Origin of the sequence: Haemophilus sp. SZY H35 (genome assembly GCF_018829705.1) — a bacterium.
Lineage (GTDB): Bacteria > Pseudomonadota > Gammaproteobacteria > Enterobacterales > Pasteurellaceae > Haemophilus > Haemophilus haemolyticus_K.
Map to the genome: position 1 here is coordinate 576716 of NZ_JAHKJZ010000001.1, position 193578 is coordinate 770293.

A 193578-nucleotide genomic window follows, 5' to 3' on the forward strand; every position below is an offset into this window, starting at 1 on the left:
ACACGGCTATTTAGAAACCTATGTGCCTTATTTAGTGAATCACGCCACACTTTATGGTACAGGGCAATTACCAAAATTTGGCGAAGATTTATTCCATACTTTAGCCTTAGAAGGCGAACAACCTTACGCATTAATTCCAACTGCAGAAGTGCCCGTCACTAATTTAGTGCGAGACGTGATTATTGATGAAGCAGAATTACCAATAAAAATGACCGCACATACCCCATGTTTCCGTTCAGAAGCAGGTTCTTACGGTCGTGATACTCGTGGTTTAATTCGTATGCACCAATTTGATAAAGTGGAAATGGTACAAATCGTTGATCCAGATAAATCAATGGAAGCACTTGAAGAATTAACCAGTCACGCAGAAAAAGTATTGCAATTATTAAATTTACCATACCGTAAAGTTTTACTTTGCACAGGCGATATGGGCTTTGGTTCTTGCAAAACTTACGACTTAGAAGTTTGGGTGCCTGCACAAAATACTTATCGTGAAATTTCTTCTTGCTCAAATATGTGGGATTTCCAAGCCCGCCGTATGCAAGCACGCTGTAAAGCAAAAGGCGATAAGAAAACGCGCTTAGTACACACATTAAATGGTTCTGGCTTAGCTGTTGGTCGTACTTTAGTAGCCGTGCTTGAAAACTATCAAAATGCCGATGGTTCAATCGCTGTGCCAGAAGTGTTACGTCCATATATGGGCGGATTAGACGTTATCGGAAAATAATCCTTCTATAAAATAAAAAAGCGTGGATTTTAAAATTTCCACGCTTTTTTATTAAGCTATTTCAACAACGACATCGGATTCTGATTTAGGGTTTAATTCCCCCACTTCATATAAATCAATCCCCGCTTCTTTGGCTATTTCAATGACCGTTTGAACGCTATTAGGCTCAACTGCCACTAATAAACCGCCTGATGTTTGAGGATCACACAAAATCGCTTTTTGTTCTTCTGTCAATACCCCAACTTTATGCCCATAACTGTCAAAATTACGCCCTGTTCCACCAGGTACGCAACCTTGAGCAATATAATCTTTTACACCGTCCAAGGTTTTAATTTTGTCCGAAAAAACTACCGCACTTAAATTTGAACCTTCACAGATTTCAATTAAATGACCAAGTAAACCAAATCCTGTGACATCTGTCATTGCTGTTACGCCCTCCACTTGGGAGAATTGGCTGCCAATAGAATTCATTTGGCACATAGCGACCGTGGCTAAACCTTGATGTTCTAGCTTAAGTTTTCCTTTTTTCTCCGCCGTCGTCAAAATACCAATACCAAGCGGTTTCGTCATATAAAGCTTACAACCTGATTTTGCAGAAGCATTACGTTTCACTTTTTCAGTGTCAATCACACCTGTCACGGCTAACCCAAAAATAGGTTCAGGCGAGTCAATGGAATGTCCTCCCGCCAAAGCAATACCCGCTTGATGGCAAGCAAAGCGACCACCATCAACAATTTTCTGTGCAACTTCTGCAGGTAATACATTGGTTGGAAAACCTAAAATGGCGATTCCCATAATTGGCTTACCGCCCATAGCAAAAATGTCACTAATGGCATTGGTTGCGGCAATTCGTCCAAAATCAAAAGGATCATCTACAATCGGCATGAAAAAGTCGGTGGTACTGATAATTGCAGTTCCATTACCAAGATCATACACCGACGCATCATCTGCAGTTTCATTGCCGACGAGCAAATTTGGATCATAAAATTTTTCGAGTTCTGAATGTAAAATTGTCCCTAACACCTTAGGCGAAATTTTACAGCCTCAACCTGCACCATGACTGTATTGCGTCAGCCGAATTTTTTCTTCCATTTCTTATTTACCTTATTGAATATCCGTTTTCGAGAATATGACTTTCAAACCCTATTCTTAATCATAAAGATCTTTGCCATCCTTCCTTGTACGCAATAATTGCAAAATCCAAACATATTGCTCTGGCGTTGGCGTAACAAAAGATTCTATTTCTTCGTTCATTGCTCGAGCTGATTGTTCAGGATCATCACTTAAATTCATTGCAGGATGAATTTCCATTTCATATTTGCCAGCCTCAGCGTTATAACGAGGAAACATTGGAATAACAACGGCTTTAGAAAGTTTTGCCATTTTATTTAATCCCGGCAATGTCGCTTTATAAGTTCCAAAGAAATCAACAAATACGCTTTGCTCCGCACCAAAATCTTCATCGGGTAAGTAATAACCCATTTCGCCTTTACGAACATGATTTAAAAAAGGTTTAATACCATTTTGGCGAGCATGCATTTTTCCGCCAAAACGTTGGCGTGTAATCGTCCAAAGCCAATCCACCAATGGATTTCGGTGTGGATTATACATAGAAGTCATTGGCATGCCTTGAGTATGCAAAATAATGCCCGAGGCATCAATCGCCCAGCCATGTGGCACCATAAGAATAATATTCTTGCCCTCAGGTTTTGCCTGTTCAATATGTTCAAGACCGATAAATTTGCTACGTTTTTGCAAATGTTTCTTTGAACGGATGGCAATCTCACCAATACCAAACATAACTTGTGCAACAACCGCAAACATTTTATCAATGACTTGCTCACGTTGTTGTTCAGTCCAATGAGGGAAACAATATTGCAGATTAGTTTGTGCACGCGTACGCTGTTTCTTTGCTTTATGTCCAATCCAAATACCTAATTTCCCCGCCAATTTATCGCGCAGACGAAAAGGCACAAATGCTAACAACAATAAAAAGAAAATACCGAGCCAAATTCCCCAATATTGAGGCTTTAAATACGACCATGAAAAGTGCGCTTCATAGCCCACTCTCGCCGTCAAACGTAAATTTTGTTGATTATCTGACATAATAAAATGAAATTAATTTTAACCGCACTTTTGCGCGCTTTCCGAATTAAAAATGAAACCAACCCTGATCGTAAACCATTTTAGCCGTCATCATAAAAGACATGATAACAACCATCGGTCGAATCAAGGTTTTACCTTTCGTCATCACCATTTTGGCGCCTAAATTTGCACCTAAAATGCTCCCAGCCATCATCACGAAACCCACTTTCCAAAGAATTTGTCCACCCAATAAGAAAAGCGAAAAAGAAGCAAGGTTCGAAGTAAAATTCATCACTTTTGCATGTGCTGTCGCTTTCGGGAGATTAAATCCTAGCAAAGTAACACAGGCTAAACTCATGATTGAGCCAGTCCCGGGCCCAAAAAAGCCATCATAAAAACCTAAAAATGGGCTAATTAAAAGACCAAATAACAGATAACTTAATCGTTGTTTCCGATCTTCATCACCTAATTTAGGGGTAAATAAAAAATATAGACCAATGGCTAAAATCAAAAAAGGCAGAATTTTTTTGAAAATCGCCACATCAATTGATTGAATTAATAATGTACCTAGGGCAGAACCTAAGAAAACCCAAATCAAAATAAACCAAATATCGCGTAAATTGACCGCTCTTTTTCGCAAGAAATAAAGGCTTGCGGATAATGCGCCTCCCATAGCTTGCAATTTGTTGGTGCCTAATGCCATTGCAGGTGGCATGCCAGTCATAAGCAAAGCTGGAATAGTGATTAATCCACCACCGCCAGCAATCGCATCGATAAATGATGCAACAAAACTAACACAAAACAATATTGCTAAAAGATCAATTCCGATATCCATATTGATTTACCTTAATGCTATTCTAACCATTCACTCCGATTCGGTGAGTTCAAAATTTGTTGGCACAAAAACGGTTCCGGTGGTGTAACTTTAGGTTTACTCACTGAAGTGCCTGGTTTTGGCGGTTCAAACCAAGAATATAATTCGTCTCCACAACCATCACCGGCAGGCACTGGGGCTTGATTTTCACAATAAGGCGCATCTGCTGGGCAAGTTAAACGAACATGAAAATGAGAGTCATGTCCATACCAAGGACGAACTTTGTGTAACCAATCACGATCATTGCCAGCGGTTTGGCATAATTTTACCTTAATCGCAGGATTAACAAAAATACGTGTTACGCTTGGATCTTGCGCGGCTAACTTGATTAACATCGCATGATTGCTATTCCACACTCGCTCATCTACTCGTTGTGTATTTCTATCCACAACTAATAAACCTTTGCCATCAGAGTTCAGCGCATCGGCGTCTGACATTTCACCCATTCTTAACCAAATATCTGCATCTAATCCCATCTGATGGCTAGCATGGCCAGTTAAAAATCGTCCGCCACCAGGCATGGCAATATCGCCTACTAACATCGTTGGCAACCCAGCAGCTTTAGCGCGTTGTCCCAAACGTTTAAGATACTGAATCATATTTGGGTGGCCATAATAGCGATTGCGATTCATACGAATCACTTGGTAACCTTCACCTTTTGGCGGTAATGCTTTCGCCCCAATAATACACCCATTGGTATAACTACCAATAGGTTTTGCTTTCCCATCGTCACTTGGAATTGGACGTTTCACTTTTTGCCAATCTAGAGGAGACGCAACAACGTTCAGAGAGAAAAGTGCGGTAAAAATTATGGTTGTTTTTAATAAAATTTTATTCATTCTAATATTATCATCAATAGTTTCATCATCGATAAATATACCCACGATAAAAAAATAACTCCCCTTTGAGGAATATGCATTGCTCAAAAGGGGAACATCAAAACTTATCTAGGAGATAGCGACCTAACCTTAAATATTACACTAAGATCACTTACACTGTGCCTTAAAACGTAATAGATGATCTAATAAGACAATCGCCATCATGGCTTCTGCGATTGGCACAGCACGAATACCCACACAAGGATCGTGTCGACCTTTTGTTACAACTTCTACGGCTTCACCATTAAGATTGATTGAACGACCAGGAATCGTAATACTTGAAGTCGGTTTTAGCGCAATTGTGGCGATAATCGGTTGACCAGAACTAATTCCGCCTAAAATGCCACCTGCATGATTGCTTTCAAATCCATCGGAGGTCATTTCATCACGATGTTCACTTCCACGTTGCTCAATCACAGCAAAACCATCACCAATTTCGACGCCTTTTACTGCATTAATTCCCATTAATGCATGGGCAAGATCCGCATCTAAACGGTCAAATACTGGCTCGCCTAATCCGACTGGAACATTTTCAGCGATAACGGTAAGTTTAGCGCCAATAGAATCCCCTTCTTTTTTAAGTTCACGGATCAATTCATCAAATTTTTCTACCGCACTTTCATCAGGACAAAAGAATGGATTGCTATTTACCTTTTCCCAATCAATTTCTCCGATAGTCTGCGGTGCAATTTTCACATGACCGATTTGGCTTAAAAAACCGCGGACTTCAATACCAAAATATTCGCGTAAATATTTTTTTGCAATTGCTCCCGCTGCAACTCGCATCGCGGTTTCACGCGCTGACGAACGCCCACCACCACGGTAATCGCGAATTCCATACTTTTGCTGATAGGTAAAATCCGCATGTCCTGGGCGGAAACGATCTTTAATATCGCCATAATCTTGCGAACGCTGATCACCATTTTTAATGATCATTCCAATACTTGTGCCTGTCGTTTTTCCTTCAAACACACCAGATAAAATTTGAACTTCATCATCCTCACGGCGCGGCGTGGTATATCGAGATGTCCCAGGTTTACGACGATCTAAATCTGGCTGAATATCTTTCTCTGATAATTCGAGATTTGGCGGTACCCCATCAACGATACAGCCTAATGCAATACCATGTGACTCCCCAAAAGTTGTCACACGAAAAAGTTGTCCGATTGTGTTACCAGCCATAATTTCTCACTTATTTTTTTACTTCAATAAAAGGCATTTCTTCGCCAGTATCATTATTTTTGATAAAAACATCAAGTTGGTTAAATGCAATATCAATATTGTTTTCTGCAAAGAGCTCATTAATACGGCGATTAAGTGCATCAATCGTATTTGTACGTTCAGCAAGTTGAGCAACATAAACGCGCAATTCGTGATCCAAGGTGCTGGCACCAAAACTCAAGAAATAGGCTCTTGGTTCAGGATCCTTTAATACTGTTGTCTGCTCATTTGCGGCTTGTAGCAATAATTTCTTCACTAATTCAAGATTAGAACCATAAGCGACACCAACATTGATCACTAAACGTGTCATAGTGTTAGAAAGTGCCCAGTTAATTACCTGCCCTGTTACAAAAGATTTATTTGGCACAATCACTTCTTTACGATCAAAATCAATCAACGTAATTGCACGAATACGAATTTTCGCAACGGTCCCGCTAACGCCATTAATTGTAACGGTATCGCCTACTCGAATTGGGCGTTCAAATAACAAAATAATCCCGGATACAAAGTTTGCAAAGATTTCTTGCATACCAAAGCCCAAACCAACTGAAAGGGCAGCAAATAACCATTGCAATTTAGACCACGACATGCCTAATGTAGCAAATGCCCAGGCACCACCAACCGCAACTAAAACATAGGTTAATAATGTAGTAATAGTATAAGGCGTGCCTTGTGAAAGTTTAACCCGTGAGAAAATTAGTACTTCTAAAATACCTGAAATATTGCGTACTAACACATAAGTAATCCCTACAATAACCAAGGCAACGAGAAGATTAAATAAAGTGATACTTTCCATCACGGTACCAGCTTCAGTTGTCGTCGTTTGCTGCCATAAGGTCACTTCACGCAAATAACTTGCCACCGTGACAAGATCTGACCAAACGTAATAGAAAATTCCAATCAACGCAGTCCAAATAAAGAGATCAGCAAAACGTAATAATTGACTACGCACTTCATTTAACGCTAAACCTTCTTCTTTTTCATTTAGAACAACAACATCATCGGATGTCGAACCATCATTAAAGCCTGCTTGTTTTTGACGGAGTTTTTCTTCTAAACGACGATGAGCCAAGCGACGAGATGATACAGTAATACCACGATAAATTACTTGGCGAATTAACCACCACACACACCAGGCTATATAAGAATTAATCAGATGCTGTATTAAATTCAACGCAGTGTAATAGTATCCCAACGCGACTAATATCACTAAGCCAACAGGAATAATCTGTAAACCAAATTGAACGATTTTGACAATAATATGGTTATGGCTTTTTTTCTCATCTTCGTAAGAACGTAGCACATTTTTGAAACGTGGGGCGATGATAATAATGCAGAACAACAATGAAACTATTGTATTCACCTGTCCAATCACATCATTTGCCAACCCATAATCAGTTACGTTACTGAATACTGATGTATTCAGTAATAAAACAACTGCTACAACAATACGTTTAATTACACTTTGAAAACGCACCGCACTTTGTTGAGAAAATTCAAAGTGGCGGACAAAAATCCCATTTGGGCGGAATAAAGAAAGCCAAAACGTGAAGAACCACCAATAGCCAGCCATACTAAACGACCAATCCCAAAACTCAGTTGGATTTTTCATAAAGAAGAAGCCAAGCATTTGACAAACTGCTAAGAACCATAAAGTTCCTGAAAGCGTTAAAAATGCAGTAAGCAATAAAGCTTGTGGAGTATTCCACTGATTATCATATTTTAATCGGTTAATTTCGCCGTTAATTTTTGACAGACGTTGTTTGATGCGCTCTTTGAATTTAAAAATAGCCCCACCCACGACAAATAAGCCCAAGCAATACATCAATAAGTAAGGCAAGTTACTGTAATCTGAGGGTAAACCAATTTTTTTCACAATACCATCGACTTGCGCCATAAAGGCTCGTGGTAATTGAGCAAACCAATCTAAATTAATAGGATTATTGCTTTTAACCCAGAAACTTTGTTGCTCCAATTTTGATTGAATTTGATCACTGATTTGAGTAATTTGTTGCTGAGTAAGCTCTAAAGAAATGGCTAAATTAAGTTGATTATTCAATGACTTAATTAAGTCAGAAGCCATTTTACGACGTTCAGTTAATAAATTAACTAATTGTGTTTTTTCAGTGTGAGTAAATTTCTCACCTTCATCTGATTCGACTTTGGCAATATAGGCATCTAAATCATAAAGTTCATTACGTTTTTGAGTAATATCGAAAATTTGTACCCGCAAATCCGCAATTTGTTTTGATAAACCTTGAATATTTAAGTTCGTCGGTAATTTTTGTTTTTGTTGTTGAATAATACGAGAAAGCACCAACGTACCTTGTAATGCACTAATTTGCTCTTCGATAGTGTGTTGAGTTTGGGTTAGGCTATCAAACACATTACGCATTCTTAGATCATCTTGCGTCAAGATGTTCGTCTTTTCAGTTTGTTGCAACAAATATTGACTCAACTCTGCATTACGCGCCAATTCTTTCTGAATATAAGCATTTTTCGCACTATTTTGTTGCTGTTGCTGAGCTTGTTCGACTTGGTTTTGAGTTTGCGCCAAGTTTTTCTGATTAATCACTTCTTGGATCGCCACAATTTGTTGTTGTAGCAGTTGCAAACGAGCATTCAACAAATCATAACGGCTTTGATAAAGCAATGTCAGCTGATCGCTATTTTTCAATAAATCTTGGTTGTAAACGTTTTTTAAATCAATCAACTGCAATTCTATTTGATTTTTTTGACGTAAAGTTTTTGTAAGATTGCTATCGGCTAATTGTTGATTAATTTCTTGTGTGCGTTTCAAATTCTCAGTAAGACTGGTTTGTGCACGCTCAGATACAGAACTTTGCCCCGCTAATTGAGTATTAGCCTTGCTTAACGCAGTTTGGGTTTCCTGCTGTTGAGCATTAAGTTTGCTTAATGTAGCCTGTAAATCTGCTAAATTTTGAGCTTGATAATCGACTGATTTAGATTGTTCTAACTGCTTCTTAAACGCCAATAAATCTGCATTATTTTTCTTAATTTCACTATCAGCATGGGCTAAAACATCATGTAAATCTTCATTATTTTTTTGTTGAGTTTGAATGAGTTGCAATAAATCTAAAGAGGTTTGCAATTCATTAATAAGTGCTGTTTTTACATCACCATCAGCCATTTTTTGCGCATCAGCTAAATCTGCAGAGAGCTCTTGCTCCGTAGGTAATAATATTTTGCTTTTGTTTGCAGCCAGTGTTGGATGCACCGTCGCCCAACCAATTAAAGCTGTAGCTAAAAGTGCGGTGAAAAAACGTGATGTTTTCATAAGTTACCTGTATTTTTCATTGTTCGTTTATTTGTTTTGCTAACCAATCGGCAAGCACTTTGCGTGATATTTTTATTGCGCCAGCAGATAAATCTACTGGCAATTCATAATAAGCTATTGGCTGTTTAAAACGAGCCAATTTATCTTGTAAAAATTCAGTGAGTTTTTCGACCACACTTTGATTAAAGGGTTCATTCAAAGCAACAATCGCAACTGGGCGATAGCCAAATTCATGATCGGCTTTGGGTAAAACAAAAACTTGTTTCACCATAGCATTTTTCAGCATCACTTGCTCTATTTCTTCTGGCTGAATATTTTCACCGCCTGAAATAAACATATTATCAAGTCGTCCAATAATAACCAGTTCCCCACCTTGCAAAATGCCTTTATCTTTTGTCTGAAACCAGCCGTCGCTATTCGTTAATGGAAAAATTTGTCGATCTTTCCAATAGCCCATCGCCAAACCAGCGCCTTTTAACCAAACTTCATCATTCACCAAACGATATTCTCGAGCTAATAACGGTTGCCCTACGCCTTGTTTTTCATCAGATTTTTTGGCAAAAACCGTAGAAGCCATTTCCGTCATTCCATAACCAGAATAAGTTTTAATGCCATATTTCACCATTTTTTGTGTAAGTTCTGTCGGAATATGCGCGCCACCAAGCAAAATATGACGCGTAGCAAATGAAATGCTCGGATTTTCCTGTAAATAATCTAATAAACGCTGTAATTGCGTTGGCACAAGAGAAACGTGAGTCGCCTCCAATAATGAAGCGTAAAAATCCGTTTTCGGAAAATGCAATTCAGCACCACAACTCAACCAACGCCAAACAATACCTTGACCTGAAACATGATATAACGGCAACGAAAGTAGCCAAGAATGTGCGCTATCGAACTTCATCAATTCGCATACGCCCTTCGCATTATCTAAATGAGCTTGAACATTATGCACTACCGCTTTTGGCAAACCTGTCGAGCCAGACGTGAGCGTCATTGTAGCTGGGCGAAAGAAATCAGCTTTTTGTATAGAGAATTCAGCTATTGGAAAATCCCTCAAATCTTCATCACAAAAACAAAAATCGATGTGATGAACATTACACAATTCTGTAATTTTTTCTTGAGGAAATGCTGAGTTAATACCTAAAATTTTTGCACCAAGTTGGATTGTAGCAAGATATAAAAATAAAATGTTTTCTGTATTTTTTCCAACAAAAGCAACCGCACTTTCAGGGTTTACACCTTTATTTTGTAAAAAGGAAACAGTTTGGTTCACTTTCTCGGCTACTTGCGCCCAATTAAAAACATCGCCCTGTGCAGTGCGCAAGGCGATTTTATGAGAAAACGTAGGTTGGAGAGCAAATGCTTGCCAAGGATATATCATCAATTTACCGTGAAATATGCTCGTACTTCGTCAATTAAACTTTCAGGCAAATCCATTGATTGCATTGCACCTTCCAACATCAGCATTTTACGACCACTGTTTGTGTTTGTGATAACCCAATAAGGCGTATCTGGAATTTGTTTTGGTTTTGTATGATTGCCAGTCATTAATAATGTTGCTTCATCGCGCGCAAAATAAACTCGGGTGCGGCCTTGTAAAGATTCTGTGGCTTGCGCAAAACTCTCAGGATTAGTGCGATAAAGCACGCGCAAAATAGCTAAGAAACGAGTAACGGCTTTGCCTTCTTCTTGAAATTCTGTTGAATTCAACAACGTTTGAACTTTTTCTACAATCTGATTAATTGCAGTTATCGGCTGTTTTTTCGTCGGTTTTACACTTTCTGACTTAGCCGGTTCAGTCTGTACTTCTACTTTTGATTCTATTTTTTCGTTATTTTCAGCCGGAGCAAATGTTAAGTCATCCGCAAAAACACTCGCATGCGCCGGTAAATTAAGCAAACGGCGTAAAATATCCGAAGCACTTTCCCCAATAGAGCGGGTTTGGCTCGCAATGTATTGGTATAATTCTTCATCAACTTCAATGATCTTCATTTTTTTCTCTCTGTTTGCTAGAATTTTTTTAATTATAGCGACTTCTTTACAAATTCTCACGCAAAAATTATGGCAAATTCATTGCTCAATTATCAATTTAATCAAGTAAAACAAACGATTAATTCTCCAACTTTAGTTTTTATTCACGGTTTATTCGGGGATATGAATAACCTTGGCATCATCGCTAGAGCTTTTAGCGAAAATTACAATATTTTACGCGTAGATCTGCGCAATCACGGCCATAGTTTTCATTCGGAAAAAATGAATTATCCACTTATGGCTGAAGATGTTATCGCGGTAATCCGCCACTTGAATTTACCCAAAGTGATATTAATTGGTCATTCTATGGGGGGAAAAACCGCCATGAAAATCACCGCACTTTGCCCAGAATTAGTCGAAAAATTAATTGTAATTGATATGTCTCCCCTGCCTTACGAAGGATTTGGGCATAAAGATGTGTTTAATGGCTTGTTCGCTGTCAAAAATGCAGCCCCTCAAACTCGTCAAGAAGCCAAACCGCTCTTAGAAAAGGAAATTGATGATCAGGATGTCGTGCAATTTATGCTGAAATCTTTTGACCCCAATTCACCTGATTATTTTCGGTTTAATCTCACCGCACTTTTCAACAATTACGCTAACATTATGGATTGGGAAAAGGTGCATGTACTCACGCCGACGCTGTTTATCAAAGGCGGAAATTCTTCTTATATAAAAATAGAGAATAGCGACAAAATTTTAGAACAATTTCCTCATGCGACGTCTTTCACTATTAGTGGTTGTGGACATTGGGTGCATGCTGAAAAACCTGAATTTGTTATACGTGCGATAGAGCGATTTGTAAATAAGAATTAATTCATTTAAATGAGAATACTTTTGTAGTATACTCCCACATAATTTAGGGTATATCCCCTATTTATAATCAATACGTTAAATTTTAAAAGGAAAGAAAAATGGCAGTTGTTGGTCTATTTTATGGCAGTGACACAGGCAATACCGAAAACATCGCGAAAATGATCCAAAAACAATTAGGTAACGACTTAATCGATATTCGTGATATTGCAAAAAGTAGCAAAGAAGATATTGAAGCATACGATTTCTTACTTTTCGGTATTCCGACTTGGTATTACGGTGAAGCACAAGCTGACTGGGATGATTTTTTCCCAACGTTAGAAGAAATCGATTTTACAGATAAACTCGTAGGTATTTTCGGCTGTGGCGATCAAGAAGACTATGCTGATTATTTCTGTGATGCTATCGGCACCGTGCGTGACATCGTAGAACCGCACGGCGCAATCATTGTGGGTAACTGGCCAACTGAAGGTTATACTTTTGAAGCATCAAAAGCATTATTAGAAGATGGGACTTTCATTGGGTTGTGTATTGATGAAGATCGCCAACCTGAACTCACAGCAGAACGTGTAGAAAAATGGTGTAAACAAATTTACGATGAAATGTGTTTAGCCGAGCTCGCTTAAAATTTTTCACATAAAAGGAAGGGAACTTTATGTCTGAAGAAAACATTAAATTACTTAAAAAAGCTGGATTAAAAATTACTGAACCTCGTTTAACCATTCTTGCTTTAATGCAAAATCACAAAAATGAGCATTTTTCTGCAGAAGATGTATATAAGATTTTACTTGAACAAGGTAGTGAAATTGGGCTTGCAACGGTTTATCGTGTACTTAATCAATTTGACGAAGCACACATTTTAATCCGTCATAATTTTGAAGGAAATAAATCAGTATTTGAATTAGCTCCGGTCGAGCACCACGATCACATTATCTGCGAGGATTGTGGAAAAGTATTTGAATTCACAGATAATATTATTGAACAACGCCAACGCGAAATTAGCGAACAATATGGTATTAAATTAAAAGCTCACAGTTTATACCTTTACGGTAAGTGTAGTGACATCAATAAGTGTGATGAAAACTCAAATAAATAATCTCAACAAGGCGACTAAAAGTCGCCTTTATTTTTTCCATTTATCAATTTCAATAAAAATACCCAATCGCTTCTCTAACCTACTTAATTGGTCAGTTTTTGAATCTAAATGTGAGTCGATAGGCAATAAACTTATTATTGCTTACGCCAAGTTGTTCCATTCGGACCATCTTCTAATACGATACCCATAGCGGTAAGGTCATTACGCGCAGCATCTGCAGCTGCCCAATCTTTAGCAGCGCGGGCTTCATTGCGTTGTTTAATCAGTGCTTCAATTTTTGCCACTTCATCATCGTTAGAACCCGCTTGTAAGAATTTCTCTGGTTCTTGTTGAAGTAATCCTAAAATCGCCCCCAATTCACGCAAACGCGCGGCAAGTCCATTGGCTTTCTCAACATCTTCTGTTTTTAACTTGTTAATTTCTCGCGCCATTTCGAATAAAACAGAAAGTGCATTTGGCGTATTAAAATCATCATCCATTGCTTCACCGAAAGTTTCTACAAAATTTTCTCCGCCAAAAGCAACCGCACTTTGATCCGTTCCGCGTAAAGCCGTATATAAACGTTCCAACGCACCCTGCGCTAAATTCAAGTTTTCTTCGCTATAATTGAGCTGGCTACGATAATGTGCCGTTAATAAGAAATAACGCACTGCTTCTGCATTGTAGTGGTTTAATACATCACGAATAGTGAAGAAATTGCCGAGGGATTTAGACATTTTTTCTTTATCCACCATAATCATGCCAGAATGGATCCAATAATTCACATATTGGCCGCCATGCGCACAGCAAGATTGTGCAATTTCATTTTCGTGGTGTGGGAACATTAAATCAGAGCCACCACCGTGAATATCAAAATGTTCGCCAAGCTGTTTGCAGTTCATAGCCGAACATTCAATATGCCAACCCGGACGACCTGCCCCCCAAGGGGAAGACCAACTGGGTTCGTTTTCTTTCGACATTTTCCAAAGCACGAAATCCATTGGATTTTTCTTGATTTCATTGATTTCAATACGAGCACCAGCTTGTAATTGCTCAAGATCTTGACGAGATAATTTGCCATATTCTTTGAAACTTTCTACATCAAACATCACATCACCATTATCCGCGACATAAGCATGTCCACGTTTAATCAATTTTTCCACAATTTCAATGATTTCAGGAATATGATGGGTTGCGCGAGGCTCAAAATCAGGGCGTAAGACATTAAGTGCATCAAAATCTTTATACATTTCCTGCACCATGCGATCTACTAACTGATCGCAGGTTTCTTTGTTTTCTAACGCACGTTTAATAATTTTGTCATCTACATCCGTAATATTGCGCACATAAGTTAAATCGTAACCCAAAGAACGCAAATAACGGGCAATCACATCAAAACACACAAAAGTGCGTCCATGACCGATATGACACAAATCATAAACAGTAACGCCACAAACATACATTCCCACTTTATTTTCGTGGATAGGTTTAAAGACTTCTTTTTCTCTCGTTAAGGTATTGAAAATTTTTAGCATTTTTAAGCTCGTAAAATGAAATAAAAACAAACCGCACTTTTATAGCACTTTTACCTCGATTGTGGAATAATACGACCCTTAATTTTTCAGAAGGAAAACAAAATGGTTACGTTACACACAAACTTTGGCGACATTAAAATTAAATTGGATTTTGATAAAGCTCCAGTTACAGCAGAAAACTTCTTAAATTACTGCAAAGACGGTTTTTATAATAACACAATTTTTCATCGTGTTATTGATGGCTTTATGATTCAAAGTGGCGGTATGGAAAGCGGTATGCGCGAAAAAGCAACCAAAGCACCAATCCAAAATGAAGCGAACAATCGTTTAAGTAACAAACGTGGAACCATTGCAATGGCTCGCACTTCAGATCCGCATTCAGCGACAGCACAATTTTTCATTAACGTAGCAGACAATGATTTCTTAAACTATCGTTCAAAAGAAATGTTTGGTCGCGAAGTCGTTCAAGAATGGGGCTATGCGGTATTTGGTGAAGTGGTTGAAGGGATGGATGTTGTGGATAAAATCAAAAAAGTGAAAACAGGCAACAAAGGCTTTCATCAAGATGTTCCAACTGAAGATATAGTGATTACATCGGTTTCAGTAGAATAATTGTGAATGGCGGATGAATTCCGCCATTTTTTATCGACCTAAAGGAAAATGCTCATGCCTTTCTTCGACACTCACACGCATCTCGATTATCTCCAACAATTTACTGGGGAACCTTTATCACAGCTTATTGATAATGCTAAGCAAGCCGATGTGCAAAAAATACTGGTTGTGGCGGTGAAAGAAGCTGATTTTAAAACAATCAAAAATATGACCGCACTTTTTCCTGATAATTTGTGCTATGGGCTTGGGCTCCATCCTCTTTATATTCAAGAACACGCCGAAAATGATTTGATTCTGTTAGAACAAGCCTTAAAAAATCGTGATGCAAATTGCACGGCAGTGGCAGAAATTGGTTTAGAACGCGCGATTCCTGATTTGCTCACCGATGAATTTTGGGCAAAACAATGCCATTTTTTTGAAAGCCAACTTTATTTGGCAAAGCAATTTAATTTACCCATCAACATTCACAGTCGAAAAACCCATGAGCAAATTTTTACTTTTTTAAAACGTATTCCATTATCTAGACTTGGCGTGGTACACGGTTTTTCAGGAAGCTACGATCAAGCGAAACGTTTTGTTGATTTAGGCTATAAAATCGGAGTTGGTGGCACTATCACCTATGAACGCGCCAATAAAAGTCGTCAAGCGATTGCAAAACTACCACTTGATGCCTTAGTGTTGGAAACAGACAGTCCAGATATGCCAGTATTTGGTTTTCAAGGCCAACCTAATCGACCGGAGCGTATTGTAGAAAGTTTCAAAGCCCTTTGCGCCTTAAGAAATGAACCTGCGGAATTGATTAAAAAAGTCACATGGGAAAATGCTTGCCAGATTTTTTCTTGATCCACGTCACATTACTGAAATTATTTTGAATTAAATACTAGAAAAAAGAAACTGAGCATAATAATATCCGCCTTGTAGAAAGTTTTTCTCAACACACAATCACACAATAAGGATATATTATGTCGCAAATCTATACTCAGGTGAGAAAGTTAGCGGAACAGTTTATTGAGCCTTACGCTGACGAACTCGATCAAAAAAAAGAATTTCCTGTTAAGGCATTTAAGGAATTAGGTAAAGCTGGTTGGTTTTCACTTTTAATTCCGAAAGAATACGGCGGAATGGGATTAACCCTAAAAGAACACGCTGAAGTCTGTATGGCGTTAGCAGAAAGTTCAGCCTCTGCTGGTCTCTGTTACATGATGAGTAATGTTGCAGTGAATTGTTTAAATCTATTCGGCAGCGATCAACTCAAACAAAAAATCTTTTCTGACATTGTTCAAAATCAAACCTTTGCCGCACTCGCCTATAGTGAATTAGGCACAGGTACTCACTTCTATATTACCGATGCAACCGCACAATTTAATGCTGAACATGCAGTATTCAATGGCTTAAAATCCATGGTGACATCGGGCAATTATGCTTCTTATTATTTAGCGCTTTTGCCTTCCGAAAATGGTGAAACTATTGATAACTGGGTGCTTCCACTTGGCACTCAAGGCTTAACTTTTGAAGCCGATAGCTGGAATGGCTTAGGTATGCGTAGCAATGTCTCTTGCTTTATGCGCATGACCGATATGCCATTAGATCGTAACTGGCGTATTGGCGAAGTTGGCACAGGCGCAGAACAAGTATTTGGTGGCATTGCACCAGCCTTTATTTGTGGCTTAGCTGCTGTCTATAGCGGTGTATGTAAAGCCGTGCTTACCGAGGCAATTAAACATTCAACATACCGTAAATACACATCTGGCACTGCATTAGCTGAAATCGAAACAGTGCAAATTCACTTAGCTAAAATCTATGCAAATACAAACGCTGCTGTATGTGCTACGCGAGATGCGGCTCGTGCAGCCACAGAAGGGGATACTGATGCCTTGGCTAAATTATTAGCTGCCCGTATTCTTGCAAGTGAAAATGCGATTACTCTTGCACAAATTGGCATGCGTATTGGCGGTGGCAAGGCCTATAACAAAATGGGACCAATGGAACGCTATTTACGCGATGCATTAGCAAGTCAAGTGATGGCGCCAAGTGTCGATGTGCTAAATATTTGGTTAGGTAAAGCCATTACAGGTCAACAAATTCCATAAAGTGCGGTGAAAAATGAGTGAGAAATTAAAAATTGGGGCGGTAATCTACGCCCCACAAGTGACAGTGATTTGGGGAATTATTGCAGACTTTTTCGAAAAAGAAGGCTTCCCTATTGAACCCGTGTATTTCAAAGACTACAAAGGACAAGTTGATGCGTTACTCAATAATGAAATTGATGTAGCGTGGAACTCTCCCCTAGCTTGGTTAGATGGTTACTTACGTAGTGGCGGTAAAACCTTAAATGGTGCCATGCGTGATACCGACCAAGATCGTCAAAGCTATTTAGTTGTTAATGATCCAACAATCCAATCGATTGAAGATTTAAAAAATAAAACTATTGCTTTTGGTGCGATTGATTCCCCACAAGCGCGGTTAATTCCTATCGAGTTTTTACATCAACATGGCTTGGAATTTGGTCAAGATTATGTAGAAAAACACTTTGATGTAGGTGTTGGTTTGCACGGTGATCATGTAGGCGGTGAATTAGATGCAGCCAATGCATTAAAAGATCGCCAAGTCTCTGCAACATGGATGTTAGATTTCAACTTTGAACGTTGGACAAAAGATGGCACGCTCGATCCAGCAACAGTCCGTGTACTTGCAAAAACACCATCATTTGATCATTGTATTTTTAGTGGGCGCGTGGGATTAGATGAAACCAAATTCAATGCATTCACCGAAACCTTGTTCAAAATGGATTACAACAATCCAGAACATAAAGAAATGATGGATTTGGAAGGATTAAAACGTTGGGTTGCGGGCAGAACAAAAGGTTTTGCTCAATTACAAGCTGCCAATGAATATTTAAAATTCTTTTAAGATCAATATGTCATGATGGGCGTGTAATAAACGCCCATCATTGTGGATTTTCTATGAAACCTTTCACTACTTCCCTTTTAGGCTCTATGCCTCGCAGCCAAGCACTTTTAATGGCGCGTAAAAAACATGCACTTGGAAAAATAACCACAGCAGAACTTAATCAACTAGTTATTCAAGAAACAAAACAAATTGTCGAACTTCAACAACGAACTGGCATTGATATTATCACGAGTGGCGAATTACTTCGCGACAATTACCTTTCTTTTATTGCACAAAAAATTCAAGGTGCAACCTTAATGAGCATGAGTGAAATGCTCGATCACATTAAAGAAAAGCAAATTTTTGAGTCAATGCTAGAAACCTTGGATGTTCCCGCACTTTCCATAAAAAATGCTATTTGCGTAGGAAAAATCAGCTACAAACAATCTTTAGTCGCAGATGAAATGTTGCTATTGAAAAATCTAACTAAGCAGCTAATTAAAGCAACCTTGCCAGGGCCTTACTTAATGGCTCGCTCCATGTGGCTTTCGCCTGTGTCTGGGCAACATTATTCATCAAAAGAAGAAATGGCAAAAGATGTTGTTGCTATCTTAAAGCAAGAAATTGATCATTTGTGTGAGCTAGGCGTAAGCGTAGTTCAATTTGATGAGCCTGTTTTGACAGAAGTTATTTTTAGCCATCATCAAACACGTTCATTTATGTGTGCGGCGTTAAGCGAAAAACAAGATTTTGCAGCAGAACTACAGTTTGCAAAAAGTTTAATTACTCAAATCTTTGAGTATGCAAGAAATAAAAATATCAAAACGGCATTACATGTATGCCGTGGCAACTGGAGCAAAGATGAAAGCGTATTACTGCGCGGACCTTATACATCATTAGTGGATTTATTTGAATCGGCATTACCTGACATTTTAATGCTCGAATTTTCTACGCCAAGAGCGGGAGAATTAAGTTCATTGTTAGAAAGTGAAATCTTAAGACAAAAATGTATTTTAGGCTTAGGCGTCATCAATCCTCGTTCTGATGAGGTGGAAACCGTAGATCAGATTGTTCAACGAGCGGAAAAAGCTTTAAATTACCTTCCACCAGAGCAAATTTGGCTAAATCCAGATTGTGGATTTGCCACTTTTTCTAACCGCCCTTTAAATGGTTTTGATATTATTGAAGCCAAACTTAACGTATTAAATGAGGCAAAATCAATATTGAGGGAACGTTATGTATAACGTACCTGAAAGTGAATGTTTTACAGCGAAATATCGAGCCGTATTACGCGGAGAAGAAATTAAATTATTCACACCGAATGACAGTATTTCGCTCTATTCACAAGTCAATTTCGATAACCAATCATTACAAAAAAGTGCGGTGGATTATTTTGCCGTTTCTATTCTAGGTGGCATCTTGAGTAGTGTAAAAGCGCATTTTGCTCAACAACGTGCTGACATTGTAGAAATGGAAGGAAAAATTTGGCTCAACCTCGCCAATCCTTTAACCTTACTGGGTGTTCGCGGTTATAATGAACAACCCCAAATAACAGATTGTAAAATCAAGATTTTTATTTCATCTGATTTAGATGATCAAACATTTGCTCACCTCACTCAAACTGCATTAAGAAATTGTTTTATCTATAACACATTAAATAAAACGTTTTCTTTTACCGTCTTGTTTGAGCAAGTGTTGTAATTCATTATATTAGTCAAAAATACAACTTAAACACCATCGATATTTTTCTAATTTGAAATAATTATTACTTTTTGATATAATAAATGAAATTTTGGAAACAATCCTTCATATTCTACTGAGCGTTTCCTTCAAAATCGCACTTCTCCGTGCTGTCATTTGCGATGGTTCCATCGCACCATTTAGGGCTTAAGGCCTTGTTTTATTTAATCTGATTTTATTTTTATTCACTTAATTTTTAAGGGGAAAGCGTTGTCTTTATCTAAATTTATGGAAAAGCAAACGTCGTTCAATCCTTTGGTGATTGGTACAACGTTATTTTTTGTGGTGTTACTTGTCGCAATGATTTTAATCGCACCGGAACAAACACAAACTTTATTAAATGCCGCCAAATCGGGCATTTTTGCCAACTTTAGCTGGTTTTACGTATTAGCATTCTCAGTATTTTTGGGCTTTTTAGTCATTTTATCGGTCAGTAGCCTAGGTAATATCAAATTAGGCAATGATGAAGAAGAGCCTGAATTCGGTTTTCTCTCTTGGTTGGCAATGTTATTTGCTGCCGGCATGGGTGTAGGGTTGATGTTCTTTGGTGTAGCCGAACCCTTAACGCATTATTTATCTGATATTACCGCGGGTACAGCAGAACAAAAACAACAAGAGGCCTTGTTACACACCTTATTCCACTGGGGAATTCATGCGTGGGCGGTGTATGGCACGATTGCGTTGGCATTGGCTTACTTTGGATTCCGTTACAAATTACCTTTGGCATTACGTTCTTGTTTCTATCCGTTATTGAAAGAGCGTATTAATGGCAAGTTAGGCGATCTTATCGACATTATGGCGTTACTTGCCACCTTATTTGGTGTTATCACGACATTAGGTTTTGGAGCATCACAATTGGGTGCAGGCTTACATCAATTAGGCTGGATTAGTGAAAATAACTTCAGCTTGCAAATTATTGTGATTGCTGTGGTGATGACTTTGGCGACATTTTCCGCGATTTCTGGCGTAGGAAAAGGGGTAAAAATCTTAAGTGAGCTGAATTTAACACTAGCTTTCTGTTTGTTGATTTTCGTGTTAGTGGCGGGACCGACACTTTATTTATTATCTGCTTTTAGCGACAACATCGGAACTTATCTCAGCAATTTAGTACAATTAAGCTTCAAAACCTATGTGTATGAACAAGAACATACTGACTGGTTTAGCGGTTGGACAATTCTATATTGGGCATGGTGGTGTTCTTGGGCGCCATTTGTAGGTTTATTTATTGCGCGTATCTCGAAAGGGCGTACCATTCGCGAATTTATTTTTGGCGTGCTGGTAATTCCTAGCATGTTCGGTATCTTGTGGTTTACCGTATTTGGTAATACGGCCATTTGGTTGAATGATGGTGAAGCTGCAGGTACGTTAGGACAAATGATTTCCTCACCTGAAACGTTGCTTTTTAAATTCTTAGATTATTTACCGCTTTCTGGTGTGACCGGTTTAGTGAGTTTGGTGGTGATTTCTTTATTCTTTATCACCTCGGCAGACTCCGGTATTTATGTATTAAATAACATTGCATCACGCGATAAAAGCCTTGCAGCACCTCGTTGGCAGGCCGTGATGTGGGGTGTATTAATGTCAGTCGTCGCAATTGTTTTAATGCAATCAGGTGGCTTAGCTAATCTACAGGCAATGACCTTGTTAGTGGCGTTACCTTTCGCAACGTTGATGTTATTGATGTGTTTTAGTTTATGGAAAGGCTTGAATGCGGACAAAAAATATTTTGATACCAAAGTTAATCCAACCAGTATTTTCTGGACAGGGGATAAGTGGAAAGAACGCTTGGAACAAATGATGAACCAAACGCAAGAAAAAGATATTTTGCGATTCCTTAAGCATACGGTATTACCGGCTATGCGAGAATTACGCCAAGAATTGATTAGCAAATATGACTTGAGCGTGCAAATTAACACGTTATTTGATCAAGATGAGCCTGCAGTCGAGTTAGTCATTCAGAAAGAGTTGATGCGAGACTTTATGTACGGGGTAAAATCTATTGGTCGCGAGGTATCAGAGCAATTAATCAATGATGATAACTTGCCACATATCCAACATAGTTGGACCTATGAGCCATACACCTATTTCTTTGATGGTCGAGTGGGTTATGATGTGCAATATATGGATCAAGACGAATTGATTGCTGATATGTTGAAACATTATGAACGCTACTTAAGTTTGTTAGATGATGTGGGGCAAGAATTGATGGCGCATGAGCAAACAGAACTGGCTGAATAATAAGACTAAAGTGCGGTTGAAAATAACCTTCTTTTTGACCGCACTTTTAAAATTACCTCTTGAGACCAATGCATAAAAAGAGTATATTCAAGCCCAAATTTTCAATTTAATTCTAACGGAGTTTTTCTATGTTTGGTTTATCCCCAGCACAAATGATTATTTTATTAGTCGTGATTTTATTAGTATTTGGTACTAAAAAGTTACGCAATGCGGGCTCTGATCTTGGTGCAGCAGTAAAAGGTTTTAAAAAAGCAATGTCTGATGACGAGCCTAAAAAAGATGCTGAGTTTACCCAAATTAAAGACGCTACGACAACCTCTGAAAAAACTGAAACTGTAAAAAATAAAGAACAGGCATAACCGTGTTTGATATTGGTTTTTCCGAACTTGTTTTATTGATGCTGGTGGGCTTAGTGGTGCTAGGCCCTAAGCGTTTGCCCGTGGCTATTCGTACAGTTATGGGTTGGGTAAAAACCATTCGCGGCTTAGCTGCCAATGTGCAAAACGAATTAAAACAAGAACTAAAATTACAAGAATTACAAGATAGCATTAAAAAAGCTGAATCTTTAAATTTACAAACACTTTCTCCAGAATTAAGTAAAACGGTAGAAGAATTAAAAGCACAAGCAGATAAAATGAAATCCGAGCTGGAAGCCAAAGCTGCTGAAGCAGGCACGACAGTAGAAGAACAAATCAAAGAAATTAAAAATGTGGCAGAAAATGGGGACAAATCCAAAGATGCTGTAGTAGCAGTGGATTCATCAGAAATTTTGCCGAAAGAAGAAAATCAACTCACTGATTTAACCACGCTTGATGCTCACGAGCAGGCAGAACTCACGGAACGCCTATCTGATTACTATCCCCCTGATGATATCGAAGTCATACCTGTATCGAAATCTCAATCGAAAAAATCTGAATTATAGGGAATTTGTATGAGTAATGTGGATGAATCTCAACCCCTAATTACACACCTTGTTGAATTAAGAAACCGTCTTTTACGCAGTGTGATTTGCGTTGCATTGGTATTTGTTGCGCTCGTTTATTTTTCAAATGATATTTATCATTTTGTTGCAGCTCCCTTAACTAACGTTATGCCAAAAGGCGCAACAATGATCGCAACAAATATTCAAACCCCCTTCTTTACACCTATTAAATTAACGGCAATCGTCGCAGTATTTATTTCCGTTCCTTATTTGCTCTACCAGGTTTGGGCATTTGTTGCACCAGCTCTATACCAACATGAAAAAAGAATGATTTACCCATTGTTATTTTCAAGCACTATTCTTTTTTATTGTGGGGTGGCTTTTGCTTATTATGTAGTGTTTCCTTTTGTATTTAGCTTTTTTACCCAAACTGCACCTGAAGGTGTCGCAATTGCCACAGATATTAGTAGTTATTTAGATTTCGCATTGGCATTATTTTTAGCTTTTGGCGTCTGTTTTGAAGTCCCAATTGCTATTATTTTACTTTGTTGGACAGGTGTAACAACGGTAAAAGCCCTTTCTGAAAAACGCCCTTATATCATTGTCGGTGCATTTTTTATTGGAATGATTCTAACCCCACCCGATGTATTTTCACAAACGCTACTTGCTGTACCAATGATTCTTCTATTTGAATTAGGTTTATTAGTTGCTCGTTTTTATCAGCCAAAAGAAGATGAAAGTGCAGTTGAAAATACTGAAGAACCAAATAAAATGGAATAATAAATTGGGGGGCATCGCCCCCTTTCTCATTATATAAGAAAAAGGACTATAATATGACTCAACAAATTTTTACAGGATTTCCTACCCGCCGCCTACGTCGTTTACGTAAACATGATTTTAGTCGTCGTTTAATGGCTGAAAATAAACTCACCGTAGACGATCTTATTTATCCGGTATTTATTCTTGAAGGTGAAAACTATCGTGAGGCTGTTCCCTCTATGCCAGGTGTTGAACGTCTAACTATCGATCAACTTCTTATTGAAGCAGGTTTACTAGTTAAATATGGTGTTCCTGTCATTTCATTATTTCCTGTAATTGAACAAGATAAAAAATCTCTAATGGCAGAAGAAGCCTATAATTCAAACGGTCTAGTACAACGCGCAGTTCGAGCATTAAAAAATGCTTATCCAGAATTAGGGGTATTAACAGATGTTGCACTTGACCCTTATACAAGCCATGGACAAGATGGAATTATTGATGAAGACGGCTATGTTCTTAACGACATCACCTCTGATATTCTTATCAAACAAGCTATTTCTCATGCTGAAGCAGGCGCTGATATTGTTGCGCCAAGTGATATGATGGATGGTCGTATTGGCCGTATTCGACAAGCATTAGAAGAAAAAGGATTTATTAACACACAAATTATGGCATATTCTGCCAAATATGCTTCTAATTATTATGGACCATTTCGTGATGCTGTCGGCTCATCAGGTAATTTAAAAGGCGGTGATAAAAAAACTTATCAACTTGATCCTGCAAATGGAGATGAGGGTTTACAAGAAGTCGCATTAGATCTACAAGAAGGCGCTGACATGGTCATGGTAAAACCTGGTATGCCATACTTAGATATGGTGTATCGCGTAAAAACACATTTTGGCGTACCCACTTTCGCTTATCAAGTTTCAGGTGAATACGCAATGCATATGGCAGCCATTCAAAATGGCTGGCTAAAAGAAAAAGAATGTATTATGGAATCACTACTTTGCTTCAAACGAGCTGGTGCCGACGGAATTTTGACTTATTTTGCAAAACAAGTCGCAGAATGGCTTTATTTAGAAGGGAAAAATAAGTAAAACCATAATATTATGATTAATAATTTAGATTTCATCTAAAAAAAAGCAAGAAAATTTAATTTTCTTGCTTTTTTTATTCTCTTTTTATCTTTTTATCACAATAAATATTGCAATATTAAGTCTCTCGTTACATATTGTCACTAAGCCCCATCTAGAGGGTGATTCAAATACATACAGAAAAATACAACATCAATAGAGGAAACACATTATGACAATAATTACATCATTAGACGAATTTCTTGGGAAAATCGCTCAAAGAGATGCTCACCAACCTGAATTTTTACAGGCTGTTCGTGAAGTCTTCACTTCAATCTGGCCTTTCTTGGAAGCAAACCCTAAATACCGTTCAGAAGCTTTATTAGAGCGTTTAGTTGAGCCAGAGCGAGCATTCCAATTCCGTGTGGCATGGACTGATGATAAAGGCCAAGTTCAAGTAAACCGAGCTTTCCGCGTGCAATTCAACAGTGCAATTGGTCCTTTTAAAGGGGGAATGCGTTTTCATCCATCCGTTAACTTATCGATTTTAAAATTCTTAGGTTTTGAACAGATCTTTAAAAATGCCTTAACCACATTGCCAATGGGTGGTGCGAAAGGGGGATCAGATTTTGATCCTAAAGGAAAATCAGATGCTGAAGTGATGCGTTTCTGCCAAGCGTTAATGGCCGAATTGTATCGTCATGTTGGCCCAGATACCGATGTGCCTGCTGGTGATATTGGGGTTGGTGGCCGTGAAGTAGGATATCTTGCAGGCTATATGAAAAAATTATCAAACCAAGCGGCTTGTGTGTTTACTGGTCGTGGTCTTTCATTCGGTGGGAGCTTAATTCGCCCAGAGGCAACAGGTTATGGATTGGTTTATTTTGCCCAAGCAATGCTTGCTGAGAAAGGGGATAGCTTCCAAGGTAAAACGGTTTTAGTTTCCGGTTCAGGTAACGTGGCACAATATGCGATTGAAAAAGCGATGGAGCTTGGTGCGAAAGTCGTAACCTGTTCAGACTCAGCAGGTTATGTGTATTTGCCTGAAGGATTTGATCGTGAAAAATTAGAGGCTTTATTAGAGCTCAAAAATGTAAAACGTGGTCGAGTAGAAGAATTTGCAAAACAATTTGGTCTTCAATATTTTGCAGGCAAACGCCCTTGGGAAGTGAAAGCCGATATTGCTCTTCCTTGCGCAACCCAAAACGAATTAGAGATTTTAGATGCGAAAGCCTTGATTAAAAATGGTGTGAAATTAGTCGCTGAAGGTGCAAACATGCCAACTACTATCGAAGCAACAGACGCATTCTTAGAGGCTGGTGTATTATTTGGTCCAGGTAAAGCAGCCAATGCTGGTGGCGTAGCGACCTCTGGCTTAGAAATGGCACAAAGTTCCCAACGCTTATATTGGACAGCAGAAGAAGTTGATGCCAAATTGCATCGTATTATGTTAGATATTCATTCTAACTGCAAAAAATATGGTTCTATCGCAGGTCAACAAAATATTAACTATGTGGTAGGAGCGAATATTGCAGGTTTTGTTAAAGTTGCGGATGCCATGTTGGCACAGGGTGTATATTAATTCAACACATATAACGTAAATGTCTCTTATTAACCGCACTTTAATTAGTTAAAGTGCGGTTATTTCTTGTCGCTTAATTTGATACTACATTTCTATATCTGGAAATAACATTTTAATAACGTTCTTAGTCAATCTTCTTGATTTACCTTGATAAGGGAAAATATGCATCATCATCATTGGATTAAAATTAGCTTCAATTACTCCCCAGGAGTTTAAGGATGGTTCAGCTTGTTTTGTTAAATCAGGAATAATTAAATCGACCCCGCAAACTTTAGCCCCCATTGCATGAGCAACTCCTACAGCAATCTGTTTATAACTCTCGTGCATTTTATCAGTCATATCAATAGAATCCCCTCCCGTACTGATATTAGAATTAGCACGTAACTGCACAATTTGGCCGGCCTGAGGTACACTATCTGGTGTTAATCCTTGTTCTTTTAACTGTAATAATTCTATGTCACCTAAAGCGATCTTTTTGAGAGGTGAGCGAGAACCATCTCCCCGTAAAGGATCCGCATTTTTTATCTCGACCAATTCACGCACCGTGTTCTTTCCATCACCTATAACATTTGCAGGCACACGCAACAACACTGCAAGCGTTTCATCCCCCAAAACAAAGAAGCGATATTCTGTACCAACTAAATAATCTTCAACCATCACTTCTTTATCTTCTCGAAAAGCAATTTCAATCGCTTTGACAAAATCATCTCGATGTGTCACACCCTGTTTGAAAATTGTGATACCTAAACCATAATTTGTGGATTTTGGTTTAATAACAACAGAGCGTCCTTCAAATAAAGCATAATGTGCAACGGCCTGTTCAATCGATGTAAATTCCAAGCTTTTTGGTACATTAAAACCAGCCTTTGATAATACTTTCTTTGTCACTACCTTATTTTCCATAATCAATGGAGAGATATATTGATCATGGCTAGTCATATTACCATTTTTAACATATTCAAGGTGTTCACCAAATTTAAGCGCAAGAAATTGATCATTCTCATCTAAAATTTCAGTCGTAACACCTTTTTGAATTAAATCAAATAATAAAGCCTGAGTGGAGAGTTCCATATTATCAAATGAAGATAAAGCATAAAAACGTTTAAAAGCTAGAGCTTTATATTGCTTCGCAAGTTTTACCCCCAAGGCTTTATAACTTCCCTCCTGCTCAATCGCTTTGAGCAATTTTCCATTTACTGTTAGACTTGGTTCTGCCAATTGCACCAATTTTTCTTCCGAAATTTTAACCGCTCTTTCATCTGCATTGATAATTTTCAACATATCAATAATTTGGCTTAATATTGCTTCACCTTCTTCTCTAAATGCTGTTTGCTCGCGAGGATCTTCAAGAGATACTTGATATAATCTTTGTTTACCAAGCTCTACTTCTTTTTGACCACTTGTCTCATCAAGCCATAACATTCCTAATAAGAAAATATGAATAAATTTTGCATCATCTAGACTGATACCATATGGCTCAAGTGGATTCAAATCAAACAAACGAAATTCTGCATATTGAACGCCTTTTTCTAGCAATTCACGAGCTTTTTTCGAACCTCGTAAACGAACATTAGAATAAAATTCTTTTTCTGCAATCAAATGACCAGATTTAACTTGAAACTCTAATGTTTCTACATAATTTTCAAGGTTATCATGATTCACCACAACATTAGATGAATTAACGTAACCATAGGGACTAGAACGTAAACTACGTACTAACTGCCCCTCTTTCAAAGGAAAATTCAGTACACCATTTCGAGAAAAATAATTTGCTTCCACTGTCGGACTTGCTGCAAGTAAATAGACTAAAATCCACTGATAGCGTAGAAAATTATTAGCCAATTTCATATATAAGGCATTTTGAAAATCTTTAAGATGAGTATATTCATCTTGCAACAAGAATATAGCTTTCACAAATTCAGATGACAGTTGGAAATTGTAGTGAATTCCACTTACCATTTGCTTGTATTTACCATATTGTTTAGACAGATGCTCGCGATATTCAACATCTTCCTGTTTATCAAGCTGCGCCTCTTGAATCTCATTTTCTGGTGGTAATCCCGCTGGCATACTAAATGGGAAAATGTATTCATTTTCAGGTAAAGAACGCAACACCACCTCATGAATTGCAGAAAGCCAACGTAGGCTATCTTCCAGTTTAGTATTTGGTGGCGTAATCAACTCAAGCTGGCTTTCGGCAAAATCTGTTTGAATATAGGGATGATAAGAACGATTACCAAATACACGTGGATGAGGCGTCGTTACAATATTTCCCTTATCGTCAATACGTTGACTTTCCTTTTCTAAACCAAATTGACCTTGCTGAAAAAGTAAACCTAGTTGATATTGTTTAACCCATTGTTGTAATTTCATTATGTCCTCTTTCAAATAAAACTTTTGTTGAAATAATATCACACTAAAAGAGTCTGCTTTATGTTGAAATGGAACTGAATAGATGGTTTAGTTATATAAAAATTAACTAAATAAACTAAAAGGGCCAAGTTCCTCAAATAACAGAACTCAGCCCTTAAATTATTTTTAATCTTCTATTTCATCCGTTTTCTCATTCGAATATTTATCATTTCGACCACAACAGAGAATCCCATTGCAAAATAAATGTAACCTTTCGGGATGTGAATATCTAAACTTTCCGCAATTAAACTAATTCCGACTAAAATTAAGAAGGCTAAAGCCAGAATTTTCAACGTTGGGTGTGTATCCACAAAATCGCCGATTGGTTTTGCCGCAAACATCATCACCCCCACGGCAATAATAATCGCAAAAATCATAACAGGAAGATGGCTTGCCATACCTACCGCGGTAATGACAGAATCTAAAGAAAATACAATATCTAGCACAGCAATTTGAATTAATACACCAAGATAACTCACTTTGTTTTTGCTTTCCGATTCATGGTGTTCTTGATGATTTATCGCCTCTTTAATTTCGCCAGAACTTTTTATAATCAGGAATAAACCACCGATTAATAAAATCAAATCACGCCCAGAAATTTCTTGATTAAACACAGTAAATAACGGTGCAGTAAGCTTCATCATCCAAGCAAGTGACATTAAAAGTAAAATTCTTGTTATCATTGCCAAACCAAGTCCAACAATACGACCAGACTGGCGTTGTCGTTCAGGTAAACGTCCAACTAGGATGCTAATAAAAATGATATTGTCGATCCCTAAAACGATCTCCAACGCGGCAAGTGTCGCAAGTGATACCCACGCCTCAGGATCGGTAATCCATTCAAACATAATTTTTCCTATAATAGAGTTAAATAAATCCGAAAGTGCGGATCATAATGGCTTTATGATGAAAAGCAATCGTTATTTACATTTAAGAGATAATTGATTAATCGTTTTTGAGCGTTTCAAAAATCGTTTCGGCAAGTTTAAGGGAAATTCCAGGCACAGAGGCTATTTCATCTAAGGTTGCCTTTTTCACACCTTGTAAACCACCAAGATATTTCAGTAAAGCCTGACGACGTTTAGCGCCCACACCTTCAATGGTTTCTAAACCACTTTGTGTAAAGGCTTTTTGACGTTTTTTACGGTGTCCGCTTATTGCGTGATTATGGCTTTCATCACGGATGTGTTGAATCAAATGCAATGCCAAACTATCATCAGGCAAATGAATTTCGCGGTCTTGTTTGCTGATGATCAGCACTTCCTGCCCTGCTCGACGATCCATACCTTTTGCTACGCCAATTAAGTGCGGTCTATTTTTATCCCATTTTACTTGAAGATGTTGGAATACTTTCATCGCACGATTTAACTGTCCTTTTCCACCATCAATAAAAATAATATCGGGAATTTTATCTTCTTCTAAATCACGCTCATAACGTTTCTGTAACGCTTGTTCCATCGCAGCATAATCATCCCCGCCAGTAATGCCTTCAATATTAAAACGACGATAATCAGATTTTAGTGGACCTTCTTGATTAAAGACAACACAAGATGCTACCGTTTGATTTCCCATCGTGTGGCTTATATCGAAACATTCCATACGCTTAATTTCAGGAAGATTTAACAGATCACACAACGCTTGATAACGCTCCGACATTCGTGAAGATTGTTTAAGTTGTACATTTAAAGCCGCTTTAGCATTAACTTGTGCGAGCTGTAAGTATTTACTCTTATCGCCTTTTACGCTTTCTTGAATTGTCACTTTTCTGCCTGCTTGATCCGTAAGAAGTTGCTCAAGCTCTGGTTTTTCAGATAATTGACGATCGACAATAATGCTATTCGGGATACTTCGTCCTTGATGACCTTGTAAATAAAATTGCCCTACAAAAGTTTCGGTAAGTTCTGATAAATCTGTATTGGCGGGAACCTTCGGGAAATAACTGCGATTGCCTAGCACTTTTCCTTGACGAATAAACATCACTTGTACGCAGGCTAAACCATGTTGGTAAGCGATAGACATAATATCCATGTCATCTAAACGCTCATTGGATACAAATTGTTTTTCTATAACTGAACGCACCGCTTGAATTTGATCGCGATAACGAGCAGCCTGTTCAAAATCTAAATTTCTGCTTGCCTGCTCCATTTTACCGATTAAATAATCTAACACCTGTTGATCTTTGCCTTGTAAAAACAAGCGCGCTAATTCAACTTGCTGATTATATTCTTCATCAGAAACATATCCCTGTACACAAGGCGCAGAACAACGCCCAATTTGATACTGCAAACAAGGACGAGAGCGGTTGGAATAAACGGAATTTTCACATTGGCGAACAGGGAAAAGTTTTTGCAAAAGCGATAAAGTTTCACGCACAGCCCCCGCGTGAGGATAAGGCCCGAAATATTCGCCTTCAAATTTTTTAGAACCACGATAAGAAGTAATTCTTGGGTGGCGTTCTTTGGTTAATAAAATAAATGGGTAGGATTTATCATCACGCAATAATACATTATAGCGAGGCTGATAAAGCTTGATGAAATTATGCTCTAGCAGTAAAGCTTCCGTTTCAGATGAAGTTAGCGTGGTGTCAATATGATGAATTGACGCCACCAACGCTTCTGTTTTTTTACTGCTCAGATTTTTACGAAAATAGCTTGAAAGACGTTTCTTTAAATCCTTTGCTTTCCCAACATAAATAACCTGATCTTTATCGTCATACATACGATAAACACCAGGTTCGTGAGAGACATCCGCTAAGAACTTTTTAGCATCAAACATTTTAATTCGCCGCTAAAATTGCCCGCACTTTTTCCAAATCTTCAGCGGTATCGACCCCCACAGCAGGCACTTCTTTCGCAAGTTCAACATGAATGCGTTCGCCATTATATAACACACGAAGCTGCTCTAGTTTTTCTAGATTTTCAAGTTGAGTCGGTGCCCATTGCACATATTGCTTTATGAAACCCGCACGATATGCGTAAATGCCAATATGACGTAAGTAAGCGTCCGCAAGCTGTACTTTCTGAACATCCTGTAAATTCATAAACTGATCACGATCGTAAGGAATAACCGAACGGGAAAAATACAGTACATAGCCATCTTTATCTGTTAACACTTTCACTGCATTTGGATTGAATAATTCCTCAGCATCATGAATTTTTACTGCAAGGCTTGCCATATTGACGTTAAATTTAGCTAAATTATCTGCTACTTGTCGCACAATAACGGGTGGAATCAAAGGCTCATCGCCTTGAATATTGACAATGATTTCATTGTCAGGAATCGCTAATTTTTCTACAACTTCCGCTAAACGTTCTGTACCAGAATTATGATTAACCGAAGTCATACACACTTCAGCACCAAAACGTTTGGCAACATCAGCAACATTTTCATTATCAGTGGCAATAATCACTCGGCTCGCTCCAGACTGCAATGCTTTCTCAAATACATGTTGAATCATTGGCTTACCTGCAATATCAGCAAGAGGTTTTCCTGGCAAACGACTTGATGCAAAACGAGCGGGGATAATCACGGTAAATGACATAATTTATTCCTTATTCTTTAATATTTCAGCTTTATCGGCAAGCAACACTGGCACACCATTTTTAATAGGATAAGCAATCTGTTCATAACAACAAATTAATCGTTGATTTTCTTGATCATATTGCAATCGAGCTAAACAACGCGGGCAAGCAATCACTTCAAGCAACAGAGGATTAATCTTTTCTGACATTTCTGTATTGCTCCACAAGTTTGTCTATTTTGGTCCAAAAGAGCAGTAAACTTTCACGTTGTTTTTCAGCCTCAAGAATCTCCGCATCCACAGGAACATACCACCAATTATCTTTCGCAAAAGATTGGCATTTTACGGCATCTTTTTCCGTCATAAAGAGCGGTTGATTTTCTGCAAGTTTTTCTAATTGAGATGCCTCAAAATGTTGATGATCTTGAAATGCTTGAGTTCGCTCTAATTGAATCCCTAAGTTTTCTAACATAGTAAAAAAACGCTGTGGATTGCCAATCCCTGCGATGACAACACCCGATTGAAATTCATTTAATTGGCGTTTTTCATTGGTTTTTAAATTAATCGCGAAATGAGGCACAAGACACATAACTGCATCTGAATACTGATTTTTTCCACCATTAGTGATTACAAAATCTACGGATTTTAATCGACTTGGTAATTCACGCAATGGGCCTGCTGGCAATACAAAACCATTTCCCAATGCGCGCTCAGCATCCATTACGACAATTTCTAAATCACGCTGTAATTTATAATGCTGTAAACCATCGTCAGAAATAATAATATCGCACTCTGCTTGGCTTAAGAGTAATACAATCGCTTCCTGGCGATTCGGGGAAATCACAACTGGCGCATTGGTGCGTTTAGCGATCAATACAGGCTCATCGCCACCTTCAATCGGATTCGTATTTTCAGTAACGAATAACGGATACGTTTTAGATTTACTGCCGTAACCACGAGAAATCACACCTACGCGCAGACCTTGTTTTTTTAATTCTTCCACAAGCCAAACAACCACGGGCGTTTTGCCATTTCCACCAACAGACAAATTTCCCACAACTATCACTGGTTTTGGTGCGCGATAAGAAGACTTGAGCCCCAAAGAGAATAAGGCGCGACGAATTTGGCTAATCAACCAAAACAATAAAGAAAAAGGCGATAAGAGCCAAATAAGTTTGGAGTTGGAATACCAGAAGGGCATAGAAAATCCTTTCTAATAAGTGCGGATAAAATAACGCGAGTTTTTCAACTCGCGTTTTCGATAATTAATAAATTAACCACTAAACTGCATACTGTGTAATTGTTTATAGGCGCCATTTTGTTCAAGCAATGCCTTATGGTTACCGCGCTCACGAATTTCTCCGTGATCAATCACAAGAATTTCATCCGCATTTTCAATTGTTGATAAACGATGAGCGATTACGATAACAGTACGGTCCTTCTTCAATTCATCTAATGCAGATTGAATTGCTCGTTCTGACTCTGTATCTAGTGCAGATGTGGCTTCATCTAAAATTAATACTGGAGAATTACGCAATAAAGCACGAGCAATCGCTAAACGTTGACGTTGGCCACCGGACAGGCTCGCACCGTTTTCACCAATGACCGTATCAAAACCTTGTGGTAATTTTTCGATAAACTCTAAAGCATAAGCCGCTTTTGCTGCAGCGATAATTTCTTCGCGAGAATACTTATCTTGTGCTGCATAAGCAATATTATTCGCAATGGTATCATTAAATAAATGTACTTGTTGAGAAACCACAGCGCAGTTTTCACGTAAATTAGATAAACGATAATCTTGGATATTTACGCCATCCAGTAAAATTTCACCTTGATCAATATCGTAAAAACGCGTCACTAAATTAGCGATGGTTGATTTACCCGATCCAGAACGCCCCACTAGGGCTACGGTTTTTCCTGCTGGCACGCTGAAAGAAATATTATTTAATGCAAGTTCCTCTTTTCCTTGATATGCAAAACTCACATTTTTAAATTCTAGCGCACCTTTCGCTGGTTCAGCTTGGTAAGTCCCATTATCTTTTTCTGGTTCTAAATCTAAAATGGCAAACAGCGTTTGACACGCTGCCATTCCACGTTGGAATTGAGAGTTTACATTCGTTAAAGATTTTAATGGGCGCATCATCGCCAACATAGATGAGAAAACCACCGTAAAAGAACCCGCACTTAGGTTATCCTCCGCAATCAACGGGGTCGTCGCTAAAAACAACACTACCGCCAAAGCAAGAGAAGCAATAATCTGCACCACGGGGTCGGAAATGGAGTCTGCAGTGACCATTTTCATACCTTTACGACGCATATTGTTACTAACTTTATTAAAACGCTCTTCCTCTACAAGCTGACCACCAAACGAAAGGACGACTTTATGTCCTTTCAACATTTGTTCGGTCGTCGCTGTTAATTCTCCCATTGAATCTTGTAAATTCTTACTCAATTTACGGAAAATTTTTGACACGATGGTGATCAACAACGCAATAATTGGCCCGATCACAAATAAAACAAGCGTTAATTCCCAGCTTGTATAAAACATTACGGCCAATAGCGAAATAATATATGCTCCTTCTCGCACAATAGTAATCAAGGATCCTGAAGAAGAACTTGCAATCATCTCAGAATCATACGTGATACGAGAAAGTAATTTACCTGTTGAATTTCTGTCAAAGAAACTCACTGGCATAAACATCAAATGTTTAAACAAGCGGCGACGCATTGTCATGACAACTTTGCCTGATACCCACGCCAAACAATAATTAGAAATAAAGTTGGTAATGCCGCGTAAAATAATCATCCCAACGACGACAAAAGCCATAATTTTCAAAAATGAATGGTTTGCCTTGCCAAAACCATCGTCCAACAAAGGTTTTAACAAGTAAATCAAACCTGAATCAGCCAACGCATTCAAAACTAATGCTATGCCCGAAACAACAAGCCCCGCTTTAAAAGGTTTAATTGTTGGCCACAAACGCTTAAAAGTTTGTAAGGTTGAAAAATCATTTTCTTGTAATTTTTGCTCTTGCATAATCGCTATCTAATGTAATGGTAAAAATTGCGCGCATTGTACCTTTTATTCGCTCGAGAATCCAATTACACGCGCATACCAAGGGGAAAATTCTGTGCGTGCTTGTTGGATTTCTAATCGGTCTTTAAAAAAATTTACCCTTACTTGCCCTGAAATAGCGGTATTTTTCACCACACTTTTATAACGATGTAGCCTTTCCATAACCGAATAATGAGGGAATTTCCACGGATTCCAACGTCCACTAGAAATAATCGCTATATCTGGTCTAACCTGGGAAAGTAAATATTCACTTGTCGATGTTTTACTCCCATGATGCCCCACTTGTAACACATCAATTTTTCCTAAAGTGCGGGCAAAAATTTGCTCATTTTTTACTTCAGCATCGCCAGTCAACAAAACGCTATGCTTTCCATCATCAACTAAAATCACACAAGAATGGGGATTATCTGCTCGCTCCACAATAGAGTGTGGTGAAAGTATTTGAAAATGTAGCCCTTGCCAATCCCAATCACGTCCAGCAGTACAAAAAGTGCGGTGATTTTCCCCATAGTTTTTTCGTGAAGGAGTAATAAATTCCACATTCCGATACGCCTTTAAAATTATCGAAGCACCACCTGCATGATCGTTATCGTCGTGGCTCAAAATCAATTTTTCCAAAGTAATCCCTTCTCGTTGCAAATAAGGCAAAATTTCTAATTCAGCCATATTTCCCCCTTGCCATGCAGGGCCTGTATCATAGAGAATCCCTTTACCATTTTTTACAATCAAAGTAGCTAAGCCCTGCCCCACATCTAAAGTATCTACCTGCCAAATTGGCTTGCTTAGTTGCTTGAACAACAAAATCATAAAACACAGCGACATAATGCCGAAAGAACATCGCAAAACGTTGATTCGATCATTTTTTAGCAAAGGTTTACTGAGATTTAATGTAAAAAATCTTGCTCGTTTTATTTGTTTGGTTGATGATGAAATCTCGGGTTCTCGGTAAACACTCCAAATAATTAGCATAAAAATTCCTGCACAAAGTGCGGTTAAAACCAGCGCTAAATTTAATGAAACATTAAACCAATTTCCTTGAAAAACAGAAATTAACCAAGTGATTCCTTCCGCTAGTTTGTTTGCAAGTTGCCAAGAAAAACAAGCTCCATTAGTAAAAACAGCAAATAAAATCAAGGGTACGAGGAAAAAACTATAAAGTGGTACGGCAATAAGATTGGCTAAAAATCCACTCAACGATAAGCCATTAAATAAAAAAAGCTGCAAAGGCGTAAAAAAGAGCAATAACCCAAATTGCAAATGAAATAAACTTAAAATCCACCGCACTTTTGGTGAAAAGGATTGATTTTTCCATTGAAAAAGAGAAAAAGGCACATAACGATACCATAGGATCAAACAAGCAACGGCTCCACAAGAAAGCCAAAAACTGACCGAAAGTGGCATTAATGGATCGCAGAAAAGCAAGAATCCGACAACCAGCGTAAAAAGCTGAAGAGGCGAATAATGTCGCCTCATTATTTGAATGAAGAAAACAAAAACAAGTGCTGAAATGGCACGAAAAGTGGGTACGCTAAAACCAGCCAAATACGCATAAATTAAAGCAAATAAAACACCAAAAACTAAAGGAAAATAAGGATGAATAAAACGGGTGGGGAAAAATACTTGCACAACACGCACCAAGTAAAATCCAATCCCCATAGCCAACCCAATATGTAAGCCAGAAATAGCAATAAGATGCGCGGTATTGGTTTGTTGGTAAATTGACCAAGTGGTTTTATCTAACCACGCTCGTTCGCCAAAAGCTAACGCGATCAATAAACCTTGTAGAGATAATCCTTTCGTTTGCTTCTTTACTTGTTGCAATTTTTCTGCTCGCAATGATGAAATATCAGCAATTTTCACCGCACTTTTTACGGTTCCAACAGCCATAATCCCCTTTGAAAAATACCATTGTTGCCGATCAAATCCACCAAAATTTAATCGCGCAGAAAGTGGCCGTAAGGAAATTTCCGCTTGCCAAATTTCCGATAATTGAGGCACTTCTTTTGCCTTCCAATTTAAAAAAATTCGTTGCTCTCGTAAGTTATCCGCCAATGTTGCTGTGGCGATAATAGTTTGATAATCCTGTTGGTGCAAAATTTCTTGAATCTCAAAAGTCACCACTTGTTTTTGAGCGGTAACGCTTTGAGTCTGTTGTAACAAGCTGAATGCGGAATGATGTGTATACCCTAGAGAAACAACAAAAAAAGCAAGAAAAACTAAGAAGTTTCTGCGTACAAAGATAAAAAGAAAAATCAAGGTAAGCGCAATAACCAGCGCAACTTGCCAAGGCAATAGCAATGACTGTGGTAGAAATAACAACGTTAAATCCGCAACAATCAACAAGATAACCAAAGTTATTAAGTTTAATTTCATTTTTATAGCTATTTTAGGCTTATCGTTCTAAGCCTAAAATAGATTCATCTCAATGTGCAAAAGGTTGCTGACGTTTCTGCGATCTATATCGCAAAAATAAATGTTTCAGGAAAATTTACTTGCTAAAAAAAACAACTTCTGATATTTATAGCGCCCTCAAAAATTGGGTTCCTAAAAGTGCTGTCAGGAACAAACTAAAATAACAAGACAGGAAGTCGTGAAGTTCACGCTTAAATTCTGTATGTATTAGGAGTGAGAGATGTCAAAAGCATCGTTGAGCTTGCTAGATTTAGCAGGCGTAAAGCCTTATCAAATGAAAAAAGATGAAGAATATATGAGTGAAGATCAAATTCTTCATTTCAGAAAAATTCTTAATGCTTGGCACGAGCAAATCGTGGAAGAAGCTTCTCGCACCGTTGCACATATGCAGGATGAAGTGACCAATTTCCCCGATCCCGCAGACCGAGCAACTCAGGAAGAGGAATTCAGTCTAGAATTACGTAATCGCGATCGCGAACGTAAACTAATGAAAAAAATTGAAGCAACCCTGAAAAAACTTGATACCGATGATTTTGGTTACTGCGATTGTTGTGGTGAAGAAATTGGCATTCGCCGTTTAGAAGCACGCCCAACAGCAGATCTTTGCATTGATTGCAAAACTTTAGCTGAAATCCGCGAAAAACAAGTCGCTGGTTAATTGATTCTATTGAAAAATACAAAAGTGCGGTTAAAATTAGCCGCACTTTTTTGCATTTAAAAATGCGGAAAAATCCCCTTGCCTTTTCTTTACAGAAAAAGAGCTAAACCATTTATTTCCAACTAAAAAAACGGAGTAAATTATTCTTACTTATATCAAAAATTTGTTTGGCAAGAAGACAAAAAAATCAAAAGAGGTTGCCAAAACAAGTGCTCATTCTAAACGAGTTGAGCGTTCCAATACTCAAATGCCAAAAGCGCGGGCAAAAAAATCAGAACAAACACACCGCTACGATAAAAATGTAATTAAAGCGGCTCAATTTGATATTTCACCGCGTGATTTTAGCCGTAATGCACTCACCGTAGTGGAAAAACTGCAACGTCAAGGTTTCGAAGCTTATATCGTCGGTGGATGTATCCGCGATTTATTGCTCGGTAAAAAACCAAAAGATTTTGATGTTGCAACAAACGCCCGTCCTGAGCAAATCCAAAATATTTTCCAACGCCAATGCCGTTTAGTGGGTCGCCGTTTCCGATTAGCACATATTATGTTTGGTCGAGATATTATTGAAGTTGCCACTTTCCGTGCCAATCACAGTGATGCTCGCAATGAAAATCAAGCGAAACAGAGCAATGAAGGCATGTTACTGCGCGATAATGTTTACGGTACGATCGAACAAGATGCAGAACGCCGAGACTTTACGGTCAATGCGCTGTATTACAATCCGCAAGACAATACCTTACGTGATTATTTTGATGGTATTCATGATCTCAAAGCGGGAAAACTACGCTTAATTGGTGATCCAGTTACGCGTTATCAAGAAGATCCTGTACGCATGCTACGCTCCATTCGTTTCATGGCAAAACTTGATATGTTCCTTGAAAAACCGAGCGAACAACCAATTCGTGAACTTGCGCCTTTATTAAAAAATATTCCGCCAGCTCGCTTATTTGATGAAAGTTTAAAATTATTACAAGCAGGAGAAGGGGTAAAAACCTATCGCTTATTACGCCAATATGGTTTATTTGAACAACTTTTCCCTGCATTAAGCCCATATTTTACAGAGAAAGAAGATAGCTTTGCAGAACGCATGATCGTCACCGCACTTACTTCTACGGATGAACGTGTTGCGGATAAACTTCGTATTAATCCTGCATTCTTATTTGCAGCATTTTTCTGGTATCCATTACGCGAAAAAGTGGAAATATTGAAAAATGAAGGCGGTTTAAATAATCATGATGCTTATGCTTTGGCGGGGAATGAAGTTTTAGATTTATTCTGCCGTACTTTGGCTGCACCTCGTCGTCATACTGCTGTCATTCGGGATATTTGGTTCTTACAGCTACAATTATTAAAACGTACTGGTTCAGCACCAATGCGCACCATGGAACACCCAAAATTCCGTGCTGGCTTTGATTTACTGGCTATGCGTGCGGAAATTGAAGGTGGAGAAACGATTGAATTAGCCAAATGGTGGCACGAATATCAATTCAGCAATGGTGAACAGCGCGAACAGTTGGTACACGAGCAACAACGCCTACATCCCAAACCAAAGAAAAAATACTACCGCCCACGCCGTCGTAAAACAACGCGCTCATCAGAATAAGGGAAGAGATGATTACTGCATATATTGCCCTTGGTAGCAATTTGAATACACCAGTAGAACAATTACATTCTGCGCTTAAAGAGATAAGTCAGTTACCAAACACACATTTGGTAACGACGAGCGCTTTTTATAAAAGCAAACCACTCGGCCCACAAGATCAACCCGATTATGTGAATGCCGTTGCAAAAATTAAAACCGACCTTAGCCCGCTTGCACTATTAGATGAATTGCAACGCATTGAAAATGAGCAAGGTCGAGTACGTTTACGTCGCTGGGGTGAGCGTACGTTAGATTTGGATATTTTGCTTTACGGCAACGAAATCATTCAAAACGAACGCCTAACAATTCCTCATTATGATATGCATAATCGTGAGTTTGTCATTGTGCCGTTGTTTAAAATCGCATCGGATTTGGTCTTACCTAACACTCAACCACTAGCAGATTTGGTCAAGCAATTTGATGACCATGAAATGATAAAATTAAATCCCTAGAAATTTCACCGCACTTTTATGAACCTCAAAAGTGCGGTAGAATCTGCCCACATTTTTCTTCATTCATGACCCGTTATGGAAAGCTTAACTCAATATATCCCTGATGAATTTTCTATGCTCCGCTTCGGCAAAAAATTTGCGGAAATTCTTCTAAAATTGCATACCGAAAAAGCAATTATGGTTTATCTTAACGGTGATCTTGGGGCAGGAAAAACAACGCTGACACGCGGAATGCTGCAAGGTATCGGCCATCAGGGTAATGTAAAAAGCCCAACTTATACGCTGGTTGAAGAATACAATATTGCAGGCAAAATGATTTATCATTTTGATTTATATCGTTTAGCAGATCCTGAAGAGCTCGAATTTATGGGCATTAGAGATTATTTTAATACGGATAGCATCTGCTTAATTGAATGGTCTGAAAAAGGCCAAGGCATATTGCCGGAAGCGGATATTTTAGTAAATATTGATTATTACGATGATGCACGAAATATTGAATTAATCGCACAAACAAACTTAGGTAAAAATATTATAAAAGCATTCTCTAATTAATTTATTTATGAAAACTAAAATTTTATTTTTTCTTTTTTTCTCAACGTTTAGCTTCTCTCTTTTTGCAGCCCCAATTACGATTGCAATTGACCCAGGTCATGGAGGAAAAGATCCAGGTGCAATCAGCCGAAACTTGGGCATTTATGAAAAAAACGTCACCCTTTCGATTGCAAAAGAGTTAAAAGCCTTACTCGATAAAGATCCAAATTTTCGTGGCGTATTAACACGAAGCGGTGATTACTATATTTCCGTGCCTGAACGTTCAGAAATCGCACGTAAATTTAAAGCGAATTATCTCATTTCCATTCATGCGGATTCATCTGAATCACCTGAACGTCGCGGTGCATCAGTCTGGGTGTTGTCAAACCGTCGAGCCAATGATGAAATGGGTCAATGGTTAGAAGACGATGAAAAACGCTCCGAATTACTTGGTGGCGCAGGAAAAGTGCTTTCGCACAATAATGATAAATACCTAGATCAAACTGTACTTGATTTACAATTTGGTCATAGCCAACGTACAGGTTATGAACTTGGAAAACATATTTTAAGTCATTTTTCTAAAGTGACGACTTTAAGCCGCAGCGTTCCTCAACACGCAAGCCTTGGCGTTTTACGTTCTCCAGATATTCCTTCCGTATTAGTGGAGACAGGTTTTCTATCAAATTCTGATGAAGAACAAAAACTTAACTCACCAGCTTATCGTCGTCGTATCGCCTATATGATTTATGAGGGATTAGTGGTTTTCCGCGGCGGAAAAGCTAAATCTTTTATAAGTGATGATATTGTTCAGAATAGCAAACAAAGTGATACAAAAAATACTGAAAAAAATGACCGCACTTCCGATAAAAATACTAATGAGAACAGCGTAAAAGATAGCGGACTTCGCCATACAGTCAAAAATGGGGAAAGTTTAGGAAGCCTTGCGAATAAATATGATGTCAAAGTAGCAGACATTGTGACGTTAAATAAATTAAAACGCGAAGCACTTTGGATTGGTGAAACCATCAAAATTCCAGATAATGGAAAAACTCAGAAAGCACAAAATGAAAAAATAAATTCATCAAAAAATAAAGAAAGTGCGGTGAAAAAGACAGAGAAAACGACTGAGAAAACCAATACTGTAAAAGTAGAAAAATCAGAAAATAAAACGGATAAAAATACATCCTCAAATAAAACGAAACAAGAGGAAATCTCATCCACTAAAAAATCTGATGAGAAAAAAGAAATTCCGCTTTACCATGTCATTCAAAAAGATCAGACAATCTATGCTGTATCGCGAGAGTACAATATTTCAGTCAACCAAATTTTAAAACTGAATCCAAAATTAAAAGATGGTAAAGCCCTGAGCGGACAAAAAATTAAATTAAGAGAAAAATAAATGCCAATTAAAATTCTTTCCCCACAACTTGCTAACCAAATTGCTGCTGGTGAAGTGGTAGAACGCCCTGCGTCTGTGGTGAAAGAATTAGTGGAAAATAGCCTTGATGCAGGTGCAAATAAAATCCAAATCGATATCGAAAATGGTGGGGCAAATTTAATCCGCATTCGTGACAACGGCTGTGGCATTCCAAAAGAAGAATTAAGCCTGGCGTTAGCCCGACATGCTACGAGTAAAATAGCCGACCTTGACGATCTAGAAGCCATTTTAAGTTTGGGGTTTCGTGGCGAAGCATTGGCGAGTATCAGCTCGGTATCGCGCTTAACGCTTACCTCTCGCACAGCAGAGCAAACTGAAGCGTGGCAAGTTTATGCGCAAGGCCGTGATATGGAAACCACGATCAAACCCGCATCACATCCTATCGGCACAACAGTTGAAGTTGCCAATCTTTTTTTCAACACGCCAGCCCGCAGAAAATTTTTGCGTACAGATAAAACAGAATTTGCTCATATTGATGAAGTCATTCGTCGCATTGCTTTAACAAAATTCAATACGGCATTTACATTAACGCATAATGGGAAAATCATCCGTCAATATCGTCCTGCCGAAGAGCTCAATCAGCAACTAAAACGTGTTGCAGCTATTTGTGGAGATGATTTTGTCAAAAATGCCTTACGAATTGATTGGAAACACGATGATTTACACTTATCGGGCTGGGTAGCCACACCAAATTTTAGCCGAACTCAAAATGATTTAAGTTATTGCTATATTAATGGTCGAATGGTGAGAGATAAAGTGATCAGCCATGCTATTCGACAAGCCTATGCACAATATTTACCAACCGATGCTTATCCTGCATTTGTGTTGTTTATTGACTTAAACCCGCATGATGTGGATGTCAATGTTCATCCAACCAAACATGAAGTGCGCTTTCACCAACAACGCCTCATTCATGATTTTATTTACGAAGGCATCAGCCATGCGCTAAACAATCAAGAACAGCTTAATTGGCACACAGAGCAAAGTGCGGTAGAAAATCACGAAGAAAATATGGTGCGTGAACCCCAACCAAATTACAGCATTCGTCCTAATCGTGCAGCTGCGGGGCAAAATATCTTTGCGCCACAATATCATGAAAAACCACAGCAAAATCAAGCGCACTTTTCTAACACAGCAGTGTTGCCAAATCATGTAAGTACTGGTTATCGAGATTACCGTTCTGATGCACCGAGTAAAACTGAGCAACGTTTATATGGTGAATTGTTACGTACATTACCATCTACAGAGCAAAAGGATATATCGAATACTGCACAACAAAATATTTCAGATACAGCTAAAATCATCTCAACTGAAATAATTGGGTGCTCATCACATCTGCGCGCCCTTTCACTTGTTGAGAATCGCGCGCTGTTATTACAACAGAACCAAGATTTCTTTTTGCTTTCATTGGAAAAATTACAACGCTTGCAATGGCAATTGGCTTTACAACAAATACACATTGAACAACAGCCTTTATTGATTCCAATTGTGTTTCGCTTAACTGAATCACAATTTCAAGCATGGCAACAATATTCAGATGACTTCAAAAAAATTGGCTTTGAATTTATCGAAAATCAAGCACAATTACGCTTAACCTTAAATAAAGTGCCAAGTTTATTGCGTACACAAAATCTACAAAAATGCGTGATGGCAATGCTGACTAGAGAGGAAAATTCATCACCATTTTTAACCGCACTTTGCGCACAATTAGAATGCAAAGCCTTTAATGCTTTAGCGGATGCACTTAATTTATTGAGCGATACAGAACGTTTACTCACGCAAACAAATCGCACGGTATTTACCCAGTTGCTAAAACCTGTTAACTGGCAGCCTTTATTAAACGAAATTTAGATTCTTCATGAAACCAACCGCAATTTTTTTAATGGGCCCAACAGCCTCCGGTAAAACAGATTTAGCCATTCAACTACGAAGCTCGCTTCCAGTCGAAGTGATTAGTGTGGATTCAGCGCTCATTTATAAAGGAATGGATATTGGCACAGCGAAACCATCAAAAGAAGAACTTGCCCTTGCGCCTCACCGTTTGATTGATATTTTAGATCCATCAGAAAGCTATTCCGCAATGAATTTCCGCGATGATGCACTACGCGAAATGGCGGATATTACCGCACAAGGTAAAATTCCGTTACTAGTGGGCGGCACGATGTTGTATTACAAAGCCTTAATCGAAGGGCTTTCCCCCTTACCTTCTGCTGATGAAAATATTCGTGCCGAGATCGAACAAAAAGCAGCTCAACAAGGTTGGGCAGCATTGCATACAGAACTCGCCAAAATCGATCCTATTTCTGCCGCTCGAATTAACCCTAGTGATTCTCAACGAATCAATCGTGCTTTAGAGGTTTTTTACATCACAGGAAAATCACTCACAGAACTGACGGAAGAAAAAGGCGAAGGCTTGCCTTATGATTTCATGCAATTTGCAATTTCGCCGCAAGATCGTCATATTTTGCATGACCGCATTGAACAACGCTTTCATAAAATGATTGAACTGGGCTTTCAAGCAGAAGTGGAAAAACTTTATTCTCGCGGAGATTTAAATATTAATCTACCATCAATTCGCTGTGTGGGCTACCGTCAAATGTGGGAATATTTACAAGGCGATTACGATCACGAGGAAATGATTTTCCGTGGTATTTGCGCAACGCGCCAGCTAGCTAAACGCCAGCTCACTTGGCTACGAGGTTGGAAAACGCCAATACAATGGCTAGATAGTTTGCAACCTCAACAAGCGAAAGAAACCGTATTACGTCACTTAGATTCCTATCAAAAAGGTTAGAAAAAATGACCGCACTTTCTGCCCTCATTGAACAAAAATTACAATCTCTTGGCACAATTCTGTGCCAATCTTTTCCAGAACTATCGCCAGAAAAAATTCACGACGCCATTCAAAAAAATTTAAACCATCCTGAACTGCCTATTTACCAATTAGGCTATGCTATGACAATGTCTGACTTTGTGGAAAAAGTCTTGCAAAAATACCCGCACTTAGGGAAACAATGGTGGGAAAAATCGCCCTGTTTTGCAGATTGCTCTACGTATATTGAACGTTTGAATAGAGAGTTAGCCAATGTACATGACGAAACCGCACTCTATCAAACATTACGCCAATTCCGTAACATTGAAATGGCAAAATTAAGTTTTTGTCAAAGTTTGAATCTTGCCACTGTAGAAGAAATTTTTGTTCAGCTTTCACAACTTGCAGAAAGTTTAATTATCGCTACCCGCGATTGGCTTTATCATCAAGCCTGTACGGAGATGGGCACGCCAATGGATGAACAAGGCAATCCGCAACAGCTTTATATTCTAGGAATGGGGAAACTAGGTGGCTTTGAACTCAATTTTTCCTCAGATATTGATTTAATTTTCACTTATCCATCACAAGGGGAAACATCCATTGAGAATACGGATGCTCGACGTTCTGTGGATAATACAAAATTTTTCACACGTTTAGGACAACGCCTTATTTCTGCCTTAGATGAATTTACCTCTGATAGTTTTGTGTATCGAACCGATATGCGTTTACGCCCATTTGGCGACAGCGGTGCGCTTGTTCTCAGCTTTGCGGCAATGGAACAATATTATCAAGATCAAGGTCGAGATTGGGAACGCTACGCAATGATTAAAGGGCGAGTATTGGGCGCACAAACAAAGGATCCCAACGTATCTAAATTGCAAAAAATGTTACGCCCTTTCGTGTATCGCCGTTATATTGACTTTAGTGTGATTCAATCTTTACGCGAAATGAAAGGCAAAATTGAGCGAGAAGTACGCCGTCGTGGTTTAAAAGATAATATTAAACTGGGTGCGGGTGGTATTCGTGAAGTCGAATTTATCGTGCAAGTTTTTCAACTCATTCGAGGCGGGCGAGAAATCAATCTGCAACAACATTCACTCTTAAAGATCTTGCCTGAAATTACCAAACTAGGATTAATTACCGAGCAACAATTCCACGATTTACGTGAAAGTTATATTTTTTTACGTCGCGTAGAAAACATTCTACAAGCAATTAACGATCAACAAACTCAAACATTACCAACCGATGAAATAGATCAAATTCGTTTAGTCGAGGCGTGCAAAACATTCACTTGTTTAAATGAAAATAATCAAACCATCGAAAAACATTATCCAATAGAAAATTGGGACGATTTTTACCGCACTTTACAACAAAAACAAGAAAAAGTGCGGGCGGTATTTACTCAATTAATCGGTGATGAACAAGATGAACCTTCACAAACTGATAGCCAATGGCAAGATTTTTTAGAAGCAGATTTTGAGGATATTGAACAGACATTATTAGAGAGTGGTGTATCAGAAAATAATATTGACGAAGTTTTAGAAAAGCTTGCTCAATTCAAAGACAGCCTAAATCACAGAGTGATTGGTTCACGTGGGCGTGATGTTTTGAGTCATTTAATGCCAACAGTACTTGCACTCATTTTTGAACAAGAAAATTACCGCACTTTGCTTCCCCGCATTCTAAATATTATTGAGAAAATTTCGAGTCGCACAACTTATTTAGAATTATTATTGGAAAACCCTCGTGCCCTTCAGCAAGTTATTGAACTTTGTGCACAGTCTCAACTTATTTCAGAACAACTTGCTCGCCACCCTATTTTATTAGATGAATTGCTTAATACAGAAGCGCTACGCCATCCGTTGCCATTTACCCAATATCCTACAGAGTTACACCAATATTTGCTTCGTTTACCACCTGATGATGAAGAACAACTTATTGATGCTTTACGTCAATTTAAACAAGCAACCCTATTAAAAGTGGCCGCGGCAGATATCTTGGGAGCATTACCGGTGATGAAGGTAAGCGATCATTTAACCTATCTTGCCGAAGCGATTATTGAAGTTGTTGTGAATCTAGCTTGGAAACAAGTTTCGTCTAGATTTGGTGTACCTGAACATTTACAAAATGACGAAAAAGGATTTTTAGTGATTGGTTATGGAAAACTGGGGGGGATTGAACTCGGTTATAAATCTGATTTAGACCTCGTATTTTTGTACGATGCCGTAGAAAGTCAAACAACAGGTGGCAAAAAAGTGATTGATAGCAATCAATTTTATCTGCGTTTGGCGCAAAAGATTGTAAGTATTTTCAGCATAAATACTTCCTCTGGCGTACTTTATGAGGCAGATATGCGCCTGCGCCCTTCTGGCGATGCTGGCTTAATTGGCTGCTCTCTTTCTGCATTTGCCCATTATCAATTAAATGAAGCTTGGACATGGGAAAAACAAGCGCTTGTGCGTGCTCGCCCTGTATTTGGTGAATCATCTCTTAAAGCTAAATTTGAGCATATCCGCCAACAAGTACTTTCTGCATCACGAGATATTGAGCAATTAAAACGAGATGTTGTGGAGATGCGAGAAAAAATGTTCACACATTTGTCCCATTCAAAAGATGGTGAATTTAATCTTAAAACAGATCGCGGTGGTATCACTGATATAGAATTTATCGCTCAATATTTAATGCTTGCCAATGCCCCACAAAATCCACAATTGACAAAATGGTCAGACAACGTACGTATTTTCGATGATATGGCTGAGGCTCAAATTATTAGCCAAACAGAGTGCGACACATTAAAACAATGTTATGTTGATTTACGCAACGCTATTCACCATTTAAATTTGATAGGTAAATCCTCCGTTGTGGATGAAACTGAATTTGTCAAAGAGCGGTCATTTATTCAAACATTTTGGGATAAGCTATTTAGTTCATAAAATAGTAATTAAATCCCATTTTAATGAACTAAATCTAGCATTTCCTGCGCATTGGCTAAGGCTAATTCGGTAATTTCACTTCCGCCCAAGAGTCTTGCCAAGGCTGGTACACGTTCAGCTTGTGAAAGTGCGGTCATTTGTGTTTCAGTTTTATTATCCACAGTAAATTTTTCCACATTGAACTGATGATGGCCATGACAAGCAACCTGTGGCAAGTGAGTTACGCATAATACTTGGCAGCGTTCACTTAATTGACGTAAAAGTTTTCCGACAACACTTGCTGTTTTTCCGCTAATGCCCACGTCCACTTCATCGAAAATTAACGTTGGAATAGCCGATTGATCAGAAGTTAAAACTTGAATGGCTAAAGAAATACGAGAAAGCTCACCACCAGAGGCAATTTTAGCTAACGGTTGAGGTTGTTGACCTAAATTACTACGCAAAGTAAAAATCACATTATCCGCACCGTTTGATCCCACTTTATCTAAATCCGTATTCAACTCTACATAAAATTCTGCATTTTCCATTGCAAGTTGTTTTATCGACTGCGTGACATCCTGCGCTAAGCGAGCTGCAGATTGCTGACGACTTGCAGTTAATGCTTTAGCCGTTGCTTGCATTTGTTCAAATGCGAGTTTTTCTTGCTCAATCAACATCTCTTCACTTTCAGAAAAATCTAAAAGTGCGGTTAATTCTGCTTTTAATTTTTTGTGATGTTCTACAAGATCTTCAGGTTTAACTTGATGTTTACGAGCAAGTTGTAAAGCCTGACTAATTCTTTGTTCGATTTCCTGTAAAAGTTGAGGATCTTGCTCGATATTACCCGATAAATTTCGCACTTCACTGGTTGCTTCTTGCACTTGAATCAACGCATCGTTCAACATACTTTGCACTTCAGCATATTGCGGATCAAGTTCAGCTAATTCATCAATATATTGTGTCGCACGATAAAGCAAGCTATCGATATTTACCGTATCATTTTCACTTAAAATTTGCAGGGCTGATTGAGAAAGTTGAGTTAACTGTTCACTGCTAGATAAACGACGTTGTTCATCTTCTAATTCCAAATATTCATTTGGTCGAAGGTTAAACTCATCTAACTCATCCACTTGATACTGTAAAAGTTGTTTACGAGCTTCATTTTCTGCCACTTTTTGTTGAAAGGTTTTAACTTGATTTTGAAGATTTTTCCATGCCTGATAATCTTTACGCATTTTCACAAGTAATTCAGAATGAGCGGTAAAATTATCAACTAACTGAAGCTGATAGTCATTTTTTAGCAATAATTGAGAAGCGTGCTGCCCATTAATATGAACAAGATATTGACCAATTTCTTTTAATTGAGACGCGGATACAGGAGTACTATTAATAAAAGCTTTAGAACGTCCGTCCGCATTAATCACACGACGCAAAATACATTCAGTTGGATTATCTGGATCTTGTAATTCTTGCTCATTCAACCATTGATAAGCAGGATTATGCGATTCTAGTTGGAAAGTTGCACAAATTTCTGCACGTTCTTGCCCTTCGCGTACCATTGAGGTTTCTACTCTTTGTCCGAAACATAAACCTAAAGCATCAATGGCAATAGATTTACCAGCCCCAGTTTCTCCAGTAATAACAGACATTCCTTTCGCCAATTCGATATCAAGCTGGCGAACAATCGCAAAATTATTGATAGTAAGTTGAGTAAGCATAGCAAAATCCTTTAACTGTATATCAATCATATTACAGCTGATTTAATTTACAGTAAAGGATTTTTTTACAGTATTTTACTGATACATTTCCACTAGGCTTTTTATAAAAATCAAAATGATTTCAGCCAACCTAATTTGGTACTTAATACATTGTAATAATTATAATTTTTTAGGTGAAGCAATCGGAGTTTATGCTCGCTTTTTTGAATATGCACCACGTCATCAGGCGTAAAAGGTAAGGCTATTTGACTATCACAGCCCACCTCCAATTGAGATGTATTATGCTCAGCAAAACGAATCGATATTTTGCTATCACCATCAATAACAAGAGGACGAGAAGTTAATGTATGTGGAAACATTGGCACTAATGCAATTGCATTAAGGTTTGGAGTCAAAATCGGGCCACCAGCGGAAAGAGAATAAGCCGTAGAGCCTGTTGGAGTAGAAACAATTAATCCATCAGAACGTTGTGAAAATGCAAACTTATCATTGATATATACATGAAAATCAATCATGTGCGCAATTTTCGCAGGGTGAATAACCGCCTCATTCACTGCATTACCTGTCGATACAATTTCACCTGCACGCTCAATTTTTGCTTCCAATAAAAAACGTTCTTCGACGAAGAATTCACCGCGTTCTAAACAAGCTTCAAGTTGAGCATAGGCATTTTTCGGGTCAATATCTGTTAAAAATCCCAAATTACCACGGTTGATGCCAATCAATGGAATATCATATTTTGCTAATACGCGAGCACGCCCCAACATATTGCCATCCCCACCAATCACGATAACCAACTGTGCTTGGCAACCAATTTCATCAAGTGTTGCAAGATTTTCTGCAGGAAGCCCTAGTTTTTCAGCAACATCTTTTTCCATCATTACTTGATAGCCACGTTCCGTTAACCAGTGAAACAAATTTTTGTGCATTTGTAGGTTAATGTCATTTCTAGGTTTTCCTACAAGCCCAATGGTTTTAAAGGAACGATATAAATTATTCATAAAATAAACCGCACTTGAATTTAACATTTTCGTCATTATATAGTTTTTTGTTAGACTATAGCTAACGACTATGGCGAATTTTGTATTTACGGAGAAAAAAATGTCAGAACAAGAACAAAAAATTGAAACCTCAGAAGTAGAAAAAGAAGAAGCAGTTGTGGAAGAAATGCAACAAACAGAGCCTTCTCAAAAACTTGATCCTTTAGAAGAAGCAATTGCCCGAGTGCAAGAACTTGAAGAGCAACTAAAAACTCAAATAGAAGAAGCGGCAAACAAAGAACAGGATATTTTACTTCGCTCTCGTGCTGAAATTGAAAATCTTCGTCGTCGAACTGAACAAGACGTTGAAAAAGCACATAAATTCGCATTGGAAAAATTCTCAAAAGACATTTTGAATACTATCGATAACCTAGAGCGCGCACTTGCCACTCCAGCAAATAAAGAAGATGAAAGCGTAAAAGCCTTATTTGACGGCGTAGAACTAACCTTAAAAGAATTAGTTTCAACCGTTGGTCGTTTTGGCGTGGAAGCTGTGGGGGTTGTCGGTGAAGCATTTAATCCTGATTTACATCAAGCCATTTCAATGCAACCTGCTGAAGGCTTTGAAAGCAATCAAATTAGCGTCGTATTGCAAAAAGGCTACACCTTAAATGGTCGAGTCATTCGCCCTGCTATGGTAATGGTTGCGGCATAAGCTATAAGATAAAAAGAGCGGTCGATTTTTCGGCCGTTTTTTATATCCATCAATAAAAATTATATGATTAATTTTATTATTCACCCTCTCCCTCTAGTTAAAAAATCAAAACTTTGATCTCGCTCACAAAATCAAAAAATATTTGAGAAAAGTTCTCAACAACTTAATTTGATATTTTTCTAATAAAATCAATCTTTAACAAAATTCTCTTACAATAAAATGCCTAAAAACACTACATATTGTGTGTTGATTATCTTTTTAGATCTATATATAGTGCACTCCGCATTTCAAAAACACTATATATTGGAGCTATATTATGAGTAACTTTGGGGTCATCAAGCGCGATGGTTCTCGTGCAGAGTTTGAGATTCAACGTATCATCAATGCCATTAAAAAAGCCGCAAGTGCGGTCAATATTTCCGATGAATTTTATTGCCACCAAATTGGGCAAGAAGTAGGGAATGAAATTTTCACCCATCATCACGGCGAGATTGATATTAATCAGATTCAAAAAATCGTTGAAGATAAATTGATGGCAAGTCGTTATCCCGAGGTTGCTCGTGCGTATATTGAATATCGTCATGATCGTGATTTAGCCCGCGAAAAACGTAGCCAGCTAACAAAAGAAATTGAAGGTTTGATTGAACAAAGCAACGTCGAATTACTTAACGAAAACGCCAATAAAGACGCGAAAGTGATTCCAACGCAACGGGATTTGCTAGCAGGAATTGTGGCAAAACATTATGCCAAACACCATATTCTTCCACGCGATGTGGTGGAGGCTCACGAAAAAGGTGAAATTCATTATCACGATTTAGATTACGCGCCGTTCTTCCCAATGTTTAACTGTATGTTAGTGGATTTAGAAGGGATGCTTTCTCGTGGTTTCAAAATGGGCAATGCGGAAATCGAACCCCCTAAATCTATCGGCACCGCAACGGCAGTGACAGCACAAATTATCGCCCAAGTCGCCAGCCATATTTACGGTGGCACAACTATTAACCGTATTGATGAAGTACTTTCCCCTTATGTGCAAATCAGTTACGAAAAACACCTCAAACATGCCCAAGAATGGAATGTGCCTGATGTTGAAGGTTACGCAAAAGCATTGATTGAAAAAGAATGTTTCGATGCCTTCCAATCTTTAGAATATGAAGTTAATACACTACATACTTCGAATGGACAAACACCATTTGTGACCTTTGGTTTTGGTTTAGGTACAAGCTGGCAATCCCGTTTAATTCAGCAAGCTATTTTGAAAAATCGGATTCGTGGACTCGGAAAAAATCATAAAACGCCAGTATTTCCAAAACTTGTTTTCACCATCAAAAAAGGCTTGAACCAAACTAAAGGCGATCCAAATTACGATATCAAACAACTCGCATTGGAATGTGCATCAAAACGTATGTATCCAGATATTCTCAATTACGATCAGGTTGTTAAAGTCACAGGCTCTTTTAAAGCCCCAATGGGATGCCGTAGCTTTTTAGGTGCATACGAAGAAGACGGACATGAAATTCACGATGGGCGTAATAATCTGGGTGTGGTGAGTTTGAATTTACCGCGTATTGCGTTGGAGTCTAAAAACGAAGAAGATTTCTACCGCACTTTAGATGAGCGTTTAGCTATTGCGAAAAAAGCATTAATGACGCGTATTGCCCGCCTTGAAAATACCAAAGCTCGCGTTGCTCCCATTCTCTACATGGAAGGCGCATGCGGAGTGCGGTTAAAAGCGGATGAAAATGTGGCACAAATTTTCAAAAATGGACGCGCCTCTATTTCGCTCGGCTATATCGGTATTCACGAAACCATTAATGCGCTATATAACAAAGGACATATTTTTGATGATGAACAATTACGCGAAAAAGGCATTTCGATTGTTCGTCACCTTAGCGAGGCAGTAAAACGCTGGCAAAAAGAAACAGGCTATGCCTTCAGTCTTTACTCCACGCCAAGCGAAAACTTATGCGACCGATTCTGCCGTCTAGACACCAAAAAATTTGGCGTGATTGAAGGCGTCACGGATAAAGGCTACTACACGAATAGTTACCACTTAGATGTAGAAAAGAAAGTGAATCCTTACGATAAACTGGATTTTGAAATGGCATATCCCCCACTCGCCAGCGGCGGTTTTATTTGCTACGGCGAATATCCAAATATTCAACACAACTTAAAAGCATTGGAAGATGTGTGGGATTATAGCTACGATCGCGTACCTTACTACGGCACAAACACACCGATTGACGAATGTTATGAATGTGGTTTCACTGGCGAATTTGAATGTACCAGTAAAGGTTTTGTTTGCCCGAAATGTGGCAATCATGATAGCACAAAAGTGTCTGTCACTCGCCGCGTATGTGGCTATCTAGGCAGCCCTGATGCTCGCCCCTTTAATGCGGGAAAACAGGAAGAAGTGAAAAGAAGAGTTAAACACCTTTGATTAACACTCTAGCAAAAGCACGCGTTTTTTAATGCGTGCTTTTTGTTTCTAGCTTTGGCATTCCCCAAAATCTCCGCTAAAATAACCGCACTTGTTCTTATCCTCAAGGAAAGCAATATGTCAGATATTCTCAATAACCTCATTCATCTTCTTAAACTTGAAAAAATTGATGATTTAATCTTTCGTGGAGAAAGCCAAGATTTAGGTTTTCGCCAAGTATTTGGCGGGCAAGTTGTGGCTCAAGCATTATCAGCAGCAATGCAGGTCGCGCCTGAAGATCGCATTTTACATTCTTGTCATGCCTATTTTCTTGCTCCGGGAGACAGCCAATATCCGATTATTTACGATGTGGAAACCTTGCGTGAAGGGCGTAACTTTTCTGCATTACGCGTGAAAGCCATTCAACATAAAAATACCATTTGTCATGTAACCGCTTCTTTCCAAGTGCCTGAAAAAGGTTTTGAACATCAAAATACGATGCCAAATGTTGGTACACCTGAAGACTTTACAGATGAAAATGTGATGCTACAAAATGTGGCTCAAACCTTGCCAGAACCACTCAATGAAAAATTTGCCGCAGAGCGTCCATTTGAGGTACACACCAAATATTTGAATAACCCATTTAATGGGACAAAATTGCCAGCCGAGCAATATTCTTGGTTTAAAACCAATGGTGAAACGCCGCTTGATATAAAAATTCAGCAATGTTTATTGGCTTATTTTTCCGATTTTCACTGTATTTTGACCGCACTTCATCCGCACGAAAAAGGCTTTTTACAAAAAGGAATGAAAGTGGCAACCATTGATCACAGTATTTGGTTCCATCGTCCATTTGATTTAAATCACTGGCATTTACACGCAATTGAAAGCAACAATGCCTTTGGAGGGCGAGGCTTAGCACGTGGGCAGATTTTCTCGCAAGATGGTCAATTAATCGCGACAACACAACAAGAAGGCTTGATCCGTTTTAACGAATAAGAGAGAAAAAATGACCGCACTTATTACACAATTTTGGCAACAAGTTGAAACCGCACTAAAAACAGCAAATCCACAAGAAAAATGCAGTTTAGTTAATGATCTCTACGATAATCTTCTGCCACAAATTCAGTTGATTAAATTAGAAGATTTTCCCGAAGTCGTACCGCAAGATAATATTGCCGCTTTTCCTGAAAAACCGCTCTTAGTTGCACCGAAAGATGTGCCAAAACGTTCTTTTGCCACAGAAGAAGGCTATGCAGCTACATTGCACGCTATCGCACATATTGAGTTTAATGCAATCAATTTAGGCCTAGATGCCGCTTGGCGATTCGGACGTAATGCACAAGAAGAACTTAGTGAAGGTTTGGCTTTTATAAAAGATTGGCTGCGTGTCGCTCGTGAAGAAAGTACACACTTTTCCTTAGTCAATGAACATTTGAAAACATTGGGTTATCAATATGGTGATTTTGAAGCCCATGCTGGATTATGGGAAATGGCGCAAGCCACCGCGCACGATATTTGGGAACGAATGGCGTTAGTTCCTCGTGTATTAGAAGCAAGAGGCCTCGATGCAACACCGGTTCTGCAAGAGAAAATCGCACAACGTAAAGATTTTGCCGCAGTGAACATTTTGGATATTATTTTGCGCGATGAAATTGGCCATGTGTATATTGGCAATCATTGGTATCACGCACTTTCTAAAAAACGTGGTTTGGATGCGATGAAGTGCTTTACTGAGCTGTTACACAAATACCGTATTGTAATTTTTAAAGGTGTCATTAATACCGATGCTCGTATTCAAGCGGGTTTCACGCAGCATGAGTTGGATTGGATTTATGAAGTGGAACAAACATTAAAATCTTACATCAAAAAATAAATATCTTGATGTCTTAGACTTTTTTCGTTTGTGATATTTCTTATTTTCTCATAATGATCTTCAAACTGGAAAACGGAACGCTCAACACAGTCATCATAAAATAACTAAAACAAAGAACCACTCAAATTAAAATGATAGGTGATATAAAAAAGCCATACAATTTGTAACTGTATGGCTTTATAGAACATAAAATTAAATGTGTTGATTAATAAAATTTGCCAATTGTATTTTTGGTAATGCCCCAACTTGAGTAGCAACAACTTGACCATTTTTGATCAATAATAATGTTGGGATACTACGAACACCAAATTGTGCTGGCGTTGTTTGGTTATCATCCACATTCATTTTTACAATTTTTACTTTACCTGCAAATTCAGGAGCAAGCTCATCTAAAACAGGTGCAATCATTTTACAAGGACCACACCACGGTGCCCAAAAATCTAATAATACAGGGATATCTGAATTCACAACGATACTTTCAAAATCAGCATCATTAATATGTAATACTTCGCTCATTTTTATTTCCTTATTTTATGAATAATGTTCAAAACAAGAACATTTTTGATTTACTAGTGAAATGAAGAATAACACTGTTTTAACAAATGTAAACTTATTGTTTTAATTGTCAAAAACTAAATAGCAAGTAAAATCTCACTTCATCCTCATTATTTCAAATTAGAAAATGCCTGTAATAAATCAGCCTTAATATCTTCTACATCTTCAATACCGACTGAAAAACGCAGCAAGGTATTCGTAATTCCACGGGCTACACGCTCAGATTCTGGAATATCCATATGAGTTTGAGTGGCAGGATAAGTAATAAAACTTTCTGTGCCTCCTAGACTTTCTGCAAAAGTAATCAATTTGATGGATTTTAAGAATGTATTAACCCAAGCTTCATCTTGCAAACGGAAAGACAACATCCCACCCTTATTTGGATAAAGCACAGATTCCACTTGTGGTTGAGCTTTTAAAAACTCCGCAATAGCTTGGGCATTTTCTTGATGACGTTTCATGCGCAAAGAAAGGGTTTTCATACCACGAATAGTCAGCCAAGAATCAAAAGGTGAAAGCACCGCACCTGCACCATTTTGAATATAAGAAATGCGATCACAAAGTTCTTGCCCTTTCGCAACAATCAAACCAACAAGTGCATCATTATGACCAGCAATATATTTAGTCCCGCTGTGAATCACCACATCTGCGCCTAAATCCAATGGACGAGAAAGCACTGGTGTTAAAAACGTATTGTCCACGATCAACATCAAGTTATGTTTTTTCGCAAGTTTTGCAATTTCAACCACATCACATTCTTCCATTAAAGGATTTGATGGAGTTTCAATAAAAATCGCTTTCGTATTTGGATTAATTGCCGCCTCAATTTCAGAAGTAGATGCTGTATTGACATAAACAGGCTTTACACTATTGTTATTTTTATAAGAGAAATCTAATAGTCGATAAGTACCACCATACACATCGCTAGAAACGATCCATTCATCTGGAGCAGTGAAAAGCGTCATCAAAACTTGAATTGCAGCCATACCAGAAGAAAAAGCAAAACCACGATCTCCATTTTCTAATTTAGCTATCGTTTCTTCTAATACTGTACGAGTTGGGTTTTTAGTCCGCGTATAGTCAAACCCTGTACTCTCACCAATTCCATGATGCCCATAAGCCGTAGAAAGAAAAATTGGCGCAGAAACTGAACCAGTTCTCTTATCACTTCGATTACCAGCTTGCGCTAATAAGGTATCAATTGCATATTGTTGTATCATAACATCCTCTAAAAACAATAAAAATTCACCGCACTTTCATGCTATAAAATATGCTGAACATTTTGGCATAAAGGGGAAAGTGATAAAAGCAGAAATTATGTAATTGAATAAATTTCTATTTATTCATCATTTTGTGAGAATTATTTAAACAAAATGAATCTTTTTTAAACGGTTAAAAAAAATTTTTTACTCTATGATTGACAGCTTTTTAAATTTCCGTAAAATGCGCACCACTAACAGCGAATGCGGGAATAGCTCAGTTGGTAGAGCACGACCTTGCCAAGGTCGGGGTCGCGAGTTCGAGCCTCGTTTCCCGCTCCAATTCGTGGCGTGTTAGCAAAGCGGTTATGCACTGGATTGCAAATCCATGTAGCTCGGTTCGACTCCGGGACACGCCTCCATAATACGCAAATGTTAGTTGTCTATATGCCCGAGTGGTGGAATCGGTAGACACAAGGGATTTAAAATCCCTCGCCTTTCGAGGCGTGCCAGTTCAAGTCTGGCTTCGGGCACCATTTAAACACCAATCCAAAGATTTTAAAATTTACTTTAAAATCATCTAATTGGGTCGTTAGCTCAGTCGGTAGAGCAGCGGACTTTTAATCCGTTGGTCGAAGGTTCGAATCCTTCACGACCCACCAATATTAAAAACTTACAACGCTTAAAATTTTATCTTGCGATTAAACAAAAAATACTAAATATATTATTCATATTCTATTTAAAATGAAAAAAATAACTGCACTTAGTTTCCTAATATGCAGTTATCTTCGTATTAGCCAGAGAAATTAACGTACCTGACCTAATGGAATCTCAGCATCTGGTTCATTTGTAATGCGATTACGTAAATCACGACGAATCACTTCAATAGTCCAGAACCAGAAAATATGTCCCACTAATTCTGAAATATGTTCATATAATGGCCACTCTGCAACTGGCGGTGTTAAACCTAATGCAGGAAAAGTAATATAGTGAACACAAATATTGGCAATAATACCAGCTCCGATACCCTGCCAAAATTTAATTTTAGGGAAGCGTTCTGCAACTATACAATAACCAATAGCAAATACTAAAGAGAAAATAATATGCGTGACACCAATCCAGTTAAATGCATGATCCGCAAATGTAAATGCAGCTTGAGTAGGGTCAATACCAATGTAATCACGTAAAAAAACATGTGGTGGATTTAGAAATGCACGTGAGCATACAGAAAGAATCTGGTCTTGACTTAAACCTGTCACATCCACTTTACAAGCTGCGGCAAAGAAATCAATTGGGCTGCGTGGTGGAAATGGATGCTCAGCTCCCCATTTTACAAATGCAGAAATAATTCCTGCGATGATGCCTACAAAAATAGCTACGCCATAACGACGACGATTTGCAGGGCTTTGAGTAAAAATACCTGACATATTTTGCTCCGAAATTAAGAAAAAATAACCGCACTTGCTATACAAAACTCAGTCATAACCAAAATGCGACACAAATTTTGTTTTAATAACAAAATCTAGGTAGAAATGTTAAAGAATTTAAAAGATTAGTCAGGTGCCAACTATAAACAATAAATAATTTCACTTATAATGACTAAAAATGTTCATTGAGAAGTACTATGTTAGAAATGTTGAGAAATTGGTATATACGCCGATTAAGCGATCCTCAAACAATGGGGTTACTTGCTATTTTATTGTTTGGCTTCCTCGCTATTTATTTTTTTGGAAATCTAATCGCACCGCTGCTTATTGCTATCGTATTAGCCTATTTACTCGAAATGCCAATTCGTTTCTTAAACTTACGTTTACGCTTTCCAAGGATCATGGCCACTATTCTTGTCTTTGGTAGCTTTATCAGTATCGCTACCATATTCTTTTTAATTCTTGTACCAATGCTTTGGAATCAAAGTATTTCCTTATTAAGCGATTTACCTGCGATGTTTAATAAACTCAATGAATGGTTACTTAATCTACCAGAGCATTATCCAGAACTCATTGATTATTCTATGGTAGATTCCATTTTTAATTCCGTACGAGAAAAAATTCTTGGTTTTGGTGAATCAGTGGTGAAACTGTCTTTAACATCAATTATGAACTTAGTTTCTCTCGGTATTTATGCTTTCTTAGTACCACTAATGATGTTCTTCATGTTAAAAGATAAAAAAGAACTTTTACAAGGGGTGAGCCGCTTTCTGCCAAGAAATCGTCATTTAGCTTTCAAGGTTTGGATAGAAATGCAACAACAAATTTCTAATTATATTCATGGTAAATTATTAGAAATTTTGATTGTAACTCTAATTACTTATATTATTTTTCTTATTTTTGGCTTGAATTATCCACTTCTCTTAGCATTTGCTGTAGGGCTTTCAGTGTTAGTGCCTTATATCGGAGCTGTGATTGTCACCATTCCTGTTGCCTTGGTCGCATTATTCCAATTTGGTGTAAGCCCAACATTTTGGTATATCATCGTTGCTTTTGCCATAAGTCAACTTTTAGATGGCAATTTACTTGTTCCTTATTTATTCTCTGAGGCAGTAAACTTACATCCATTAGCGATCATTATTTCAGTATTAATTTTCGGTGGATTGTGGGGGTTCTGGGGCGTATTTTTTGCCATTCCACTAGCAACTTTAGTGAAAGCAGTTCTAAATGCTTTACCTGAAGATTAATATGAAATATTCAGATAAAGGAATAATTTAAAACAGCTTATTTCATTACTACGCGTTTTTAATTACCCTCTAGGATGAAATCTTTCATGCAATCGTTTCAATCGCTCTTTTGCCACATGAGTATAAATCTGTGTTGTGGATAAATCTGTATGCCCTAGCAACATTTGCACCACGCGTAAATCCGCACCATGATTCACTAAATGGGTGGCAAAAGCATGCCGAAGAACGTGAGGGGAAAGTGCACCAGCATCAATATCCGCGAGAATGGCATAATGTTTTACACGATGCCAGAAAGTTTGACGAGTCATTTGCTGTGCGCGCTGACTTGGAAACACAACATCAGAACTCTGCCCATTTAATAGCACAGGGCGACCATAAAGCATAAATTGACGAACCCAATAGGCAGCTTCTTCCCCCATTGGCACAATACGTTCCTTATTCCCTTTACCAATCACTCGCACCACGCCTTGTTGCACGCTCATGTTTTCAATTGTAAGCGAAACTAACTCCGTGACACGAAGCCCAGTTGCATAAAGCAATTCTAACATTGCTTTATCACGCAACTCCAAAGGCACTTCAACATCTGGCGTATTGAGTAAATCTGACACTTGTTGCTCAGTTAAATATTTTGGTAGGCGACTGGGTAATTTAGGCGAACTTAGCACCGCACTTGGATCATCCACTCGGTATTTTTCCCGATATAAATATTGGAAAAGTTTACGCATTGCACTTAACATTCGCGCGGTGCTCGTGGCTTTGTAACCTTTCTCCAAGCGTTCACCTAGAAAACCTTGCAAATCAACAGCATCTAAGGTTTCCAAAGACAAGTCGTTTTTATCCAACCAATCACAAAGTGCGGTTAAATCCAAACGATAAGATTGAACGGTATTTTCTGAAAGCCCTTTTTCAATCCAATATTCATTAAGAAACAAATCAATGAGCGCTAGATTTTTCATATTACTTTTCTACAAGGAAAGCGATTCATCCTATTTATGCTGAACAATCAAAAAGGCATTTAACTTACGTGGAATCACAAAAAATGCGGCTGCCGCAATGATACTCATAAATAAAAATGTCATCGCCGGCGACGTTGGATAAATCGTGCCTGCAATCGCAGTGAAAATGGCAATTAGCACCCCATTCGATAAGCCATTATACAAACCTTGCAACTTCGCAATATGACTTTGCGGTTGCGTGGTGATATAGCGAACAATCGCATAATGGCAAACGGCATAAGTCAAACTATGCATAAGTTGCAATAAGAATATCAACCAAAAATCTTCAACATATCCCATTACAGCCCAGCGTCCGATGCACGCAAGCGCAGAAATATAAAGCAGCACACTGATAGAAATATTTTGAAATAAGCGACGAGAAAAGAAAAATAATACAATTTCTGCTAATACCCCAATGCCCCAAAGTAAGCTAGTTTGTGAAACAGAAATTCCAATGCTTGTCCAATAAATCGTGCTATACACATAATAAGCCGCATGAGAGCCTTGAATAAGCCCCACTGCAATCATGACCCGCAATGTAATAGGATTTTTCAGTAACGCAATAAAACTAATATTATTTTGAGCGCCACCTTCAGGTATCTCATCTTTTGGGGGAATGGTTGGTTTTAAAAGCTGAATGATAGTATAGAAGGATAAAAGTGCGGTTAAAATCCACACGATATTTTGCTCGCCAACACAGCCAATCATGCCACCGAACACAACTACACCAAGAATAAAAGCAGCAGAACCAATCAAACGTACTTTACCGTAATCCAAGCCTATTTGTCGTTGCCAAGTGGATGCCAACGAATCTCCAATCGGCATTCCCGCTGAATTCACAGAGGCATATAAACCGATAGCAATAAATAACAGCCAAAAATTATGCGCAACTAAGCTCATTGCCGCCATAATAATGGCCGATGCTAACGCCAATAGACGTAAGGAACTAATAATATGATTGGCTTTTTTAATCAGCGATGAAAAAAATAATCCGCCCGCAAATCGAAAAATATAAGCACTCCCGATAACTAAACCAATCATTTCTTCACCATATTGTTGTGATTTCAACCATGCGGGGAAAAACGGCAAAAACACACCATAAGCGCAGTAGTAACCTAGAAAGCTCAGTGCGAGCCAATAAAAAGGACGAACTTGCATCAGAATAAAGTTTCCATTTCTTGTGAACGAGACAAACAAGCCTGCATAGCTTGCTCTATTGTTTGATTAAAATGTTGTGCGTCAAATACTGCTAACGCTGCCGCAGTGGTGCCACCTTTCGAGGTGACATTTTCACGCAAAGTTGAAAGTGCAATTTGCGGATTTTCTATCACCATTTTTGCTGCACCAAGCATGGATTGCTGCACTAATTCACGCGCAGTTTTTTCATCTATATTCATTTTGATTAAGGCTTGCTGCATCACTTCCAGCATTAAAAAGAAATAAGCGGGGCTACTTCCTGAAGCAGCGGTTACTGCGTGCATTTGAGTTTCATCATCCACCCAAACCGTTCTTCCCACAGTTCCCAATAAATCTTGTGCAAAAGTGCGGTAATTTTCACTCGTATTTTTTGGTGCAAATAACCCCGCCATGCCTTCCCCCACTAATGCGGGCGTATTTGGCATGACGCGCACTATTGATTTTATACTTGGAATTAATGCGTTCAAGCGTTCAGTTGAAATACCCGCAGCAATGGAAATTAATAATTTATCAGAAAAATCCACCGCACTTAGCGACGAACAAACTTCAGCCATCATTTGAGGTTTTACCGCAAGCAACACAACTTCCGCTTTGGTTGCACTTTCCACATTATTTTCTGACGTTGCCACGCCAAGATTAGCAAAAAATGCTCTTTTTTCCTCATTCGGATCATTCACAATAATTTGCTCGGCAGGATAACCTTGTTTCAACAAGCCAAGAATAATAGCCTGCGCCATATTGCCGCCGCCAATAAAGGCAATCAATTTGTGTTGCATCGTTTTTCCTACTTTTATGGGCTATAATGCCGCACATTCTACCCTATATTGAAGGAAGTGTTACGATGTGGTTCAAAAATTTAATGACTTATAGACTGACTAAACCGCTAGATTGGGATCTTGCACAGCTACAAACTCAACTGGAAGATTGTCAATTCCATCCTTGCGGTGCTCAAGATCAAAGTAAATTTGGATGGTCAGCTCCATTACGAGGCGCTGATTTACTCTATTTTTCTGTTGGAAAACAAATTCTATTAATCGCCAAAAAAGAGGAAAAAATCTTGCCAGCAAATGTGGTCAAACGTGAACTTGATGAACGCATTGAAAGCCTTGAACAAAAAGAAAATCGCAAACTTAAAAAGGTAGAAAAACAAACATTAAAAAATGATGTCGTGATGAATTTATTACCTCGTGCGTTTAGTAAAAATCAGCATACCGCGCTATGGATTGATACAGAAAATAATCTTGTTCATGTTGATGCAGCATCGAGTAAACGCGCGGAAGATGCGCTCGCATTACTGCGTAAATCCTTAGGTTCGCTCCCTGTTGTGCCTTTAGCCTTTGCTAATGAACCCAGCACGATTTTAACGAATTGGATCCTTCAAGATAGCTTACCGCATTGGTTACTTGCATTAGAAGAAGCCGAGCTTCGTGGCAGTCAGGAAGACAGCGTTATCCGTTGTAAAAAACAACCATTAGAAAATGAAGAAATTCTCGCACTTCTGCAAGATGGCAAAAAAGTAGTGAGCAAATTAGCCTTAGAATGGGAAGATACCTTAACTTTCGTTTTTAACGAAGATTGCACCCTCAAACGTTTAAAATTTGCAGATAGTGTACGAGAAAAAAATGATGATATTCTGAAAGAAGATTTTGCACAGCGTTTCGATGCAGATTTTGTACTGATGACAGGTATTTTAGCCAAACTCACCGAAAATTTATTAGATGAATTTGGCGGAGAAAAAACTAGATTATAAAGATATGCGGCTAAAAAATGCCGCAATTTTATTTTTTAATGTTAGTAAATAACTTTCCTATAAAAATGCTCACTACAAGCATCACGAATGCTGGCACTAACCATGCCATTCCCTCTGATGAAAGAGGAAAATCTTTCAATAATATGTTAATGCTTTCAGGTAACATTTGTACATTATTCAAACTGTCACATAAGCTAAAGCATAGCGTGACAATTAAAGAACTATAGTAAGTCAATTTGATTGATGGTAATTTATCACGTAAAAATTGCAAAAACACTAATACAATCGCTATAGGATAGATCAATAATAGGGCCGGAATCGTAATACGAAGCAAATCAGTTAAGCCATATTGAGAAACAGTAATTGTCATTGCAGTAAAAATTGCTACCCAAAACGGATAAGAAAAACGTACTGAAAATTTCGCAAAATAATCAGCAGCAGCACTCGTTACACCAACAAGAGTAGTTAAACTTGCTAGTACGATAATTCCCGCCATAATCCAAGTACCTGCTGAACCAAACAATGCCCCCACATAACGTGAGAAAACTTGTCCCCCATTTGTTACACCTTCAGCAACCGAGGCACTTGTTGCACCAAGGTAAAAGAGTGAAAAGTATAATCCAGCAAGCAAAATGACTGAAACAAAACCTGCTGAAATGGTATATTTCACAATATCTTTTGTATGAACCACATTTTTTGCGGCAAGTGCACGTGAGACAATTCCTCCAAATGCAATGGCAGCAAGCACATCCATAGTTTGATAACCACTTGTTAAACCGATGAATAAAGCCTGACCTGACTCATAAGCTTTTGTGGGAGCCTGAATCTCGGATAATGGAGAAATAAAAACTGTCACCGCTACCACAACTAATAACACCAATAATGCAGGCGTCATAAATTTACCTACACTTGAAATAATCGTATTTGGACGAATCATAAATCCCATAGCGATTAAGTTAAAAACAAGAGAAAAAACAAATCTAACTGTTGAATTATCCTCCATCAATCCTAAAGGTAACCATGCCATTTCATAAGCAACATTTGTAATTCGCGGCATGGCAAAGGTAGAACCAATTGTTAAATATAAAATAACAAGAAAAGCAGTCCCTGCCCATTTAGGTAAATCTTTCGTTAATTCTTCTCCTCGCCCTAAAATAGAAACAATAACCAATGTAATAAAAGGCATAAAAACACCAGTTAATACAAATCCAAAAGAGGCGCTAGCCCAATTGTACCCGGCAGTAAAACCTTCCATTGGTGGAAAAATAATATTCCCTGCTCCTAAAAATAAAGCGAAGATCATCATCCCCAAAACAATAATATCTTTACGTGAAAACATAATTTCTAACCCTAAAATCGAAAGGAGTGCATTCTACAATAATTTGTTACAATGCACATAAAATCACTATTTAATAATACGAAAAATGAGATATTCATCACAATATAATTCATGTTATCAGCAATTCATACAAAATGCTGGCAAAATCTTTCTCTCGCTCCCCATTTCATATAAAAATATGCTAGTATGCGCTCTTTGTTAATTTTTTGTTATTGATTTTTGAAGGGGGATTACGTGTTACAACTTATCCAGCGATTTTTAAAATTAGAATCTGCCGGTGGAATTTTATTACTTTTATCTGCTGTAGCTGCAATGTTATTGGCCAATTCACCATTAAGTGAACAATATAATAACTTCTTAAATTTACCCGTAAGCATACAAATTGGCCATTTTGCAATCGATAAAACATTAATTCATTGGATCAATGATGGCTTTATGGCTGTATTTTTTATATTGGTCGGTATGGAAGTCAAAAAAGAATTATTTGAAGGCTCACTTTCTAGCTATCAACAAGCTATTTTCCCTGCTATAGCCGCAATAGGAGGAATGATTATTCCTGCTATCGTATATTGGTTTATTGCTAAACAAGATCCTAGTTTAGTGAATGGCTGGGCGATTCCTATGGCAACAGACATAGCCTTTGCTCTTGGCATTATGGCGTTGCTCAGTAAACAAGTTCCACTTCCACTCAAAATTTTCTTGCTAGCGCTCGCTATTATAGACGACTTAGGTGCTATCGTTGTCATAGCCCTATTCTTTTCACATGGATTAAGCGTGCAAGCACTCTTCTTTTCAGCTATCGCTATTATCGCATTAGTTTTATTAAACCGATTCAAAGTTTCTGCACTATGTGCCTACATGGTTGTTGGGGCAATTTTATGGGCTTCCGTTTTAAAATCAGGCGTTCATGCAACATTAGCTGGCGTAATTATTGGCTTTTGTATCCCATTGAATGGGAAAAATGGTGAAAAACCACTACATGATTTTGAACATATCCTCGCACCTTGGTCGTCATTTATTATTCTGCCTCTATTTGCTTTTGCTAATGCTGGGGTAAGCTTTGAAGGACTCGATTTCACAATGCTCTCTTCCCCGTTATTATTAGCTATTGCACTTGGCTTAATTATAGGCAAGCCAGTAGGTGTTTTTAGCTTTAGCTATATCTCCGTAAAATTAGGTTTAGCCAAATTACCTAACGGTGTTAATTTTAAACAAATTTTTGCCGTTGCGCTTTTGTGTGGAATTGGCTTTACAATGTCAATGTTTCTCGCAAGCCTTGCATTTGAGGCTGACGCAGGTGAAACTATAAATACTCTATCAAGATTAGGTATTTTATTAGGATCAACTATTTCTGCCATCATCGGCTATTTTTGTTTAAAACAAACGACAAAGCCTTAGCATTATAATTGCAAAGTGCGGTGATTTTTTACCGCACTTTATAACACAATACCACTATCCGCCTTTGTAAAATTCATTACAAATAAACTTTTGAAAGTACGCACATGATACTCCCCTGTTAAAACACGACGAGTAAACGCATGATAACTTTCCATATCTTTAACATGTAATAGCAACATAAAATCATAATCTCCAGAAATTTCATAACAACTGACAACATCTGATTCTTGTCTCATTTTACGCTCAAACTGCTCTTGATAATAAGAATGTTGATTGTTCATTTCCACCATCACAAATACACTAATTGTCCGCCCTACAGCTTTAGGAGAAACAATAGCCACTTGTTTAGTTATCACGCCTTTTTCTATTAAAAATTGAATTCGTCGTTGGCAAGTTGCAATAGAACTATTAACATTTACAGCCAATTCTTTTAAAGGTATTGTTGCATCTTGTTGTAATGCATTTAGAATATCTCGATCTAATTTATCAAGGGAATTCATAAAAATTTTTCTCACAAATCTGGCTAAATAGATAAAATTTATCACAAAACCTCATAAATTGAGAATTTTTATTTCTATAACAACCTATAATAATTTCATCTTCAATGATGGAGTTTTCAATGAAATTAATGACTCAAGGCATATTGCTTTGCATCTTTTCTCAACTTTTATTTGGTGTCCTTTATTTATTCAGCTTATGGTTACAACCATTAAGTGGAACTGACGTTTTCGCGTGGCGAATGGTAACAATGATATTTGGTCTATTATTGATTTTATTTCCAACAATTGGTTGTAAATCAATTTTACATTTAATAACCAACATACTTGGCTATAACTGGAAACGTTGGATACTTTTCTTACTCGGTACATTTGATGCAGGAAGCCAATTTTGGCTCTTTATGTGGGCTCCGCTTAATAACGAAGGTGTAAATATTGCTATGGGATACTTCCTTTTTCCGCTTGTGATGGCTCTATTTGGAAGAATTTGGCTTAAGGAACAATTATCATCCACTCAAAAAATTGCTTTATTACTTGCCGCTTGTGGTGTATTCCATGAACTCTGGCATACACAAAGTTTTTCATGGACAAGCCTTTGGGTTTGTGCAGTATATCCCTTCTATTATTTAAGTAGAAAAGCCATGAAAATTCCTGCCTTGCAAGGCATTACCCTTGATGTAATCTTAATATCCATTCCTTCTGTCATTTATTTATCTTACCAAAGCGATAGTTTGTCTTTGATTCTTAATAATTTTCACTACTGGTACTTATTACCAGCACTAGGAATTGTCAGTGCAGTTTCACTTTCTGCAAATTTAAAATCTAGCCAGCAAATTCCTGTTAGCATTTTTGCCGTATTAAGCTATATCGAACCAGTCTTATTATTTCTAGTTGCAGTATTTATTTTAAATATTCCAATGACGATAAGTGACTACTTCACCTACGTTCCTATTTGGCTAAGCTTAGGCTTGTTAGGATTAAATGGATTAATAAAAAAGCGAGGTAATTATTAATTACATTATATGATTGCTTACTATCAGCTTTGTTCCTTTATAACAATAAAATTCCCCTTATAGGATCATTTCACACTAGCCTGTTTTAATCCTTTCGGCTAAAATCTCGCCATTTCTATTTTAATGAGGAGAAAATCTATGAACTTCCCGAAAATAGCTGAACAAGTGATTGAAAAACTTGGTGGTAAAAATAACATTGCTACAGCAGCTCACTGTGCAACACGTTTACGTATCGTATTAAACGATGAAAGCAAAGTGAATAAAGAAGGTATCGAAGCAATTGAAGGGGTAAAAGGCCAATTCTCTGTGGCGGGTCAGTACCAAATTATTTTTGGCTCAGGTACGGTCAATAAAGTTCATGAACAACTTACTAAACAACTTGGTATTGGTGATGTAAGTAAAGCTGAAGTTGCAGAAGCAGCCTTAGGCCAACAGAATTTACTACAACGTATAGTAAAAGGTTTAGCCGATATTTTTGTCCCAATTATTCCAGCTATCGTTGCTGGAGGTCTATTAATGGGACTTTATTCAATGCTAACCTCTATCGGTTTCTTTTGGGATAATCATTCTGTTGTCACAAAGTATCCTGAAATATCTGATTTAGTTGATTTCATCAATACAATTGCAAATGCACCGTTTGTATTCTTACCTGTATTACTTGGTTTTTCAGCAACACGTAAATTTGGTGGAAATCCCTTCTTAGGCGCAGCATTAGGTATGCTTTTAGTCCATCCTTCATTATCTGATGGCTGGAATTATGCAAAAATATTGATGGAAGGAAATATTAAATACTGGAATGTATTTGGTCTTGAAATTGAAAAAGTTGGCTATCAAGGAACAGTTATTCCAACAATTATTTCGGCTTGGGTATTAGCAACATTAGAAAAGAATTTCCGTAAATTTATACCATCTTATTTAGATAACTTAATTACCCCAATGTTTTCACTTTTTATTGCGGGTTTCCTTGCATTTACGGTAATTGGTCCATTTGGTCGAGAGGCAGGCTCTCTTATTTCAGCTGGATTAACTTGGTTATATGATACATTAGGTTTCTTTGGTGGAGCGATTTTCGGTACTTTATATGCACCAATTGTCATTACAGGTATGCATCAAACCTTTATCGCAGTAGAAACTCAATTGCTTGCCGAAATCACACAAACTGGAGGAACATTCATCTTCCCAATTGCAGCAATGTCAAATATTGCACAGGGCGCAGCTTGTTTAGGTGTAGCCTTAGCATTAAAAGATGCCAAAATTCGTGGATTAGCTGTACCTTCAGGTATTTCTGCATTATTAGGTATCACAGAACCCGCTATGTTTGGCGTAAATTTACGTTACCGCCAAGCATTTATTGCTGCGATGATTGGCTCTGGGTTAGCTAGTGCATTTATTGCATTCTTTAACGTAAAAGCGATTGCATTGGGTGCCGCTGGTTTCTTAGGTATCCCATCTATCAAACCGGACAGTTTGGCAATGTATAGTATAGGAATGGTTATTTCGTTTGTTGTGGCATTCAGCTTATCTTTCTTATTTGTAAGACGTGCACATACTAAATAACCTCATTACATCAAACAAATCACAATAAGAATCAAAAAGATAAATTTCTGCTAGAAATATATCAAAAAATAACCGCACGTCAGATCAAAGTGCGGTTATTTTCTTAACGTTTTTCCAAAATTGGTTTAAGGAATCTGGCAGTATGAGATCCTTCGACTTTAGCAACTTCTTCAGGCGTGCCTGTAGCAATAATTTGTCCGCCACCGCTTCCCCCTTCAGGGCCAAGATCGACAATCCAGTCTGCCGTTTTAATCACATCAAGATTGTGTTCAATGACGACAATAGTATTTCCTTGAGCGCGTAATCGATGCAGTACTTCAAGTAATTGCTTAATGTCAGCAAAATGCAAACCCGTCGTCGGCTCATCTAGAATATACAAGGTTTTACCTGTATCACGTTTAGAAAGCTCTGTCGCTAGCTTAACGCGCTGCGCTTCACCGCCTGAAAGTGTTGTGGAAGACTGACCTAATCGAATATAGGATAATCCCACATCCATCAATGTTTGTAATTTTCTTGCAATCATTGGAATCGCATCAAAAAACTCGCGAGCCTCTTCCACCGTCATATCTAAAACTTGATGAATCGTTTTACCTTTATAACGAATTTCTAAGGTTTCGCGGTTATAGCGTTTACCTTTACATTGGTCGCAAGGGACATAAACATCGGGTAAAAAGTGCATTTCAACTTTGAGTACACCATCGCCCTGACAAGCTTCACAGCGTCCACCACGTACATTAAAGCTAAAACGCCCTGGATTATAACCACGCGCACGCGCTTCTGGCACTCCTGCAAAAAGTTCACGAATCGGAGTAAATAAACCTGTATAAGTGGCTGGATTTGAACGTGGCGTACGTCCAATCGGGCTTTGGTTAATATCAATAACTTTATCGAAATGTTCTAATCCATCGATAGATTGATAAGGTGCATAATCGGTTTTTTCAGCTCTATTTAATGCATTTTGCGCAAGTGGAAATAAAGTGTCATTAATGAGTGTTGATTTTCCTGAGCCTGATACACCAGTTACGCAAGTAAACAAGCCAACGGGAATATCTAAATTTACATTTTTTAAATTATTGCCTGATGCCCCTTTAAGTTTTAGCCATTTTTTCTTATCAAGTGCAGTGCGTTTTTTAGGAATTTCGATTTTATCTGCGCCCGATAAGAATTTTCCTGTGATGGAATTTGGATTCAGCATAATTTCATCAGCATTTCCTTGCGCAATAACTTGCCCGCCATGCACGCCTGCTCCAGGACCGATATCAATAATATGGTCAGCTGCACGAATCGCGTCTTCATCGTGTTCCACGACAATTACCGTATTACCAAGATTACGCAGATGAATTAATGTGTTAAGTAAGCGTTCATTATCACGTTGGTGCAAGCCAATAGAAGGTTCATCTAATACATACATCACACCAACAAGCCCCGCACCAATTTGGCTAGCAAGGCGAATACGTTGTGCTTCACCGCCTGAAAGAGTTTCAGCAGAACGAGAAAGAGAAAGATAATTCAAGCCAACATTGACTAAAAACTGCAAACGCTCGCGAATTTCTTTAAGAATTTTTTCCGCAATTTGCGCTTTTTGACCAGTGAGAGAAAGTGCAGTGAAAAATTCGAGCGTTTCACCAATACTTTTTTCCGCGATCATCGGTAAATTCGTTTTTTCGATATACACATTACGCGCTTCTGGTCGTAAACGAGATCCGCCACAGTCTGCACAAGGGCGATTGCTAATATTTTTCGCTAATTCTTCTCGCACCGACATTGATTCTGTTTCTTTATATCGGCGAGCCATATTATTCAAAATACCTTCAAAAGGATGCTTGCGAATAACCACATCGCCACGATCATTCATATATTGGAATTCAATTTCCTCTTTACCTGAACCATGCATAATGATGTGTTGAATTTTCTTTGGCAAAGATTCATAGGGCGCTTCAACATCAAAATTATAATGTTTCGCCAATGAGGTGAGCATTTGATAATAATAAAAATTACGACGATCCCAACCTTTCACCGCACCACCAGCAAGGGAAATAGTTGGATTTTGTACCACTCGCTCTTCATCAAAATATTGTTGCATACCCAAACCATCACAAGTAGGGCACGCTCCGGCTGGATTATTAAAGGAAAATAAACGAGGTTCTAATTCTGGCACAGAATAACCGCAATGCGGACAAGCAAAATTTGCCGAAAAAACTAATTCTTCCGCTTTCGGATTATCCATATCTGCCACAATCGCGGTGCCACCTGAAAGCTCTAATGCGGTTTCAAAAGACTCAGCTAAACGTGTTGCTAAATCTGACCGCACTTTAAAGCGATCCACCACTACTTCAATAGTATGTTTTTTCTGTAACTCTAATTTTGGTGGATCAGATAAATCGCAAATTTCGCCATCAATACGCGCACGAATGTAACCTTGTGCAGCAATATTTTCTAAAATCTTAACGTGTTCGCCTTTTCGATTTTTGACAACTGGCGCAAGTAACATCATCTTGCTGTCTTCTGGCAAACTTAATACCTTGTCCACCATTTGACTAATCGTTTGTGCCGTTAATGGAACATCATGATCTGGACAACGCGGTTCACCTACTCGAGCAAACAATAAACGTAAATAATCATAAATTTCCGTAATTGTTCCCACCGTAGAACGTGGATTGTGTGAGGTAGATTTTTGTTCAATCGAAATTGCAGGCGAAAGTCCCTCAATAGAATCCACATCAGGCTTTTCCATTAAAGATAAAAACTGACGTGCATACGCCGAAAGAGATTCAACATAGCGGCGCTGCCCTTCTGCATAAAGTGTATCAAACGCTAAAGAAGATTTTCCCGAACCTGAAAGCCCTGTGATAACCACAAGTTTATTGCGTGGAATAGTTAAATTAATATTTTTCAGGTTATGGGTTCTAGCCCCGCGAATATCGATATTTTCCATAAAATAACTCAAAAGGATGAAATAAGTTTAAATTCTGCGATCATTATCGCATATTTTAACATCTGTGCAAATATCCAGTTAAAATATATAGATCTTTTGAAAAATTTCAGGCAAAATAACCGCACTTTTTAAGATAAAAAATGAGGTTTTTTATGGCTGGAGTTAATAAAGTCATTATTGTGGGTCATCTAGGCAATGATCCTGAAATTCGTACCATGCCAAATGGCGATGCTGTAGCAAATATTAGCGTAGCGACTAGTGAAAGCTGGAATGACCGCAATACTGGCGAGCGCCGTGAAGTAACGGAATGGCACCGCATTGTATTCTATCGTCGTCAAGCGGAGATTTGTGGTGAATATTTGCGTAAAGGCTCCCAAGTTTATGTGGAAGGTCGTCTAAAAACGCGTAAATGGCAAGATCAAAATGGCCAAGATCGTTACACCACAGAAATTCAAGGTGATGTAATGCAAATGCTTGGTGCGCGTAATCAAAACGCAGGTGGCTACCCTAGTGATATGGGATCTGCACCACAACCATCTTACCAAGCTCGTCAAACTAACAATGGTGGTAGTTACCAATCATCTCGTCCAGCACCACAACAAGCTGTACCACAGGCTGAGCCACCAATGGATGGATTTGATGACGATATCCCATTTTAATTAAAATAATTTGAAAACCATCTTTTGATGGTTTTCTTTTTTCTCTGGGTTTTCATTGAGATAATTTTCTAAATCAGGTAAACTACCGTCCCGTCTTTGATAGCTAGTTATCTTCGATTTTTGACCGCACTTTTGGTTGATTTTGTCTGTAAGATGATTAGCTATAATCATTTATATCCCAATACAGATTAGGTTCCCTATGGCTACAAATTATATTTTCGTCACTGGCGGTGTGGTTTCATCGTTAGGTAAAGGCATTGCGGCAGCATCATTGGCGGCAATTTTAGAAGCTCGTGGTTTAAATGTAACCATTATGAAATTAGATCCATATATTAATGTGGATCCAGGTACGATGAGCCCAACCCAACATGGGGAAGTTTTCGTCACTCAAGATGGTGCAGAAACAGATTTAGATTTAGGTCACTATGAGCGTTTTATTCGCACGAAAATGACTAAACGTAATAACTTCACCACAGGCAAAATTTATTCTGAAGTATTACGTAAAGAGCGTCGTGGCGATTATCTTGGTGCAACAATTCAGGTGATTCCACATATTACCAATGAAATTAAAGATCGCGTTATTGCTGGCGCTCAAGGTCACGATGTTGTGATTGTTGAAGTGGGCGGCACTGTTGGGGATATTGAATCACTTCCATTCTTAGAAGCATTACGTCAATTAGCCGTTCAAGTTGGTCGTGAACACACGTTATTTATGCACTTAACTTTAGTGCCTTATATTCCAACTGCGGGTGAAGTAAAAACTAAACCAACTCAACATTCTGTAAAAGAATTGCTTTCTATTGGTATTCAACCTGATGTGTTGATTTGTCGTTCAGATCGTATGATTCCGCCAAATGAGCGTGCGAAAATTGCTTTATTCTGTAACGTTCCAGAACGCGCAGTCATTTCATTAAAAGATGTAAATTCGATTTATCAAATTCCCGCATTATTAAAATCTCAAGGTTTAGATGATTTTGTCTGTGAACGTTTCCGTTTAACTTGCCCTGAAGCGGATCTGTCTGAATGGGAGCAAGTGCTTTACAAACAAGCCAATCCAGTGGGTGAAGTGACCATTGGGATGGTGGGTAAATATACTGAGTTACCCGATGCCTATAAATCTGTAAATGAAGCATTGAAACATGCAGGTTTAACGAACCGTTTAAGCGTTAACATTAAATATATTGATTCCCAAGATGTTGAAACCAAAGGTGTTGAAGTATTAAAAGGCATTGATGGCATTCTTGTTCCTGGTGGATTCGGTTATCGTGGTGTGGAAGGTAAAATTCGTACCGCACAATATGCACGTGAAAACAAAATTCCTTACTTGGGCATTTGCTTAGGTATGCAGATCGCGTTGATTGAATATGCACGTAATGTAGCAGGTTTAACTAAAGCCAACTCGTCTGAGTTTGATAAAGATTGTGAACAACCTGTGGTTGCATTAATCACGGAATGGCAAGATGCGGATGGTAATACAGAAGTGCGTACCGATGAATCAGATCTTGGTGGAACAATGCGTTTAGGCGCACAACAATGTCATTTAGTGTCAGGCAGCCGTGCTCGTGAGCTTTATGGCAAAGAAACCATTGAAGAACGTCATCGTCATCGCTATGAAGTGAACAATACCTTACTTCCACAAATTGAAAAAGCAGGATTGAAAGTAACGGGTTTATCTGCAGATAAAAAATTGGTAGAAATTATCGAAGTGCCAAATCATCCTTGGTTTGTCGCTTGCCAATTCCATCCAGAATTTACTTCTACGCCTCGTGATGGTCATCCGTTGTTTGCAGGCTTTGTAAAAGCAGCCTATGAAAATCACAAACAATCAGTGAAGTAATGGATTAAATTAGAGTAAAAAGAGCGGTGAGAAATGACAAATTTTTTCACCGATCTTTTATTTTGTAAAAATAGATAAAGATCAAAGCATACGCATTTTTTACAAGACAAAATCTCAAAATAGCTTTATTATATCGCCTGTTTTAGGCTCGCCTAACCCGTTTTAATTAACTTAATTGAGGAAAATAAAAATGGCAAAAATTGTTAAAGTGATTGGTCGCGAAATCATCGACTCACGCGGTAATCCAACTGTTGAAGCTGAAGTCCATCTTGAAGGTGGTTTTGTTGGTTTAGCTGCGGCTCCATCCGGTGCATCAACTGGTTCTCGCGAAGCATTAGAATTACGCGATGGTGACAAATCTCGTTTCTTAGGTAAAGGCGTATTAAAAGCTGTAGCAGCAGTAAATGGTCCAATTGCTGAAGCAATTCTTGGTAAAGATGCGTCTAACCAAGCTGAAATCGACCAAATCATGATCGATTTAGACGGAACCGAAAACAAATCTAACTTTGGTGCAAATGCAATCTTAGCGGTATCTTTAGCAAACGCAAAAGCAGCTGCAGCATCTAAAGGTTTACCACTTTACGCTTACATCGCAGAACTTAACGGCACTCCAGGTGTTTACTCTATGCCATTACCAATGATGAACATCATCAACGGTGGTGAGCACGCAGATAACAACGTTGATATCCAAGAATTCATGATTCAACCAGTTGGTGCAAAAACGTTACGTGAAGCACTTCGCATCGGTGCAGAAGTGTTCCACAACCTTGCGAAAGTATTAAAATCTAAAGGCATGAGCACTGCTGTTGGTGATGAAGGTGGTTTTGCACCTAACTTAGCCTCTAACGCTGACGCTTTAGCATGTATCAAAGAAGCAGTAGAAAAAGCAGGTTACGTATTAGGTAAAGACGTGACTTTAGCGATGGACTGCGCATCTTCCGAGTTCTACAATAAAGAAACTGGCAAATACGAAATGAAAGGCGAAGGTCGTTCATTCACTTCTCAAGAGTTCACACACTATCTTGAAGAATTAACTAAACAATACCCAATCGTGTCTATCGAAGATGGTCAAGATGAATCTGACTGGGAAGGTTTTGCATACCAAACTAAAGTGTTAGGCGACCGCGTTCAATTAGTGGGCGATGACTTATTCGTCACTAACACCAAAATCTTAAAAGAAGGTATCGAAAAAGGTATCGCAAACTCTATCTTAATCAAATTCAACCAAATCGGTTCTTTAACTGAAACTTTAGCTGCAATCAAAATGGCTAAAGATGCAGGTTACACAGCGGTTATCTCTCACCGTTCTGGCGAAACTGAAGATGCGACTATCGCTGATTTAGCGGTGGGTACAGCAGCAGGTCAAATCAAAACTGGTTCTATGAGCCGTTCTGACCGTATTGCGAAATACAACCAATTAATCCGTATCGAAGAAGCATTAGAACGCGCAGGTACTCCAGCAGCGTTTCCTGGCTTAAAAGCGGTTAAAGGTCAAGCGTAATTCACGCTGAATTTACTGTAAAATCTCACCGCACTTTGTATAAAAGTGCGGTGTTTTTTTAGGGAGTTTTTATGAATACTCAATCTGATTCACTGCTTACTGAACCTTGGTTATCTTGGGCGATTGAAATTCAAAGTATTGCACAAAGTGGCTTGGCTTATTGTAAAAATATTTATGATATAGAACGCTATGAGCGACTTCGAGATTTAGCAGCTGAAATGATTAGCCATAAAATGGCAATACCAAAAGAAACGGTTAAAAATCTTTTTTGTAATGAGGATGGATACCAAACTCCCAAAATAGATACTCGGGCAGCGATTTTTCAAGACGATAAAATTTTGTTAGTGCTAGAAAATGATGGACTTTGGTCATTGCCTGGGGGATGGGTTGATGTATTGGAGACGCTTCATAGTAATACAGTAAAAGAGGTGTATGAGGAAGCAGGGCTTGATGTGAAGCCAACTTTTATTATTGCGATTCACGACCAACATAAGCATAACTATCCACCTTTGGCTCATCGTGTACAGAAGGCTTTTATTATGTGTGAAAGATTGTCAGGTGAATTTAAGAAGAACAGTGAAACGTTGGAGTCTGCTTATTTTTCCTTGGATAAACTTCCACCAATGAATGATGCAAAAAATACGAAAGCTCAAGTAGAGCTTTGTTTTCAAGCATATAATAGTCGCCATTGGATTACACAATTTGATTAGGAAAGATTATGTTACATTTAACTTTAGAGGATGAACTCTTTTTAGGAACGCCAAAGCAAGTGGGAACGCATTCTACGGTATTTGAGCATTTTGCTGTAATGTTTGAAGATGACGGTGAAACGGGCTATTTTTATGCACTTGATATGCGTCAAAATGCTCAACCGATAGTGGATATGTTGCATGTGTATAATGTTGATTCAACCTCTAATCCTCATGAAGCACGCAAACTTGAAATTTGTTGGGATGAGAGTGGTTATTTAGCATTGTTGCTTATTAATGGTTATCCTCATGCCGTATTTGATTTTGCTCGTTTAGTCGGCTATAACAGCAATAAATATCCACAACCAGATTTAATGAGTATGTGGACTCGTGAAGAAATTACCAATAAACAGGCCGAGCAATGGCTAGGCGTGAAAACCATTCGATAAAAATTGAGAACAATGAAAAAGAAAAATCAGATTTTAGTTAGTTTATCTATTGTGGCCTTATTAGGAGGCTGTTCAGAAGAACAAGTACAACGTGATGTGTATCAGTCTTTAGATGATTGTTTAGCGGATTGGAAAAAAATTGAGCTTTGTGAGGTAGATAAAAATACCGAGAGTACTCAGAAAACTGAAACCACACCACAACAGGGGCTTGGTTTAAATATTCGTGATAATGGTAATGAAGAAAGTGCGGTAAAAAATCCAGCTGAAAATAATGCACAAGCGAATCAAAGCGAGAACAATGTCGAATCGACTGCAAAAGCTGAAAGTACCGATCCTTCTTTAGGGGCCGCGATTGCTGGTGGAGTTATGGGGTATATGGCGGCTCGTGCAATTAGTAGTTTCCTTGGCCCAAGTTATCATCCCGGAAATCGCGCTGTCACCACGCCAACAGGGCAAGTTGTGCAACCGCAAACAAATCGTTCTGTTGGAAAACCAATGCTTGTGAAAGGAAATGCAGGAAGCATGAATAGTAAACCTGTATCTCGTGGTGGTTTTAGTAGCCCAAATAATACTAATCGTAGCAGTGGGGGCTAAATGAAACGTGTAACAGGGTTTCCTACTCGTCCAGATATGGTGCAACAGCTACTTAATGTTGGATTTGATTACTATAACTTGCCTTCCAGTGATGGATCTCATTATTGGTCTGATAATGTCGCCTATGAATTTACCTTAGCGGAAATTGATCGCATTGAGGATACAACTAATGAATTACATTCAATGTGTTTAGATTTTGCGGCGGATGAAATTAAAAAAGGCGATTATGAAAATTACCGTTTTACGGAGTTGCAAAAACAGCTTATTGAAGCCTCTTGGCGTAATCAAGATCCTTATTTATATGGACGCTTTGATTTTGGCTATGATGGTGAAAACCTAAAAATGTTTGAATATAACGCCGATACGCCAACATCCTTGTTGGAGGCTGCGGTTGTTCAATGGCAGTGGTTGGAGCAAATTGAGGGCTTGAAACATCGGGATCAATTTAACTGGATTCATGAAGAATTAATAAAACATTTCCAATTTTTGAAACAACAAAGTGGCAAAACCGATTTCCATTTGAGTGCTATGCAAGATGCTGGCCGTGAAGATTGGGGCAATGTGGATTATTTAGCTGATGTGGCTTATAACGCTGGTTGGAATATTCATCAATTAGCGGTAGAGGATATTGGCTATAACAGCGAAACAAAAAAATTTGTAGATTTAAATGATCAGCCTATTGAAATGTTATTTAAATTGTATCCGCTAGAATGGTTAAGCCACGCTGAGTTTGCTCGTCATATTACAACGGCTGAAACACGATTTATTGAGCCTGCGTGGAAAATGCTGTTAAGTAATAAAGCACTATTGGCAAAACTTTGGGCGCGTTATCCTAATCATCCGAATTTATTGCCTGCTTATTTTACGCCCTTCGAATTACCAAAAGATTTATCAATGTGGGTGAAAAAACCGTTGTTAGGTCGAGAAGGTGCCAATGTATTCTATTATGAGAAAAACCATGGCGTAGAATTTGCAGCGAAAGGAAGCGAACACTCTGCGTTTTATACTAATTCAGGTTATGTTTATCAACAAAAATTTGAATTGCCGAGTTTTGATGGAATGTATCCAATTATCGGCTCTTGGGTTGTGGGTGATGTGGCTTGCGGTATGGGATTACGCGAAGATTTTACTGCAGTGACGGGGAATGATAGCCATTTTATACCTCATTATTTTGTACCTTAATGTGTCCTGAGTATTGCTAAAATAACTAGAAAACAAACCGCACTTTTGTCTTTTTTGATAAAAGTGCGGTTATTTTTTTACCTAAAAACTATTACTAAAGAGTTATGGTTATTTTATCTGAAAAAATCTTGCAAAATATCAAATTTTGTTAGAATAAATCGTAGCATTTCTTTGAAATGAAAAATTAAAAGAGTAAAATGTCCCTGGTAGTAGAAGTATTTGAAGTTGTAAACATATTAGAAGTATTAAATTTTCATCAATTTTTTTTAATATTTGGAGTTTGATTATGGCATCAGAAATTCAAAAACTGTCTTCTGTTGCGCTCACACCTGTTGAAGCAACGGATTGTGCAGAAAGTACAGCTACTTATAAAGCAAATAAACGTCCATTTTTATCGTTTATGTCTGGCATTAGTGCTGGAGCTTGTATTGCTTTAGCTTTTGTATTTTACACGACAACACAAGCTGCTAGTGCCGGAGCACCTTGGGGACTGACCAAATTAGTGGGTGGGTTAGTATTCTCATTAGGTGTGATTATGGTGGTGATATTAGGATCTGAATTATTCACCTCTTCTACTTTAACCTTAGTTGCCCGTGTTGGTGGTAAGATAACCACAGCGCAAATGATCCGAAATTGGATTGTCGTATATTTAGGTAACTTTGTGGGCGGCTTATTTATTGCTGCAGTGATTTGGTTTGGGGGACAAACCATGGCAGCAAATGGCCAATGGGGTTTAACAATTCTTGCAACCGCCCAACATAAAATTCATCACACGTGGTTTGAAGCATTTAATCTAGGTATTTTATGCAACATTATGGTGTGTGTGGCGATTTGGATGTCTTATTCTGGTAAGACTGTTACAGACAAAGCTTTTATTATGATTATGCCGATTGGTTTGTTTGTTGCGTCAGGATTTGAACACTGTGTGGCTAATATGTTTATGATTCCGATGGGAATTATTACTGCACATTTTAGTACTCCTGAATTTTGGCAACAAATCGGCGTTGATCCGATGAAATACGCAGATTTAGATTTGTATCATTTCATTGTGAAGAATTTAATTCCCGTAACGTTGGGAAATATTGTCGGCGGGGCAATTTGCATGGGTGTATTCCAACGTTATTTAACCAAAACGCATTAAAGATTTATTTACTTATTTATTAATTAACAAAGGAAATGACTATGTCAGAACTTAATGAAGCGCAAAAATTAGCGTGGGCTGGTTTTACTGGTGGTGATTGGCAAGAAAATGTCAATGTACGTGACTTTATCCAAAAAAACTACACCCCATATGAAGGTGATGATTCTTTCTTAGCAGGTCCAACTGAAGCGACAACAAAACTTTGGGAGGCTGTAATGGAAGGAATCAAAGTTGAAAACCGCACACATGCGCCATTAGACTTTGACGAGCATACGCCTTCAACAATTACTTCTCACGCACCAGGTTATATTAACAAAGACTTAGAAAAAATCGTTGGTCTTCAAACTGATGAGCCTTTAAAACGTGCCATTATGCCATTTGGTGGTATCAAAATGGTGGAAGGGTCATGCAAAATTTACGGTCGAGAATTAGATCCTGAAGTGAAAAAAATCTTTACTGAATACCGTAAAACCCACAACCAAGGTGTATTCGATGTTTATACGCCAGATATTTTACGTTGCCGTAAATCTGGTGTATTAACTGGTCTTCCAGATGCTTATGGTCGTGGCCGTATCATCGGTGACTACCGTCGTGTAGCACTTTATGGTGTTGACTTCTTAATGAAAGATAAATACGCACAATTCTCTTCTTTACAAAAAGATTTAGAGGATGGCATAAATCTTGAAGCAACAATTCGTTTACGTGAAGAAATCGCAGAACAACACCGTGCATTAGGCCAATTAAAACAAATGGCTGCAAGCTATGGTTATGATATTTCTAACCCAGCGACTAATGCTCAAGAAGCCATTCAATGGATGTACTTTGCTTATCTTGCTGCAATCAAATCACAAAATGGTGCGGCAATGTCATTCGGTCGCACTGCAACCTTTATCGATATCTATATCGAACGTGATTTACAAGCAGGTAAAATTACTGAAACTGAAGCGCAAGAATTAGTTGACCACTTAGTCATGAAACTCCGTATGGTTCGTTTCTTACGTACACCTGAATACGATCAATTATTCTCAGGTGACCCAATGTGGGCAACTGAAACCATCGCAGGTATGGGGTTAGACGGTCGTACATTAGTAACCAAAAATACATTCCGTATTTTACACACTCTTTACAACATGGGTACTTCTCCAGAACCAAACTTAACTATTCTTTGGTCTGAACAATTACCTGAAAACTTCAAACGTTTCTGTGCGAAAGTATCGATTGATACCTCATCAGTTCAATACGAAAACGATGATTTAATGCGTCCAGACTTCAACAATGATGACTACGCAATCGCATGTTGTGTATCACCAATGGTTGTGGGCAAACAAATGCAATTCTTCGGTGCACGTGCAAACTTAGCGAAAACATTGTTATACGCAATCAACGGCGGTATCGATGAAAAATTAGGTATGCAAGTAGGTCCGAAAACTGCACCAATTACTGATGAAGTATTAGATTTCGATACAGTCATGACCCGTATGGATAGCTTTATGGATTGGTTGGCAAAACAATATGTGACTGCCTTAAACGTAATCCACTATATGCACGATAAATATTCATACGAAGCAGCATTAATGGCATTACATGACCGTGATGTATACCGTACCATGGCTTGTGGTATCGCAGGTCTTTCTGTTGCGGCTGACTCACTTTCAGCAATCAAATATGCGAAAGTTAAACCAGTTCGTGGCGACATCAAAGATAAAGATGGCAATGTTGTTGCAACTAACGTAGCAATCGACTTTGAAATCGAAGGTGAATATCCACAATATGGTAACAACGATAACCGTGTTGATGACATCGCTTGTGACTTAGTTGAACGTTTCATGAAGAAAATTCAAAAACTTAAAACTTACCGCAATGCAGTGCCTACACAATCTGTATTAACCATTACTTCTAACGTGGTTTATGGTAAGAAAACTGGTAACACCCCAGATGGTCGTCGTGCTGGTGCGCCATTCGGACCAGGTGCAAACCCAATGCACGGTCGTGACCAAAAAGGTGCGGTAGCATCATTAACTTCTGTAGCTAAACTTCCATTTGCTTACGCGAAAGATGGTATTTCTTATACCTTCTCAATCGTACCAAATGCGTTAGGTAAAGATGCCGAAGCACAACGCCGTAATCTTGCTGGCTTAATGGATGGTTACTTCCACCACGAAGCAACAGTTGAAGGTGGTCAACACTTAAATGTGAATGTGTTAAACCGTGAAATGTTGTTAGACGCAATGGAAAATCCGGATAAATATCCACAATTGACTATCCGTGTATCTGGTTACGCAGTACGTTTCAACTCTTTAACTAAAGAGCAACAACAAGACGTCGTAACTCGTACATTTACTGAGTCTTTCTAAGTAAATAAAATTATGTTTTAATATAAACCACTCACAGAATAGTTTTGTGAGTGGTTTATTTTTATATAGGAGAGCAAATTATGCTAACAGTTATTGCCCAATTTTCAGTAAAAGCGGACAAAATTAATGATTTTCTAACTCAATGCCAAGAATTAATTAAGCATACTCGTCAAGAAACAGGATGCGTATCTTATGAATTACAACAAAATAGCGAGCAGGCTAATCATTATGTTTTTATTGAGCAATGGAAAAGCAAAGCCGATTTAGAACAACATTTTGCAACGCCACACTTTACCTCAATTGTACCTGTATTGGTCGAGTATTGTGAACAAGCGCCAGTGGTGCAAACCTTTCAAAAAGTCAGCGAATAATGACCGCACTTTGATAAATATATTTTAATTATGAGCCTGATTTAAATCAGGCTCATTTTTTATAGACCAAATCTTTGGTAAAATTTAGCTATATCTAATTTTAGGAAATCTATGTATGTCAGTTCTTGGAAGAATTCACTCTTTTGAATCTTGTGGTATGGTAAGTGATTTGAGGATTTTCATTATTTTGTTTTTATTAAGGGCAATATAAAGTGATATTGGGTATTATAGTATTCTTTGCTTTGCTTAGTTTGTGGATGCATGATTATGGTTCTCAAAATTTAGAAAAATTACTATGTATATTGAGAAAAAGGCCATCCTCATTTATTCCTTTCTTAATACTAATACTTACACTATTCTGGTATGAGTATAGGTTTCATCTTCCTTATATTAGTTCATTATTATTTATTCCACATGAGCTAAATATTAGCAATGAAATTCTAGATATATTGACTCCTGCAATATTATTGTTTTTATCATCCTTTTATATTTTTCAGGTTTTACTGGTTAAGGTAAGGAGATTTGGTGAGAAAATTAATTTAAATAAAAATATTTCATTATTAAATAAACTAATAACAATTCTTGTTGCTGTTGTTTTTTTTCCTATGGTAAAGTCTTTTGTTGGGGCTAGTATAAATACAACAATTATTGGTATTGTAGGGTATTCCTCTGAGTATTTCCCTTATTTTCAAAATGTAGTGCTCTCTATTTGTTTGATTCTTCAGTTTGTGTTTATTATTTTTTTAATGAATATTTTATTTATATATTCTTACTTTATTATTTTAAAAAAATATTTTTTTAGTTTGTTTCGTTTATTAAGTTTTTTTATATTTTTGGCAATTTTAGGTAACAATATATATTTAACTTGGATTGTCTTTGACCGAATACAATTCATTTTGTCTGAAAATGGAGATAGCAAAGAAATTAGGGAGCTTCTATTGGTTACCTCATATAATGAAATACCAAATAGGTGTAATTTATTATTAGATAGTTATGGAAAAAAAGAAAATGCATTATTGGCTTTTATAGATAAAGATTCTGTTTCTCTTTATATAATAAAAGAAAACAAATTTATTAATGAGTCATGTAGATAATATTGGAGATGTCATGTCTGTTTTAGGAAGAATTCACTCTTTTGAATCTTGTGGCACTGTAGATGGGCCAGGTATTCGTTTTATTTTATTTATGCAAGGCTGCTTGATGCGCTGTAAATATTGCCACAATCGTGATACTTGGGATCTTGAAGGTGGTAAAGAAATCAGTGTCGAAGATTTAATGAAAGAAGTTGTGACTTATCGCCATTTTATGAATGCTACTGGCGGTGGTGTTACGGCATCTGGCGGTGAGGCTGTGCTACAAGCAGAGTTTGTGCGTGATTGGTTCCGGGCTTGTAAAGCGGAAGGGATTAATACTTGCTTAGATACAAATGGTTTTGTACGTCATTATGATCATATTATTGATGAATTATTAGATGTAACGGATCTTGTTTTACTCGATTTAAAAGAGCTTAATGATCAAGTTCATCAAAATCTTATTGGAGTACCAAATAAACGTACCCTTGAATTTGCAAAATATTTGCAAAAACGTCATCAACGTACATGGATTCGTTATGTTGTTGTTCCTGGTTATACTGATAGCGATCACGACGTGCATTTATTAGGTCAATTTATTGAAGGTATGACCAATATTGAAAAAGTTGAACTTCTTCCTTACCATCGATTAGGTGCGCATAAATGGAAAACCCTTGGGTTAGATTATGAGCTTGAAGATGTATTACCGCCAACCAAAGAATCATTAGAGCATATTAAAACAATCCTAGAAGCTTATGGGCACACTGTAAAATTTTAGAATGAATGTCAGCTAACATAAGGAGTAAATAATGAAAAAACTGATTTTAATATTATCATTTGGGTTACTTAGCGCTTGTTCTATTCATCCTAAACAAAATCCAATACAACAAGATGTAAAACTCGCAACACCAATAGAAATTAGAAATGGCTATATTCGTCTAGTGAAAGATATAAATTACTATATCGATACTAGTTCAATTTGGGTTGATAATGAAGAACCTCAAATTGTCCATTTTGATGCAGTGATTAACTTAGATAAAGGTTTATTTGTTTATCCAGAAACTAAACGTTATGCCCGTTCTGTTCGACAATATAAAATATTAAATTGCCAAAACTATCACTTAACCCAAGTCCGTACTGACTTCTACGATGAATTTTGGGGCGAAGGCGTACGTGCAGCCCCTAAAAAGCAAAAAAAACATACTTTACGCCTAATGCCTGATACTACACTTTATAATGCTGCACAAATTATTTGTGTAAATTATGGTAGAGAAATATCTGAAATAAAATCAACTAAAAAATAGAAATAAAAAATAGAAATAAAAAATAGAAATAAAAAATAGCTATAAATAAATTTATAGCTATTTTTCTTCTCTATTAAAAGAAACTTTGCCAAAGATAAGAAATCGGCATTGCTAAAAAAAGTGCCGGTAGCATATTTGCTACGTGGAACATTTGAATATTGCAAATTCGAAAACCTGTAGCAATCATCAACACTCCACCTACAGCGCCAAAATCAGCACGCATTTCAGGTGTGACAAAAGGGATAATAAATACTGCTGAATATGCCAAAATAGATTGTAATAAGGTTTGTGGGATAAAAGTTGTTGTCACCGCATAACCTAATGTTGTTGCAAAAATCATTGCAGTGAAAAAGTCCAAGAAAGATTTTACGATTAAGATGCTTGGGTCCCCTGTCATGCCTTCATTCATTGCACCAAAGATTCCAGTTCCACTAAAAGAAGCAAGAATCACAAGAGCCACAAATTTTCCTAAAAATTCATCATGACTAATCCCTTTAGGGGCTGAAGGAAATACCCGTTCTACTAGACTTTTAGCATAGCTAGCCAATTTATTAATACCATTTTCAAGCAAGATGATTTCACCAATAATTGTTCCAATCAGTATAGATAAAACCATTGCTGGCATACTTTCTACTTTAGAAAGCATTACTATTCCCATACACATTGAACACAAACCAAAAATTAATGTTAAATTAACTCGTAATCGTTCTGGTAATTTTCCACCAATCATTGCACCGATTAATGTGCCAGTAATAATTGCTGCCGCATTAATATAAGGCCCCACTATCATTATACTTCCCCTATTTTTCAAAAATAAAATAGCGCTTAAATATCAAGCGCTATCTTTAACATCTCAATTAAAATTTACCGCACTTTATTACTTCAATAAGTAAGCCCGTAGTTGTGCAAAATCATTATCCATTTCATCAGAAAGCAATGGTAACTGATTATGTTTATCCAGTGCTTCAGGTAATGAAAGCTGAATACCAAGAATACGTTCTACGGATTCTTTAAATTTCGCAGGATGCGCTGTACACAGAAAGATTCCTGTTTCACCTGCTTTAAGTTGATCTTTCAACACTTGGTAAGCTATCGCACCGTGCGGTTCACATAAATAACCTTTTGCCTGCATCGCTTTTAAGGTATCTTCTGTTTCACTATCACTTAGCATTCCGGAACCTAAATCACTTAGATTCCAGCCATTTCGTTTAAACAATTCTTCCACTCTCGGCCAATTATTTGGGCGACTTACATCCATTGCATTAGAAAGGGTTGCAACTGTCGTTTTAGGATCCCAATTTCCCGATTTCAAATAACGTGGCACTGTATCATTTGCGTTTGTTGAGGCAACAAAGCGTTTTATTGGCAAGCCTAATGTTTTTGCAATTAATCCTGCAGTTAAGTTACCAAAATTACCACTTGGCACAGAAACCACAACATTATCACGTTTTTCTTTTGGCAACTGTGCTACAGCCTCAAAGTAGTAACAAACTTGAGCTAATAAGCGGCTGATATTAATAGAATTTGCAGAGTTAAGTCCGATAGCTTGGCGCAATTCACCATCATCAAAGGCTTGCTTAACCAAAGCCTGACACGCATCAAAATCACCGTTAATCGCAACAGTACGAATATTCCCACCTAAAGTACAGAATAGCTTTTCTTGTAATGGGCTGATTTTGCCTTTTGGATAAAGGATAACTACATTAATATTTTCTAATCCATAAAATGCATGTGCTACAGCGGCTCCGGTATCGCCAGACGTAGCCGTTAGAATGGTGATTTTTCCATCACCACGAACTGCTGCAAGTGCCTGAGCCATAAAACGGCCACCAAAGTCTTTAAATGCTAATGTAGGCCCATGAAATAATTCAAGTGCATAAATATTATCTTCCACTTTTTCTAACGGTGCGGTGAAAGTGAATGCATTTTTTACCATCTTATCTAACGTTGCTTTCGGTAATTCTTCACCAATTAATGCACCTAGAATTTTTTGGCTACGCTCCACAAGAGGCAATTCAAGTAATTCATCAATGTTATTAAGTTGAGGAATAACTTCAGGAAAGAATAAACCTTGATCCCGACCAAGTCCTTGACGAACAGCCTGAGAAAAAGTGACTTGTTCTTCGGGATGTTTGATATTGTATAAATTCATATTTAATCCGTTTTTAATTTAATTTTATCTATTTAAATTATGCTTATTTAATTTCTCTTGCGCCTTCGTTATCAACCTTACATACATGCACAAAACCTTCATTATTTTGTAAATAATGATTCTCTAAATAAGTTGAAAGTTTAATTGCAGTTTGTAAATCTGGGGCAATAGAGAAAATTGTTGGGCCTGAGCCTGAAATACCTGTGGCAAGTGCACCTAAATCGCGTGTAGCTTGTTTTACTTCAGCAAAATTAGGTAGCAGAGATTCACGATAAGGCTCGGCAATGACATCTTTCATCATAATCGCCGCAAGGTTTTCCTGATGGGTATGGCAAGCATGCACAAAGCCACCTAAATGACGACCATGGGCAATCACGTCTTGTCGAGTATAGCTTTTCGGTAAAATTGCTCGAGCTTCAGCAGTAGAAACTTCAATTCCCGGATATGCTAACACCCAATACCAATTATCAAAAAATGGCAATTTTTGACAAATATTGCCGAGCGATTGCACCATAAATTGCACACCGCCAAGATAGCAAGGTGCAACATTATCATAATGGATTGAACCAGAAATACGGCCTTCCAATTCTCCCATCATTTCAAGCAACTCCATTTTCGAAAAAGGGCCATCATGAAACTGATTTAATGCCACTAATGCAGCAACAATAGAACAAGCACTAGAGCCTAAACCAGAGCCTATAGGCATATTTTTTTCTAACGTTAAACGTAAAGGTTTAACATTTCCTCCGCGTAATTTTAATTGCTCGCTAAATAGCACATAAGCTTGGTAAACAATATTTTTTTGTGGTTCTTTCGGTAATTTACGAACAAAATAGCCCGCACTTTCTAACTCAAAACCACTTGATATAGATTCTATTTGAACCACATCACCTAACAATGAACCATCAATAGGAGAGATCGCGGCACCTAAAGTATCAAAACCTACGCTAATATTCGCGCTAGATGCAGGGGCGTAAATTCTTAACATTGGGAATCCTTATTAATGTTGTAATGTTCTTAAAATATCTGCAAAGATACCTGCCGCAGTAACTGCATTGCCTGCGCCATAACCACGTAATAAAAGTGGGATAGGTTGGTAATAACGAGTATAAAATGCCAAAGCATTTTCACCATCTTTCACTTTATAAAGAGGGTTATTCTGATCAACTGCAACAATAGATACTTTACATTTACCTTCGCAAATTTTTCCAACATAACGCAATACTTTTCCTTCAGCTTTAGCGGTAGAAACACGAGTTTTAAACTCTTCATCAAGCTGTGGCAATATTGCCATAAATTCATCTGCAGATTTTCCTTCAGAGAAGCCTTTCGGCAATACGCCTTCAACTTCAACATCTGAAAGTTCAAGCTCAATTCCAGCTTCACGAGCAAGAATTAATAATTTGCGCGCTACATCTTGTCCCGAAAGGTCATCACGAGGATCAGGCTCAGTAAACCCTTTTTCTCGGGCAAGTGCGGTGACTTCTGAAAGAGAAAGTCCTTCTTCCAATTTACCAAAAATAAAGGAAAGGGAGCCAGATAAAATACCTTCAAAATATTCAAGCTCATCGCCCGCAGCAAGTAAGTTTTGAAGATTTTCAATAACTGGCAAACCTGCGCCCACATTGGTTTCATACAAAAATTTATGTTGGCTTGCTTGAGCATTTTGACGTAACTCATTGTAATAAGCTAATTCTCGTGTATTCGCTTTTTTATTTGGCGTAACCACATGGAAACCTTCTTTTAACGCACGAGCATAAAGCCCTGCTACAGATTCGGCTGAGGTACAATCGACAAATACTGGATTCACCACATGATGTAATTTTATGAAAGAAAGCAATACATCAAAATCTGATGGCTGAGTCGCATTTTCTAAATCGTTTTTCCAATCGTCTAAACATAATCCATTTTCATCGAGCAACATGCGGTTGGAATTCGCAATAGCGCAAACTCGAATTTCAACATTCTTCTTTGCTAGATACTCCTTTTGGCGCTTTACCTGCTCAATTAATTCTCCGCCTACTCCACCAACGCCCACTAAAAACATATCCACGACTTTTTTATTATTGAAAAGCGCCTGATGGGTAGCTTTCACCGCTTCAATCGCTTTATTTTGCGGCACAACCGAAGAAATTGAACGTTCACTAGAACCTTGTGCAATCGCCACAATGCTAATATTTGCCTGTGCTAACGCAGAGAAGAAACGAGCAGCAATACCCTTCGCTTGTTTCATTCCATCGCCTACTACAGAAATAATGGATAAATCTTTAATCACTTCAATTGGTTCTAATTGATGTTCGTTTAATTCATTAGCAAACTCAGTTTCTAGTACAGTTTTCGCTACTTCTGCAGATTTCACAGGCACACAGAAACTAATACTATATTCAGACGAAGACTGAGTAATTAAAATGACTGAAATGCCTGCTCCTGACATAGCTGAAAATACGCGAGATGCCATTCCTACCATGCCTTGCATACCAGGGCCTGATACATTAAACATCGCCAAGTTATCTAAGTTAGTGATACCTTTGACTTGTAAACCTTCTGATTTCACATTGCCATCAATAATAGAACCTGGCGCAGAAGGATTTCCTGTATTTTTAATGACACAAGGAATATTTTGTGGCAACAATGGGCCAATCGTACGAGGATGAATCACTTTCGCACCGAAATAAGAAAGCTCCATCGCTTCACGATAAGAAAGAGTTGGTAATAAACGTGCATCTGGCACTAAACGCGGATCACAAGTATAAACGCCATCCACATCGGTCCAAATTTCGCATACGCTTGCGCCTAAACAAGCGGCTAAACAGGCTGCAGAATAGTCTGACCCATTACGACCGAGCAGCACTAACTCACCTTTTTCATTACCCGCAGTAAAGCCTGCCATAAGCACTACTTTATCTTTTGCGATACTTGCTGCATCAACACGTTTTGTGGATTCTTCAATTTCAACAGAAGACTCAAGATAACCGCCTTTTGCTAATAATTGTTTGACAGGATCCACAATATGTACGCTATAGCCACGCGCTTCAAACCAAGCTTTCATCATTGCGATAGAAAGTTTTTCACCACGGCAATCAATCGTCGCTTTAACTGCATCTTCTACTTTTCCTGCCTGACGAATTTCTTCTAATAATCCTTTAATTTGAGCAAATTCAGCATCAATAAGCGCTTTGGTGCCATTTAAGTCGAATTGATTATTTTCGGCATGTAAGCCATTGATGATGTTATAGAAAATTTCGATTGCTTCGTTGAAATGCGTATCGGTTGGTTGATTTAATGCAGCTTTTTCAGAAAGGGCGACGAGATGATTAGTTATTTTGGCTGGTGCTGATAAAACACCTGCAGCCTGCTCTTCTAAATGAGCTTGCTCGATCAATTTCGCTGCTTGGGAAAAACGTTCCGGATTTGCAAGCGAAGTGCCGCCAAATTTAAGTACGCGCATGATTGGTTCTCCTAGAGATATTGTGTTTTTGAATTTATAAAAAAACCCGCTATTCAGTTGAATCGCGGGTTTTCTGTATCCTGTTTTTTGGTGCACTAACCCGCGCCATTAATCATAGTAATGGTCATCATAATAGTGGTAATCGTGCTAATGATTACGGATAAAGTGCGGTTATTTTTCATTGTGTTTTATCTTGAAAAATGAATACGTAAAGAAATACCGAAATTTCCCGAGCTTGTCAAACAGAAAGTAACAAATTTTTCAGAAATTTTCTCAGTAAATAAATTTCGTGTAAACTAACCGCACTTTTATAAAGGAGAACCTATGGATATCCAGCATAATCTCAACCTAATTCATCAAAAAATTAAAACAGCTTGCGAAGAAGCAAGACGCGATCAAAATACTGTTAAATTACTTGCCGTATCTAAGACCAAACCTATTTCCGCCATTATTTCGGCTTATCAAGCTGGACAAACGGCTTTTGGGGAAAATTATGTGCAAGAAGGTGTAGAAAAGATCCAATATTTTGAATCTCAAGGTATTAACCTTGAATGGCATTTTATCGGTCCATTACAATCGAATAAAACACGTCTCGTTGCAGAACATTTTGATTGGATGCAAACACTTGATAGAGCAAAAATTGCAGATCGTTTAAATGAACAACGACCGACGAATAAGGCACCGTTGAATGTCTTAATTCAGGTTAATATCAGCGATGAAGAAAGTAAATCTGGTATTCAACCAGAAGAAATGCTAACACTGGCAAAACACATCGAAAATTTACTGCACTTACGCTTACGTGGCTTAATGGCTATACCCGCGCCAACTGATAAAATCGCTGAACAAGAAGCCGTGTTCAGAAAAATGTCCGATCTATTTGAACAACTAAAACAGGCCTTACCCAATCAACAAATTGATACCCTTTCTATGGGAATGACCGATGATATGCCGAGCGCAATTAAACGTGGCTCAACAATGGTAAGAATTGGTACCGCTATTTTTGGCTCAAGAAATTATACCCAAAAGTAAAATGAATAATTAAAAACGGCTTATGTTTCCATAAGCCCTCCCCAAAATATACTGTACCTTAAAAAATATTCCGTATATTAGAAAAATAGGATTCCCCCCCAAACAACAGCAACAATACAAAGAGCAATAAATACCGATGCAGAACCTTGATCTTTCGCACGCCCTGAAAGCTCGTGGCGTTCTGTACCAATGCGATCGACAACAGCCTCCACCGAACTGTTTAAAAGTTCCAACGCCATCACAAGCAAAACAGAAGAGAGCATCAAGATAATTTCAATTTTTGTTTCGCCTAAAAAGAAAGCAAGAGGAATTAAAATGCAGGCTAAAAAACATTCGTGGCGAAAAGCCGTTTCATTTTTAAACGCACTTTTTAAGCCTTGTAATGAATATTTAGTGGAATTGATTAAATGGGCTAGCCCCGTCGTTTTATACATAAATTTTCCTATTTTTATAAACGTTTCGCTTCGATAACATCATCTAATTTTGCTAATCGAGCCAATATTTTACTCAAACTTTCAACATTATGGAGTTCAATTTCCATATCAATAGTTGCAAGTTGTTTTTTTGTATCAGCACGGCTTGACACCCCTAATACACTAATTTTTTCATTTGCTAGAACGGTCGTAATATCACGTAATAAGCCATTGCGATCGCCTGCCACAATACGGATATTAATATGGAACCCACTTGCGTAATTTTCACCCCAAATAGATTCTACTACTCGTTCTGGGTGAGCCGCTTGCAAATCTAAGAACTGTTCACAATCTGCTCGGTGAATAGAAATACCACGCCCCATAGTGATATAACCAACAATCGCATCGCCAGGAATAGGTTGGCAGCAACGTGCAATATGATGCATAAGATTGCCCACACCTTCCACAATCACATAACCATTGTTTTTCTCAGATTTCTGCTGAGAATTCACCGCACTTTTGTTAGCGACATGACGTAAAATTTCTTGATCAGCTTCTTCAGCGGTCACTTTAATCAATTTACTTTGCAAGAAATTGATTAAGTTATTTAAACGAATATCACCACTGCCAATGCCGGCATAAAGATCGTCCAAATTTTTCAAGTTATAGCGTGGTAACGCATAAGGTTCCACTTGCTTTATACTTAAATTTAAACGCACGAGTTCATTATCGAGTAATTCTTTACCCGCTGGAATATTTTTATCGCGATCTTGTTTTTTAAACCACGCTTGAATTTTGGCTCGAGATTTTGCGGTGTGAGTAAATCCTAAATTGGGGTTTAGCCAGTCACGGCTTGGATTCGGATTTTTCTGGGTAATAATATCAATTTGATCACCCATTTGTAGCTGATAAGTAAATGGCACAATACGTCCTGCTACTTTTGCTCCGATGCAACGATGACCAATTTCACTATGAATGGCATAAGCAAAATCTAACGGTGTAGATCCAGTTGGCAAATCCACCACTTCACCTTTTGGCGTAAACACATAGACGCGATCGTCAAATACTTGGCTACGCAACTCTGCCATCACTTCGCCAGAATCCGTAATATCATCTTGCCAAGCTAATAATTTACGCAACCATGCAATTTTTTCTTCATAGGCAGACATACTGCCTGTATTGCCTTCTTTATATTTCCAGTGAGCCGCCACACCTAACTCTGCATCATCATGCATTTGTTGGGTTCGAATTTGCACTTCAATTGGCTTGCCGCCTTTACCTAAAACAACAGTATGAATGGATTGATAACCGTTTGGTTTCGGGTTCGCGACATAATCATCAAATTCTTTGGGTAAGTGTTTAAATTGAGTATGCACAATCCCAAGTGCGGTGTAACAATCTTGCAATTTTTGCACGATAATTCTGACCGCTCTTACATCATATAAACCGCTAAACTCAAGATGCTTTTTCTGCATTTTGCGCCAAATGCTATAAATATGTTTCGGACGACCATAGACTTCTACTTGCTCGATATTTTCGCGTAAATAACCGCTCAACTCACTGACGAAATCAGCAATGTAATGTTCACGATCAAGACGACGTTCCTGCAATAATTTAGCAATAGCGCGATATTGTTCAGGATGGAGATAACGGAAGCAGTAATCTTCTAACTCCCATTTCAACTGACCTATCCCAAGACGATTGGCAAGAGGGGCATAAATATTAGAACATTCTTTGGCAGCAAGGACTTTGTCTTCCTCTGCGCAACGATGCTCTGCATCACGCAAGAAAGTAATACGTTCGGCAAGTTTAATGATTACACAGCGGAAATCGTCCACCATCGCCAACAACATACGGCGAACATTATCTACTTGTAAGGCATTAGCTGAGTGACTAGCATTAAGTTGACGGATGTTATCCATCTCCAACACACCTTTAAGTAATTTAGTGATTTTCGCACCAAACTTTTCTTTTAGGCTTTCCCAATCGGTTAATTTATTTGCAACCACAGGAAACAACATTGCAGTAAGCAATGTTTCCGCATCCATATTAAGTTCGTGCAAAATTTCTACCATTTCCACACCAGACTGGAGCATCAAGGTAGCATTCTTCATTTCATCGGGATGGGTGCTCATTAAGTCACGTGCGTAATACCACGCATCGATCAAACTTTTTTCTGTTTGTTCTGCCAGTTTTAAGCCAGCGCACCATTGTTCAATCACAAAATCCTGCGGATTTAACAAATGAGAACCACGAACAGCAACCATAACACCCCCTTGTTGATGAAGAGCAAGCAACTTCCTGTCGCTTTTATTTTGGGTGGATATTGTACCGAATAACCGAGTTATTTTGTAGTGAATAACGTTATCGATTCCAAATGCCCCGTATGAGGGAACATATCTATCACCGCACTTTTTTCAATCTTGTAGCCAAAATCACGTAAAATTTCCGCATCACGCACTAATGTTGCGGGATTACAAGACACATATAAAATTTTCTCTGCTTTCAACTCGCACAAAGCATTTAACGCGAAAGCTGCGCCACTACGTGGAGGATCAAGCAAAATTTTATTGAACGACTGACGTGCCCAAGGTTGTTCAATAAAAGATTGGTCAAGATCGGCTTGGAAAAATTCAATATTCTTGATTTGGTTTCTTGCAGCATTTTGCTCCGCTTTTTGTACCATTTCAAAAACGCCTTCAATTCCTACCGCACTTTTCACGCGTTTGGCGAGAGGAAGCGTAAAATTTCCCATGCCGCAAAATAAATCTAACACACAATCTTGTTGGTTCAATTCAAGCCAATCCAAGGCTGTATTGACCATACGTTCATTTAATGCACGATTTACTTGGATAAAATCACGAATATCAAAATGTAATTTTATGCCATCAGAAAATTGATAATAAGGTGCATCGCCATAGCTTTGTTCAATGCCTTCATCGCTTTGTAAAAACAGCATTAGCTTTTCTTGTTCAGTAAATTTGAGCAATAAAGTGCGGTCAATTTCCGAAAGTTTTTTGGTGTAACGTAACAACATTGCGACACCATTATCGGCCACCACAAGTTCAATATGCCCAAGCTGTTTCGGTGCTGAAAATTTTTCTAAAAGTGCGGTTAATTTAGGCAGTAAATAATTAATTGCAGATTCTGCCACTTCGCAAGATTGAACAGTAATTAAATCGTTGGTATTTTTCTGACGAAAGCCCATCTCAATTTGTTTTGTGCTTGGATTAAACCATAAACTCAAACGCACACGACGACGATACGCCCAAGCATCGCCACAAATCATAGGTTGAAATGAAATCGGCTCTGACTGTAATTTACTTAATCGTTTAAACAATGCGGATTCTTTCGCTTTTCTCTGCATTTCAATAGGAATATGTTGCCCTTGGCAACCACCACAACGCATAAAATGAGCACATTTAGGTTCTAAACGTTCAGAACTTTTTACTCGCCATTTTTTTGCCGTAGCATGCCCATATTGGAGTTTATCCTCCAGAATACGACATTCCACTTTTTCGTGCGGAAGCGCATTTTCAATAAACCAAGTTTTACCATTAATTTTCGCGACGCCTAAACCTTGATAATCTAAATCAAGAATATCAGCCGTAATGGTTTGAACATTGTTTGTTTTTTGCTTTGGGGTATAAAGAAGAACCATTATTTTAAAAGTAAAATATTTTGAGTGAATAATTCCCGGCTTTTTAACGGTTTATCGCCAAGATAAGGTTTCAGTGCAATACGAGTAAAACGTTTTGCCGCTTGACGAACCGCCTCATCGGAAAAATCTAGGGCTTCAAAGGCTAACAAATCTCTGCCATAAAAGGTGAGATTATCTTTCACTAAGGAAGCAATAAAACCTTTTTCCTCACGATAACGATATGTCATTGTGCAATCCACAGGCTCGCCAGAGCCTGCACAATGCAGAAAATCCACGCCGTAACCGAGAATTTGTAAAAGTTGAAATTCAAAAAGACGCAACGTTGGTTCAACGTTGGTTTCAGTTGCCAAGCCCGTTAAGCATTTTAAATAATGTTGAAATAGCGAAGGATTCGGCGTTTCAGGCTCAATGACACGAGTCAATAACTCATTCACATAAAAACCGCTATAAAGTGCGGTTTGTTGTAAAGGCAGTGTAATTGCGGCAGGTTCAGCTTTAGTGAGGGTTTTCAATGAGCTTTTTCCCGACCAACGCAACAATAAAGGTGTGAAAGGTTGCAAGACCGACTTCCAAGATGAACGCTTTGCTCGTGCACCCTTGGCGATCACGGTTAGGCGACCACTTTCTTCAGTAAACAAATCGACTAAAAGACTCGTTTCACTATAAGGGCGACGATGAAGAATAAAGCCACGTTGGAGTTCGGTTTGCACAATTAATTACCGGATAAACGCTCTACGGGTTGTAATACACATTGTTCCGCTAAAACTTCACCTAAATTAGTTTTTAGCACACTAAAATCCTCGCGCTCTTGCCACGTCCAACGAATATTGCCGTAATTCTTACCGCGCTCAGAAATCATTAATGTCAATTTTTCTGACATAGAATTGAACGTCACCGTAATGTGATGCAATAATTTTTTACGTTTTTTTTGAGTGGAATGAACAACACGAATTTGCTTGTCATCTTTACACAAATAAACTTTCGCCTCACCTTTTTGCAAAGCTTTATCTACTTTTTCCACCTGCATCTTTTGCGGCTCTGGCTTCTTTGGTAAATCACTTTGAGCACAACCGACCAAGCAAAGTGCGGTTAAAATTAGAAACGTTTTTTTAAACATAACATCCTACTTAAAAAAGAAAAATGGGCGATTGCTCGCCCTAAAAATTATTTTTTATATTCATAAGAACCATCAGACTGACGAACAAATCGCGCACCGTTAGATAAACGCATTTCATTTACTCGCCCTTGACTGTTTACGGATACCGCAACTTTATCACCCGGTTTAAAGCTACTTAAAACATTGCCCGCACCCGCTGCTTTACTCATTGCATTAACATCCGAAATATTAAGTTGATTATCACGGAATACTTGCATAAGAGAAACGCCTTTAGGCACAGTTAATGTTTTCGCCGATACAGTTGGTGCAGCTGCTTTCGTTGCAGGTTTTGCATCAACAATTTGAACTTTAGCTTCTTTTTTAACTTGAACCGGTTTTGCCTCAACAATTGGTGCTTTTCCAGCTGTTTTAGCGACGGTTTGTTCAGTTGCTTTTGCTGGTACATGTGCTTTTTCCGCAACTTTCACTTCTTTTTTCGCGGTATCTTTATGTGCAACTTGTTGTTCTACTACTTTTTTCACCGGTTGAACTGGCGCTACAACAGTTGGTGCTTTTGGCTGTTCCACTTGAGTTTGTTGAGCTTGAGTTTGTGATTGCTCAGGTTGAGCTGCTTGCATAGGTTTAGCTGAAGCTGAATCCATTGTATTTGAGGTTTGAACTGGAGCTTGAGCCATATTTTGTGGCGCAGCCATGTTTTGTGGCGTAGCCATGTTTTCTGCAGGTTGATTTTGAGCGGTCAAACTATTAGCTGATTCATCTGCTTTTGGCGCATTTTCAGGTTGGTTAGCTTGCTCTGCTGCCATCTGATTTTGTGCAGGAGGATTATCTAAAATCGTGGTTTCAACTGGTTGATTTTGATCTAAAGATTGGAACTGCACTGGGATTTCATTGCTGTTAGATTGAGTGAAAGACTCAACGGTGTCAGAACTTGGTTTTAATGCAAAGAAAATAATTAATAAAATGACCAACGCCAAAATAGCCATAAATAAACGGCGATGTTTTGCTGGTAATACTTGCAACACTTTCCATTTTTCCGGTTGGCCTAAAGTACGTTTTTCTGCTTGCTCAACAGTTTCTGTGGCAATCGTTTCAGTCTTAATTTCTTCTTCAACAGCAGATATTGTCTCTTCTGCAGATACAGTCTGAATAACTGGCTCTTGTTCTGTTCTCAATGTTTCGCTAGAAATAAAAGGCGCGCTTTCTTGAGCAGGAGTATGCCCAAAAGTGGGCTCTTTACGCTCATGAAAATTTGTTTCTACATGATCTTTTTTCGCAAATAAACCCTTTGCTTTATCAAAAATTGACTCACTAGGTTGCACCACTTTCTTTGGTGTAATTGGTTCAACTTGATTAAGACCTAAATCTAATTCATCTTGAGATGATTGTTCATTTTGATTTTTATTCATAGAATCCACTGGATTACTCCTGATACTTGTTGTTATTCATGTTAATTAGCCACGGAAGTGCGGCAAAAAAATTACGTGATATTTTATCGGATCTTATGCCGCGTATAAAGTCTTATTTGGTTCGCCGGCAATTTCTCGTGCGAGTTTGGGAACAAGATAGCCAGATGTAAGAGATTGCAAGGTTTTATAAATTTGCATAGCTTCAATATCGCTAATCAAAAAATGGCTCGCCCCTTGCACTTTATCTAGCAAATGCAAGTAATAAGGCAAAATTCCTGTTTGAAAAAGTTTATCACTCAATATTTTTAGAATTTGCGCGTCATCATTCACGCCTTTTAGCAAAACGGATTGATTCAAAAGCGTGACATTCACGGCTTTTAATTTTTGCATCGCATGAGCAAAAATTTGATCAATTTCATTGGGGTGATTAATGTGTGTCACCATAACAGTTTGCAAGCGACTTTCTGCTAATAAGGTACAAAATTCATCAGTAATCCGTTGCGGAATCACAACAGGCAAACGGGTGTGAATACGCAAACGTTGTAAGTGCGGTATATTTTCTAAATGTTTTATTAACCACGCTAACTCATGATCTTTCGCCATTAAAGGATCGCCACCTGAAAAAATCACTTCTTCAATTTCAGGATGCCCCGCAATGTAATCTAATGCCAGTTGCCAGCTTTTTTTATTTCCTGGGTTTTCGTCGTAAGGAAAATGTCGGCGGAAGCAATAACGACAATTCACCGCACAACCGCCCTTCGCCATAAAGAGCAAGCGATTTTGATATTTATGAAGAATATTCGGCACCGCATTGGCATTTTTTTCTTCTAATGGATCCGTACTAAATCCTTCGGCTTGTACAAACTCTAGATCAGAACACATCACTTGCAAGAAAAGGGGATCTTGCGGATTACCTTTTTCTATTTTATCAATGAAAGGTTGTGGTACGCGGAGCGAAAAAAGTTTCCGCGCAGCAATGGATTGCTCAAAATCATCTTCTGGTAAATTTAAGGCTTTTAGCAATAATTTAGGATCTGAAATCGCATTTTTTAGAATTGTGAGCCAATTTTGTTCTTCTCTAATGACGGGTTCTTGGGTTAAAATACGCACTTTTCAAACCATCTCTAATTTTTAGGATATTAAAAATATGGCTACATATACTACCAGTGATTTCAAACCAGGTCTAAAATTTATGCAAGACGGTGAACCTTGCGTAATCGTTGAAAATGAATTCGTAAAACCAGGTAAAGGTCAAGCTTTCACCCGTACTCGTATTCGTAAATTAATTTCAGGCAAAGTATTAGACGTAAACTTCAAATCTGGTACTTCGGTTGAAGCTGCTGATGTTATGGATCTTAACTTAACTTATTCATACAAAGATGATGCATTCTGGTATTTCATGCACCCAGAAACATTTGAACAATACTCTGCTGATGCAAAAGCTGTAGGTGATGCAGAAAAATGGTTATTAGACCAAGCAGATTGTATCGTGACTTTATGGAATGGTGCACCAATTACTGTTACTCCACCAAACTTTGTTGAATTAGAAATCGTCGATACAGACCCAGGTCTTAAAGGCGATACCGCAGGTACTGGCGGTAAACCAGCAACATTAAGCACTGGCGCAGTAGTAAAAGTACCTCTTTTCGTTCAAATCGGTGAAGTAATCAAAGTAGATACTCGTTCTGGCGAATACGTATCTCGCGTAAAATAATATTTTACTGTTAAACGAAGGTAAGTTATTTTCGCTGCTATTCAAAGCAAAAAATCTAAATAAAAAATAGCCCCAGACAATTATAGTCTGGGGCTTACTTTTAGTTGATTATCAAGAAATCACGGTAATTCATCAATTTCCTTATCTACTTTAGGCGGGATCATATGTTCACGGCGTAATCCAACATCGTATGCAATTGCGATTGCAATAAAGATTGAAGAATATGTACCAAATCCAATCCCCACAAGTAACGCTAAAGAGAAGTTATGAATTGATGGACCACCAAAAAAGAACAATGCAATAACAACAATTAATGTTGTAGCAGAGGTCATGATGGTTCTTGATAAAGTTTGCGTTAAAGAAACATCAATAATATCAATCGTATCTAGACGTCTTATTTTTCTGAAGTTTTCACGCACACGGTCAAAGACCACGATACTATCGTTAATAGAATAACCCACAACAGATAAAATCGCTGCAACGAAGGTTAAATCAATTTCGATTTGTAACGCTGAAAACACACCAAGAGTAATAATTACGTCATGTGCAAGGGATGCGATACCGCCGAAACCTAAACGCCATTCAAAGCGAGAACCTACATAGACTAGCATCATCGCTAATGTTGCTAATGTCGCATACACCGCACCTTGAGCCAATTCTTCCCCTACGTTTGGTCCAACGAATTCAACACTACGAATCTTAATGCCAGAATCTACTTCTTGGAGCATTCCTTTTACGCGATCGCCAATACCAGAATCGTTATCCGTAGCTGGCAAACGAATCATAACATCTTGAACAGACCCCGTCGTCTGCACAATTGGGCTTTCAATACCATTTTCATGGAGCTTACCACGGATTTTTTCTAAATCTGCAGATTGTGAAAAATGGGTATCAAAAACAACCCCACCGGTAAAATCCAAGCCCCAGTTAAAGCCTTTTGATACGATAAAAAATAGCGAAATGGCCATTAAAAGTGCGGAAAAAACATAGCCCCATTTACGCATTTTCATAAATTCGGTCAATGGGAACGGGAGTTTAATCCCATTGATTTCACGGATAAAATGTCCGTCTTTATCTTTTGCAAAAATTTTCATCGTTCCCTACCTAAATTGATAATTTCTTAAGTTGTTTACCGCCATAAAGCGCATTAACTAATGCACGTGTTCCTGTAATTGCGGTAAACATTGAAATTGCCACACCAAGTGAAAGTGTAATCGCAAATCCTTGAATTGGGCCTGTCCCCACAGCATACAAGATAATAGCGGTTAAAATTGTCGTTAAGTTTGCATCAAAAATAGAAGTAAACGCCCCGTTGTAACCTTCATTGATTGCTTGTTGAATTGGGCGACCATTTCGAATTTCTTCTTTAATACGTTCAAAAATCAACACGTTTGCATCCACCGACATACCTAAGGTTAATACAATACCGGCAATCCCTGGCATGGAAAGTGTCGCTCCAGGTAAAATAGACATTAAACCCACTAACAACACAATATTAATGACCAAAGCAAAACTTGCGATAATACCAAACATTTTGTAGTAGAACAGCATAAACACAATCACAGCAATGAGTCCCCAGAAACTCGCATTAATCCCTTGCTCCACATTTTGTGCCCCCAAAGATGGGCCAATTGTCCGTTCTTCAACAATTTGAATTGGTGCAATTAATGCCCCAGATTTCAATAAGGTAGAAAGGTTATGCGCTTCTGCAATACTATCGACACCGGTAATTTGGAAGTTTGAGCTAAAGCGACCTTGGATCGTCGCCACATTAATCACTTCCTCATGTTTTTCTAAAATGGTTTTACCATTTTCGTCTTTTTTACCGTTATCTTTATATTCAACATAAAGTGTCGCCATTGGTTTCTTGTAATATTTTTTGGTGGTTTGAGACATAATCTCACCACCTTCACCATCCAAGGTTACACTCACTTGAGGGGTGCTTGAATGCTGATCTAAACCAGAACTTGAATTAATAATATGCTCACCACCTAATACCGCGCGTTTAAATAATGCGACAGGATGACCTTGTCGATCATATTTAACTTCCGAATCAGCTGGCAACATATTACGAGAAATTGCATCGGCCGTAACATTTTGATTTACGATACGAAACTCAAGCGTTGCAGTTGCCCCTAAAATTTCTTTTGCGCGAGCAGTATCTTGAACACCTGGTAATTCAATCACAATACGTTCAGCACCTTGACGTTGAATAACCGCCTCAGATACCCCTAATTCAGCAACACGTTTACGTAAAATCGTTAAGTTTTGCTCAATTGCTAAGTCGCGTGCTTCATTTAATGCTGAAGTAGAAAGACCTAAATTAATACTATCGTTATCCAACTCTGTTATATCTAAGGTTGGATGCAACTGATGAATAATACGTTCCGCTTTAGATCGTTGACTTGCATCGGCCAATGTGACAGAAGTACCAAAATGCTCAGTATTTTTAATTGCCGTATATTGAATTTTTTCTTTGCGAAGTTCGTTACGTAAACTGTCTTGTAATTGCTCTTGGCGTTTTACAAGTGCAGCATTCATATCAACTTCCATCAAAAAACGAACCCCACCGCGTAAGTCTAATCCCCATTTCATTGGGTTAGCACCAAACATGCTTAACCAAGCTGGAGTGGCTGGAGCAAGATTTAATGCAGTGGTGTAATTATTGCCAAGACGTTCAGCAATTTTATCTTTAGCGAGGAGTTGATCATCGGTATTAGTGAAACGAGCTAGAATTGAGCCGTTCTCAAGCACGACAGATTTAGTTGGAAGATTATTGGTTTTAAGCACATCTTGAACTTGTCCAAGCACGCTAGTATTCGCTTCTTGACCGCGCGTACCGGAAATTTGCACCGCAGGATCTTCACCATAAATATTTGGAAGAGAATATAAAATCCCGATGGCCACAATAAAAATAACCATCAAATTCTTCCATAATGGATAACGGTTTAACATAGTTTTCCTTTTCTTTTCTAACGCACAGAGCCACAATTCGTGGCTCTGGAAAATAATTTAACGTTACTCTTAAAGTGATTTTAATGAACCTTTAGGAAGAACGCTCACAATGTAATTACGATTAATCGTAATTTCTGTCGTGTCGTTTAACGCAATCACGATGCTATCGCTACCTTCAGTTACTTTAGTAATTTTGCCGATTAAACCACCAGCAGTTAAAACTTCAGTACCTTTTGCAAGCTCAGACATCAATTTTTTATGTTCTTTATTGCGTTTAGCTTGCGGGCGATAAATCATAAAGTAAAAAATTAAACCAAAAATCACGAAAATAAATAACGTGGACATCGGGTTTTGTGCTTCCATTGTATGTTTTCCTTGTTAATTTAAGTTAAAAATTGCGCTTAAAATACCATAAATTGGCTCATTGGGAAAGGTGAACCACACCCAATCTCCTACGTTATGGCGATTAATTTTATTTTTTCAAGATAACGATAAATTCTTTTTCAGAAACGTAATATTGCTCGACCAAAGCAACAGAATTTTCCTCTGCAAAAATAGAAAAATTTTCCACCGCACTTTCAAGGTTTAAGATCAACATTAGCTCATCATTTTTATCCAAATTTTTTAAGGCTTTTTTAGCACTTAAAAGAGGAATTGGACACCGAAGTGCGGTTAAATTGAGCTGATATTTCATTCTTTAACTTGACGACGAGCACTCATGCTCTTGCCCATTTCAGCCAAAATATCCGCACTTAAGCATTCACGCCCCATTTCAAATAACGGTTCTTCTAACGCAATATGACGCTCATAACCTTGAACAAAGCTTTCAATTAAATGTTCATCAATATTTTGACGTTGTTCAGAAATAAGCTCTTCTAACTGCGCAGATAGTGCATTCCAATTTTCATGCAAATATTCGTGCTGTTGTTCTAATTCATCAATGGAGCTTTGTGCTTGCGGAGCCACTTTGACTAATTGAGGGAAAAAATCTAATTCCTCATCCTCATGATGTAGGGGAGCGGCACGATTGAAATAAGTTAAAATTTGCTCAACATCATTTAATACAGCCTGAGTATATCCGTGTTTTTCTAGATAATCAGGTAAAATGCTTAACTGGCGACAAAAACGTTTTACCTTACTATGACAGGCATAAAGCATTTCAATAGGTTCATTCCATGTGGCGAATTGTTGAGGTTCAAGAATTTGCATAAGGTTTCCTTTGTTAAAAAGTGCGGTCAAAAAACATTTCATTTTTTACCGCACTTTTATCAATTATGATTTATCCGCTAATTGTAATGGGGGAACAGGTTTGCCCATGCGAGCATAGAATTCCACCACAAAATCATCAAAACGATCTTCTTCGATAGCTTGACGAATTTCCGCCATTAAACGTTGATAATAGCGTAAATTGTGAATGGTATTTAAGCGTGCACCTAAAATTTCACCGCACTTATCTAAATGATATAAATAGGCCTTGGTATAGTTTTTACAGGTGTAGCAATCACATTCAGGATCTAATGGGCTCGTATCATCGCGATATTTTGCATTACGAATTTTAACAATACCGTCAGTCACGAATAAATGACCATTACGTGCATTACGGGTTGGCATTACGCAGTCAAACATATCAATACCACGACGTACGCCTTCTACTAGGTCCTCCGGTTTACCTACGCCCATTAAATAACGAGGTTTGTCAGCCGGGATTTGTGGGCAGATATATTCTAAAATGCGGTGCATGTCTTCTTTTGGTTCGCCTACCGCTAAGCCGCCCACCGCATAACCGTCAAAGCCAATATTCACTAAGCCTTCTAATGATACTTTGCGTAATTCTTCAAACACGCCACCTTGGATAATACCGAATAGGGCATTTTTATTGCCTAATTCATCAAAGCGATCACGGCTACGTTTTGCCCAACGAAGAGACATTTCCATGGATTTTTTCGCATAATCGAAAGTCGCTGGATAAGGCGTACATTCATCGAAAATCATCACAATGTCAGAACCCAAATCATATTGAATTTCCATGGATTTTTCAGGCGAAAGGAAAATACGCTCACCATTAATTGGGTTTTGGAATTTCACGCCTTCTTCGGTGATTTTACGTAATTTACCTAAACTAAATACTTGGAAACCGCCACTGTCTGTCAAAATCGGGCGATGCCATTGCATAAAGTCGTGCAAATCACCGTGTTTACGCATGACTTCTTGTCCTGGTCGAAGCCATAAATGGAATGTGTTACCCAGTAAAATTTCTGCACCTGTCGCACGCACTTCTTCTGGCGTCATGCCTTTCACGGTGCCATAAGTACCCACTGGCATAAACGCAGGGGTTTCTACACTGAACGTGCCTTGTGGACGTTCAAATACCAAGCGACCACGACGAGCATTGCCGCTTGTTTTATCTAATTCATACTTCATTTTTGCTCCAACGAATAAACAGTTCGAAGATTTTTATAAATAAAAAAGCCTGTTATAACAGACAGGCAAAATTTGATAAAACTCATTAAACAGGCGCAGATTTAAAAATAATCTGCCTCAAAAGAGTTTAGATATTTCGTACTTAACACTACAAAACAATAAGTAAGTACGACCTTTTTATTGTAGGTTCTGTGTACTTACAAGTCAAACGACTCATTCTAATCCTAGAACATTAGGTTTTTTATTGATAAACATCGCATCGCCATAACTAAAGAAACGATATTTTTCTTGCACTGCATGCTTATACGCATTCATTGTATTTTTATAACCAGCAAAAGCTGAAACTAACATTATCAATGTACTTTCAGGTAAGTGGAAATTAGTAATTAAACAATCCACCACTCGAAATTTTTTTCCTGGATAAATAAAAATAGAGGTATCAGAAAAATAAGGCTCAATTAAATCTGGATTGCCAAATTCTTCCGCAGAAAGCGCCGCACTTTCAATAGAACGAACAGAAGTGGTTCCTACTGCAATAACACGTTTACCCGCTTTTTTTGTTGCAATAATAGCATTACAAACTTCTTGAGAAACTTCTACGTATTCTGCATGCATCACATGATCTTCAATATTTTCGACACGAACAGGCTGGAATGTTCCTGCGCCCACATGCAATGTGACAAATTCAAAATTCACGCCTTTCTCTTTAAGTTTTTCAAGCAAGGGATCATCAAAATGTAAGCCTGCTGTTGGTGCTGCCACAGCCCCCGGTACTTTACTATAAACGGTTTGATAACATTCTTGATCAGCTTCTTCATCTGGACGGTCGATATAAGGCGGCAATGGCATGTGTCCAATGGCTTGCAACACATCTAAAAGAGCGGTTGATTTATCACTTAATTCCACTTCAAACAATGTGCCATGACGCGCTGTCATTACCGCTTTAATTCCATTATCTTCGCCTAATTTATCTTCACCTAAAAATAATTCAGTTCCTTCTTTTGGTGATTTTGATGAACGAATATGCGCTAAGAAACGATGCTCATCTAACATGCGTTCAACTAAAACTTCAATTTTTCCACCGCTGGCTTTACGCCCAAACATTCTTGCAGGAATGACGCGAGTATTATTGAAAATCAATAAATCGCCTTCATCAATTAAATCCAATACATCTGAAAAAGTGCGGTCAATTACCGCGCCATTTTCCCCATTCAAATGTAATAAACGGCAAGATGCTCTGTCCTCTTTTGGATAACGAGCAATAAGTTCATCAGGTAAATCGAAATTAAAATCTGAAACACGCATAATCAATATGGATAAAATAAAATAATGGTTAAGTCTAGTTTGAATTCAATATGAACTCAAGAAAAATCAAATTAATGCTTAAGATAGATTTTTAAAGAAATTCAAGTTAATTTCTGGGCTGACGTAGATTAGCAAGTGTACTAGTCATATAAAATAAAGATAACCCATTGTAAATTAGATAAATCTATAAAAATAAGCTCCTTGAATTTTTTGCATTAGAAGTTATAGCCCGAGCAGCAGCTAATTTACTCGATATCCAAGCCAATTCAGCGATTTTGTTTTACCAAAAAATTAGTGAAGTCATTAGCTATCATTTAGCCCTTGAAGACGATGAGATTTTTGATAGTCAAATTGAGCTTGATGAAGCCATTTGGGAGGTCATCGTAAAGAAAAACGAGGTCAAACGTAGCAGGAAAAATTGCCATATTCGGTTTGTTAAAGCGACAAGGATAAAATATTTAAGGTGGTGGTAGAAAATACCAAACCAGAGACATTAATGCCTATTATTGAAAGAGCAATCAAGCCTGACCAGCTGGTTTTATACCGATACCGAGCTATGATGCCCTTGATGTGAGCACATTTCATTACGAACGAATCAATCATTCTAAACTATTCACGGTGAAACAAAACCACATAAATGGAATAGAAAATTTCTAGCGTGAGGCGAAGAGAATACTCCGAAAATATAATGGAATCGACCGAAAAAACTTTTCTTTATTCTGGAAGGAATGTAAATTTCGGTTTAACGTTGGCTCACCAAAAGAATAACTTAAAACATTGCGAAAATAGTGTGGTATTTAGGGCTAATCTACGATAGCCCCTAAATTAATATAGCCGCAAAAAATGGAAAGGTTCGAAAAAAACTTTTTGCTCACAATTATTATTGAATATAGCTATTATTTAGAACCAGCCGAAAAATTAAATCCCCAGCCATAGTATTTGCTACAATCTGCATGTCCATTAAAGAAGTTAATGTCTTTACGAACTGACATCTGAGAATCATCAAAGTCAATGCTTGCAATCGCACAGAATGTGCGAGGATCAGTTTGTTTCCCCATTTCAACAACAATTTCAGGCTGGTTAGGCACTTTAACGGTTACCACTGCATCAGACTCAGCCCATTTAGCAGCCCCCTCATAAATGAAACAATAGATAACCAAACGACGTAGATCTCTAATACCTTTTGGGTTGACTAAAATATTTTCACCTTCGGCTGAGCTGCCATTCCGATCATCTCCACAATGCCATACCCAAGGCGCTTGGCTATAACATCCTTGGCGTGTTAGACGTTCTCTTGACCCGCCACGACCTTGGGAAAATTGCAAACCGTCAATAAGTGAAGCTGTTCCGTCTTGTAACTCCCAGTAACACCCAAGATCTAAGTCAATCTCTTTATTTGAACCAAATAAGCTACTGAAGAAACCAGTGGTTTTTTGTTGAGTCCAATTTAAGTTAATAGTAATTTGCTGATCAGTTGATTTCGATAAATCAATTTTATGAGAATCACCTTTTTTTTCTAAAGTAATTTTATTTAATGAAACCATTTTTCACTCCAATTAACCTACATTTACACCATATTGTTGGCAAAGTGAATATAATCCCCCTGTATATCCTTGACCAATTGCACGAAATTTCCATTCACCGTTATGACGATAAATTTCACCAAACACCATTGCTGTTTCAGTGCTGTAATCTTCAGAAAGATCAAAACGAACAATTTCATCACTAGTATCATTATTAACAATACGTACGAATGCATTGCTGACTTGACCAAAATTTTGACGACGAGCTTCTGCATCGTGAATAGTTACAGTAATAAAAAGTGATTTGATATTACTTTCTACTTTGTCTAAGCGAACTATAACGCTTTCATCATCACCATCTCCATCACCGGTTAGGTTATCGCCAGTATGCTCTACACCACCACAAGGTGAAACTAATTGATTATAGAAAATAAAATGTCTATCAGAAGGCACTTTACCATTTTCTGTTGCCATAAATACACTTGCGTCTAAGTCAAAGTCTTGCCCATCAGTTGAACGAGCATCCCACCCTAAACCAACCAATATATTTTTTAAGCTCGAATCGGTTTTACTTAATGAAATGTTTTGACCTTTGATTAATGAAATTGCCATATTATAATTCTCCAGTTGTTATTAGGTTAATAAATCTTATGCACCAGTCATTTGAACAACGATAAGCCGTCCGCCTTCGCCTTTTTTCAAAAGAATTTTGGCGCCTTCCTCGAGTTTCACTTTTCCGCCAATAGGAATAGATTGTTTAGTATTGACATCTACCATATCAGTCAGATTTTCGTTCACAAGCCACCAATTTCCTTGATATAACACGAAATATCCAATGCGTTTTGCATCTTCCACTTTTAATTTCTCATTCGGGAAAATACGATTATCTGAATGCCATTTGAAAAGTGATTGCCCGCTGTAGACCATAATTCTGTGATTATCAGGACGATAACTACCATTTGGTGCAGCAGAATATAAATTTAACACGGGCAATTTACCTTGATGTGCTGTGCCACAAAACGGACATTTAGGCGATTTAGAATTATCAAAAGCATACCATTTCTGTTCACAATTAGCGTTTTGACAAGGCTGAAGCAAATCTACTGTTTTTACTAATGCCTGTTCCCATTCATCTGCTGTCGGGCGAGCAATAGGATTATGCAAGCCGTCAATAAAGGCGCGTTTAAATAATTCGCTTAAATAAGGGCCAGTAACGATATAAGGCATTTTTTGTGTGTCTTTCCAAGGCTGTTCGCTAGGTTTAACATTCCCTATTTTTATACGATTAGAATGATCGGTTGGGTGTTCAATGAATAACGCCTTTTCTCCCATTCCTAATTCTTCATCACGCTGGCTATCATTCATATCAAAAACCTTATCGCCTCGAAGTGGATGGCGATAAAGTAAATACATATAAATTAACACTGCTAACGCGTGTAAATCCGTAGTTCGGCTAGGTAACTTACGCTTAGGATCATTTTTATCTAAATGTTGTGTTGCCACTACTTCAGGTGCAATAAAATCAGGTGTTCCCACAACAGTTGGCGGATGTTTCCCTGGCACCACTAAACCGTCAATATCAATCAAGCTCGCTTGACCAGTTGTTGGGTCGATTAAACAGTTTTTGTAACCTAAATCACTATGACTTAATCCAGCCATATGCATACGGCGAACGGCACGAGCCAACATCAAGCAGACTTTCAAATGCAACATCCAATCGCCTAACTCTCAAGAGTCAAGAAACTTATTGCGATTAGAAGCACTGGCGAACCATTTACCGTCTTTATCTTTGCCTTTAATGCCTAACATATCGTTATTACGGCTACCATATTGGAAGAAAAAGCAATCACGATAAAAAGGGCTAACCACACCGAGCTTGCCTTGATATTCCACTACAGCGGTAGGCCAACAGAATAATTTTTTAAGATATTCTCCACCTTCTTGATTAAAGATCTTTTCGCGGTAAGTTCCTGTTATCATTTCTAACCGCTCTTTCGTGGCAAGATCAGCAGGTTCACGGAAGAATGCAACAACATAATCTTTATTAGGTGAGAACATCACATCTTTCATTCCGCCTTGGGCTTTGATTTCATCAACAAATTGAATAGTTTCACCATTTGTTGCAGTGAGCGTGATAACTTTACCCATTATTCAGTTCCTTTTTGAAGTGGTATGTCACTTGCTTTCTGGAGCGTGATTGTTTTTGTTTCATTGTTCTGAGTAATGTTGAGAGTTCTGACTTTTTCATTAGCAAATTCTTGATTATTTTCAGCCGTTTGTAGAACTATCTCATTCACTATTGTTGATTCTTCCTTCAAGATTTCATTGGTCATTGATGTATAAGTCATTCCCTGCCATTCTGACTGCGGAATAAATATCGCTAAAGTGCGATCATCGTGCTCTCCTTTTGAGAAGAAATCTAGCCATTCCTCTAAGGCTTTTTCTGGTTGCTCTTTTTGTAATGGTTCACGTAATTCTTGCCAAAAGATTTGCCAAGCCTCAAAGGTGTTAAGCTGTACATCACTATGAAATTTAGGATCGGAAACGCCATCTGTCATTAATATCAGGATTGGAGGATAATCACGAATATCTGTATAAATACGTGCGGTGATTTTTTCCGCATTGGCTTCAGCTAAGGTTAAAAATTGGGTTTCACCTGAATATTGTCCTGAGTCAACTTCACCCAATAATTTGATTTTTTGTATAGCGGGATCAAAGATTGCAGCTGCACCATCTCCCACCCAATAACAAGCAGTGAACCATTTTCCATCGATTAAAGGTAATGTAAACGCAAGCAGTAATGTGCAAGAAAGTGATTTCTGTTCAATAACATAATCTTTTGCCGCTGTTTCTTGGGCAAGATAAGCGGCTTGAACCGCTTCTTTAAACATCACTTTGGTAATATAAGCGAGTTCTTGTTCGTTTTTTTGGGAAAGTTTTTGGTAGTCTTTACCTTCAATATTCAGTAACTCAAAAAATTTATCTTTTGCGGCCTCTACAGCTAGTTTTGAGCCTTGACGAGAAAATTCTGCACTTCCAGCACCGTCGGCAACAGCAATGAAATGAAATTTTGATTTCTCGTGATAGCCGATAGTAAAATCATCATCACAGCACGTTCCTTTCATTGCGTGAGTACGTCCGCGCATACGTGCTGCGATTAATTGTCCTAAGTCTGTGGAAATCTGGCTACTTGCACTATCTGGTTTCCAAAAACGGCTATTTTTATCGGAAGGAATGTTCTTCCATAAATATTTCGGATTAGGATTGATAAAAAGGGTTGAGTGTGCTGTATTACCGTCAATAAGTTGAAAAGTCAGTAAAAATTCACCGCTCTTTATCGGTATACCATCTAATGCTTGTGCTTCTACATTCCAAGCTAATCCAAGGTCCTCTTCGACTTTTAGAGATTGAATTGTAGGGAAATCATTGGTTTTTTGGTAAAAATAAGGTTCATCTTGTTTTGCATTTGGCAATGTAATGATGAGATCTTTTTTATATACTGGAGTTGTTTCTGTTGGTTGAATGGTCAACATATTATTTTCCAATGATGTTATGTTTTTAGCTTCCTGAAAACGTTGCCATATTTCATAAATATGGGATATTAATGTCTGATTTTGACTGGCAAAGGCATCAAGATATTTTTCATCAGCCTGATTTAACCAAGATTTTATTTTTTCTAATTGTTCGGTTGCATTCATCCCTAGCCCCTTGCACGCGTAATATCAAAATCAGCACCGTCGGCTTCATCATTAAAATACAAGGTTTCATTACAACCAGGGCAGACGACTTCTTTTTCGCCATTAGCACAGAAAATTTGCCCACAGTTACACATACATAAACCAAAAGCAGCTCCACAATGGGGACAACCGCCACCACCCCATAATTGTGAAGTAGAAATTTGGCTGTGATTTGGCCGATGATCAGACCAATCTGCGTAATCTTTTTCAGCAGGATAAACACCAACATATTGAAAAATCGCATTATCAAGCGGACTGTTTTCAAGCCGTTCATATTTCATTAAATAAGGTAATTTCACCTTGCTACATTTACCCACGATGATTGCATAATTTTCATCTAAAGCGACCGCTTGCTCTTTTTCTTTAATCAAAGAAATACCACCGCTTTCTAAAATTTCTTTATTCAGTGACATAGGCAATTCCACACCCAGCGAGCGACTTTGACTTAGAATGGAATCGGCAACAGATTCACATAAAGCACGGTAAACTTTTTCTATATCTTCATCATCTAGTCGATAGGTTAAATCACTAATTTCACTTAATGTATCAAGGTTGGCAAATTTACCAATGCCAATATTGATTATCTTCACTTTATTTTGAAAATGGTGTTTCCAGCGAGAAATAGCTTGTGCAGGATCATCTGTTGGAGAACCGTCTGACATAATGTAAATCAATGGTTTCCAATCGCCTTTTTTCTCTGGCGTACTACGTACAATATCTTTTTCTAAAGAATCCATTAAATGATTTAGTGCTGCACCAATAGATGTTCCAGAACCAATAGGCAAACGAGGTGGGTAAAAACTCATTAATTCCGTTAATGGTGCAAGCGTACCAGCTGCCCCAGCAAATGCGATCACAGAAAGATAAACAGATTCTAACGCGTAAGGATCACGGCGAAGTTGATTAACCAAGCGGCTAATGCCTTCTTGCATTTGACGAAGATTTTCGCCAGCCATACTTTCGGAGATATCAACAACAAGATAAACAGGTAAACGACGCATAATTTCCCCTAAAATACAACGGTGATTTCATCTGGTGGAGGAGGGAGATCATTGCTTGGTGAGCCCACACTGACGCTGGTTTGAGCAACCGAAGCAGAAACCCATTGGAAGAACTGTGCAAAGCTATTTGCATCCATTGTATCGAGTGATACCACAGTATCCGTTAATTTTTTTAAGATGTTTGGATCCGCTTTTGGACCTGCGGCACAAGCGACAATGTTGCCAAAATTTAAGGCTTTAATTTGTGGAATGGCGAGTTCATAAGCTAATGTATCGGAAGGTTTTCCGTCTGTGAGTAAAATTAAAATCGGTCGCCAATCGCCTTTTTGTTCAGATGTAGCAAGAATACGATCTTTTTTAACCGCTTGTGAGATTTCTTCTAACATTTTGCCAAGAAAGGTTGCCCCACTATCAGGGCAACTAATAGTCGGCAATACCACATCTTCAAGTGCGGTTAATGGCAGCACATTTTTTATTTGCGTATCAAATGTTGAAATGGAGAGATACACACTTTCTAACGCATAAGGATTTTGTCGTAAGGCGGAAAGCAGTGATTGCAAACCAACATTCACTGCTTCAATTGGCTCTCCTTTCATCGAGCCTGATGTATCAATACAAATATAAGTGAGTAGTCTTCTAGACATATCTACTAACCACCTAAATTATAAAACAATATTTAATTCTGCTGGTGGTGGAGGAAGTTCACCTAATCCGCCTACATCTTTTTTGTTGAGATCTACTTTTTGACTTGATACAGAAATAGAGGCAGATACCCATTTAAAGAAGGCTTTAATAGAGTTGGCATCTGCGGTATCTAATGACACTACACTTTCTGTAATTTGTTTTAATACATTGGTATCAGCTCCAGCACCTGCCGCACAAGCCACAAAGGTGCCAGTTTTCACGGTTCTCAATGCATTAATTCCCTTTTGTAGATCGTCTGTTGGCACACCATCAGAAAGTAAAAATACAACTGGTTTCCAGTCTCCTTTTACTTCGGCTGAGCCTTTTTGTACTTCACGGTTAATACAATCTGTTAATAGTGAGAGTGCTTCGCCCATTGATGTTAAACCAGATGCTTCGATGGTTGGAAGTTGGAAGCTCATTAGCTCAGTGAGTGGCGTAACTTGTTTGGCTTTGCTATCAAAAGTAATCACAGATAGATAAGCCGTTTCTAATGCGTAAGGATCTTGACGCAAGGCAGAAACTAGCATTTGTAAACCGTTACGCACAGATTCAATAGCCTCGCCCATCATTGAGCCAGAAGTATCAACTAATAAATAAACAGGTAAACGACGCATAATTTTTCTCCCTAATAACAATTTTGAGTTGGAATACCATTTTTACGGTTTAATTCCATTGCTGCTTCACACGCTGAACGTGATTGCTTGCCTGCACAATTTTGATTAAACCAATTTATCATTTGTGAATGTTGAGCTACTTTTTGATTGTATAAATCTACCGAATCATTGGAATATTGATTAACGCGAGTATTTCTAAGTGAATCACCTAACCATTTTGCTTGGTTGTAGATTTCAACACATTGTTCCATTTGAGCATCACTGATTACTGGAACATATCCACGTATCGATGATGTTGGTGGAGCAACATACTGCTGGTTTGCTAAAACATTTGTAGTAACAAGACAAGTGGTCAGAAAGATTAATTTTTTTGTATTCATATAATTAACCTTCTTCTTTTTCAGGAAAAATAAATGAAGCAATCACACCAATAAATAAAACGCCTAATACAATATAAAGACTGACATTGGCTGAAATATAAATTCCTGTATCAAATACCGAGTGGTTCCAAGATTGAATACCCATTTTGATACCAATAAAGAACAATAAGGCAATGACTGCCTTTTCTAGATGAACTAGGTATTCTGTGAGTACTGCAAGAATAAAATAGAGACTACGCAAGCCAAGAATGGCGAAAATCATTGCTGCATAAACTAATAAAGGTTCTTGAGTTACGGCAATCACGGCAGGTACTGAGTCAAAAGCGAAGGCAACGTCTGAAGTTTCAATCGCCATTAAACACAAGAATGCAGGTGTGGTATAACGTAAACCTTGACGCGTAACAGATATAATTTGCTCTGCATTTAATTCGTTATGTTTTACAAAGAATTTTTCTTGCACTAGTTTTGGGAAAACAGGCATCATTTTCCCTACTAAACGAACACTCCAGTGATGAGTATAGTCTTCGATTTCTTCTTCACTATCATCTCCGCCTCGTAACATTTTCCAACCACTCCAAAGTACAAAAGCCGCAAAGATAAATCCAACCCAAGGACTTGCGACAAATAATCCTGTTCCAATCACAACGAAAATAGCTCGGAAAATTAATGCGCCTAAGATTCCCCAATAAAGAATACGGTGTTGAAGGTGATCTTTGATGCCAAAAGATGCAAAGATCGCAACAAATACCATTAAGTTATCAATGGATAAACTCTTTTCAAGTACATAACCAGCAAGATAGAGATCTGCCCATTCTGGCTCAAAACGGAAATAAAGATAAGCGTAAAACGCCAATGCCAATGAAATCCAAAAGATTGACCAAAGTGCGGCATTTTTTACCGTAATTTCTTTACTGTGACGGTGAGAGATTAAATCCACATAAACAGAAAATAAGATGGCTGAAAAGAAGACAATAAGAACTTCTAAAGGAAAACCAAAATGATGCATAGATTAGACCTAAAATAAAAATAATAAAAAACCAATTTAGTTTACATAAAAACCATAATGGTTTACAAGTTTTTTAGGGATTTAGTCATAATTATTTTCATTATGAAAATATTAACTGAAAAAGAAAAATTTAGTGCACGTTTAAAACTAGCTCTTTCAGCAATGGCTATGCAGAATTTGAAGACAAGTGAAATAGCAACTAAATTTAATTTGCAACACCCAAATGAGTCTGTTACTCAACAAGCCGTACATAAATGGCTTAATGGTTTGGCTATTCCATCAATGGATAAAATTGAAACATTATCTAAGTGGTTATCAGTTAAACCAGAATGGTTACGTTATGGTGTGGATGATAATGAAAAAATGACAATGTTAGATGAAGTTTTGTTGAAGATGATTATTGGACTATCGGAACAGCAAAAATCAGCGTTAATTGCTTTTATTAGTTCTTTTCAGAATAAATCCTAAGCAAAGCTATATGTAAATGATAGAAAATTCACACTATTACGTATCAAATAAATAATACAAAATGGAAGTTCTCATTTGATAGAAAACGGGATTGAAGCTATCAAAATAGCAAACATAAAAATAAGATGTCTACTAAATAGTAGAACCGTTTTTTATTTGTAAAAAACTATCTTTTGTTAGATCATATTTTTTCAAAAATAGATATTTACAAAATTTGTAACCTAAATTATAGCAGGTGGAGTATCTTAGATTATCTACATTCCTAAAAATTCCTGTAATCTTGATTTATCCCCATCTTAAAATCTATTAAATTATCTCTCTTTCAAGCCAAGAAATGAATCATAAGCAGCATATTGATAGCAATACGCATTTGTGTTAATTAAGAGAATTTAATCCCCCTCATTGTATAGCTGTTAATTTAAGATTTGTTTCTTTAGAGAGAGAATAGCTAAATATCTTATAATAGCCTTACATTAGCCATCAATGAGCATTCAAAATGTTAATAAACTATACCGACACGATCTTTTTGCTATCAAAAAAGATATCCTATAGAATGCCGAAATCAAGATAAGGTGAAAGACAATGACAAAGAAAAAAATAAAACCCGGATCAAATAATATTGCACTGAATAAACGAGCACGACACGATTATTTTATTGAAGATGAGATTGAAGCAGGTCTTGAACTACAAGGCTGGGAAGTAAAATCAATGCGTGCAGGCAAGGCAAATATTAGTGATAGCTATGTAATTTTCAAAAATGGAGAAGCTTTTTTATTTGGTGCCAGCATCCAGCCTCTAAATGTTGCCTCAACTCACATTGTTTGCGATCCTACACGAACACGTAAATTATTACTCAATAAGCGAGAACTTGCCTCACTATTTGGTAAAGCTAATCGTGACGGATTCACTATTGTGGCGCTATCTCTTTATTGGAAAAGTGCTTGGGCAAAAGTTAAAATTGGCTTAGCAAAAGGGAAAAAACAACACGACAAACGCGATGACATTAAAGAGCGTGAATGGAAAGTTACAAAAGATCGCATTATGAAAAATGCACATCGTGGATGATATGAAAAAAGTATAAAGCCCGAAATGATTCGGGCTTTATTGCATTGTTTATTTTACTTTAGGCAAGGTTAATTCAGGTTCTTTCGGTTTTTCTACCGCTTCAAAAGATTTACCTTTATTCGCATCAATAATTTGTTGAGTTTGATTTTCTAATGTAGTTAGTCCCATCTTATTGTAGGCTTCTTTCATTAAGAATAAACCTTCATAGGTTGCTTGCGCATCAGGATATTGTTTTAACATACCAACAACACGATTTGACACAGCTACCCAAGCATCTCGTTTAGCATAAAACTTTGCAATATCTAGCTCATGGCGAGCAAGGGCCGCTTTAATATAAGCCATACGAGCAAGCGCATCTTGTGTATAAGGACTATTTGGGAAATGCGTAACTAAACCTTGGAAATAATTAAATGCATTACGCATAGAAACCGTTTCACGTGTTGCGCGATCGATTCCAAAAAAATCTTGAATAAAATTATCGCTCATAGCCGAATATGCAAGACCAGTCATATAAATCACGTAAGGTTGGTTTTGGCTTTGAGGGAACATACGAATAAAATCATTTCCCAACGTCTCAATATCCGTATAGTTTTGTGACTTATAATTTGCGTAAATCAAATCAATCATTGCTTGTTCTTGATAGATGCTGCCGGGGAAGCGCTCATTTGCAGCTTTTAAGTAGCGAATAGCTTCTGAATATCCACCTTCTTGCAACGCATTTGAACCTTTCGTATAAAGTTCACTCACCGATGCTTGTTCAACATCTTTTGAGCCTGAACACCCAACTACCAATGCTGCCATTGCCAATAAAGCTAAAGATTTCATTTTACGCATTGTTTTTTCCTTAATTTTTACGAAAACCGATAAATAAGATACAATTACTAGCTATTGTATAGAACATTAATCAATAAGCCAACTTTTAAAAAAACTTTGAGAGCCTTTTATGCCATTAATAACCCTTTCAGCTGAAATACAGTCAGAACAAATAGGACAACGCTTAGACCAAACGCTTGCAGAATTGTTCCCTGAGTACTCTCGATCCAGATTAAAAACTTGGATTGAAGCAGATCTCGTTAAACTTAACAATCAAATTGTCAATATTCCTCGAGAAAAAGTGCTGGGGGGAGAACACGTAGCAATTACCGTTGATATAGAAGATGAAACACGTTTTGAACCTGAAAATATCCCCTTGAATATTGTTTATGAAGATGATGATATTATAGTTATAAATAAACCCAAAGATCTTGTTGTTCATCCAGGCGCGGGGAATCCGAATGGAACTGTGCTCAATGCGCTACTCTATCATTATCCACCAATCGCAGAAGTGCCTCGTGCAGGGATTGTCCACCGCCTAGATAAAGACACAACAGGATTAATGGTCGTAGCTAAAACGCTCCCCGCACAAACCAAACTTGTACGAGATCTACAAAAACGAAAAATCACACGCGAATATGAGGCGGTCGCATCAGGCATAATGACTAAAGGCGGTACTGTAGATCAACCAATGGCTCGCCATGCAACCAAACGTACATTAATGGCTGTTCACCCAATGGGAAAACCTGCCGTTACCCATTATCGTATTATGGAAAATTTCCGTAATTACACTCGCTTACGCTTGCGGCTAGAAACAGGTCGAACCCACCAAATTCGTGTACATATGGCACATATAGCCCACCCATTATTAGGTGATCAAACTTATGGTGGACGCCCTCGCCCACCTAAAAATTCTAGTGAAGCATTTATGTCTGTTTTACGTGATTTCAAACGTCAGGCTCTACATGCCGTCATGTTACGCCTCACACATCCAATTACAGGGGAAATGATGGAATGGTATGCGCCTTTACCAGATGATTTTGTGAAACTGCTCAACGCACTAAAAACAGATTATCTAGAACACCAAAATGAATTGGACTATTAATTAATGCGGATCATACAACCTAACTGGCCTGTTGCCGATACTATTCACGCCTTTACTACGACACGTGAAGGCGGTGTTAGTACTGCACCTTTTAATGATTTTAACCTTGGTGATCATGTCGGCGATGATAAAAGTGCGGTCAAAACTAACCGCGCTTTACTCGTAGAAAAATTTAGCTTACCTCAAGAGCCTTTATTTCTCACTCAAACTCACAGTACACGCGTTATTCAACTCCCTTATTTGGACGATAATTTAGAAGCTGATGCCGTTTATACCAATGAACCCAATCAAGTCTGCACTATCATGACAGCAGATTGCTTGCCCGTATTATTTACAACAAAATCCGGAAATGAAGTAGCTGCAACTCATGCAGGATGGCGAGGCTTATGCGATGGCATATTAGAAGAAACAATAAAATATTTTCAAGCCAAACCTGAAGAGATCATGGCATGGTTTGGACCGGCTATCGGTCCAACAGCATTCCAAGTAGGAAACGATGTTGTAGAGCAATTTATCGCCATAGATCAAAAAGCGAAACTGGCATTTCAACCAGATAGGAGAGAAAAAGAAAAATTCCTTGGTAATCTTTACCAAATCGCTACACAACGATTAAACAACCTAGGTATTACTCAAATTTACGGTGGAGAACATTGTACCTTTAACGAAAAAGAATATTTCTTTTCTTATCGCCGAGATCATCAAACAGGACGAATGGCAAGTGTTATTTGGTTTGAATAAAAAAAAGAAAAGCATCTATTCATGCTTTTCTTTTTTTAAAATTCTAAGCTTAGCTATTAATTCAACCAGAATAAATATCCCATTGTTGAAATTACAAGAATACATACTAGATTTAGAACAAAGCCAGCTTTTACCATTTCACTTTGTTTCACTTGACCAGAACCAAATACAATAGCATTTGGTGGCGTTGCAACTGGTAGCATGAAGGCACAAGATGCACCAAGACCAATAATTAATGCTAAACCAATTTCTGGCATACCCAATGATTGGGCGATAGAAATAAAGATTGGGACGAGCAGTGCCGCACTTGCTGTGTTAGAGGTAAATTCAGTTAAGAAAATAATGAATGTAGCAACTAACAAGCCAATAAGATAGAAATGTTGTCCTTCTATCATAAAGACGATGCTATCTGCTAAAATTTTACTTGCTCCTGAATCCTTCAATACCGCACTTAATGTTAATCCACCACCGAAAAGCATTAATACGCCCCAATCAGTACTTTCTTGCATTTGTTTCCAGCTTGCAATGCCCGTAGAACAAATCACAATTGCCGCTAATAAAGCGACAACACTATCGAAACTCGCAATATTTTTCTGCAAACCAAGTAAGCCTGAAATCAACGGATTAATTTGCCCACTAAATACCCAAGTTAAAGCAATCACAACAAAGATAACTAATGTTAATACACGCACCGAATTCATTTCAATGCTTTCAAAAGATTGCTCAAAATTAATATGAAGTTTTGGCTTAAAAATAATGTAAAGCGTACCAATCATCAGTGGTAACAAAATAATCATTATCGGTAAACCGTACCATAACCAATCTGCAAAGGTTAAATGCAAGTTACTTGCTACAATCGCATTCGGTGGACTACCCACAAGGGTTCCCATGCCACCGATTGATGCACTATAAGCTATCCCTAACAACACAAAAACATAAGTATTATGTTCTTTTTCACGATCAAGTTGGCTTAAAATCCCCATTGCGAGTGGTAACATCATAGCTGCAGTTGCCGTGTTACTCATCCACATAGAAAGGAAAGCTGTAATCAAAAAGAGATAAATAATGGCAATAAATAAATTACCGCGCGCTAACGCCATAATCTTATTAGCAATCATTTTATCGAGTTTTTGAATGTGCAAGGCTGTAGCTAAAGAAAAGCCACCAAAGAATAAAAAGATTGTAGGATCAGCAAAAGCCACTAAAGCTTGTTTAGTGCTCACTAAATCTAGTGCAATCGCCAATAATGGCACCAACAATGCGGTAACCGTAACATGTAATGCCTCAGTTAACCAAAGCACTGCGACAAAAGCCAATAAAGCTAAACCAGCACTAGCCTTTGGCTCATAAGGTAGCACTTTTAATAACACAAAAAACAGCACTATATCTAAAATAAAAATAATGCCATTTTTATGATTTTTGAAAGATTTCATCTCAATCATAAAGTTCCTCCGTTAGTGTTCTAACTCGAACGGACTACAATGTTAAATGAATGTTAATAAGTTGCAATGCTCAATTTTCAGAAATGTGATCTAGTGCAATAAATTTCGATAAAAAAAGTGCGGTTATTTTTTACCGCACTTTTGCTCTTTCGTATTATTCGTCCGAATCATCTAAATCTAAGGGCTCTTGCGAAAGTATAATTCCTGTCAGATCTGCGTAAATATAATCTTCTGGGAAAAAGGTGACGCCACCAAAATTCACAGGGATATCGCTCTCACCGGCACTGCTTTCATCTGCACTGACTGGAATTGGCGCAAGGGCATGAATACCAATATCAAGGTTTTCTAATTGCTGAATTTGGCGTACTGCACCATATACAATAATGCCTTCCCAACCATTATCAACAGCAAGTTGAGCCAATTCCGCATCAATCAAACCACGACGTACCGCACCACCGCCATCAATGACAAGCACTCGGCCTTCGCCGTTTTCTTCTAATACTTCAGCAATTAATCCATTACTTTCAAAGCATTTTACCGTAGTGACTTTACCGTAAAAATTACTTACTCCACCAAAGCTTGAAAAAATTGGCTCCACTACATCCACTTGTTCTGCATAAAGATCGCAAAGTTCTGAAGTATCAATAAACATAACTTTCCCCTATCGATTGTTGAAATTTTGTTTGCTTTAGTATATGCCGATTTAGCCGATAAGCAAGCCTAAACTAAACAAGATATTGATTAATAACGAAATCATAGACATTTGAGCCAACATTGGACGCAATTCACTTGGCTGCTGACTGCGATAAACAAAGATCGCATGTTTAGCTAACAACGGCATCGCCAATATAAATAAATAATTTGTCCAAGAAATGGCCGTTGCCACCGCAAATGCTAAATAACATAAGGCCGCCACACTTAGTAAAATACAGTGGTAAACTCGCCCTTTATATGCACCTAAACGAACGGCTAGGGTATTTTTGCCAGCTTTCGAATCCTGTTCAATATCGCGTAAATTATTGATATTTAATACCGCACTTGCCAATAAGCCAGAACCAATAGCAGGTAAAATAATGTGGCTATCAATACTGTGAGTTTGCAAATAATAAGTGCCGCCAATGCCAAGCAAACCAAAAAATACTAATACAGAAATATCGCCCAATCCCATATAGCCATAAGGTTTTGCCCCAACAGTGTAAGTAATGGCCGCAACAATAGCTAAAATCCCAAGCCCAGCGAAAGCTAATAAATCCGAGAGGTTTTCATAAGCGATTCCAATCAAAAAACTTCCTGAAAGAAAACTTGCCACCACCATTAGAATTAATCCCCATTTCAGTTCTTTTGCTGAAATTGCGCCTTTTTGAATGCCACGTAATGGTCCAATACGTTCTTCAGTATCTGAACCTTTTTGATGATCCCCATAATCATTGGCAAAATTAGAAAGCACCTGTAATAAAATTGTCGTGAGTAAACAAAGCGCCATTACAAGCCCATTAAAACCTTGTGGATTCGCCCAATAACCTAATGCCGAACCTGTAAAAATCGATGCCAACGCTAAGGGCAAAGTTTTTGGTCGAGCCGTTTCCCACCACATTTTCAATTTTTCATTTGTCATTTTTTTTGACCGCACTTTTGATTACAATAGGCCGCGTATTCTACACTAAGACACCCAATTTATGAATGATTTAACCTTATCGCCTGTCGCCATTATCCACACGCCTTATAAAGAAAAATTCTCCGTACCACGCCAACCTAATTTAGTTGAAGACGGAGTAGGCATTGTAGAACTCTTACCGCCGTATAATTCGCCTGAAGCTGTGAGAGGATTGGAACAATTCAGTCACCTTTGGTTAATTTTTCAGTTCGACCAAATCCAACAAGGAAAATGGCAACCCACCGTACGCCCTCCGCGCTTAGGCGGTAATCAACGAGTTGGCGTGTTTGCTTCACGCGCAACGCACCGCCCGAATCCTCTCGGTTTATCCAAAGTCGAATTACGTCAAGTAGAATGTATCAACGGTAACGTTTTTCTCCATTTAGGTGCGGTGGATTTAGTGGATGGCACGCCGATTTTCGATATCAAACCCTATATTGCCTATGCAGATAGTGAACCAAATGCGCAATCGAGCTTTGCCCAAGAAAAACCACCAGCAAAACTGACAGTTGAATTTACCGAGCAAGCCAAAAGTGTGGTAAAAAAACGAGAAGAAAAACGACCGCACTTAAGTCGTTTCATTCGCCAAGTGCTAGAGCAAGATCCGCGCCCAGCCTATCAACAAGGTAAACCGAGTGATCGTATTTATGGAATGAGTTTGTACGAATTTAATATCAAATGGAAACTCAAAGCTGGAACAATAGATTGCGTAGAAGTGATTAACATTGAATTTTGTGGATAGATTTCAATCATCAAATATGATGATATTTTATCCATATTCTCTTAAAAAATAGATACACTGACTTCATTGTAAGCTATTTGTTATGTGAACTAGTCATATTGCTCAAGTAAAAAACACCGCCAAGTGCGGTGTTTTTATCATGAGCTTTAGTTATTTCATAAAAGGGGGTACGCTATATGACCCTACTTACATACTATGATGTCTAAATTAGCATACTTACTGTTCTGTTAATAAATTAACTAAGATACAATCCGCCATTTACATGCAACGTTGTGCCTGTAATGTAAGCCGCATCATCAGAAGCTAAGAAAGCAACGGCTTTAGCGATATCTTTGGCTTCACCTAAACGACCAGCAGGAATATTAGATAAAATACCCGCTTTTTGTTCATCAGTAAGCACTTCTGTCATATCCGTTGCAATAAAACCTGGTGCAACCACATTTACCGTAATACCTCGTGAAGCGACTTCTTTCGCTAAAGATTTAGAAAAACCAATCACACCCGCTTTTGCTGCACAATAGTTGGCTTGTCCTGGATTACCCATTGAACCCACCACAGAACCAATATTGATAATACGACCAAAACGTTTTTTCATCATTGAACGTAACATGGCTTTAGAAAGATGATACACCGAAGTTAAGTTAGTTTGCATAATATCAAACCACTCATCATCTTTCATACGCATCAATAAATTATCGCGAGTAATACCTGCGTTATTCACGAGAATATCAATATCGCCAAAATCATTTTTAATTTGCTCAAGTAAAGTTTCGATAGATTCTTTATCCATTACGTTTAAAACTAAACCTTTACCTTTATCTCCTAAATATGCAGAAATTGCTTCTGCACCTTTTTCAGATGTTGCAGTACCAATTACAAACGCACCTTTTGAACTAAGTTCTTCTGCAATCGCACGACCGATACCACGAGTAGCCCCTGTCACTAAAGCAATTTTACCTTGCATTTTTTCTTCCTTTTACGCTAAAAATTCTTCTACAGCATTGAATGATGCAACATCATTTACAGATATTGCTTGTAAATCACCCACAATGCGTTTGGTTAAACCATTTAATACTTTACCTGGTCCCACTTCAACAAGTGCTTGAACGCCATCTTGCGCCATTTTTTCAACTGTTTCAGTCCAACGAACTGGGCTATATAACTGACGAACAAGTGCGGTACGAATTTCTGCACCTTCAGTTTCAGCTTTCACATCAACGTTATTTAATACCGATGTTGTTGGTGTATTAATTTGAATATTCTCAAGTGTAACCGCTAATTGCTCTGCAGCTGGTTTCATCAAGGCACAGTGAGAAGGCACACTCACAGCTAACGGCAATGCACGTTTCGCCCCCGCTTCTTTACATAATGCAGCCGCACGCTCAACTGCAGCTTTCGCACCTGCGATAACGACTTGGCCTGGTGAGTTAAAGTTTACCGCAGATACGACTTCGCCTTTCTCTGCTTGTTTACAAGCTTTAATAATCGCTTCATTATCCAAACCAATGATTGCATACATCGCGCCAGTACCTTCAGGAACAGCTTGTTGCATTAATTTTCCGCGCAATTCCACTAATTTGATCGCATCTTGGAAATCCAACACTCCAGCACAAACCAAGGCTGAATACTCACCTAAGCTATGCCCTGCCATCACTTCTGGTTTTAATTGAGGAAATTTTTCTTGCCATACGCGATAGATAGATACGGATGCAGCCAAAAGTGCGGGCTGAGTTTGCCATGTTTTATTAAGTTCTTCAGCTGGGCCTTGTTGAACAAGATGCCATAAATCATAACCAAGCGCATCAGATGCTTGTTTAAATGTTTCAGTAACGATTGGATATTCAGTTGCAAGATCAGCAAGCATACCGACAATTTGGGAGCCTTGACCTGGGAAGACCATTGCGAATTTTTTCATTATGTTTTGTCCTATTGTTTTTTAATTAAGAATTCTTCTTCGGTAATTAAAATCGGGTTTCGCCGATGGCGACTTACTTTTTCTTTGCTCGCCAAAGAAAAAGTAAGCAAAAAGAAAAGCGCCCCTGCTTTTCCTTATTTCCTTTGTTCCATTGAATTTGCTTAACGGAAATTTTCTGAACTCGCTACGCTCAAACAGACGAAAATTTCCTACAAATTCAATTCCACAAAGGTAGAAAAGAAGGGAACCCAATTTGTTCTTTCTCCTATTTAAAGTGCGATCAAAACTCAAAATATTTTTTGTTCTTAAAATGAATTCAAAATTAACCGCACTTTTTAAATAATGCTCCGATAAATTCGGGGCCCCATATAAATCGCCTTTGCGACTTTCAATTTTTAGGCAATTTGCATCTGTTTGAGCGTAGCGAGTTCAGCAAATTGCCGTTTAGAAAATTGAAACAAAGCAAAGAACAGCGATTTAACTGGGGCGTGTTTTCTTTGCCTACTTTCTTTTACACGTGTAAAAGAAAGTAGGTCGCCATCAGGCGAAACCTGACAACAAAATACTAAAAGTGCGGTCAAAATTAACCGCACTTTTTAAATTACTTACCTATTCTAACAAATTAATTAGAAGCGTACTAATGCTGAACCCCAAGTCCAACCACCGCCAAAGGCTTCTAATAATAATAACTGCCCACGTTGAATACGGCCATCTCGAACAGCCTCATCTAAAGCGACAGGCACAGTAGCTGCACTGTTGTTAGCGTATTTATCTAACGTTACCACCACTTGCGACATATCCATTTCTAATTTTTTAGCTGTCGCTGTAATAATACGTAAATTTGCTTGGTGTGGCACAAGCCAGTCTAAATCTTTTTTATCTAAATTATTTGCTAAAAGTGTTTCTTCCACCACATTTGAAAGTTCACGAACGGCCAATTTGAACGTTTCGTTACCTTGCATCTCGATATATCCAGATTTTTCTATACCACGTTCTGGCTGAGCTAAAACAAGAGCATTACTTTTATCTGCTGAAGCATGTAAGTGAGTAGAAATAATCCCTTTTTGTTCACTCGCTTCAAGAATGACCGCTCCCGCACCATCACCAAATAGCACAACAGTGCTGCGATCTGTTTCATCTAATTTACGAGAATTGAGATCTGAACCAATCACCAAGGCTTTTTTCACTTTGCCTGCACGAATAAATTGATCGGCTACGCTCAAGGCATAGACAAAGCCTGTACAAGCTGCGGCTAAATCAAAAGAAATCGCATCATCAATATTTAATAAACCTTGTACTTGGCACGCTGCACTTGGATAAGCGTGTGAGTGACTTGTAGTGGCAACAATAATCAGTTCAATATCTTGAGGATTAATTTGAGCAGCTTCGATCGCATTTTTTGCCGCTTCAAATCCCATTGTGGCAACAGTTTCATCTGCCGCTGCGATACGACGTTCACGAATACCGGAACGAGTGACAATCCATTCATCTGATGTATCAACCATTTTTTCCAATTCCGCATTTGTGCGGATGTAGCTTGGTAAATAACTACCAGTAGATAAAATTCTGCTATTCATACTCAATAAGATAAGCGATTAAAAAAAGGAAAAAATCGAGACACCGGATTATTTTCCGATGTTAAAAGAAATGTAGAGATAGTAATACGGGGACCAATGTCCCCGCCCATCACATCTAACGCCAAGGTTAGACGAGTCAAGTGAATACCTATAAGTAAAAATTACTTATTGATCACTTTACGACCACGGTAGTAACCGTCTGCAGTTACGTGGTGGCGTAAGTGAGTTTCACCGCTTGCTTTATCCACTGATACTGCAGCAGTAGTTAACGCATCGTGTGAACGACGCATATCACGACGTGAACGAGATTTTTTATTTTGTTGAACAGCCATTGGCCATACTCCTAAATTTAATTTACTTTTGCTTTAAATTAGCTAATACAGCGAACGGGTTCGGTTTTTTTGCCAATTCGTCAGGCAATTCGCCAAAAACCTGTTCCTGCGCGGACACTTCACAGTGTTCAGATGAATGCATTGGTACAAGCGGCAAAGCTAAAATTAGCTCATCTTCCACCGTGCCAATTAAATCTATTTCGCCAAACTCATTGAACTCGATTGGCTCATAAATTTCCGGCAATACATCAGCTTGATCCCAATTAGCCACTGGGCTATAAGTAAACTCACATTCCAATGTTTGTTTGTAAGGTTCGTTACAACGCTGACATTCTAATTCAACATCAACTTGCACTTTACCTTTCATCACCACTAATTTTTGTGGATCAATATAAAACGATAATGTTACCTGTGCATCGCTGAGCACGTTTACCACTGATTCCGCCAAACGCTCAAGCTGATTAGGAGCATAATAGCCAACATAATCAAGCCGTCTTTGAGCATCTTTTACCGGATCAACGGTTAGGGGTAGTTTTACCTTTTGCATAGGGCGTGAATATTACCCGTTGTTGCGAAGATAGTCAAAGGGAAATCACGTTTTTTATGTAATAAAACTCGTAATTTTCCCCCACTCAATTAACTTTTACAGGAATTTCCTTTTTTCATCACTTTGCCAAAATCATTTTTCGAATCCGGTTTTGTCATATTATTTGGCGCACCTTTTTGTACAGGATAAACAGAATCCATTTGCCATTGATTCCAGCCACCATCATAAATCAAAGTATCTTTCCAGCCAGCTAGTTGAGTCATAAACCAAGGTACGCCGGCTCGCCAGCCTGTGCCACAATAAAAGGCTAATTTATTGCCTTTTTCGATACCTTGAGTTTTCCACAAAGCAAAAATTTCATTTGGGTTACGCAATGTGCCATCCGGATCATAAAAATCAGCCATATTGGAAGAATCAGTACCGGCAAAACCCCAAATTGCTCCTCGCGGTTCACCTTTGCCTGGAATGTAATCATATCCACTCACTTTGCCAGTATATTCATCCCAAGCGCGGTTACTAATGAGTTTCAAGCCATTTTCTTGTGCCAACATAATTTCTTTCGGCGTTTCAATATCAATCGCAGGATTTGCCGGAATTGTTACACCAAAATGAGTTTCAGGTATTGGTGTATTCACTGTGGTTTCTGTTGGTAAATTGGCATCCATCCAAGTAGAAAGATTGCCATTTAATACACGCACATCTTTCACGCCAGCCCATTTTAAAGCCCAAAATACGCGATAGGCTGCCAACTGATTATCTGAATACAAAATAATAGTTTTGTCCGCCGTAATACCATTTTTCAACAAGTTTTGCTCAATCACTTCCGGCGATGATAAATTCCAAATCGGGCCATTTTCGATCCAATCTGTATCAAAATGATAAGCGCCAACAATATGTTGTACATAGCCTTGGGATTTTTCTAACGGTCCCCAAGACACTTCAAAAATCGCAAATTTATCATTGTCGTAAGTTTCTGTTTTTTCGCCTTTCAGCACAGAATTAATCCATTCTGGAGAAACGCTATATTGGAAATTTTGAAAACGTTCTAATGGATAATCTGCATTAGCGTAACTGATAAAATCATTAAATACGCGAGTTTTATAGCCTTTTGCGGCGAAATCAGCACTAATGCAAGCTAAATTATCTAGATTAGAATCATAAAATACCAAGGTTTTATCCTTAGTAATCCCCTTGCCAGCTGCAAAAGATTCAAATTTATCTGGTGCAATGGAATCTAACCATGAGCAAGAAAACTGCACAGCGTTAGGAATATGTCCACCACGCGTCGTATTTTTATCTTTGAAACCGTTGTAAAGACTATCTTGGCGAGAATCAATAATCACATAATTCGGATTATTCAAATTATCCAAAAGTTCTTTTGTTTCAATAGTTTTTACTTGATTGTCATCACAAGCTGCAAGTGCAAATACAATGCCAATACCTAATAAAGAGCGGTTAAATTTCATTGAGTTTCTCCTTTTATCTTTTCACGAATAATCTGTTACCAATCCAACACCCTAATAAAATAAAGCCTGTGGCAAGCCAGCCTTGCCAAGAAAAATAGGCGGTTGCCACTAAGGAATTTGTCACTGTGCAGCCACCAGCTAATGCTGCGCCTAAGCCCATTAAAACACCTCCTAAAATACGTCGTAAGGCTTCTTTTGGCTGAGGCATTCTGAGATTAAAATCGCCACTAAGTTTTGCCATTAAAAATGACCCCAATGGAATCCCGAGCACAAATAAACTCCCCCAGTTTAAATAACGTTGCTGACCGATGACTAAATATTGCACCACATTAGCCGAAGGCACAGAAATACCATAGCCAAAATTGCGTCCGGCCTTAGCACTAGAATACCAAGCGACAACACCCAACAAACCGATTAATAACGCCCCCAAATAAGGATTCCAACTACGCTTAAAAGTGCGGTCAAAAAATGAAAGATTTGAAAGATTTTCTTGGGAAGCAATTTTTTCACGGCGAGAAAACAGAATCAGCGTGGCGATAATTAAAATCGTAACCAACCACCAAGGAGAAATGGAGAATGTTAAATAAATATTATTCCATTGTGTGGTTTGTTGGGTTAATCCGCCAATGAATTGACGAAGGCTGCCAGTTTGTGTTGAAGCCATTGTGAGCGCAAAAGCAAACAGAGCAAGTAAACTGCCTAACGCCCCTTCAGCACTGCGAAACCAAGCTCCGCTCCCACAACAATTACTTAACACCATACCAATGCCAAATAATAATCCACCTAAAATACTGGCAAGCACAGGCAACTGAGATGTAGGAATTTTGATGAGTTCAAATTCAGCCAGCGTAAAAAGCCCGATAGATTGCACACTGACAGCAATTAAAAGTGCGGTAAAAAAACGGAAATTTTTTTCAAATAAAAAACGACGAAAACCAGAAACAAAACAGAATTGTGTACGTTGAAGTAGAATGCCGAAAGCTATTCCAATAAATAAGCCGCTAAACATAGATTAAACCTTAATACTGATGGCGGAAATGAATTACTGATATTAAAACATAATTGTTCTGTAGCTGTCATTATTTAAATAGTTGGAAGAATAAAAAAAATTGCTATAATCACGCCTCTTTTTTTAACAAGGAAAGATAATGATGACTTCAAATTCTTATTGGCAACGCTTAAAAGTGGCATTTCAATATGTCATGCCGCAAATTTATTTAACTCAAATTGCAGGCTGGTTTGCTAAACAAAAATGGGGTGTGCTAACCCATGTTGTAATTAAAGCTTTTGCGAAAAAATACAACATTGATATGAGTATTGCGCAAAAAGAACAATTTTCTGATTACGCAAGTTTTAATGAGTTTTTTATTCGTCCGTTAAAAGAAAACGCGCGTCCAATTAATCAAAATCCTACCGCACTTTGTTTACCAGCAGACGGTCGCATTAGCGAGTGCGGTCATATTGACGATAATCTTTTATTGCAAGCTAAAGGGCATTTTTTCAGCCTAGAAGACTTACTGGCAGAAGATAAGGAATTAGTGGAAACCTTTAAAAATGGTGAATTTGCCACTACTTATCTTTCTCCTCGTGATTATCACCGAGTACATATGCCGTGCGATGGTACACTACGCAAAATGATTTATGTACCAGGCGATTTATTCTCTGTGAACCCATTTTTAGCCCAACATGTACCAAATTTATTTGCGCGTAATGAACGTGTGATTTGTGTATTTGATACTGAATTTGGCACAATGGTACAAATTTTAGTCGGTGCAACTATCACTGCAAGCATTGGGACCACTTGGGCGGGCGTAATTAATCCACCGCGCCACAACGAAGTGAAAACTTGGACTTATGAAGGCGAAAGTGCGGTCAAATTATTGAAAGGTCAAGAAATGGGTTGGTTCCAACTTGGTTCGACAGTGATTAATTTATTCCAAGCCAATCAGGTGCGTTTGGCTGAGCATTTAAGCATCAACGAACCTGTTCGCATGGGCGAAATCTTGGCATATAAAAAATAATTTTTAACGAAAGGAAAACATCAAATGAATTTTGAACAAGTAAAATTAGAAAGCATTTCTGAAAAAGGTAGCTACGGTATTGGTTTGCAAATTGGCCAACAATTAGCCGATAGCCAAATGGAGATCACCGTTGAAGCTGTAGCGAAAGGGATTTTTGATGCATTAAATCATAACCAGCCAGCATTAGACATCAATGACTTAATGCATTCGGTTCAAGCACTTCAACAACAAGCAGCTGAAGCACAACAAGCGCAATTTAAAGCAATCGAAGAAGAAGGCAAAAAATTCTTAGAAGAAAATGCGAAAAAAGCGGGCGTAAACGTAACCGACAGCGGTTTACAATACGAAATCATAACTGAAGGCAATGGCTCAAAACCAGCTGCAACAGATAAAGTGCGAGTACACTACACTGGTACATTACCAGATGGCACTGTATTCGACAGCTCTGTTGCTCGTGGCACACCAGCTGAATTCCCTGTAAATGGTGTAATCCATGGTTGGGTTGAAGCATTACAAATGATGCCTGTTGGTTCTAAATGGAAACTCACTATTCCACACGAACTTGCTTATGGTGAACGTGGCGCTGGCGCATCAATTCCGCCATTCTCCACACTTGTATTTGAAGTAGAATTATTAGATATTCTTTAATCGAAAAATACGATACCTATAAAGGCAAAGTCATAAAGATTTTGCCTTTATTGTTAAAATAATGTTATTATTTTGCCTGACAAATTTCATTTGTCTTATATCGCAAGTTTTGTGTATAGGAAAATGGGCACTTCTTTTTTCACTGCATTCATTATTTATACCTTTCTTGCAAATCTTTCTTTTCAATAAATTTAGGTTATCTTATGAAAGAGATTTGGCTACAATTTAAACAAAATTACTTAATTAAATACTGGAATCCGATTGTCGCAGTGACTGCAGCAGGTTTGCTTTCCGCTTATTACTTTGGAGTAACAGGCACTTATTGGGCTGTGACCGGGGAATTTACTCGATGGGGAGGACATGCATTACAAGCATTAGGCGTTGATGTATCTGAATGGAGTTACTACAAAATCATAGGAATGCAAGGTAACATCTTCTCACGTGTTGATGGCATCATGATCTTAGGCATGTTTGCAGGTTGTATTTCTGCAGCACTTTGGGCAAATAATGTAAAATGGCGCAACCAACCACATAAACGTCGGATTGTTCAAGCTTTAATTGGCGGTGCATTAGCAGGATTTGGCGCACGTTTAGCAATGGGATGTAATTTAGCTTCACTTTTTACAGGCATTCCACAATTTTCGGTACACGCTTGGTTCTTCACTATCGCAACTGCAATAGGTACTTATGCAGGTGTAAAAGTCACATTACTACCAATATTTCGCGTTAAATTAGAACTGAAAAAAGGCGCAGCGAAAATAAAAGAAACAGATCCTAAACAAGCACAACGCCGTTTCTGGATTGGTATGGTTGTATTTTTTGCTTATCTTATTGCTTCACTTTATGTAATGGCTCAATCTATTAAGCTTGGTTTTGCTATGGTTTGTGGTTTGGCTTTCGGGTTATTAATTGAGCGTGCTCAAATTTGTTTTACCTCAGCTTTCCGTGACTTATGGGTAACTGGGCGTGCTTATATGGCAAAAGCGATTATTTTTGGAATATTAGTGGGCACCATTGGTGTATTTAGCTACATTCAACTTGGCGTCTCGCCTAAGATTATGTGGGCTGGTCCCAATGCGATTATTGGCGGTTTATTATTCGGCTTTGGTATTGTACTCGCTGGTGGTTGTGAAACAGGTTGGATGTATCGGTCAATGGAAGGTCAAGTACACTTTATGTGGGTTGGCTTAGGTAACGTAGTCGGTTCAACTTATCTTGCCTATGTTTGGGATGATATTGCCCCAGTTTTAGCACTTGATTACGAAAAACTTAATTTACTAAAATCTTTCGGTCCCGTAGGTGGCTTACTTGTGAATTATGGTTTATTAATTTTATGTTTAATTGCCGTTGTCTGGTGGGAACGTCGTTTCTTAGCCAAAGCAAAATCCCAAATAACCACACAAACTGGCTGTGGATGTAATTAACCCAAAGGAGCATAATCATGGCATTTACTATTGTTCAAAAATTAGATAAAGATCCAAAAGACATTTCACCCGATTATACATTAGATACGTTAGGCGAACCCTGCCCTTACCCCGCTATTGTAATGTTAGAAACCATGCCACAATTACAGAAAGGTGAAATTTTAGAATTATTAAGCGATTGCGCACAATCTATCAACAACATTCCTATTGATACTAAAAATCATGGCTATACACTGCTAAGTGTGGAGCAAGATGGAACAAAATTGCGTTACTTAATTCAGCGTTAAAAAATGGCTCCATAAGGAGCCATTTATTATCTACCATAAAATCAAATTAATCTTCGCCCCAAACCTCTTTAGCGATTTCTTCAACGTGACGCACTTTCGCCCATTGTTGGGATTCACTCATAATATTGCCTTCCTCTGTAGAGGCAAAACCACATTGAGGGCTTAAACAAAGCTGTTCGAGAGGCACATATTTTGCAGCTTCCGCAATGCGTGATTTAATCACATCTTTATCTTCTAAATCAGGAAATTTAGAACTCACCAAACCAAGCACAACACGACCTTTATGTGGATTTTCTGCAAAATATTTTAATGGTTCAAAACCACCTGAACGATCATCATCGTATTCCAAGAAATATCCATCATAATTAGTCTTAGCAAATAATGCATCTGCTACTGGATCATAAGCACCACTTAATAAATATGTTGAACGGAAATTACCACGGCAAACATGCGTTGTAATCACCATGTCAGCAGGCTTATCTGCCAATACCACTTGAATATTCTCAAGTGCTTGAGCTTTATCTGCCTCAAATTCAGGTTTTAAGTGGTTATTACAGAGTGAACCCCAGTAAACATCATCAAATTGTAAATAACGACAGCCAGCATGATAAAAAGCTTTAATCGCTTCTTTATAAGCCTGTTGAACATCTTTAGCAAATTCTTCGCGTGTAGCATAAATACCCGTATCCCACTGGATAGGATACATTAATTGATTGGGACTAGGGATGGTATATTTAACTATACCGCGACCACCAACAATAGCATTCAATTTCTTAAAATGCTCAATAAATGGATGATTTGGATTCCAAGAAACCTTTCCACAACAACGTGTATTATAAGGTTTCGTTTCAACACCATTAAATTTATAGCCATGTTCAGGGTGATAACCTTCAATACCATTTAATTCTTCTAGAAAATCAATGTGCCAAAATGCACGACGATACTCACCGTCAGTGATAATTTGAATACCCGCATCTAACTGAGCTTGGACTAACTTTGTAATTTCTTGATCTTCAATCTCAGTTAATTGTTCACGAGAAATTTCACCTGATGCAAATTTTAAACGAGCCTCTTTTAATACTTGTGAACGTAAATAAGAGCCGACTGTGTCTGCATGTAATGGGAGGATTTTTGACATTTTACTTCCTTATTTTATGATTTAATGAAAAGAATTCTAACGTATTTTCAACATCCCTTCTACTTTTCACTAATTCCTTGTGAACAAGCATAAGCCGAGCTCCACGCCCATTGGAAATTATAGCCACCTAGCCAGCCCGTTACATCCAATACTTCACCAATAAAATATAAACCACTTACTTGGTTGCTTTCCATTGTTTTAGAAGAAATTACTTTAGTATCTACCCCCCCCATTGTGACTTCTGCCGTACGATAGCCTTCCGTGCCATTAGGGGTGAATTGCCAGTGATGAATAAAATCCACCAGATTTTTTACCCGCACTTTACTGATGTTAGCGATAACTTCATCTTGCATAATACCTTGTTCAATCCAAAGCTCGACCAATTTTTTCGGAAGTAATCGAACCAAAATGGTTTTCAACATTTGTTTTGGTGAATGTTGTTTTGCTTGATTAATTTCCTCTTCCAAATTGTGGTTCGGTAATAAATCAATTTCCACTGACTCAGTGGGCTGCCAATAATTGGAAATTTGCAACACAGCAGGGCCTGAAATACCACGATGAGTAAACAAAAGCTGGTTGTGAAACGATTTTCCGCACAGGGCTGTGATCGTGACTGGCAAGCTAATGCCTGAAAGTGCGGTTAAAAATTTATCTGTTTCTCGATACGTAAAAGGTACCAAACTTGCACGCGGAGGAATAACAGGAATACCAAATTGTTCTGCTATTTGATAACCAAATGGTGTAGCACCAAGCCCTGGCATAGAAAGCCCACCTGTGGCAACAATCAAATTTTTACATTGCCATTGGGTTGAATTTACCTGTAAAACAAACCGCACTTTTTCATCATTTTGAATCCGTTCAACTTGAGAAACTTCACTACGCAATAAAATCTTAGCACCATATTTATCGCATTCAGATTTCAGCATTTCAACAATTTGTTCTGCGCCATCATCGCAAAATAATTGCCCCAATTCCTTTTCGTGATAAGCAATCCCCTGCTCCGCCACTAAGGAAATAAAATCCCAATTGGTATAACGAGCAAGGGCAGATTTGACGAAATGAGGATTTTGTGAAAGGTAATGAGCAGGCGTAACCTCTAAATTGGTGAAATTACAAAACCCGCCGCCCGACATCAAAATCTTACGTCCGATTTTTTTGCCGTTGTCGAAAACTGTCACCGACTTGCCTAGCTTAGCCAACTGTGCAGCACAAAATAATCCTGCCGCCCCTGCACCAATAATAATATTTTCAGAATATTGGCTCACGGATTCAGCCCTTTTTCACCACGTTGTAAAAAACCCAACATCTTCATTCGTTGAATAACTGAACGACGATCCACTGCCGCATTACCTGAATCTAATAATTTCTGTAAATACTCACTAGCTTGTTGATATTGACGATTTTCTAAGGCAATCGTCGCCAACAAAGAAAGGCTAGATACTTCATTTTTATCTTTTGTCAACGCTTCATTCAAAAGTTGTTCTACTTTTGGAGTCACTTGCTGACCTGCTTGATAATAAAGTGCGGTGGCAGCCAAGCCTAAAATATTAGGTTTACTTCCTGATATTTTTTCTGCATTAGAATAAGCCACAAGCGCACTATCAAATTCATTATTCTGCACATAGGCTTCCCCAAGTTGAAGCCAAGTTTCCGCATTATTCGGATCAGTTCTCAGTTTATTTTGGATCTTCTCAATCACATTTTCATTTTTATGTTCATCATTCATTTCAACATTTTGATTATGCTGCTCAATCATCGATTGCTCGCCTTGTTGAACACGACTAAAACGATCAAGAGAAAAATAATAAGCGGTTGGAATAGCAATTAATAAAAAGAAAACCACAAAAGAAAGTTTGCGATTACTTTTCTCAAAGGAATCTGTCTTTTGTTCCTTTTGCTTAGAATCCGAATGAGACTCAGCATTAACAGAAAAATGGCTCTTATCTTTTTCCAATACATTTCCCGGCTCGAATGAAGATAGGGAGGATTTTTTTCTATTTGAGAAATAAAGCAATGCGGCCGCTAAAATGAAAAGAGCGACTGGCAACAGCCACAATAACGCCGTATTCCATTTGAATGGCGGTTTGTAATTCACAAAATCGCCAAATCTAGCCGTCATTTGATCGATAATTTGCTGATTGGTTTTGCCCTCATCTACCATTTTGTACACTTCAAGACGCAAGTCATAAGCAATAGGCGAATTAGATTCCACCAAATTTTGGTTCTGACATTGTGGACAGCGTAAAGATTTTGCCAACTCTACCGCGCGAGTACGATCATCTTGATTTTGGAATTGATAGGTATCCACCATTTCCGCTTGAGTAAACAAGGAAAATGCGAATAAAAGTGCGGTTGCAAAAACAAATGTTTTTTGAACTCGAGTAAAAATATCTAATAGGCTTTTCATTTATTCTTCAATGCTTCAATTTTTGGCAAAAATACCGTTTGCCAAGTTTCTTTATCCAATAAACCAGAATGGCGATAACGAATCACACCATTTTCATCCACAAGATAAGTTTCCGGTGCGCCATCCACGCCCAATTTTAATCCCAATTCACCATGACTATCATCAATAGTTAAGACGAACGGATTGCCCATTCTCTTAAGCATTTCAATGCCATTTTGAGGATTGTCGCGATAATCCACGCCCACAATAGGCAAGTTTTTTGCAATCTCAATTAACAACGGATGTTCTTCCTTGCAATAACCACACCAACTACCCCACACATTTAATAAAAATGGCTGTTTAGGAAAATCTTTCGGGCTTACGATTTGTGATGACTCATGTAAATTAGCCTGATAAAACTCTGGAACAGGTTTATCAATTAAAGCCGACGCAATTTTTTTCGGATCTTGATTTAACCCTGCAATTAATAATACACACACACCTAAAAGCACAAAGAGCGGTGCAAAAAAGATAAATTTTTTGTTCATTATTTTTCCTGTTTTCTGCGTAATCCGAAGACGCTACAAAGTGCGCCAAAGGCCATTAAAATACCGCCAGCCCAAAGCCAACGAATCAGTGGTTTATAGTGTAAGCGGAAAGTAAATTCTCCTTTGCCTAGAGAATCACCCATCACAATATATAAATCGCCCCAAAAACTGCCATCAAGCCCCACTTCACTCATTGTCATTGTACGCACATCGTAATAACGGCGTTCGGGGATAATTTCTGCATAAGGCTTGCCATTTTCGGTTACATCAAAAAAGGCGACTTCTGCCGTAAAGTTCGGACCGATTTCATTAGAAAATTGACGATAGTGAAATTCATATTGCCCCAGCGTTTGACTTTGTTGCGGTGCTAAACGCACACCAATTTCACTGCCAAAATAACCACTCATCACCGCACCAATGGTCACAATCGCCACGCCACAATGCGCTAAAATCATGCCAAATTGAGACAAACGAATTTGTCGCCAATTTTGCCATAAAGTGACAAATAAAAGCCAAATCGCAAGAGTTAATAACACAAAAGCGAAAGCGTGAAAATTCAACGCAGAATTATTGCGTAGCTGTTGCCAAATCATCAAGCCAGCAAGAATTAAAGACGGAATCAACAACCATACACAACGTATCAATAATGTGCGCTCAAATTGCACCCAACGTATGGTGAGTGAAATCACCATCAAGATTAAAACTACCGTAATAATTGGGAAGAAAATACTATTAAAATAAGGACTTCCCACCGAAATTGAGCCCCAATTCATCGCTTGGAATAACATGGGGTAAAAGGTGCCTAAAAAGGTGGAAACCGTCGCAATGGTCAGCAAAATATTCAGCAATAAAATGCCACCCGATTTAGAAACGAACTGAAATTTCACCGCACTTTCTGATGAACTGCCCGCTCGTAAGGCGAATAATCCAAAGGCTAACACTGTCAAAACAAAGAAAATTAATAACAACACATAACCGCGTGTGTTATCCAATGCAAAAGCGTGCACAGAAGTGAGTGCGCCAGAACGAACAATAAACGTGCCTAATACGCTAAAGGCAAAAGCAAGCAAAGAAAAAAGCGTAGTCCAATAACTAAATACACCTTGTTTTTCCGTCGCCATTAAACTGTGTAATAACGCCAAACCAAGCAACCAAGGCATTAAAGAGGCATTTTCTACGGGATCCCAGAACCACCAACCGCCCCAGCCGAGTTCGTAATATGCCCACCACGCACCGAGCACAATGCCAATGGTTAAAAATAACCAAGAAAACAACACCCAGCCACGCATTGAGCGTGCAATTTGTCGTGCTGATTGGTTATAAATCAACGCACTCAAACTCATCGCAAAATTTACCGCAAAGCCCACATAGCCAACATATAACAACGGTGGATGGAAAATTAATCCCACATCTTGCAACATTGGATTGAGATCGCGCCCTTCTGCGGGTGCTGGGAAAATACGTCCAAATGGATTGGAATAAAATAAAATAAATACCGCAAAGCCAAAGCAAATCAATCCCAATAAAGATAAAGATTGAGCGGAAAAAGTGCGGTCATTTTTTCGATTAAAAAAAGCAAAAGCAGCAAGCCATAAACTCAATGAAAATAACCAAAACAACATTGAACCTTCATGCCCGCCCCAAGTGGCAGCCACTTTAAAAAATGTAGGCAATTGGGAATTAGAATGTGCCGCTACATATTCAAGGGTAAAGTCATCTACCGCAAAAGAATATGATAATAAACCGATGGAAAGTGTCGTGCTTATAGTAAAAATATATGATAGTGGCCACGCAGAATTAATAAGAGTTGTATTCTTTTTTAACAAACCAAGTTGTGGAACAATAACGAGCAAAAGCGCAGCCGTCGTTGCGAGGAGTAATAAGTAAAATCCAAGTTCTGGGAGCATAAAATATTATTCTTTGTTAATTAACGTCAGGATATCTTCTGACAAATAAAAAGAAAGGCGCATATTATTACGCCTTTCCTCTAAATACAATTTTAATTTACGCGACTGTTAATTGCCCTGCATACAATATAAAGAATCGTAAACAAAATACCCCAATTAAGTCAAAAATTGATACTAAGATAATAAAGTTACGATTATATTTTAAGCGGTCATTCACAAACATATTGGCAATTAATGGGATCAAGATACCAATAAAGAATACCCCAATCCAGAACACGGCCCCCCAAAAACCAGATAATGCATTATGTAATGCAACTGTTTTTTGTCCACCACCAAAATGTAATCCAACGAAGAAACACACAAGTAAACCAAGCTCTGTCACCATAATTGGTACTTCAAATTTATGGATGAAGTGCGATTCATGAGAATCTCCTTTTAATTTTCCCGCAATTAAGATAATTAAGAAGGTTGCAGCAATACCAGATGATGTACCAGAAGCTAAGAATAATGCTGGTAATACTGGGTTATTCAGCATTGGATAGCTGATCAATGCAGAAAGTAAGAACCCTGTGTATGCACCAAGCACTGCAGCCAATATGAAAAGAATAACTTCGACTGGACTGACAATACGTTCTACAATACCGATAAGTTTTATCATAAATTGTAGTTTTGGTATAAAGCGATTAATTAATACTTCGATTTCTTTTTTGAAAATCACCACCCCCCAAATTACTAAAAACAACATATAAATTTGGAATAGCATGACCCCCATCGACATTACGGAGTTAAATTGATAGTTAAACATCAATTTCCAGAATGTCCAAGGTCTTGCTAAGTGGAAAACTAATAGCGTTAAACCAATTAATGTTGGTACAGATCCCAAAATCACACCAGATCGAATAATCCAATTTTGACTTGGGTTCATTAATTTATTACTACGTTTATAAGCAATTGCCAACTGCACCGCACCAGATGAGATCCCCAATAAAAACAAGTAGATCGCAATGGTAGAATCCCACACTAGATTAGGCGTATGAAATGGAACTGGATAATCTAATGTCATCTTCTAGGCTCCCCATGTTGGAATGGAATGTGGTATAAGTTTGGTTGTGTACCTAACTCCACTTTAGTGCGATAAACCGGTTTTTCTTTCACTTTACGTGAAACTGCACTCATCGGGTCATTCATATCCCCAAAAGTTAATGCTTTGGTTGGACAAGCTTCCACACAAGCCGGTTGTTTACCATTAGCTAAATTTGTATCACGGCAGAAGTTACATTTATCTGCGGTACGATGTACTGGATGAATAAAACGTACACGATATGGGCAAACTGCTATACAGTATTGGCAGCCTACGCATAAATCTTTATGTACATCTACAATACCAGTCTCTTTATCAATAAAAGATGCGCCAGTTGGACAAACTGCTACGCAAGGTGCGTTTGTACAATGTTGGCAAGATTGACGGAAGAACTCATATTCCTGATTTGGAAATTCACCGTAAGGTTCACTGCGTAGAATCTCTAAGCGAGAAACGCCTTCTGGCACTTGGTTTACATCACGGCATGCATCCATACAGGCTGTACAGCCGATACACGAATTTTCATCGTGTACCATTGCGTAACGTTTAGGTTTATCCGCCTTGTCTTCTTTCGCAAAAGAAGGTAAAGATGTTCCCGTCATAAGGATCACTGCCCCCATGCCGGAAACAAAGTTTCGGCGTGAGCAGGCTGTCATTGTTTATCCTTTTGTTCGGTTAGTTTATCTTGTTCTGCTTTACGTTTTTGTTGTTCGCCATGGCAATCTACGCAAAGTTTAACGCGTTGTTTTGGTTTAATACCTTTCATTGCGTCTTCTTTAGGGTGAAGCGTATGACAACTTGCACAAGGTAATTTCATTGCGTGTACATCATGCGCCCATAGTTTTTCACGAAGTTTGTCAGGTTGGTGACAAGCAAAACAAACTTGGTTTTGTTCTTGAACTGAATACATCGGTTTTTTATTACCGAAAATATCCCCTTCAAAACGCATAACATCTTTAGCACCACGACGGTGGTTTTCAGAAACGTTACCGTGACAGCTTACACAAGTAATTGCTTTACCGTTATTTGGATTTTTCTTATCTAAGTGTGCACCATGGAATTTACCAAAGTGGAGTTCGCCACCAGACTGATCTACAGTTTGGTTTTTATCTACTTTGTCGAATTTATGGCATTTAGCGCAATATTGATTTGGATCGCGTTGGTTATCTAATTGCGGCTCATAAGTAAAGTGATCCGCAGGTTTTTGTGCATCATCAGCATGAGCCAAAAATGGCGTTGCTACAAATGCCGCACTTAACGCTAACGCTTTTGCAGATTTGTTGATTAAAGAAGTTAAATTCATTTGGGTTACCTCAAATTTGACCTTGAAAATCACCGCACTTTCTAGTTTGCACTTAAAAGTGCGGTGGATTTTTCATTTATTTTTGTGCTGGTGGATCAACTAATAAGCCTTTTTCTTTAGCTTGTTGTTCCCATTGTGGTACCACAGTTTTTAAGAATTCTTCTTTAGCTTTGCGTTCTTTTTCAATATCAATACCCATTACTTTCCACGCTTTATCAGCTGTTGAAATATCTGGGATTTGAACTGGAGTTTTCACACCGTGTTTAGTTAAGATTGCTGCAAGTTTAGTACGAGCATCCGCTGCTTTATCTAAGCCAGAACCTAATACACGAAGCACTACTTCAGGTGCGTGCATATGACCACCGTGGCTTGCTGCAGCATAATCCCAACGCCATTGAGCATGACGAATATCCATTAATGCCGCTTCCATTTCTTCTTTAGTTGCACCTGCATCCCAAGCCGCTTTCGCTTCAAAGTGAGCTTTAACAACTTGCTCTTCTAAACGACCCATTACATCTTTCACTTCTTTTTTACGTGAAGTGACGATATCGCGTAATTTTTCTCTGCTTTGATCGTGACAGTTTGCACAAGTGCGGTCAAATGCATCGAATGGATTTTGGATTTGGTGATCAGTATAAACTTTACCGTCTTTACCTTGTACTTTTGGCATGTGACAGTCTACACAAGTTACCCCGTTTTTACCGTGCATACCTAAAGACCAAATTTCAAAGTCAGGGTGTTGAGCTTTTAACATTGGTGCTTTAGAAAGGCTATGAGTCCAGTCACTGAAACCAATTTCATCATAATATTTTTCAATATCATCAACAGTTTGACCTTTATTCCAAGGGAAGGTTACTTGTTTGATATCGCCTGCGAAGTAGTATTCAACGTGGCAGTTTGCACAGATTTCAGCGCGCTTTTCAGTACGAGCTGCAGTGTTGAAACTTAAATTATTGTGTGGGCGACCTTCCGCTTTATCTTTTTCAGCAGTTGCTTTTTCTAAAGCGTCAAGGGCGCGTAATACGTGTGGACGTGCAATACGTAATGCTGGTTTGCCTTCAGCAAAATCTTTAGAGGTCGTATCGTGACAGTCAGCACAACCGATTGAGTTCACGATTTCTGGACCACCTTTTGCCCATTTCGCGTTGAAATAATCTTTTTCGCCCCATTCCGCGATTAAACGTGGAACATCAGGGCCTTTACATGTCCAACATGCCATTGGTTGTGGACCATCATTTGCTGTTTTTGGTGCACCAGTACGTAGAATGCTACGAACATCAGTGACCGCATAAAAGTGACCACGCGGTGCATTGTATTCTTTTGCAAATGAATAACCGCCCCAAAGAACAATTAAGCGTGGATTTTCTTCATCGGCATAAATAATTTTTTCGCCGTTGCCATTTGCAGTTGAACGCCAGCTGTTATATTGATTTGGATATTTTTCTGCAAACTTTTCATTTACAGATTCAATTTTCAAATCTGGTTTTACTGGTTCAACAGGTTGTTCTACTGGCTTATAAACCATATCAGCTACCGCTGAGTTAAATAAGCTTAAACTCGCGAAAGACGCTGCCACAATGAGGCTTTTTTTGAATGCGTTCACGATAATCACTCCATTTGTTGTAATAAAAAAGTTAGGTTAAATAGAAAGTTGAGAATTATTCTTAATACCACATAAAACATGTGGATATAGATTCATTCGAGCGTAAAATAACAAAATAAAAAAGTTTTTCTACTGTCTCTGTAGAAAAACTTGAGATCGATCAAACTTATTTTTCAAAATACCAAGATATAGGTATAAACCCAATAAGAGTTAACTCTTTTTTGTTAAATTTTGAGAGGTTATACCTATTATTTTTTCTGACATCTAGAACAAAAAAAGCTATTTCTTTGTCCAATTACCAAACTCTCAATGTTTGTACCGCACTTCGGACAAGGTTTATCTTTATTGCCATATACCAATAATTCTTGTGCAAAATAACCTGGGCGCCCATCTGGCTGTAAGAAATCTTTAAGTGTAGTTCCACCTTGAATAATAGCTTTTCTCAAAACATCTTTAATCGTATTTACTAGGGAAATACATTGATTGCGGGTCAGATTTTTAGCGAGTTTAAGTGGATGAATACCACAAATAAACAAACTTTCATTCGCATAAATATTTCCAACGCCCACCACCACAGCGTTATCCATCAAGAAGCTTTTAAGTGCGGTCGATTTTTGACGAGATTTTTTGAATAAATATTCTGCATTAAATTCATCAGAAAGCGGTTCAGGCCCTAGCTTTAAGAAAAGATGAAAGTCATCTAAATTCTCCGTCCACAACCATGCACCGAAACGACGAGGATCGTTATAACGTAATAATTTGCCATTGTTCATTACAATATCAATATGATCATGTTTATCTATTGCGCTATCCTGTGGCACAATTCGCACCGAACCTGACATGCCCAAATGCCCGACGATATAGCCTTTTTCCGTGTGAATAATCAAATATTTTGCTCGACGAGTGAGATCTACAATTTTTACATGTTTAAGGGTTATCAATTCCTCTGATACGGCCCAGCGCAATTTAGGCTGGCGCACGACAACTTTCTCAATCGTAAAATTCTTAAGATAAGGGCGAATACCGCGTAGTGCAGTTTCGACTTCGGGAAGTTCCGGCATGATTTGTTCCTTAATAAATTTGTGATACAAAAAAACCCGAACAATGTCGGGCTTTTTCTAAATAAGCAAAATTATTTGATTTTTGCTTCTTTATAGATAACGTGTTTACGCACTACTGGATCAAATTTTTTGATTTCCATTTTTTCAGGCATATTACGTTTGTTTTTATCAGTTGTGTAGAAGTGACCGGTCTCTGCAGTAGAAACTAAACGGATTTTCTCACGAGCGCCTTTAGCTGCCATTTTTTAGCTCCTTAGATTTTTTCGCCACGAGCACGGATTTCAGCTAATACTGCATCAATGCCTTTTTTATCAATAATACGCATACCTTTCGCAGTTAAACGTAAGGTTACGAAACGGTTTTCACTTTCAACCCAGAAACGGTGAGTGTGAAGGTTTGGAAGAAAACGACGACGTGTCGCATTCAACGCGTGTGAGCGGTTATTACCCACAGCTGGACGCTTGCCTGTTACTTGACAAACTCTAGACATAATAATCTCCAATAATTAAATATAAGCTCGAGCTTACGGTTCGGATTGTTTAAAGCCAGTTAAAACCAGCTTGCTACCTCGTCAGGTCGCGCTAATCCGACCCGCTTACTATATTAAAGGTCGCAAATTATACTGGCTTTGTTTTCATTTCTCAAGTGTAAATGCGATTTTCCTAGATGTAATCGGTAAAAAAATGGTCAACATTATAAAAATTTATAATAAAAAGTTCTCTGCAAAAGAATAGCAATCTGTTTTTCCGACAATTAAGTGATCAAGCACTCTGATTTCCATTAGTTCTGCAGACTCCTGAATTTTTTTAGTAATAAGCTGATCCGAATAACTCGGTTCCGTTATACCCGAAGGATGATTATGCGCCAAAATTAAAGCAGCCGCATTACAATAAAGTGCCTCTTTAATTATTTCCCGAGGATAAACCGCTGATACATTAATTGTACCTAAAAATAACCGCTCTTTTTTAATCAAACGATGTTGATTATCCAAAAATAAAACCATGAACACTTCTCTTTCCTCATGTTGCAATTCAGTGAGTAAAAAAAGTTTTACCGTTTCAGGATCATTAATAATCGGTGTACTTAACATCTCTTGCTTTAAATAACGCTTGGTCATTTCCGTAATCGCTTGCAGCTGAATAAATTGCGTAATGCCTAAGCCTTTCACTGAGCAGAAGGCTTTTTCATCTGCAGAAAGTAACGTATGCAAGGAACCAAAATGTGATAAGACATTTTTAGAAAGCTGAATGACTGGGCAGCCTTTTATGCCAGTTCGTAAAAAGATCGCCAGCAATTCATAATCAGCGAGCGTTTCTACACCAAATTTAAGCAATTTTTCCCGTGGCATTAAATCATCATTGTTTTCCATAAAATATTAAACGCAAAATAGAAAAAATTTTGACCGCTCTTTTCTTGTTTTACGAGTAACTTATGTAAAGTCTGCGATATGTATCGCAAAAATAGCATTGGGCATTCAATAAAATTAAAGTAAAATAACGGAATTGTGGCTAAGTACTAACAAAGGTTGAAACATGAAATTAAACGGAAAACATATTGTAGTTGGCATTACTGGCGGAATTGCTGCCTATAAAACAATAGAGTTGATTCGTTTATTACGCAAAGCAGAAGCTGAAGTACGTGTAGTATTAACCCCAGCTGCGGCAGAATTTGTTACGCCTTTAACGCTTCAAGCCATTTCTGGCAATGCTGTCTCACAATCTTTACTTGATCCACAAGCAGAACTGGCAATGGGTCATATTGAGCTTGCCAAATGGGCTGATGCCATTATTATTGCGCCAACTAGTGCAGACTTTATTGCCCGTCTTACTGTAGGCATGGCGAATGATTTACTTTCAACAATTTGTCTTGCGACTGATGCGCCAATTTTTCTTGCCCCAGCAATGAATCAGCAGATGTATCGCCAATCCATTACTCAACAAAATTTAACGGCTCTTCAAACGCGTGGAATTGAGCTTATTGGCCCGAATAGTGGTTTTCAGGCTTGCGGCGATATGGGGAAAGGGCGCATGTCAGAACCTGAGGAAATTTTTACTGCACTTTCTGACTTTTTCTCTCAAAAACAAGATCTACAAGGATTAAATATCGCCATTACAGCAGGCCCAACGCGTGAGGCAATCGATCCTGTTCGTTATATTTCTAACCATAGTTCAGGGAAAATGGGATTTGCGATTGCTGAAGCATTTGCCGAACGTGGGGCGAACGTCACGCTAATTTCAGGGCCAGTGAATTTAACAACACCAAAAAATGTAAATCGAATTAGTGTCACCTCAGCACAAGAAATGTGGCAAGCCTCTCTTGAAAGTGCGATGAAAAATCAAATTTTTATTGGTTGTGCGGCTGTTGCTGATTACAGAGTAGTTGAAGTTGCTGACCAAAAAATCAAAAAATCTGGGGATGAAATATCTATCAAGTTAATTAAAAATCCCGATATTATCTCAGATGTAGGGCATTTAAAAACACATCGTCCTTTTACTGTTGGATTTGCGGCCGAAACCCAAAATGTTGATGATTATGCAAAAGATAAACTTGAACGCAAAAATCTTGATATGATTTGTGCCAACGATGTATCTGGCGGACAAGTTTTTAACGCAGATGAAAATGCCTTGCAGCTTTTCTGGAAAAATGGTCATAAAAAATTATCGCTAAAATCAAAAGTGGAACTTGCAGCTGATTTAGTCAATGAAATTATTGAACGCTATCAAAAAACCTTATAATTCCAACCGCACTTTTACCTAAAAATGAATTTCAAACGGAGTATGACATGAAAAAAATTGACGTAAAAATTTTAGATTCTCGCATTGGAAATGAATTTCCTCTGCCAACTTATGCAACTGAAGGTTCGGCAGGTCTTGATTTACGTGCTTTGATCGATGAAAGCTTTGAAATTCAACCAGGTGAAACCAAATTAATTCCGACGGGCCTTTCAATTTATATTGCAGATCCAAATTTAGCGGCGGTGATTTTGCCTCGCTCGGGTCTTGGCCATAAACATGGCATTGTGCTAGGAAACCTTGTGGGGTTAATTGACTCCGATTATCAAGGAGCATTAATGGTATCAATGTGGAACCGTGGAAATGAGCCATTCAAAATTGAAGTCGGCGATCGCATTGCTCAACTTGTTTTCGTGCCAGTAGTACAAGCCGAATTTAATATTGTAGAAGATTTTCAACAAACCGAACGTGGTGAAGGCGGTTTCGGTCATTCAGGTAAACAATAATTTATGGTAGAAGAACAATTATCTTTATCCGGCGTGGAAGAAATTACGCCTAAAATTGAAACCCCAAAAATTGAAAAAAGAACGGTAAAAGAACGTCGTCAACAAGTGCTGACTGTGTTGATACATATGCTTCATTCCGAACGTGGCATGGAGCGTATGACAACGGCTCGTCTAGCAAAAGAAGTTGGGGTATCTGAAGCTGCGTTATATCGTTACTTTCCAAGCAAAACAAAAATGTTTGAAGCCTTGATCGAGCACATTGAAAATACCTTATTAAGCCGTATTACCGCTTCTATGCGTAACGAAACCCAAACAATGAATCGCATTCATGATATTTTACAAACGATCTTAGATTTTGCCCGTAAAAATCCTGGGTTAACTCGAATTCTAACGGGTCATGCATTAATGTTTGAAGATGCGCAATTGCAAGTTCGAGTCGCACAATTTTTTAATCGTCTTGAAATGCAGTTTGTCAATATTTTACAAATGCGAAAATTGCGTGAAGGACGTGGCTTTAATGTGGATGAACGCGTAATTGCTTCACATTTAGTAACACTATGTGAAGGACAATTTATGCGCTATGTTCGTACTAATTTCCGTCTGAATGCAAGCCAGTCTTTCGAACAACAATGGCGTTTTATCGAGCCACTTTTTGCCTAATTGACTTTACCGAGTAAATATATGATTATTCCTTGGCAAGAACTGGAAGCAGAAACATTAGATAATATCGTAGAAAGCGTAATTTTACGCGAAGGAACCGATTACGGTATAGAAGAACTTTCACTCAACCAAAAAAAACAACTTTTACTGACTCAAATTCGCAATGGAATTGCGGTGATTGTATGGTCTGAATTGCATGAATCCATTGACATCAAAAATAAAACGGAATTTTTGAAACAGGAATGTAAGGAGCACGAATGTCAAATGAATTAACCGAAATTGATGAAGCATCAGTTCCACCACAGGAAGAAGAATCAACGACTCGAGATCCTATTTTAGACTGGTTTCTTACGCATTGCCACTTACACAAATATCCAGCAAAATCTACGCTAATTCATGCGGGAGAGGATGCAACTACACTTTATTATGTGATTAAAGGTACTGTAATGGTCTCTGCAAAAGATGATGAAGGAAAAGAAATGATCCTAACTTATCTAGGAGCTGGACAATTCTTTGGAGAAGCAGGGCTATTTGATGAAGGCTCAAAACGTTCAGCATGGGTTAAAACAAAAACAACATGTGAAATTGCTGAAATTTCCTATAAAAAATATCGTCAATTAATTCAAGCCAACCCTGAAATCTTAATGTTTTTAACCGCACAATTGGCAAGACGTTTACAAAATACTTCACGCCAAGTCAGTAATTTAGCATTCTTAGATGTAGCAGGCCGTATTGCTCAAACGCTAATGAACTTAGCTAAGCAGCCTGAAGCAATGACACATCCTGATGGGATGCAAATCAAAATTACACGTCAAGAAATAGGGCAAATGGTTGGTTGTTCACGAGAAACTGTAGGACGTATTATTAAGATGTTAGAGGATCAGAACCTTATCCATGCTCATGGAAAAACCATCGTGGTATATGGCGCGAGATAATTTTTCATCATAAATCATTCAAAATAAAACCATTCAAAACCAATTTGGATGGTTTTTGTTTAATTAGAAATAATATTCAAAACATTAATTGACAATTAATATAAAGGATTCTATCGTTATCCAACTTCTTACAAATATAGTGGGAAGACAGGATTGGTCTCCTGATATAGTGGCTTTTAAAGGTTTATAACCTTATTGCATAGTTTTATGCCGCAAAAGCTAGAACACCAAGATGCATTTTCTAATCTATGGTGGGCTAGGTAGAAATCCCGCAGGGATGCGTGCAGTAAGCCACTTGCTGTTAAGACCAATTCTGCTTAGTTCCACCACCCTTATTTCAAATTCCCAACCTTTTTATATTTCTTTAAGTATTCTTTTTTCTTTGTAGTAGAACTAATACTTCATAATGAGATGTTTGTGGAAACATATCAAAAAGTTGAATTTTCAACGGTTTATAAAAAGTGAGATGCTGTAAATCTTTGCCCATTGTTACAGAATTACAACTAGAATATAAAATAAAGTCCGATTGCATTTCGTTAAGAAATTCACTTAATTCCTTTCCAATTCCACGACGTGGTGGATTTACAATCACAAGATCTGGCTTATTCTCATTCTGATTTTTCATCACACTTGCCGCGTCTAATGATTGGAAATTTACATGTTCTAAACCTAATATTTTAGCGGAATGACTCGCCGCAAAAATAGCTGATGAGGAAATTTCAATTCCAGTCAACTCAATACTTTTTCCCCATTTTTCCTTTAAAGCTTTAGCGCAATGTAAGCCAAATCCACCCACACCACAAAATAAATCCCAGACTTTATAGATTGGTAATTCACTCACCCATTGCTGAGCTGTAGCATATAATCCCGCCGCCACTTTAGGATTGGTTTGAAAGAAACCTTGTGGGCGAATAAAGAGCGGAATACTATTGAAAATCTCAGGCAAAAATTGTTGTTCTGTCAGAAAAATTTCTTGTTCACCTTCTAAGATGGCCGCATGCTGTGGCTGTAAATTAATGCTAACCACTTCTAAGTGCGGTAATTTTTCCAATAATTTTGGTAATTCTCGACGAATTAATGGTAATTTATTTTCTGTGCGTAATACAAAACGCAACATTAATTTTCCCGTCGCGATACTTTCTGTCAGCAGAATATATTTAAGCTCGCCTTTTTGTTTAGCAATGTTATAAGGTACTAAACCAGCACGTCCAATAAAATCCTTCAAAACCGGAAAAATCAATGAAAAATGAGTTGGATAAAGGGGGCAATCACACAAATCAATCGCACTTTGTGGATCATTAGGATTTTTTAAAATGCCAAGTATCGGGCGTTCAACACTACCACTAACAACCATTTTAGCTTTATTACGAAAGCCTTGTTCATCATATTCAAAAGGAGCCAACCATTGAGCTCCATTGCAATTAATAGAAATCAGTTGCTGCTTTAAATGATGTTGTTTTTCAGTTAGCTGCTGACTATAAGGTATTTCAAGCCATTGACAAGAACGACATTCATTTTGTTTATAGTATCGACAATCAATCATTTTCTTGCGGCCTGAATATCTAGCCAACGGCTTTGAATGTCTGCGAGATTTCGGTGATTCAGTTTCCAACGTTGATCTAAAACCAAGTCATTCCACTTGAACACTCTACGTTTAAATAAATTTTTTAAGCGAGCTTGACGAGTCATAAAGTACGGTTCATTTTCAGTAAGTTCTAGATTATCTAATACTTGAATGACACCTTCACGTTCATTGCACAGTAATAAAAGATCACAACCTGCATTGAGTGCTTTTTTACTACGCTCTACAAAATCGCCCATTACACCAGCGCCTTTCATACCGAGATCATCGGAAAAAATTGCACCTTGGAAATTTAGTTGTTTTCGTAAGATTTCTTTTAACCAATATTCTGAACCACTTGCTGGTTGACTATCACATTGTCTATAAATGACATGCGCAGGCATAATGGCATCGAGTTTATTTTGTGAAATCAACTGTTGGAAAGGTTGGAGATCGCAACTAAAAATTTCATCTTTTGTACGATCATCATAAGGTGTCTCTAAATGAGAATCAGCTAATACATGACCATGACCAGGGAAGTGTTTACCTGTAGAAGCCATACCTGCTTGATGCATACCATCAATAAAAGCGGTTGCTAAATTTACCGCACTTTTTACATCAGATGAAAAACTGCGATCACCAATCGCTCGACATTCGTGTCCCAAATCCAACACTGGCGCAAAACTCAAGTCAATATCTAAGGCAATCATTTCTGCCGCCATTTGCCAACCTGCTTCGTTAGCAAAACTCACTTGTTCAGTTGCTGACAATGTTTCTTGAAAAGCCTGCATTGAAGGTAACATTGTGAATCCATCGCGGAAACGTTGAACTCGTCCGCCTTCTTGATCCACCGTAATCAATAAAGGCTTTTTCACTCGTTGACGAACAGAACGAATCAATTCTTGAATTTGTTCTCTATCTTCAAAATTTCGAGTAAATAAAATCAATCCCGCAACAAGAGGGTGAGAAAGTAACTCAACTTCCTCTTGTTCCAACTCTTTTCCTTTTAAATCAATTAACAACGTGCTCATAAATTATTTTAAATAAAGGCGGTAATTTTTACTTTCTACAGTAGGTTTAATTAAATCGATCGATTTCTCTTCTTGTGGTTTTAGCAAAAATTGAGCGGAATAGCTTTCTTGCTGATTTTCCCAAGTTTGGGTTACCCCTAAATGATCGTACCAATACAAGTAGTAACTTATATTCAAAAGTTGCTGACTTTTATTTTTTATAACCGCTGATTTTTGACTCGTTTCAACTTGAATTAAAGGTGAAAGATTAGATGTGATATTCAAAATCGGCTTCGTTGAATAAGTTAAGTTTTCTACTGAACTTGAACAAGCAGCGAGCACAAGGCTCGCCAAAATTAGAAAATATTTTTTCATTATTTCGCTAACATTCTACCTAAAGGTTCACCACCGACTAAATGCATATGTAAATGGAATACTTCTTGTCCACCATGTTTATTACAATTCACAATTAGGCGGTAACCGTCTTCCGCAATACCTTCTTCTTTAGCGAGTTTAGCCGCTACACTAAATAATCGACCTAGCGTTAGTTCATCTTGCTCCGTCACATCATTCACTGTTGGGATTACTTTATTTGGAATGATCAAAATATGTGTTTTAGCTTGCGGTGAAATATCACGAAATGCAGTGACTAATTCATCTTGATAGACGATATTTGCAGGAATTTCTTTACGGATAATTTTGCTGAAAATTGTTTCCTCTGCCATTGTTTGCTCCCTATAAAAAAGTGCGGTGAATTTACCGCACTTTTTATCAAAATTTATCTGAGATTGCAATTTAATCAATTATTGCTGTGCTTCATCATCTTGATTAATGAAAGAGTCATTGACTTCAATTTTTGCTCTCTCACGCAATCCTTGCATTAATTGCGCTTGAACTTCAGCCTGACTTGTACGTAATAATTGGGCACTAAATTGGCTTAATTCTTTATCGTTAAGCACGCCGTCTTCTACTTTATTTAAAGCAATAATAACTACATCGCCTTTCTCATTATGAGCAACTTGGTAAACCGTTTTACCTGATGTTGGTTTAGCAATTGAAAATACATCATTTGTTAAAATTGGATCTTTATTTTCACTTAAAGTAAAACTCTGCTCACTTGAGAAATTAATTCCATCCACTTTCGATTCAGCATTTTCGCTTAATGCTTTCACCACTTGTTGTGCTTTTTCGTTAAGAACATTTTCAGCCTTCTGGCGTTTTAAGAACATTTCAATATCTGCTTTCGCATCTTCCAATGTTCTCACACCTTCAGGTTTGTGCTCTAACACACGCACTACAATAGCGTGATAATCGCCAACATTCAAAGGCTCTGAATTAGCGCCTCCATTGGCAATATCAGATTCAAAAACCGCAGAAACTACATTAGGGAAATTTAATTCTGCAGGTACATTTTGACGAGAAAAATAACCGCTTTCTTGAACTTTAACACCTGCAACTTGTGCCGCACTATTCAACGATTTACTATCCTCAAAAGCCTTATCACGCACTTGCTTTTCAATTGCGTAATAACGATTTTCTAACAAGGATTTACGAACTAAATCTGCAACCTGTGCTTTCACTTCATCTAAAGTTTGAGCTTTACGCTCTTGCACTAAAACAATATGGTAATTGCCATCCACATTGATTGGTTGGCTATATTGACCTACCTGCAATGCAGCTGCAGCAGCTTCAAAGGCTTTTGGTAATTCATTCGCATTTACCCAACCTAAATCACCACCATTCTCACCAGAAACTTTATCTAAAGATTTAGCTTTAGCTACATCAGCGAAATTTGCACCTTTTTGTAATTCATCGTAAGCCACCTTAGCATCTTGCTCATTTGCAAATTGAATATGTGCTAAACGCTGAGTCATAAATTGAGCTTTATTATCTTGATAATATTGCGCAATTTCTACATCTTTAACTTCGATACCTTTTTCGATTTGGCTACCAGAGAGATCAATATATTGAACCTTCACTTGTTCTGGCTGAACAAAAGATTTTTGATTAGCCTCGTAATAAGCTTTAATTTCATCATCAGATACCGCTTGCTTTGCCATTTCATCAGCAAGAGATAATGTTGCTAAACGAACTGAACGCTTTTGAAAGAAAACTTCTGCGGTATTTTTTGCTTGAGCAGGCACGATAAACTCACTGTTAGCAACACCACTTTGCATTTGTTCAAGGGTTAATGCGCCACGCAAAATAGCTGCATAACCATCTGACGTTAAACGATTTTGTTGTAATACTTGTTGATAAACACCGTTATCAAATTTTCCATTAACTTGAAAATTAGGATCCGTCACGATTGCTCGTTTAATCATTTCATCACTGACGCCTAATTTTAATTCTTTCGCATATTGACGGAGCAATTCTTGATCAATCATTCGATTAATGGTGCTTTGACGAAGTGCGGTAACAAATTCAGGAGAATCTGACTGAGCCATAAATGCTTCGCCTTCGCGTTGTGCACGAGCCTCAAATTCTTGGTTATAGCGATTTAAAAAATCTTGTTGCGAAATCACTTCACCATTAACTTTTGCAGCGTAAGTATCATTTGAACTAAAAAGATAGCCAGACATACCGCCGACTAAAAACGATAATGTGATCAAACCCAGAATAAACTTAGCGGCCTTTGAATTTGATAAATTGTGCATTTTTTCAATTAACATTCTATAACCCTTGTTATAAATATAAAATTTTCCCCGATTATAATCTAAACGTAGAAAATTAGCATCTTAAAAAGTGAAAACACCGTGCTCATAAAGCAAGCTAATGCCAATTCCAATCAGCACTATGCCACCAAAAATCTCCGCTTTTGATCTAAATTTTTGCCCAAGAAAATGACCGCTCTTTACGCCGAATAATGAAACGATAAAAGTAGTCAGTGCAATAATTACCATAGCCGAAAAAATATCGACAGAAAGAAAAGCAAAAGATATGCCAATTGCTAAGGCATCCACACTCGTAGCTAAACCCAAAGTCAATAAACGTTTCAAATTTATAGATGGCTCTACACTTGCTTCAGAGTCTGAATTTAATCCCTCACGCACCATATTAATGCCAATTAATGCAAGTAAAACAAAACCAATCCAATGATCCCAATTTTGAATCATTGAACTGAATTGTAAGCCTACAAAAAAACCTATTGCAGGCATGATACCTTGGAAAAACCCAAAACAGAGAGAAATATAAAGAGCTTGTTTCCAACGAAAAGATCTTAATACAATACCTTTAGAAATGGATACAGCAAAGGCATCCATTGATAAGCCCAGTGCAATAATACAAAGTGTATAAAAGCTCATAATTTAGAAATTATTTTCCAATACAGAAAGAGCTAAAAATATTACCTAGCAAGTCATCTGATGTGAATTCGCCTGTAATTTCACTCAAGTAAGTTTGAACTAAACGTAATTCCTCCGCTAAAAGTTCTCCTGCGTGAAATTCTGTAAGTTGAACCAAACCAATTTGTAAATGTTCTGCGGCTTTCTCAAGGGCATCTAAATGACGACGACGAGCTAAAAAGCCGCCTTCCATGCCTGTTTGGAAACCCATTGCTTGTTTCAAATGATCACGTAAAAGTTGTACACCATCATGTGTTTGAGCGGAAAGACTAATTATTTGATACCCGTCTTCTTCGCTTTCATTTGCTTGTTCGCCATTTAAATCAATTTTGTTTCGAACAATAGTGACAGGCAACGTTGTGGGTAATTTTGCTAAAAATTCTGACCGAACTTTACTTAAATCTGCACTTTCAGGATCGCTACTATCTAACATCAAAATAATACGATCGGCTTGTTCAATCTCCGTCCATGCGCGAGAAATGCCAATGCGCTCGACTTCATCGGTTGCATCTCGAAGACCCGCGGTATCAATAATATGCAATGGCATGCCGTCAATATGAATATGCTCACGCAATACATCGCGCGTTGTACCCGCAATATCCGTGACGATAGCCGCTTCGCGACCAGCAAGCGCATTAAGCAAGCTCGATTTGCCTGCATTCGGACGACCGGCAATCACCACTTTCATGCCTTCACGTAAAATAGAACCTTGTTTGGCTTCAGAGCGAACATCTTCTAACTGATTAATAATACCGCGTAAGTTTGCTTCAATTTTTCCATCCGCCAAGAAATCAATTTCTTCATCAGGAAAATCAATGCTCGCTTCCACATAGGTACGTAAGTAAATAACCGATTCAACTAATTCATTTACTTTCTTTGAAAATTCACCTTGCAAAGATTTTAATGCTGAGCGCGCTGCTTGTTCTGATGTCGCATCAATTAAATCTGCAATGGCTTCCGCTTGAGCAAGATCCAATTTATCATTCAAAAAAGCTTGTTCAGAAAACTCACCCGGTCTCGCCAAACGGATTCCATCAATTTGTAAAATACGTTTGAGTAATAAATCTAATACAACCTGCCCACCGTGACCTTGCAATTCTAATACATCCTCACCAGTAAATGAATTTGGTGATTTGAAGTAAAGGGCAATCCCTTGATCTAAAATAGTGCCATCAGCATCTTTAAAAGGGAGATAATCAGCCATTCTTGGCTTAGGACATTTCCCTAACACCGCTTGTGCAACTTCTGTTGCTAAAGGCCCAGAGACTCTTAAAATCCCAATGCCACCACGACCTGGCGCAGTAGCTTGAGCAACGATTGTTTCTTTCATAAAAAACCTATTATCACGTAGAGTAAGCATACTCTAGACTAATCGTAATATTACCCTATTGAGAAAATGTATATATTTACCAACAGCGCTATTACTATCATTAACCGTAGCAATATTTACCACGACTGATAAAACAAAGAAAGGCACTTTTGGTGCCTTTCTTTCCATTCATTTAAGATTATTTCTTACGAGAATGTAATCCCTTTTTCTCTAATCCACGGTAAATCAATTGCTGTTGTGCAATTGTAATTAAGTTAGAAACTAACCAATACAACACTAAACCAGCAGGGAACCATAAGAAGAAGAACATAAACACTAATGGCATAAAGTTCATCACTTTTTGCTGCATTGGATCAGCCACTGGTGTTGGCGACATTTTTTGCAACAAGAACATTGAGATACCCATTAAAATAGGGAAAATATAATAAGGATCTTGTGCTGATAAATCTTGAATCCAACCAAAGAACGGAGCATGGCGTAGTTCAACAGCTTCCATAAATGTCCAATACAATGCAATGAAGATTGGCATTTGAAGAAGAATTGGCAAACAACCACCAAGTGGATTTACTTTTTCTTCTTTATAAAGTTTCATCATTTCTTGGCTCATACGTTGGCGATCATCACCAAAACGCTCACGCATTTCTTGCATTTTAGGTTGCAACATACGCATTTTAGCCATTGAAGTATATTGTGCTTTCGTAAGTGGATACAAAATTGCTTTCACCACGATTGTTACACAGATAATCGCTAAGCCCCAGTTAGATACAATCCCTTGAATAAAGGTTAATAACCAGAATAACGGTTTAGCAATAAACCAAGCCCAACCGTAATCAACTGTTAAATCTAAATGGTTTGCTACGGTAGCCATTTGATTTTGAAGTTTAGGCCCAGTCCATAATGAACTTGTAATCGTCTCTTGACCACCAGCAGGAATTGTCACAACTGGACCACGATAACCGATTGAAGCGACATTATTTTTAGTATCTGTAATTGTGTAAAGTTGATTATTTACATCTTGATTAGGAATCCAGGCAGATACGAAATAATGCTGTAATACTGCAACCCAACCAGCTTTAGTATCAATAGAAAGATTATTATCTTTCATATCGCCAAAACTATATTTTTTATAGTTTGTTTCTGAAGAAGAATATGCGCCACCAGTATAAGTTGGCATTGCGACATTACCAGAGCTTTCAACAATAGAATGTTTTAATTGACCATAAGGCTCCACTTCAATAGCTTGACCACTTTGGTTATCAATCTTGTAATCTACGCCTAAATCATAGCTACCACGTTTTAATACGAAGATTTTTTGATAAGTTACACCATCTTTTTCAAAAAGAAGAGGCACAGAAAGAGATTCTTGACCATCTGCTAATTTAAAATTATCACCTTCAATTTGATATTGCGCACGACCGGAACGAGTATCGATACCGTTTTTACCAATTAAACCACTTTGCGCAATATACACATGTTCTTTGGTGTCTTTTAATAACTCAAACGGTGTTTTTGAATCCAATTCTGCATCATATTTTAATAATTCAGAACTAATTACATCACCGCCTAAAGTATCAACTTTCAAACGAAGTACATCGTTTTCAAGAGTAATAATACGGCCATGAGTTTGAGAATCTGCTACGACTTGTGAATTAGAAGAAGGAGAACTTGCCGGAACATCAGAATTGGCTGTCATTGAAGTTGTTTGCTCAGTTGGCACTTGTGGATTTTTATCCAACTGCCATTGCTGATAAACAAGGAAAGAAATAAAAATTAGCGCTAACACTAATAGGCTACGTCTTGAGTCCATTATTTTTTCTCATCGTTATTATTGATTTTAGGTGGAACAGGATCGAATCCACCAGCGTTCAAGGGGTGACATTTTAATACACGTTTTAGAGTAAGCCAACTACCTTTTAACAATCCATGTGTTTTTAACGCTTCAATGCCATAGCAAGAACAAGTGGGCACAAACCGACAACGAGGCCCGATAAGAGGACTAATAACAAGTTGATAGAAACGAATAAATCCAATTAAGATTTTTGCACCAAACGAATGTGTCGTTGCCATAATTTTTCTAAGATTTGCACAAAAGAGCTATTATCAAGCTTACCAATACCACCTTTTGCAACAAAAACAAAATCACATGCTGGTAAACGATGTTGCGATAAACGAAAACTTTCTCGTACTAAGCGTTTAATACGATTACGATCATGGGCTCGTTTTAAGTGTTTTTTAGCCACAGTCAAACCTAAGCGAGGATGCTCAAGATTATTTTTTCTGGCAAGGATGGTTATTTCTGGAGTGCTAGCTCTGAACGGTTGTTCGAAGACATTTTTGAATTGAACGGGAGTTAACAAACGTAACTCCCTTGAAAAGTTCAGCTTAACCACTAAGAACGGTGATTATGCAGATAAACTTTTACGACCTTTAGCACGACGACGCGCTAAAACTTGACGGCCATTTTTAGTTGCCATACGAGCACGGAAACCGTGAGTACGACTACGTTTTAATACAGAAGGTTGAAATGTACGTTTCATTGTAATCTACCTAAATCCAGATTATAAGTTAATAAAAATAGAGCGCAATTTTAATCATAAAATACGCGTTCGTCAAATAAGAAACGGAAATTTTTCGGGAAAAACTCTCGAACTTCCAAAATCGGGGGGATTATACGGATTTTTGTATAAATCTCAAGCCGATTTTTTAGAAGATCTTTCCACGCATTTATTGTAAAATCTCCGCCAATTTTTACCGCACTTTTCTCTATTACAAAAACAACAAGGATCCTTTTGTGAATCTCTCAAATCTTTGGCAAAGTTGCCTGTTACAACTTCAAGATCAAGTTTCGGCCAGCGATCTTAGCACTTGGCTTCGTCCTTTACAGGCTGATGTGGTGGCGGATAACCACATTGTTCTATATGCTTCTAATATGTTTGTGAAAGGTTGGGTAGAAACTCATTATCTCGCACAAATCCAGCAAATTTGTCAAACACTTGCACAAAATCCTGAACTTCGAATTTCTTTAAAAGAAGGGGTCAAACCTGCACCTAAAGTAGTAGAAAGTGCACCAAGTGGCAATCCTAAAACAGAAAGTGCGGTAGATTTTCAAGCTGAATCTAGTGCTTCAGTAAAATTTGAATCCCATCTAAATACTAAACACTTATTTGATAACTTTGTTGAAGGTAAATCGAACCAACTCGCACGTGCAGTTGGTCAAAAACTTGCTCAAGCGCCAGGTGAACCTTCAGCCAATCCATTCTTCTTATATGGTGGTACAGGTTTAGGGAAAACCCACTTATTACACGCGATTGGCAACGGTATTTTAGCCAATAAACCGAATGCGCGTGTGCTTTATATTCACGCAAATAACTTTATGCAACATATGGTAAAAGCAGTGCGTGATAATAAAATGGATCAATTCAAAAAATTCTATCGTTCTCTCGATGCGCTTTTAGTGGACGATATTCAATTCTTCGCTGAAAAAGAAAAAACTCAAGAAGAATTCTTCCATATATTCAATAACTTATTTGAAACTGGTCGCCAAATTATCTTAACATCGGATCGTTATCCTAAAGAAATTGAAAGAATTGAAGAACGTTTAAAATCACGTTTTGGCTGGGGCTTAACAACAGCCATTGAGCCACCCGATCTTGAAACGCGTGTAGCGATTTTATTGAAAAAGGCAGAAGAACATAATATGAACTTGCCAGAAGAAGTCGCTTTCTTCATTGCTCAACGCTTACGTACCAATGTTCGTGAACTTGAAGGAGCGTTAAATCGCGTGAAAGCAATGCAAGACTTCAAAGGCGGTGACATTGATATTGATTTCGTGCGTGACACTTTAAAAGATATTTTGGCTCTGCAAGAACGCTTGGTTACCATTGAAAATATTCAAAAAGTGGTGGCTGAATATTATCGAATTAAGGTTTCAGATTTAAAATCAAAAAGTCGTGCACGCTCGGTGACTCGTCCTCGTCAAATTGCCATGGCATTAGCAAAAGAATTAACAAACCGCAGTTTGCCTGAAATCGGTCGCGCATTTGACCGTGATCACACGACCGTATTAAACGCTTGTCGCGAAGTCCCAAAATTCCGCGAACAAGACAATAGTATTCAAGAAGATTGGGCGAATTTAATCCGCACTTTGTCCGCATAAAAGGAGAACGCAATGCAATTTAGTATTTCAAGAGAAAATTTATTAAAACCGTTGCAACAAGTATGTGGCGTATTGAGTAGTCGTCCAAACATTCCTGTATTAAACAATGTGTTGTTGCAAATTGAAGACAATCGATTGACTATCACAGGCACAGATTTGGAAGTCGAATTATCGAGTCAAACTCAGATTTCATCGTCTTCTGAAAATGGCACCTTTACGATTCCAGCAAAAAAATTCTTAGATATTTGCCGCACTTTATCTGATGATTCAGAAATCACGGTTACGTTTGAAGAAGACCGTGCATTAGTGCAGTCTGGGCGCAGCCGTTTTACACTAACAACTCAACCTGCAGAAGAATATCCTAACCTCACTGATTGGCAGTCTGAAGTAGATTTTGAACTACCGCAAAATACCTTGCGCCGTTTAATTGAAACCACTCAATTTTCCATGGCAAACCAAGATGCCCGCTATTTCTTAAATGGTATGAAGTTTGAAACAGAAGGCAATTTATTGCGTACTGTGGCAACAGATGGCCATAGACTTGCGGTGTGTACTATCTCACTTGAACAAGAATTACAAAATCATTCGGTGATTTTACCGCGTAAAGGCGTGTTAGAACTTGTTCGTTTATTAGAAACAAGCGATGAACCCGCGCGTTTACAAATCGGTACCAACAATTTACGTATTCATCTAAAAAACATTGTATTTACATCAAAATTAATTGATGGTCGTTTCCCTGACTATCGCCGAGTGTTGCCTCGTAATGCAACGAAAATTGTCGAAGGCAGCTGGGAAATTCTTAAACAAGCCTTTGTTCGCGCATCAATCTTATCGAATGAGCGCGTGCGTAGCGTGCGTTTAAACTTAAGCGAAAACCAACTAAAAATTACAGCCTCCAACACCGAACATGAAGAAGCGGAAGAAATTGTAGATGTCAATTACAATGGAGAAGAATTAGAGGTCGGCTTTAATGTCACCTATATTCTTGATGTGCTAAATGCGCTTAAGTGCAATCAAGTTCGCATGCGCCTAACTGATGCATCTTCTAGTTGCTTAATCGAAAACTGTGAAGACAGCAGTAGCGAATATGTAATTATGCCAATGCGTTTATAATATGGCGATTTCGCGCTTACTGGTCGAAAAATTTCGTAACTTAACAGCCGTGGATCTTGATTTTGATCCCGGCTTTAACTTTTTGGTCGGCAACAATGGCAGCGGGAAAACAAGCCTATTAGAAGCGATTTTTTATCTCGGTCACGGACGCTCATTCAAAAGTGCGGTAACAAATCGCATCATTTCTTACGACGAACCTCACTTTACCTTATTTGGACAAATACAAGAAAGCCAACATCAATGGTCAGTGGGATTACAAAAACTTCGTCAAGGCAACACGTTAGTAAAAATTAACGGTGAAGATGGCAATAAAATTTCCGATCTTGCTCATCTTTTACCAATGCAATTAATCACCCCAGAAGGCTTAACCTTATTGAATGGTGGGCCAAGTTATCGTCGAGCATTTTTGGATTGGGGACTTTTTCATCATCAAACAAGTTTTTATGCAGCTTGGAGCAATCTCAATCGATTACTCAAACAGCGAAATGCCGCCCTTGCACAAAATCAGCCCTACTCCGCTATTAAAGTTTGGGATGTCGAGCTTGCCAAACTTGCTCATCAAGTGAGTCAATGGCGTGCCGAATATGCAGAAGCACTACGCCCTGAAATCGAACAAACTTGCCAACTTTTCCTCCCTGAATTAGAAATTAATGTCAGCTTTCATCAAGGATGGGAAAAAAATACAGATTACGCAGAGGTTCTTGAGCAAAATTTTGAACGAGATCGTGCCTTAAATTACACATTTTCTGGACCTCAAAAAGCTGATTTTCGTTTCAAAGGACAAGGATTGCCAGTGGAAGATGTACTTTCTCGTGGACAACTTAAACTTTTAATGTGCGCATTGAGACTGGCTCAAGGCGAGCATTTAATGAAAGAAAAGCAACGCCATTGTATTTTTTTAATCGATGATTTTGCATCAGAATTGGATCAATATAAGCGAGCATTGTTGGCAGAACGATTACAACAAAGCGGTTCACAAGTATTTGTTACCGCCATTACTCAAGAACAATTAAAAGAGATGCAAGTCAAAAACAGAAAAATGTTTTCAGTCGATAATGGAATCATTAAAACGTTAGATTAGATCAAAAAGTACGGTGAAAAATCACCGCACTTTTATCTTTTTAGCGCAAGAACGCTGGGATGTTTTTCTCGTATTCTGAGATTTTGTCTTCGTGTTGAAGGGTTAAACCAATATTATCCAATCCGTTTAACAAACAATGACGGCGGAATTCATCCAGTTCAAAGTGATATACTTTATCCCCTACAGTAACCGTCATCGCTTCTAAATCCACATGGATTTGTTTGCCTTCATTTGCCCACACCCACTGGAAGATTTCTTCCACTTCCTCTTCGCTTAAACGAATTGGTAACATGTGGTTGTTTAAACTATTGTTATAGAAAATATCCGCAAAACTTGGTGCGATCATCACTTTGAAACCATAATCGGCTAATGCCCAAGGTGCATGTTCACGCGAAGAACCACAGCCAAGGTTTTTACGCGCTAATAAAATGGTCGCGCCTTGATATTGTGGATAATTCAATACAAAATCTGGGTTTGGCTTGGTGCCTTCTACATCCAAATAACGCCATTCATGGAATAAGTGTTTACCGAAACCTACACGGGTAATAGCTTGTAAAAATTGTTTTGGAATAATCGCATCCGTATCCACGTTTGCCACATCCAATGGCACTACTAAGCCTGAAAGTTGTTTAAATCCTGCCATTTTCTGCTCCTTAGTTTAATGTTACGTCACGAATATCAACAAATTTACCGAACATTCCCGCTGCTGCTGCCATCGCAGGACTCACTAAGTGGGTGCGGCCATTACGCCCTTGGCGACCTTCAAAGTTACGGTTTGACGTGGAAGCACAACGTTCCCATTCGCCTAAACGGTCATCGTTCATCCCTAAACACATTGAGCAGCCAGGGTTACGCCATTCAGCGCCTGCCTCAATAAAGATTTTATCCAAGCCTTCTTTTTCCGCTTGTTCTTTCACTAAACCGGAACCTGGTACCACTAAAATCCGTTTTACATTGTCGGCTTTTTTACGACCTTTCATCACTGCCGCTGCTGCGCGTAAATCTTCAATGCGCGAGTTGGTGCAAGATCCGATAAATACTTGATCAACTTTAACTTCTTTTAAATTAGTGCCAGCTTCTAAGCCAATATAATGTAAGGCTTTTTCTGCCGAAGCACGCTGTACAGGATCTGCCATTTCTTGCGGATTTGGTACGGTTTCATTCACAGAGATCACCTGCCCCGGGTTGGTACCCCAAGTTACTTGTGGTGCGATATTTTTTGCTTCTAATGTTACCACCGTATCAAATTTTGCATCGTCATCAGATTTTAAGGTTTTCCAATAATCAACAGCATCATACCAATCTTTACCTTTTGGTGCATGTGGACGACCTTTTAAGTATTCGAAAGTCGTTTCATCCGGTGCGATTAAACCTGCTTTCGCGCCCATTTCAATTGCCATATTACATACGGTCATACGGCCTTCCATAGAAAGATCACGAATCGCTTCACCACAGAATTCCACCACATGGCCTGTGCCACCTGCCATGGTGGTTTTACCGATAATGGCAAGAATAATGTCTTTGGCAGTAATGCCCGGTGCCACTTTGCCGCGAACTTCAATTTTCATGCTTTTGGCACGTGCTTGTTTTAGTGTTTGAGTGGCTAATACGTGTTCCACTTCAGAAGTGCCAATACCAAATGCTAAAGCACCGAAAGCACCGTGAGTAGCTGTATGGGAGTCACCGCAGACTATAGTCATACCTGGCAAAGTTAAGCCTTGCTCAGGCCCCATCACATGTACGATTCCCTGCTCTTTCGTTGTCATATCAAATAATTTGATACCCGTCGCTTTGGTATTTTTATCAAGTTCTAACACTTGAATTTTAGCTTGACCTTCAAGTTTGTTCACATCGCGTACTTGAGTAGAAATGCTGTGATCCATGGTACCGAAAGTTTTATTCACTTGGCGCACTTGGCGCCCCGCAACACGTAGCCCATCAAAGGCTTGCGGACTAGTCACTTCATGGATTAAATGACGGTTGATATACAAAATCGGCGTTTCGCCCTCTGCTTCATACACAATGTGCGAATCAAATAATTTTTCGTAAAGTGTTTTTGCCATAATATTTCTCAATTCGTTAGAGGCTTTTGTTAGGGTAAGTGCGGTTAAAATCCGAGGTATTTTTGAACCGCACTTTCATTGTTTTTTATTAGATTGCGTCAGCAATCAATGTGCCCATTTCCGCAGTTGAAACAGGTGTAGAGTCATCGGCTAAATCACCCGTACGGTAACCTTTTGCTAAGACTTTTTGTACCGCATTTTCAATGGCATCTGCGGCTTCGTTTAAGTTGAAGCTGTAACGCAACATCATCGCGGCAGAAAGAATTTGTGCGATTGGGTTGGCAATGCCTTTACCTGCAATATCAGGGGCTGAACCGCCTGCAGGTTCATATAAACCGAAACCGTCTTCATTTAAACTGGCGGATGGCAACATCCCCATAGAACCCGTGATCATCGCCGCTTCATCAGAAATAATATCGCCGAAAATGTTAGAGCAGAGGAGCACATCGAAAGACTCAGGTGCTTTGATTATTTGCATGGTCGCATTGTCGATATAAATATGCTCTAAGGTGACTTCTGGATATTCTTTTGCAATTTCTGTCACGGTTTCACGCCATAAAATAGAAGACTGTAATACGTTCGCTTTATCCACAGAAGTGACTTTTTTATTGCGCTTCATTGCTGCCTCAAAAGCGGCTCTAGCAATACGCTCGATTTCATATTTGTAATACACTTCCGTATCAAATGCTTTGGTTTGTGCGCCTTCGCCCTCACGGCCTTTAGGCTGACCGAAATAAATTCCGCCTGTTAATTCACGAACCACCACCATATCAAAACCTTTCGCAGCAATATCAGCACGTAATGGACAGAATTTTTCGAGTCCTTTATAAAGGGTAGCAGGGCGGAGATTGCAGAATAATTTGAAATGTTTACGCAATGGTAATAATGCACCGCGTTCTGGTTGTTGATCAGGTGGTAAATTTGTCCATTTAGGGCCACCAACAGAACCAAACAAAATCGCGTCAGCTTCATCACAGCCTTTTAAAGTTTCTGTTGGTAATGGGCAACCACAATGATCAATGGCTGCACCACCTACATAAAACTCGTTGAAGTTAAGTTTAAAACCAAATTTTTCTTGAACTTTGTTTAATACCTTAATCGCTTCCGCCATTACTTCAGGGCCAATACCATCGCCTGGTAATACAGCTACATTGTATGATTGCATATTATTTTTCCTATTTCTTTCACACTAAAGTGCGGTTAATTTTCTTCATATTTTCTCCTCTCTTTTGTAAAGAGGGGAATTTGGTTAATGATGTTTATGGCTTTTAATATCGGCGACTTTATGCGCTCGATAAATCGCATTGATCGCGTGGACTAAAGCAAGTGCGGAAGATTCAACAATGTCTGTCGCTAAACCAACACCATGGAATTTACGGCCTTCGTGTTCAACTACTATATCCACTTGCCCTAATGCTTCTGCGCCCTCGCCTTTAGCGGTTAAGTTATAGTGAGACATTTTGATTTCTAAGCCAGTCAAATTTAAGATTGCGTTATAAACCGCATCCACAGGACCATTACCGCCAATTGAAGACGTACTTAATTTCTCGCCATCCAACTTCAATTGAACAAAGGCTGTTGCTGGATATTCTTTCGTTGAATGAGCAGAAAGTTTATCTAATACTAAACGATCTTCATCACCTTGTTGCATATCAATAAACGCCAATGCTTCCAAATCATAATCAAACACTTGACCTTTTTTATCGGCTAATTTTAAGAAGGCATCGTACAATTTATCCAAATCGTAATCTTGTTCGTTATAGCCCATATCTGTCATATGACCTTTCACAGCCGCGCGACCAGAACGTGCAGTTAAATTCAATTTTTCTTTTTTCAAACCGATCGTTTCTGGAGACATGATTTCGTAGGTATTTTTGTTTTTCAACATACCATCTTGATGGATGCCAGAAGAGTGCGCAAAAGCATTTGAACCCACAATGGCTTTATTCGGCTGAATCGGCATATTGCAAAGCTGGCTAACCATTTGACTCACACGATGAATTTCTTGAGTATTGATACGAGTATCTACACCCATAAATTCTTGGCGAACTTTCATTGCCATCACCACTTCTTCCAAGGCGGTATTGCCTGCGCGCTCGCCGATACCGTTGATAGTACATTCAATTTGACGCGCACCATTTTGTACTGCAGTTAAAGAATTAGCGGTTGCCATACCTAAGTCATTATGGCAATGCACAGAAATCACAGCTTTATCGATATTTGGCACGCGATTGCGCACTTGAGCAATAATGTTGCCGTATTCATTTGGTAAACAAAAACCTACTGTATCGGGAATATTTACTGTAGTTGCACCTGCATTGATTGCGGCTTCTACAATTCGGCAGATATTATCAATACCTGTACGGCCGGCATCTTCGCAAGAAAACTCAACATCATCCGTATAATTACGTGCGCGTTTCACTGCTGCAACTGCCATTCCTACCACATCATCAAAAGAACGTTTTAATTTCGCTTCAACGTGCAATGCGGAACTTGCAATAAAAGTATGAATACGGAATGCCTCAGCAACTTTCAATGCCTCGTATGCGGCATCAATGTCTTTATCTACAGCTCGAGATAATGCGGCAACACGAGAGTTTTTGATATGACGCGCAATGGTTTGAACAGACTCAAAATCTCCTTGAGAAGAAACGGGGAACCCCACTTCCATTACATCCACGCCTAAACGTTCAAGTGCTAAAGCGATCTGTAATTTCTCTTTTACCGTCAAACTTGCTTTTAATGCCTGTTCCCCATCACGCAATGTGGTATCAAAAATAATAACGCGATCTGTCATAATTTATATCCTTCTTAAATCACTCCGAAAGTGCGGCGCATTTTCCTGTATTTTTTAGACAAAAAACCCGCAGCTTATAAAGTGCGGGTTTAAAATTGGGTATTTACATCTGACGTTTTTCATCCACAACTTAGCCGCACACAAAATGTGAGAGCAGCAGGTTGAGAGATAAAGAAACAATACGAGACATAAATAAAAATCCTTCTGTGTAAAACGCTTTTCATATTACGAATAAAAAACTGGCTGTCAAACTATTTTTTAGCGTTTTATATCAAAAACAATCATTCAAACACAAAATAAAATATACATTTAACTAATAAATTTAAAATAAAAAGAATATTCAACCAAGTTGATTACATTTAGCAAATTTTTATTATTGAATTTTTTACATTTTCAAAATAAGAAAATTTTGCAATTTTTTACTCATCGAAAAGAATTTTTGCGATCTGCATCGCAAAATGCTTTCGAGTTAATCGTTTCTTTCACTCGTTTTTTCCATACTAAATTTTCAAATCAAAAAGGAAAAAGCATGCACGATATTACTTATACGCTACTCCGCCTAATGCAAGTCCCTAAACTTGGCGGAGTGGGCATTGATAAAATTTTATCCAATATTACGCTAGATGAGTTGCTCAATTATGATGATGTTGCTTTTCGACAAATGGGATGGGGAGCCATTCAAATTCGTCGTTGGTTCAAGCCTGAAGCAAAATTTATTGAGCCAGCGCTAGAGTGGTCACAAAAAGATGGAAATCATTTGGTGAATTATTTTTCCCCTTTTTACCCCTTTCTATTGAAACAGATAGCGAGCTTTCCTCCTCTGCTATTTGTAAAAGGAAATTTAACCGCACTTTCACAACGTCAAATTGCTATGGTGGGAAGTCGCTACTGCACAGCTTATGGTGAATATTGGGCTAAATATTTTGCTACGGAACTTTCATTGGCTGGCTTTACGATTACCAGTGGACTTGCGTTGGGAATAGATGGGCATTGCCATCAAGCAGTTGTTGATATTCAAGGACAAACCATTGCAGTTTTAGGAAGCGGATTAGAACAAATTTATCCCGTAAAGCACCGAAAACTTTCAGAACTCATTTTGCAAAACAACGGTACATTAGTTTCTGAGTTTTTACCAAACCAAGCACCAATTGCGATAAACTTCCCTCGTCGTAATAGGATTATTAGCGGGGTTTCGGTTGGGACATTAGTGGTTGAAGCCACGGAAAAAAGCGGCTCTCTGATTACCGCTCGGTATGCATTGGAACAAAACCGAGAGGTTTTTGCTGTGCCAGGCAATATTCAAAGTGAATTTAGCCAAGGTTGTAATCGTCTCATTAAACAAGGCGCAATGTTGGTGGAAAATGCAAAAGATATTTTAGAAACTCTCTACCAACATTCTATTCATAGCCAAACTGAAATTGATTTTAACCAGATCGCAGTGCCTAATTACACGCCACCACCCGATCCTCGCCGATTAGTGGAAGCACCAAGTCACCCGAAACTTTACTCGCGTATCGGTTACACTCCTGTGAGCATTGATGATTTAGCTGAAGAATTTGGACTCAGCGTGGATGTTTTACTCGTACAATTACTAGATCTTGAATTACAAGATTTAATTTTGAATGAAAATGGACTATACAAGCGTGTCTAACGCTATAAAAAACGGCTGAAAATCATTAAATTTTCAGCCACACTTAAATCACAATTAATCACTGATTTTATTCTTTTAATACTCGAACACTTCCTAAAGAATGATCCAATTGCTGGATTTTCGTTCTCAACACATCTTCTATTTGTAGTGTTTTATTCTTTTCTTGTGTTAATTCAAAACTCAAATTGAGCGCCACAATCGAAAGCACACGATCAAGCTGAATAAGGCCTGTCTTTTCCTTCATTTCGGAAACCAATATATCTAAATTACGCGCAGCTTGGCGCAATAATTCTTCTTGTTCAACGGGCACGTTTAAACGCAAGACCTGACCCAAAACTAAAATTTCGACCAATTTTAACGACATTTGATTTCCTTAAATTAAATATTTGAGTGACTGATATTATGCCATAGCAAAAAACGTTCGTCACAAATTTTACATTGAATCCCCCGTTCGCTCATCATCATAAATTACGCTATAATGCCAGCATTTTTCAGTTTAAAACGAGATTTTTATGGCCCAAATTGCAACAAATCCGCTTGTGCTAGTGGATGGTTCTTCTTATTTATATCGTGCATTTCATGCCTTTCCTCCTTTAACTAATGCCGCAGGTGAGCCAACAGGTGCAATGTACGGCGTGTTAAATATGTTAAAAAGCCTCATCTCACAAGTTCAACCTACTCATATAGCCGTTGTTTTTGATGCAAAAGGGAAAACATTTCGTGATGAAATGTTTGAACAGTATAAATCTCACCGCCCACCAATGCCTGATGATTTGCGCAAACAAATTCAGCCTTTGCACGATATGATTCGTGCACTGGGGATTCCGCTTTTAGTGGTGGAAGGGGTTGAAGCTGATGATGTGATCGGCACTCTCGCACTACAAGCATCGCGTTTGGGTAAAAAAGTGCTCATTAGTACTGGCGATAAAGATATGGCACAGTTAGTTGATGACAATATTATGCTCATCAACACCATGAATAATAGCTTATTGGATCGCGAGGGCGTGATTGAAAAATACGGTATTCCACCTGAACTCATTATTGATTATCTAGCACTCATGGGCGATAGTGCAGATAATATTCCGGGCGTTGCTGGCGTTGGCGAAAAAACCGCTCTTGGTTTACTGCAAGGTATCGGAAGTATGGCTGAAATTTATGCCAATCTTGAGAAAGTAGCAGAATTGCCAATTCGTGGGGCGAAAAAACTAGGTGAAAAATTATTGGCAGAAAAAACTAATGCCGATCTTTCTTATACATTAGCAACCATCAAAACAGATGTTGAACTTAACGTGACAACAGATGAATTGTTGCTTGGAGAAAGCAAAAATGATCAACTTATTGAATATTTTGCTCGCTACGAATTTAAACGCTGGCTTAATGAAGTGATAAATGGCGCAGACTCCATAACCCAAACCGGTGAACAACCAGTGAAAATGAACCAGTATCAGGCGACATCACCAGCTCAAAATTCGGTGGGAAATAGTGCGGTGGAGAACGCGCCTAAAATTCAAATCGATCGTACAAAATATGAAACCTTGCTCACTCAAACAGATTTAACGCGCTGGATTGAAAAACTCAATGCAGCAAAACTCATTGCAGTCGATACTGAAACAGACAGTCTTGATTATATGTCTGCAAATTTAGTAGGTATCTCTTTTGGTCTTGAAAATGGCGAAGCAGCTTATTTACCATTGCAATTAGATTATTTGGATGCACCAAAAACACTCGAAAAATCGACCGCACTTGCGGCTATCAAACCAATTTTAGAAAATCCTGACATTCACAAAATTGGACAAAATATTAAATTTGATGAAAGTATTTTTGCCCGTCATGGCATTGAATTACAAGGTGTTGAATTTGATACGATGTTGCTTTCTTATACGCTAAATAGTACGGGTCGTCATAATATGGACGATTTAGCTAAACGTTATTTAGGGCATGAGACTATCGCATTTGAAAGCATTGCAGGAAAAGGGAAAGGTCAGCTTACGTTTAATCAAATTCCATTAGAACAAGCCACAGAATACGCGGCAGAAGATGCTGATGTGACAATGAAATTACAGCAAGCGCTGTGGTTGAAACTGCAAGAAGAACCAACACTTGTTGAATTATATAAAACAATGGAATTACCATTACTTCATGTGCTTTCTCGTATGGAACGCTCAGGCGTTTTGATTGATAGTGATGCCCTCTTTATACAATCTAACGAAATTGCTGCAAGATTAACCGCACTTGAGGAACAAGCTTACGCATTAGCAGGTCAGCCATTTAATTTGGCCTCCACCAAACAATTACAAGAAATTTTGTTCGATAAACTTGGACTACCTGTTTTACAAAAAACGCCAAAAGGTGCGCCATCAACGAATGAAGAAGTATTGGAAGAATTAGCCTATAGCCACGAATTACCAAAAATTTTGGTCGAACATCGTGGGTTGAGCAAACTCAAATCCACTTACACGGATAAACTGCCTCAAATGGTCAATTCACAAACAGGCCGAGTACATACTTCTTACCATCAAGCAGTCACGGCAACAGGGCGTTTATCATCAAGTGATCCAAACCTACAAAATATTCCAATTCGGAATGAAGAAGGTCGTCGTATTCGACAAGCATTTATCGCACGTGAAGGTTATTCTATTGTCGCCGCTGACTATTCTCAAATCGAGTTACGTATTATGGCGCATCTTTCGGGCGATCAAGGTTTAATTAACGCCTTCTCTCAGGGCAAGGATATTCACCGATCCACGGCTGCTGAAATTTTCGGTGTATCATTAGATGAAGTCTCCAGTGAGCAACGTCGCAATGCTAAAGCGATTAATTTCGGCTTAATTTATGGAATGTCTGCCTTTGGACTTTCACGTCAACTGGGAATTTCCCGTCCAGATGCACAAAAATACATGGATTTATATTTCCAACGCTACCCTGGCGTACAGCAATTTATGACCGATATCCGTGAAAAAGCGAAAGCACAAGGCTATGTGGAAACGCTATTTGGTCGCCGTTTATATTTACCTGATATTAATTCTAGCAACGCAATGCGTCGTAAAGGGGCTGAACGTGTAGCAATTAATGCACCGATGCAAGGCACGGCTGCAGATATTATTAAACGAGCGATGATTAAAATTGATGAAGTAATCCGTCACGATCCAGATATTGAAATGATTATGCAAGTACATGATGAATTAGTGTTTGAAGTGCGGTCAGAAAAAGTAGAATTTTTCCGTGAGCAAATTAAACAACACATGGAAGCCGCTGCTGAATTAGTCGTTCCATTGATTGTGGAAGTGGGTGTTGGACAAAATTGGGATAAAGCGCACTAAGGAATTTAATCATGAATAAAGTTATTAAAAGTCGCCACTTTACGGCAGAACGTGCTTGGGGAGCCCTCGATATTACCAATATGAATGGTATTTCCGTGCGTCTTCACTGGACAGATAAACCTTACAAATGGCATATCAATGACGGTGAAGAAGTCTTTGCAGTGATGGATGGTACGGTCGAAATGCGCTACAAAGAAAATGGCCAAGAGAAAGCCGTATTGCTCCATACGGGTGATATTTTTTATGCGAGTATCGGTACCGAACATGTAGCTCATCCACAAGGCGAAGCGCGTATATTAGTCATAGAGAAAGAAGACAGTATTTAAAAAGAATTTTATGAATCAAGAAAGACTCAACGAAATCGAAAAACCATTAATTCAAATTGTAGAACGCGATGTGGTTCCCGCACTTGGCTGTACTGAGCCTATTTCTCTGGCACTTGCAGCAGCAACAGCGGCTAAATATTTAGGAAAAATACCTGAACGCATTGAAGCCAAAGTGTCTCCTAACTTAATGAAAAATGGGTTAGGCGTTGCAGTACCAGGAACCGGCATGGTGGGCTTACCAATTGCCGCAGCGATTGGTGCTTTGGGCGGTGACCCTGAAGGTAAGTTAGAAGTGTTAAAGCACATCACGCCAGAGCAAGTTATTGCCGCCAAGACTATGCTTGAACAAAAATTAGTGAGTGTAGATATTCATCAAACCGAACATATTTTATATTCAGAATCAACATTGTTTGCCGATAATGATTACGTGAAAGTCGCAATTCAAGATCAACACACTAACATCATTTTGATTGAAAAAAATGGCGAGGTCATTTTTGAGAAAGAACACGATGAATGTAATGATTGCGATCCTTATGATATTTTCAAACAGGTGAGTGCACGTGAAATCTTTGAATTTTCTTGTGAAGTTGAGCTCGATAAAATCCGCTTTATCGGACAAGCTGCTGCGCTCAATCGTGCACTATCTAACGAAGGATTACGGGAAAATTACGGCCTACACATTGGTAGAACGTTACGTAAACAAGTTGGTAGCGGTTTAATGTCAGATGATTTACTCAGCAAAATCATGATTGAAACTACCGCAGCCTCCGATGCCCGTATGGGTGGAGCCACATTGCCAGCAATGAGCAATTCTGGTTCAGGTAACCAAGGGATTGCCGCTACTATGCCAGTAGTTGTAGTCGCCGATTATTTAAACGTGAGTGAAGAAAAATGCCTTCGAGCGCTCTTCTTATCACATTTAATGGCCATCTATATCCACAGTAAATTACCCAAACTGTCTGCCCTTTGCGCAGTAACAACTGCATCAATGGGAAGCTGTGCGGGTATCGCCTATTTGCTTACAGGTAAATTTGAAACGGTAAGTATGGGCATTTGTAGCATGATTGGTGACATCAGCGGAATCATCTGCGATGGTGCATCCAATAGCTGTGCAATGAAAGTCTCCACCAGCGTGGCTTCAGGCTATAAATCAGTACTTATGGCAATGGACGAAACCCATGTTACGGGCAATGAAGGTATCGTTGAGCATGATCTCGATCGCACTATCGATAATCTATGCTCAATTGCTTCTAAGAGTATGCACCACATCGATCGCCAAGTAATTGAAATTATGGTGAGTAAACCCTGCCCTTAACACTAAGATAACTTACGACAAAGTGCGGTCAGAAAACACTAAATTTTTTGACCGAACTTTTTTTATATCAAAAAAACATATTTTCTAGCTAAAAGTTATTGGCGCGACCTTCTTATTTTTTTAGAAAATACCGACCTACTTAGTTCTAAAAGAGAGGGAATATTTATGCTTTTAACCGGATTACTTTGTGGAATTTTACTCGGATTTGTGATGCAGCGTGGGCGCTTTTGTATTACTGGCGCATTTCGCGATATGTATGTCACCAAAAATAACAAAATGTTTGTAGCCCTTTTATTGGCGATTACCGTGCAATCTATAGGTTTCTTTCTCTTAAAAGAAATCGGTATATTAAATGTCGATCCAGCTGAAAATTTTGCCTTTTTAGCGGTGATTATCGGTGCCTTTGTGTTTGGTATCGGCATTGTTCTCGCTGGCGGTTGTGCAACAGGCACATGGTACCGAGCAGCAGAAGGCTTAGTCGGCAGTTGGGTTGCTTTATTCACTTATATGTTATTAAGTGCCATCATGCGTACTGGCCCATTAGGGGAATTCAATAAAACTTTACGTAGTATCAATATTGAACAACGAAATATTTACGATACATTCGGCATTTCACCTTGGTGGTTAGTCGCTCTATTAACTTTAGTGACAGCCTTTTATGTATATAAACATCTCAGCAAACCAAGCGTAAAAGTCGCGACATTAAAACCGAAGAAAACGGGACTTTCTCACTTATTATTTGAAAAACGCTGGCATCCATTTTTCTCTGCCGTATTAATCGGATTAATCGCGCTTGTCGCTTGGCCACTCAGTGTCGCTACAGGTCGTGAGTTTGGACTTGGGATCACGGGGCCATCCGCTAATATTATGCAATTCCTTGTTACTGGCGACGGTAAATTTATTAACTGGGGCGTATTCTTAGTCTTAGGAATTTTTATCGGCTCATTCATCGGAGCGAAAGCAAGCAATGAATTCCGTGTTCGCGTACCAGATGCCACCACGATTCTACGCAGCGGACTCGGCGGTATTCTCATGGGCATTGGTGCAACCCTTGCAGGTGGCTGCTCTATCGGCAATGGCTTAGTCGAAACCGCCTTTTTCTCTTGGCAAGGTTGGGTATCATTGCCATTGATGATTCTCGGCACTTGGGTGGCCGCCTACTTCACCATTATCCGTCCACAACGTTTAAAATTAACAAAAGCATCATAAGGAGTTTATATGATCGTTAAATTACCAACACTTGGCCTTGTTTGCCCATTTCCTCTCGTTGAAGCTAAAGAAGCCATGGCTAAGTTAAATAAAGGCGATGGCCTAGAAATTGAATTCGACTGCACACAAGCCACCGAGGCCATTCCTGCTTGGGCTGCAGAAGAAGGTTATGAAGTAACAAACTTCGAACAAATTGATGATGCAAAATGGTCAATTACGGTGATTAAATAATAAAAAAGGGCGGTTAAAAATAAAAACATTTTTAACCGCCCTTTTTTTAGAAAGTTAAATTAATTTAACAGGTACTTTTACGACTAATTTTTTGATTTTTTCTGTTTTTCCATTTACTACACAGCAAGGCTTATGCGGTTCGTAAGGATAAAATACAGCGAACATTTTTGGCTTCATTGTGATGGTGAATTTATCATCAATATCTGCACAAAGTTGATAATCATCCACTTCATTGTAAGATTCATACTTAGACAAATCAGGATAATTAGCGCCAACTTCTATATTTTCCGTGCCGCGGATTAACACCTGAACATCTAAGTATTCATGATGTAATTCTGCTTTTTTGCTGCTTGATTCTGCAGTTTCTGGTTCCATTACGTTCATATAAATTTGATCGTTAATATCATGGCGACCATTTTCTAACGCATTCAAATCTAACGTATTCAAATAATCACATACTTCAGCAATCACTTTTGGTAAACCAACTTTAAAATTTGGGCTGGTTAAGCTGCTAATAATCATAGAATTTTCCTTATAGTGGATAAAAGTTATCCTATGATACCAAGTCGGTTAAATGAAATAAAGTTACCAATCACACAAAAACCTCTGTATAATGCTTAGGCTTTATTTTCTACATTAGCGTGCGGCTATCAAAAGCAATTTTAAGCGCTCGAAAGTGCGGTTATATTTACAAAAGATTTCTTTTGCTAGTCGCAATCTGGAAAATAAGGCATTGTTTTTAATATAAATTTTAAGGGAAACATTGTGAATCCAATTGTTAAACAATTTAAATACGGTCAACATACCGTTACTCTAGAAACCGGCGCGATTGCACGTCAAGCAACGGCTGCGGTTATGGCAAGCATGGACGATACCACGGTATTCGTGACTGTCGTAGCTAAAAAAGATGTGAAAGAAGGTCAAGACTTCTTCCCATTAACTGTAAACTACCAAGAGCGTACTTATGCGGCGGGTAAAATCCCTGGCGGTTTCTTCAAACGTGAAGGTCGTCCATCTGAAGGCGAAACTTTGATTGCACGTTTAATCGACCGACCAATTCGTCCATTATTCCCAGAAGGTTTCTTCAACGAAATCCAAGTTGTGGCAACTGTAGTTTCTGTAAATCCACAAATCAGCCCAGACTTAGTGGCAATGATCGGTGCTTCTGCAGCATTAACCTTATCTGGTGTGCCTTTCAATGGCCCTATCGGTGCGGCTCGTGTTGGTTTTATCGATAACCAATTCGTATTGAACCCAACTATGGCTGAACAAAAACAAAGCCGTTTAGACTTAGTGGTTGCAGGTACTGACAAAGCCGTATTAATGGTTGAATCTGAAGCTGATATCTTAACTGAAGAACAAATGTTAGCAGCGGTCGTATTCGGTCATCAACAACAACAAGTTGTAATCGAAGCGATCAAAGAATTTGCAAAAGAAGCGGGTAAACCTCGTTGGGATTGGGTTGCGCCACAACCAAATACAGATTTAATCAACAAAGTAAAAGCGATTGCTGAAGCACGTTTAGGTGATGCATACCGCATTACTGAAAAACAAGCACGTTACGAACAAATCGATGCAATTAAAGCGGATGTAATTGCACAAATCACAGCTGAAGACGAAGAAATCAGCGAAGGTAAAATCGTAGATATTTTCACCGCACTTGAAAGCCAAATCGTTCGTGGCCGTATCATTGCAGGTGAACCGCGTATTGACGGTCGTACCGTTGATACCGTTCGTGCATTAGATATTTGTACTGGTGTATTACCACGTACTCACGGTTCTGCAATTTTCACCCGTGGTGAAACACAAGCATTAGCCGTTGCAACGTTAGGTACTGAACGTGATGCACAAATCATTGATGAATTAACAGGTGAACGTCAAGATCACTTCTTATTCCACTACAACTTCCCTCCGTACTCTGTAGGTGAAACCGGTATGATCGGCTCACCAAAACGTCGTGAAATCGGTCACGGTCGTTTAGCAAAACGTGGTGTAGCGGCGGTTATGCCGAGCCTTGCAGAATTCCCGTATGTAGTGCGTGTTGTATCTGAAATCACCGAATCTAACGGTTCTTCTTCTATGGCGTCTGTATGTGGTGCGTCTTTAGCATTAATGGATGCAGGTGTACCAATCAAAGCAGCAGTTGCGGGTATCGCAATGGGCTTAGTAAAAGAAGAAGAGAAATTCGTGGTTCTTTCAGATATCTTAGGTGATGAAGACCACTTAGGTGATATGGACTTTAAAGTAGCGGGTACACGCGAAGGTGTGACCGCACTTCAAATGGACATCAAAATTGAAGGTATCACCCCTGAAATTATGCAAATTGCATTAAACCAAGCGAAAAGTGCGCGTATGCACATTCTTGGCGTAATGGAACAAGCAATCCCTGCTCCACGCGCGGATATTTCTGACTACGCACCGCGCATCTACACAATGAAAATTGATCCTAAGAAAATCAAAGACGTCATTGGTAAAGGTGGTGCAACAATTCGTTCACTAACTGAAGAAACTGGCACTTCTATCGATATCGATGATGATGGTACAGTGAAAATTGCCGCAGTAGACAGCAATGCAGCGAAAAACGTAATGGGACGTATTGAAGAAATCGTTGCAGAAGTTGAAGCTGGCGCAATTTACAAAGGTAAAGTGACTCGCCTTGCTGATTTTGGTGCATTCGTAGCAATCGTTGGAAATAAAGAAGGTTTAGTTCATATTTCTCAAATTGCTGAAGAGCGCGTAGAAAAAGTTAGCGATTACCTCCAAGTGGGCCAAGAAGTAAATGTAAAAGTTGTTGAAATCGATCGTCAAGGTCGTATTCGTTTAACAATGAAAGACTTGGCTCCAAAACAAGAAACTGAAATTAACCAAGAAGATTCTGTAGAAGAACAGGAATAATCTTGGAATATCGAATCAAAACTTGGTAGCAACTGCTGCCAAGTTTTGTTGTTTTCCAACTTTTAGGCATAAAGAAAGCAAATGCGGTGTTTTCGCTTATCTCGCAATTTTATAGTCTATTTATTTAGCTTATGTGCGATCTTACTCCTTGCAGGCTGTGTTCAGTCTAGGAGTGGTTTTGTGTCTAAAAATCATGTCGTGTTGGCTGAACAAAACCCGAATACTCACTTTGAACAAGAAGTGATGATCGTGCGATTAAGCCAAGTACTACTCGTTGGAAAAATGAGTAATGAAGAACGTGCATCACTACATTTTGAACGTGGCGTACTCTATGATTCCCTTGGATTATGGGGACTTGCTCGTTACGATTTTACTCAAGCCCTTGCATTACAGCCTAAAATGGCATCTGTGTACAATTACTTAGGGCTTTATTTATTGCTTGAAGAAGATTACGACGGCGCATTGGAAGCTTTCAATACTGTGTTTGAATTAGACTCAAGTTATGACTATACCCACCTTAATCGTGGTTTAAATTTTTATTATGTAGGGCGCTACCATCTTGCTCAGCAAGATTTCTTACAGTTCTACCAAGCCGATACAAAAGATCCCTATCGTGTCTTATGGCTATATTTGAACGAACAAAAATTAAAACCACAAGAAGCCCAAAAAAACCTTGTTGAACGAGCAAAAGGGCTATCAGAGGACTTCTGGGGTACACACATCGTTCAATATTACTTAGGACGCATCTCTGTAGAAGAATTACAACAACGTGCAAGTGAATTTGCTGAAAATTCACAACAATATGCTGAAATTCTCACAGAAACCTATTTTTATCTAGCAAAACAAAAACTCAATGTAGGGCTAGTAGATGAAGCAGCAGCTTTATTTAAACTAGCTATGGCAAATCAGGTTTATAACTTTGTTGAGTATCGTTTTGCCGCGTTTGAACTCATGAAATTAAAACCGGTTCAAACAGAAGACGAAAAAGAAGAGAATAGTGCGGTAACAAAAGCGATTGTTTTCTAAAAATCAATCCAAAACTCACCGCTCTTTGCAGTAGAACGAATAGAAAAATTCATTCGCTCTGCTCAACTTAATAAACCGAAGGCCTCTTTGAGCTTTCCTTATTTATATTCGAGTATTTTAATGACTGACAAAATTACTTTTAATGACTTAGGCTTACCTGGGTTCATCTTAAAAGCTGTTTCTGACTTAGGTTTTGAAACCCCTTCTCCAATTCAACAAGCTTGTATTCCGCATTTGCTCAGTGGCAATGATGTGCTAGGTATGGCACAAACAGGTAGTGGTAAAACCGCCGCTTTTGCTCTGCCTTTATTAGCGCAAATCAATCCAAGTGAAAAACATCCACAAATGTTAGTGATGGCGCCTACTCGCGAACTTGCTATTCAAGTTGCCGATGCGTGCGAACAATTTGTTAAATATGCTCATGGCTCCCGCATTGTTACTTTATATGGTGGCCAACGTTATGACATCCAACTTCGTGCATTAAAACAAGGCGCACAAGTGGTTGTGGGTACACCAGGTCGTATTCTTGACCATATTCGTCGCGGCACATTAAATCTTTCTGAACTTCGTTTTATCGTATTAGATGAAGCTGATGAAATGCTACGTATGGGTTTCATTGATGATGTAGAAACTGTCATGGCAGAATTACCAGAAAATCACCAAACAGCGTTATTCTCTGCAACAATGCCTGAACCGATCCGTCGTATTACGAAACGTTTTATGAATGATCCGAAAGAAGTGAAGATCAAAGTTAATAACGAAAATGCTCCAGATATTGAGCAAAGTTGTTGGTATGTGCACGGCGTGCGTAAAAACGAAGCCCTTCTTCGTTTCTTAGAAGTGGAAAATTTTGATGCAGCGATTATCTTTGCTCGCACTAAAACCGGTACGTTAGACATTACAGAACTACTTGAAAAAAATGGTTTCCGTTCTGCCGCACTTAATGGTGATATGACACAACAACTCCGCGAACAAACCCTCGATCGCTTACGTAACGGCAGTTTAGATATTGTTGTGGCAACCGATGTGGCCGCACGCGGTATTGATATTGAACGCATCAGCCTTGTGGTGAACTACGACATTCCACTTGATGCAGAATCTTATGTGCACCGAATTGGCCGTACTGGTCGTGCAGGTCGTTCTGGTCGTGCTTTATTGTTTGTTGAACCTCGCGAGCGTCGTTTACTGCGTAATATTGAACACCTAATGAAAAAAGGTATCAATGAAGTAGAATTGCCAAATCATCTTGTGTTACAAGAATGCCGCCGCAAAAAATTCGTCGCAAAAATTACGAAACAACTCGAGCATCACGATTTAGAGCAATATCGTAGTTTATTAGAAGACTTATTTACAGCCGATCAGGATCAAGAAGATATTGCTGCAGCAATGTTGATGCTGCTTCAAGGTAAACAAAAATTAATTCTTCCTCCAGATCCGCCAATGGAAAAACGTCGTCGTGAACGTAATGAACGAGGTGATCGCCGTGAAAATCCACGTTCAGCTGAACGTCGTGGCGAACGTAAAGGCTACGGAAATCCACAACCAATGGATTTATATCGTATTGAAGTGGGTCGTGCTGATGGCGTAGAAGTTCGCCATATCGTGGGTGCGATTGCTAACGAAGGTGATATCAATAGCCGCTATATTGGTCATATCAAACTTTATGATGACTACACGACCGTTGAATTGCCACAAGGTATGCCGAAAGAATTACTTCAACAATTCGGTAAAACACGCGTATTGAATAAACAAATGCAAATGTCTTTCTTAGGTGCTGTGAAGTCTGATAGTTCTCGTGGTGGTGATGATTTTAATGGTAAACGTAAAGGCCGTGGTGGCGATTTCCGTGGAGAACGCGGACGTAATGAACGCAGTAATGACAATCGTGGAAATCGTAAATTTAATGAAAAAAGTAACCGCTCTTTTAGCGATAAACCACGCCGTGATCGTCGAGGATAGTATCCTTGCGATATAAAGAATAGTGCTATTTCCTAATGTTTTTTGCATCATTTAAAATTTAGCACTATTCGGTAAACAAAACTTAGCCCCTTGAACCTCAAGGGGCTTTTTATTGTCTATTGCTTAAATTCTAGCTACAATCCCGCAAGCTTTTTATATAGGAAAAATCATTGAAAGGTCTCTTTTTACGTATTATTACTGCCTTGGCTTTATTGCTTTGGGCTATAGATATGGTATTCCCATGGCAATTTTTACGCCATGCTGAAGAAAACCACTATACAGCAATTCAAGAACGAGGCTCACTCATTGTGGGCACAATGAACAATCCTATTTCTTATTTTATAAATAAAGACAGAGAACGAGGCTTTGAATATGAATTGGCTAAAGCATTTGCTGATTCACTAGGTGTAGAACTCGAAATTAAAACTTTCGATAATCAAGAACAATTATTTAATGAGCTAGATAAACATAATATTGATTTAGCTGCGGCTCACCTTTTATATCATCCTAATCATGCAGAACGTTTCCAAATTGGCCCAGCATATCATTCCGCTTCATGGCAATTAGCTTATCGAAAAAATGAACAACGCCCTAAAAATCTAGGCGATATCAAGAAAGAAATTTATATCGCTAACAATTCATCATTAGAAGAAAAACTAAAAGAATTACAAAAACAATATCCACAATTAACTTGGAAAAGAAATCAATCGTTTACTCAAGAAGAACTATTGCTACAGCTGTCTGAAGGAAAAATTCCTTACGTTATTGCAAATTCGATTGATATTGCGGCGATCCAACAAATCAAACCAGAATTAGCCATTGCCTTTGATATTACTGATGAAGCAAACATTCACTGGTATTTACCAAATAATGCCTACAATGATCTGCAAGCTGCCTTACTCAATTTTATGAATAATGCACAAGAAACAGGGCTAGTGGATAATTTAAAAGAAAAATATTTAGGGCATATTTCACAATTTGATTACGTGGATACGCGCTCTTATATGAACGCAATTGAAAATACACTGCCACAATTCTCACCGCTCTTTGAAAAATATAAAGGCGAATTAGATTGGCGATTACTCGCGGCCATCGCTTATCAAGAGTCTCATTGGAATCCTGATGCAACATCGCCTACGGGTGTGCGTGGCATAATGATGTTAACTAAAGATACCGCGCAACATATGAAAATCAGCGATAGAACAGATCCTGAACAAAGCATTAAAGCGGGATCAGAATATTTACACTGGCTGATTAGTCAAATTCCAGAAACCATTGAAAAAGAAGAAAGAATTTGGTTTGCCTTAGCCGCCTATAACATGGGGCTTGGCCACTTAATTGATGCGCGTCGTTTAACCAAAAATCTTGGCGGAAATCCAGATAATTGGCTCGATGTGAAAAAAAACCTGCCTTTATTAGCAGAAAAACGTTATTATTCCCAACTCAAATACGGCTATGCTCGAGGCTATGAAGCGCATCAATATGTAGAAAATATTCGCCGCTATATGAATAGCATTGTGAATTATCATCGAGTCCAAGAAAATCAAACAATGAATGATAATGCCAACAACGAAAGTGCGATTGAAAATGCAGAAGAAATAAAAGGAAAAAAGGATAAATAAAATGTTAAAACGCAAAACTTTTCTTAAAAAGAAAACCAATTTACAACAAACCTCTTTATCTCGAAATTCACGTTTAAGACGTTTAAAACATCGAAAAAAGCAACAATTTACGCGCCATTCACTTCAATTTGTGGTACAAGATATTTGTTGTTAACAAAATGAAAAGGATTGAGCATTGCTCAATCCTTTTTTACCTATACTAAGAACACACAATCTTAACTGCTAGTCCGCCCTGAGATGTTTCGCGATATTTGGCGTTCATGTCTTTGCCTGTTTCGTACATTGTTTCAATCACTTTATCCAAGGTTACTCTTGGATTAGTGGTACGGCGTAAAGCCATTCGTGATGCATTGATTGCTTTTACTGAAGCAATTGCATTACGTTCGATACAAGGTACTTGAACTTGGCCTCCCACCGGATCGCAAGTTAATCCTAAGTTATGCTCCATTGCAATTTCAGCTGCGATGCATACTTGCAGTGGATTACCACCCAAAATTTCAGCCAGTCCCGCAGCAGCCATTGAACATGCTACACCCACTTCACCTTGGCAACCCACTTCTGCGCCAGAAATCGAAGCATTCATTTTATAAAGTGAACCAATCATTCCTGCTGCTAATAAATAGCGTTCAATAATCTCAGGCGTTAATGGTGAGATGAACTTCTCATAGTAAGCTAATACTGCTGGAATAATCCCGCATGCACCGTTGGTTGGCGCTGTGACTACGCGTCCACCCGCTGCATTTTCTTCATTGACAGCAAGCGCAAACATATTAACCCAGTCGATCACACGCATTGGATCGTTGGACAAATTAGTATTTGCTTGCAACATACGATAAAGGGATGCTGCACGACGTGGCACTCGTAATGGCCCAGGTAAAATCCCTTCAGTATGAATACCATGTTCGATACAAGCTTGCATCGTCTTCCAGACATTCTCTAAATGAGCACTGACAGCTTCTTTGCCATGCAAGGCGACTTCATTTTCCAACATCACAGTGGAAAGCATTAAGCCGTTATCACTGCAATGTTTCAAAATATCTTCTGCATTTTTGTAAGGATAAGGCACTTGGACTGTGTTTTTTTCTTCTTGACCAAAATGGGCTTCATCGACAATAAAACCACCACCGATCGAATAATAGGTTTGGCGATAAAGCTCTGTGCGATTTTCATCAAGAGCGGTAATTGTCATGCCATTTTCATGCAATTTTAAAAAAGTGCGGTGGAAAATGAGATTATTTTCAAAATCAAATTTTACCGTTTTTTGACCAACATTAATTGGTAAAAGCGCAGTTTGTTTCACTTTCTCGATGAAACCTGAAATCATATCGATATCCACATTATGTGGTAAATAACCCGCTAACCCCATGATGATGGCGATATCCGTACTATGGCCTCTCCCTGTCATTGAAAGAGAACCATAAACATCCACATGAATTTCAGCGGTTTGTTCAAACTGATTTCGTTCAATTAAGTCGTCTATAAATTGTTTGCCGGCTTTCATCGGACCGACAGTGTGGGAACTGGATGGCCCAATTCCCACTTTAAACATATCAAATACGCTAATCATAAATTTCTCAAAATTCGCTAAACTTTAAAGGGCGTTTATAATAATCCATAAACAACCGCAGAGATAGCGATTAATCCCATAATCGTTACAAAAACATTGCTGAAACGTCCGCTGTAGCGTTTCATCGCTGGGATTTTGCGAATCGCGTACATTGGCATGATAAACAAAATCATCGCAATGATTGGACCACCAAGAGATTCGATTAAGCCTAAGATACTTGGATTAATAATCGCAACGCCCCATAAAGTTAATAAGAAGAAAAGTGCGGTCGCATAATTGAGTTTTTTACGATTTACAGATTCGCCTTTCATTTTCAAATATAAGCCTTCTAAGCCTTCACGTGCGCCCATATAGTGACCGAAGAATGAGCTCGTAATCGCTAAGAATGCAACAAGCGGGCCAAAATAAGAGATATATGGATTATCAAATTTATTCGCTAAGAAAGACAAAATACTGATATTTTGTGCTTTTGCTGCCACTAATTCTTCAGGTGTTAATGTCAATACGCAGCTAAATACGAAGAACATTACAAAGAATAACAAAATCGTTGAGGTGCCTTTTTCTGTATGGCCGATATGGCGTTCTGCACCATCGAAAGTTTTGTATTCACGGAATTGTGAGCAAGTGAAAGATGAAATTGCTGGTGAATGGTTAAATGAGAATACCAATACAGGAATAGTAAGCCATAATGTTGTGACGAAACCGCCTGCTGTTGGGAATTCATGTAACATCGCACCATTCCATTCTGGAATTAAGTAAATAGAAAGTGCGAATAAAATTAATACTAACGGGTAAACAAGCCATTCTGTGATTTTTAACATCACTTTTTCATTAAATAGCATAACAGAAATCAATATTGCAATTAATACAAAAGAGAGAATCGCTCGGTTTGGTGACGCCATGCCAAGTTGATTCACAATGAAAGAATCGACCGTGTTAGTAATACCGTTACCGTAAATTAAAAGAATAGGGAAAATAGCAAAGAAATAAAGTAGGGTGATAAGTTTACCCGCTGTTTTACCAAAGTGTTCTTCAACTACTTCAGTAATATCGCTGCCAGGATTTTTTGATGAAAGTACAAAATAGGCTAAACCACGGTGAGCAAAATAGGTCATTGGTCCGACGATAATTGCCATTAAAACTAATGGCCAAAATCCCCCCATCCCTGCGTTAATCGGTAGGAATAAGACGCCAGCGCCAACCGCCGTACCGAAAAGGTTTAACATCCATGTTGCATCAAATTTGTTCCATTTGAGTTTTTCTGTTGGTTTCATAGTTTGCTCCAAAGCATAAATTATTTAAATTTGTCAATTTGCAGAGCAAAATATGCCCTAACAAAATTTGAGTATTATGTTATGCCGATAAATAGAGAATCTCAAAGAGCAAATTCTAAAATTGTGATCAAGTTAAAATTTTTTTATAAAAAGTGCGGTAAATTCGAACAATAAAAAATCGGTACTCCTATAAGAGTACCGACTATATAAAAGAGTTTTAGAATATTTCTTTCTATGAACGTTTCATTACTTCAAAAAACTCTTCATTGGTTTTTGCAACCATAAGTTTATCAATAAGGAATTCCATTGCTTCTACCTCTCCCATAGGATTAAGAATTTTACGTAGAATCCACATTTTTTGAAGCTCTTCAGGTGAAGTAAGTAAATCTTCCTTACGAGTACCTGAACGATTGAAATCAATTGCAGGGAATACACGTTTTTCTGCAATTTTACGAGAAAGGTGTAATTCCATATTACCTGTACCTTTAAATTCTTCGAAAATAACTTCATCCATTTTCGAACCGGTATCAACTAGCGCAGTCGCAATAATAGTTAAGCTGCCGCCTTCTTCCACGTTACGTGCAGCACCAAAGAAACGTTTTGGACGATGCAACGCATTAGCATCCACACCACCAGACAAAATTTTACCTGAAGCAGGGGTTACCGTATTGTAAGCGCGCGCTAAACGTGTAATAGAATCAAGCAGAATCACTACATCTTTTTTATGCTCTACTGAACGTTTCGCTTTTTCGATTACCATTTCTGCCACTTGAACATGACGAGTTGCAGGCTCATCAAAAGTAGACGCAATGACTTCGCCTTTTACTGAACGTTGCATTTCTGTCACTTCTTCTGGGCGTTCATCAATCAATAATACGATAAGCTCTACATCAGGATAATTATGCGTGATACTTTGCGCAATATTTTGCAGCAACATGGTTTTACCTGCTTTTGGCGGAGCAACAATCAAACCACGTTGACCTTTACCAATTGGTGATGCTAAATCCAAAATACGTGCAGTTAAATCTTCTGTTGAGCCATTGCCTCGCTCCATTCTTAAACGAGAGTTAGCATGTAATGGAGTTAAGTTTTCAAATAAGATTTTGCTACGAGAAACTTCAGGTTTGTCATCATTAACTTGATCAACTTTTAAAAGTGCAAAATAGCGTTCACCCTCTTTGGGTGGACGAATTTTACCTTCGATTTTATCACCAGTTTGAAGATTAAAACGACGAATTTGACTTGGGGAAACATAGATATCATCAGGGCCTGCAAGGTAGGAACTGTCGGCAGAACGAAGGAAACCGAAACCATCCGGTAAAATTTCTAACACGCCACCGCCGAAAATATCTTCACCGCTTTTGGCGTGCTGTTTTAAAATTGCAAAGACAATATCTTGTTTACGCAAACGAGCTAAATTCTCTAAGCCCATTTGTTCTTCGCCAAGTTTCACAAGATCAGAAACAGGGGTATTTTTAAGTTCAGTTAAATGCATAATGAATAAATATTGGAATTAATAAGAATTGATGATTCGAATGGTGGGCATATGCCCTTTGAATGAAGCGTAAATTATCACTAAAACCCTGTACTGTCTAGCGTTTATTTATATTTAATCTAAAAAACTACCGCACTTTTCTTTCTCTTTTTAACATAGAAGTTTAGCCGTCTAGATTGTTATTTATTTGATTTTTCATTAGAATACGGACAATTTGTAAGGTTATCAATAAGCACTAAGGTAAATTATGGCAGATTGGGACGGAAAATATATCAGCCCTTATGCAGAACATGGCAAAAAAAGCGAGCAAGTAAAAAAAATCACTGTGTCTATTCCAATCAAAGTATTGGAAATTTTGACGAATGAACGCACTCGCCGCCAATTAAAAAGTTTACGTCATGCAACCAACAGTGAATTACTTTGCGAAGCATTTTTGCATGCATTCACCGGTCAACCTTTGCCCACCGATGCAGATTTAATGAAAGAGCGTAATGATGAAATTCCCGAAGATGCCAAAGTGCTTATGCGTGAATTAGGTGTTGATCCAGAAAGCTGGGAATATTAACCGCACTTTTCATTTATCCTTTTAATCCATTCAAAATTGAACATTCAGGGCAGTCATTGCCCTGACAATTATCATGCCAACGCTGCAATTCTTGTACCATTTTTTGTAACTGTTCTATTTGTTGATTTAATGTCGCAATATGTTGAGCTGTTAGCGCTTTCACTTCGCGGCTGCTACGCTTAGGATTATCTTGTAGTTCTAATAATTGTGCGATTTGATGTAGCGAAAATCCCACATCGCGTGAGTGGCGAATAAAATGCAATCTTTCTAAATCACTTTCTCCATAATTTCGATAGCCTGACAAACTGCGAACAGCGGGTTTAATTAAACCCATTTTTTCATAATCACGGATTTGTTTCGTAGATAAACCTACTAATTTGGCAGCTTCACTAATATTCATAAAAAATTTCTTGACCTTAACCTAACGTAAAGGTTTATAGTGTAGCCATCAATAAAACGACTAACAAGGAGTAAAAATGAAAACAATCACATTAAACATAGAAGGCATGCATTGCGGCGGTTGCGTAAAAAGCGTTACTCGAGTTTTAACTGAATTAGATGGCGTACAGTCTGCTGTTGTGCAATTAGAAGGTAAAGCAAATATTACTTTTGATGAAAATCGAGTCAATGTTGCACAGTTGATTGAGGTAATTGAAGATGCCGGATTTGATGCCACAGAGTAAAAAAATTTCGATTCAGATTGGTGGGATGACCTGCCAATCTTGTGCCAATCGTATTGAAAAAGTTTTAAATAAAAAACCATTTGTGCAACAAGCTGGAGTGAATTTTGCCGCCGAAGAAGCACAAGTTGTATTTGACTCTACGCAAGCAAGCGAAACTCAAATTATAGAGATTATTCATAAAACAGGTTTTTCTGCTCATATCAAACAAGCCAATGAATTACCAATAGAAGAAAAAAATACATCAATTCCTTGGCGATTAATCATACTTTGGATAATCAATATTCCATTTCTGATTGGTATGCTTGGCATGATGAGTGGCTCACATAATTTGATGTTGCCCCCGATTTGGCAATTTGCGTTAGCGAGCATTGTGCAACTTTGGTTAGCCATTCCATTTTATCGCGGAGCCATCGGTAGTATTCGTGGTGGACTTGCCAATATGGATGTACTGGTCAGTACAGGAACGCTCACCATTTATATTTATTCTGCTTTCATGTTGCTTTACCACGCCAATCATGCAATGAGACATGTGTACTTTGAAGCTTCTGTTATGGTAATTGGTTTTGTCAGTCTTGGAAAATTTCTTGAAGAGCGCACTAAAAAGCACAGCTTAAATAGTTTAAGCATGCTCTTGCAACTGACACCAAAAAAAGTCACCGCTCTACGTAATGACAAATGGACTGAAATTGCACTTGACCAAGTCAATATCGGCGAAATCATTCGTGCGAATCAAGGCGAGCGTATTGCGGCAGACGGCATAATTGAAAGTGGAAATGGGTGGTGTGATGAAAGCCATTTAACAGGCGAATCTCGTCCAGAAGAAAAACAGAAAGGTGGAAAAGTATTAGCGGGGGCGATGGTAACAGAAGGTTCTATTATCTACCGAGCGAATCAACTTGGTAGCCAAACCTTACTTGGCGATATGATGAATGCATTATCTGATGCGCAAGGCTCAAAAGCGCCAATTGCACGATTTGCTGACAAAGTTGCGTCGGTGTTTGTACCTGCTGTATTACTGATTTCACTTGTTACTTTCACTCTCACTTACATTCTGACGAATGATAGTGTATCTTCACTTATTCACGCGGTATCCGTGCTTGTGATTGCTTGCCCTTGTGCCTTGGGATTAGCCACACCAGCAGCCATAATGGTTGGTTTAGGTAAAGCGGTCAATGCTGGCGTATGGTTTAAAGATGCGGCAGCAATGGAGGAAACTGCCCACGTGGATACCGTTGTGCTTGATAAAACTGGCACACTAACAAAAGGCGAGCTTGAAATTTCAGCACTATGGCAACCACAAAGTGCGGTGCATTCTGAAGACGATTTGTATCGTTTTGCCGCAGCCGTTGAGCAACAAGCTAACCACCCAATTGCAAAAGCTATTGTGCACGCAGCAGAACAAAAAATGTTAGAAATTCCTACCGCACTTTTCGCAAAGATGGAGGTTGGTCAAGGAATTCAAGCCAAATTAGAACAAGTGGGAACAATAAAAGTCGGTAAACCAGATTATTGCGGTTTAATCTTGCCTAAAAATTTAGAGGATATCTGGCAAATTGCGAGCATTGTCGCGGTGTCTATAAATGATGAACCCATTGGCGCATTTGCGCTGATGGATACCTTAAAAAACGATAGCTTGCACGCCATTCAACGCTTACAACAACAAAATATTGATGTAGTCATTATGAGTGGCGATCAACAATCTGTCGTGGATTACATAGCAAAACAGCTCGGCATTAAGAAAGCCTTTGGTGGACTCAGCCCTAGAGATAAGGCGGAACAAATTCAAAAGTTAAAAGCTCAAGGTCATGTTGTAGCAATGGTAGGTGATGGAATAAATGATGCGCCTGCTTTAGCCGCTGCAAATGTCAGTTTTGCGATGAAATCAGGTTCAGATATTGCAGAACAAACGGCCTCATCAACGCTTATGCAACATTCGGTGAATCAACTTGTGGATGCGCTTTTTATTGCAAGGACGACCTTGAAAAATATCAAACAAAATCTATTTTTTGCTTTGATTTACAATATTCTCGGCATCCCCCTTGCTGCTTTCGGTTTTCTAAATCCAGTGATTGCAGGCGCCGCGATGGCGATGAGTTCAATTTCTGTATTGATAAATGCCTTAAGATTGAAAAAAGTAAAAATATGACAACTACCCTTTTGATTCATTGATGATACGCTTCACTAATTTTTGCAAATCGGGAATGACCTTTTCGCCAAACCAAGGATTTCTTTCTATCCAAAATTGATTTCTAGGTGAAGGATGAACTAAAGGAATAAAGTGCGGTAAAAATTTTTGATAATTTTTAACTGTTTCAGTTACGTTATTTTTATTATCCGAAAGGTAAAATTTCTGTGCATATTGACCAATCAAAAGGGTTAACTGAATATTCGGTAAATTTTCTAGAATCTGGGGATGCCATTTTTCTGCAAACCCAGACCTTGGAGGTAAGTCTCCAGATTTTCCTTTTCCAGGATAATAGAAATCCATAGGAAGAACCGCAAATATCCCTGAATTATAAAAATAATCGTAATCCACACCTAGCCAATCACGCAGACGATCACCGCTTTTATCATTCCAATATAAACGAGTTTGCTCAGCCTTTAATCCAGGTGCTTGACCAACAATATTAATCCTAGCTGTTTTAGGGGCCGAAAATAAAGGAAAAATTCCACGTTGTGTAAAATCTTTATTTTGAGGATCAGAGATAATACTTGAAGTTATTTCGTTTAAATTTTTAAGCATAATGGATGAGATTAGAAATGAATATATAAAGTCTATTTGAAAAATATGAAAAATCAAAACTCTAAATGATATAAATAGGTATATTTATTAAAACTACATTGTAGGCAATACAAAAATAAAAACTCGTTGTTGAAATAAGATTTCTATTTTCTACTTTAATTCTTTTCTTTAAATAATGAGTAAATTCCAAAAAACAAAAACCCCAGTAGCTCAACTGGGGTTCTTCTTTTCTTATTTTATTTAGCTTTGTATTTAGTAACCTGGCGGTGCCCTACTCTCACATGGGGAAGCCCCACACTACCATCGGCATTACAGCGTTTCACTTCTGAGTTCGGTATGGTGTCAGGTGGTTCCACCGCACTATCGCCGCCAGGATAATTCTTT

182 protein-coding genes, 4 tRNA genes, 1 rRNA gene, 1 pseudogene and 1 other annotated feature (1 of these 189 running past the window's edge) are annotated in these 193578 nt (G+C 38.3%); of the genes and pseudogenes, 84 read left to right on the forward strand and 104 right to left on the reverse strand.

What is annotated here, in order from left to right; genetic code table 11:
• Positions 1-727, forward strand: partial view of a serine--tRNA ligase gene (serS, locus tag KP710_RS02640; RefSeq protein WP_048954139.1) — the 3' portion only. 563 nt of this gene lie to the left of the window's left edge; 727 of the gene's 1290 nt are visible here — the last part of the coding sequence; its start codon lies beyond the left edge, outside the window; the stop codon is at positions 725-727.
• 51 nt (positions 728-778) lie between these two features.
• Here serS and selD read toward each other — a convergent pair whose 3' ends face one another.
• The 8 genes from selD to seqA all read right to left on the reverse strand — a co-directional run bounded on the left by selD (position 779) and on the right by seqA (position 11075).
• Positions 779-1819 carry a selenide, water dikinase SelD gene (gene selD / locus KP710_RS02645; protein ID WP_140523087.1) on the reverse strand — a complete coding sequence of 347 codons (1041 nt, stop codon included), beginning with the start codon at positions 1817-1819 and terminating at the stop codon, positions 779-781.
• A 57-nt stretch (positions 1820-1876) separates the two neighbouring features.
• The gene (lpxM, locus tag KP710_RS02650; protein WP_140523082.1) at positions 1877-2833 is read right to left on the reverse strand and encodes a lauroyl-Kdo(2)-lipid IV(A) myristoyltransferase; all 957 of its coding nucleotides are present in this window, start codon (positions 2831-2833) and stop codon (positions 1877-1879) included.
• A 46-nt stretch (positions 2834-2879) separates the two neighbouring features.
• Positions 2880-3647, reverse strand: a complete 768-nt coding sequence (locus KP710_RS02655; RefSeq protein ID WP_140523079.1) for a TSUP family transporter — start codon at positions 3645-3647, stop codon at positions 2880-2882.
• Between the two features lie 17 nt (positions 3648-3664).
• Entirely contained in the window at positions 3665-4525 is an 861-nt protein-coding gene (mepA, locus tag KP710_RS02660) for a penicillin-insensitive murein endopeptidase (protein WP_140523074.1), read from the reverse strand.
• Positions 4526-4672: 147 nt separating this feature from the next.
• The gene (gene aroC / locus KP710_RS02665) at positions 4673-5746 is read right to left on the reverse strand and encodes a chorismate synthase (protein WP_140523069.1); all 1074 of its coding nucleotides are present in this window, start codon (positions 5744-5746) and stop codon (positions 4673-4675) included.
• A gap of 10 nt (positions 5747-5756) precedes the next feature.
• Entirely contained in the window at positions 5757-9083 is a 3327-nt protein-coding gene (gene mscK / locus KP710_RS02670; protein WP_140523063.1) for a mechanosensitive channel MscK, read from the reverse strand.
• A gap of 16 nt (positions 9084-9099) precedes the next feature.
• Positions 9100-10461, reverse strand: coding sequence for an o-succinylbenzoate--CoA ligase (menE, locus tag KP710_RS02675; protein WP_140523149.1), 1362 nt, complete (start codon positions 10459-10461; stop codon positions 9100-9102).
• A 2-nt stretch (positions 10462-10463) separates the two neighbouring features.
• Positions 10464-11075, reverse strand: a complete 612-nt coding sequence (gene seqA, locus KP710_RS02680) for a replication initiation negative regulator SeqA (protein WP_140523058.1) — start codon at positions 11073-11075, stop codon at positions 10464-10466.
• Positions 11076-11144: 69 nt separating this feature from the next.
• Here seqA and KP710_RS02685 point away from each other — a divergent pair, with 69 nt between their 5' ends.
• The 3 genes from KP710_RS02685 (at position 11145) to fur (ending at position 13020) form a co-directional block, all read left to right on the forward strand.
• Positions 11145-11927 (forward strand): alpha/beta fold hydrolase, encoded by a 783-nt coding sequence (locus tag KP710_RS02685; protein ID WP_118855196.1) that lies wholly within the window; start codon positions 11145-11147, stop codon positions 11925-11927.
• Between the two features lie 98 nt (positions 11928-12025).
• Positions 12026-12550, forward strand: coding sequence for a flavodoxin FldA (gene fldA, locus KP710_RS02690; RefSeq protein ID WP_005646497.1), 525 nt, complete (start codon positions 12026-12028; stop codon positions 12548-12550).
• A gap of 29 nt (positions 12551-12579) precedes the next feature.
• Positions 12580-13020: a ferric iron uptake transcriptional regulator gene (fur, locus tag KP710_RS02695; RefSeq protein ID WP_048954146.1), complete on the forward strand. Its 441-nt coding sequence runs from the start codon at positions 12580-12582 to the stop codon at positions 13018-13020.
• Between the two features lie 134 nt (positions 13021-13154).
• On the opposite strand, the gene cysS is transcribed toward fur, so the two are convergent.
• Positions 13155-14534 (reverse strand): cysteine--tRNA ligase, encoded by a 1380-nt coding sequence (cysS, locus tag KP710_RS02700; protein ID WP_048954147.1) that lies wholly within the window; start codon positions 14532-14534, stop codon positions 13155-13157.
• A 102-nt stretch (positions 14535-14636) separates the two neighbouring features.
• Here cysS and KP710_RS02705 point away from each other — a divergent pair, with 102 nt between their 5' ends.
• The 12 genes from KP710_RS02705 (at position 14637) to gdhA (ending at position 26349) form a co-directional block, all read left to right on the forward strand.
• On the forward strand, positions 14637-15146 hold the full coding sequence (locus KP710_RS02705) for a peptidylprolyl isomerase (RefSeq protein ID WP_215770901.1): 510 nt from the start codon (positions 14637-14639) through the stop codon (positions 15144-15146).
• Positions 15147-15200: 54 nt separating this feature from the next.
• The gene (locus KP710_RS02710) at positions 15201-15989 is read left to right on the forward strand and encodes a TatD family hydrolase (protein WP_048954149.1); all 789 of its coding nucleotides are present in this window, start codon (positions 15201-15203) and stop codon (positions 15987-15989) included.
• 119 nt (positions 15990-16108) lie between these two features.
• Positions 16109-17236, forward strand: a complete 1128-nt coding sequence (locus tag KP710_RS02715) for an acyl-CoA dehydrogenase family protein (protein ID WP_048954150.1) — start codon at positions 16109-16111, stop codon at positions 17234-17236.
• A 13-nt stretch (positions 17237-17249) separates the two neighbouring features.
• The gene (locus KP710_RS02720) at positions 17250-18056 is read left to right on the forward strand and encodes a phosphate/phosphite/phosphonate ABC transporter substrate-binding protein (RefSeq protein WP_048954151.1); all 807 of its coding nucleotides are present in this window, start codon (positions 17250-17252) and stop codon (positions 18054-18056) included.
• 53 nt (positions 18057-18109) lie between these two features.
• On the forward strand, positions 18110-19279 hold the full coding sequence (locus KP710_RS02725; protein WP_048954152.1) for a cobalamin-independent methionine synthase II family protein: 1170 nt from the start codon (positions 18110-18112) through the stop codon (positions 19277-19279).
• A complete protein-coding gene (locus KP710_RS02730; protein WP_048954153.1) occupies positions 19272-19736 on the forward strand; it encodes an OsmC family protein in 465 nt (154 codons plus the stop codon). The genes KP710_RS02725 and KP710_RS02730 overlap by 8 nt, the downstream gene beginning before the upstream one ends.
• Before the next feature lie 249 nt (positions 19737-19985).
• A complete protein-coding gene (locus KP710_RS02735; RefSeq protein ID WP_181153954.1) occupies positions 19986-22013 on the forward strand; it encodes a BCCT family transporter in 2028 nt (675 codons plus the stop codon).
• Between the two features lie 128 nt (positions 22014-22141).
• Positions 22142-22372: a twin-arginine translocase TatA/TatE family subunit gene (gene tatA, locus KP710_RS02740; RefSeq protein WP_048954155.1), complete on the forward strand. Its 231-nt coding sequence runs from the start codon at positions 22142-22144 to the stop codon at positions 22370-22372.
• A gap of 2 nt (positions 22373-22374) precedes the next feature.
• Positions 22375-22935: a Sec-independent protein translocase protein TatB gene (gene tatB, locus KP710_RS02745; RefSeq protein ID WP_048954156.1), complete on the forward strand. Its 561-nt coding sequence runs from the start codon at positions 22375-22377 to the stop codon at positions 22933-22935.
• 9 nt (positions 22936-22944) lie between these two features.
• On the forward strand, positions 22945-23715 hold the full coding sequence (tatC, locus tag KP710_RS02750; RefSeq protein WP_048954157.1) for a twin-arginine translocase subunit TatC: 771 nt from the start codon (positions 22945-22947) through the stop codon (positions 23713-23715).
• Positions 23716-23768: 53 nt separating this feature from the next.
• The gene (gene hemB, locus KP710_RS02755) at positions 23769-24791 is read left to right on the forward strand and encodes a porphobilinogen synthase (RefSeq protein WP_048954158.1); all 1023 of its coding nucleotides are present in this window, start codon (positions 23769-23771) and stop codon (positions 24789-24791) included.
• Between the two features lie 208 nt (positions 24792-24999).
• The gene (gdhA, locus tag KP710_RS02760; RefSeq protein WP_215770902.1) at positions 25000-26349 is read left to right on the forward strand and encodes an NADP-specific glutamate dehydrogenase; all 1350 of its coding nucleotides are present in this window, start codon (positions 25000-25002) and stop codon (positions 26347-26349) included.
• An 84-nt stretch (positions 26350-26433) separates the two neighbouring features.
• Here the strand turns inward: gdhA and gshAB are convergent, their stop codons facing one another.
• From gshAB to KP710_RS02800, 8 genes are all read right to left on the reverse strand, one after another.
• On the reverse strand, positions 26434-28722 hold the full coding sequence (gene gshAB / locus KP710_RS02765; RefSeq protein WP_048954160.1) for a bifunctional glutamate--cysteine ligase GshA/glutathione synthetase GshB: 2289 nt from the start codon (positions 28720-28722) through the stop codon (positions 26434-26436).
• 173 nt (positions 28723-28895) lie between these two features.
• Positions 28896-29609 (reverse strand): TerC family protein, encoded by a 714-nt coding sequence (locus KP710_RS02770; RefSeq protein WP_048954161.1) that lies wholly within the window; start codon positions 29607-29609, stop codon positions 28896-28898.
• A gap of 97 nt (positions 29610-29706) precedes the next feature.
• Positions 29707-31536, reverse strand: a complete 1830-nt coding sequence (uvrC, locus tag KP710_RS02775; RefSeq protein WP_140523054.1) for an excinuclease ABC subunit UvrC — start codon at positions 31534-31536, stop codon at positions 29707-29709.
• 1 nt (position 31537) lies between these two features.
• Entirely contained in the window at positions 31538-32302 is a 765-nt protein-coding gene (gene kdsB, locus KP710_RS02780; protein WP_048954163.1) for a 3-deoxy-manno-octulosonate cytidylyltransferase, read from the reverse strand.
• A 3-nt stretch (positions 32303-32305) separates the two neighbouring features.
• The gene (locus tag KP710_RS02785) at positions 32306-32479 is read right to left on the reverse strand and encodes a Trm112 family protein (RefSeq protein ID WP_181153955.1); all 174 of its coding nucleotides are present in this window, start codon (positions 32477-32479) and stop codon (positions 32306-32308) included.
• Positions 32475-33482, reverse strand: coding sequence for a tetraacyldisaccharide 4'-kinase (lpxK, locus tag KP710_RS02790; protein WP_048954164.1), 1008 nt, complete (start codon positions 33480-33482; stop codon positions 32475-32477). Before lpxK ends, KP710_RS02785 begins: the two co-directional genes overlap by 5 nt.
• A gap of 72 nt (positions 33483-33554) precedes the next feature.
• Positions 33555-35318, reverse strand: coding sequence for a lipid A ABC transporter ATP-binding protein/permease MsbA (gene msbA, locus KP710_RS02795; protein ID WP_215770903.1), 1764 nt, complete (start codon positions 35316-35318; stop codon positions 33555-33557).
• Positions 35319-35363: 45 nt separating this feature from the next.
• Positions 35364-37730, reverse strand: coding sequence for a DNA internalization-related competence protein ComEC/Rec2 (locus tag KP710_RS02800; protein ID WP_215770904.1), 2367 nt, complete (start codon positions 37728-37730; stop codon positions 35364-35366).
• Positions 37731-37989: 259 nt separating this feature from the next.
• On the opposite strand from KP710_RS02800, the gene dksA reads away from it, so the two are divergent.
• The 8 genes from dksA to glnE all read left to right on the forward strand — a co-directional run bounded on the left by dksA (position 37990) and on the right by glnE (position 48238).
• Entirely contained in the window at positions 37990-38427 is a 438-nt protein-coding gene (gene dksA, locus KP710_RS02805; RefSeq protein WP_005627987.1) for an RNA polymerase-binding protein DksA, read from the forward strand.
• Positions 38428-38674: 247 nt separating this feature from the next.
• Positions 38675-40033 (forward strand): polynucleotide adenylyltransferase PcnB, encoded by a 1359-nt coding sequence (gene pcnB / locus KP710_RS02810; protein ID WP_215770905.1) that lies wholly within the window; start codon positions 38675-38677, stop codon positions 40031-40033.
• Positions 40034-40041: 8 nt separating this feature from the next.
• Complete coding sequence (gene folK / locus KP710_RS02815) at positions 40042-40524, forward strand: 2-amino-4-hydroxy-6-hydroxymethyldihydropteridine diphosphokinase (RefSeq protein ID WP_215770906.1); 483 nt, start codon at positions 40042-40044, stop codon at positions 40522-40524.
• A gap of 75 nt (positions 40525-40599) precedes the next feature.
• Positions 40600-41076, forward strand: a complete 477-nt coding sequence (gene tsaE, locus KP710_RS02820) for a tRNA (adenosine(37)-N6)-threonylcarbamoyltransferase complex ATPase subunit type 1 TsaE (RefSeq protein WP_005635434.1) — start codon at positions 40600-40602, stop codon at positions 41074-41076.
• A gap of 7 nt (positions 41077-41083) precedes the next feature.
• Positions 41084-42454 (forward strand): N-acetylmuramoyl-L-alanine amidase, encoded by a 1371-nt coding sequence (locus KP710_RS02825; RefSeq protein WP_215770462.1) that lies wholly within the window; start codon positions 41084-41086, stop codon positions 42452-42454.
• Positions 42455-44344 carry a DNA mismatch repair endonuclease MutL gene (mutL, locus tag KP710_RS02830; protein ID WP_215770461.1) on the forward strand — a complete coding sequence of 630 codons (1890 nt, stop codon included), beginning with the start codon at positions 42455-42457 and terminating at the stop codon, positions 44342-44344.
• 7 nt (positions 44345-44351) lie between these two features.
• Positions 44352-45287, forward strand: a complete 936-nt coding sequence (gene miaA / locus KP710_RS02835) for a tRNA (adenosine(37)-N6)-dimethylallyltransferase MiaA (protein ID WP_215770460.1) — start codon at positions 44352-44354, stop codon at positions 45285-45287.
• Positions 45288-45292: 5 nt separating this feature from the next.
• Positions 45293-48238 (forward strand): bifunctional [glutamate--ammonia ligase]-adenylyl-L-tyrosine phosphorylase/[glutamate--ammonia-ligase] adenylyltransferase, encoded by a 2946-nt coding sequence (glnE, locus tag KP710_RS02840; protein ID WP_204714224.1) that lies wholly within the window; start codon positions 45293-45295, stop codon positions 48236-48238.
• A 20-nt stretch (positions 48239-48258) separates the two neighbouring features.
• On the opposite strand, the gene recN is transcribed toward glnE, so the two are convergent.
• Positions 48259-49935, reverse strand: coding sequence for a DNA repair protein RecN (gene recN / locus KP710_RS02845; protein WP_215770907.1), 1677 nt, complete (start codon positions 49933-49935; stop codon positions 48259-48261).
• A gap of 110 nt (positions 49936-50045) precedes the next feature.
• Complete coding sequence (locus tag KP710_RS02850) at positions 50046-50936, reverse strand: NAD(+) kinase (RefSeq protein WP_032825633.1); 891 nt, start codon at positions 50934-50936, stop codon at positions 50046-50048.
• A gap of 100 nt (positions 50937-51036) precedes the next feature.
• Here KP710_RS02850 and grpE point away from each other — a divergent pair, with 100 nt between their 5' ends.
• From grpE to KP710_RS02870, 4 genes are all read left to right on the forward strand, one after another.
• Positions 51037-51630, forward strand: coding sequence for a nucleotide exchange factor GrpE (grpE, locus tag KP710_RS02855; protein WP_204714227.1), 594 nt, complete (start codon positions 51037-51039; stop codon positions 51628-51630).
• A gap of 316 nt (positions 51631-51946) precedes the next feature.
• A complete protein-coding gene (gene nrdD, locus KP710_RS02860; RefSeq protein ID WP_215770908.1) occupies positions 51947-54070 on the forward strand; it encodes an anaerobic ribonucleoside-triphosphate reductase in 2124 nt (707 codons plus the stop codon).
• Between the two features lie 117 nt (positions 54071-54187).
• Positions 54188-55048, forward strand: coding sequence for an acyl-CoA thioesterase II (tesB, locus tag KP710_RS02865; RefSeq protein ID WP_106013436.1), 861 nt, complete (start codon positions 54188-54190; stop codon positions 55046-55048).
• Between the two features lie 10 nt (positions 55049-55058).
• Positions 55059-55925: a ferritin-like domain-containing protein gene (locus KP710_RS02870; RefSeq protein ID WP_106013437.1), complete on the forward strand. Its 867-nt coding sequence runs from the start codon at positions 55059-55061 to the stop codon at positions 55923-55925.
• Positions 55926-56117: 192 nt separating this feature from the next.
• Here the strand turns inward: KP710_RS02870 and trxA are convergent, their stop codons facing one another.
• Positions 56118-56441, reverse strand: a complete 324-nt coding sequence (trxA, locus tag KP710_RS02875) for a thioredoxin (protein WP_106013438.1) — start codon at positions 56439-56441, stop codon at positions 56118-56120.
• A 149-nt stretch (positions 56442-56590) separates the two neighbouring features.
• On the reverse strand, positions 56591-57700 hold the full coding sequence (locus KP710_RS02880; RefSeq protein WP_215770909.1) for a methionine biosynthesis PLP-dependent protein: 1110 nt from the start codon (positions 57698-57700) through the stop codon (positions 56591-56593).
• A gap of 245 nt (positions 57701-57945) precedes the next feature.
• Between KP710_RS02880 and KP710_RS02885 the strand changes: the two genes are divergently transcribed.
• From KP710_RS02885 to KP710_RS02900, 4 genes are all read left to right on the forward strand, one after another.
• Positions 57946-58021, forward strand: a tRNA-Gly gene (locus KP710_RS02885).
• Positions 58022-58027: 6 nt separating this feature from the next.
• Positions 58028-58101: transfer RNA gene (locus KP710_RS02890), tRNA-Cys, on the forward strand.
• Between the two features lie 27 nt (positions 58102-58128).
• Positions 58129-58215: transfer RNA gene (locus tag KP710_RS02895), tRNA-Leu, on the forward strand.
• Between the two features lie 50 nt (positions 58216-58265).
• A tRNA-Lys gene (locus tag KP710_RS02900) sits at positions 58266-58341 on the forward strand.
• A 144-nt stretch (positions 58342-58485) separates the two neighbouring features.
• On the opposite strand, the gene KP710_RS02905 is transcribed toward KP710_RS02900, so the two are convergent.
• On the reverse strand, positions 58486-59106 hold the full coding sequence (locus KP710_RS02905; RefSeq protein ID WP_106013440.1) for a YagU family protein: 621 nt from the start codon (positions 59104-59106) through the stop codon (positions 58486-58488).
• A gap of 197 nt (positions 59107-59303) precedes the next feature.
• On the opposite strand from KP710_RS02905, the gene KP710_RS02910 reads away from it, so the two are divergent.
• On the forward strand, positions 59304-60353 hold the full coding sequence (locus KP710_RS02910; protein ID WP_106013441.1) for an AI-2E family transporter: 1050 nt from the start codon (positions 59304-59306) through the stop codon (positions 60351-60353).
• A gap of 62 nt (positions 60354-60415) precedes the next feature.
• On the opposite strand, the gene xerD is transcribed toward KP710_RS02910, so the two are convergent.
• The 3 genes from xerD to proC are packed head-to-tail and all read right to left on the reverse strand — an operon-like array spanning position 60416 to position 63321.
• Entirely contained in the window at positions 60416-61309 is an 894-nt protein-coding gene (gene xerD / locus KP710_RS02915; RefSeq protein WP_215770910.1) for a site-specific tyrosine recombinase XerD, read from the reverse strand.
• Between the two features lie 30 nt (positions 61310-61339).
• Complete coding sequence (locus tag KP710_RS02920) at positions 61340-62506, reverse strand: 3-phenylpropionate MFS transporter (RefSeq protein ID WP_215770911.1); 1167 nt, start codon at positions 62504-62506, stop codon at positions 61340-61342.
• Positions 62506-63321: a pyrroline-5-carboxylate reductase gene (gene proC, locus KP710_RS02925; protein WP_048954183.1), complete on the reverse strand. Its 816-nt coding sequence runs from the start codon at positions 63319-63321 to the stop codon at positions 62506-62508. The genes KP710_RS02920 and proC overlap by 1 nt, the downstream gene beginning before the upstream one ends.
• A gap of 65 nt (positions 63322-63386) precedes the next feature.
• On the opposite strand from proC, the gene rdgC reads away from it, so the two are divergent.
• Positions 63387-64295 carry a recombination-associated protein RdgC gene (gene rdgC, locus KP710_RS02930; RefSeq protein WP_048954184.1) on the forward strand — a complete coding sequence of 303 codons (909 nt, stop codon included), beginning with the start codon at positions 63387-63389 and terminating at the stop codon, positions 64293-64295.
• Between the two features lie 28 nt (positions 64296-64323).
• Here rdgC and brnQ read toward each other — a convergent pair whose 3' ends face one another.
• Positions 64324-65634: a branched-chain amino acid transport system II carrier protein gene (gene brnQ, locus KP710_RS02935; protein WP_048954185.1), complete on the reverse strand. Its 1311-nt coding sequence runs from the start codon at positions 65632-65634 to the stop codon at positions 64324-64326.
• 234 nt (positions 65635-65868) lie between these two features.
• Between brnQ and nhaA the strand changes: the two genes are divergently transcribed.
• Complete coding sequence (gene nhaA / locus KP710_RS02940) at positions 65869-67032, forward strand: Na+/H+ antiporter NhaA (RefSeq protein ID WP_065264513.1); 1164 nt, start codon at positions 65869-65871, stop codon at positions 67030-67032.
• Positions 67033-67070: 38 nt separating this feature from the next.
• On the opposite strand, the gene KP710_RS02945 is transcribed toward nhaA, so the two are convergent.
• Complete coding sequence (locus KP710_RS02945; RefSeq protein ID WP_048954187.1) at positions 67071-67532, reverse strand: Lrp/AsnC family transcriptional regulator; 462 nt, start codon at positions 67530-67532, stop codon at positions 67071-67073.
• 119 nt (positions 67533-67651) lie between these two features.
• On the opposite strand from KP710_RS02945, the gene rarD reads away from it, so the two are divergent.
• Entirely contained in the window at positions 67652-68542 is an 891-nt protein-coding gene (rarD, locus tag KP710_RS02950; protein WP_048954188.1) for an EamA family transporter RarD, read from the forward strand.
• Between the two features lie 138 nt (positions 68543-68680).
• Positions 68681-70099 (forward strand): sucrose-specific PTS transporter subunit IIBC, encoded by a 1419-nt coding sequence (locus tag KP710_RS02955; protein WP_048954189.1) that lies wholly within the window; start codon positions 68681-68683, stop codon positions 70097-70099.
• A 103-nt stretch (positions 70100-70202) separates the two neighbouring features.
• On the opposite strand, the gene uvrA is transcribed toward KP710_RS02955, so the two are convergent.
• Complete coding sequence (uvrA, locus tag KP710_RS02960) at positions 70203-73034, reverse strand: excinuclease ABC subunit UvrA (RefSeq protein ID WP_048954190.1); 2832 nt, start codon at positions 73032-73034, stop codon at positions 70203-70205.
• Positions 73035-73186: 152 nt separating this feature from the next.
• Between uvrA and KP710_RS02965 the strand changes: the two genes are divergently transcribed.
• On the forward strand, positions 73187-73693 hold the full coding sequence (locus KP710_RS02965; RefSeq protein ID WP_048954191.1) for a single-stranded DNA-binding protein: 507 nt from the start codon (positions 73187-73189) through the stop codon (positions 73691-73693).
• On the opposite strand, the gene KP710_RS02970 is transcribed toward KP710_RS02965, so the two are convergent.
• Positions 73694-73864: a hypothetical protein gene (locus KP710_RS02970; protein ID WP_193388689.1), complete on the reverse strand. Its 171-nt coding sequence runs from the start codon at positions 73862-73864 to the stop codon at positions 73694-73696.
• 28 nt (positions 73865-73892) lie between these two features.
• Between KP710_RS02970 and pyrG the strand changes: the two genes are divergently transcribed.
• The 12 genes from pyrG (at position 73893) to KP710_RS03030 (ending at position 86185) form a co-directional block, all read left to right on the forward strand.
• Positions 73893-75530: a glutamine hydrolyzing CTP synthase gene (pyrG, locus tag KP710_RS02975; RefSeq protein WP_005636432.1), complete on the forward strand. Its 1638-nt coding sequence runs from the start codon at positions 73893-73895 to the stop codon at positions 75528-75530.
• A 190-nt stretch (positions 75531-75720) separates the two neighbouring features.
• On the forward strand, positions 75721-77031 hold the full coding sequence (gene eno, locus KP710_RS02980; protein ID WP_005635098.1) for a phosphopyruvate hydratase: 1311 nt from the start codon (positions 75721-75723) through the stop codon (positions 77029-77031).
• 71 nt (positions 77032-77102) lie between these two features.
• On the forward strand, positions 77103-77741 hold the full coding sequence (locus tag KP710_RS02985; protein WP_048954192.1) for an NUDIX hydrolase N-terminal domain-containing protein: 639 nt from the start codon (positions 77103-77105) through the stop codon (positions 77739-77741).
• 8 nt (positions 77742-77749) lie between these two features.
• A complete protein-coding gene (locus tag KP710_RS02990) occupies positions 77750-78169 on the forward strand; it encodes a DUF2251 domain-containing protein (RefSeq protein ID WP_048954193.1) in 420 nt (139 codons plus the stop codon).
• 12 nt (positions 78170-78181) lie between these two features.
• Positions 78182-78763, forward strand: a complete 582-nt coding sequence (locus KP710_RS02995; RefSeq protein WP_048954194.1) for a DUF1190 domain-containing protein — start codon at positions 78182-78184, stop codon at positions 78761-78763.
• Positions 78764-79945, forward strand: coding sequence for a glutathionylspermidine synthase family protein (locus tag KP710_RS03000; RefSeq protein WP_048954195.1), 1182 nt, complete (start codon positions 78764-78766; stop codon positions 79943-79945).
• A gap of 286 nt (positions 79946-80231) precedes the next feature.
• Positions 80232-81086: a formate transporter FocA gene (gene focA, locus KP710_RS03005; protein ID WP_048954196.1), complete on the forward strand. Its 855-nt coding sequence runs from the start codon at positions 80232-80234 to the stop codon at positions 81084-81086.
• A 41-nt stretch (positions 81087-81127) separates the two neighbouring features.
• The gene (gene pflB / locus KP710_RS03010) at positions 81128-83440 is read left to right on the forward strand and encodes a formate C-acetyltransferase (RefSeq protein WP_048954197.1); all 2313 of its coding nucleotides are present in this window, start codon (positions 81128-81130) and stop codon (positions 83438-83440) included.
• A gap of 80 nt (positions 83441-83520) precedes the next feature.
• Complete coding sequence (locus KP710_RS03015; protein WP_005636456.1) at positions 83521-83811, forward strand: putative quinol monooxygenase; 291 nt, start codon at positions 83521-83523, stop codon at positions 83809-83811.
• A gap of 212 nt (positions 83812-84023) precedes the next feature.
• Complete coding sequence (locus KP710_RS03020; protein ID WP_048954198.1) at positions 84024-84905, forward strand: hypothetical protein; 882 nt, start codon at positions 84024-84026, stop codon at positions 84903-84905.
• 13 nt (positions 84906-84918) lie between these two features.
• Positions 84919-85659, forward strand: a complete 741-nt coding sequence (gene pflA, locus KP710_RS03025; protein WP_048954199.1) for a pyruvate formate lyase 1-activating protein — start codon at positions 84919-84921, stop codon at positions 85657-85659.
• A 31-nt stretch (positions 85660-85690) separates the two neighbouring features.
• Positions 85691-86185, forward strand: coding sequence for a surface-adhesin E family protein (locus KP710_RS03030; protein WP_048954200.1), 495 nt, complete (start codon positions 85691-85693; stop codon positions 86183-86185).
• Between the two features lie 73 nt (positions 86186-86258).
• On the opposite strand, the gene KP710_RS03035 is transcribed toward KP710_RS03030, so the two are convergent.
• The 4 genes from KP710_RS03035 to thrA form a co-directional block, all read right to left on the reverse strand.
• Positions 86259-86975 (reverse strand): DUF554 domain-containing protein, encoded by a 717-nt coding sequence (locus tag KP710_RS03035; RefSeq protein ID WP_048954201.1) that lies wholly within the window; start codon positions 86973-86975, stop codon positions 86259-86261.
• An 87-nt stretch (positions 86976-87062) separates the two neighbouring features.
• Positions 87063-88337 carry a threonine synthase gene (gene thrC / locus KP710_RS03040; RefSeq protein WP_215770912.1) on the reverse strand — a complete coding sequence of 425 codons (1275 nt, stop codon included), beginning with the start codon at positions 88335-88337 and terminating at the stop codon, positions 87063-87065.
• 43 nt (positions 88338-88380) lie between these two features.
• Entirely contained in the window at positions 88381-89325 is a 945-nt protein-coding gene (thrB, locus tag KP710_RS03045) for a homoserine kinase (protein WP_048954203.1), read from the reverse strand.
• 12 nt (positions 89326-89337) lie between these two features.
• Complete coding sequence (gene thrA, locus KP710_RS03050; RefSeq protein WP_048954204.1) at positions 89338-91785, reverse strand: bifunctional aspartate kinase/homoserine dehydrogenase I; 2448 nt, start codon at positions 91783-91785, stop codon at positions 89338-89340.
• Between the two features lie 35 nt (positions 91786-91820).
• Positions 91821-91939: a sequence feature (Thr leader region), on the reverse strand.
• 170 nt (positions 91940-92109) lie between these two features.
• Between thrA and KP710_RS03055 the strand changes: the two genes are divergently transcribed.
• Positions 92110-92814 carry a YggS family pyridoxal phosphate-dependent enzyme gene (locus KP710_RS03055; protein WP_048954205.1) on the forward strand — a complete coding sequence of 235 codons (705 nt, stop codon included), beginning with the start codon at positions 92110-92112 and terminating at the stop codon, positions 92812-92814.
• Positions 92815-92891: 77 nt separating this feature from the next.
• On the opposite strand, the gene KP710_RS03060 is transcribed toward KP710_RS03055, so the two are convergent.
• From KP710_RS03060 to epmB, 7 genes are all read right to left on the reverse strand, one after another.
• The gene (locus KP710_RS03060) at positions 92892-93248 is read right to left on the reverse strand and encodes a diacylglycerol kinase (RefSeq protein ID WP_048954206.1); all 357 of its coding nucleotides are present in this window, start codon (positions 93246-93248) and stop codon (positions 92892-92894) included.
• A gap of 14 nt (positions 93249-93262) precedes the next feature.
• Positions 93263-95494, reverse strand: coding sequence for a GTP diphosphokinase (gene relA, locus KP710_RS03065; RefSeq protein WP_111407145.1), 2232 nt, complete (start codon positions 95492-95494; stop codon positions 93263-93265).
• Positions 95495-95571: 77 nt separating this feature from the next.
• Positions 95572-96888 carry a 23S rRNA (uracil(1939)-C(5))-methyltransferase RlmD gene (gene rlmD / locus KP710_RS03070; protein WP_111407144.1) on the reverse strand — a complete coding sequence of 439 codons (1317 nt, stop codon included), beginning with the start codon at positions 96886-96888 and terminating at the stop codon, positions 95572-95574.
• Positions 96888-97598, reverse strand: a complete 711-nt coding sequence (recO, locus tag KP710_RS03075) for a DNA repair protein RecO (protein ID WP_048954209.1) — start codon at positions 97596-97598, stop codon at positions 96888-96890. Before recO ends, rlmD begins: the two co-directional genes overlap by 1 nt.
• A 2-nt stretch (positions 97599-97600) precedes the next feature.
• A complete protein-coding gene (locus KP710_RS03080) occupies positions 97601-98005 on the reverse strand; it encodes an Opacity-associated protein OapB (RefSeq protein ID WP_111407143.1) in 405 nt (134 codons plus the stop codon).
• Between the two features lie 47 nt (positions 98006-98052).
• Entirely contained in the window at positions 98053-99420 is a 1368-nt protein-coding gene (gene oapA, locus KP710_RS03085; protein ID WP_048954211.1) for an opacity-associated protein OapA, read from the reverse strand.
• 84 nt (positions 99421-99504) lie between these two features.
• Positions 99505-100521, reverse strand: coding sequence for an EF-P beta-lysylation protein EpmB (epmB, locus tag KP710_RS03090; protein WP_048954212.1), 1017 nt, complete (start codon positions 100519-100521; stop codon positions 99505-99507).
• A 37-nt stretch (positions 100522-100558) separates the two neighbouring features.
• Between epmB and efp the strand changes: the two genes are divergently transcribed.
• Positions 100559-101125 carry an elongation factor P gene (efp, locus tag KP710_RS03095; protein WP_005635150.1) on the forward strand — a complete coding sequence of 189 codons (567 nt, stop codon included), beginning with the start codon at positions 100559-100561 and terminating at the stop codon, positions 101123-101125.
• Positions 101126-101244: 119 nt separating this feature from the next.
• Here efp and secF read toward each other — a convergent pair whose 3' ends face one another.
• The 7 genes from secF to queA form a co-directional block, all read right to left on the reverse strand.
• Complete coding sequence (gene secF, locus KP710_RS03100) at positions 101245-102219, reverse strand: protein translocase subunit SecF (protein WP_111407142.1); 975 nt, start codon at positions 102217-102219, stop codon at positions 101245-101247.
• A gap of 10 nt (positions 102220-102229) precedes the next feature.
• The gene (secD, locus tag KP710_RS03105) at positions 102230-104080 is read right to left on the reverse strand and encodes a protein translocase subunit SecD (RefSeq protein ID WP_111407141.1); all 1851 of its coding nucleotides are present in this window, start codon (positions 104078-104080) and stop codon (positions 102230-102232) included.
• Positions 104081-104149: 69 nt separating this feature from the next.
• On the reverse strand, positions 104150-104443 hold the full coding sequence (gene yajC, locus KP710_RS03110) for a preprotein translocase subunit YajC (RefSeq protein ID WP_005631054.1): 294 nt from the start codon (positions 104441-104443) through the stop codon (positions 104150-104152).
• Between the two features lie 109 nt (positions 104444-104552).
• The gene (locus tag KP710_RS03115) at positions 104553-104774 is read right to left on the reverse strand and encodes a sulfurtransferase TusA family protein (protein ID WP_106013475.1); all 222 of its coding nucleotides are present in this window, start codon (positions 104772-104774) and stop codon (positions 104553-104555) included.
• A complete protein-coding gene (locus KP710_RS03120; protein WP_106013476.1) occupies positions 104771-105289 on the reverse strand; it encodes a hemerythrin domain-containing protein in 519 nt (172 codons plus the stop codon). The genes KP710_RS03115 and KP710_RS03120 overlap by 4 nt, the downstream gene beginning before the upstream one ends.
• A gap of 63 nt (positions 105290-105352) precedes the next feature.
• A complete protein-coding gene (gene tgt / locus KP710_RS03125; RefSeq protein WP_106013477.1) occupies positions 105353-106501 on the reverse strand; it encodes a tRNA guanosine(34) transglycosylase Tgt in 1149 nt (382 codons plus the stop codon).
• A 213-nt stretch (positions 106502-106714) separates the two neighbouring features.
• Positions 106715-107806, reverse strand: coding sequence for a tRNA preQ1(34) S-adenosylmethionine ribosyltransferase-isomerase QueA (queA, locus tag KP710_RS03130; protein ID WP_111407140.1), 1092 nt, complete (start codon positions 107804-107806; stop codon positions 106715-106717).
• A 153-nt stretch (positions 107807-107959) separates the two neighbouring features.
• Between queA and KP710_RS03135 the strand changes: the two are divergent.
• Positions 107960-108574 (forward strand): annotated as a pseudogene (locus KP710_RS03135) (IS1595 family transposase).
• A gap of 128 nt (positions 108575-108702) precedes the next feature.
• Here the strand turns inward: KP710_RS03135 and KP710_RS03140 are convergent.
• Genes KP710_RS03140 through KP710_RS03180 form a run of 10 tightly spaced genes read right to left on the reverse strand, consistent with a single transcriptional unit; the run spans position 108703 to position 116754 of the window.
• A complete protein-coding gene (locus KP710_RS03140) occupies positions 108703-109350 on the reverse strand; it encodes a TerD family protein (protein ID WP_111407139.1) in 648 nt (215 codons plus the stop codon).
• 12 nt (positions 109351-109362) lie between these two features.
• Positions 109363-109941 (reverse strand): TerD family protein, encoded by a 579-nt coding sequence (locus tag KP710_RS03145; protein WP_111407138.1) that lies wholly within the window; start codon positions 109939-109941, stop codon positions 109363-109365.
• 36 nt (positions 109942-109977) lie between these two features.
• A complete protein-coding gene (locus KP710_RS03150) occupies positions 109978-111042 on the reverse strand; it encodes a helix-hairpin-helix domain-containing protein (protein WP_252346356.1) in 1065 nt (354 codons plus the stop codon).
• A 15-nt stretch (positions 111043-111057) separates the two neighbouring features.
• Positions 111058-111477 (reverse strand): hypothetical protein, encoded by a 420-nt coding sequence (locus KP710_RS09565; RefSeq protein ID WP_252346357.1) that lies wholly within the window; start codon positions 111475-111477, stop codon positions 111058-111060.
• On the reverse strand, positions 111477-113027 hold the full coding sequence (locus tag KP710_RS03155; RefSeq protein ID WP_111407136.1) for a PP2C family serine/threonine-protein phosphatase: 1551 nt from the start codon (positions 113025-113027) through the stop codon (positions 111477-111479). The genes KP710_RS09565 and KP710_RS03155 overlap by 1 nt, the downstream gene beginning before the upstream one ends.
• Before the next feature lie 2 nt (positions 113028-113029).
• On the reverse strand, positions 113030-114067 hold the full coding sequence (locus KP710_RS03160) for a TerY-C metal binding domain-containing protein (RefSeq protein ID WP_111407135.1): 1038 nt from the start codon (positions 114065-114067) through the stop codon (positions 113030-113032).
• Between the two features lie 8 nt (positions 114068-114075).
• A complete protein-coding gene (locus KP710_RS03165) occupies positions 114076-114711 on the reverse strand; it encodes a vWA domain-containing protein (RefSeq protein ID WP_111407134.1) in 636 nt (211 codons plus the stop codon).
• Between the two features lie 18 nt (positions 114712-114729).
• Positions 114730-115368, reverse strand: a complete 639-nt coding sequence (locus tag KP710_RS03170; protein ID WP_005709530.1) for a vWA domain-containing protein — start codon at positions 115366-115368, stop codon at positions 114730-114732.
• An 11-nt stretch (positions 115369-115379) separates the two neighbouring features.
• A complete protein-coding gene (locus KP710_RS03175) occupies positions 115380-115748 on the reverse strand; it encodes a hypothetical protein (RefSeq protein ID WP_111407133.1) in 369 nt (122 codons plus the stop codon).
• A 4-nt stretch (positions 115749-115752) separates the two neighbouring features.
• Positions 115753-116754, reverse strand: a complete 1002-nt coding sequence (locus KP710_RS03180) for a TerC/Alx family metal homeostasis membrane protein (RefSeq protein WP_111407132.1) — start codon at positions 116752-116754, stop codon at positions 115753-115755.
• A gap of 102 nt (positions 116755-116856) precedes the next feature.
• On the opposite strand from KP710_RS03180, the gene KP710_RS03185 reads away from it, so the two are divergent.
• Positions 116857-117222 carry a transcriptional regulator gene (locus KP710_RS03185; protein ID WP_111407131.1) on the forward strand — a complete coding sequence of 122 codons (366 nt, stop codon included), beginning with the start codon at positions 116857-116859 and terminating at the stop codon, positions 117220-117222.
• Between the two features lie 582 nt (positions 117223-117804).
• Positions 117805-118287 (forward strand): SsrA-binding protein SmpB, encoded by a 483-nt coding sequence (gene smpB, locus KP710_RS03190; protein WP_048954216.1) that lies wholly within the window; start codon positions 117805-117807, stop codon positions 118285-118287.
• Positions 118288-118335: 48 nt separating this feature from the next.
• Here the strand turns inward: smpB and KP710_RS03195 are convergent, their stop codons facing one another.
• Positions 118336-119121: an outer membrane protein assembly factor BamD gene (locus KP710_RS03195; RefSeq protein WP_065264480.1), complete on the reverse strand. Its 786-nt coding sequence runs from the start codon at positions 119119-119121 to the stop codon at positions 118336-118338.
• 109 nt (positions 119122-119230) lie between these two features.
• On the opposite strand from KP710_RS03195, the gene rluD reads away from it, so the two are divergent.
• Together rluD and pgeF are read left to right on the forward strand one after the other, a co-directional pair.
• Positions 119231-120205, forward strand: coding sequence for a 23S rRNA pseudouridine(1911/1915/1917) synthase RluD (rluD, locus tag KP710_RS03200; protein ID WP_111407130.1), 975 nt, complete (start codon positions 119231-119233; stop codon positions 120203-120205).
• Between the two features lie 3 nt (positions 120206-120208).
• Positions 120209-120943, forward strand: coding sequence for a peptidoglycan editing factor PgeF (pgeF, locus tag KP710_RS03205; RefSeq protein ID WP_111407129.1), 735 nt, complete (start codon positions 120209-120211; stop codon positions 120941-120943).
• Positions 120944-120999: 56 nt separating this feature from the next.
• Here the strand turns inward: pgeF and KP710_RS03210 are convergent, their stop codons facing one another.
• From KP710_RS03210 to menA, 3 genes are all read right to left on the reverse strand, one after another.
• Positions 121000-122385: a DASS family sodium-coupled anion symporter gene (locus tag KP710_RS03210; protein ID WP_215770913.1), complete on the reverse strand. Its 1386-nt coding sequence runs from the start codon at positions 122383-122385 to the stop codon at positions 121000-121002.
• Positions 122386-122539: 154 nt separating this feature from the next.
• Positions 122540-123037, reverse strand: a complete 498-nt coding sequence (gene rraA / locus KP710_RS03215; RefSeq protein ID WP_106013483.1) for a ribonuclease E activity regulator RraA — start codon at positions 123035-123037, stop codon at positions 122540-122542.
• Positions 123038-123088: 51 nt separating this feature from the next.
• Complete coding sequence (gene menA, locus KP710_RS03220; RefSeq protein WP_111407127.1) at positions 123089-124000, reverse strand: 1,4-dihydroxy-2-naphthoate octaprenyltransferase; 912 nt, start codon at positions 123998-124000, stop codon at positions 123089-123091.
• 61 nt (positions 124001-124061) lie between these two features.
• Between menA and tsaA the strand changes: the two genes are divergently transcribed.
• Positions 124062-124781 carry a tRNA (N6-threonylcarbamoyladenosine(37)-N6)-methyltransferase TrmO gene (tsaA, locus tag KP710_RS03225; protein WP_111407126.1) on the forward strand — a complete coding sequence of 240 codons (720 nt, stop codon included), beginning with the start codon at positions 124062-124064 and terminating at the stop codon, positions 124779-124781.
• Between the two features lie 235 nt (positions 124782-125016).
• On the opposite strand, the gene fabG is transcribed toward tsaA, so the two are convergent.
• From fabG to KP710_RS03260, 7 genes are all read right to left on the reverse strand, one after another.
• Positions 125017-125745, reverse strand: coding sequence for a 3-oxoacyl-ACP reductase FabG (gene fabG, locus KP710_RS03230; RefSeq protein WP_111407125.1), 729 nt, complete (start codon positions 125743-125745; stop codon positions 125017-125019).
• 12 nt (positions 125746-125757) lie between these two features.
• Positions 125758-126696, reverse strand: a complete 939-nt coding sequence (fabD, locus tag KP710_RS03235) for an ACP S-malonyltransferase (protein WP_048954225.1) — start codon at positions 126694-126696, stop codon at positions 125758-125760.
• A gap of 626 nt (positions 126697-127322) precedes the next feature.
• On the reverse strand, positions 127323-128273 hold the full coding sequence (locus KP710_RS03240; RefSeq protein ID WP_111407123.1) for a beta-ketoacyl-ACP synthase III: 951 nt from the start codon (positions 128271-128273) through the stop codon (positions 127323-127325).
• A gap of 161 nt (positions 128274-128434) precedes the next feature.
• On the reverse strand, positions 128435-128605 hold the full coding sequence (gene rpmF, locus KP710_RS03245; RefSeq protein WP_005544470.1) for a 50S ribosomal protein L32: 171 nt from the start codon (positions 128603-128605) through the stop codon (positions 128435-128437).
• Positions 128606-128627: 22 nt separating this feature from the next.
• A complete protein-coding gene (yceD, locus tag KP710_RS03250; protein WP_111407122.1) occupies positions 128628-129152 on the reverse strand; it encodes a 23S rRNA accumulation protein YceD in 525 nt (174 codons plus the stop codon).
• Between the two features lie 89 nt (positions 129153-129241).
• The gene (locus KP710_RS03255; protein WP_111407121.1) at positions 129242-130618 is read right to left on the reverse strand and encodes a rhodanese-like domain-containing protein; all 1377 of its coding nucleotides are present in this window, start codon (positions 130616-130618) and stop codon (positions 129242-129244) included.
• Positions 130619-130631: 13 nt separating this feature from the next.
• Complete coding sequence (locus KP710_RS03260; RefSeq protein ID WP_111407120.1) at positions 130632-131627, reverse strand: YeeE/YedE family protein; 996 nt, start codon at positions 131625-131627, stop codon at positions 130632-130634.
• A 142-nt stretch (positions 131628-131769) separates the two neighbouring features.
• Here KP710_RS03260 and asd point away from each other — a divergent pair, with 142 nt between their 5' ends.
• From asd to yedF, 4 genes are all read left to right on the forward strand, one after another.
• Positions 131770-132639, forward strand: coding sequence for an archaetidylserine decarboxylase (gene asd / locus KP710_RS03265; RefSeq protein ID WP_165818727.1), 870 nt, complete (start codon positions 131770-131772; stop codon positions 132637-132639).
• 24 nt (positions 132640-132663) lie between these two features.
• Complete coding sequence (gene bamJ, locus KP710_RS03270; RefSeq protein ID WP_111407118.1) at positions 132664-133287, forward strand: BamJ family beta-barrel-assembly machinery protein; 624 nt, start codon at positions 132664-132666, stop codon at positions 133285-133287.
• A 203-nt stretch (positions 133288-133490) separates the two neighbouring features.
• Positions 133491-134711 (forward strand): selenium metabolism membrane protein YedE/FdhT, encoded by a 1221-nt coding sequence (gene yedE / locus KP710_RS03275; protein WP_111407117.1) that lies wholly within the window; start codon positions 133491-133493, stop codon positions 134709-134711.
• A 17-nt stretch (positions 134712-134728) separates the two neighbouring features.
• Positions 134729-134998: a sulfurtransferase-like selenium metabolism protein YedF gene (gene yedF / locus KP710_RS03280; RefSeq protein WP_005627337.1), complete on the forward strand. Its 270-nt coding sequence runs from the start codon at positions 134729-134731 to the stop codon at positions 134996-134998.
• A 46-nt stretch (positions 134999-135044) separates the two neighbouring features.
• On the opposite strand, the gene KP710_RS03285 is transcribed toward yedF, so the two are convergent.
• The 13 genes from KP710_RS03285 to radC form a co-directional block, all read right to left on the reverse strand.
• Positions 135045-136136, reverse strand: coding sequence for a 5-methyltetrahydropteroyltriglutamate--homocysteine S-methyltransferase (locus KP710_RS03285; protein ID WP_111407116.1), 1092 nt, complete (start codon positions 136134-136136; stop codon positions 135045-135047).
• A gap of 59 nt (positions 136137-136195) precedes the next feature.
• Positions 136196-137401, reverse strand: coding sequence for a BaiN/RdsA family NAD(P)/FAD-dependent oxidoreductase (locus KP710_RS03290; protein ID WP_111407115.1), 1206 nt, complete (start codon positions 137399-137401; stop codon positions 136196-136198).
• On the reverse strand, positions 137398-138543 hold the full coding sequence (nrfF, locus tag KP710_RS03295; protein ID WP_111407114.1) for a heme lyase NrfEFG subunit NrfF: 1146 nt from the start codon (positions 138541-138543) through the stop codon (positions 137398-137400). Before nrfF ends, KP710_RS03290 begins: the two co-directional genes overlap by 4 nt.
• The gene (locus KP710_RS03300) at positions 138540-139070 is read right to left on the reverse strand and encodes a DsbE family thiol:disulfide interchange protein (RefSeq protein ID WP_111407113.1); all 531 of its coding nucleotides are present in this window, start codon (positions 139068-139070) and stop codon (positions 138540-138542) included. The genes nrfF and KP710_RS03300 overlap by 4 nt, the downstream gene beginning before the upstream one ends.
• Positions 139070-140977: a heme lyase NrfEFG subunit NrfE gene (gene nrfE, locus KP710_RS03305; protein WP_111407112.1), complete on the reverse strand. Its 1908-nt coding sequence runs from the start codon at positions 140975-140977 to the stop codon at positions 139070-139072. Before nrfE ends, KP710_RS03300 begins: the two co-directional genes overlap by 1 nt.
• Positions 140978-141074: 97 nt before the next feature.
• Positions 141075-142040, reverse strand: coding sequence for a cytochrome c nitrite reductase subunit NrfD (gene nrfD / locus KP710_RS03310; protein WP_111407111.1), 966 nt, complete (start codon positions 142038-142040; stop codon positions 141075-141077).
• The gene (nrfC, locus tag KP710_RS03315) at positions 142037-142714 is read right to left on the reverse strand and encodes a cytochrome c nitrite reductase Fe-S protein (RefSeq protein ID WP_046939769.1); all 678 of its coding nucleotides are present in this window, start codon (positions 142712-142714) and stop codon (positions 142037-142039) included. Before nrfC ends, nrfD begins: the two co-directional genes overlap by 4 nt.
• Positions 142711-143361, reverse strand: coding sequence for a cytochrome c nitrite reductase pentaheme subunit (gene nrfB / locus KP710_RS03320; protein ID WP_111407110.1), 651 nt, complete (start codon positions 143359-143361; stop codon positions 142711-142713). The genes nrfC and nrfB overlap by 4 nt, the downstream gene beginning before the upstream one ends.
• Positions 143362-143437: 76 nt before the next feature.
• Positions 143438-144964 carry an ammonia-forming nitrite reductase cytochrome c552 subunit gene (gene nrfA / locus KP710_RS03325; protein WP_111407109.1) on the reverse strand — a complete coding sequence of 509 codons (1527 nt, stop codon included), beginning with the start codon at positions 144962-144964 and terminating at the stop codon, positions 143438-143440.
• A 248-nt stretch (positions 144965-145212) separates the two neighbouring features.
• On the reverse strand, positions 145213-146025 hold the full coding sequence (mutM, locus tag KP710_RS03330) for a DNA-formamidopyrimidine glycosylase (protein WP_111407108.1): 813 nt from the start codon (positions 146023-146025) through the stop codon (positions 145213-145215).
• Positions 146026-146096: 71 nt separating this feature from the next.
• Positions 146097-146267, reverse strand: coding sequence for a 50S ribosomal protein L33 (gene rpmG, locus KP710_RS03335; RefSeq protein WP_005613503.1), 171 nt, complete (start codon positions 146265-146267; stop codon positions 146097-146099).
• Positions 146268-146278: 11 nt separating this feature from the next.
• Entirely contained in the window at positions 146279-146515 is a 237-nt protein-coding gene (gene rpmB / locus KP710_RS03340) for a 50S ribosomal protein L28 (protein ID WP_005599762.1), read from the reverse strand.
• A 213-nt stretch (positions 146516-146728) separates the two neighbouring features.
• On the reverse strand, positions 146729-147394 hold the full coding sequence (gene radC, locus KP710_RS03345) for a RadC family protein (protein WP_048954240.1): 666 nt from the start codon (positions 147392-147394) through the stop codon (positions 146729-146731).
• 163 nt (positions 147395-147557) lie between these two features.
• On the opposite strand from radC, the gene coaBC reads away from it, so the two are divergent.
• Genes coaBC through crp form a run of 5 tightly spaced genes read left to right on the forward strand, consistent with a single transcriptional unit; the run spans position 147558 to position 150858 of the window.
• The gene (gene coaBC / locus KP710_RS03350; protein ID WP_140450186.1) at positions 147558-148760 is read left to right on the forward strand and encodes a bifunctional phosphopantothenoylcysteine decarboxylase/phosphopantothenate--cysteine ligase CoaBC; all 1203 of its coding nucleotides are present in this window, start codon (positions 147558-147560) and stop codon (positions 148758-148760) included.
• Between the two features lie 47 nt (positions 148761-148807).
• Positions 148808-149263: a dUTP diphosphatase gene (dut, locus tag KP710_RS03355; protein ID WP_048954243.1), complete on the forward strand. Its 456-nt coding sequence runs from the start codon at positions 148808-148810 to the stop codon at positions 149261-149263.
• A gap of 3 nt (positions 149264-149266) precedes the next feature.
• Positions 149267-149923, forward strand: coding sequence for a nucleoid occlusion factor SlmA (gene slmA, locus KP710_RS03360; protein WP_009499832.1), 657 nt, complete (start codon positions 149267-149269; stop codon positions 149921-149923).
• A 21-nt stretch (positions 149924-149944) separates the two neighbouring features.
• Positions 149945-150196, forward strand: a complete 252-nt coding sequence (locus tag KP710_RS03365) for a YheU family protein (RefSeq protein ID WP_005631427.1) — start codon at positions 149945-149947, stop codon at positions 150194-150196.
• Positions 150181-150858: a cAMP-activated global transcriptional regulator CRP gene (gene crp, locus KP710_RS03370; RefSeq protein ID WP_048954245.1), complete on the forward strand. Its 678-nt coding sequence runs from the start codon at positions 150181-150183 to the stop codon at positions 150856-150858. The genes KP710_RS03365 and crp overlap by 16 nt, the downstream gene beginning before the upstream one ends.
• Positions 150859-151222: 364 nt before the next feature.
• Here crp and rlmC read toward each other — a convergent pair whose 3' ends face one another.
• The 11 genes from rlmC to rpmH form a co-directional block, all read right to left on the reverse strand.
• Positions 151223-152401, reverse strand: coding sequence for a 23S rRNA (uracil(747)-C(5))-methyltransferase RlmC (gene rlmC / locus KP710_RS03375; RefSeq protein WP_215770432.1), 1179 nt, complete (start codon positions 152399-152401; stop codon positions 151223-151225).
• Positions 152398-153450 carry a beta-N-acetylhexosaminidase gene (nagZ, locus tag KP710_RS03380; protein ID WP_140450184.1) on the reverse strand — a complete coding sequence of 351 codons (1053 nt, stop codon included), beginning with the start codon at positions 153448-153450 and terminating at the stop codon, positions 152398-152400. Before nagZ ends, rlmC begins: the two co-directional genes overlap by 4 nt.
• A gap of 3 nt (positions 153451-153453) precedes the next feature.
• Positions 153454-153804, reverse strand: coding sequence for a YcfL family putative periplasmic lipoprotein (locus KP710_RS03385; RefSeq protein ID WP_106013503.1), 351 nt, complete (start codon positions 153802-153804; stop codon positions 153454-153456).
• Positions 153804-154154, reverse strand: coding sequence for a purine nucleoside phosphoramidase (gene hinT / locus KP710_RS03390; RefSeq protein WP_065246130.1), 351 nt, complete (start codon positions 154152-154154; stop codon positions 153804-153806). Before hinT ends, KP710_RS03385 begins: the two co-directional genes overlap by 1 nt.
• A gap of 78 nt (positions 154155-154232) precedes the next feature.
• Positions 154233-156101 (reverse strand): peptidylprolyl isomerase, encoded by a 1869-nt coding sequence (ppiD, locus tag KP710_RS03395; RefSeq protein WP_140450183.1) that lies wholly within the window; start codon positions 156099-156101, stop codon positions 154233-154235.
• A gap of 66 nt (positions 156102-156167) precedes the next feature.
• Positions 156168-156734 carry a manganese efflux pump MntP gene (locus KP710_RS03400; RefSeq protein WP_140450182.1) on the reverse strand — a complete coding sequence of 189 codons (567 nt, stop codon included), beginning with the start codon at positions 156732-156734 and terminating at the stop codon, positions 156168-156170.
• Positions 156735-156744: 10 nt separating this feature from the next.
• On the reverse strand, positions 156745-158103 hold the full coding sequence (mnmE, locus tag KP710_RS03405) for a tRNA uridine-5-carboxymethylaminomethyl(34) synthesis GTPase MnmE (protein ID WP_140450181.1): 1359 nt from the start codon (positions 158101-158103) through the stop codon (positions 156745-156747).
• 178 nt (positions 158104-158281) lie between these two features.
• Entirely contained in the window at positions 158282-159910 is a 1629-nt protein-coding gene (gene yidC / locus KP710_RS03410; RefSeq protein WP_048954259.1) for a membrane protein insertase YidC, read from the reverse strand.
• Positions 159910-160170, reverse strand: a complete 261-nt coding sequence (yidD, locus tag KP710_RS03415) for a membrane protein insertion efficiency factor YidD (RefSeq protein ID WP_005631409.1) — start codon at positions 160168-160170, stop codon at positions 159910-159912. Before yidD ends, yidC begins: the two co-directional genes overlap by 1 nt.
• Entirely contained in the window at positions 160134-160493 is a 360-nt protein-coding gene (rnpA, locus tag KP710_RS03420; protein ID WP_032803246.1) for a ribonuclease P protein component, read from the reverse strand. Before rnpA ends, yidD begins: the two co-directional genes overlap by 37 nt.
• A gap of 12 nt (positions 160494-160505) precedes the next feature.
• On the reverse strand, positions 160506-160640 hold the full coding sequence (gene rpmH / locus KP710_RS03425) for a 50S ribosomal protein L34 (RefSeq protein WP_005539760.1): 135 nt from the start codon (positions 160638-160640) through the stop codon (positions 160506-160508).
• Positions 160641-160894: 254 nt separating this feature from the next.
• On the opposite strand from rpmH, the gene dnaA reads away from it, so the two are divergent.
• Genes dnaA through recF form a run of 3 tightly spaced genes read left to right on the forward strand, consistent with a single transcriptional unit; the run spans position 160895 to position 164453 of the window.
• Complete coding sequence (gene dnaA, locus KP710_RS03430) at positions 160895-162259, forward strand: chromosomal replication initiator protein DnaA (protein ID WP_140450180.1); 1365 nt, start codon at positions 160895-160897, stop codon at positions 162257-162259.
• 12 nt (positions 162260-162271) lie between these two features.
• On the forward strand, positions 162272-163372 hold the full coding sequence (dnaN, locus tag KP710_RS03435; RefSeq protein WP_140450179.1) for a DNA polymerase III subunit beta: 1101 nt from the start codon (positions 162272-162274) through the stop codon (positions 163370-163372).
• A gap of 1 nt (position 163373) precedes the next feature.
• Positions 163374-164453, forward strand: a complete 1080-nt coding sequence (gene recF / locus KP710_RS03440) for a DNA replication/repair protein RecF (protein WP_140450178.1) — start codon at positions 163374-163376, stop codon at positions 164451-164453.
• A gap of 40 nt (positions 164454-164493) precedes the next feature.
• On the opposite strand, the gene leuD is transcribed toward recF, so the two are convergent.
• The 4 genes from leuD to leuA all read right to left on the reverse strand — a co-directional run bounded on the left by leuD (position 164494) and on the right by leuA (position 169313).
• Positions 164494-165096 (reverse strand): 3-isopropylmalate dehydratase small subunit, encoded by a 603-nt coding sequence (gene leuD, locus KP710_RS03445; protein WP_111407096.1) that lies wholly within the window; start codon positions 165094-165096, stop codon positions 164494-164496.
• A gap of 10 nt (positions 165097-165106) precedes the next feature.
• The gene (leuC, locus tag KP710_RS03450; RefSeq protein WP_111407095.1) at positions 165107-166516 is read right to left on the reverse strand and encodes a 3-isopropylmalate dehydratase large subunit; all 1410 of its coding nucleotides are present in this window, start codon (positions 166514-166516) and stop codon (positions 165107-165109) included.
• A gap of 88 nt (positions 166517-166604) precedes the next feature.
• Complete coding sequence (gene leuB / locus KP710_RS03455) at positions 166605-167681, reverse strand: 3-isopropylmalate dehydrogenase (protein WP_111407094.1); 1077 nt, start codon at positions 167679-167681, stop codon at positions 166605-166607.
• 84 nt (positions 167682-167765) lie between these two features.
• The gene (gene leuA, locus KP710_RS03460; RefSeq protein WP_111407093.1) at positions 167766-169313 is read right to left on the reverse strand and encodes a 2-isopropylmalate synthase; all 1548 of its coding nucleotides are present in this window, start codon (positions 169311-169313) and stop codon (positions 167766-167768) included.
• A 529-nt stretch (positions 169314-169842) separates the two neighbouring features.
• Between leuA and dprA the strand changes: the two genes are divergently transcribed.
• Complete coding sequence (gene dprA, locus KP710_RS03465) at positions 169843-170964, forward strand: DNA-processing protein DprA (RefSeq protein ID WP_111407450.1); 1122 nt, start codon at positions 169843-169845, stop codon at positions 170962-170964.
• A 67-nt stretch (positions 170965-171031) separates the two neighbouring features.
• On the opposite strand, the gene KP710_RS03470 is transcribed toward dprA, so the two are convergent.
• On the reverse strand, positions 171032-171328 hold the full coding sequence (locus KP710_RS03470) for a cell division protein ZapA (protein ID WP_048954276.1): 297 nt from the start codon (positions 171326-171328) through the stop codon (positions 171032-171034).
• A 148-nt stretch (positions 171329-171476) separates the two neighbouring features.
• On the opposite strand from KP710_RS03470, the gene polA reads away from it, so the two are divergent.
• From polA to KP710_RS03495, 5 genes are all read left to right on the forward strand, one after another.
• A complete protein-coding gene (polA, locus tag KP710_RS03475; protein ID WP_048954277.1) occupies positions 171477-174284 on the forward strand; it encodes a DNA polymerase I in 2808 nt (935 codons plus the stop codon).
• Between the two features lie 11 nt (positions 174285-174295).
• Entirely contained in the window at positions 174296-174610 is a 315-nt protein-coding gene (locus KP710_RS03480; protein WP_048954279.1) for a cupin domain-containing protein, read from the forward strand.
• Positions 174611-174620: 10 nt separating this feature from the next.
• A complete protein-coding gene (locus KP710_RS03485) occupies positions 174621-175925 on the forward strand; it encodes an L-cysteine desulfidase family protein (RefSeq protein WP_111407092.1) in 1305 nt (434 codons plus the stop codon).
• A 165-nt stretch (positions 175926-176090) separates the two neighbouring features.
• Positions 176091-177134 (forward strand): YeeE/YedE family protein, encoded by a 1044-nt coding sequence (locus tag KP710_RS03490; protein WP_111407091.1) that lies wholly within the window; start codon positions 176091-176093, stop codon positions 177132-177134.
• 9 nt (positions 177135-177143) lie between these two features.
• On the forward strand, positions 177144-177365 hold the full coding sequence (locus tag KP710_RS03495) for a sulfurtransferase TusA family protein (protein ID WP_005631077.1): 222 nt from the start codon (positions 177144-177146) through the stop codon (positions 177363-177365).
• A gap of 54 nt (positions 177366-177419) precedes the next feature.
• Here KP710_RS03495 and nanQ read toward each other — a convergent pair whose 3' ends face one another.
• Positions 177420-177887, reverse strand: a complete 468-nt coding sequence (gene nanQ / locus KP710_RS03500) for an N-acetylneuraminate anomerase (RefSeq protein ID WP_111407090.1) — start codon at positions 177885-177887, stop codon at positions 177420-177422.
• Between the two features lie 243 nt (positions 177888-178130).
• Between nanQ and pnp the strand changes: the two genes are divergently transcribed.
• From pnp to KP710_RS03525, 5 genes are all read left to right on the forward strand, one after another.
• Positions 178131-180260: a polyribonucleotide nucleotidyltransferase gene (pnp, locus tag KP710_RS03505; protein WP_111407089.1), complete on the forward strand. Its 2130-nt coding sequence runs from the start codon at positions 178131-178133 to the stop codon at positions 180258-180260.
• A gap of 81 nt (positions 180261-180341) precedes the next feature.
• Positions 180342-181286, forward strand: coding sequence for a lipoprotein NlpI (nlpI, locus tag KP710_RS03510; RefSeq protein WP_111407088.1), 945 nt, complete (start codon positions 180342-180344; stop codon positions 181284-181286).
• A gap of 120 nt (positions 181287-181406) precedes the next feature.
• Positions 181407-183245, forward strand: a complete 1839-nt coding sequence (locus KP710_RS03515; RefSeq protein WP_111407087.1) for a DEAD/DEAH box helicase — start codon at positions 181407-181409, stop codon at positions 183243-183245.
• Positions 183246-183415: 170 nt separating this feature from the next.
• Positions 183416-184867 (forward strand): membrane-bound lytic murein transglycosylase MltF, encoded by a 1452-nt coding sequence (mltF, locus tag KP710_RS03520; protein ID WP_111407086.1) that lies wholly within the window; start codon positions 183416-183418, stop codon positions 184865-184867.
• A 1-nt stretch (position 184868) separates the two neighbouring features.
• Positions 184869-185021 carry a hypothetical protein gene (locus KP710_RS03525; RefSeq protein ID WP_165818712.1) on the forward strand — a complete coding sequence of 51 codons (153 nt, stop codon included), beginning with the start codon at positions 184869-184871 and terminating at the stop codon, positions 185019-185021.
• 45 nt (positions 185022-185066) lie between these two features.
• Here KP710_RS03525 and KP710_RS03530 read toward each other — a convergent pair whose 3' ends face one another.
• From KP710_RS03530 to rho, 3 genes are all read right to left on the reverse strand, one after another.
• Positions 185067-186434, reverse strand: coding sequence for an L-serine ammonia-lyase (locus tag KP710_RS03530; protein ID WP_048954293.1), 1368 nt, complete (start codon positions 186432-186434; stop codon positions 185067-185069).
• Positions 186435-186469: 35 nt separating this feature from the next.
• Positions 186470-187708 carry an HAAAP family serine/threonine permease gene (locus KP710_RS03535; protein ID WP_048954294.1) on the reverse strand — a complete coding sequence of 413 codons (1239 nt, stop codon included), beginning with the start codon at positions 187706-187708 and terminating at the stop codon, positions 186470-186472.
• A gap of 232 nt (positions 187709-187940) precedes the next feature.
• Entirely contained in the window at positions 187941-189203 is a 1263-nt protein-coding gene (gene rho / locus KP710_RS03540; protein WP_048954295.1) for a transcription termination factor Rho, read from the reverse strand.
• 247 nt (positions 189204-189450) lie between these two features.
• On the opposite strand from rho, the gene metJ reads away from it, so the two are divergent.
• Positions 189451-189768: a met regulon transcriptional regulator MetJ gene (metJ, locus tag KP710_RS03545; RefSeq protein ID WP_005634287.1), complete on the forward strand. Its 318-nt coding sequence runs from the start codon at positions 189451-189453 to the stop codon at positions 189766-189768.
• 13 nt (positions 189769-189781) lie between these two features.
• On the opposite strand, the gene cueR is transcribed toward metJ, so the two are convergent.
• A complete protein-coding gene (gene cueR / locus KP710_RS03550; protein ID WP_005629546.1) occupies positions 189782-190168 on the reverse strand; it encodes a Cu(I)-responsive transcriptional regulator in 387 nt (128 codons plus the stop codon).
• 76 nt (positions 190169-190244) lie between these two features.
• Between cueR and KP710_RS03555 the strand changes: the two genes are divergently transcribed.
• Together KP710_RS03555 and KP710_RS03560 are read left to right on the forward strand one after the other, a co-directional pair.
• Positions 190245-190451, forward strand: a complete 207-nt coding sequence (locus KP710_RS03555; RefSeq protein WP_048954296.1) for a heavy-metal-associated domain-containing protein — start codon at positions 190245-190247, stop codon at positions 190449-190451.
• Positions 190426-192597 (forward strand): heavy metal translocating P-type ATPase, encoded by a 2172-nt coding sequence (locus tag KP710_RS03560; protein WP_111407085.1) that lies wholly within the window; start codon positions 190426-190428, stop codon positions 192595-192597. The genes KP710_RS03555 and KP710_RS03560 overlap by 26 nt, the downstream gene beginning before the upstream one ends.
• A 3-nt stretch (positions 192598-192600) precedes the next feature.
• Here KP710_RS03560 and KP710_RS03565 read toward each other — a convergent pair whose 3' ends face one another.
• Together KP710_RS03565 and rrf are read right to left on the reverse strand one after the other, a co-directional pair.
• Positions 192601-193194, reverse strand: coding sequence for a uracil-DNA glycosylase family protein (locus KP710_RS03565; RefSeq protein WP_111407084.1), 594 nt, complete (start codon positions 193192-193194; stop codon positions 192601-192603).
• 258 nt (positions 193195-193452) lie between these two features.
• Positions 193453-193568, reverse strand: a 5S ribosomal RNA gene (gene rrf / locus KP710_RS03570).
• Positions 193569-193578: the final 10 nt, after the last annotated feature.

What these genes read in the sequence shown, in the direction of transcription:
- KP710_RS03175 (WP_111407133.1), bottom strand. Translation starts at nt 115,748, where the DNA reads ATGAATACAAAAAAATTAATCTTTCTGACCACTTGTCTTGTTACTACA.
- tatA (WP_048954155.1), top strand. Translation starts at nt 22,142, where the DNA reads ATGTTTGGTTTATCCCCAGCACAAATGATTATTTTATTAGTCGTGATT.
- KP710_RS02920 (WP_215770911.1), bottom strand. Translation starts at nt 62,506, where the DNA reads ATGCAAGTTCGTCCTTTTTATTGGCTCGCACTGAGCTTTCTAGGTTAC.
- leuA (WP_111407093.1), bottom strand. Translation starts at nt 169,313, where the DNA reads ATGACAGATCGCGTTATTATTTTTGATACCACATTGCGTGATGGGGAA.
- dut (WP_048954243.1), top strand. Translation starts at nt 148,808, where the DNA reads ATGAAAAAAATTGACGTAAAAATTTTAGATTCTCGCATTGGAAATGAA.
- thrB (WP_048954203.1), bottom strand. Translation starts at nt 89,325, where the DNA reads ATGTTAAGAATTTACGCCCCTGCATCTAGCGCGAATATTAGCGTAGGT.
- nrfB (WP_111407110.1), bottom strand. Translation starts at nt 143,361, where the DNA reads ATGAATTTAACTTCTTTAATCAACAAATCTGCAAAAGCGTTAGCGTTA.
- KP710_RS02730 (WP_048954153.1), top strand. Translation starts at nt 19,272, where the DNA reads ATGTATAACGTACCTGAAAGTGAATGTTTTACAGCGAAATATCGAGCC.
- smpB (WP_048954216.1), top strand. Translation starts at nt 117,805, where the DNA reads ATGACAAAGAAAAAAATAAAACCCGGATCAAATAATATTGCACTGAAT.
- KP710_RS03210 (WP_215770913.1), bottom strand. Translation starts at nt 122,385, where the DNA reads ATGATTGAGATGAAATCTTTCAAAAATCATAAAAATGGCATTATTTTT.
- secF (WP_111407142.1), bottom strand. Translation starts at nt 102,219, where the DNA reads ATGAAAATTTTTGCAAAAGATAAAGACGGACATTTTATCCGTGAAATC.
- rho (WP_048954295.1), bottom strand. Translation starts at nt 189,203, where the DNA reads ATGCATTTAACTGAACTTAAAAATACCCCTGTTTCTGATCTTGTGAAA.
- KP710_RS03555 (WP_048954296.1), top strand. Translation starts at nt 190,245, where the DNA reads ATGAAAACAATCACATTAAACATAGAAGGCATGCATTGCGGCGGTTGC.
- KP710_RS03495 (WP_005631077.1), top strand. Translation starts at nt 177,144, where the DNA reads ATGATCGTTAAATTACCAACACTTGGCCTTGTTTGCCCATTTCCTCTC.
- focA (WP_048954196.1), top strand. Translation starts at nt 80,232, where the DNA reads ATGGCATCAGAAATTCAAAAACTGTCTTCTGTTGCGCTCACACCTGTT.
- KP710_RS03530 (WP_048954293.1), bottom strand. Translation starts at nt 186,434, where the DNA reads ATGATTAGCGTATTTGATATGTTTAAAGTGGGAATTGGGCCATCCAGT.
- msbA (WP_215770903.1), bottom strand. Translation starts at nt 35,318, where the DNA reads ATGCAAGAGCAAAAATTACAAGAAAATGATTTTTCAACCTTACAAACT.
- cueR (WP_005629546.1), bottom strand. Translation starts at nt 190,168, where the DNA reads ATGAATATTAGTGAAGCTGCCAAATTAGTAGGTTTATCTACGAAACAA.
- menA (WP_111407127.1), bottom strand. Translation starts at nt 124,000, where the DNA reads ATGACAAATGAAAAATTGAAAATGTGGTGGGAAACGGCTCGACCAAAA.
- thrA (WP_048954204.1), bottom strand. Translation starts at nt 91,785, where the DNA reads ATGCGCGTACTTAAATTTGGCGGCACTTCGCTTGCAAATCCGGAACGT.
- KP710_RS03515 (WP_111407087.1), top strand. Translation starts at nt 181,407, where the DNA reads ATGACTGACAAAATTACTTTTAATGACTTAGGCTTACCTGGGTTCATC.
- KP710_RS03030 (WP_048954200.1), top strand. Translation starts at nt 85,691, where the DNA reads ATGAAAAAACTGATTTTAATATTATCATTTGGGTTACTTAGCGCTTGT.
- fabD (WP_048954225.1), bottom strand. Translation starts at nt 126,696, where the DNA reads ATGAAAAAATTCGCAATGGTCTTCCCAGGTCAAGGCTCCCAAATTGTC.
- mutM (WP_111407108.1), bottom strand. Translation starts at nt 146,025, where the DNA reads ATGCCGGAACTTCCCGAAGTCGAAACTGCACTACGCGGTATTCGCCCT.
- KP710_RS03485 (WP_111407092.1), top strand. Translation starts at nt 174,621, where the DNA reads ATGAATCAAGAAAGACTCAACGAAATCGAAAAACCATTAATTCAAATT.
- lpxM (WP_140523082.1), bottom strand. Translation starts at nt 2,833, where the DNA reads ATGTCAGATAATCAACAAAATTTACGTTTGACGGCGAGAGTGGGCTAT.
- KP710_RS03285 (WP_111407116.1), bottom strand. Translation starts at nt 136,136, where the DNA reads ATGTCAAAAATCCTCCCATTACATGCAGACACAGTCGGCTCTTATTTA.
- queA (WP_111407140.1), bottom strand. Translation starts at nt 107,806, where the DNA reads ATGCGTGTTTCAGATTTTAATTTCGATTTACCTGATGAACTTATTGCT.
- nanQ (WP_111407090.1), bottom strand. Translation starts at nt 177,887, where the DNA reads ATGATTATTAGCAGCTTAACCAGCCCAAATTTTAAAGTTGGTTTACCA.
- uvrC (WP_140523054.1), bottom strand. Translation starts at nt 31,536, where the DNA reads ATGTTTGATGCTAAAAAGTTCTTAGCGGATGTCTCTCACGAACCTGGT.
- KP710_RS03115 (WP_106013475.1), bottom strand. Translation starts at nt 104,774, where the DNA reads ATGAAATATCAGCTCAATTTAACCGCACTTCGGTGTCCAATTCCTCTT.
- KP710_RS03150 (WP_252346356.1), bottom strand. Translation starts at nt 111,042, where the DNA reads ATGTTGCATTTGAAAGTCTGCTTGATGTTGGCTCGTGCCGTTCGCCGT.
- KP710_RS02870 (WP_106013437.1), top strand. Translation starts at nt 55,059, where the DNA reads ATGACCGCACTTATTACACAATTTTGGCAACAAGTTGAAACCGCACTA.
- KP710_RS03180 (WP_111407132.1), bottom strand. Translation starts at nt 116,754, where the DNA reads ATGCATCATTTTGGTTTTCCTTTAGAAGTTCTTATTGTCTTCTTTTCA.
- proC (WP_048954183.1), bottom strand. Translation starts at nt 63,321, where the DNA reads ATGCAACACAAATTGATTGCCTTTATTGGCGGCGGCAATATGGCGCAG.
- KP710_RS02710 (WP_048954149.1), top strand. Translation starts at nt 15,201, where the DNA reads ATGCCTTTCTTCGACACTCACACGCATCTCGATTATCTCCAACAATTT.
- dnaN (WP_140450179.1), top strand. Translation starts at nt 162,272, where the DNA reads ATGCAATTTAGTATTTCAAGAGAAAATTTATTAAAACCGTTGCAACAA.
- KP710_RS03560 (WP_111407085.1), top strand. Translation starts at nt 190,426, where the DNA reads ATGCCGGATTTGATGCCACAGAGTAAAAAAATTTCGATTCAGATTGGT.
- KP710_RS02965 (WP_048954191.1), top strand. Translation starts at nt 73,187, where the DNA reads ATGGCTGGAGTTAATAAAGTCATTATTGTGGGTCATCTAGGCAATGAT.
- KP710_RS02905 (WP_106013440.1), bottom strand. Translation starts at nt 59,106, where the DNA reads ATGTCAGGTATTTTTACTCAAAGCCCTGCAAATCGTCGTCGTTATGGC.
- leuB (WP_111407094.1), bottom strand. Translation starts at nt 167,681, where the DNA reads ATGCAATCATACAATGTAGCTGTATTACCAGGCGATGGTATTGGCCCT.
- pcnB (WP_215770905.1), top strand. Translation starts at nt 38,675, where the DNA reads ATGCCAAAAGCGCGGGCAAAAAAATCAGAACAAACACACCGCTACGAT.
- KP710_RS03255 (WP_111407121.1), bottom strand. Translation starts at nt 130,618, where the DNA reads ATGAAATTTAACCGCTCTTTATTAGGTATTGGCATTGTATTTGCACTT.
- pflB (WP_048954197.1), top strand. Translation starts at nt 81,128, where the DNA reads ATGTCAGAACTTAATGAAGCGCAAAAATTAGCGTGGGCTGGTTTTACT.
- KP710_RS03160 (WP_111407135.1), bottom strand. Translation starts at nt 114,067, where the DNA reads ATGCGTCGTTTACCTGTTTATCTTGTTGTTGATATCTCCGAAAGTATG.
- KP710_RS03525 (WP_165818712.1), top strand. Translation starts at nt 184,869, where the DNA reads ATGTTAAAACGCAAAACTTTTCTTAAAAAGAAAACCAATTTACAACAA.
- ppiD (WP_140450183.1), bottom strand. Translation starts at nt 156,101, where the DNA reads ATGTTAATTGAAAAAATGCACAATTTATCAAATTCAAAGGCCGCTAAG.
- trxA (WP_106013438.1), bottom strand. Translation starts at nt 56,441, where the DNA reads ATGAGCGAAGTATTACATATTAATGATGCTGATTTTGAAAGTATCGTT.
- kdsB (WP_048954163.1), bottom strand. Translation starts at nt 32,302, where the DNA reads ATGTCATTTACCGTGATTATCCCCGCTCGTTTTGCATCAAGTCGTTTG.
- KP710_RS02770 (WP_048954161.1), bottom strand. Translation starts at nt 29,609, where the DNA reads ATGTTTGAATGGATTACCGATCCTGAGGCGTGGGTATCACTTGCGACA.
- lpxK (WP_048954164.1), bottom strand. Translation starts at nt 33,482, where the DNA reads ATGCCCTTCTGGTATTCCAACTCCAAACTTATTTGGCTCTTATCGCCT.
- KP710_RS02990 (WP_048954193.1), top strand. Translation starts at nt 77,750, where the DNA reads ATGTTACATTTAACTTTAGAGGATGAACTCTTTTTAGGAACGCCAAAG.
- gdhA (WP_215770902.1), top strand. Translation starts at nt 25,000, where the DNA reads ATGACAATAATTACATCATTAGACGAATTTCTTGGGAAAATCGCTCAA.
- rlmD (WP_111407144.1), bottom strand. Translation starts at nt 96,888, where the DNA reads ATGGTTCTTCTTTATACCCCAAAGCAAAAAACAAACAATGTTCAAACC.
- KP710_RS03000 (WP_048954195.1), top strand. Translation starts at nt 78,764, where the DNA reads ATGAAACGTGTAACAGGGTTTCCTACTCGTCCAGATATGGTGCAACAG.
- hemB (WP_048954158.1), top strand. Translation starts at nt 23,769, where the DNA reads ATGACTCAACAAATTTTTACAGGATTTCCTACCCGCCGCCTACGTCGT.
- rraA (WP_106013483.1), bottom strand. Translation starts at nt 123,037, where the DNA reads ATGTTTATTGATACTTCAGAACTTTGCGATCTTTATGCAGAACAAGTG.
- dprA (WP_111407450.1), top strand. Translation starts at nt 169,843, where the DNA reads ATGCACGATATTACTTATACGCTACTCCGCCTAATGCAAGTCCCTAAA.
- KP710_RS03055 (WP_048954205.1), top strand. Translation starts at nt 92,110, where the DNA reads ATGGATATCCAGCATAATCTCAACCTAATTCATCAAAAAATTAAAACA.
- KP710_RS03490 (WP_111407091.1), top strand. Translation starts at nt 176,091, where the DNA reads ATGCTTTTAACCGGATTACTTTGTGGAATTTTACTCGGATTTGTGATG.
- KP710_RS03080 (WP_111407143.1), bottom strand. Translation starts at nt 98,005, where the DNA reads ATGTTTAAAAAAACGTTTCTAATTTTAACCGCACTTTGCTTGGTCGGT.
- polA (WP_048954277.1), top strand. Translation starts at nt 171,477, where the DNA reads ATGGCCCAAATTGCAACAAATCCGCTTGTGCTAGTGGATGGTTCTTCT.
- coaBC (WP_140450186.1), top strand. Translation starts at nt 147,558, where the DNA reads ATGAAATTAAACGGAAAACATATTGTAGTTGGCATTACTGGCGGAATT.
- KP710_RS02985 (WP_048954192.1), top strand. Translation starts at nt 77,103, where the DNA reads ATGAATACTCAATCTGATTCACTGCTTACTGAACCTTGGTTATCTTGG.
- KP710_RS03140 (WP_111407139.1), bottom strand. Translation starts at nt 109,350, where the DNA reads ATGGTTTCATTAAATAAAATTACTTTAGAAAAAAAAGGTGATTCTCAT.
- leuD (WP_111407096.1), bottom strand. Translation starts at nt 165,096, where the DNA reads ATGGCAGGATTTAAACAACTTTCAGGCTTAGTAGTGCCATTGGATGTG.
- tatC (WP_048954157.1), top strand. Translation starts at nt 22,945, where the DNA reads ATGAGTAATGTGGATGAATCTCAACCCCTAATTACACACCTTGTTGAA.
- nrfC (WP_046939769.1), bottom strand. Translation starts at nt 142,714, where the DNA reads ATGACAGCCTGCTCACGCCGAAACTTTGTTTCCGGCATGGGGGCAGTG.
- metJ (WP_005634287.1), top strand. Translation starts at nt 189,451, where the DNA reads ATGGCAGATTGGGACGGAAAATATATCAGCCCTTATGCAGAACATGGC.
- KP710_RS02825 (WP_215770462.1), top strand. Translation starts at nt 41,084, where the DNA reads ATGAAAACTAAAATTTTATTTTTTCTTTTTTTCTCAACGTTTAGCTTC.
- KP710_RS03480 (WP_048954279.1), top strand. Translation starts at nt 174,296, where the DNA reads ATGAATAAAGTTATTAAAAGTCGCCACTTTACGGCAGAACGTGCTTGG.
- rpmH (WP_005539760.1), bottom strand. Translation starts at nt 160,640, where the DNA reads ATGAAACGTACATTTCAACCTTCTGTATTAAAACGTAGTCGTACTCAC.
- bamJ (WP_111407118.1), top strand. Translation starts at nt 132,664, where the DNA reads ATGAATTTTGAACAAGTAAAATTAGAAAGCATTTCTGAAAAAGGTAGC.
- efp (WP_005635150.1), top strand. Translation starts at nt 100,559, where the DNA reads ATGGCTACATATACTACCAGTGATTTCAAACCAGGTCTAAAATTTATG.
- KP710_RS02800 (WP_215770904.1), bottom strand. Translation starts at nt 37,730, where the DNA reads ATGAAATTAAACTTAATAACTTTGGTTATCTTGTTGATTGTTGCGGAT.
- KP710_RS03260 (WP_111407120.1), bottom strand. Translation starts at nt 131,627, where the DNA reads ATGTTTAGCGGCTTATTTATTGGAATAGCTTTCGGCATTCTACTTCAA.
- uvrA (WP_048954190.1), bottom strand. Translation starts at nt 73,034, where the DNA reads ATGGAAAATATCGATATTCGCGGGGCTAGAACCCATAACCTGAAAAAT.
- yajC (WP_005631054.1), bottom strand. Translation starts at nt 104,443, where the DNA reads ATGGAAGCACAAAACCCGATGTCCACGTTATTTATTTTCGTGATTTTT.
- nrfF (WP_111407114.1), bottom strand. Translation starts at nt 138,543, where the DNA reads ATGAAAAGCCTATTAGATATTTTTACTCGAGTTCAAAAAACATTTGTT.
- secD (WP_111407141.1), bottom strand. Translation starts at nt 104,080, where the DNA reads ATGTTAAACCGTTATCCATTATGGAAGAATTTGATGGTTATTTTTATT.
- rdgC (WP_048954184.1), top strand. Translation starts at nt 63,387, where the DNA reads ATGTGGTTCAAAAATTTAATGACTTATAGACTGACTAAACCGCTAGAT.
- crp (WP_048954245.1), top strand. Translation starts at nt 150,181, where the DNA reads ATGTCAAATGAATTAACCGAAATTGATGAAGCATCAGTTCCACCACAG.
- tsaE (WP_005635434.1), top strand. Translation starts at nt 40,600, where the DNA reads ATGGAAAGCTTAACTCAATATATCCCTGATGAATTTTCTATGCTCCGC.
- KP710_RS03365 (WP_005631427.1), top strand. Translation starts at nt 149,945, where the DNA reads ATGATTATTCCTTGGCAAGAACTGGAAGCAGAAACATTAGATAATATC.
- KP710_RS03535 (WP_048954294.1), bottom strand. Translation starts at nt 187,708, where the DNA reads ATGAAACCAACAGAAAAACTCAAATGGAACAAATTTGATGCAACATGG.
- glnE (WP_204714224.1), top strand. Translation starts at nt 45,293, where the DNA reads ATGACCGCACTTTCTGCCCTCATTGAACAAAAATTACAATCTCTTGGC.
- fabG (WP_111407125.1), bottom strand. Translation starts at nt 125,745, where the DNA reads ATGCAAGGTAAAATTGCTTTAGTGACAGGGGCTACTCGTGGTATCGGT.
- nagZ (WP_140450184.1), bottom strand. Translation starts at nt 153,450, where the DNA reads ATGAGCACGTTGTTAATTGATTTAAAAGGAAAAGAGTTGGAACAAGAG.
- radC (WP_048954240.1), bottom strand. Translation starts at nt 147,394, where the DNA reads ATGGAAAACAATGATGATTTAATGCCACGGGAAAAATTGCTTAAATTT.
- rarD (WP_048954188.1), top strand. Translation starts at nt 67,652, where the DNA reads ATGAAATTAATGACTCAAGGCATATTGCTTTGCATCTTTTCTCAACTT.
- cysS (WP_048954147.1), bottom strand. Translation starts at nt 14,534, where the DNA reads ATGCTAAAAATTTTCAATACCTTAACGAGAGAAAAAGAAGTCTTTAAA.
- aroC (WP_140523069.1), bottom strand. Translation starts at nt 5,746, where the DNA reads ATGGCTGGTAACACAATCGGACAACTTTTTCGTGTGACAACTTTTGGG.
- fur (WP_048954146.1), top strand. Translation starts at nt 12,580, where the DNA reads ATGTCTGAAGAAAACATTAAATTACTTAAAAAAGCTGGATTAAAAATT.
- KP710_RS03385 (WP_106013503.1), bottom strand. Translation starts at nt 153,804, where the DNA reads ATGAAAAAATATTTTCTAATTTTGGCGAGCCTTGTGCTCGCTGCTTGT.
- tgt (WP_106013477.1), bottom strand. Translation starts at nt 106,501, where the DNA reads ATGAAGTATGAATTAGATAAAACAAGCGGCAATGCTCGTCGTGGTCGC.
- yedF (WP_005627337.1), top strand. Translation starts at nt 134,729, where the DNA reads ATGGCATTTACTATTGTTCAAAAATTAGATAAAGATCCAAAAGACATT.
- relA (WP_111407145.1), bottom strand. Translation starts at nt 95,494, where the DNA reads ATGGTTGCTGTTCGTGGTTCTCATTTGTTAAATCCGCAGGATTTTGTG.
- mscK (WP_140523063.1), bottom strand. Translation starts at nt 9,083, where the DNA reads ATGAAAACATCACGTTTTTTCACCGCACTTTTAGCTACAGCTTTAATT.
- nrdD (WP_215770908.1), top strand. Translation starts at nt 51,947, where the DNA reads ATGAGTAACTTTGGGGTCATCAAGCGCGATGGTTCTCGTGCAGAGTTT.
- eno (WP_005635098.1), top strand. Translation starts at nt 75,721, where the DNA reads ATGGCAAAAATTGTTAAAGTGATTGGTCGCGAAATCATCGACTCACGC.
- dksA (WP_005627987.1), top strand. Translation starts at nt 37,990, where the DNA reads ATGTCAAAAGCATCGTTGAGCTTGCTAGATTTAGCAGGCGTAAAGCCT.
- KP710_RS03060 (WP_048954206.1), bottom strand. Translation starts at nt 93,248, where the DNA reads ATGTATAAAACGACGGGGCTAGCCCATTTAATCAATTCCACTAAATAT.
- KP710_RS03165 (WP_111407134.1), bottom strand. Translation starts at nt 114,711, where the DNA reads ATGTCTAGAAGACTACTCACTTATATTTGTATTGATACATCAGGCTCG.
- KP710_RS02955 (WP_048954189.1), top strand. Translation starts at nt 68,681, where the DNA reads ATGAACTTCCCGAAAATAGCTGAACAAGTGATTGAAAAACTTGGTGGT.
- yidD (WP_005631409.1), bottom strand. Translation starts at nt 160,170, where the DNA reads ATGGCAACGACACATTCGTTTGGTGCAAAAATCTTAATTGGATTTATT.
- KP710_RS02945 (WP_048954187.1), bottom strand. Translation starts at nt 67,532, where the DNA reads ATGAATTCCCTTGATAAATTAGATCGAGATATTCTAAATGCATTACAA.
- seqA (WP_140523058.1), bottom strand. Translation starts at nt 11,075, where the DNA reads ATGAAGATCATTGAAGTTGATGAAGAATTATACCAATACATTGCGAGC.
- KP710_RS03240 (WP_111407123.1), bottom strand. Translation starts at nt 128,273, where the DNA reads ATGAATAGCAGAATTTTATCTACTGGTAGTTATTTACCAAGCTACATC.
- KP710_RS02910 (WP_106013441.1), top strand. Translation starts at nt 59,304, where the DNA reads ATGTTAGAAATGTTGAGAAATTGGTATATACGCCGATTAAGCGATCCT.
- KP710_RS02725 (WP_048954152.1), top strand. Translation starts at nt 18,110, where the DNA reads ATGAAACCTTTCACTACTTCCCTTTTAGGCTCTATGCCTCGCAGCCAA.
- KP710_RS03155 (WP_111407136.1), bottom strand. Translation starts at nt 113,027, where the DNA reads ATGAATGCAACCGAACAATTAGAAAAAATAAAATCTTGGTTAAATCAG.
- KP710_RS02995 (WP_048954194.1), top strand. Translation starts at nt 78,182, where the DNA reads ATGAAAAAGAAAAATCAGATTTTAGTTAGTTTATCTATTGTGGCCTTA.
- pyrG (WP_005636432.1), top strand. Translation starts at nt 73,893, where the DNA reads ATGGCTACAAATTATATTTTCGTCACTGGCGGTGTGGTTTCATCGTTA.
- asd (WP_165818727.1), top strand. Translation starts at nt 131,770, where the DNA reads ATGACTTCAAATTCTTATTGGCAACGCTTAAAAGTGGCATTTCAATAT.
- brnQ (WP_048954185.1), bottom strand. Translation starts at nt 65,634, where the DNA reads ATGTTTTCACGTAAAGATATTATTGTTTTGGGGATGATGATCTTCGCT.
- nrfD (WP_111407111.1), bottom strand. Translation starts at nt 142,040, where the DNA reads ATGACATTAGATTATCCAGTTCCATTTCATACGCCTAATCTAGTGTGG.
- KP710_RS03300 (WP_111407113.1), bottom strand. Translation starts at nt 139,070, where the DNA reads ATGAACAAAAAATTTATCTTTTTTGCACCGCTCTTTGTGCTTTTAGGT.
- KP710_RS02720 (WP_048954151.1), top strand. Translation starts at nt 17,250, where the DNA reads ATGAGTGAGAAATTAAAAATTGGGGCGGTAATCTACGCCCCACAAGTG.
- mepA (WP_140523074.1), bottom strand. Translation starts at nt 4,525, where the DNA reads ATGAATAAAATTTTATTAAAAACAACCATAATTTTTACCGCACTTTTC.
- KP710_RS02970 (WP_193388689.1), bottom strand. Translation starts at nt 73,864, where the DNA reads ATGATTATAGCTAATCATCTTACAGACAAAATCAACCAAAAGTGCGGT.
- KP710_RS03185 (WP_111407131.1), top strand. Translation starts at nt 116,857, where the DNA reads ATGAAAATATTAACTGAAAAAGAAAAATTTAGTGCACGTTTAAAACTA.
- miaA (WP_215770460.1), top strand. Translation starts at nt 44,352, where the DNA reads ATGAAACCAACCGCAATTTTTTTAATGGGCCCAACAGCCTCCGGTAAA.
- KP710_RS09565 (WP_252346357.1), bottom strand. Translation starts at nt 111,477, where the DNA reads ATGGGTAAAGTTATCACGCTCACTGCAACAAATGGTGAAACTATTCAA.
- yidC (WP_048954259.1), bottom strand. Translation starts at nt 159,910, where the DNA reads ATGGACTCAAGACGTAGCCTATTAGTGTTAGCGCTAATTTTTATTTCT.
- mnmE (WP_140450181.1), bottom strand. Translation starts at nt 158,103, where the DNA reads ATGAAAGAAACAATCGTTGCTCAAGCTACTGCGCCAGGTCGTGGTGGC.
- folK (WP_215770906.1), top strand. Translation starts at nt 40,042, where the DNA reads ATGATTACTGCATATATTGCCCTTGGTAGCAATTTGAATACACCAGTA.
- fldA (WP_005646497.1), top strand. Translation starts at nt 12,026, where the DNA reads ATGGCAGTTGTTGGTCTATTTTATGGCAGTGACACAGGCAATACCGAA.
- KP710_RS03035 (WP_048954201.1), bottom strand. Translation starts at nt 86,975, where the DNA reads ATGATAGTGGGGCCTTATATTAATGCGGCAGCAATTATTACTGGCACA.
- KP710_RS02655 (WP_140523079.1), bottom strand. Translation starts at nt 3,647, where the DNA reads ATGGATATCGGAATTGATCTTTTAGCAATATTGTTTTGTGTTAGTTTT.
- tsaA (WP_111407126.1), top strand. Translation starts at nt 124,062, where the DNA reads ATGAATGATTTAACCTTATCGCCTGTCGCCATTATCCACACGCCTTAT.
- yedE (WP_111407117.1), top strand. Translation starts at nt 133,491, where the DNA reads ATGAAAGAGATTTGGCTACAATTTAAACAAAATTACTTAATTAAATAC.
- yceD (WP_111407122.1), bottom strand. Translation starts at nt 129,152, where the DNA reads ATGCAAAAGGTAAAACTACCCCTAACCGTTGATCCGGTAAAAGATGCT.
- slmA (WP_009499832.1), top strand. Translation starts at nt 149,267, where the DNA reads ATGGTAGAAGAACAATTATCTTTATCCGGCGTGGAAGAAATTACGCCT.
- KP710_RS03400 (WP_140450182.1), bottom strand. Translation starts at nt 156,734, where the DNA reads ATGAGCTTTTATACACTTTGTATTATTGCACTGGGCTTATCAATGGAT.
- rpmG (WP_005613503.1), bottom strand. Translation starts at nt 146,267, where the DNA reads ATGGCAGCTAAAGGCGCTCGTGAGAAAATCCGTTTAGTTTCTACTGCA.
- KP710_RS02715 (WP_048954150.1), top strand. Translation starts at nt 16,109, where the DNA reads ATGTCGCAAATCTATACTCAGGTGAGAAAGTTAGCGGAACAGTTTATT.
- recN (WP_215770907.1), bottom strand. Translation starts at nt 49,935, where the DNA reads ATGCTTACTCAACTTACTATCAATAATTTTGCGATTGTTCGCCAGCTT.
- leuC (WP_111407095.1), bottom strand. Translation starts at nt 166,516, where the DNA reads ATGGCAAAAACACTTTACGAAAAATTATTTGATTCGCACATTGTGTAT.
- KP710_RS03470 (WP_048954276.1), bottom strand. Translation starts at nt 171,328, where the DNA reads ATGTCGTTAAAATTGGTCGAAATTTTAGTTTTGGGTCAGGTCTTGCGT.
- mutL (WP_215770461.1), top strand. Translation starts at nt 42,455, where the DNA reads ATGCCAATTAAAATTCTTTCCCCACAACTTGCTAACCAAATTGCTGCT.
- rpmF (WP_005544470.1), bottom strand. Translation starts at nt 128,605, where the DNA reads ATGGCTGTTCAACAAAATAAAAAATCTCGTTCACGTCGTGATATGCGT.
- thrC (WP_215770912.1), bottom strand. Translation starts at nt 88,337, where the DNA reads ATGAATTTATACAATATCAAACATCCCGAAGAACAAGTCACTTTTTCT.
- KP710_RS03565 (WP_111407084.1), bottom strand. Translation starts at nt 193,194, where the DNA reads ATGCTTAAAAATTTAAACGAAATAACTTCAAGTATTATCTCTGATCCT.
- rluD (WP_111407130.1), top strand. Translation starts at nt 119,231, where the DNA reads ATGCCATTAATAACCCTTTCAGCTGAAATACAGTCAGAACAAATAGGA.
- rpmB (WP_005599762.1), bottom strand. Translation starts at nt 146,515, where the DNA reads ATGTCTAGAGTTTGTCAAGTAACAGGCAAGCGTCCAGCTGTGGGTAAT.
- gshAB (WP_048954160.1), bottom strand. Translation starts at nt 28,722, where the DNA reads ATGAAATTACAACAATGGGTTAAACAATATCAACTAGGTTTACTTTTT.
- grpE (WP_204714227.1), top strand. Translation starts at nt 51,037, where the DNA reads ATGTCAGAACAAGAACAAAAAATTGAAACCTCAGAAGTAGAAAAAGAA.
- tesB (WP_106013436.1), top strand. Translation starts at nt 54,188, where the DNA reads ATGTCAGATATTCTCAATAACCTCATTCATCTTCTTAAACTTGAAAAA.
- KP710_RS02685 (WP_118855196.1), top strand. Translation starts at nt 11,145, where the DNA reads ATGGCAAATTCATTGCTCAATTATCAATTTAATCAAGTAAAACAAACG.
- KP710_RS03145 (WP_111407138.1), bottom strand. Translation starts at nt 109,941, where the DNA reads ATGGCAATTTCATTAATCAAAGGTCAAAACATTTCATTAAGTAAAACC.
- nlpI (WP_111407088.1), top strand. Translation starts at nt 180,342, where the DNA reads ATGCGGTGTTTTCGCTTATCTCGCAATTTTATAGTCTATTTATTTAGC.
- KP710_RS03170 (WP_005709530.1), bottom strand. Translation starts at nt 115,368, where the DNA reads ATGCGTCGTTTACCTGTTTATTTATTAGTTGATACTTCTGGCTCAATG.
- KP710_RS02705 (WP_215770901.1), top strand. Translation starts at nt 14,637, where the DNA reads ATGGTTACGTTACACACAAACTTTGGCGACATTAAAATTAAATTGGAT.
- pgeF (WP_111407129.1), top strand. Translation starts at nt 120,209, where the DNA reads ATGCGGATCATACAACCTAACTGGCCTGTTGCCGATACTATTCACGCC.
- KP710_RS03120 (WP_106013476.1), bottom strand. Translation starts at nt 105,289, where the DNA reads ATGCAAATTCTTGAACCTCAACAATTCGCCACATGGAATGAACCTATT.
- nrfE (WP_111407112.1), bottom strand. Translation starts at nt 140,977, where the DNA reads ATGCTCCCAGAACTTGGATTTTACTTATTACTCCTCGCAACGACGGCT.
- pflA (WP_048954199.1), top strand. Translation starts at nt 84,919, where the DNA reads ATGTCTGTTTTAGGAAGAATTCACTCTTTTGAATCTTGTGGCACTGTA.
- rlmC (WP_215770432.1), bottom strand. Translation starts at nt 152,401, where the DNA reads ATGATTGATTGTCGATACTATAAACAAAATGAATGTCGTTCTTGTCAA.
- hinT (WP_065246130.1), bottom strand. Translation starts at nt 154,154, where the DNA reads ATGGCAGAGGAAACAATTTTCAGCAAAATTATCCGTAAAGAAATTCCT.
- recF (WP_140450178.1), top strand. Translation starts at nt 163,374, where the DNA reads ATGGCGATTTCGCGCTTACTGGTCGAAAAATTTCGTAACTTAACAGCC.
- xerD (WP_215770910.1), bottom strand. Translation starts at nt 61,309, where the DNA reads ATGAAAAATCTAGCGCTCATTGATTTGTTTCTTAATGAATATTGGATT.
- KP710_RS02880 (WP_215770909.1), bottom strand. Translation starts at nt 57,700, where the DNA reads ATGATACAACAATATGCAATTGATACCTTATTAGCGCAAGCTGGTAAT.
- KP710_RS02850 (WP_032825633.1), bottom strand. Translation starts at nt 50,936, where the DNA reads ATGAATAATTTATATCGTTCCTTTAAAACCATTGGGCTTGTAGGAAAA.
- KP710_RS03195 (WP_065264480.1), bottom strand. Translation starts at nt 119,121, where the DNA reads ATGCGTAAAATGAAATCTTTAGCTTTATTGGCAATGGCAGCATTGGTA.
- KP710_RS03015 (WP_005636456.1), top strand. Translation starts at nt 83,521, where the DNA reads ATGCTAACAGTTATTGCCCAATTTTCAGTAAAAGCGGACAAAATTAAT.